Here is a 230,686-nt window from a genome sequence, read left to right on the forward strand (position 1 = left end):
CGCCGACAACAGGGGGCGCGAGGGCGAGGAACATCGCCTTTGCGCGCACCTGTTCGTTCTGACCGTTCGGGTCGAACGCGTCGACTGACGATTCCGGAACCTTGTCGCCGATACTCCATGCCAGCCACAACAGCAACACACGGAGCTGAATCGCTTCCTCGGTTTCTGCGTGGGTGTCGTCCGTCAGCGTGTCGATGAGCCGCGTTCTGGAATTGAACAAACACCGCATAGATTCGTCCAGCAAGCGACGGCGATCTGCCTCGGGAACGAGGAACTCGCGCGCCATTCGCCAACGGGGCAGGCGCTCGATACGCACCAGCTCTTTAACGAGCGAAAGTACGGCGATGAGTTGAACGAGCGCCCGTGCCTTGGTGTCGGGTTGGTCGGCCTTCGTTAGCTTGAGGAGCAGCCGATTGATGAGGTTCGTCACTTTTCTGGCGACCCGCCGTGCGAGCTCGGCATCCCGGAGGCCCTGAACCTGAGCGTCAAAGTATGGCGTGTCGTCGGATTGCTCCGGGTCGTCGTCCTGATTGACCTGTTCTTCCTCGGTTCGGCCTGATCTGTCCACAGGCACGGTCGGCTGCGCCTGTAGCTCCTCGCCGATTTTGCGGGTCAGCAGGTCGATCAGCGTGACGATATCGGCGGATTCGACTAGACGGCGACGTTTCCTCGCGTGACGAAGCTCGCTGACGCTGATTTCGAATGTGTCGGGCCGGCCGCCACTCGCTGTGCCGGCTTGCGCCGATCCACGCCGTGATCGCACTTCGTTCTGCACTTCTTCCTCGGCGGCCTGGTCGAAGATCGCATCTTCGACCGCCTGGAGCATCTCCGAAATAGTCTCACCGGACGGGTCCAATGCACCGAGCGCATCGCGAACCTGACGATGCGACGATTGCGTCGCCGCCGTCAGCAAATGCGGGTGCGCGATCATAGCCCTTGCCACGCGCCGGCTACCTAGGAACAAGTCGCAGGCGCGGACCCGCTTCATGTCGACCGACACGGGAACACTCAGAACGTCTCCCATCCGAGTGACGGCGATATTCGCTTCAATTACGTCCAGACTGTCGCTTAACAGACTGGCACTGCCAAGCTCGATGGCCGGGCCTGGCGTCGCGATCCGCAATTCGTTGGGGCTTGCCGCCACACCTATCCAGAATCCCTCGTCGGATTCATCGGTCGCGCGTATTTCGGCGAGACTTCGTGCAGCTGTGGCCTCGAGCGCGCTGGCCGAAAGCGCTGGCAGCGCGAACATGCCGCACAAACCCAGCGCCTCTGACGCGGCCTGCGCGTGGGGGCCCATGCGCATCACCACGGCTTCGACATTCGCGCTGTTTTTATTGCCCATCCAAGCGGGGCGGCTGGGGTTGGCGCTTCCGGAGATGAGTGCGTTCCCGTCGCCATGCGTCTGCTCGATGTAAAGGGCCTTCGCGTGCAGGTATTTGTCGCTGCGATTGGCGGCATTCGTCCAGAGAAGCCTAGCGTCCACAAAACGCGCCTGCATCTCACGCATGCTTGGCAAATGTACGGTTTCCGGATCGATTGCAACGACCACGTCGGCCTGCGGCCAGCGTCCGTGCAGATGCGCGACAAAAGCAAGGTCGCTATCGAAGAACGCGCCGGTCACCCCGATCCTGCGAACTTCGCCTTTCACGCGCGCCGCGATCTGCTCGATGAGCGACGCTCCTCCCGGGCGTTGATGTAACGCGACGGTCGTCGTGTCCGCGCCCGGCGACGACAATGGCATTACGCTTTTGGAGAAGGAAAGCGCCGCTGCGATCAGGGAGGGCGGCACCTGCTTGCGTGCGAGTTCGATCCATTCGCGCACCATCTGCCACACCGAGTCCAGCAATGCGGTGCCTTCCCCATCCTTACGGTCGGAAACGTGTACCCAGTTCGTGATCTCCCGGTTGTAACCAAAGCCCGAAAGCGTCAGATTGTGGCTGCCGACGAGAACCGCCGCCTTCTTTTTGCCGGCCAGAATGCAGACCTTCGGATGGAACGCCCCGGGCACGCTCACCGGCACGAGCGAGTACGCCGTGCCTGCAAGCCTCGGACGGGTCGCCTCGGATTGCCAGCTCAAACTGCATTGCGCGTGATCCATCAAGACGATGTTCTGCTGGCAGCCTGCCGCCACCAGACGACGCAGCACGACCTCTTCGTAGAAGGGGAGACTCGCGTTGAACGTGGTAATCAGCGATGCATCGAAGCCGCCTTCCTTGATGACATTCAAAAGGGAAATCGAATCAGGCACTGACGGCCTCCATCAACTGCTTGCCTTCCGCGCTCAACGACGTCTGTTTTTCGTCATCGCGCACGACTGCTCCTATGTCCATCAAAATCTGGAACGCCTGACGAAAGCGCGGCGTGGTATTGGATGGCGCCGGTATGTTTCCATCCGTCAGTTGCAACCCTCGCTCGGAAGTGCGGAAGCGAAACGTCGCCGAACTCGTGCGATGAAGTTTGCGCAACGACACGCGCAAATGCGTATTCATGCACCACGCAACGACGTCGTAGACCACGTTGCCTAGTGGCATCTCGCGCCACGCCGCGGCTTTGCGCCGGAACGTGTAGAGATTGATGGGGTAATCCTGTAGCGCTTGTGGCGTGATCGCGAGCCCCTCATAGGGCGCGCGAGTCAAATCGTCGCGAATGGCGAGGATCGCGAGTACCTGCATGGCCGACGCAAGCAACGCGGCGTCGCTTGCGCGCCCCCAGGAAGACACCATGGTTTGACCCAGCGGCATCTCGTGACCGTCAGCGGACCACTCGCCGAGCGCTGGCAATACCGATTCGATGTTTGTGAGCCATGCTCCAAACGTCGCACAGTCCGTGTCGGCAACGAAGCTGGCCACGTGGTCCGATTCCTCGAATGCCTTCGCGAAAGCCTCCACCGTGTCGCACACGTAGCGCTCTCCCGCGGTCTGCGGTGACAACTTGCTCAAGGCAAGCGCGAAGATCGTCTGCATCGCAACCGATAGCAGGTCGTTGCGGACGTAGACTGCCCAGTTCTCACGCGTGGACGCCAGATCGGCCGGGATATTCCAACCCGTCACGCCAGGCAGCGCGTTGCCATACACGGCGGCGCGGAATACGTATTCCGAAAACTCGATACCGGCCGGAAGATTGTCAATGAGACGCTGAATCAGCGCCAGCGAACGCTTGCGCTGAGTGCCTTCTTCGCCGTACTCACGCTGCCGGTCGAAATAGATGTCGGTGAGCTGCTCGCGCTCGCTCGATCCCGCTTTTCGAAGGTGACACGGGCAAAACGCATGCAGCTGCCGAAGGCCGGCGTCAGCGACTTCACCGCGCTCGAGGATGTTCCAGAAAAGGTCTGCCGGCACCGAAGCATCGAAGGCTTCGGCAATTGGCTTCCCGACCTCCTTGGTGAATCGAAACCACGGTTTTCTGCCACCGTCCAGCACGCGCAAGTCGGCGAGCGTCCCCGCGTAATATTGCGAAAGGCCACCCATGCGATTCATGAAGTACCGGTCTTCGGAATCGTTGGCGGTGAACCTGACGAGCTTCAGTGTCTCGCCGTCGAGCACCCGTTGCACCGCGCTGACCAGTTTCTGTCGACCGACCATCGCTGCGCCGTGACGCTCGCTGATCTTGTCGGTGCATTGCGCGTGGTGTTCGGCGATCAGCGTGAACAGGCAATCGGCCCGCCGAAAATGGTCGACGAACGATGTCTCGTCCTCGTCACCCGGAAAGCGTTGAGCGAGCGACCATATGACCCACGGATAGAAGGAGTAATAGCGGGCCCGATCAGTGACATTCGTGATACCCGGCAATAGCTGGCCGTAAATAAGGACGCACGGCGCCTGTGCGCCGAGGTGATCCAATCCGCCAATGGAGTACGGAGGTTCAACCCACGCGGTGTCGACTTTCAATTCTCTCTCGCTTTGTGGCCGTTTTTTACTTGAGGATCGGTATGGCGTGACATGCGCAGCGGGTCCGATCTGCGTAATTGGAGGATTGCCGGATTCCTCTACGTTATCGGCAGACCTTGCGAATTCTAAAGGACCGGTGCGCTCTGCAAATGGCCGCAGGCCAGAGGTTCGGGTTACGAATGTCGGTTTCCCTTCCGACAATCATACTCGGGGCAAGGTGGCGCCGAGGTTTGCAGTTCCTCGCAGTTGTGCCTCGGCGGCAGGTTGGCCTTCCCGGTCCAGCAAGAACTCGGTGAGAATGCCGTCGCTGATAGTCAGCGTCTCGTGATAGGTCAGTTAATCCGTGGCCAGCATTCACTGACAACGCGTAAGAGCTATCCCGGAAATAATGTGTTCCGATGTCGGGCGGACGGCCATCACGTGCCGATGGGATGCCGCGTAAGCCTCTACCGGCCCTAAGCCAAGGTAGGTACTATTTCGGTGATTCGACAGCAAATCGGTGAACGTTCGTAAAGGTTGAGTGAGATGAGACAACGGATGGGGGAGCGGAAAACCGTGCCGCTTACCTGTGTTTTTCCACGGATAATCCGCTCTTGTCTCACGAGCTTAGGTTGGAGATCAACGCTCAAGATGCATGCTCTGTTTTTCGAGTTGCATCCTGGTGGAGTTGAGCCCAGCCCCCATCCTGCTGGGAGCCTTCAGACCCAACTCGTGAGCATCTTTTCGATGCACCCCGGAGCCAGCGTCGCCCGTCAGCCGTTCGTCTCAAGGCGCTAACTTCGCCACCTTGCCCGGGGTCTCAAGACTATCCCACAGTCCCGGGGTATCCCGTGGCCGCTGCCGTTAGTTTCCCCGACCAGCCACGCGGCAGTCCAGAAAAGAGGACTGCACTTACTATACGGCGGCGGCATGGCCATAAACTGCGGCTTTGGGCCTGTCCGTCCAATTATTCGCATGGATCTGTAGCCATCGGATGCCGCCTGGATCGTAGCGCGTATCGAAAAACCAGTTGATCTGCATGAAGGGAACCGCCGGACAGTCCTTCTCAATCGGACAATTGCGCGCATGAACACCCTCTTGCGCAATCGTGCAATACGTCCGGACGACCTCCAAATTTAGCGGTAACCTGCAATATGCAAACATTGAATTATTTTTTGGAACGGTTTAATCAGCCGTCGAAGCCATCAAATATTCCGGATGCGCTCTATGCCAATCGTCCGGGCCGCTCTCGAGGGAGCATTTTTCATATGGTTTGGGTTGTTTGAAGGGTGGGTAGGAAGTCGGGTCGCGTCCGCCACAACCTCGGCGCGCGCCTCTACAATTCGAGTGCCCCGGATCGGTTTTCCACCCGCTGGGACAATTCTCATTGTTTGCGACGCAATGCCATTCCCCACTGCTGTTGGTATTGATGCAGGCTTTGGGCGTCTCCACGCATTGCGCTTGCGCCATCGGGGCAACCAGAAGGATTTCTGCAGCCATCGCAACGGTGCGGGCGAAAGGACGAGAGGAAAGCTTTCGAGATCCCATTTTTGCCCTCCTTCCCAGCGATCTCAGAGTTCGCGTTAAAACATCCTCGCTTAAGGAACTCCCAAAAGGGTAGGACGCCGTTTACGCAAATCAAGCTTCGCGCTCGCAAAATCCAACCCTACGCTCGAAAAATCGACAAGACCAAGGCCCCAAACGCAAGCGAGTAGTAGCTTCGGCCGAGATCATGGCGGCCTCCGCGGCCTCGCGGATGGCCGTCGGGCTGGGGAAGCCGCCGTTGACGATATGTTGGATCGAGCGACCTTCGAGAGTCGTAAGTACACACTGGCGACCGCCCGCTTCCGGGCAGCCAAATCCCACTGGCCGCTTTCTGGCGATAAGCTTGAAGAGCGGACAGACGCAACTCGGACCCTGAGCGGACCTTAGGTCTGCGCTCGCGAATGGTCCGCGATGGCTGCGGGAGCAGTCGCTTGAAGGACATCCAAATGTTGCCGCCCTATTTAAGGAGCGCAGTCAGCTATAGACCTCAGACGGCCGACGCTTGTACCAATCGTAAGAACGTCGTTTATGCGCTCGACGGCGGCGGCGGGCGTTTTGGGCTAAGCGCTGCGGCAAATCTACGCACAACACGAACGATTTAAAGAAAGCGATGAGACCAAGATCTCAGCTGCCCGCTTCACAATTGATTTGGAGGAAGGCAGCGATCTTGGCATTTTCGCACGCTCACAGACTATAGTGCGTCTATGCCACGTTAGAAACATCCGTCGGGCTCTGTGTCGTGGTCGAGACTGGTCACAACGCGCAAGTTTACTGCCGACGTGGCCAGCCTATCGGTGCCAATCGTGCAGATTGCCAAAAGAGGCCGCGAACATGGATCGACGTACGTTCTTGGAAGTCGCGCTAGGTGCTCCCAGCGTATTAGCCGCTCGGAGACCTTCTTCTCAAGCCGCGAACGGGTCTCGATCTGCTATCGTGATCGGCGTGGATCGAGCCGGTGATCTTCCGCCCCTGAACGCGGCTTGCCAAAACGGAAGCGACATCGCTCATTGGCTTCGAGCCGAGGGTTTTGACGTCAAGCTACTTGTCGACAGTGAGAAGCCCGTGACGATCAGGAGCGTGTATGGCGCCGTTGATGAAGTCCTTTCAAAGGACAATTGCAGGCAGTTGGTCGTTTATTTTGCAGGGCACGGATTTACTAGCGCCTATAGCGAATATTGGCTGCTGTCAGAGGCTCCAAAGAACCCTAATGAAGCGGTCAGCCTAGTAGAGACTACGAGGCTGGCTTTGCAAACCGGCATTTTCAATGTGATCTTTATCTCTGACGCGTGTCGGTCGACAGCAGATAGCCTTCGCGCGCAACAAGTCAGAGGTAGCGTAATCTTTCCAATCCCCCAGCTACTGTCCCAGAGGCCGTCGAAGGTGGATCAGTTCTTTGCGACACACGTTGGTGAGCCAGCTTGGGAGGTCCCTGTATCGAAAAGCATAACTGCTTATACCGGAATTTATACGGCAACGTTTCTCGATGCGTATCGACATCCGACCGCTAATATGGTGGTATCGATAGATACAAAGAGAGTGGTGACAAACCAGCACCTTGAAGAATATTTAGAGAAAGAGGTTCCGCGAAGGTTGCAAAAGAAATCCCTATTGCTTCGGCAGAGTCCTGATGCTCAGGTGACTTCGGGCGACAGAACATACATTGGCTCCGCTGGAAAGTTGATCACAGGAAGAGTCGGGCAAGAGGTGGAGCAAAAAGGGGACTTTCGTCCAATCGTCGCCACACTGTTTGACGTCGCCCAATCACAGTTGCAACTTGCCGGCGTACGAGGTATAGGGGTGCCCGACAAACATCTAGATACAGCGACCCTTAATTTAGCAGCGCAAGCGACGGGGTTTGCGAGGGTTGAAACACTGATACTGAACGCCAGTGCGCTTTCCGATTCTGTCGATGCGCTTAGTGGGTTTGTTATATCAGGCATGACCATCAAATACGTCGTTTCAGGCCCGGCAGTCGCGGCAACCGCGCAGGATGAAACTCACGTGTGGATCGATTTGCGGGGAGCACGCGCGGCAAGTATCGCACTGCGCTTTTCGAACGGATCGGGGGCTGTAATCGCTGCCCTAGACGGATACGTTGGCAACTTGGTTTTTGATGGCAGTGGGCTTACGAGTGTGAGTTACGTGCCGACAATAAAGAACCCGCTGTGGGGTGATTACGCAACTAATGCGAAGCGTACCGCGCGCATGCACGCAGCCTTGGCGACCTCTGCTCGGTTCGGAGTTTTCAGGGTAGCAGAACAGCATTCTGAGGAGCCATGGCTTAAGGACGAGAATAAATATTTAGTTGAACAGTTTCTCAGAGACCTTGAGCCAACGCTCGGGATGTATAGTGCGTATGCCTACGCCAATGCGGGCTTGCAACCGGAGGTGGAAGCCATCGCTATCGGTCTACAAAAACGCTTGGGCATCGATCTTTTTGACATTGCAGTGCTTTCGGGATCCATGCGCAAACGCGAAGCGAAAAACCGAACAGGGGTGTTTCCGTTCGTGCCGATGCTTGCGCAAGGCTGGAATTTGCTCCGCGTGGCGAATGTCAAACTATCTGAGCGGGTTCTGGCATTCCGAAACTCTCTGAAACCTTCTCTTTGGACAACGCTCGACATGCAGGCAATGGAGATCGCAGAAGCAATGCTGCGAAAGGGAGAAGTGCAGTAGTGGCCATGGAGTTTGCGACACAGGTCATGATCAGAAGTGTCGACATTCCGAAATGATCATCGAAGGACAACAACATGAATCGACGGGACGTACTGCGAGGATTCAGCTTATACGCCGCAACAAAGTATTCGCCTGCGAGAGCTTTTTCGTCAGAGATCGATTCACCAAACCACCTACTTTTTATTCACGGTCGCGGGCAGCAAGGTCGAACGGCGATGCAAATAAAGAATGAGTGGTTGACAGCCCTCAACCGGGGGGCAAAAGCTCTTGGAAAAAATCTCCCAAAAGGAATAGACGTCACGTTTCCCTACTACGGAGATATCCTCTACGATCTCGCATCTGGGGCCGATGTTCCTTTGACATCCCAACTCCAGCCTCGAGGGGAACAAACGTCCGGCGATTTCCTCGAGTTTCAAATTGAGTTTGCCGACGCGATACGCCGGAAGGCGAAGATTACAGATGCACAGATAGACGCAGAGTATCGCGGACGGCCTGAGCATCGGGGACTACAAAACGACGAATGGGTGCTGGCTATGTTGCGTGCAATAGACAAGAACGTGCCCGGCTGCAGTCAATTGTATTTGGAGCGGTTTATGCGAGACGTGTTTCTCTATGTCACACGTCCAGGGGTTCGAGATGCAGTAGACAAGACCGTGCGGGCAGCCTTGAGCAGCCAACCAACGGTTATTGTGAGTCACTCATTAGGAACTGTCGTGGCATACAGTGTTCTGTCGACTGACCAGCGTACCTTGTCCGTGCCATTGCTGGTTACGCTGGGTTCTCCGCTGGCCGTCCGCCCTGTTCGCGATCTATTTCGTCCGATAGCGTTTCCGGATCCGGTGGAAACATGGTACAACGCTTTCGATCCGCATGATGCAGTGGCCATGTATCCCTTGAACCCCGAAAACTTTCCTGTGGGGCGCGTCATCGAGAACAACGCGCAAGTTCAGAACCACACCGATAATCATCACGGAATCTCGGGCTATCTAGATGATGACGCAGTTGTCGGGCACATTTTAAATGCGCTTGGGAGGGCATAGGTGCGACTGCAACGTGACTGCTGATGAACAGACTGGAGTCATTCAGCCAGCTAGGACGAACGACAGATCATGGCCGATCGGGTGAGGTCGCCAACGGCCGCTTATCGGCACACCACTTCGCAAAACCCGGATTCGGCTGACTGACCGGTTCGGAGAAAGTTATCCGACCGGAGTGGGGTCGTCTACGGAAGTTCGGCTTTTAACCAGGGATCGCGGTGTTCGAGGCGACCTCGTATTTCCAGGTTCGGCCAGGAGCAGTCATACACTACAGGACAGCGAACGATAGCTCCAGGCTGCACTGCCGACGGCCATTTCCGTGCATAGGTGGCTGCTGGAATTTGTGAAGCGGAAGTTACGCTGCGAAGGAAAGATGTCGCCCGTGGTTCTCTTGGCTCAGCGGTCAACGCGCCCCACTTTGACGCAATGATCGGGTGGAAGGAGCGTCGAACGCGTGACCCAACCGGCGTCAGATTTCGGTCTGATTCGAATGTGCAACGAGTCATCCACTTGAATGTTAAGGTAGCGTACCGTGGCTCTGAGCTCCGAATGGCTACAAGGCAGCCTCTGCGCAGGCCGGACTCGAAGTCGACGACCGACTTGTGTTCGCGATGAACCCGACGCGTGCCGACGGGCGCGCTATTATACTGCACCTTGAACATCCGTTTCGAATATACTGCGTCACCGTGCGACGTGTGACCATCGGCTTTGCATAGCTGACAAACGACGTTTTTAAACTTAGAGCGTAGCGAGATAGAAAGAACCTAGGGGGTTAAGGTCGCTTGATGGATCAGCCTTCGTTAATGCCCCGCGGAGTCTTGAGAACAAAACGATGCGGATTCTCCATCTTTCTGACATCCACTTTAGAGCCCCTGAATGTCTTGATCCCGACCACGACCGGGACAAGCCTTATCGCACGCGCCTCGAGCGGCACCTGACTGGCCGCGTTGCCGCGTTGGGTCCGATAGACGCAATAATGGTAGGCGGCGATATTGCGTACCAAGGGGATCCTCGGGAATTCGAGGTGGCGCGAGCCTGGTTGCTGGACTTGGCGGCGAAATGCGGTTGCGACAGCGCCAGTATCTGGGTGGTGCCCGGAAATCACGACGTGAACAGAAAGTCGTGCGAGGACGCACCGACGATGAACGCGCAGGCGATGATCTTCCAGGCACAAAGCGAAGACGACCGTCTATGGATGCTCCGGAAGCAACTGAATCACGACGTCACCGGACAGGCTCTCTTCCACGGACACGTTGCGTACAACGAGTTCGCTAAGAAGATGAGCTGTCAGGTTTATCCTGGCCATCTCTACTGGAAGCAGGAACGAGAGCTAGGACCGGGCGTCACGCTTCGGATTCATGGCCTGACGTCAACCTTACTTTCAGCACGCAACGGCGCCAACGACCGTAGAGGTTCGCTCTACCTGAGCCCGCTCCAGACAATCGATCCTTCACCAAACGTCGTGAATCTCACCATTTGCCATCATCCGCCCGACTGGCTAATCGACGGTGACGACGTCGAGGACATGCTAAACGAGCGGGCGATGTTCCAGGTGTTCGGTCACAAGCATCGGCAGCGGATCCATGAGACTACGACCTACGTCCGATGGAGTGCGGGTTCGGTGAACCCATCGCACGCGGAAAAGCAGTTCGAACCGAGCTACAACATCATCGAGTTGAATGTGGCAGGCGAGGGGACGGAGCGGCGGATTGACGTCGCTAGCCACCTTTACCGGTACCAGCCGCAACCAGAGGGCTTCCAGCCAATTCGGAAGAACGACGGCCAAGAAGTATTCAGGCACTGGATACCTTTTCCGTCCGAGGAAACGAGCGGAGTGAAGACCGGCGGGATTGTGCAGACTGTCACACGCGAGACCTGCAAGGCTCAGGCGACGGCTTCCGCTTCCTATACAGATGCGGAGGCATCCATGGGCGACGCGAGGACGAGGCATCTTGTCGACCGCTTCTGGGACCTGGACTCGAGTGATCGGCGTGAGATCGCGCTCGAGCTTGGTCTGATCAGCGACGGGGAGATCGATTTACCCGAGCCTCACCGCTACGGCGTCGCCCTAATCCGCGCTTCAGAGCGCGGCCTGCTTGGCCGACTGGAGCAACTCATTGACGCGCGAGAACGATAGACTGGAGCGGGACTAAAGATGCACGCAGACTTTCCAAAACTGTATTCCGAGATCTCGACCGACGGTGCGCAGCGAGCCCTGCGCTGGACCGCAATCGAAGCCATCACTAAAAATTGGACGCTAGCCCAAATGGAGATGCTCGCACGGCTAGTCTTCGGCACAAAGTCGCCGCCCGGGGGGCATCAGGAGGATGACCTGGCCGCGGCGTTGGCAGCGTTTCATCAAGCGTTCTCGGACGCGGATCCGTCGATCGAACAGGGAGCCCGGCAGGACCAGGTCCTGGCTGCCGGCGTCGTCCTACGATACCTCGGTTGGCATTCGCTCGTCGCACTAGCCGTCACCACGACCGCCTGCGGCGGCGCGCGCAAACCCTCACTGCCGGTTGATTTGGTCACTTTGGCCGAGAACACCCTGTCGCAGCTTGGCGCTTCGCGTCGCATGCGACCTGACCTCAGCAAGCTCAGCATTCCCGCCCCAGAGTTCGCCTTCGAGCCCGACTTTGCCGGGGTCGCGCATAATGTCCCGAGCACGTTCAAGAGTGTTTTCGACCAATTCACCGAAACTGTAGGCGAAGCGCTTATCGATCTCGTCGGCAAGTTCAACGAGTCCACCAAGCTGCTCGCGGAGGCCGGTAAGAAGGCAGACGAGGAACTCGACCTACTATCGTGGGTGCTCGGACAGCGATCGCTGTTTTCGAACCAGGCTTTCGCCGACCTTCCCGTCAGCGAGAAGCCTCTCGTATTCGCGCGCGACCTTGCATCGCTCACGAAGATCTACCCAGGCCCGAACTCGATACCCGCGTTGCTGTCGCGCGCAGGCGTGAAGGCGACGGGTAAGATTAAGATCGCCGATGCAGTGAATGCCGTTTCAGACGACTGGACATCGTCCGTTCTGAAGGATCGCAAGCCGTCACCCGTCACTTCGCCAGTTCATTTCGCGCTGCTCCGGCGCCAAGAGACCGGGGCCGGCGAGGGCTGGTATGCCGGATGGACTGCCATAACCGGTATTGATGGCGGGGCGACCATGTCGCCCATCGCACTCGCGGAACAGTTCTACCGCGAAATCCTCTTGCTGCGTTGATCCGCAATGGCCACGACCGAATTAGTCTGCGCAAACCGTGAGTGCCGCATCGCCCAGGGCGGCCGGTGCATCGAAGGCCACGACGATCTCGCTAAGTGCCCTTATTACGGCAAGGAGCCAGAAGGGGGCGATCAGGCCGAGGGAGACGACGGCCAGGAGACGATTGGCGCCTTCGACGGCGTGCATTTGCCCGACGCGCTTCCGCTTGAGAGCAGACGCGCCGACCGCGTGCTCGCATCGCTACCCTCGCGGGTCATTGGCGTGATCGGTGTGCACGACTCTGGCAAGACAAGCGTCATTGCTGGCCTCTTCGACTTATTCCAAGTGGGCCCGGTAGCCCACGCCATCTTCGCCGGCTCATCAACCTTGCACGGGCTGGAAATCATCTGTCACGACGCGAGGGTCGCTTCGGAGCGCGACGAACCGCATTCGGAGCGCACAAAGAGGGGCGAAGTCCGCTTCTACCATTTCGACATGCTGCGGGACGGGCTCCTTCAGTCGGTGCTCATCGCAGACCGTTCGGGCGAGGAGTACGAGGAGGTCGCCGACCTAGCGGCGAACGCGGCCGCCATGTTTGAACTCCGGCGGGCCGACGTGATCACCGTGCTGGTGGATGGCCGGCGGCTAGCATCGCCGCGCGACCGCGCCGACGTCATCGGCACCATACCGCTCATCATCCAGGGCATGGTCGAGAACGGCGCATTTTCACGGAAGCCGAATCTCGCGATCGTCCTTACGAAGGACGACGCCGTGCAGGCCTCGACCCGTAAGGACCAAGTGCAACGCGACTTCCGCGCCATCGTCGACGGCATTAGGGATGCGTTCGCCATCCACTTCGGCGAGTTTTGCTCTTTCGTTACGTCCGCGTCGCCCAAGGACACGAACGTCATGCGTGGCGCCGGTTTGGCCGAAATGCTAGAGTTCTGGATGAAGCCGGGTGCGGGGCCCCAAGGCATTAGGCAGCATCATCGCAGCGGTCGCGTCTTCGACGGCCTCACGATTGAGGAGGCGGAACGTGGCTGAAAGCGGCAAGCATCACGTCTCAATATCGATCATCGGCTTGCCGGGATCCGGCAAGACGACCTTCCTAGCGGCGTTGTGGGAACTAGTGAACGAGCGACGCGTCACGAAGATGCTCGCCTTTGACTCGATAGGGGAAAACGACCATAGCTATCTGCGCAAGGTCGTGACGGTTTGGCGGAAGGCGACCGAACAAGCACGCACTAGGCTCACGGGCTTAAGCGCGGTAAAGATGAATCTGAAGGACGCTGCTGGAAAGGTGGTCGAGGTCGCGATGCCCGACGCACCCGGCGAAGACTTCCGCGCAATGTGGGAAGATCGCGAGCTCGGGCGCGAGCTGGGCGAGAGCCTTGCCGACGGCAACATTCTGCTGCTCTTAAACGGCAACAAAGTGAAGGCGCCCGCTTGGGTCGCGGAGCGCGCCGCGCAGCGCAGGGCGACAGGCAGGGAGAAGGCTGAGACCCTTCCGAAAGATTGGCAACCAAGCTTCGCCCCGACCCAGGTGCAGTTAGTGGATCTGCTCCAATTAATTTCGCATGCTCCCGTAGGTCGTGCGGGCCGCAAGGTTGTCGTCATGATCAGCGCCTGGGACAAGGTTGAGGGCGAAAGGCTTACGCCTGACGCCTTCCTTAGGCAGAAGCTGCCCCTCCTCGCCCAGTACCTCGAAGCCGCCCGTGACGGTTGGACGAGCCGGGTATACGGAGTCAGCGCTCAAGGCGGCGAGTACGACGGCAACGAGGCAAATACCCAACCGGTGGACGGAGAGGCCCCGAAGAAGAAGGCGGCGAAGGGCAGAGACGCGGAGCGACTGCGAGAGGTGGACATCGCGGCCAACCGCATCCGTCTCGTTTTCGCCGAACGCGAATCGAACGACCTGACAGAGCCGCTGCAATGGCTGATGCATTGACTAGGGATCGTATAAAAGTCGATCAGACGCTTCATGGCTACAGCGAGGGCCACCGTCTCATTGAAGGATCGCTCAAACTCCCGCAGTCTGACGCGCGTACGATGTTGGTGCTTAGCGACGCGTCCGGCAGCGGCAGTCGCATTCCTGCGAACGGCTACATCACTGGATACCCTCTCGCCGAATCGGGCAAGTACGTCCTCGCGCGAACTTGGGCCGCTCCAGAGATGAGCCGGCCGGGTTGCGTATGGACCCACTCCATCCTCATAGACTTTGCAGATCTCGCGAGGCTCGGCTCGGTAGACGACCTGCTCGAGCGCCTCCAACGTCCCTCTGCCGGCGGAGGATCCCCGTTTGCGGTCCAGCTCGAGGTAATGGCCTCTCGGGCGGCGACTCCCGTCGCACCTTCCGATCTGAGGCGAGCCGGTCAGTGGGCTAGCGCGCTCTATGGAAAACCGAAGGATAGGATTGTCGACGAACGCGAGCGTCCCGAAGACGAAGAGCTCGTCGTGGCCATATGGATGCAGCAGTGGCCCCGCCTGCGTCGGGCTTTTAGGTTCTGCACGTTCTCTGCGGAAGACCGCTCCACCTCCACCGACGCGTTCGATCTTCAGCTGAGGGATGTGAGTCGAACGAGCCGTTCGAAGGTGTATGATCGGGCGATCGCCTCCGCGAAAAACCGGGGCGACTGGATGGAGACCCTTCTCGACGACCTCGTGACGCCTACAGGATCGGGCTTGCGGCAGTTCCTGCGCGACGTGGGTTCAGACGTCACCAACGGCCGGGCGGCAATGATTCCGCTTGTCCAGTTGTATGCCGCCCTGGAGCAAAACGCAGGATCGTTTAGATTGGCCGAAGCAGTTTCCGAACTGGAGCGGCTGGGGCCGAACCAAGGCCGCATGGGTCGCGCTGCGGCTGCGCGCATGGTGTTCTCGCGACCTGGACTCGTAGATCGAAGGCTCTTTGATTTCGCGTTGCAGCAGGTGCGCGCAGACCGTGACCTGCTTGGCATCGAACCGCTTGTAGTCGGCCGCGCCCTGCTGCGATGGAAGCCTGACTTCCTCGCCGACGACCTGCCGGAAGACGATCCGCTCCATAAGGCAGTCGATGCCGCGCTCGCCGAAGCGGACGTCGAGGAACTGAGCAATCTGATCGAGGCCGTGCCCGGCGCCGCAATGGCAGTGCTTTCCGCACGTCCGGACGTCCTCGAGCGTGCATCGTTGTGGCGGATAGCCTCACTGGACGCGTCGAGACTAATCGGCGCCCTGGACGCCAGTCAGGATGCGGCAATCCGGATCGTAGGCGCGCTAATGGAGGCTGGTCGCGACGAATGCTCGGCAGTTATGGTTGACCGCTTCGGCATCGATCCGGTGGTGGCTGCACTGTCCAGTCTGGACGCCGCCGGGATCCGCTCTAGGCTAACTTGGATTCAAACAATTGCGCATCGTATCGACGATCTGGCCGAGGGAATGTCGCGCGGGATCATCTGGCACAGGCCGTTGCTGTTCGCCCTGGCCGAGATGTTAGCCCCTGAGTCCGTACCGAACAGCGTCGGGACCGACCCATGGGTGACTGCGGTCGAGCGAACGAAAACTTCAGATAACGTGCGGGACGAGGATCTGCTTGCCTCTTTCCTTTTTGCCCGCGCCAGAGGGCGGTATTCGAGGTCGGCCGGCAAGCTCTTTTTCCTCTCCGTGCAGCGCCTTCACGAGGCGATGGCATCCGCGCGCCTTACCGACGAAGCGTGGCGCATCGCCAAGCCGCGGCTGCCATACGGGTCAGTCTTGCGTGATTGGGACCGGTGCGAGAAGCTCCGGAACGCGGTCGTCGACAGCTTCATTGACCGGGAACTGCCCCCAATCGAATTTGGTACCGTCGTCGACAACGACAATCTCTGGAAAGAACTGGTTGACCTCGCGGCCGATAGCCTCAGGGGGCGCCGCTATCTGGATAAGGTGCGTAGCGCGCTACGTGGCGGCGAAGCTTGGCGGGATGAGCGGGCGAAAATCATCGACCGCAGGATCAAGTAGCAGGGGAACCCCGCGGATGAGGCGGCTCGTCGAGCAAAAGCTCTCGCGCAAAGGGCTGACTCGGCATCCATGCGTTCCGCAAACGACTGTTGTTCGGCTCAAACGGCGTTGTCGCGTCGTTACTGCGGCTGACTGCAATCGCTGCAAAGCAGGCGCTTGCAAGTAACGTTGCGACCTGCGCATAGGGGTCGACATGTGCCCTTCGTAGGCAGTCTCGGTTCGTCCGCGGGCTTAGCCGTTCACACTAGGATGAAGCATTGTCACGATGAAGAGCACCACGGTTCCTCGCAAAGCCTTTCTTTGCGGCTGCAGGATGGGTTCGACCTTGGCGTTGCTCGGCAACCCGATTGACGCTGCGTCGGGTTGTTCTCGGGAGACGGCAAGAGTCGTCAACGCTTTCAGGAACAAAAGTGAGATTTCTCCGCTACTATCAGTTGACGGTCGAACGGCCGATTTAGTTTCTGGTCGATTAACGTAGCGAGCGTTGCTTATCGACTGATGCAGTATCGGATTCCGCGTCTCGGATGACCTTGAGCGGAACCTCACCGACACCGAGCGCGCGCTCAATGAGCAAACTATCGCCTTCGGCTACGAGGAGCTCCTGAAGTCGGCCGAAGTCACCACACCAAAGGGTTTCGACGTCTTTGTCGCGTGCGCTATCGCGATTTGCAGACAGTGCCACTGCTCGAACCTGCAGGCGGCTCGCCTCAGCCTGCCCTCCGATTTCGACACCGTAGCCAGGCAATGCTGGGTTTTTAACTACGACGCGGCCATCGCGGGCCCATGCGGTCTCCATGCCGTCGTTGATTTCGTACCCGAGGCGGGCCAAGCCCTCAAGGATTGCGTCACGTCGTGCGTGTGCCGCTTGGCGTTGCTGCTCATGCGAAACGAAGTTCTTGCATTCACCAGCAAGCTGGGCAATCGTCTGTAACGACGTTGCGGAGCCGCACTGCTGAACACGGGCAAGCAAAGCTGCGGCCTCGGTGGACGCGTTTGCTCCGAGCTCAGAGGCGAACTCTTGCAGTTCTTCGATCGCAGAGCGATGTGCGCGAGACGCATCTACGGCGCTAGAGAGGTCGAGGATCAGACTATCTAGCAAGAGGTTACGACGCTGTTCGTTTGCCTCGGCTTCGATCGAGCGCAGTCTGGCCGCAAATGTCGCAACTTCAGCGTCTTCAAGAAACACTTGCGCCTCGGCAACCTGGCGGTCGACGCGGTCGTAAAGAGGATTGTTCTTGTGGGAAACGTTCGTCACTTTCCACTCGCCAAAGTCCTGAGGCGTCTCATTGCCCAACAGGTTAGTCGCCAACTTTTGCTGTGCCTCGCTGATAGTCTGCGATGACTCCGGTACGAGAAGGCTGAATCCTTGAGCGAGCAGTGTGTCGGCGTTTGCGACGTCCACGCCCGAGGCGATGAGGTCGAGCTTTGACGAAAGCTCCTGCGGCACCACGATGCCTTTGGACTTGAGGGCAGTCATGAGCGTCGCCGCACTATCGCGTCCCTGCCTTTTACGCTTTGCCGCCTGTTCCGCCTTATCGACCGCAGCGCGTTGTCGCCGTGTGACGTCTGCCTTCAGGAATGCGATCTCATCCGGAACCTTCTTCTGCAGTTCCATGAAAGCGTCCTTGGCAATTAATCCAGCGAGTGCCTTTCGACGTTCGTGAGTCGCTGTGATCTCCTCAGCCGAAAGCTCGCCAATACGCTGGCCTGATGCCGTCCACGCGGCAATCGCTTGGTCGAGCCGGTGAAGATGCGCTTCGCAGATGGCAAGAACTTCTTCGCGTGTGACGATTCGAACAACCTTCGGCCCACTCATGCTGCGACCTCCGTTTTCAGGGCTGCGTCAATTGCCGCTTTCAGTCGAGCCTTTTCCGCCGCTGGTTCGTGATACCACGCCTGCGATGAGACGCGGTGCAGTGTCGGTATGGCTCGCCGCAGGACGGAAGGTCGCCAGATTTCACGTGCCCGGGCTCTTTGGAGCAGATGGTGGCGCGGGGCGTCACACTCGATACCGATGGCATACAAACCGGTTTCCGGGTCGGCGATGGCAAAATCAAGGCCAAAGGCGTCGCCTTCCTGAGCGAAGACGGGCGACAGTCCAAGCCCGCGGAGATACTCGAGAACATCCGTTGCAAAGCCGTCGGTTTCGCCGTTGTCCTGCAATTTCAGATGAGCACGCTCGCTGCTCATTCGGCCAAGAAGCGCCCGCCCGGTTGGGACATCTCCATTTGACATCGCACGCGCGTATTCCAGATAGCCTTGAAGGTAATCACGCGGGATGGCTGGTTTGCGCTTGGTGTTGAGCATGTCCGAGATGTCGCGGATGGGCATCGATGTAACAAGCACGACTTTCTTTCGAGCGCGCGTCACCGCGACGTTCAGGCGCCGTTCGCCACCCTTTTGTCCGAGCACGCCGAAGAAGCGCTTGAACGCTCCCTGACTGTTGCGGCCGAACGTTGTCGAGAATACGATGACGTCGCGCTCATCTCCCTGCACGTTTTCTACGTTCTTGACGAACACGCCCATGTCTTCGCCGCCGTCGGAGCGATCGCTTTCTTCGCGATAGGCATTTCGGAAATCCTCGTCCTCTTCGGCCCGTATCTCCAGTCGTTCCTCGATGAGGCTAGCCTGCTTAAGATTGAACGTGACAACGCCGACAGACGGACGTTGGTCATAAGGTCGCTTCCAGAGTTGCGCGAGGTATTCGACCACGCGGTCCGCCTCATCAGAGTTCGTCTGGCGTTCGTAGATACCGTTCACCGGAATCAGCTCCAGCGGCTTGACTTCTCGAATCGTCGCTTCAGGATGCCGGACCGGAACGCTGAGTTCGTTGTCGTAGAAGGCCGCGTTCGAGTAGCCAATCAGTTCACGGTAGGCAGAACGATAGTGGATCTGCAAGGTGGTAATGGGCAGGGAACTGCGTGCCAGTTGAAGCAGGTCGGGGCAGTCTTTAATCTCGCGGCGGTTCCAGGTATCTTCGAAAAGTTCGCGTTCTTCTTCGGTAGCGTCCTCGTCGAGCTGTTCGCCATCGTAAATCTCCGTTTCGTCGCTGTCCGTCCGACCCGAAAAGAACTTGGCTGGCGGCATCTGCTTTTCGTCACCGCTCACAACGGAGACACCGCCACGGAACAATGTTGGGATGGCGTATTCAACCGGCATCTGTGACGCCTCGTCGTAGACCACTGAATCGAACAGGTTCGATTTAAGCGGCAACACGCGGCTGGCCACGTCCGGATTCATCATCCAGACTGGGCGCAGCGCCATCAGGCCGAGGCCTGCGCCAAGTTCAATAAACTCCCGCAAGCGACGGGAGCGTCGGCCGCTCAGGCGGGTCACGTCCTCCCAGTCGCGTACCGAGCCGAGCTTGCTACGGTCAATCCCGTTGCGCAGCACCTCGCGATTAAGCCGTCGCATCTCTTCATCTGCGCCCGCCAACGCTTCGACCTTTGCAGCCGTCTCAGTCTGGTCGAGGAGGAGCTCCGGGTTGTCCTGCTCGAAGCGACGCTTCCAGCCCAGTCTTGCCTCTCGGTTTATGAGGCGCCGGACCTCCCAGTCAAGATCTTCGGACGGAACATTAGCGAGAGCCGTGTCGTGGATTCGCATGATGGCAAACACCTCAAGAGCTTGCGCATTGAGGTGCTTTGAACGCGTGCGGAACTGCTGATATGCGGCGAGTGTCGGCAGCGCGTCGTTGATACGGTTTAGCGGCGCCTGGTAGCTCACGTTCTCTGCAATGGCGCGACGACACGCATCAGCCAGCTCTGGTGAGACCCATTCCTCAAGCCTACTCAACGCATTGAAACTGTGCTGGCGGGCGTTGTAACGAACGAAGGCTGTCTCGAACCCATCGAGCAGCTTTTTCACGGGGGCCTGGTCGCCAGTCATTACCGCAGAGTCGAATTCATCTCCACGCGGAGCAATCGCAATATGCTGCGCAAGCTCGCGCACCTCTTCGAGTTGACGCAGGCGGGTCCGACATTCTTCGGCGAGTGTCGGCCCGCATGCCGGTTCTACTGTATCCAGGTGCAACGAGCGGCTCGTGGCGTTCAACGCATCGCGTTTCGGACGCCACTGCTGCTCGAGGCGCGCCGCTGCCAGAAGCACACGAAGCGCATCGTCAGTCGTTGGAGCACCACAGCTACAGAGGTACTTTTTCAGCCCGCTACGTCTGACGTAGGTCGCGGGATTGAGTCGATTGAAGAACGTCGGCGCTCTGGTTGCGAGTGCAGCCCTTGCTTCGATGTCATTGAGTTCTGCATTGGCCAACTGCGTGAGCTCTGGCGATAGCGTTTTGTCGAAGGCGGCATTATCGATTGCCAGCAACTCCTGATGGAGTTTTTTCAGCGCGGCGTAGTGCGCATGGCCAGGTGCGTCGGCTTTGTCGGCCGGTCGGAAGAGAGGCAACCATTGGGCGAGACGCTTACGCTGTGTCTCGTCCAGATTCACGAGGCGGCCTGCGTTAGCATCAAGCCAGGCTCGATACGGGGCAGGGTCGTCAACATCGAAACGCGCTGGATGGGCAGCCAGGGTGTCGATGCGTAACTGCTCAGCTTCGCGGAAGCCCGCGAAGATGGCGCTGAATTCCTCGATTGTTGCAGGGTCGGTCGCAAAAGACTTCAACTGACCAAGCGCGCTGCCTTCGAACATGGCTGGTAGCCAGTAGCGCGCAAGCGGGGCGCACTGCTCCTCGAGCGTCGTCAACGCGGAGATGTCCATTCCGGCGAGCTTTGCTCGGAGCTGCGGAACGCTAACAGGCGCGGAACCAGCCTCAAGCTGGATCAATTCGCCGAGTAAGGCGCGATAGCTAAGGCCCGTCGAGTCGTCCACGCGATGGAGCGCTTGATGTTGCCGGTCGAGCTCGCCTTCCAGCGTTTCGATTCTCGCTGCCATGCGCTCGCGTTGGCGCACCCAGGTATTGTCGAACGACGAACCTCGAATAATGGCGTCAAGCTGCTCCCGGACAGCCCTGATCGTTGGTTCACGGTCCTTGTTCACGTCATTGACCATGACGATGCGGTCTCCCAACCCTTCCGCAACAAGCCGCTTGTGTACCACCTCCAGTGCAGCGTGCTTCTGGCACACGATCAGCAGGCTTTTGCCGCGTCCTATCGCGTCCGCAACCATGTTGACAATGGTCTGGCTCTTCCCGGTTCCGGGAGGGCCCTCGACAAGGAGCCCCGGGCCTTGCCGGGCCTGCATGACCGCAGACTCTTGCGAAGGATCGCTGGCGACAGTCAGGAAGCGCTCGATTTCCGTGGCTGACGCTTCAGGTGCCTCGTAGGCCGCCTTGTCTTTGAGACGGAGCATCGATTCAAGCGCAGTCCCGGAGGGCGACAACACTTTCATCTGGCGCAGGTCTTCACCGATCGCCTGGCCGGCGAAGTCCACGTGAAAGAAGACGCCAGCACATGCAATCCGAAGTTCGCCCACCGGCACATCGGCCATAGGAGAAGGAAGGGCGCTGAGCTGGCGGCGTTCTGCACTTGCCAGCAACCCGAAGGCATCGACCACGTCAGTAACCTTGAGCGCGGAGCGTCCGAGCACGTCGTCCGCTGCGAGCCTCCATGCCTTGACGGCGTCACGTCCGAACAAACCTTCGAGCGCGGGGTTCAGCCGCACCTCCTCGCGCTCGCTGTCAAACGCCAGCGCAACCTGACCGCGGGTTCCAAGCTCCATGAGCAATTTGACTGGCCAGAGCAAAACGGGCGCAATGCGCGGGCGCGAGCCGCTGCGACCATCCTTGTAGTGAAGGAACGGGAACCCGAGGTAGAGGCCGTCAATGCCGGTATCCCGTTTGTAAAGAGACGTTTGCCGGTAGAGTGTATTAAGCCGGTTTTCCAGAGTTGCGTTGGCGCCGAAAACAGCGGGGTCTATCGAGACCGACTGGGCGTTACGTTGAAGCAAATGTTCTAGCATTGCGGCGCTCGAATAACGCTCGCCGTTCAGCTCGTGGACGTCAACCCGGCCAGTCGTCTTGCCGATGGTCATTCGCACCAACGGGCCGCGCAACACCGTAGTGGCGACTTTCTTTTCGAAGAACTCCAGGATTTGAGACACGTACTGCTGCTTTTGGGGCTCCAGCCACTGTTCTGCAGGCACTGAGAGCAGGACAAGCACCTCGTGCAACGGCAAGCGGCGTTCAAGGCGAAAATGCTCGGCCCATTCGTCAATTGACTGATTCCCGGTTCGAGCGAAGCCCGCGATTCGGTCGTCAAGCTTCCGGAAGAGCTCTGCTCGGGCAAGCGCAAGCTCAGCCCGAGCAGCCTCCCGGTCGAACGCAAGAACGTGTTCCCGCTCGGCTACGTCAGCGGCCTGGTTGAGAATCTCCTCGACGGACCGGAACTGGGTAATCTTTGCGCTCAGAAGAACGATAAGGTCTTCTTCGCTGACGATTCTGCGTTCCGAGAGCGACAATAAGCCTGAGTGAGTAGAGTCCGGCAGAAGGAGCCGACGCTCTTCCCATTGCGCTGCCAATTGTGCCCGGGAAGTGGAGAGCACCGCGATCCGCACCATGTCCTCATCAAGCTCGATGGCGTGATTGTGCGCACGCGTGCGTACTTCCTCGGCTCGCCGCCGCAAGCGCGAAAGCCACGTCTCTGTGTGAAGTCGCTCAAGGAACGAGGGAACCGCGCCCGTCACGAGGTCGTAACCCTCAAGCGGGTTTCGAAGCAGCCATCCTGGCGTGACGATGTCGCCGCGCAGGATAAGTGGCATTTCCGGGTTCAGAAGCTTGAGCGCGATCATGAGACGGCAGTCGTCGTCAACGCCGTCAAGTTGAGCAGCCTGTCGCAGGCCGGCGAGCTCCTTAGACGGAACGCCAGCCCCTTCCGCCCATGTGACGATTACGCCACGGTTCAGGTGGTCGCGGGCTTCGTCCCAATTCTCGCGTTCCGCAGCCGCGAGTGCAAACACGGTGGGTTTGTGATACTGCTTTGAGCCAAGTGAGATGCTTGCGCCTTCAACCGTATCAGTCTCGGAAGTCGCGGCAGATGGCGCATCGACGTGCTTGCCTTCTAGCCAGTCCTTGACCTGCGCCCACTGCCATCGCTGGTGGCGGTCGCGCGCCAGTAAGCCGCGCAGAAGAAGGCTAACAGTAGGATCGAGGTCGTCCGGAAGCGTGACCCCGTTCGCCAGCACGTGAATCAGGAACGCACGTGGGTTGATACCCTCGAAGCATTTGCCCTCTGTCAACTGCTCGAGCAGGATCATGCCGAGGCTCCACCAGTCGGAAGCCGCGGCGACACCGCCGGCGATGGCTTCTGGCGCCATGTAGCGGGTCGTTTCGAGCGGAGAGACGATGTCGAGGTCGAATTCCGACAAGCGTGCCGAGCCGAATCCGCTGATCACAAGATCGAGCGGCTCCCGACTGCGCACAAGCAACGTGCCAGGCCGCAGGTCACGATGACGCAGACCAGCCTCGGAGAAAGAGTTGAGTGCCTGTCCGAGCTCGTCTACGACATGGCGAATAGTCGCCATGTCCCGCACCGCGATACCCAAGTCGGCAAGCGTGCCTCCACTGAGCTCTTCGGCGACTTCATAAGCCCGCGTATTCCAACGACCGGTCGCGATGATTTCAGGAACGTGCTCGCGCGGAAGGCGACGGACAACGTCGTAGACAGATGGGTCTGGCTCGGCACCGTCGCGGTAGAGCGTCAGAACCGCTTGTCGGTTGGTATCGCAGTGCTGCACTACATAGCGCTCTCGCACGCCGTCGGTGCTGGAAATTTGCCTGAGGAGCCGCCACCCGTCGATTTGAGTCTCGGTCGTCTCGGGCAACGTCGTTGATTCGTCGGCAGCAACGCGCTCGGCTTCGTCTGTGACACGGCCAGGGTGCTCATTTGCTGCGGCCGTGGCGGGGTCGGCCCCGCAGTCGAGGCACATCAGGTCACCCTCATTCATCGGGTGCCCGTTTGTGCACAGGAGTCGCGGCCCAAGCGGCATCCGGCGCTCAGCTTCGTTGTTGTCTTTGTTTGCATCTTCTGCAGTAACAACGTCGTGCGGCCGCCACCCCGGCGCTCGAATCGGCAGGCCGGACAAGTCCCAGTTGCACTTGGCATCCGCGACGGTGCCGGCGCAAAACCATTCCTCTACAGACCGCTCGGTCTTGCAGTTCGGGCAAAAACGCATCATTACTGACATTTCCTGTCTTATCTGTTTCGCGCTTTATCGGCGCTGATCTGGACTAGGTGTCCCCGGTCCGTCAATAGGTCTCTCAAGCGCTGAAAGTCATCCCGGTTCGGTATCCCCGCGAACCAAACGCTACCGTCCTCGTCGAACATGACATCCAGCGACTTATCGCTTTCGCGTAGGTCGCGTTCATACTGGGAAAACGTCTCCCGACCGAGATCCGTGAGCAAATGCAGTCGCTGGTTATCGCTACCTCGCAGCGGTCGCGTATGCGGCGCATCCATTTCAAATGGGTCAGTGATGAGCGCGTCAATCAAACCGTCGGCTTGCGCAAGAATTTCAGCGAGCGACTCTATCGGGTGACCGCTGTAGACGAGAATATCGCCGGAAGACACTCCGCGAAGCTCGCGAAGAAGCGCTGCGAGGGCTTCCGGCTGGTCAAATGGCTCTCCACCCGAGACGGTAAAGCCGTCTGCGTGCGGCAGCCATGCTTGAACCTGCTCGAGCACGCGTTCGAGTGTGGTCTCTCCACCCGAGACTGACCAGGTGTCTGCTGAGATGCATCCGGGACAGCGGATACTGCAGCCTTGAAACCATATGCCGATTCGCTGCCCTGGTCCCAAGGACGTGACGGGAAAGTGCATTCGCGACAGATGGAAGTTCATGGCCTAAAGCTTTCGCAACAGCAGCTCACCGATTGCGATACCTGTTATCACGAACCGGTCGCCTGTCTTCGCATCCTGGTCGAACAGGCCTCGCGCGAGCGGATTTATAAGGTGGGCCTCGATCTGGTTCCGGATTCCACGTCCGCCATTCGAGAGGTCGCCGAGGCATCGCTGCTGAAGGGCCACTTTGGAAGGCTCGTCGAGTTCGACGGACATTCCTTGTGACGCAATATCCTCGAGTACAACACGGACCATCTGATCGAAAATCTCTTGCGCAACGTCGTCCCGGATGAAGTCGAAAACGATGATGTTCTCGCCAATCCGGTTAAGAATTTCAGGCCGGTTGAGCACCAGCTTGAAGTGCCGCTCGATCTCGCCGAGCACCTTTTTCTCCATCTCCTCGAAGGAATCGCTTGGAAGCACGTTGGGCACGCGTTGGCCCAATTCGTCCTCGCGGTAGATACCAAGGTTAGAGGTGAAGATGATCAATGCTTCGGAGAAATACACCCTGTCGCCACGACCGGACGTGAGCACGCCGTCATCGAGGATCTGAAGGAACTTGTCGAGAATCCGTGGGTGTGCCTTCTCGATTTCGTCGAAAAGCACGACGCTAAATGGCCGCTCCCGAATCGCGTTTGTCAGTTCGCCGCCGACGTCATAACCGACATACCCGGGCGGCGCACCGATTAGCCGCTGGTCGGAATGCTCAGAGCTGAATTCGGACATGTCGAAGCGAATGTACGCACTCTCGTCCCCAAACAGAAGGCCGGTAAGTGTTTTCGCGAGTTCGGTCTTGCCTACACCCGTCGGCCCTGCGAGAAACGAAACGCCGCGTGGCCGGCTGCCCTTGCGTTGGGAACCGACGCCCGTCATCGCACGCTTGACCAGATCAAGCATATGCGTTACCGCGTGAGCTTGACCCTTCACACGCTTGCGTATAACGGGCTCGGCATTGCGTATCTTCTCGCGTCCAATCAAAAGCCAGGGGTCTTCCGTCACACCAACCTTATAACGCCTCACGGCATCAGAGATTTTCTCGATGGAGACATTTTCGACGCGGGCGAGGGTGGCGATCGCGTTCATGTCGGCTAGCAAAAGGCCCTCGCATCCGTCGATAAAAGCCGACTCGGCTTCCTCGAAGGTCGCCGGCGAAGCTTGCTGCGAGCCCGGCACGCCACGCAAAAGCGCCTTCGAAAGCGCACGTCGGGCGGCACTGTCGGGTTTGGATACCGGGATATGACGGATTCGCGAGCTGCCGATAAGCAGCCAGTCGGGCAAGTCGCCTTCCTTGTCGACGACCCAAATCACGGTGTTGAAGAAGGGGCGTCGTTGTTCGCCTGCCGGACGGGCGCTTACCGTGTGTGCCAGTACAAGCGCCCGTGTGAAGAGGTTGTGCTCTGCTGCGCTCAACGACTCCGTCCGAATAGTAAGTCGCGAGGCAAAGTCCACGATCAGCGCTATAGGGGCTCCGGGCAGGGCGGTCAGGCGCTCCAAGGAAGCCGTCAGCGCATCGATCCCACCAGGCGCTGCACCTTCGACCGGCGTCAGGCCAAGGCGTCGTAGAGTCTCATCTCCTTGCTCAACAGGAGGCTCGCGGCCTTCTGAAACAGCAAAACCGGACACAGGGTTCCAAACCACCAATTGTCCGTAGCCCGTCTCCCTCAGGCTGTCGGTAAGCGTGCTCACGAGAGACTGCGCAGTTACCACCCCGGGTGCGACCTCGCAAGCCTGGAGGTCGCGAACGTTTCCGGACAAGACGAACTGGCTCTTCAATGGCAGAAAGCGCAGCAAGTCCCTTAACCAGCGGGGCTTCACATAGACGGACATGGCTTCGTGAAATGCTTGGAAATAGGCCAAAACGTTATCATAGCCGGTCCCGCCAAGTATGTATTCCGCGTTACGCCGGTTGTTTTCAGTGTTGATTTGCACGGAATCCTGACCCACCGGGGATGCGGACATTTTCCTGGACTGATTTACGTCGTTAGCCCGAGGCTTTCACGGTATTCGATGGGGCTGAGATAGCCAAGCGAACCCTTGATCCGCTTCTCGTTGTACCAGCGAATGTAGGCGTTCAGTACCTCAACGAACTCCGCGATGGTCGTCGAACGCCAGTCTCCTGGATAGAACATCTCGGTCTTCAGCCTGCCAAAGAATCCCTCACAGGCCGCGTTGTCAGGTGAACAGGCCTTACGCGACATGGAGCGGACCAGATTAGCCTTTGCAACCCGCGATAGCCAGCCCGGCCATCGGTAGTGGCCACCCCGATCTGAATGCACGATTGGCGTCTCATCGTCCTCGGTCACAGTCTCGATAGCCGCATCTAACATGGTATTCACGAGCTCTGCGTCGGGGCTTGTGCCAATCGTCCAGCTGACTACCATGCCATCGAAACAGTCGATCATGGGTGATAGATATACCTTTCCCGCGGGAATCTGGAATTCGGAGATATCCGTGACCCACTTTTCGTTCGGGGCGTCAGCGTGGAAGTCGCGATTGATGATGTTATCTGGGGCTGGGCTGATTTCTCCGATATAAGAACGATATCGGCGACGCCTGGGCCTGGCCGCGTGGAGGCCGCCCTGTTTCATGAGGCGACGCACGACTTTCTCCGATAGAAACACCCGTTGTCGGCTGAGCGCTGCCTGCACTCGACGATAGCCGTAGGATCGGTGATTGTCCTCGAAGATCTCAGCAACGGTACAACGGACCTCTGCATATTTGTCGGCAAGCCGTATGGACGACCGATGGTAGAAATAGGAGCTGCGCGCCAGGTCTAACCGCGTAAGCAGCTCAGCCAAACCGTATTCTTTTCTCAGGGCGTCAACCAGCGTTGTCTTCTCCCGGTTGCTCAGGAGTGGCAGGTCGACGCCCAGGTCTTTTTTTACGAGTTCATCCGCCTTCTTCAACAGGTCGTGTTCAAGCTGCAGATTGCGGATGTCGCGCCGGAGCTCTTCGACCTGCCGCTCCAGTTCGTCCCGATCCGTCTCTGCGGATGATCTCTTGTCGCGCTTCATGGATGCAGGGGCCTCTCGCCCGAGTAACTGGTTCTTCCAGTTGTACAGCGTCACCCTGTCGACGTCCAGCTTTCGCGCCACCGCCTCCGCACTTCCTTGCCGTGTGCACAGTTCGTACACTGCGGCTTGCCTGGACGCCAATGACGCGGCCGGTCGACCTCGCTTGCCAACCACGTATGTCCTGGCTTCAGGATAGCGCTCGCGAACCCACGCCGTCAGTCTCTGGCGACAGGGATAGCCTAATGCCCGGAGGGTGAAGCTGACGCACCGCCCGTGATTGACGTAATGCTCGAGTGCCAGGCTCTTCTGTTCCTCTGAGTACTTCGGCTTGGCGCGAACATATTCTTTCTGCAGATCGCCACTGCTCTCGAATTCCGCACACCACGCCTTGAGAGAATTCTTCGTCGGGTAACCCAGCTGGCGGATTGCTGCCCTGACGCGCTTCCCGAGCTTCAGGTACAGCTCGACCGCGCGAACGCGGTCTTCGTATGAATACATGGACTACCTCCAAAGTAGTCCAGGATTTTGTCCGCATCCCCCGTGGGTCAGGATTCCGTGCAAATCAACACGTTCACGGTTGGACGCCGGAACTGGCTCTTCAGTGACACCGTCGCCGGCGCAAACGCCGCCGCCAACCTGTATTCGCTCGTGCAAACCTGCAAAGCCAACAGCATTGAGCCGTACCAATACCTCATCGCGTTGTTCAAAGGTCTGCCGCACGCGCACACCGCCGACGACTACGAGGCTTTGCTGCCTTGGCGACTGAATCCAAACGTGGCCTGACGCATGTCGCATGGCAATGCGCAAGGGACGCCGTCTAATGCGCGCTTACCGAACAAGGAGCGGAAGAGTTGCTTCGTGGTCGATGGGCTTGTTGTTGGCGATAGACTTTGATCAAGGGTACGGTCAAGCTTTGTTGCGTCTGTCGAGATTGCCCTTGTCTTTCATCTGGTCCCCAACTGTCCTCTGAAAAGTCTTGGTCCTCGTCGCGCGCACATAGCGATGGGCATGAACAGCAGTGCGAAGCTCCATAATCTTCGCTGCCTCTTCGTCCGTTACCGGAGTGAGCAGTTTGCTCAAGCCCTTTAAGTCGATGGCCATAGGGTGCGCTTGTCGCAAATTCCTTAAGATTCCTATAGATGAGTTTACCGCTTTCCCGAAGCGGGTGCGTTGCGTTTAGCCGGAGGGAGAGGGCAGTCGACATAGTCGACTGCCCTGTGAGGCAGGGTCGCTAATCGAGACGTCCGGTCTGTGCAATCTGCGAAAGCGCTGACTTCTGGTCTGCGTACCACCGCAACAGGCATTCACGATCGTGACAGTTTTGCTCCCGGTAGTTCCACTGCTGGCGAACTCGTTCCTTGAAGCCTGTCTGGTCGACAACTGCGGCTTTTGCTCTGACAAAAATGCTTGCCAGCGCCACATCGTCGGACGCCAGTTCAGGGTCGCTGCAAATCAGATGCTCAGCATCAGACCTCGCTTTGGAGCAATCGAAGCTGGGGGTTATCGATGTGGTCGACGGTGGCACCATCGTTGGAGGTATTTGCAGCGCGGCGGGCGAAGCGCTGGTAGCTGTGCCGTTCGAAGTCATGTCACCGGCAGTTTGAACAAATTTCGGAGGATCGTCCTTCTTGACCAACACATATTTGCCTCCTGCGTACTGATACACGTGATCAGCTATGTATGCCGCCTGACCCGGCAGCGAGTACGAGAACGCTACCTTGACGTCATAGTGAGTTGCGTTCTTGCCTTTGATAAACGTGGCTTTGGTCGAGAGGCTCTCCTGGTCGGATGCACCTGTATCCGAGTCATCGATTGCAGTGGAAAACGTACCATCCTTGCCGCGAATGAAGGCTGTAATCGATGCCGTCTGGTAGCCCTGATGCATGTCGTCACCACCAACTACCAACGCGTACGTGTCGTCGCCGGCGGGTGCCCATTCGAAGTGGCTGCCGACTGAGCCCATCGCGCCAATTGACGCGACGTATGGGTAGTTCGACTCGACCTTCCAGTTGTTGCCGTCTTTGGAAAATACGGCGACGCCCAATAATCCCGTGCAGGCATGACAACCGCCGCCGTCCGGAACCGCATTCGTCACAAAGACCTTTTTCTCCTTTCCACCTTCGGTCAGGTTAAAGATGGCCATGCTGCTCACTGCGAGCACCTTCCCGGGCGCAAACTGAAGGTTGTCGCGCCACGGCAGGTCTGCCGGCACATTCGCGTCCGTCCAGGATGCCGTCTTCGTACTCTCGTCATATGGCCCGTACAGAAGTTCGAGCGCTGCCGGGGCGTTGAAATCTCCGGCAATAGAACGGGACGCCATTGCGACTCCACACGCCGTTGTCATCAACTCGGTCATACCCGGTTCGGACTTCGCGGGGACTGCAGCGTCATTACCGGGATACTCCTGCTCAGCGGTGCCATCTGCGCGATACTGAGTACCGGTCTGCCGTCGAGTCATGTCGCGACAATTCGTCGCTACATCAAACCTGGCATAACCTTGTGGAAAGGACTTGAGCGCGTGAATCAAATAGCTACTGCCGCTTCGAGAGATGTCCGTCGGGTTGAACCACAGTTGCGCGGCGTCGCCAGAGCCGCCCACCTGTTGGTATCCAGGAAACTGTTTCGAGGAAGCTTCGGGTTTCGGCTGGCTGCCATCTTTGCCGCATGCGGCTACAAGCATTGCGGCGACAAGGATGGCGACCTGCGTCAGAAAACCGAAGGGTCGTTTTCTGATTGCGTTCATGCGCTGACGACCTCTTGTTCCTCAGACTTGGTGGGCAACACGTTTGAACGGCGAAGTGAACGGGTATTGCGCTCAATAGCGAGCAGCACAAGCACCAGACTAAAGATCGCGACCAGGAAAAGGCCGCCAGCGGTGATTTCTCCGACCAGTTTGAGCGTTTCCCATTTCTCAGCGCGCTTGACCGCAGCTTGCTTATAACGCTCACTCTTTGCTTCCATATAAGCGTTGATTGCCTCAACCGCGCTAATCTTGTTTGCTTCGGCAGCGGTGACGACGGCTCCAAGTTCATTCAGATATGCCTGACGTTCCTCAACGGGGACCTCGTTGAGGTGATTGCGCACGATCTGTGCGTTATCACCTGAAACATATTTTTGGAGGGAAAAAGGAATCTGGAAACCGGACAGAGGACTCTGCGCGGGTCCTTGTGCGACGGGAGGCTGGGTTCCCTGAGGTTGCTGTGCCTCAGTTTTGGGCGGGTCAACGGGTTTTAGCTGGTCGACTATCTCCTGCGGCGAGACTTTTGTATTGACCTGCTCTTGCCATACTGAGGCACCGTAGAACACGCCACCGACGATACCAAGTAGAAAGACGGTCACGCAAACGAGAGCGACGCCCCGCGTGATGTTGAAAAGCGCCTTGCGCTCGAACCCCTCAACAATACTCATGGTCTTCCTTTTATTTTAGTGAAACGTGGTCTTTTTTTCGCTCGCGGTCGCGAGCTCTGAGATCATATATTGACCGTAGGCGGATCGCCACTTGAAACGTAAGCGAGCTTTTAAATATGTAGATAGCATCAAGAGTTATGGCCCGTGCAGGCAGATGTAAATTGCCCGATAGGCGGAGGCATTCGCCAGGAGGGGTACACTAGAATTGAGAGGTCGCATTGATGGTCAACCAGATGTGCCGTGACGCCGTGGCGGTCCACATTTGCTTCTACCGAAGTAACGCAACCGCTGGCATTAGATGGCTGGCTTCGCCTCTGCTCAAGGGCCTCCGTTTTCCTAATAGATCGCAACCCGTTTGCGTCGCACGCTTCGTTGGAAGCTTTGTCGACTTGATGCCTGATATGGCATAGTTCGATGATTGCTAACGGGTGGGAGAAACAATGGGTACGCTAGAAAATCTACGAGCAAAAATAGCCAAGCTGCAAGAGCAAGCCGAAGCGATCGTCAGAGACCAGTCGTCGACGGTTATCGCCCAAATTCGTGAGCTTATGCAGGAGCATGGGCTGACCATATCCGACATCGAAACATCCGGGCGAGGCAAAAAACGAGGTCGCAGGGCTGCAGGTGAGAAAATGGCTAGTAAGCCTGCAGCAACTGCCAAATACCGTGACCCGAAGTCAGGAGCGACATGGAGCGGCATGGGCCGTGCGCCGGGTTGGATAGCGAAAGCGAAAGATCGAAGCAAGTTTTTGATTGTCGAAGGCGTGCAGGAGTCGGCGGTTGCAACCAAGAAATTGGCGAAAGCCGGAAACTATGTTCGCGGGCCGCAGGCGCCGCAATATCGTGACCCGAAAACCGGAGCAACCTGGAGCGGGCGTGGACGAGCCCCGGCGTGGATCGCCGGAGCAAAAGACCGAACCAAATTCCTAATTTCGGCTGATAGCGATGCCACACCGGAGCAGACTTCGGCCAAAAAGGTTTCGAAGCATAAGCTGGCTACTGAGAAAGTCCCAGCCGGTAGGCTGACGATGGCCAAGAAGATCGCGGCGGCATCCCAGCAGTCAACCGGGAAAAAATCCGTAGCCAAGAAGTCAGCGACGGAAAAGCCGGCAGCGAAGAGAGCCGCTAGCAAGAAGACGGCTGCGATTGCGGAGCCGTTGGTCCAAGCGCCCGAGCAGGTGAGCGACGGAGCGAGTGCGTCGACGGTTGCATAATCGCACTTGTGACGCGCAGGTTGCTATCGGAGAGACGGTGTCTTCCAGTCGCACTCAGCGGTTCCAACCATCGGTCTGTTCACTGCTGTTTCCGAAAGTGTGAAGTTAGTCGGGAACGGGTATGTCTGCGACCGATGCGTTGCAGTCGTCGCAGCGCCTTAAACATACGGGCGCTACTGACGAACAGGTTTCGGAGCAGTTAATTTTCCCTTGGCGGCTGCATCAGTCGCTCAATTTTTTCCAGCGCATCGAGTGCGCCTGCAGCGATTCCGACGCCTCGGTCCTCTGAGACCTTGAATTCGCGCGGATTGATTCGAATCAGGCGGCGAGCATAGTGCTCACCGAACCGACGTACAGTGGGAATCGCGCGTCCAGCACCGACCTCAACCGCGACAAGATTCTGGCATTGCGCAATCCAATTTTCCAAATGCTGAATCTGCTGGTTGGTCCGATTCTCTATCCAGTGCGAGTCGTTGAACATCAAGATGTTCGGCCGGGCGACCGCGCCACAGGATGGACACGTCGGTAAAGGCGAGACGAGCCGAAACTTGCGATCGTCGACGACAGGAAAGACGTCGTCTGCGGGCCAGGTACGCTGAGTACATTCGTCGACGCATTGCAGCCAGTGAATCGATCCGTGGCATTCCGCGACTCTGTCTTCTGAGAATGCCGCCTTCTGAAAGTGCCCGTCCACGTTGCTCGTGAAGACGAACGCCCCGCTGGGCATCTTCGCCGCCCATCCTCGCAATATGTCGAAGCCGCGGTGCGGCTGAGTTCGGCGATACAAATCCAGCCGATGCCCGTAAAAAGCCCAGGCAAGCTCCGGGTCGTTCCGAAAATTCTGCGGGGATGCAATTTCCTCGAAGCGGATTCCGGCCGTTCCCAGCGCCGGGTAGGCACGCCAGAAGCCGGCGGTACCTCGAAAATCTGGCAATCCAGAGTCGACACCCATCCCGGCCCCTGCAGTGATGAGCAGGCCGTCGGCATCCCTCAGCCACTGGGCGGCAAGCTCGATCGCATGGCTTGTTTCCATCACCTCTCCAAACCTCCAACGATAGTGGCCATCAGTGTGGTCAGCGACGCAGTCGAGAGTCCATCGACCGTTGAAGCACATTCTGCGCCGACTGGATCAAAAAGGGTAATGGCAAAGATTGTCGAGTCACGGCGCAGGACACACGTACGTCTGGTCCTCAGCATGGGCCGAGGATGCCTACGCACGCCTGTTACGAGTGCGTGCTCCCACGTGTACCTCACTCGGTTGTGCCCCGGCGCGCATGGACGCGGACTCGTTTGACGAAGGCAGGTGGAACTGCTCTTCGGCCTCCGAGCGCTTCGTTGTTTTCGAAGAAGGTCTACACTGAATCATTACCTACCGCAGGTGGCGCAAAATGTCGAACGATAGGAAGATATAGACGCCGTCGATTTCTGCAGCAGCGGAAGTCGCGCATGAGGCAGATGCCGGCGACTTCATGTCCATCGCGCAAGCAGCCGCGCTGCTATTCGTCTCTAGTCCACATGTGACGAAGCTTCTCGAACAAGGGTCGCTGAAGCTCCATCATGAGACTGGAAATAACCGATATGTGACGAGGACGTCGGTGCTGCATTATCAAGCCGCTTGTCAGAACGCAGTAGAGGCCTATAGGGCATCCGCATCTGGCGAGGAATGATCTGCCCGTTCCACTCTTACTGTTGCTCGTTTGCCGGAGGGCGGGAAGGGCAGTCCGACGGCGCTACGTCATGCTCGACGTAGGCGCTTCGGCGACGCTCCGTGTTGTGCGAGGAATCTGCCCGCTATAACCGCACGACGTGGCCTGTAGAGTGTTCCACGCCGGCATCGCGGCTCAGTTGCACCCTGGTGGGGACGACGCTGTTCTCAACGATTGAGCGATTTGAAGCATCGGCAGGCGAACGAATGCGGAGATTTTGCGGCAACCAGGACAATGGTGAAGGGGTCCATGCATCATCGTAACTTACCCCCGTCTCAGGCGCGGCAACCGTCTTTTTGCTGCTCAGCCAGCACTCGGCTGCGCCAGTGCCGAGCGACTTCAGTCCTAAGTCCCTCGAACTTAACCCCGCTCGCCGCAATCGCGGGCGCGACTGCGTATGGCCAGATCAGCAGCGTCTGGTAGAGGCGCGCGCCGCGCGTCACGCGATCGGCGCACTCGAGGCAGTGCAATTCCTGCAGGGCACCTCCGCCGCAACTTTTGACAAGCCGCTCTGCAACTCTCAATGCCGTCGAGGTCATAATTCGCACCTTGCGCGGGTCGCGATTCGACGGTCGGCCCAAGAAATATTCCCGAATGACGGGGACGGTCTTCCTGCTGAGTACTTTCAATTGGGGCTCAAGAGTTGTCGGATAGCTTCACATGTTATGGTTGAAATCGCCTGAGTTGTCGGGTAGCGTCCCCGGAATCTCGTATTTTGTCGTGTAGCGTTGCCGAAGCAGCGGGATCCCTGGACGCACCCGACGCCCCAGCATGTGAAAGCGAGGAGATTTTTCGGTACCGCGTGTCGAAGGTAGCGTCTTCGCGAACTTCTCTCGCGCTGTTTGAGATAACCGTTTTTGTCCGCAATCCATCTCCTTGCCGGTGATACTCCTATCCTCAGTTCCCATGTACTCGTCGGTCAATTCGGTCCAGTATCTCAAGTGCTCCCCCTGCGATTCCGACACTGCTGTCATCTCTCATTCGGGAGTCGCGTGGATTGCTACGAATCATGTGAGTCGCGTAGTGCTCACCAGACCTGCGTACGATGGGAATCGCGCGTCCCACACCAGTCCTATAGTGACAAGTTTGCGGCATTGCGAAATCCAGCTTTCAAGGTGTCGAATCTGCTGGCTTGTTCGCGACTCGAACCAATGCGAATCGTTGAACATCAAAATATTGGGTCGCGCTACAGCTCCGCACCTTGACATCGCGGAATAGCGGAGACCAGACGAAAAGAGTGCTCGTCGAGCACTTGAAGCACGTCGTCGGCAGGCCAAAGATCTTGAGAGCATTCTTCAATGCACTGCAATCGGTATATCGAACCATGACATTCCGCGATCCGCTCTTCAGTGAAGCCTGCCTTTTGGAAATGTCCATCCGCGTTGCTCGTGAAGACGAACGCAGCGTGACTCATCTCGGCCGCCCAGCCACGCAAGATGTCGAAACCACGGTATGGTTGCGTTCGTCGATACAACTCCAGTCGGTGTCCGTAAAATGCCCACGCGAGTTCGGATCACGGCGGAAAGTTTGCGGCGATGCGACTTCTTCGAAGCGGATGCCTGATGCACCCAGTGCCAGATACGCGCGCCAGAAGCCTTCGGTGCCGCGAAAATCCGGCATACCCGAATCAACACCCATGCCGGCACCGGCAGTGATTAGCAGACCATCAGCGTCACGTAGCCACTCGGCCGCCTGCCGGATCGCATCCTTCATAGCCATCGTATCTCTCCCGCTTTCTTAAAAAGCGTTGATTCCTTTCGGTTAGATCCATATTTTTGAGGGGCGTGAGTCGAAAGTATCTCGCTTGCCGAGCCGAATTGCATTCAGGAAGCTCTTCGCCTGCCTAACATCAGCTGAACGATCGACACGTTTGCTTGAGTCAGATGTCGTGCGTCTACGCGATACCCATACAATCGGTGCAACGCGACAGCGACGGCACATGAACGGGAGTATCCTCCCTCGCAGTGAACGACAATCGAAAAGATTGTCGCCGGAAGAGATTCGACAAATGAACATATAGCGTTCGCATCCGCAACGGTGAATGCCTGACTGAGCTTCTCCTTGGCTCTCGCAGACAATTCTGGATCGAGAAAATTGACGTCCGCAAAAGAGAGTCGTAGTACGGGAAACGAAGAGTCGAGGATGGCCGGTGGTCGCTCGGGTGCAGTGATTGAGATTACGGCAACCGACGACAACGGCGGCAGTTGCTCCGCGTCTGCTCTGGATATCGCAAACACCTGGCGAGTCCCATCCGTAAAAGGTCGATACAGCTTCCCGATGATGTCTTTCAATCTTTGAGGCATTCCTCTTTCCGCTTTATATGAAGCGCGCATGCCGCTCGAGTTTGGATGGGTGGAACTGCCGAAACCATGTCGATACCCTGAAGGGAAACACGAGACTACTTGCGATCTTTTCGGGAATCTTTTCGAAATTTATCTTCAGAGATCGTTTTGCCAGCAACCGCATCCTTGAGGCCGTTCTCCGCATCGCTCAGTAAGATTCGTTGACGATGATCGGCTTCAAGAGCACGGTAATAGTCTAGTTTTTGTGCATCGACGATAGCAACATACGGTGCGCCATCCTTCATCAAGAGTATTTCCACACCTTTGACTGCGTTCTCAGCTAGTCCTGCCAGCTGCGAACCGACGTCGCTGAGATTCACTGAGTACTGCCGGTGCTCTGTTGACATCGCGTCCGACCGATCCTCGAGGGCGAGCTCGGTGAGCTTGCAGGACGCCGAGAGCCCAGAACTACCTTTTATGTACCAGGCTTTTAACTTCAGAATTGCGAGGGCTGCCAGGAATCCACATGCCGGCAAAACGATCATCGCCGGATAGTCGAGCGCAAACCTTATAAATCCACTCATGGTTGTGCACACTTCGATTAGGAGCAGGAGACTTGCCCCTTTAAGACTGGCCTAAATCCTCAATTGAGCAGTGTTAACGCATCGGCGCAGTAGCGGCTACGTGCTGCATCGGATGGCGAAATTATGACGAACAGTGCTTTCCTGGTTCGCTTCGAAAACCGTATCTACTGCATTATCAGGTTCCAGCGAGACGAGGTGCGGGCCATGGGCGCACAGTCTTGAATTCTTCTTTGAGACTATCGTAGCGTCAGCGGTTCGCATGTTCCTGCACCACCCGGCGAGGCTTGTGATTCGACGAATCAAGTCTTCTCTTTTCGTTCGAGAATTCTCAAAGTACATGAGAATCGAAGAGAAAAATGTGACGTGGGCTATCACGATTTCAGAGCGAGGTAAACGTCAGAGGAAGATGGCGGGGCCTCAATTATTGTAGAACGCACGCCAGTGCTCTAGTTGTTCGTTTATCTCTTCAACCGTCGATCGCGCCTGGAAAAAAGGTTGATGCATGAGTTCGGTTACCGAATCGATGCATTTCTGAATCGCGGGCATCGCGGTGATAGGTTTGTGAAGATAAGCGGCAACTGGGTTTCGAAAGCTGGCAGCGGTGCTCACAAGCGTAGATTGAAGGCTCGTGTCATCTGTCACTAAAAAATCAGGTGGAGAAATCACGCTTGCCAAATCGCGTAGCGCCTGAATTTCCCATCCTTTGAACGATTTACCAAATAGCTTGAGGCAAAGGCAGGACGACCGTGGAATCTCGACCACAAACAGCAATTCAAATTCGGGCGCCGCGCCCACTATTCTCCCATTCCATCTGGTGACAAACCAGGCTCGACTACTATCGTCGAACCTTACGGAGTCCCACCGTTTCGATTCGCCCTTTACCACTTCTCGCTCCTGAAAGGACTGATTTGAAGTTTCGTGACTGTTCTTGATACATATCGCTTCCTGCAAATATAGAGAAGTGGAGATTTTAAAGGGTCCCCACGGCGGCATGGAAGAAACTGTAGTTTCGGCAGTATTAAATAAACATACTTAATCGCAAAATGATATTAACTTATTTGATATGCCCGCCCGGGACCTTCAAGATAGGCTTGGAGGTGGGGACCGCGAACAGATGTATATTTCGGATCACCGAAACGCTCATGTCGCAGAAGACGCTGCCAGGCCAATAGATCGGGTGCTGTTTGTCCAGGTAATCCACTGGGCTGTGATTGCACGCCCGAACCAAATCTACCAGCGAACTGTATCAGGCATTACTCAAAAAATTTCTGGATTTTGTGAGTTATCAAATTATTTAAAATAATACGTTTTTTTGATTTCTTTTCCGATTGCAACATGGCAAAGTACAGGCTGAAACCGAGATTGCGGCGTATCGCTTAAGGGCTCACCCGCTCGAATCTCGCTACCCGTTTATAAAAAATCTCCTTATTTAAATAGTGATATGTTCACTCCTGAATTTCGCCGCAAGGTCTGCGTCCACGAGGCAGGCCATGCAGTCGTATACGCCTTGGGTGGCGAGGTTATTCGTGGTCTCGCTGTCGCTCCGGTAGGTTGCGAGTCCTGGACATTTTCGACTTACTCTGGCGTAGTAAGCCAAGATTTGTGGGGAATATGCGAGCTCGACTCCAGTGGCTTGTGCACGAATTATCTCCAGTGGGAAGACGAAAAGTTCCGCTATCGAGGAAACCGGGATGAATACAATAGTTCGCATCGGTCGTTGCTAGTCCTTCTCGGAGCAACTCGCGGAAGGAAGGCCGTGGCCAACTTGAAACGATTGGTGCGTCTTCGCGTTTGTGGGGGATTGGCAGGACCAATTGCCGAAGCCCACTTTGAGAATAGCGAATTCGATGTCTGGGAAGTCGAAGGGTGGAGAGAACCAACCAGCGACGTAGAGGTGGCTGAGGGGCTATCGCAACTCTTACCGTTCCGCTGCGAATTCGAGCACGCATGTGACGTGACATGCGAGACCTTGAGACGGCCGGAAATCTGGAGCCGCGTGCTTGCGCTTGCTGATGTTCTGGAGCGACGTGGCCGGCTGGGTGAAGATGAGATAGCCGAATATCTCCCCAAGGTTGATATCAAGTGGCCACCATCTCCTGCCGTCATGTGGCAACGTCAATCGGCAGCTGTACAGTGATGAGTCCGGGGGTCCCGACGCATCGACCCAACCAGATTAAGTCGATGCGTCCTGCTGCCTTGAGGGCTTCGATAGGCACTCGCTCGAAATAGTGACGTGAATAACGTGACCAAACCAGCGGCGCTTCTGTCGTCGCGCTTAAAACCGACTCCCGGCAAACGACGCGAAACTCGCGAAATTGCTTCATACCCTTCGCACAGCGTCTTCTGGCCGCTCTGCTATCCCGATCAAATAATTTAATTTCCGTCGCGAAATATTGAAGCGGGCCGGACAGATTCTGTCGCCATGGCGACGGGAGCACGTGCGATTCAAAGAATGTCAGCTCTTCATGAACTCTCTGCGTGCTTATACATAGGAGTCTGCCACCGCGGACATCGGGACGCTGATGAAACGGCGCTCCCCAAACAACACGAGTTCATATTCGGAGAGATTATCAACATGACTTGCAGCTCAACCATCACGATTGGCGGATATCCGTTGGACGTGATGAGACGCACTTACACCGTCTGGCATCATTTTAGGCCGGAGGACAGAATCATCCGGTCCAGAAAGAGGGGCCAGCGCAATCCTCACCTCCAAGGTGTGCCGACAGACCCGCTGGAATTTCACCAACTGGAGCTAGATTTTGCGTACTCCGTCTGCGCAGACGTCCTGCGCAGACGACTGGGCTTTGCCGGGTTCACGCTTGCAACACTTGAGAAGGAGTATCGGCGTTACTACGAGGCTGTCTGTCAGTGTTCAGGGAGGTTGTTTTTCACTGGAGACCCTGAAGCTGCTGCGGCTCGCGCTGACGCGTTTCGGGCAGCCACGCTGGACGACTGGCTCGAGGCCCTCAAAGAGACTGTGAACACCAGTATGAGCCGCGTTCGGCGCAATAGCAGGGAGGTGGCGGAGCCTGCCAACATCCTCGTCAACATCATCACGGGTTCGGACGAACCGGGTGTTTCAGAGTTGAGAGCTCATCACGGTCTTCTTGGTTTTCCGTGCAGCTCGCTCGACCAGATGGCCGTGGCGTTGCTAGAGGTTACGCCTGGCAATGCAGTGTGCGAGCAGGAGGTTTCCATGTTCGTCCGATACCAGGGCGACACGACCTTCGATGACATGAGGCTTCGGACCGCGTGTCGAGAGCCGCAGCGCCAGACGGGCTCGTGTCAAGATGTATCCATGTCGAAGGGCAACCAGGACAACATGTCGTTCGACGACATCTAATCGCGACAACTGAATCAGGGAATCACATGGATTGCATCGTACATACGACTATCGGCACCTATCCAATTGCCACTACCGTCAACCGCTACAACCGTTGGCGCTTCAGGCCGGAGGACAGAATCATCCGGTGCAGACGGAGGGACCAGCGCAATCCGCTTCTTCATGGCACGCCCACCGACAAGCAGGATGCTGCGGTAGTAGATATGGAGTTTGTCTACTCTGCAACGGCCGATACCTTGCGCCGACGGCTCGGCCGCGCTGGCTTCCATCGTGGGTCGTTGGAGAAGGAGTTTGAGGAGTACCAGCGGAAGGTCTGCTATGAATCGGAGACCACGCATTTGCACTTCACGGGTGACACGGCTGCAGCTCACAGTCAAGCTTTTTGCCTCTCAGCGCTTGACGATTGGCTTGATGCTTTGGCTCAGGTGGTGAAAACTGGCGTGACTCCGGGTCGACGGAAAATGCAGGGATTCAGGCCGACCGGGAATCTTCTCGTGGACATCATTACGGGTTCAGAAAGGCCGGCGTTTGATGAGCTTGAGCCGAGACACGGGATTGTGGGATTTCCGTGTGCTACGTTCTGCAACATGGCAGTGGCATTGCTTGAAGTGACTGCTGGAAACGAAGCGTGTGAACTGGATGTGACGTCGTTCGTGCTCCACCGAGGCGATATTACCTTCGACGACATGCTCGGAAGAAGGGACGAAGTCTGACTCAACGTGCGCGATCAGCATCGCGCACGTTTTTCTGTTCTCTGGCGCGGATAAAAATCTAACCATCAACGCTACACAGTGCCCTTGGCGGCGGGTAACTGTGGAAGACCAGGCCAGACACTCAGAGTCGGAGGTGGAAAGGTTTGGACACGGTGATTGATCATTTTGGACGTCAGTTTCATGCCTGCCTGACGTTCCTATACTCATAGCCATCGATTCGATGGCTTAACCCACCACCCAAACTGAACCATCGAACATGACAGACTTCAACATCACCAGCCAGACGACCGCAGCGCTCCACGCCACAACCACCGACACATTGTTCGGATACATCGCCGACTGCCGGCTCAAGGCGTCGCAAATCAGGGGGGATATCCTTTTCTATGCGCTTGAATACGCCTATCAACCTCATCCGAGGTTCTGGCGCGACCTCAGGACTGCAACCGTGGTCGAGGAGATGTCACGCCGGTATCCCGAATGGCGCACGGAGCTGGCAATGTCCGGAGATTCGCCGGACACCGTTCTGAAGGAACTGGAGGAGATTGTCTACATGAATGCGTTTGATGAAGCCAACGCCGAAAGACTGCAGGCGTTGCCTGTTGCTGAGCGACCAGTTACGTCTGCGGACGCATCCGAGTGGATTTTCAAGGCGCTTGCTGAAGAAGGCCTTCAGGACGAACTCGAGTATGCGGAAAGGGATGGCTACCGCTGCGGCGGGGATGCCCGTATTGAACTGCACCGACTTGAGCAGGCGCGCCAAGGAATTATCAACGAACGGCTCGGTACCATTGTTGCTCGCCAATTTCGGGATGCATCGATGAAGGGCAAGCACTGAGGTTTGCAAGAGTCTCTTGCCAATTTTCTATCGATTTTTGAAGCGACACGTTGAGGACTTGTCCCTCGCGGGTAGACCGTGCGGCATGGGTCCTCAAACCTCGTCAGCTTGGTCAGAAAGCGATGAATGTGACGCCTTTGAGGTCTCACTGCCGTGACGACTACGGCAAGCACCGACTGATTAGCGAGTCTAGCAGGTGTTGCTGTACTGAGTTCAGCCTCACCTGCTAGACGTGACGCCGCTGCTGGCGCGGTCACGGACGTTCCAAAGTCCGTGGGAATGCGGCGCGCATCTAGTCACCACGCCGTTCCTTGTCGTCCCTGTGTTCCGGGGCATAACAGGTCTTTCGACGAGGCAATGATCCGGATACACACTGCCTCGTTTGCGAGTAGAGTTGTCTATGATGCGCCGCGAGGGATAATCGACTTTTGCTTTACGGGCAGGGTGTGAACTGCTCGCCATTGTGCAGACCAGCGCCCGTCATACCTAAATGGAAGAACAATGTCACGATCTGTACCAACTTCCGAGAGTGTTGCCACGTCCGACCGCACTCGAGTTGAACATATGTTGCAGCGAGCCGCAGTCGCAGCGGTCTTATCCGACCTGCGAGTGATCGATGAGCTTGCGAACACCTCAGATGCGGAACTTGGGCGGCGCTTCAAGGCCCGTCTCGCCCAAGTAATCGGAATTGCCACAATGTTGAACATTGACTCTCATTCGATGCGTAAGGGAGACGCGAGGCAACTGAACGAATTCGAAGGTCGCGCAAAACGACGGAGGTCCACGCAGTCCGTTCTTGTTTCAGAAGGAAAACTGCTGCGCGCACCAATTTTCTGTCAAGCATTGGGTATTACGGAGAGAAAGTTGGCTGGGGACGTCGCATCAGGGCGCATCTTTAGTGTGGACCTTCACGACGATCAATTTTATCCGGCATTCTTCGTCACTAAGGAGCTTGAGCGGAGGGATCTGACGAAGGTCGTGCGAGTGCTCAATGGCTTGACCGGCTGGAAGAAGTGGAATTTTTTCACAAAACCAAATTCGTCACTGGGCAAACTAACGCCACTTCAGGCGCTTTTTAACGGCGACGTGAAACAAGTATTGCATGCGGCGGCAACCTTTGTAGAGCGTTAGGTACGCTCTCAAGCTTCAACTGTATCCACCTCTGCGGGAAGGGCTAGTCAACAGAAAATAGGAAGGTCGGCTGATGAGTAATGAAGAGACCACGCAGCATGCTTCGAGCGAACATATTGCAGTGAGCAGAGTGCTGTCCAAAATACTGCGGCATGAGCCGGACCTTGTGGGTATCCATCTCGATGCTCAAGGCTGGGTGGCAATAGACGAGCTCGTGCATGCAATCAATCGCCGTGCCCGCGCGGCACAAGCGCCAAAGCGTTTGCGGTCGCTGCCGAACATCACGCGGGCTATCCTGCTGGCTGTGGTTGCTTCCAGCGACAAGCGGCGCTTTTCGATTTCGCCCGACGGCAAGCGACTGCGGGCGGCTCAAGGTCATTCGCTTGATGTAGATCTGGGGTACGCGGACGCTGAACCGCCGCCGGTCCTCTACCACGGGACCGCGTGGCGTAGTTGGCCAGCCATCGCGAAAGGAGGACTAAAGGCCGGCAGTAGACATGCAGTTCACCTGAGCCTCGACGTCCGTACAGCAGCACGCGTTGGAGAGCGGCACGGACGTCCTGTCGTCTTGGAGGTTGATGCAGTGAGAATGCATTCGATTGGGTTCTCGTTTTCTCGGGCAGACAATGGTGTCTGGCTGGTGTCGCACGTCCCGGCGGAATACCTAAGGGTCGTGCCGCAATAAACCTCCACTGTGAGCCCCGGGAAACGTCGTGAAGTGACGATAGACGACACCCTCTCCACCGAATCGAGCGCCGAGTGACAATCTTACGTCCCATGCGAGTGACCGTGTCGTCAGTTGAGTCATAGCTTTAAGGTCCAGACGACAATAGGAGCTTCGCGAGTTCAGGGGGGCTCACTGAGCTTCGTGACGCTCTGAGATTGCCCGGTCATGGTTTCAGGAAGCGAATTTCTCTGGGATGTCAATGGACGTTCGAGAAGGTAGTAGTCAAGCGCGCAGATACCACTCGTCGGGACCATAAAGCCTGCGCAGGGTATCAATGTCGCGTTTGTAACCGAGCTCGTCGACGTAACCTAACGCACGCAAAACATCACGCGCCCGCATGAGGTCTTGCGTGTCCGTCCAGTCGGTTGTGTATACGCATATCACGTGGTTGTCGCGGCTCAGCACACGCAGAGCGGTCGAAACCTTCGCACACCAGAGCTGGTTCCGATCCAGCGCGGATACGATTTTTTCCCACGCGGCATCGACCCCAGCGCGTGGCACGAAGATGCACCATTTGCCGGCCATGTCGCTGGACGTGGTGTTTTGAAATCCGGGAGACTTTTTAAAGTGCCAACTGCGACTGAGATCTTCGGACGGTTTGTCGGACTGGCGCGGTTCTCCATTCATTGAGCCTCCCTTTCCGATACCGATTGCGCTGAACACTGAAAGCCTATCGCGGAATTCTCCGATCGACATAATGCTGGAATTATTTGCGATTTGCGATTAAGCCCAGTTTCGAAATTCTGAGCGAGTTGGAATGGCCGGTCGCTTGGCGATTACGTTAATTTTTGCGAGAATTCTTCTGGGGTGGTTTTCGTAGCGGTGAGTTGGCGAGCCGTTGAGGCACAATGCAAAGTGTTGTTCGGTACCAGATCGTCCACTCCGCCTAATGCATGCACTATCGGCGTGTCACGCGCCCGAATGCAGCGCGAACCTGTTGCGCGCGTCGCTCCTTGTCGTCATTTAGATAGGTCGAGGTGGTCGAAATTGATGCGTGACGCAGATTGTCACGCACCGCAACAAGATCCACGCCACCGGCCAGCGCATGGGAGGCGTGCGTATGACGTAGCCAGTGCGGGCTGGCCTGTTGCAGGCGTGCTGCCAATTCGGGGTTCTCATCGACAAACACCGCGGCGGCGAGCCCGAAAAAATCATCCAGAATTTGGCGCAGTCGGGTGGCTGAGACCGGATCATTGCCGTGGACTTTGTGGCCCAGCGATGCAACGACCGGGGCAGCCGGATCCCATCGACGACGTGTCACCGGACGCCCACGCTGCGTCAGGTACTGCTCGAGTGCGTCCTGCGCAAGCGGCGGCAGCGCAACCGACCCGGCCCGTGCACCCTTGCCGGTGACGCGCAGCCACCATTCGCCCCGATCATCGACCTGGATGTCGCGCAGCGTTGCGCCGACCAGTTCCTGGACCCGTAGCCCCGTTGCGTACCCGAAATCCAGCAGGAAGCGCAGACGCTGCGCGGCGGGTGCCTGCCAGCCGTGTGACCGCTCCAGCCGGTCCGCGAGGCCGCGCACCGCCGTCCATTCGCTGCCGGTAAGTGCGCGCGCCGTATCGAAGGGTGCGGTGCGCTGTCCTCCCCGCACGGTCAGCCCGGCGAACGGATTGCCGAATACATAGCGCTGCTCGACCAGCCAGCGGAACAGAGCGTTGAGCACGGCGAGCGCGTAGCCGACCGAGCGGGGCGAGAGGCCGCGCGCGAAGGGACGCCATTCGACGGAGTCGCGTGGCCGGGGCGGACCCGTCCAGCGCGCTAAGGGCGCCGGATGACGCAGGAACGCGCGATATGCGATCGCATCGTCGGTGGAGAGCGACGAGAGGGGTTGCTGCCGTTCGACGATGGCCCACAGTATCAGCCGTTCTGCCTCGCGGCGATACGCGCGCGCGGTGTGGGGTGCCTCGTGCAGCGCCAGCCACGCTTGGACGGCCTCGAAATCGTTGCGGGCATTGAGGAGGCACGCGCGGCGTGGTGCCCGGAAGCGACCGTTCGAACCGTCGAGGCGCGGCACCGGTTGCAGGTGTTCCCATGGCGCAATGCCGGCGTCGCGTGGCGGCTCGATCCGTTCGACAAGTGCCCGCGCCTGGGCGGTCAGTGCGGGGTTCGCCGCGAACAGCGCCTCGACCTGATGCGCACCGGCGCGCCCGAGCCCGGGAATGCTGCGCCACCACAGGTGCCGCCGCGGCACGCGCAAGGTCAGTTCGGCGAGCGTCCTCATGCGAGCGGTGCATAGCACCCGCGCGATGCGCGCTGGCAGCCATGCACCGACGCCGTCGGTCAGCCGCGGCTGCGGGACACGGGTGCATCGCAGGAGGTCGATCGCGTGGGCAACGGCCGTGGCGTGTCGCGTGCGCTCAGCGGCCGGGCACTGGAAGAGGCGCACGAGATCGACGCGCTGGCGCGCGGTCGCGCACCTGACAAGCTGGAAACGGATGCGGGCGATCAGGCTGCGCGAGGACTGACCATCATCGCGGGTGTGGTCGAGGTAGCGCGTGATGGCGGCGCGCGCCGTCAGCCCCTCGTGCCACGCGCGCAGGGCGGCGAGCGACGCGAGATCAGGCAATGCAGGGGGCTGGGCAGCGGGCCTTCCGGCGGACAGTCCGTTCCCCGGTTCGGGTGGCGGGACAGGGACGTTCTTCATGCGCCCAGTTTAGACCTGTGCGGCACTACTAGCGATAAGGATACTTATCGCAATTGCCGTCTTCAAATATGGGGTAGGAAAGACGTAACTGTGTGATTTTGGGCAAACGCGGATTTGACTTTCACACCGGTCACCTCCAATCTGACTAACTCCGAAAAACGCGGCTGCCAAATGCCGGAAGCAACGGAGCATGCCGACGCGCCCAACAGGAGGTGAAACATGAAGGCCGCGCTTTATGCCGTTGTTCCCATCGTTCTTGGAGCATGTTGCTCGACCAGAGAACCAGTTTCGCCGCCAGCGTCTGTTGACATGAGTGTGGTGATTGATCGGGTCAAAATGGAACTGAATCGATTCCAGCACAGTCCGGTTTCCGCAACAGGGGTTCATGGAGGTGTATGCACAGGGATCGACAATGGTCCTGTCATCTATATCGTTGCGACGCAGGCGGAACTGACGCTCAAGGCTGTGTCGACAAATACTGTCGAGGGTTCGGTCGGCGCTAAGATTCCAGCGGGAAAGATCGTAACCGTAAGTCCTGGCTTCTCTGGAAGCTACAAAACCGTCGGTACGCACACGCTGACGCTCAACCTTGATATCCAGCACACACCAAGCGCGTCTGAAATACAGTCGAACATCGACGCAGCAACAAAAGAGATTGACTCTTACAAGAAAGCACAGACAGCGATCACAAACGTTGATTCGTCCGCAGCGGGAAGATTCGGCAGGCTCATAAGCCAGCGAATGACGGAGCGGACAAACAGTTACATAGCGTTGGCCGTCGCAGCACCTGACAGTCCGCGCGGGCCAAGCACGGTGGCTGACGTACCCGCGCCTGAAAACCAGAAAGCCGTCAATCGCGACATTTCAGCGTTGCCCACGACGCTCGCTGCCTATCCGCTCGCTGCAACGCTCTGGACGTTGCGTGAGCAGCTGCTCCATGTTGATCACGGGCTCACTCCCTGTCTCAAACCGGAAAAGCTGGAAGCCGAAATCGACTTCGAAGTTCAAAAGGATGCTCAAGGAAAATTGGGGATCGATGTTTTGATAGTCAGCGTCAGTGCAAGCCGCGAACGGAACGATGACGCAACTCAACACCTTAAAGTGACTTTCGATATGAGCGGAAGCACGGAGCTACTCCTCGATAACGAAGCGGCTCACCAGTGAACCGTGAGTTATCAGATGCGCCGGATTTTGCAAAACTGAAGTCGTAACGACGGCGTCTGCGTTACAGGGTCAGTTCTCGACAAGTAAGTGGCTCGCGATTTTGAGGCGGATCCCAGACTACGCTCAATGGTAAGCGGTCCATCAGCGACGCCCCTCAATTCAGGTGGCGGAGCGCGCGACGTGTGGTGGGAACGCGGATCAGCGTAGGTTGGCCGGCAGCTTCCAGGGAAGCAGCGCGTCGTAGTCGTCGACCGTCGTTGCCAGAGGCAACCGCTGGAACAGCCAGGTGAGATAGCGATACGGATCGATGCCGTTGGCTTTTGCTGACTCGACCAGCGAATAAAGATTCGCACTCGCATGTGCGCCAGCAACTGTATCGGCAAACAGGAAGTTTTTGCGTGCGACGACAAACGGGCGAATGGAATTTTCGCAGGGATTGTTCGATATGGGCCAGTTGCCGTTCTCGACGTAACGGATCAGTTTGGGCCACTGCCCGTGCAGGTAGGTCAGAGCCTTGCCGAGTAAGCTTTGAGGTACGACGCCGGGCCTCTGTTCGACCATCAGCTTTTCGATGGCATCGAGCACGCGTGCACTGTATCGTCGCCGCAATCGCTGTCGTCATTCAGCGGTCCACGTTTCACTGCGCGCCTCCGCCGCGAACAGCTTGCCGATCAGTTTGATGAAGCGCGTCGCGAGCAGGTTGGACGAGCGTGCGGCCTTCGGCACGTTATCTTCGGCCTTGACCAGATTCCGTCTCGCGTGAGCCCAGCATCCGAGATGCACGAGCTGATACTGTTCAGCGATGCCGTTGTAGGGCTCGTATCCGTCAGTCATCAGAACCGCACCCTTGCGAATGCCGGTGAACAGTTTGTCGGCCAGCTTCGCGCCGCGACCAGCCGTATAGGCGAAACAGCGGATGGGAGTTCCCGATCCGGTCATTTGCGCCCAGAGATAGCTTTTCGTTTGCGGCTTGCGCCCTTCTTCCTTCAAGACCTGGAACGTCGTCTCGTCGCAGTAGATCACGTCAGCATCGAGCAAAGCGTCGCGCATCAGGTTGATAACGGGCTGCGTTGCGAGACCGACGCGTACCATGCTCGCGGCGAGCGTATTCGATGAGATGTCGCCACCGAAGCGTCGCAGCAGGACCGCCTGGCGATAGATCGGCATGCCAAACTGATACTTGCCGGAGGCGACCCACGCGAGCGCCGATTCCGTGAGCAGTCCACGCGGGATGATGCGCAGCGGCGCCGGCGTGACCTTGATGCCAAGATCGCAGCACGGGCAGGCATACTTGACGCGCTGGTGCTGGATGACGCGAAGCTGTTCGGGGATCACGTCGAGCTGCTCGCTCGTTTCGACACCGATCTCGACGAGCGCATGGCCGTCGTGGTTGCAGAAGCGTTCGGATTCGGGAAGTTCGTGCCGAACGACTTCGCGCGGCAAGTTGGGATCGAGCGGTTTGCGATGACCGCGCTTCTTGCGCGTGTGCTCGGCGATCCTGGTTTCGGGAGTATCTTCCTGCGCGGGTGTTGCGTTCGTGCCGAGCACTTCGGCTTCATTGAACAGACCCGGCTGATCCGATGCGCGAGCTTCGCTCTTCGCGCCGAACAGCTCGCGCCGGTAAGCGCGCAGTCGTTCCTCAGCCAGGTCGCGCTCCGCAGTTACGAGACGCAGTGCGCTGCGTAACCCGTCGCGCTCTGACTGAAGGGCGTCATGTTCCTCGCGCATCGCGAGGAACATCTTGAGTTCGTCTGCGTCGATGGTCACGTTGATCGGCATACCGCTTAGACCAGTATGCCGACGACATGTTCAGCTCACACGCGCATAATGCCGCCTCGGATGACGCTGGAGCGCAGCGATGTCAGCACCCCCGAGAAGCCAGTGCAGCAGCTCGACGGTCAATGCCACGACCTCGCTATTGTCATCAGGCCAAACAAAGCGATCATTGGCCTCGAGTCTCTTGAGCATGAGCCAGAAACCGTTGTCCTGCCAGCCCAGGATCTTGACGCGATCACATCTCCGGTTGGTAAAAACGTAGAGCGAGGAATCCATGGGATTCAGGCGCATCGCCTGTTCGACGAGAATCGACAGACTGTTCATTCCGTACCGGAAATCGACGGGATCGCGGTACAGGTACACCTTCAGATTTTCGTCGAACCGGAACACGGCATCCTCCCGAACATCTGGACCACGGTGCTCAGTTCGTCGATGCTCGCTGCACTGAGATCAAGCTCCACGCCATTCGACAGTCGCACATGCAGCGAAAGGGTGATCGGCGCAGTTGCAGTCAACACGAGGGGCAACGGCGGCACCGATGATGTTGAAACGACCGGCACAAATGCAGAAGTAGACGGTGCGCACAGGAGGTGCTTACGTGAGCCCGCAACATCGGTCGATCCATCATCCACGCAACGACGGAAGTCTTCGTGAGCAATTGCGTCGATGGCAGATGACAGTAGATCGCGCTCGTCGGCGCGCGTTTCCTGCGATGCAAATGGGATGCCTTTCTCGCGCTCCATCAGATACTTCGCGATCCATTGCGCAGCAGGTTAGCGTTGATCCCTTGCTCCTGTGCCAAACGGGCGACCGACGCGCCTGGTCGCAACGCGGCCTCGATCAGTACGCGCTTGCCTCCCTCTTCATAGCGACGGCGCCCGTCGCGGCTTTGACGAACTACTTTCAACTCTGAGTCTTTGCCAGTCATAGGTGTCCACCTCCAAAATAGGTGGACACCTATGCTCCTCGCTCAGAGCGTCAGTTGGTAGACGTCGAAAATGGATCGCTTACGCTCAATGAGCACTATTTTGGGAGCGACGGTCTGAGCAAAATTCGCTCTGCAGGCCGCCGAAGGAAGCGGTGGTTGTCAGACGAGGTCAGGAATGCATGAAGGAAAGAAACATACAGCCAAAAAGTCACTATGGGTGCAGGACGACTGTCATTGCGCGAAGCGGAGCCGCCGTAATCTAGCGAAATTCAGACAACCGTATAAAGTAAGGTCGGCTCAATTTTGGTAATTAGGAGATTGTTTGGTGCGACGCTCAAACCGGTGCGAATACGACAGCGTGCCCCGACGGGACGACATCGAATCCCAGCGGCTATTGCGTCTCGAAGTTAACTAAATCAGCAGATCGACGCAAAGTTAACTTTCTAAGCTCACGCCAATCTTGCACATGTAACTCTAGGCTTGCAGTTATCACATTATACTAACAGATATATAGTTAGTATGACGAAGCGTTGTAACGGTTGAGGAGAGGGATTCCATCGCGTGTTTAATTAGAAAGTGCATATTTGTCAAGAGCGTGAAGAGCGCCGAAAAAGCTTGAGGTAGAGAGAGTGTATTGGTCGGATCCGCAAGGGGGATAGGCCATGCGCTTAACAGCTGAAATAGTTAACAACGGTCGCTTCCGTAGATAGCGTCTGCGCTCTCGGGTCATGTCTCGAGAGCGCCAGACTACGCAAAATGACGCATATCGTTTCGCCTGCCTGCACCAATTTGCATGCTTGTATGACCCATGTCGATGTGCCTAGACTGTGCTCAACCGGGCCATATCTCGTAAGACAGGAGGCGACATGAAAAACGATGAACACACAATGGAATTGTTCGGATACCGGCCTCGGCGTTCGGATTTCGATCGCTCTACGACTGTTCAAGCTTCTGCGCGCGACCATTTTGACACTAAGTCGCGTCCAAAGCTCGAACCCGTGAACGGATCGTGGGAGGTACGCCAAACGCAAGTTCACGCGGCACCGCGAGCGCTTTACCTGACTACCGTTATTGATTGTCTGAGCCGACGCGTTCTGGCATTCCGGATAGACTTCGACCCGGCAACCAAGCATGCTACGGCTCTGCTTGTTGATGCCTTTGAAAAATATGGACTACCCGGAATTGTCTGGACCTATAACAGTGGATGCTTGGGGAGCGAAGAATCAACCAGCTGATTTGGAGGAACGGAATCTGCGAACGAGCGTCCGCGGGTCATCGATCTCAAGATACTTGGTCGTTCCTCGGAAGCGTTCGGTACGTGGCAGAGGGCAGCGACAGGATTCGTCCAGTGTCGCGCTTAACGTCGTAGTCGACGACGCGTCCCGTCTCTACACAGAAGTTTAGAGACTCGCTTCAATCTTCGCGTGCCTCTCTAAGTGAGGATTTCGCAAGCAGCGATTTCAGCTTTATTACATTTGAAGGAGGGCTGTTAGCGAAAACTTATATGCAGTGAGATCACTAGGCTTCGAAATCGTAGAGTTGTTGCTTGATCTACTGCAAAAAATGGCGCGGCCAGAATAGTCCGCGCAAAGTGAAAGCGGATGCCTCGTCGGGAAACGGAGCATCCGCTATTGTCGGCTCAGCAGGCAAACCGACCCTGTCCTTCGACGCGACAGATGGTGACCCTGATCGAGCCGTTTGTCAACCGTTCTCCGAAGGAGAAGGGATATGTTTTCGTCTAATGTTTATGCTCGGGAATGTCAATCAGCCGCAGCGGACTTTACACATGTGACAACGGGGTTGGAGTTTGTGGCTCAGAATGCTTCACGACCGGTTTGCTGGCCAATGGCAGCCTCGCAGGAACCCGTCGCAGACGGCAGAGCCCGTCGACGCGGCCCTTATCGTCAAGAGTGTGCCTTCGACTGCCCAGTCGAGGTTGTGCTAATAGATGGGCCCGATTCACGCTCCCGAAAGCGTGCGATGTCTGGCGTTTTGCGATTTCTGGTGGAACATGGATCGTCAAACATGCGGTGCGATCAGGATCCAGCGCGAAAATGTTACATCCTCAAAGTAACGGGGAGGCAGAACTTCGATTTACGTCTGCGTATGGTCTTGGCGGATCGCCGCTTTTCAGAAACCCGGTTTGTCGCCATAGATTCACCCGACGACCATTCTCAGTGTCTGTTCTCAACCGCCGCTCAGATAGCAAGGCTGGCTGCTCGTGGAGTCATCGTGGTCTGCGCTGTTGATCTTTCGCATGAGAGCGCCAAGACGTTGAAATTCGCGATTGAAACGCTTGGCATCAAATTGAGGGAAATCCACTTGAAGTCCAGCGCTGAGAGTCAGGACTTCACGACGCAGATAGCGAAACGTGATTGCGAAAATATAACATGGAGGCACAACGCGGCCGTTGCTCTGCATCCCGCATCTTTCTCGCCAACGCCAGTTGTCCGGGGTCTGATGCGTTACCTCGCCGCGCGCAATCGAATCGGTATCCCTCGCCGTGTCCACGTCGATAACGTCCTCGACGCAAAAGTTGACGCGTTCACGGTGGTTCATTGGTGGATCAAAGTGGTTCAATCGTTGCAACGCATAGGCGTGGACTGTCCCGATGGGAGTGCTGCGACCTCTCGGCGTGTCGAGCATGCGGTCACCTACAAGGCGAGAGATTGCGCCATTCGTACCACAGTGCATCGCGAAGATTTTTTGGTCAACCGCGTCCTGCGGGAGCGTCGTTGGCGATAGCGCGCAGATTCGTTTCATCTAGCTAGCAGGATGACGACCATAGGCCGAGTTGCCGACCCGTCCCCCGATCCTCAAGCCGGTAACATCGTTGCATTGTGAGTCTCCACAGTTTGTTGGCCGGCACCTTTGCCCGAGGACAATCGTTTTCTTGAGGCTGACGTTGCAAGAAAAATACTGCGGATGAGAAAGGGAGCGTCGACTAGCGAGAGGACGCAGGCTCTGGCAACGCGAGAAGGGATCCGCTTTAGATGTAAGCATGCTTACGACCCAGCGGGCTCCGGTAGCGAAACGCGGATTGCTAGCAATAGGACAGCGCTCGATGCACTAGGTCCAATGTTCGAAGCTGAACGAGACGAACTCTTGAATGGTCGGAGAAACACAGGAGAACGGGAAATGAGCACTACTAAGGTGACCCACGTTGTTTTTGATTGCAAGGTAGCGGATCGAAAAATTTTGAGCGTCCCCATTGCGACAATCGAGTTTGCTCCATACAACCCGAAGGCTCGAACCGCAGATGGAAAAAAACTGAAGTATTTGATCGAAGTCATTAAGGTGTATGGAGTTCTCTACCCCCTACTGATTACTAGGGATCGCGAACTGGTCGATGGCCATCGTCGTTTAACTGCGTGCCTTACGCTTGGTTATACCCATGTCGACTGTATCGTCCTTGATATGGAACGGGATAAGGCATTCACGGCCATTAACACAACACCCGAGAAGCTCGGCGGAAAGGGCTGGCTGGAAGTTGGCCGCGGAGGTGGATATTTGCCCGAGCCACTGCGCGGACAATACAAAGAGCTTGCCTCCCTGGTCGGGGAATTTGGTATTGACCTTTTGATTCAGAAACGTCTTGGTCTGAACATCCTGCAGTTGTGCAAGAGTGTCGCAAGTCTCGGCCTATCGCGTGGCTTGGCCGAAATTATTCTTCTGACCGCGAAGAATGGATTGACTAACAAAATCAACGCCGAGCTTCGCGCCAAAAAGACTAGAGAGGAAAAGATGCAATCTCTTGAAGAGATTTTCGGTCGTGCCGCCAAGGGGATCGTCTGACCCACCAGGGCGAGAAATATATCTTTAGTGAACGGGACGTCGAGCGCGTGGCTCGCGCGCTCAGATGCAATCCGAAGACAGGATCGTGCTGGAGGTTAAAATGACAACACGAACAATTCGAATGCCAAGAGGAATACCCGCATCGATTAACAATCGCATCCCGCGACAGGAGGTCGGTTATGTCGACGAGAACGCTGAGAATGAAGAAGCACGCTCTTCATCGAAAGCTCAACGAGCAGGCGCGTGCGAAGAAAGCAGGCGCGTATTTGCGCTGGTTTCACACGCGGGATATGCCCGGCTCAGGAACCAAGACTCGATTGGTATGTGAGAAAGCAGCTGCGGATGAACTGCATCTGATGTCCGACGCGGAACATGCGGCGTTCCTAGAGGCGTGGTGGCGCGACGATGTTTTGACGATCTTCGACCAGTACGCTCTCGACAGAGAAAAAACGCAACGTGCAGCACTCTCCGTCAACGTCGATCATCCCAGATACGATGGTCGATCCGAATCAGCGGTACTAAGCACTGATTTAGTACTCAATGTTCGACGCGGCAGCACGTACATAAGGGAAGCGAATTCAGTTAAGTCGGCACGTTCGAATGCGAGTGAGACGCTTACACGTATGCAGTTGATCGAACGCCGGATGTGGGAGAACGAGGGAGCGATCTACCGGTTGGTCACAGCTAACGGCATGCATGCAAATCGGTCGAAAAATCTGGCTTGGATTTTCCGGGCTCACAACGATACAGTCGGGAGGCAGCTATCGGATTTCGAGTTGATAGCTCGGCGGGAAATTCTCCGATTTTTTCGAAGGCGAAAAGACGTGCGCGTGGTTGACGCTTGCCGGTACGTCGATCACACCTTCGAACTGGCTTCGGGTACAGCTGTTCAAGCCTTTCGGCAGCTCGCCGGCGCCAAATATTTAGCGTTCAGTCTAAACGTTCCCGATCCTATTCAGCTGTCATTTAGTGAGATTTGGAGGCCGAAAAGGAATGCTTAGCGCTTTGATGAAACAATGCGGAGAATGCCGTGCTAATGAAATCCATATATCCGTCACCGCTTGCCGTGTGCGACGTTTTAAAAGAACGGTTTGGTAAGACCGTTTACATCGTCCTTAAGACGGGGAAGGGATCGCGTTGGACGCATCTCATCGATATTGAACATGATAAGAAATCAAGCAGGAATCGTAAGGCGTTACCCATAAAGCAGAAAACGGATGAGTTGATGGATCGCCTATCTGAGCAATATAGAAAATTAGACGCGCTCGATCGATTGAATAAGTTGCCAACCGACGTGTCAGATAGGCGTAGCATACATCCATTCGAATTGTCGAACAGATCGGATAAATATAGGGAGATATTGCTTGACCCGACAAAGTCAAAAGGCTGGAAACTTATCGCTGGCCTGCTGACCTTCGACCTGCCTTTGAACGAAAAGGGCGAGGCGCCCGAGCCGTCATATTACGGAGACGAATTCGAAGCATTAATTCTACCTGAGACTCGTCGAAAACGCATATTGCGCTACTGCGAACATTCAAAAATATCTGAAGATACGGTATATCGAACGTTCCGTCGCTACTGTCAGCAAGGACTAACTCCTGCAGCCGCCGCTGATGACTATGATCTGAGTGGGAGAAGAAATCAGCAGAGGGAATGGAAATCCCGACCGGGCAAGGATCCTCGGCGTAGGAAGTTCGGCGCGTCCGCGTGTGATCAAGAGGTTCGGCGGCTCATTGCATTGGCTGCAGACTACTACTACTCATTCCAGTACGGAAAGGGGAAGAGATCCCAGAAGACACTTGAGCAGGCGTTGAACTGGCTACGTGCGACTTTCCTACGGGACAGGGTCGTGTACAACGAAAAAGGGGAAATGGTCGAGCTTAGGTTGAGTAGTCGAATTGTCATCACGGTCAGGCAGTTGCAATATTACATACTGAAAAATTTTACATACGAGGACCGGCGTATTCATAAGGTCGGTCTTAAGCAATATCTACTTCATGAGCGACCACTAAAAGGTCAATTGCGAACAACGAAGGGACCGGGAGAACGGTTTCATATCGACGCGACTGTCCTTGACATCTATCTGGTTGGCGAGATTCTGCGAACGAAAGTTATTGGTCGACCAGTTTTGTATCTAGTAATTGACGATTACTCTGGAATGGCCGTCGGATTTCATCTCACATTCGATCCACCATGTTGGGATGGGGCAATGATGGCGCTTGTGAACGCGATCAGTCCGAAGGTCGAATTCTGCAGGTCATTAGATATTTATATTCGCGAGGAACAGTGGCCCGCTTGCCGCCTCTGCGAGGGCATATATGCGGATCAGGGGGAGGTCAGTAGCGTTCACAAAGCGCACCCATTAATTTCTCACTACCGCGTGAACGTGTCGAATGCGCCTGCTTATCGTCCAGATCTTCGCAGCGTGATGGAGCGGCGTTTTGGGATTATTCCAGCAATCTGGAACTCGCTTGTTCCAGGAATAGTAGAGAAAAGCTCATTCGATCGTGGAGTCTCACATCCTGCGTACCACGCGGCGCTCGATCTGAAACAGCTTCGGCGGGTCATTTGCCACTCATTGCTGAGCTACAACACTCGCGTAATTCGCGGCTATCCAACTCCTGCAAAAATGATTGAACGGGAGCTTGCGCCGACGCCGCTCAATCTTTGGAAGTATGGAACGGAGATTAACGGATGCGGAAGGCACGTTGCTGTAGACGAGTTTCGGGCCAAGGTTATGCCAAAAACAACAGTTTCAATCGATGCTCAGGGAATACTGCATAACCATCTGCACTATGAATGTCCGACGTTTGATCTCGTCGAACGTCAAGCAATGTTCCGCGCGGAGGGAACCGAGACAAAAGTTGAAATCACATTCGACTCTACCGACAACAGTAGTATTCAGATACTCGGTTTGGGTGAGCCGATCACGTGCCCGATTTCGGAACACGACGTCGGAAACTTGCAGGGCGTTACATACCAAGAACAGAGTCTCGGGAAAGACCTTGATGCAACCGCTCGCGGAATGGCTAAAGAAGCGGGTGAACCTGAGCGTGCTAAGACTGATTACAACATCTCGGAAATCGCGAGGGAAGCGACATCGAAGACGGCGAAGGCCTTGCGCGAGGCAGGTAAGACCCGTCCTGACATCAAGGATATGGATGAAATGCGTAGCGTCGAGCGATCGATGAGTAAAGGTTTGTTGGAAAAATATGCATCGAAGGATGCCGAGAAAACTAGGCGGAACAGAAAGACTGGTGCTTCTTTCAAAAATTTCATCCAGAAGATCGTGCAAGGCTCCCGCGTGGGCGTCCCTGTAGAGCAAGAGGAAACGTATGACGAAGAAGGAGACGTTTATGAGAAGTCTTTAAATGAAACGAACGTGCCTTCAGGCGAAATTAGCAGGATGACCTCCAAAGAGCTACGCGAGAAGCGTGCGAGGGAGTTGCTCGAGGAACAGGACAGATAGGAGCACATCATGAGCATCAACGAAGCGGTTGCGAAGGTAATTTCAGGTAAGAAGTCGAACCAAACTGAACACATTAAGCAGTGCATTGAGTCAGTTGAGGCGCGGTACTACAACGGAGATGATCTATTGCCAGAATATCGAAAAAATCCCTTGATCTCTGCACTCGGTCCCGTTTGGGACAAACGGTCGATCCTGAAGGCGCTTGATGTGCCTATTGCGTTTTCAGAGGATGAGCGGTGTAGGTCAGAAGAGTATCGCTTGCATGCCGTCGGAAGACTATCCCGATTTGTACTGGCGCTGCCCGCACATCTCGACGTGGTTAGCACGATACAGCTCATTGTGCGACAGCATTACATCGGAGTGAATATCGGGGACGAATATGTGCAAGGCATCAAGGACCGTTATCTTGCGAATCAAGATGGGGAGCTTGCCCCAATCTATCCTCACGAGCGCTCGCATGCCTATTGTGCGGGCGTATTTGGACTTTCTGGCAGCGGGAAGACAACGGCCTTAGAGTCCGCACTCCGGCTATTGCCGAAGGTGATCCACCATGAGGATTATGGTTTGAACCAGGTAGTATGGGTAAAGGTGGACTGTCCTAAGGATGCTAGCTTGAAGGGCACGCTCAAACTCTTGATACTAGAGTTTGATCGCTTGCTCGGAACTGACTACACGGCGGAAACAGGGGCGCGAGCGACGCTGGCCGATTACGCGAATAAGCTGCACCGTATTTCGAAGCGGCATCAGACGGGTCTTATTGTGATCGACGAAATGCAGAACGCGCTGCAGGCGGTTGTGCGGAACGACCCACTATTCGATTTTTTTGTCAATCTGACTAACGTGGTTAAAATTCCGGTCATTGTCAGCGGAACACCAAAAGCGGCTCAGCTGTTCCGGAAGACGCTGCGATCGGCGCGACGTATCAGCAGTCAAGGCGTAATAACCTGGGACGGAATGCGGAATGAGGATGACTGGCGCCGATTCTGTAATCAGTTGCAGAAGTATCAGTGGCTCGCTAATCCTGGTCCCCTTTCTGATGAGTTGCGACAGTATTTGTCATTCTTGACTCAATGGCTACCCGGCGTTGCGGTGCCTCTGTTCCAGTTAGCACAGTACGCAGCAATCTCCTCTGGCGCGGAGAGGCTTACCAAAAGGTTGGTTGGGGATGTGTTCGATGAAAAGATGGTTTCATTGAGGCCGATGATGAACGCTATCCGCTCCGGGGATAAAGCGCGGATGATTGCATATGACGATTTGTTGGGCGACACACTCAACGACATCGTTGAATCGATAGAAGCCGAAGCGAGGCGGCATGGCAATCAAGAGCTGGCGATGGAGCACGATAAGAATGAGTCCGCGATCAGTGCGGTATCGAGACTGTTGCTCCTCGGAGTACCAGAGGATTTGGCGTCGTCGCTTGTGAACGCAGTGCAAAAGGAATACCCGAGGGCATCATCTCAGGACCTAAGTAATGAAGCAGCACGACGGTTCTACCAGAAGAAGGCTCCCGCAGATTCGCTGAAGGGAGCTGTTGGGGAACCGCTGGTCTGCGAGTAAGAGTTCCTAGGGTCACCAAGCGAATCTCGTTTTGACTGCATTCGACTCCAAACCTTGACAGCTGAGAGATTTGCTATGGCCATTGCGCTGTTTCCTCTTTTGGATGGAGAAACGATCGGCAGCAATATCGGACGATATGCTGAGTTCACTGGAGCTGGCACTACGTTGCTGCTGAGGCGTCGCCTCTTTGGTTATCCGTGCAAGCCCGAAACAAGGCTTCCGAGCGGAATAAATCATCTTTCTGACCAAGCCAGAGACTACTGGAACCTAGATGCAAAAGAAATAGTCAGGCGAAGTACAGAGTTTTACTATGCAACCGCATGTGTTCTCGAGAAACAGAGAGATTCAATGTTCGCAAATATGCTTACGTTGCCTGTCAGCAGATGTCTGCGGAGAAGCGTCAGCGGCTGGAACGGCGAGCGCGTGGCGAAGTTTCGGTATTGTGAAGAGTGTCTAATGCAATGGAGGGAGAGTGGGATCCCCCCACATTGGCTAGTCGATCACCAACTTCCGGGTGTGTACATGTGCCCCATCCATTTGTGCCTACTGAAGTTGGCGAAAAGGAGTTTTCCTCAAAATGTCACGGATCCAACAGTCACGGCATTGAAGCAGGAGGACGATGAAGAAATCGTAGCAGGAACTCAATCATGCGTAAGGGAAGCAATCGGGGATGTTGCAAAACTTAGTGCGCGGTACAGGATGGCCGAAGGCAGTTTTCTTTCGCCAGCAAAGTACCGTGAGTTGCTTCAGGCGGCGGGGTTGATGTGGCCGACGGGTGGGGTGGACGTCCGTGCGTTTAGAACTTGTGTCTTGGAGCATTTCGGCCCGGAGTATTGTCAACTGGGTGGATTAAGTCCGCTAAAACTGTCCACTTGGCTGTGCAATTTCCTGGATCAACGAAGGAGCGGAGAACCATCTCATCCCTTTCTGCTCATCTCCACTGAATCGCTGCTAAATCGGCGCTGTATGGCGCCCGGTTCGTTTGTTCCAGCGATTCATGCTCAAAATGTGCACATCAATTCGGTATCACCAGAAGATATGGCAGATTTTTCATGTCAAGGAAAAATTGCGCAGTTATGCAGAGGAATTATTCATCGAACGAACGATTCGTGGACAAAATGTGCAGGTAATCATCAGGAATGGAAGCTCGTTTGCTCGTGCGGAGTCATCTACAAAGCTTCAGAGCCCTTGGGCGATGCTGAAAGCACTAGGATAGTGGAGAGTTATGGGGCGCGTTATCAAAATCTTATATCGATGCGCTTTGCCGATAATTTCGGCTTGGTCAATTTTTCTGGAGGATTTCCTTCCATAAATCCAAAGTTCTTGCGGTGGGCGCATTTTATCGGTTTTTACGCCTATGAGGGAATCCATCCAGATATGGTTCAGAGCATGCGTGACCGCTGGCGTTCCATCGTTGAGAAGGCTCGACCCGACAAGCGTATTACATCGTCCTATCGGCTTGACCCGAAGCTATATAGGACACTTTACCGGTACGACAGAAATTGGATTAGGGAATTCAATAAATCTAACCGGACGCGACCCTCGCGTGTATTGCACCGTGTAGAGGTAGACACACACTAAGCGTGATCTTGGTTTTAGATTCAAGGTTTTCGTTAGTTCTTGAACTTGCGTGCGCATATGTGGATTGTCTGAGAACGTCGGGAGTAAGCTCACGTCGCGAACACACGTGGCGTGATTAACTTGGTAGGCAACGTTCTAAGTGAAGTTAGGGAGGAATGCTGCTATGGCTATCGCGCTGCTTCCATTAATGGAGGGAGAGTCACTTGAAAGCAATTTTGGACGATATGCGGAGTTGATGGGGCTTAGATCCACTGATCAGTTGAGGAAGTCATTATTTGGGTATGCCTGCGTGGTCAATACTCGCCTTCCGAGCGCAATAGAGCGCCTGGCGCAACAAACCCGTGACTATTGGAATTTGACAGGCGAAGAAATCGTCAAGAATTTTACGGAATTTCAATACTTGACGACAATGTGTTCTCAGCCAACACGTGAAAAACTAATGAAAAAAATGCTTCGGAGCCCCTCTAGGGGCGGCTTACCGTTAGCATTTGGCGGATCTAATGGTGAACGCAGGAAAACTCTGCGATACTGTTCAGAATGTATTGAAGAGTGGAGAGATAATGGGCAGCCATTCTACTGGAAGATTGACCATCAATTGACCGGAGTGTACTGTTGTGCAAAGCACTCTACTCTTCTGAAGACGGTTGATCAGAGTTTTCTTGGCGAAACTGAGTGTTTTAAACTTAATAAATCAATTCGAAAAACTGACAAGACTATTTTTGATAATGAGTTTCCTCCTGAGAAATCGGCAATAGAAGACGTTTCTCGAGCGAGCGTTAGGCTGAGAGAAAAGGGAAAAGCATATAGTTCGTCACAGAGGTTTCGCGATCTTCTTCGGGATTCTGGATTTACTCGGGCCAATTCGACAGTGAGGCAAAGTGCTTTTATATCGGCTTGGCTTGACTATTATGGTGCGCAATATTGCTCTATGACGGGGATGAATGCATCGAGGGTCGCAAATTGGATAGCTGGTTTGTCGGATCGTGCAATCCATCGTGAACTTATTCACCCTTTTTTCTTCATCGCAGCGGAGTGTTTTCTTGAGCATTGTGTTTCATTTTCAGGGTCGTATCTACCAAAAGATCGAGGCAAATCGACAGTTGTTTCGAAAGAATTCGAATTGGGCGAATCTAATTTTGAAAGCAACTTGTGCAAGGGTGCGTTACATCGAGATTCTGACGTAATTGAGTTTTCTGGATCGTTGAGAAAATCGGGATGGTTCAAGCTTGTTTGTACGTGCGGTGTTTCATATAGATCACCAGGCCTGACGAAAAGCGAAGGTGAAAAATTTATTCCTTTAGCATACGGATCTCGCTATCAGCAGCGCTTTTATGCGCTGCTTGATGAAGGGAAGACTCTTCGTCGGGCAGCACAAGAGCTAAATATAACCAGGGCAACAGCTTTATCGTGGAGAATTAAAGAGGAAGGAGCTTGTACGAAAAAATTGTCCCAGAAAGAAGTCAATAAGCTGCGCGCGGATTGGCGCGCATTGGTGAGAACTATCTCATCGGAGACTCGCATTACAACAGCTTCGGAGTATCAACCGGGGCTGTACAAGACGTTAAAAGAAAATGATCCGGGTTGGTTCATCGCTTTCAATCGAGCACATCGGTCGTGGCGACCGCAGAGTTCGTACAGGAACAACGAACCAACTACGGATCAGATCCGGGAGGCATACATGAAAATCATGTTGATGGAGCCTCCTGTTCGGGGCAGTAAAGTGGCTATTCTCGAAAAGGCTGGCTTCCGTGGAGGGGCGCGTCGAAACCAGCCTTTCGCTGCCTGTCTGGAAAATCTAGTTGAATCTCACTCCGCCTACCACGAGCGGGTCATTTCTTGGCTCGGTACTCGGGCGTCCGAGCAACAAATGGGCACATTAGATGAAGCGTTACGGCGGGCGGGATTGCGGCTGCGTAGTTTCACTAGAGAGCAGCGTCGCCAGATCCTAGGGTTGAATTCACTATCCGACAGTGACAGTCGGTAGTGCGGGTGTATTGACGCAAACTTTCAAAAAGGAGCGTCATCTGGGTTCGAAAGGTGGTATCACCCACAAATTAAATATTGACCTTTGCATTGCCCATGTTTTCGAACGACTAAAGAAAGTCTGAAGAGCAGCTAGTTAAATAGAAAATTACTATCAATTCGTGCTCTGCGATGTATCTGACGATTTGTCTAAAAGTCTACTTCGGGCGAACGATGTTGCGGATGACACCATCCTCGTAACAAGGGGTGAGGTTGGACTCGAAGGTCGTCCCGATAGGACTCATTCGGGGCGCTAATGGCGCGTCCGCCGGCGTAACCTTAGTGCAGCAATGCGCTGGTGCGACGCAGCATTCAGCTGTCTCAGCCCTTTTAATCGATGCTCGTGTGACTCCCATCAGGCCGCCTTCCCGCACACTTTGCGTCCGTGGAATCCATGCTGGCGGGGCAACACGATCTGATCCCGCAGACTTTGTTCATCCGTTGCAAGTTAATGCTGCAACGTAAGCGCGGGCCTTGGAGCCCTTTTTTCCCGCAGACTTTAGTGAACGTCCGTAGGATTTATCGGCAGACAACAAAGTGTGCGGGGAGCGGGGAAGGGCTGGTCAAAGACAACAAAATCTGCGGCATCACAAATTTTTTCGTTATGCGACACACGATTTTCAGGCGGTGATTGGCCTGCAGTGCGCGCTGCGTGGGCGCGAGCTGCCAGCACACAAAGCTGGTCACGATCGCAAAGAACGAACTTGTTCTCGTATCGCGGCTTTTGCAATCGGGTGGGAACTCAGTCAGAAGTGTGCGAGCGGGTACTGCGGCGCTTTGCGATAGATCGCCCACTGATTCGCCCTCTGCGAGCAGCCGATAATGGGCATGCCGAAGCCACTGGATGTGAGCGGCAATGATGCCTGCCTTGGTCATCATTGAAGGGCATGGCGGGGTCTACCACGCCGGCGCGCTCGGCGACGACATGAGCGGATGCGTGCGGCAAGCATCGCCGCAGCATTGCCCCAGCAGAAAATACAGTTCCCGACGCCTGAGAGCGATCAGACCATCGACTACGCCTCGAGCGCATTCGAAGGACGCGCACCGCAGGTTACCGCGCGCTTGCGGATGCGACACGCGCCATAACGATTAAAAAAATCCTCCGCGACCGCGACCGCGACCGCGATGGCAGTGGGCTGGTATCGGGCAAAGGCCGCCAGGCGCCTCAAAGTTTGAGCCGTCGCCTAGGATGATCAATGCGGCCTCAGGCTCCCCGAGACCTGGTCGTCAATCGATACTGCACGCTACACAACATGGAACGGAGACGAATCATGGATTTGAAACTGCGCGGGAAAGTTGCGGTGCTGACGGGCGCAAGTGTCGGCATTGGGTTGGCGGTTGCGGAAGGGTTCGCAGCCGAAGGCGTGAATCTGGTTCTGGCTGCCCGGCAACGCGAACGGCTCGAACAGGTGGCGGCAGACATTGCCGCGCGTTGCGGCGTACGCGTCGTGCCGGTTGCGTGCGATGTGGGCACGACAGAAGGCGTCGACGCGTTGGTCAATGCGGCTATCCAGGAGTTCGGCGGCGCAGACATCCTGTTCAACAACGCAGGAACCGGCAGCAACGAGACGATCATGGAAGCGCCCGACGAGAAATGGCAGGCCTATTGGGAGTTGCACGTGATGGCAGCCGTTCGACTCGCAAGGGGGCTAGTGCCATCGATGAAGCAACGAGGCGGCGGCGCGATCCTTCATAACGCGTCGATCTGCGCGGCGCAGCCACTGGGTTACGAGCCCATTTACAACGTGACCAAAGCCGCGCTGATGATGTTTTCAAAAAATCTCGCGAACGAGGTGGTCAAAGATAATATCCGCGTGAACACGATTAATCCGGGCCTTGTCCTTACACCCGACTGGATCAAGACCGCAAAAGAGCTTACACAGGGCACGGGCGGGGATTGGGAAGGGCATCTGCAAAAGGTGGCTGATGAGTTCGCGCCAATCCGCCGCTTCGCGACGCCTGCGGAGCTGGCAGACTTCATCGTGTTTCTCTGTTCGGACCGTGCAAGCTATAGCGTTGGATCGACCTATTTCGTCGACGGCGGGATGTTGCGAACGGTTTAAGCTTCGAGATGCTCGGGCTAATCAGTCCGGGCATGCAAAAGGGTTAACTTCCAAGGGCATTCGGATCGCGCCACGCTCGCTCGAACGGAAGTCGCCATGCACGGGGCGCAACGAGCTGATGGATCGCATTCGGCCCCCACGAACCGGGCTGGTAAAAGCGCACGGGTGGCGGCGCTTCGAGCAGGCCGGTGGAGACCTGCCAGAGCCGTTCAATGCCTTCGGCCGTTGTGAACAGCGTGCGGTCGCCGCGCATTGCGTCGAGAATCAGGCGCTCATAGGCCTCCAGTACATCGCCGATCAGCCCCGTGTCGCGCATCGCGAATTGCAGGCTCAGCTTGTCGAGCCGCATGCCCGGGCCGGGGCGTTTGCCATAAAACGACAATGACATTTTCGACGCGTCCGCCAGATCGAACGTGAGGTGATCCGGGCCTTGCGAACCCACGCCGGAGCCCGCTGGAAACATGCTCTTGGGCGGCTCGCGAAACGCGATGGAAATAATGCGCTGCCCTTCGGCCAGACGCTTGCCGGTGCGCAGATAAAACGGGACGCCGGCCCAGCGCCAGTTGTCGATCGAGCATTTCAACGCGATGAAGGTTTCCGTTTCCGATTCGGGACTCACCCCTTCCTCGGCTCGATAGCCGGTGTATTGGCCACGCACGACATCGGTCGGCTCGATCGGCAGCATGCTGCGGAAGACCTTGTTCTTTTCCTCACTGATCGGCGACGGTTCCAGCGACGTGGGTGGCTCCATCGCCATGAACGCGAGAATCTGGAACAGGTGCGTGACGACCATGTCGCGAAACGCGCCCGTTTGCTCGTAGAACCCTGCGCGTTTGCCGAGGCCCAGTGTTTCCGGCACGTCGATCTGCACGTGGTCGATAAAGTTGCGATTCCAGATGGGCTCGAACAAGCCGTTCGCAAAACGGAAAGCGAGAATATTCTGCGCGGGCTCTTTACCGAGGAAGTGATCGATCCGGAAAATCTGCTCCTCCTCAAAGACCTCATGCAAGCGGGCATTCAGCGAAACAGAGCTCGCCAGATCGGTGCCGAATGGCTTTTCCATGATGATTCGCGAGCGTTCTACGAGAGCCGCTTCCTTGAGCATCGCGACGGCGGACAACGCGGCATTGGGCGGAACGCTCAGATAATGCAAGCGTCGGCACTCGCCATCGAAGCTTTTCTCGGCGTTCAGTACTGCATCCTTCAGTGCGTCGGCGCCAGCCGTCAGTGGCACGTAGTCGAGGTTGGCCGCGAACTTGTCCCATTCGGGCTGAGCGAGCTTGCGCGAGGAAAACTCGTCAAGCGCGCCGCGTGCCGTGCGACGAAAGTCGTCGACGTGAATGTCTTCGAGCGCGACGGCAATGATCCTGCAGCCCGGAATGAATCCCGCGTTCGACAGATGGAACAAGCCCGGCAGCAACTTACGCCGCGCGAGATCGCCGGTGGCACCGAACAGGACCACGACTTGAGGGAATTTCGGACCTACCCCAGCTGAGACCTTGGCCATCACGCGAATCCTCCCTGGACATGGTCACGGTATCACGCAACGGCGGACCGTCGCAATGCAGCGAAGGGGAAGCGCCGGGCCTCCTGCGGGCGACGTCCTGGATGTTTTCCCGCCTCGGCGGGCGCGTTGCGCGGCGCGACCCGAAGTGCTCTGCACGGGCAACTTCAGGACACTCCTGCGGATAGGCCAGTGAAATCCTGGTGATGTCAGATCGCGAGAACATGCCCGCGCGCCGCCCTGTCAATCCATCACGCCCGCGACTGCGTTCTGTCAAAGCATTCGCTTCGCGGCCGCCGTGAAGTCCGTCTTTTTTGTCTCACTCCGGTCAATCGTTAGAATGTGAACTTTTCATGACGGGGCGATACGCGCGCCGTCGCTGACGGGTGATCCGCATATGTTCGGTCGCTTCATGCCCCGTGAGGGCAACTTCTTCGAGATTTTCAATGCCCACGCCCGTTACATCGTCGACGGCAGCCGTGAACTCGAAAAATTGATCGAAGATCTCGACGAAGCCGAGCGCCATCGCGGCAACATCAAGGTCGCCGAGAAATCGGCCGACAAGCTGACGGACGACTGCAACGACCTGCTGCACAAGACGTTCATTACACCCATTGATCGGGATGACATTCAGAAGCTGATGAACGGGATGGACGACATCATCGACGTGGTCGAGGACATCGCCAACACCATCACCCTGTACGACGTCAAAGCACTACCGGACGATGCGATCGAATTCGCGCGTATCAGCACGCAGACCGCATTACAGGTCCAGCAAGCCGTGCAGATGCTGTCGGACATGAAGCAGGCCGACCAGATCCGGCAGTGCTGCCAGGAGATCGATCGCCTCGAATCTGACGCGGACCGACTGCTTCGCACGGCGATCTCGCGCCTGTTCCGGGAGGAGGAAAACGTCAAGACGCTGATCAAGCTGAAGACTGTCTATGAACTGCTGGAGACGATCACCGATAAATGTGAGGTCGTTTCCAAGATCATTGAAGGCATCGTGCTGGAAAACGCCTGAGACATATTCTTGAAACGTCGGCGAGTTGTGTAACACTACTGTCACATTTCGCCGTCCGTTTGCGGACGTTGTGAGGACATATTCGCGTCTGCTGGGGAAGCCGATCTGCCGTGCTGATTCTTCTTAATCTGCTGTCGAGCGTGGCCCTTCTTGTCTGGGGCTCGCACATTGTACGTACCGGTATCCTCCGGGTACTGGGCGCGGATCTCCGCGCAATCCTCGGGCGCAGCACCGGAAGCACGTTGCGCGCGTTTCTCGCCGGCATCGGCGTGACGAGTCTCGTGCAGAGCAGTAATGCTACGGCTGTGATCATCACGTCGTTTGCCGCGCAAGGGCTGGTTTCGCTCGCAGGCGGTCTGACGGTGATGCTCGGCGCGGACGTCGGCACGGCGCTCATGGCACGTGTGCTGACGCTCGATCTCTCCTGGCTATCGCCGCTGATGTTTCTCATTGGCGTCCCTCTCTTTCTGACCCGCAAGCAAACCCGGGCGGGCCAGGCGGGCCGCACGATTATCGGGCTCGGCCTCATTCTGCTTGCCCTGCACCTGATCGTCGAGGCAGCCCAGCCGATGATGCAAGGTACGGGCGTACGTGTCATGTTCGGCGCACTCACCGGCGACACGATGCTCGACGCGCTGGTGGGCGCCGCCTTCGCGATGTTGTCGTATTCGAGTCTCGCTGCGGTGCTCCTGACGGCGACGCTCGCATCTTCCGGCGTGATCTCGCTGAAAGTCGCGCTCTGTCTCGTAGTAGGCGCCAATCTCGGCAGCGGGATGCTTGCGCTGATCAGCGCACTGCCGCAGAACGCCGCTGCACGGCGATTATCGGTCGGAAGCTTTGCGTTCAAGGTCGGCGGCGCGCTGATCATCCTCCCGTTGATCACGCTTCTAGCCCGCGGGATTCCTGCAATCATCGCCAATCCGCGTGAAGCGGTGGTCGGATTTCACGTGATCTACAACACCGTGCGCTGTTGCGCGTGTCTGACGCTCGTCAGTCGCGTGGCGGCCATCTGCCGGCGACTGCTTCCCGACCGGCCTGTGCCCGGTGGCGAACTGCGACCGATGTATCTGGACCCGGCGGGGCTCACGACGCCCGGCCTGGCACTCGCCAATGCATCACGCGAGGTGCTACGTATCGGAGATATCGTGCGCGTGATGCTGGATAACGTGTCGGAGCTTCTGCGGCGCAACGATCTGGCCGTAGCCCGGGCAACGATGCGCATGGACGACGACGTCGATCAGCTCTACGGAGAAGTAAAGAGTTATCTGACGCTCATCTCACGCGAACAACTCGACGAAGCAGAGAGTCGTCGCTGGACCGACATCATTTCGCTGACAATCAATCTTGAGCATGCGGGCGACATCATTGAACGCATTGTCAGCGACATCGAGGAGAAAAAGATTTCGCAGCGTCTTGCTTTCTCCGACCAGGGACTGGGCGAGCTCGATGATCTGCATGCAAGGCTCGTCAGCAATCTTCGACTTGGACTCTCGGTGTTCCTGAACAGCGATTTGCGCTGCGCTGAACAACTGCTCGCAGAGAAGGAGCGCTTTCGCGATCTGGAGCGAGCCTATTCGCACAAGCACCTCGAGCGACTTGCCGGTCAAAGTTCGCGCACGATCGAAACCAGCGCGTTGCATCTCGACCTGATCGGCAATATGAAGAGACTGAACTCGCTCTTTTGCTCGACGGCTTATCCGGTGCTCGAAGCAGCGGGCGCGTTGCACGACACCCAGTTGCGCAGACGTTCGCTCGATTCGCTGCATGTGAAGGAGTAAGCTGCGCCGCGACGTCCGTATCCGCCGCATGCTCTCCAGGTTTGGGCGACGCACAAGCTCGCCGGTGTCATGCTTCTACACTCGATGCCAGCAGATCGAAAACGATGCTGTCCACGCGTTCGATTCGCGGTTGTCGACATGCGTGGGAAAAGCTGCTTGAAGTAGTGCGTGGCCGGTGGAGGAGGCCGCTCGCCATCGGCAATGGCCAACCTAATTTTGTGCGGTCCGAAACCACCGCGGGTCACGATTCCGGAAACACATGCGCGCACATGAAGTCGACGAAAACGCGGAGCTTCGGCGACAGTTGCTGGCTCGACGGCCACAGGATAGAGAACTGACCGGGCGCTATCGAGTGACCATCGAGCACCGTGACGAGCGCGCCGCTCTGCAACGCATCGCGGGTGAGGAAGTCCGGCATGAGGCCGATCCCGAAGCCGGCAATCACCGCGCCCCGCAGCGCCTCCATGTTGTTGCATGTCATTGCGGTGCGCAGGTTCGGTGGCTCGCTGCCATCTTCCGCAAGGGCCCACGGTTGCAGCCTGCCGGTGGTCGGAAACCGGTAACGCACGCAGTGGTGCCCGGCTAGCTCGGCGAGCGTGCGCGGCAGACCCGCGCGCGCCGCGTAATCGGGTGATGCGCATAGAACGAAGCGGAACGGGCCAAGCCGGCGCGACATCAGGCTCGAATCTGAAAGCGCGCCGCCGCGGATCACCGCGTCGAAGCCGCCGTCGACAACGTCAACCAGACGGTCGTTGAAGTCGAGATCAAACTCGACTTCCGGGTAGCGCGCGCTGAATGCCGGGAGCACCGGCAGCAGGAACCGGTAGCCGATTACGGGCAGGCTGATACGCAAACGGCCACGCGGGCTTTGAGCAGCCTGCGACAGCATTGCCTCGGCATCGCGCAGTTCGTCGAGGATCCGGTGGCAGCGCTCATGGAAGTGCCTGCCTTCGTCCGTGAGCGTGACGCGCCGTGTGGTTCTGTTAAACAGCCGCACGCCGACTGAGCGTTCCAGCTTCGCGATCGTCTTGCCGATCGCCGATGCGGAGACACCCAGCTTGTGGCCGGCCGCCACGAAGCTGAGCGTCTCTGCGGTGCGTACGAACGCGACGATATCGTTCAGATTGTCCATGCCGCGTCGAGCCTCCTGTTCACTCAATTATGGAATTTTATTCCGCTATCTGCGGAGTTATACGTCATTTTTCCATGATTGAATCGAAATTATCCTTTGTCGCTCTGGCGTGATGCATCGCACCGCGATGTGCCGGATGTGATGAGGAGCGTTAATGGAAACCACGATTTCTTCCCGTTCGACGAGGCCGCTTGTCGTGCTCGCCGCCGTGTGCATGGCCGCCCTCGCGTTGCCGCTCGCGTTCTCCGGCGGCGCGGTCGCGACGCCGGCGATTGGACGAGACCTGAGCGGCAGCCCCGTCGAGATGAACTGGGTCACCAACGCGTTCATGCTGACGTTCGGCAGTCTGCTGATGGCGGCGGGGACGCTCGCGGACCGATTCGGCCGCAAGAAGGTGTTTGCGTACGGTGTCGCAGGCTTCACGCTGAGCTCGCTCGCGCTCGGCTTCGCAGGGTCGATCGTCGTCGTGGATCTGCTGCGCGCCGCGCAAGGCGTCGCAGCCGCTGCGACGCTGGCAGGCGGGACCGCCGCGCTCGCGCAGGAGTTCGACGGCGCCGCGCGGACCCGCGCGTTCAGCGTACTCGGCACGACCTTCGGGATCGGTCTCGCTTTTGGTCCCGTGTTGGCCGGGTGGTTGATCGCCCAGTTCGGCTGGCGCGCGATTTTCGCGGCAGGCGCGCTCGCGGGCGCGTTGTCCCTTGCGTTCGGCGTGCCGTGGATGCGCGAGTCGCGCGATCCGCACGCGCACCGGGTCGATTGGGCGGGCACGGCCACGTTCACAGCCGCGCTCACCTGCTTCACCTGCGGGGTGATCGAGGCTCCGTCCCGCGGCTGGACGTCACCGGTCGTGATCGGGCTTCTTTGCGCGTTCGTCGTGTTTGCAGTGGCGTTCATCGTCGTGGAAATGCGCGCAGCGCGGCCGATGCTGGACCTGTCGCTGTTCCGTTATGCGGGCTTCGTCGGCGTTCAGGTGCTGCCGGTTGCGACCTGTTACTGCTATATCGTGCTGCTCGTCGTGCTGCCGCTGCGTTTCATCGGCTTCGACGGCTATGACGAACTGCATGCGGGCACGCTGATGCTTGTGCTTTCTGCACCCATGCTGGTCGTCCCATTCGTCGCGGCGACACTGACACGCTGGCTGTCGGCGGGTGTTATTTGTGGAGTCGGGCTGGTGATCGCCGCGGCTGGGCTGTACGCGCTCGGCGGCGCATTGCACCATGGCGCGGGAACGACTGCGCTCGGGCCAATGCTCGCGATTGGCGTCGGCGCAGGTTTGCCGTGGGGGCTGATGGACGGCCTGTCGGTCAGTGTCGTGCCGAAATCCCGCGCGGGAATGGCAACCGGCGTCTTCAGTACCACGCGGGTCGCGGGCGAAGGCGTCGCGCTCGCGGTTGTGACCGCGTTGCTCGCGGCGCTCGTGCATGGGCGTCTGCTCGCCGCGGTGCCGTCGGCCGCACCGGCGGCTGTCGCCGACGCGGCCGCGCGGCTCGCGTCCGGTGATCTGGCCCATGCGGCGGCACAACTTCCAGAGGTCGCGCCCGCTGCGCTACAGCTCGTCTATCAGGCAGCATTCGACCGCCTGCTCGACGGGCTCACGATTGTCACGCTGCTGTGTGCGCTCGCAGCTTTCACCTTCTTGAGCCGGGTCCGTGTCGAGGACGAACCGGTGGGCACAGAGAGAGTCGACACGCATACCGTCGACCCCGCCGCGGCGGCGAATATCGTATCCAGCAAACCCGAACTGGCTTGCGACGATGGTTGACCCAACACAGGCGCGCGCTTGGCAACGGCGCCGCGAGACGAGCGCGGTGCCGGTCTCTTCGTGCCGATCTTCGGCGCGTCATGACCGCCGGCCGCTTGCCCCGGAAAAGCCGGTGAACGACACCGGAAAAGCCAGTGAACGACCGCTTTGCGTGACGGCGACCGCCGACTGCGAGTCGATCAGGGCGAGATCGATCCAGGTCTCATCCGTTGAACTGCACGAGCAATCTTTGGGTACACCTCGTACCGGGCCGCTTCTAACTTCCGAGGCCGGCCATCAGACGCCATTCGCTTGTGCGGGAAGTCTGGCGTTCGTTAGTGCCTGGTCGAGGGGTCGTAATGGGTCCGTCCTGAGTCGGTAAGCTTGTGGTTCAGTGCGGTCAGTAAGACTTTCGATCAGCCACCTTGGGCGGTCTGCTGCCGAACGTATAGCGGACGCCCTGAATAATTGAGCACAGGAGAAGCTGCGCCTGAGCGGACCACCGTGCCTTTCGTGTCGCCTTCGTCATTAAGACCTCACATTGAGCGTCACGGCGACAGCGAAAGGGCGGACGCGACGATTACCTCCATGCGTTGCCGACGCATTCTTCCAGCACGCCGAGTAACGCCCGCTTGGCGGGATTGTCGCCGTCGGTGTAAGCGAGTCCGATGCCCGCGCGGTGATCGCCAAGTTCGAGCGGACGCGCCACGACTTTGGGTGGCAACGCAATGGCTGCCTCGGCCGGGATCATCCCGATGCCCAGGCCCGCGGCGACTAGCGCGAGCATGGTCGTAAATTCGCCCAGTTCCTGAACGATGTTGAGAACCGCCCCCTCGCGTTTCAACGCAACGAGCAATTCGTCGTGAAAGCCGGGTGCGTAACGCCGTGCAAGCACGAACGCAGGACAGCCTTGAAGATCCGTCGGGTAAATGAGCGATTGCGCGGCTAGCGGGTGGTCGTCCGGGAGCGCGACGACAAAGGGCTCCTCGAGCACCACGCGAATTTCAAGTCCGGCGCCCGCAACGGGCAGACGTATCAGGCCGAAATCGAGCTTGTTGTCGTGAAGGGCTGCGAGCTGGTCGGGTGTCGGCATGTCCTTCAGCTCGAGCGTCACGCGCGGGTAACGCGCATGCATGCTGCGAATGAGCGTCGGCAAGAGCTTCGGCAGCACCGACGACACGAAGGCGATCCGCAGCGTACCGATTTCCCCGCGGCCCGAGAGCCGGGCGATCTGCTCCGCCCGCACTGCCTGATGTAGCGTGGCGCGAGCCTCGGGCAGAAAGAGCCTTCCGGTGTCGCTCAACGCGACCTTGTGACGGTCGCGCTCCAGCAGCCGCACGTCGAGTTCCTCCTCCAGTGCCTTGATCTGCATGCTCAGCGCGGACTGCACGATGCATAGCCGCTGCGCGGCCCGTCCGAAATGCAGTTCCTCAGCGAGCACCACGAAGGCTCGCAGAAGCTTCAGTTCCATGCTCACTCCGGTTGCTGGGACGGGGTCGTCCCGTGTAATCAAAATTCATGATAACAGCGTCACAAAAGAACATTGGCGCAAGCACGGCGCTTCGGGTGAACTACACCTATTGGAGACACCAAAGGTGCGCATCGCATGCGCCAGCCAGCCATGAACGACATTTTGAAGCTCTTCAGCCTGAGCGGACGGCGCGCCCTGATCACCGGCTCCGGGCGAGGCATCGGCCTCGCGCTGGCGCGCGGCCTGGCGGGCGCGGGTGCAGCCGTCGTCATCAACGATCGCAATGAGCAGAAGGCGACAGCCGTCGCGGCTCAACTGCGCGACGAAGGTCTCGTCGCGGATATCTCGATATTTGATGTGACGCAACGCGAAGAGGTTTCCGCCGCGATTAACAAGGTCGAGGAACGCATCGGCAGCATCGATATTCTTGTGAACAACGCCGGGATCCAGCGAAGGGCGCCGCTCGACACTTTCCCGGCCGACGACTGGAACGACCTGTTGCGCGTCAATCTCGACGGCGTATTCCATGTATCGCAAGCGGTCGCACGGCACATGTTGCCGCGCGGGCGAGGCAAGATCATCAATCTCTGTTCGGTGCAGGGCGAACTGGCGCGGCCCGGCATCGCGCCTTATGCGGCAACCAAAGGTGCCATCCGCATGCTTACCAAGGGCATGTGCGCGGAATGGGCCAGTCGCGGCATTCAGGCCAATGCGCTGGCGCCGGGCTACTTTGCGACCGATCTGAACCGCGCACTCGTTGACGATCCCGATTTCTCGGACTGGCTGTGTAAGCGCACACCGACGGGGCGCTGGGGCCGCGTCGAAGAGTTGTGCGGCGCGGCGGTGTTTCTGGCGTCGGCGGCATCGGACTTCGTGAACGGGCAGACGCTCTTCGTCGACGGCGGCTTGACCAGCGTGGTCTGAGACCGCCGCGCACGCGGTATCACAACAAAACAAAGAGAAGGAGACATCGAAATGCGTTCACCCACTATGCGCCGGACACCCTGCGCGCGAGCGATCGCCGGTCTGACGATCGCAGTCATGGCCTGCACGTCATATGGTGCCGACTGGATCGTCTCAGGCAACGATGGGAAGTATCAACGTGTCGAGGGCCGCGATACGTACCCTGACAATCCCCAACCCGACACGCTGACGCTGCTGGACGCGACCCACTTCCCGCCGCAGGTGAAAGTACAGGTGGAAGTCGAAAACGGCATCCAGGGGCCACCGCAGGCTGTCGCGATTACCCCAGACGCAAGCGTCGCTCTCATCGCCGCACCGACGCGCTACGACTACGCAGCCAAAAAGCTGTTGATGGACTCATTCCTGCAGGTGGTCGATCTGCAGGCGTCGCCGCCAGCGGTCGTACGGCTTGATCTCGGCAGCCATCCGCAAGGCATTGCTATCGACCGGAGCGGGCGCCTCGCGCTCGTTACTTGCGTCGACGGCAGCGTGGTGGTGCTCGGCATCGAGGGGAATCACGTGACGCCTCTGGACACGCTCAAGATCGCGCAAAAGCGCCTCGCTGGCGTGAGCTTCACGCACGACGGCCGGCACGCGCTGGTGGCGCTGCGCGATGAACAGGGCGTCGCCGTCCTCGATGTCACCGACGGTCGCGTGACCGACAGCGGCCTGCGCCTCTCGAGCGGCGTGGCGCCGTACACGATCGACGTGTCGAGCGACGGCAAATGGGCCGTCGTCAGCGACGTCGGGTTGGCCGGGCTGCCGTCATATGCGGGCAAGCTCGCGGGGGACGCCGACGCCGTGACGCTGGTCGACGTATCGCATGCGCCGTTTCGCACGGTCCAGCACATCACAGTGCCGTCGCTGCCAGAGGGTGTGGCGATCTCGCCCGACGGCAAATGGATCGGCGTACAGGCGATGGACGGCTCCAACCTGAGCCCAGATAACCCCGGACGCCATGCGCGCGGCAAGGTGATCCTCTTCGCGATTCGCAACGGTCAGGCTTTGAAAGTCGCCGAGGCGCCCGGAGGAGAGGCGGCGCAGGGCATCGTCTTCACCGCGGACAGCAAGTATCTGATCGTGCAGTTCAACGTCGAAAAGCAACTGGCGTTGTTCGCCGTGGACGGCGGGCATCTGCGGGATACCGGACACAGGATTGCGTTGACAGGCGGCCCTTCGTCTCTTCGCACGACCCCGCGCTGAACCCGCGCTGAACATTGGACCAATCGGAATAAGACAACCAGCATGTCGACGATGAGCAAAACACGCAGGACGGTCACGCCGTTTCCGCACATTGAACCGGCGGCGCCCGAGACGCGGCGCACGATGGTCGAGCTCGCAACCGACAATCTGCTGCGCGTGCCAGATGGCGAAGTGGCCATCGCAGGTTCAATCTCCAGAAAACATAAAGTAACCATGCCCCATTCGATTCCAACTCTTTGCGGCTCGCTTGCGGGCCAGCCGTTCACATTCAATGTCAAAGTGCACAACGCCGCATATCGGGTGCTCGGCCTGGACTATACGTTCGTCAGCTTCGGCGTCGAGGACATTGCCGGCGCGGTCAATGCGATGCGTACGCTGGGCATTCGCGGATTGAATGTCACGATGCCGCACAAGCAGGCCGTCATGGCCCATCTCGATGCACTCGATGAAACCGCGCGCGAAATCGGCGCAGTGAACACGATCGATAACCGCGACGGGTGGCTCACGGGCTATAACACGGACTGCGCGGGCGCGGTGCGCGCGCTCGAAGAGGCGACGCCGTTGCAAGGCCGCCGGATCGCGCTGCTCGGCGCGGGCGGCGCAGCTCGGGCGATTGCGTGGGGGGTGCAACGAGCGGGCGCCCACGTGACGTTGTTCAATCGCACCGTGTCGCGCGGACAGGCGTTGGCGCGCGACTTCAACCTCGCTTTCGGTGGCAATCTGGGCGACTTCGATCCAGCCGCGTTCGATGGCGTCGTCAATGCGACAGCCGCTGGCTTCCGCGCGCCGGACGTCAATCCGTTACACACCGAACAGCTTGCTGCGCATCTGTTCGTGATGGACGCGGCCTTTATCCCGGTGCGCACGAAGCTGATTCGCGATGCCGAGGCGCTCGGTTGCCGGGTGGTCGACGGCACGCGGATGCTGCTGCATCAGTTCTGCGGACAGGTCGAACTGTACACAGGCCAGCAGGCCCCCATCGACGCGATGAGCGCGGCTTTACTCGACGAGATAGCGCGGGTCGGCCAGACATGAGCGTAGTGACGAAGTAGTAGGACGGAGCCGGAGATCCAGCACCTTGCGGCAAGACAAGGGCGGATCGATCGCCGCGGCGAACCTGGCGACAAGCGGTGCTCACGCGCCGCGATGCGGAAAGAACGCTTCGGACCACGATGTGATCCGCAGCGGAATCCAATCTGGAGGAGACGACATGAAGCACCAACATACCATCGCCGCCGCAGCGGGCGCCGTCCCTACGGACGCAGCCACGGCAAGGACGGAAGTGACGACCGCCGATCTGTACCGCGCGGCGTGGGCCGCATCCATCGGCAGTGCGCTCGAATACTACGACTTTGCGCTCTACAACCTCGCGTCGGCGCTGATCTTCGGACCGCTGTTCTTCCCGTCGAGCGACCCGGGCATCGGACTGATCGCGAGCTTCGGCGCCTACTTCCTCGGTTTCGCGATCCGGCCCGTGGGCGGCATCGTATTCGGTACGCTGGGCGATCGTTATGGACGCAAATTCGTCCTCATGGCGACGATCCTGCTGATGGGCGTCGCGAGCACGCTGATCGGCCTGCTGCCCACCTATGCCACGGCCGGTGTCTGGGCGCCGATCCTGCTGGTCGGCTGTCGCCTGTTGCAGGGGCTCGGCGCAGGCGCGGAGCAGGCTGGAGCGGCCGTGCTGATGGCCGAGTATGCGCCGGTCAAACGGCGTGGATACTTTGCGGCTTTGCCATTCATGGGCGTGTTGCTTGGGACGGTGATGGCGGCCGCGATCTACTTCGCGCTGGTGCGCGTCGAGGACATTTCGCAAAGCTGGCTCTGGCGCGTGCCGTTTCTGCTGAGCGTCGTCATTGTTGCGGTGGCGGTCTGGATCCGCTTGAAGCTCAAGGAGTCGCCGTCTTTTGCGAAGCTCGAAGCACGCCAGCAGGTCAACGAGAGCCCGTTGAAGCACCTCATCAAGCATTCGAAGCCGACGCTCCTCAAGGTCATCGGCATGCGGATGGCGGAGAACGGCGGCTCGTCGATCTATCAGTCGCTCGCGATCAGCTACATCGCCACAGCGACTGGCCTCAAAGGACCGATCGGGCCGGTCGCGCTGCTGCTCGCCGGCGCGTCAGGGGCCGTCGTGATTCCGATTACCGGCATGCTGAGCGACCGGTTTGGACGAATTCCCGTCTACCGTGCGTTCGCTTTGTATCAACTCCTGCTGGCCTATCCGACCTGGTGGGTGCTGAGCCACGGCAATGCAACTGCCAGCATCGCGATGCTGTGTGTCGCGCTGGCCGGCGTGTGGGGCATGTTCGCCACCCAGGGCGCGCTGCTTCCGGAGCTATTCGGCGCGCAACACCGCTATGCCGGCGTCGCGGTGGGGCGCGAGGTGTCAGCGGTCATCGCTGGCGGTGTCGCGCCGCTCATCGGCGCCTCGATCATTGCCTGGGCGACGGCGCACTGGGGCGGCGCGGAAGGCAGGATTCTGGCGTGGATTCCGCTTGCAACCTACGTGGCGATCCTAAGCCTGATCGGCGTGATCACGACCTTCTACACGCCGGAGACGCGTGGCCGCGACCTCGATGATCTACGCGACGCCGCAGACGTCCCGGCAGCGTTGGGCGGAGAACCCGCTGCCCGGCAGTTTTAGTGGGTGCTGACTAACGGGCTCTGGCGCGAGGTGGGACGTTTGGGGTGAGCGTGTCTTCGAGCATGTATGGCACTCGCACCCGCGTCCCTTCATGGTGCAGTCAGCTCGAACACGTGATAGCCCCAAGGCGGGAGATCCAGGTAGAGGCCGCGCGACACGATGTCATTACCGTCGCGATCAAAACTCGCTGGGCCCATCAGGTCCGTCAGCCGTACCGTGCTGCCGGTCAGGTCGGCAAACGGGATTCGCACGTAACACTGACTCTGATTCCCCGCGTAGTTGACCACAACGAGCCGCCGTTCGCCGTCGTCCCGCTGCCAGACCCACCCGATGAAGCAATCCGAAGTCCAGTTTCCCTCCCACGCTGGCGTGATTTCGACGAGGCCCCAGGTGCCGTCCCGGAAGATGGGCTGCCGCAGCACCGTCATCAACATCTCATAGAACCCTTGCAAGCTTGCGTCGACAGGCTCCTGCGGCCCCCGCACCAGATGCGGCGAAATCCGTTTCCTGCGGCCGTCGAACTGGCCCTGGTGAAAGAGTCGCAGGCCTGGCGACAGAAATGTGATGATGGCGCCGGCTTCATGTTCACCGGGTTCGAAGGTCGCCGCGGCCCGGGGTTCGTCGTGGTTTTCGAGGAAGCGCGCCAGCTTCTGCTGGTAATCGAGTTCGGCATGCAGGTGCTCGCGTACCGGCCGTGCGTTCGCATCGCGCAAACGGTCGTACATCTGCTTGTCGTAGGCGTAGTCGAAGCCCTGTTGCAGCATCGTCCATTCGAGATCCCAATACACTTCTGCCATGAACCGGAACGTCGGATGCTCGCGTCGTACGGCCTCGGTTGCTTTCGGCCAAAAGGGCTCGGCGCGGATGCCCCACGTCCGTTCGAATACCTCCGGCAGGACCAGCATGGCCATATCGCAGCGTACGCCGTCGCATTGCCCGGCGATTCGCTTCAGTTCGCCGATCATTGCCTGCTGCAACGCCGGATTGCCGTAGTTGAGTTGCAGCGTGTCGGGCCATCCGTCGAAGTAAGGATCGCGGCCGTGGGCGAGGACCAGCGGCCCGTTCCTTGTCTGCACCCGGCAATAGTTGAACGGTGAGCGAACCAGGTCCGACTCGCTGCCGGGCACGAAGTAGTCCGGATGCGCGTCGATCCAGTCGTGATCCGGCGCCATGTGATTCGGCACGAAGTCGAGCATCAGCTTCAGTCCGCGTTGCTGCAGGCGCTGCCGCAAGCGGACGAGCGCGTCAGGGCCGCCCAGATCACGATGAACCGTGTAGCTGCGGATGGCGAACCCGGAGCCGGCCACGTCGTCGTCCGTGAGGTCCGGTAGCGTATCGGCGAATTCGTGGCGCCATCCGGCATGCGAGCGAGAAATCGCCTGGGCGGCCGGTCCGGTCTGCCACACACTCAGCAACCAGAGCCAGTCGAAGCCCAACCCGGCGAGACGATCCAGTTCGGCATCCGGAATGTCGTCGAGTGTCGCGCGCGTGGCCGACGCGCGAGACAACTCGGTCAGCCAGACGCGAGTGTTGATCTGGTACAGCGCCGGGTAGCGTACGCCGGACATGTTGCTCTCCTCATGCCATACCAGCGTCTTCTCCGCTCACCTGTTCCCTCACCAGCCGGGACACCACGCGCCCACGATCTGTTTCCAGCATCGTTTGGGCGTCGACCCGCCCGAACAGGTCGAGCAGGGGAGCGACGAGACCCGTCCAGCCCGTCTGGTGACTGGCCCCGAGGCCGGCGCCGTTGTCACCGTGAAAGTATTCGTAAAACAGGATCAGGTCGCGCCAGTGCGGATCGTTCTGGAATTTTTCCGTTCCCCCGTACACCGGCCGTTTGCCATCCGCGTCGCGCAGGAAGGTGCCGGTGAGGCGTCGCTCGATCTCGTGAGCCACTTCGAAGAGCGTCATGTGCTGCCCGGACCCTGTTGGACATTCGACCTTGAAATCATCGCCGAAGAAACTGTACAGATTCACCAGCGCGCGGACGATCAGCAAGTTGACCGGCATCCACACCGGTCCCCGCCAGTTCGAGTTGCCGCCGAACATGCCCGTGTTCGATTCGGCCGGCAAGTACTGCACCTTGTATTCCTGTCCGCCGACGTGAATCACATACGGGTGCTCGAGGTGATACAGCGAGAGCGAACGGATGCCGTGGGGCCCGAGGAATTCCTTCTCGTCGAGCATGTAGCCGAGCACCCGTTCGAGCTTGCGCTTGTTCAGGATCGATAGAAGTCTTCGCTCCTTGTAGCCGATGAAACCGGTGTCGGTCGGCGCGACCTGTGCGATCAATTCGGGGTAGCGTTTGCGAAATTGCGCGACCAGCTCCATCAGTTTCGGATAGCGTGTGATGGACTGCGCTTCGAACACCGTCGATGCACACAGCGGCAGCAGCCCCACCAGTGACCTGATCTTCAGGCGCGTCGTCTGGCCATCAGGGAGCCGCAGCAGATCATAGAAAAAGCCATCCTGCTCGTCCCACATTTCGTCGTCGTGTTCGCCGCGCCGGTCCATTGCATAGGCGATCCACATGAAATGCTGAACGAACTTGAAGGCGACCTCCTCGTAGATCGGGTCGTACTCAGTCAGAATCACGGCCATCTCCAGCATGGTCTGGCAGTAAAACGCCATCCATGCGGTGCCGTCCGCCTGCTCGAGCGATCCGCCGGTCGGGAGTTGTGCGCTGCGGTCAAAAACACCGATGTTGTCGAGACCGAGAAAGCCGCCCGCGAACACATTGCGTCCCGACGGGTCCTTGCGATTCACCCACCAGTTGAAATTAAGCATCAGCCCCTGAAACGAGCGCTCCAGGAAACGCGGGTCAGCCCGTCCCAGTTCTTTTTCGTACTTGTACAGCCAGAGCGTGGCGGCGGCATGCACGGGCGGATTCACATCGCTGAAGTTCCACTCGTAGGCTGGAATCTGGCCGCTCGGGTGTACGTAGAGGCTGCGCAACATCAGCAGCAATTGCTCCTTCGCAAAATCGAAATCGACCTGCGCCAGTGCAATCGTGTGGAAGGCCAGGTCCCACGCTGCGTACCACGGATATTCCCACTTGTCCGGCATGGAGATCACGTCGGCGTTCAGCATATGGAACCATTCCGCGTTGCGCACATCGCGCCGTGCGGAGTCGAGCAAGGGATGACTCCCGTGTTCGCGCAGCCAGAGTTCGAGATCGAAGTAGTAGTATTGCTTGCCCCATAACATGCCCGCCAACGCTTGGCGATGCACCCGGCGTTGATCTTCGGTCTGCGATTTGGGCGTGATGCGCTCGTAGAACTCGTTCGCATCGGCGAGGCGGCTAGCAAAGATCGGTTCGAATCCTTCGAACGCGTGATCGAGTCTGGAGGGCGCGAGACGCAGGCGAATGATGGCGCTGCCACCGGCGGGTATTTCGCAGGTGTAGTGGGCCGCGGCCTTGGTTCCCGTTCTGGCGGGATTCACGGCGTCGCGCTGTCCTGAGATGACGTAGGCGTGGAATGCGTCCTTGACGAAGGGCGACGCGTTGGGTTGACCCCACAGGCGCTGCGCATTGCTTTCGTTTTCGGTGAAGAGCATCTCCGGCGCGTCTTCGCAATGGAGCCAATATTCGCCCAGATCATGATGCGTGGCGCGAATGGCGCCAGCACCCGCGTCTTGCAGGGACGGCTTGCGATTGTCCTCGCTCCACGACCATGTATTGCGGAACCAGAGCGTCGGCATGACCCGCAGCCGTGCCGCCTCCGGTCCGCGGTTGTGCACGGAAATCCGCACGAGAATGTCTTCCGGAGCGGCCTTCGCATATTCCACGAACACGTCGAAATAACGGTCATCGTCGAAGATACCGGTGTCGAGCAGTTCGTACTCCATCTCCTCTCGCGATCTTTTGCGATTGGTCTCGACCAGATCCCGGTACGGATATTCTCTCTGAGGATACTTATAGAGGTACTTCATGTACGAGTGCGTGGGCGTGCTGTCGACGTAGAAGTAATACTCCTTCACGTCCTCGCCATGATTGCCCTCGCTGTTGGTGAGGCCGAACAGGCGCTCCTTCAATATCGGATCTTGCTCGTTCCAAAGTGCGAGCGCAAAGCAGAGGCGCTGCTGGTCGTCACAGATTCCGCCGAGGCCGTCCTCGCCCCACCTGTAGGTGCGCGATCGCGAATGATCATGGGTGAAGTAGTTCCAGGCATCGCCATTGTCGCTGTAGTCTTCACGCACCGTGCCCCACTGCCTCTCGCTAAGGTAGGGCCCCCACTTCTTCCACGGTACCTTCGCTTCACGCGAGTCGTTCAGGCGCTTTTGTTCCTCCACATCGACGCTTACCGGGCTCATGCTAGTTCTCCGTGACGGCTGAATAGACTCGGCTCGACGCAACACGTGAGAGCCGATGAGTGAAGCGTCGGTGATCAGCACGGTCGATCTCTGCAAGTGTAGTTTGTGCGGGTCGGCAAATGCGAGTTCGGCAACGATGTATTGAAAGAGCATTTGCCCTCCCTTTATCTGCGCTCGCACGCGCGATGCGAATGAGCGGTCTGTTATCGAAGTTGTTGACTGCTCCCGCACCCGTCACTGGTGTTAACGCCTGGTGGCGCCAAATCACAAAAGAATGGCATCCAATACGTAAACCACGTTGGCGGATTGCCGTATCGTCGGCGCACTGCTCAAGCTCCCGTCTCGCCACCACAGGCCTGATGCGGAGCTGACCCGTCCGTTATCTACGGGGAACGGCAAGAGGTTTTCGGTTGGCCAGCCGCTGGTCAACGACACGCGCGCATTGGCGCCGCCCGATCTCTTTCTCTTTCCCCTCAACCCGCGCCTGGAGACCATGCCATGAACTTTCTCGACGGTTCGCTTTACACCGAAAACCAGCAACCTTTGATTATTACGGCCGCGCCCTACGCGCCGTCGTGGGTGCCGTCCGACTTCCCGGAAGACATCCCCGTCACGATAGACGAGCAGGTCCAGAAGGCAGTGGATTGCTACAACGCAGGGGCCACGGTGCTCCATCTGCACGTGCGCGAACTCGACGGCAAGGGCAGCAAGCGCCTGTCGAAGTTCAACGAGCTGATCGCCGGCGTGCGCAACGCGGTGCCCGAGATGATTATTCAGGTGGGCGGCTCGATCAGCTTCGCACCCGAGTCCGAGGGCGCCGCCGCCAAATGGTTGAGCGACGACACGCGCCACATGCTGGCCGATCTCGACCCCAAACCCGATCAGGTGACGGTGACGATCAACACCTCGCAGATGAACGTCGTCGAACACTGGGAGGATGCGGACGTCGCGGGAACCTCGATGGCGGACCCGGAAATCTACAACGCCTATAAGGAAATGACGGTGCCGGCGCAACCCGGCTGGGCCGAGGAGCACATCCGCCGGCTGAACGCTGCTGGCATTCAGAGCGCGTTCCAGTGCTACAACATCAACAGCTTCGAGTCGGTCGAGCGCCTGATCCGGCGTGGCGTCTACAAAGGCCCGCTGGTGATGAACTGGGTTGCCATTGGTGGCGGCATGGATGCACCGAACATCTACAACCTGGCCAACTTCGTGCGCGCCACGCCGGACGGCGCGGTGCTGACCGTGGAAAGCTCGATGCGCAACGTGCTGCCGGTCAACATGATGGGTATTGCGATGGGCCTGCACGTGCGCTGCGGCATCGAGGACAACCTGTGGAACCAGTCGCGCACAAAGAAGATGAGCACCGTCGAGCAGATCGAGCAACTGGTGCGCATCACGCGCGAGTTCGGCCGCAAGGTGGCCACCGCCCAGGAAGCGCGCGAGATCAGCAAGATCGGCGTGTTCTACGACACGGTGGAAGAGACGCTGCTGGCCAACGGCTTCGCGCCCAACCGCAACGGTGGCACCCAGGGCTTCCTGCGCAAGGTGGTCTGAAGCGGTGAGTCAGCCGGGAGGGTGGCGGCGGCGACCCTCCCGCGCTTCGAGTTCGAGGTTAAAGCCGCATGTCTGCATGGCGCCCCAAGCGAGCGCCGTGCGGCGCAGTTGCGCTGACGCTTTGCTCAACGTGAGCCGCTTGAGCAAAGCGTCTCGCCAGGATGACAGTTCCAACCGCTCGCTCGTAAGCCGGCCCCGGCGTTCTGCGTGGCGCTCGTCGACCGGCCGGCATCGCAGTCGATCCCTGTCTGGATCAAACCTGCGCGCAGGCCGGCGAGTCGCCGCTCGTTTCACTTAGCCTGGCCGTTACGCCAGTCACGCGGCGTCATGCCGAATCGGGACGCGAACCAGTTCGTAAAGGAACCCTGCTGGTTGTACCCGAGCAGGGCCGCGACCCTCCCGATCGGATAGCGAGGATTGCTCATATAGCGCACGGCCAACTCGCGGCGAACTTCCTCGACTAGCGCGGAGAAGCTGGTATCGGCGGCTTCGAGTTGCCGCTGCAGGGTGCGTACGCTCAGACGTAAATGACGAGCCACCAGATCGACTGTGCCTTGCTCGACGGGCAGCAGCAGGTAGATCGCCTTGCGCACTTCCAGCTCGATCGAATCTGTCGCTGCGGCGTTGAGTGGTGTAGCGAGGCTCTCGGCATAGCGAACCAGTTCGAGGTCGGCGGCGGGATTCGGATAGTCGAGATCGGCGGCGGTGCACACGAAGCCATTGAAATCGCTGCCGAATTCCAGCGGGCAGCCGAAAAAGCGTCGATGAAAGGTCGAATCAGCGGGGCTCAGGTGCGTGAAATGCACCGCACGCGGCTTCCAGTGGTTGCCGAGTAACGCGCTGGAGTGGCGCGCAAGGATGCCCACCGCCAGTTCGATCGCCTGCCGGGTTGGCGTGCCCGGATCGACGACCAGTTCCTCCCTGATCGTGACCGTCTCTCCTGCGTCCTCGACGTACACGGCCAATGCTTCGTTGAGCAGATGGCGGAATTCGGCCGCGGCCAGCAACACATCACGCAGCGTGCGCTTATGCGCGAGCAGGACATTGACGACACCGGTGCCGAATTTTTGCCGGGTTTCGGCCATCTGCAGTGCGAGAGTCGGGCACGACGCCTGGTTGGCCGTGAGTTCGAGTAAGCGGCAGCACGCAGCAGCGGGCACGCGATCCTCGGGATTCGCAAGCGCCGCGGGATCGATCCCGACTTGCTGCACGAGTTCGACGGGATTCAGTCCGAGTCGCCGCGTCACATCGAAATAGCCGCTCATCGCTACTGAGCGCAACATCGTTTCCATCGCTTTTCTCCTCCAGGCGTGTCCGTGCGGCGCGGTGTTTTCCCGAATGTAATGCCCGCTGAAACGATTACCGGTGTTTACACGCAGTGGCATCTATCGCTAAAAAGATGGCACGCAATCATAAAAGTGTAATGCGTGATGGTCGTATTGTGCGAACACGATGTTTGTTTCGCTTCCGAAAGTTTGCACGCGCTTCACGCGTCACCTGAGCGCGGGGTTGCAACCGGAGCCGGCCGCCTTTCGCATCGAACAGGCACTGGTGGGACAGACGCGACACAAAAGCGTGATCAACGCGAAGGAGACAAATGATGCTCATGCAACATGCCGAGCCCACCACGGGTGAAGTTCCAGCAACACAAGCCGATGTGCGCCCCTACGCGTGGGTGGTTTTCGCGTTGACGGTTGGCTTGCTGCTGTCCGACTACATGTCGCGGCAGGTGCTGAATGCCGTGTTTCCGCTGCTCAAGGCCGCCTGGGATCTCTCCGATACCCGCTTGGGTTCCCTGAGCAGTGTGGTCGCGCTGATGGTGGGCGTGCTGACGTTCCCGCTGTCGGTGCTGGCCGACCGCTGGGGCCGCGTGAAAAGCATCGTGCTGATGGCGGCACTGTGGAGTCTCGCGACGCTGGGCTGCGCGATTGCGACGAACTACGGCGAAATGCTGCTCGCGCGTGCGTTCGTGGGGATCGGCGAGGCCGCTTACGGCAGCGTCGGTATCGCCGTGGTCCTGAGCATCTTTCCGGCCCGGCTGCGCTCCACGCTCACCGGCACGTTCATGGCGGGCGGCGCGTTCGGCTCGGTGCTGGGCATGGCGCTCGGCGGTGCGGTCGCCGCTCGCATGGGCTGGCGCCCGGCGTTCGGCGCGATGGCGGCCATGGGCATCCTGCTGGTCATCGTCTACCGGTTCGTCGTTACCGAAAAGCGTCTTGCGCCGCTCCAGCCTGCGAGTCTCGGTAGCCAGCGGCTTGGCGTGCATATGAGTTTTCGCGCGCTCATGAAGGGGCTCTTTTCGACCAGGTCGGTGGTCTGCGCCTACGTCGGCAGCGGCATTCATCTGCTGGTGCCGGCTGCCGTGTGGGCCTGGATGCCGAGTTTCCTGAATCGCTATTACGGCTTGCAGACCGGCAAGGCAGCACTGGGCGCGGCGGTCTTCGTGCTGGTGACGGGCCTGGGCATGGTGGTGTGTGGAAACCTCGCCGACCGGCTCGGCAAACACGGGCGGGACAGGAAGTGGGGCGCCGCGATCGCCATCTGTCTGACGTGCTTCACGCTGCTCACGATTGGCATTCGCATGCCGGCGGGTCCGCTGCAACTCGTGTTGATCGGCGCCGGCATGTTTTTCAGCGCAGGTGCGAGCGGTGCCTCGGGCGCGATGGTGGCGAACCTCACGCCGCCGTCGATTCATTCGTCTGCCTTTGCCACGCTGACTCTGGCAAACAACCTGCTGGGTCTGGCGCCCGCAGCCATTCTGACGGGCATCGTCGCCGACCGGATCGGGCTGCTCGGTGCGTTGCAGATCGTGCCGTTCGCGTCGCTCGTCGCCGCGCTGGCTTTTTTCATCGGCAAGCGCAATTACTCCGGCGATCTGGCGCGGCTGAACACCCTCCGCGATCAGGCCGCACGCTGAAAGCTGCTCGCCGCGATGCGGCGATGAATGATGCGCCGGGCACCTCCCAGCAGAGGACGTGCAGGAACGGCCGGCGCCATACCCGAGCACCCCCACTGCGGCGCGGGAACAAAAAACACTCAGGAGAACAAGGATGCAAGGTTTGATGATGCAGCAACCACTACTGGTGGCATCGCTGCTCGTGCACGCCGATCGTCATCACGGTGACCAGGAAATCGTGTCGCGACGGGTCGAAGGCGACATTCACCGGTATCGGTATCGGGATCTCGCGCAACGTGCGCGCCGTATGGCAAACGGTCTGACGGCACTCGGCATCCAGCCCGGCGAGCGGGTAGGGACGCTGGCATGGAATGGCTACCGCCACATGGAGTTGTATTTCGCGGTGTCGGGTTCGGGGTCCGTGCTGCATACGCTCAACCCGCGGCTGCACGTTGATCAACTGGCGTACATCATCGAACACGCGGAAGACCGCGTGGTGTTTTTCGATCTGACTTTTCTACCGTTGATTGAAAGCGTCGCGCCTCGGGTGAAAAGTCCGAAGCTTTTCGTGGCGATGACGGATCGCGCACACATGCCGCGAGCGCATGGCCTGTCCGGCACGCTGATGTGCTACGAGGACCTGATCGAGCTTCACAGCGATGCGTTCGACTGGCCGCTGCTGGACGAGAACAGTGCGTCGTCGCTCTGTTACACGTCCGGCACGACCGGCAACCCGAAGGGCGTGCTGTACAGCCATCGGTCGACGCTGCTGCACACGTACGCCGCCGCGCTGCCGGACTCGTTGAACTGTTCGGCGCGCGACGTGATCCTGCCCGTGGTTCCGATGTTCCATGTGAATGCGTGGGGGCTGCCTTATATCGCCTGCATGGTCGGTGCGAAGCTGGTGTTTCCGGGGCCCGCGCTCGACGGCAAGTCACTTTACGAGCTGATCGAGACGGAACAGGTCACGCTGTCGGCCGGTGTGCCCACGGTCTGGCAGGGACTGCTCTCGCATGTCGCTGAACGGGCCGGCACGTTTTCGTCGATGCGTCGCACGGTGATCGGCGGCGCGCCGTGTCCGACAGCGATGACCACACAGTTTCAGGAGCGCTATGACGTCGACGTGCTGCACGCATGGGGGATGACCGAATTGAGCCCGGTCGGCACGGTTTGCAGCTTCAAGGCGCATCAGCGCGCGCTGTCCGGCGAGGAGCGCTATGCGATTCAGGCGAAGCAGGGCCGCTCCGTGTTCGGCATCGACATGAAGATCGTCGGTTCCGATGGTGACGAGCTGCCGTGGGACGGCAACGCGGCCGGCGACCTGCTCGTGCGCGGTCCGTGGGTCGCGCGACAGTACTTCGGCGGCGACGACGTGCCGCCGTTGCGCGATGGCTGGTTTCCCACCGGCGACATCGCGAAGATCGATGCCGACGGCTTCATGCAGATCACGGATCGCAGCAAGGACGTCATTAAATCGGGCGGTGAATGGATCAGCTCGGCCGACATCGAAAACGTCGCGTGCCTGCACCCGGACGTGACGATGGCGGTCTGTATCGCCGCGCGCCATCCGAAGTGGGACGAACGGCCGTTGCTGCTAGTGGTGAGAAAGCCGGCCAGCTCGCTCACCGAGCGCCAGCTACTCGATTTTCTGGACGGCAGGATCGCGAAGTGGTGGAAGCCGGACGCCGTGATCTTCGTCGAAGAAATTCCACTTGGCGCGACAGGCAAGGTGCTCAAGCACCGGTTGCGGGACCGGTACGGGAGTTACTACCTGTGAACCAGCACGTTCAAGTCGCCGCGTCATCAATTCATTAGGCAAAAAACCATAAACCGAAAAACCACAGGAGACAGAATGAAACAGAAGTTGAAATTGAGCAGCGTTGCGGCGTTGCTGATGTTCGCCACGGCGGCTCATGCGCAGTCGTCGGTCACGCTATATGGCGTGCTCGATAGCGGACTGCTTTATCAGAGTACCTCGGCGGCGTCGTTCCAGCCTACCGCCCGCAACCTGGGGCACGTGTATCAGCTGAAGGACGGCGGCATCTACTCCAGCTTCTGGGGTATCAAGGGCAGTGAAGATATCGGCGGCGGCTACAAGATTAATTTCAAGCTGCAAAGTTCGTTCAACACGACGACCGGCAAACCGGGTCTGTCCGACACGCCGGGCGTCACCGCGATGTTCAACCAGTACGCGACGGTCGGCGCATCGGGGCCGTTCGGCTCATTCGACGCGGGCCGGCAAATCGTGCCGATGATCTACGCGATGGCGGAAACCGATGTTCGCGGCGCGCAATATTTCGGCAGCATCCTGACCGCGTGGCTCGGCGTCAATCAGGCGGCCGGCTGGCCCGGCACCAGCACGAACGCGCCGATCGGCGCGCTGTATGACAGCAATGCGCTGGTCTACACGTCGCCGAAATTCTATGGCGCGTCGCTCGCACTAGAATACGCACCGGGCGGTGTCGCCGGTCACTTTCAGGGCGGCACGCGCGAGTCGGCGGTGCTCAAGTACTCGAACTACGGGCTGAATCTTTCCGCTGTCTATTACAACGGGCACGACACCAATCCTTTTCCGTTGACCTATCCCACCACGCCTGCGGTGCCCGCCACAGGCAATGACAACAATCGCTTCTACTATTTCGGTGCGATGTACACGATCGCGGGATTCTCGATATCCGGCTCTTACGGCATAGGTAAAGATCCGGCGAAAAGCAACACGGCGGATTTCGAAATGGCGTCGGGCGGCCTCGGCTATCAATTCAATTCGCACTTCAAGATTACGTCCGGCTACTACTATCTGAAGGACCGGAATCATTCCGCCAATCATTCGAGTGAAGTCGCGGTGGGTGCCGAATATAGCCTGTCGCAACGGACCAAAGCGTACGCACAGGTCGGCTATGTCGACAACAAGGGGACCATGAACCAGACGATCATTTATGGAACCCCGGTTGCGCCAGGCGTCTCGACCACGGCGGCCATGATCGGCATTCGCCATACCTTCTGATTGCGCCATCCACAGCGGAGTATTCAATGAAAAGCATTCAGACAGTCAGGCTCGCGGTTGGCGTCGCCATCATTGCCGCGTCGATGAGCGCATGGTCGCAGGGCAGCGAAACGGCCAGTGCCCCTGCGATGGCGGCATCGGGTTCAGCGGCGCCGGCTACAGGAAGGAAAGCAAATCGTGCGCTGCGCAGACAGGTGTATAGCGCGATCGTGAAGCAGAAGGAGATCAGTGCCGGAAACATTAGCGTCGTCGCCAAAGATGGTGCGGTGACACTGAATGGCACGGTCACCGATCCCGCCCAGGTGAACCGGGTTGCGGAAATCGCGAAGGGTGTTCCCGGCGTCACGTCGGTGACCAACAAGTTGACCGTGCAGAAGCCGCTGGGTGGCATGTAAGCATCGGTAGTCGGGATAGCGCGCAGCGGGGCCGATGACTGCATCGGCCCCGTCTCCGTTGACGGCACGCGTGGATCTCCCAAGAGGTAGGACGCAAGTTGGTGTTAACACGCACTGTCGTCAAATCACAAAACAATGGCATCAAAAACGAAATCTGTATTGTCGGATTACCGTATCTTTGCTCGATTGAACCTCAACTGTTGGAGAAAGAATCATGGCGAAAGCAGTCCGCTTTCATGAAACCGGTGGCCCTGAAGTCTTGCGTTATGAGAACGTCGAAGTCGGCGATCCGGGCGTGGGCCAGGTTCGCCTGCGCCATGAGGCAGTTGGCCTCAATTTCGCTGACACCTACTTCCGCTCCGGTTTATATCCGGTTCCGCTGCCTGCCGGCATGGGTGTCGAGGCAGCCGGCGTGGTCGAAGCGGTGGGCGAGGGCGTGACGAACGTCGCGGTTGGCGATCGTGTCACCTATACCGGTTTTATCAACACGTTGGGCGCGTACAGCACCGAGCGCCTCTGTCCTGCTGCGCCGCTGATCACGCTGCCTGACGGGATTAGCTGCGAGACCGCTGCCGCGATGACCATGCGCGGTTTAACCGCGTCGTATCTGATGCGGCGCATTTACGACTTCAAACCCGGCGACACCATCCTGCTTCACGCGGCCGCGGGCGGCGTCGGAATGATCGTATCGCAGTGGGCCAGGCTGTTGGGGCTCACGGTGATCGGCACGGTATCGAGCGACGCAAAGGCAGAAGCGGCCCGCGCCTACGGCTGCGAACACACCATCAACTACAGCCATGAAGACGTTGCCGCGCGCGTACGCGAATTGACCGGCGGGGTCGGCGTCAACGTGGTGTTCGACAGCGTCGGCAAGGATACCTTCGACGCCACGCTGAACTCAGTCAAACGCCGCGGTCTGATTGTTTGCGTGGGCACGGCATCGGGACCGATCACCGCATTCAATCCGCAGATTCTGGCGATGAAAGGATCGCCGTATCTGACCCGTCCCGCGCTGGCCGACTATATCGCCGACCCCGCCGAAAAAGCGGAGCTGGCCGCCGAAATCTTCGGCCACGTGGCGGCTGGGCGCATCAAGATCGAGATCAATCAGCGCTATGCGCTAGAGGATGCCGCACGGGCGCATCGTGATGTCGAGTCGCGCAAGACAACCGGCTCGTCAGTCTTCGTTATTTAAGCGGGAGAGCGATATGCGTGTCGAACAACTCAACAACGCCATTGGCGCGGAACTGGTCGGCGTCAAACTCGCCGACGCGATTCACGACGATGCTCTGTTTGCCGAGATCCGGGCGAACCTGCTCAGGCATCGGGTCCTGTTCCTGCGCGATCAGGACATCAGCCGTGCCGGGCATGTGGCGTTTGCGCGCCGCTTCGGTGAGCTCGAAGATCATCCGGTCGCGGGCAGCGATCCTGAGAACCCGGGCCTCGTGCGAATTTACAAGTCGCCGGAGCAGCCCGGCGACCGCTACGAAAACGCATGGCATTCGGACGCCACCTGGCGCGAGGCGCCCCCATTCGGCGCCGTGCTGCGGTGCGTGGAATGCCCGCCCATCGGCGGCGATACGATGTGGGCGAACATGGTGCTGGCGTATGAAAACCTGCCCGCGCATGTGAAGGAGCAGATCGCCGATCTACACGCGCGCCACAGCATCGAGGCGAGCTTCGGCGCGGCGATGCCGATCGAAAAGCGCCATGCGTTGAAGGACCGATTTCCCGATGCGGAACATCCGGTTGTGCGCACGCACCCTGAGACAGGCGAGAAAGTGCTGTTCGTCAATGCGTTCACGACGCACTTCACGAACTACCACACGCCGGCGCGCGTGCGCTTCGGACAGGACGCCAATCCGGGCGCGGGCGATCTGCTGCGGTTTCTGATCAGCCAGGCTTACATTCCCGAATACCAGGTGCGCTGGCGCTGGAAGCCGAACAGCATCGCGATCTGGGACAACCGCAGCACGCAACACTACGCGGTGATGGATTACGCGCCGTGCCATCGCAAGATGGAGCGAGCCGGGATTATTGGCGACAAGCCGTACTAAGCCGGAGGAATCAACTTCGTGACTGTCGATATCGCACCGACCATCCTGTTCGTGCCCGGCCTGCGTGACCATGTGGCCGACCACTGGCAGACCTTACTGCAGGCGCGTCTTCCAAGGACGGCATCGGTGCCGCCGCTGGAGCACGACAAGCTCAGTTGCGCGGCGCGGGTCGAGGCGCTGAACGCAGCCATCGCGAAAATCGAGGGGCCGATCGTACTGGTCGCGCATAGCGCGGGCGTGATGATTACCGTGCACTGGGCGCAGCACTACGACCGGCCGATTCAGGGTGCGTTGCTGGCCACCCCGGCGGACCTGGAAATGCCGATGCCCGCGGGTTATCCGACTCGGCAGACGCTCGAAGAAAACGGCTGGTTGCCGGTGCCGCGCCAACCGTTGTCGTTTCCGAGTCTGGTGGGCGCCAGCCGTAACGATCCGCTTGCGGCGTTCGACCGCGCGGCCGGATTGGCCGCGGCATGGGGTAGCCAACTCGTCGATCTCGGCGAGGTCGGGCATCTGAATCCCGCCGCCGGTTATGGCGAGTGGCCGCACGCCGAGATCCTGATCCGCGAACTGCTCTGACGTGGACAAGATGGCGTAGCTGCGCGTGACGTCCCGCCGCTGCGCCCCGCGTTAGCGTATATCGCAAACGACCGCGCGTTGACATAGGCCCAAGGTCCGATGCCTGCCACCGTGGTAGCGGCCTATTCTTGACCTGACTCTCTTTTGCCGGAGATTGTCGACGCACGCAGTCACGCCGTTCGATTCCCCGACAACCGTGGTGCTGCGCCTGCCACGGGTTGTCGCCAGCAAGATCGTCGAGGTCATCTGCGGGGAGACAAGCCATGTTGCTCACACCGACTACCCAACGGGTATGGTCCAGAGAGTTGCTCGATGTTTTGATCCGCGCTGGACTCGTCGCTGTTCTGGCTATCTTCTGTTTCCGGATTTTCGTTCCGTTCCTCAACCTCATGGTCTGGGCGTTGATCCTCGCGATCACGCTGTATCCGCTTCAGGTACGACTGAGGCGGACATTCGCCGGCAAGGATGGCCTGATCGCCACGCTGATCGTGCTCGTCGCGTTTGCGGTGATCCTCGTGCCGACCTACCTGCTGGGCGTTGCTGTCGCTGCATCGATCGATCATGCCATGGTCGTTTTCAAAGCCGGCACCTTCCGCATTCCACCGCCCGCGGAGTCGATCGCCAGTTGGCCATTGGTAGGCCAGCGGCTGTACGACTACTGGCTGCAGGCCTCGACCGATCTGACCGGCCTGGTGCAGAAGTTCGCGCCGCAACTCAAGGATGCCGGGCTTGCGCTGCTCGGCATGGTCACCGGACTTGGCGCCGGGCTGCTGCTATTTTTCGTCGCGCTGATTGTCGCGGGCATCCTGATGGCGCATGGTGAGAAAGGCCACGCCAGCGCGGTGCAGATTGCGTCGCGCATTTCCGGCCCGGAGAACGGTCCGCAGATTGCCGAACTTTGCACTGCCACGATTCGCGCGGTCGCCCAGGGCGTGGTCGGCATCGCGTTTATCCAGATGCTGTTGATCGGTATCGGCTTCGTCGTCATGGGTATTCCGGCGGCGGGCCTGCTGGCGCTCGCCGTGCTGCTGCTCGGCATCATGCAGTTGCCCGCGACCCTGATCACGATTCCGGTCATCGTCTTCGTGATTGCCACGCAAGGCGTGACCACCATGACGGTGATCTTCTCCGTGTATGTGTTCGTCGCGGGGCTGGCTGACAACGTCCTCAAGCCGTTACTGCTGGGCCGCGGGGTCGCCGTACCCATGCCGGTGGTGCTGATCGGCGCGTTGGGGGGCATGGTGACGGGGGGCGTGATCGGCCTGTTTATCGGTCCCGTGATGCTCTCGGTCGGCTACCAGCTGTTCTGGCGATGGGTCAACGACCAGGCGAAGCCGGAGCGCCTGAAAGAAACGCCCCGCGCCTGACGATGCCGCGGCCATCCCGTGATCCCTGCGGCACTCTCCGTGCGCCCATACTGGCTGCTGCTGGCAGCGGGGTGTGTCAGCGGATGCATGCGTGTGGGCCCTGACTTTTCCCCGCAGCATGAGCGCTGGTCGGAGCACTGGAGCAGCGCATCGATCGGACAGGTCTCGCAGCAGGCACCCCAGCCTGATATGCGGCAATGGTGGCGGGTATTCGCGGACCGCAACCTCGAAAGCCTGATCGACCAGGCCGATGCCAACAACAGCGATGTGCAGATTGCCGGGCTGCGCGTGCTCGAGGCTCGCGCGCAACTCGGCATCGCGCTGGCGGGCCGCTACCCGCAGGTTCAGCAAGCCAGCGGCGACCTGTTTTACGCGGCGCGCAAGCGCTCGGATGGCTTCGATCCCCGCTCGTCGGGGGGTTACCTGCAATACGGGGCGGGCCTGAGCCTCGGCTGGGAACTCGACTTCTGGGGGCGCTTCAGCCGCGCGATCGAGTCGGCCGACGCCACCTTCTTTGCCGCGCAAGCCAACCGCGACGCCGCGCTGGTCCTGCTGCACGCGCAGATTGCAGATACCTACTTCACGTTGCGCACGGCCGAGGCGCGTCTGCGTATCGCGCGCGAGAACGCGCAGTTGCAAAAGCGCAGCTTCGACATCGCGCAGAAGCTTTTCAGGAGCGGTGAGACTGACGAACTCGACCTTCAACAGGCGAAGACGCAGTATCTGGGCACACTGAGCAGCGTCCCCGATCTTGAAAGCCAGATCGTGCTCGCCGGTCACGCACTGGCCGTCCTGATGGGGCGACCGCCCGGTCCGTTGCCGGAACTCGAGGTGCAGCCCGGCAGGCAAGGCGTGATTCCGCTGGTGGACCATGCGGTGCTACAGGATGTGCCAGCCGATTTACTGCTGCGCCGGCCGGACGTTCGTGCTGCCGAATATCAGATGGCCGCGCAGTCCGCGCTGATCGGCGTGGCAAAAGCCGATCTTTACCCGTCCGTCTCGTTGCTCGGCTCGCTTGCCTGGAGCGCGAGTTCGCTGACCGGTTCGCCGAACACGCTGGGCTTGCTGATCGGCCCAAGCGTCACGTGGAACGTGTTCGATCACGGCAAGATCACCAACAACGTGCGCGTGCAGGACGCCCGGTTGCAACAGTTGACGCTCTCGTATCAGAGCACCGTGCGGGAAGCCGCCCGCGAGGCTGACGATGCCGCCACCGCCCTGATCGCCGCGTTGCAGCGGGACGCCATTCTGAACGACGCACAATTGGCCGCGGGGCGCTCGCTGAAGCTCGCCAATGCGATCTACCGCGAAGGGTACTCGGACTTCCAGCGGGTCCTCGACGCGCAACGTGCGCTGTTCGCGCAGCAGGATGCGTACATCGTCAACCGCAGCAATGCAGCAGGGAGTCTGATTGCGCTTTACAAGGCGCTTGGCGGAGGCTGGTACTCGACGCAGCCGCTCGTCGATCCCGCGACACGCTTGCAGATGCAGCAACGCACCGACTGGGGCGATCTGCTGAACGAACCGGATGCAGCGTCAGCGAGCCCAGCCAGCCCGTCCGCGGAGCCGTCCCGATGAGCGACCCACCCGAGCCCATCGCCGCGCCGCCGCCGAAGCCTGCAGCGCCTGCCGCCGACCCATCGGGCAAAGCGGTGAAGGCGGTCGTCTGCCTGATCGTGGTCAGCCTGATCTGGTATCTGCTCGCCGATCGCCTGACTCCTTATACGCAACAGGCGCGCGTGCAGGCCTACGTGGTGGCCGTCGCCGCGGAAGCGTCGGGACGCGTCACGCGCGTCCTCGTGCATGACAACCAGGAAGTCGCGGCAGGCGACCTGCTTTTCGAAGTCGACAGCGAGTCATACCGGATCGCTGTCGATCGTGCGCAGGCCGACCTCGAGTCGACCCGCCGGCAGATCGGTGCGGGCACGGCCGGGATCGATTCGGCGCGCGCCTCGTTGCGCGCCGCAATCGCCAACGAGATCAAGGCGCGTCAGGACAGCGAGCGCCTCGAACGGCTGTACCGCGACGATACGGGCACCGTGTCGCTGCGGCGTCTCGAAGTCGCACGAGCGACCCACGAGCAGGCCGAAAGTCAGGTTGCGGCGGCGCGCGCCGAAGTGGAACGGGCACGCGAGCAGCAGGGCGGCAATGACGCAGAGAATGCGCAATTGCGCGCCGCCGCCGCTTCGGTGGCAAAGGCTGAACTCGATCTTGCGAATACGCAGGTGAGGGCGCGCACAGGCGGCGTCATTACGGATCTGCGCACGGAAGTCGGCCAGTTTGCTGCTGCCGGCAACCCGGTGATGACGCTGATTGGGATCCGCGATGTATGGGTCAGCGCGGATATGACCGAAAACAACATGGGCCATCTGAAACCGGGCACGCCCGTGGCGATTGCGCTGGATGCGCTGCCCGGCGAAGTGTTCGAAGGACGGGTGCGCAGTATCGGATATGGCGTGAGCGTCGGGCAGAGCGCACCGCCCGGCGGTCTTCCGAGCGTGCAGAACAGCCGCGACTGGTTGCGCCCTGCCCAGCGCTTTCCGGTCGTCGTCGAATTCGATCAACGTGAGAAGGCGCGCCTGCGCAATGTCCGGGTCGGCGGCCAGGCCGAGGTGATGGCGTTTCCGGATCAGGGCAATCCGCTCAATCCGCTGGGTCGTGTGTTTCTGCACGCGATGAGCTGGGTCTCTTACCTGTATTGAACGACAACCATGGAAAACAGGCTCCGGCTTCCCGGTCGACGTGCGCTACGGGTTGCCACAGGAACGGCGCTTTGCCTCGCAATCAGTTTTGCCCTTGACCTGTCGATCCCGGTGATCGCGCCGGTTTTCATCGTCTTTCTGCTCGCGGCCCAGAACCGGCCGCTGCCGTTCAAAGCGGGCCTGGCTTTCGCATTCGTCGTGATGCTGACGACGGGCAGCGGGCTGCTGCTGGTGCCGTTGCTGCGCCATTACGCGTTCGCCGGCGTGCTGCTGGTCGGCCTGATGCTCTTCCTCGCATTTCGCTATGGATTGCGCGGCGGCAACAACCTGGTCTCGACGTTTCTGGTGGCCGGATTGACGATGATCTCCGCAGCGGGAACCACCAGCTTCGAACTGGGCGTGACGGTGGTGGGTGCGTTGGTGAAGGGTCTTTTACTTGCCGTGCTGGTGTCCGTGTTGACTCACTGGCTGTTTCCCGAGCCTGCCAGCACGCGGCCCCAGCCCGCGCCGCAAGTCATGCCCGGCGGCCACGCGGAGCGCATTGCACTGCGCGCCGCGCTCGTGGTCATGCCGGTGTATCTGCTCGCCATGACCGATCCGGCGAGCTACATGCCCATCATCATGAAGTCGGTCAGTCTTGGCCGGCAAAGTTGCACGACGACGGCTCGTAGCGCAGCGCGCGAGCTGATCGGCGCCACGCTGCTCGGCGGGCTGCTTGCCATCGTGTTCTGGTTTGCGCTCAGACTCTTTGTGCACCTGTGGATGTTCTTTCTGTGGATGCTGCTGTTCGGCCTGCTGGTAGGGCGCAAGCTTTACGGCATCAGCCCTACGCGGTACTCGCCGGGCTTCTGGCTGAACAGTCTGGTCACCATGATCATTCTGCTTGGCCAGTCAGTGCAGGACAGCGCCGCCGGCAAAGACGTCTACACGGCGTTCGCGGTGCGTATGGGGCTGTTTGTGGCGGTGACCGTCTACGCGTGTCTGATGTTATTGATTCTGGAGCTATCGGGCCGCGCGCCATGAGACCCGGCGCCCGGCCTGTCGGCCGCCTGCATCGGCATCTGTGCGGATGGAGGGCCGAAAGCCGGGCGACGTCGCGGCGACGCACGTCGTGTGCAATGAAGGAGGTACCGCAATGAGCAAGGCGACAAGCGAGGCGGCCGTGCGCCTGCGGGCCGGCGACATCTTGCTGGAATCAGGCAGGACGCTCTGGTATCTGCGCTCGATCCTGCTGGGCCTGCTGCTCCTGTTCGTGCTGCTGGCGGTCGCTATGTATTACATGGGAGAGCCCGTGGAGACGGCGAAGCGAACGCCTTCATCGATGGGGGAGACCTTCTACTTCTGTGCGATCACGGCGCTGACCATCGGCTACGGCGACGTGGTTCCCACTTCGACGTTTGGCCGGATCGACGCAATCCTGCTGGGGTTGGGCGGCATGATATTCACCGGGCTTTTCGTCGCTGCGGCAGTCCGTGGTGTGCAGGAAGCTGCACGCCGCGCCGGTGATCAGGAGTAGTTGGGACGCGATGATTTCGGGAGCGCGCGAGAGCGGACGAATAATCGCGGTGCTCTTCGACATTCGGGCGTGACTACTGATTCGCGGGCGTCTCCAAAGAACTTTGCGACGTCGTCGCCAGATCTTCCTCCACGAAGCGCAGCAGGGCCTCCGTCAACGCCTCGCGCGGGTAAGCGTTCTGCGTGACGAACAGCGAGCCGATCGTCGTATGGACACGGGCGATCGGTACCGCGAGTGCCCAATGGTCAGCGTTGACGTAGCCGACGAGGGTACTGCCGGGCACGATCTGATCGTAGAAAATCACTTGACTGTCGTTGCGTGCATCGACGCGCGAGAGTTTGTCGTAACTCCGTTTGAGTATCGACGAAATGCGCTCCGGTTTTGGGAACGTCACGAGCGAGTAGTAGTGCAATTCGCGCGGCAATGGATTGCTTGCCAGCCAGGCCTTGCGGGTTGCCGGCCGCAGGCTCTGCACGGCACCTCCATCTCCCGGGGTGCAGGTCGCGCCTGGAAAGTGGCGCAGCAGATCGGCCTGATATTGTTCGGCGTCGTTGGCGAGCGGCGAGCCACCCACGGCTCCGGCAACACTCACTATCGCCGCCACCCGCCCGCGAATCTCCGGATACGCAACCACCGCTTCCAGAATGTCGGGTGCACCTTTGGAATAGCCAATCAGTACCAGCCGTGCCGGGCCGTCGGGCGGCGTCATGGCCATGATCGCGTCGCGAATCTGCCGCGCATTGTGCGCGGAACCCGAGAGTCCGCTGACGTCGAGCATCATGGCGTCGTAGCCGGATTGCCGGACGTGCGAGGTCACCGTGCCTGGTGCATTCAGCCAGGCCTTGAAGCAGTCGTAGCCGATGCCGGGCACGACGAGCGCAATCAGGTGCCGTCTGGATGCGCCGAGATCGACAGGCAGTGCCGTGCCTGGCGGTTCGGTGCCGACGCGCGTCAATGCGTCTTCACAGGGCCGGTAATCAGGCAACGTCGAAGCACGCGCTTGCAGCACCGCGCAAAAGATCTCGCGAAAGCGGGCCCGTTTGTCCAGCACCGCCGCTTGAGATGCGGGGACGAGAATCAGTGGTGGTGTGTCGGTCGAATAGGGAATGAGGGGTTTCGCCGCGCACCCAACGAGTGAAACACAGGCCGCGACGAGCAGGCTGAAGACGCGCATGCGCTGAGCGGCGTTAGTGGCCGGCATGGCTGTTGCCATCATCGACGTTGCTTCCGGCTGGCTTACCGCTCTCCAGATACGGCACCCAGTCGAGAAATTCCACGTTCGAAAAACTGAGCGGCCGCGTCGCGAAGAACATCACCGCGCGCAAACCGTCGGTGAAATAATGCGTGCCGTTGAGCGTGGTCCGCGGCCGCGCCGGTGGCGCTGAACCGACACCGTTCACGAAGCCGAGCTTCTCCAGGCCGCCCGCGTACATCATGTCCTGCACCAGCAGATTTCTCGCTTCGTCGACGTCGTCATCCATCACCTCGGCCGCGTCGCCGCCGCGAGCAAAGCGGCCGCCGACTGGCCGCGAGACCTGGGCCACATAGACGCTTTCAGTGTTGAAGCGGATCGGCGCGAGCCATCCGCGTATCGAAGTGGCAGGCGCGCCGGCTTGCGCTTCCTTGCGCAACACCACGTCCGGTTCCCGTCCGAAGGTCCATTGGGCGAGGTCGCCTGCATGCACGTCACGGTGATACCTTCTGCGCACCATGGCGGCACCGATGTCGCCGAGCGCACCGATCACAACCACGTTCAGCGGATCGGCGGCAGTGCTCGCGTGAAGGTCGGAGGCGCAACACGGCAGGCGTTCCAGTGCGGCGCGCAGCGACGCAAGATCGTGGCAGTAGGTGATCGCGTCATCGGGATACTGGAACAGGGTGAGTGCGAGGCGTGCGTCCGGAATGTCGTCGGGCACGGGCACAAAGAGCGTGAACGCAATCAGTGTCCGGTTACCAAACAGATCGACGTTGACCAGTTTGGGGTCCCGATCCGGATTGGTGAATAGAATCCCCGCACGCGTCTCGCCGGGCGGAACCGGATTTCTGAAGCCTGCTGCATGGAAGTATTGATCTATGCGCGCGTTCGTCGTGAACCCCATCAGCGTATGCAACGACCACGCGACTTCGAGCGGCGAAAAGTAATCCGGATCGGTGCCTGATTGCAGCAGCCACAGCGGTTGCTGCGTCATGTTCTGAACTTCGATCCACAACGGCTGCACGCTGGTTCTGTTGATGTCCGCGCCGAGCATGCGTTTGCTGTCCTCCGGTCCCAGCACGGCCGCGCTTACCCGTACGCCCTGTTTCTCTGCGCTGACCGAACGTTCACGCAGAGGCGCATCGGTGACGTTGGCCGGCGCGGTCCACGTCGCGCAACCGGCTGCGGCGAGTAGCAGCGCGGCGCTCGCCCACGCTTTGCTCGAAGCCAGTCGTCGCGATGGGAACGTGCTCATCGTCTCCCCCCTAGCGGAACGTCATCGCTTGCGGGATTCGTCTCCGAAGGAAACAGGTCGATCTCTGACAGCGAAGAGGGGTGCTGGTCAAAGATCAGTAGCTGACGATAGCCGTCGGTGTAATACGGATCAGTCGTGAGATTTTCGCGCGGCGCGCTTTGCAGAGCGGCACCGACTCCTTTGACGAAGCCGATCTTCGCGAGGTTCTGCGAATAAGCCATATCCTCCGCGAGCGCGGTGCGCGCTTCATCGACGTCGGGGTCGATTTTATGGGTCGTGAAAGTCGGTGAATGAAACGTGAAGCGAACGCCGATATCGCGGCTGATCTGGCCGACCCACACGGACTTGCCCCGGTAACGCATCGGGCTTAGCCAAAGTCGCAGATGATTGCGCTGGTGGACCGTGTCACGTGCTTTCTGCAACGCGAGGTCCTGCGCGCGTCCGAACAGATAGAGGTCGCTCACCGGCGCGTTGACGTAGCGCTCGCCCGATAGTGCGGAGGTGACCGTCTTCATGATCGCACCGGACCATCTTTGTTCGGTCGGGCTCCAGCCGCGACGGACCAGGGCGGGAAATGCATCGTCAAGACCGCCGACGATCACGAGATTGAGCGGGTCGCCATTTTTTGAACCGTCCCGATTCGTGGCGCAACAGGGAAGCGCCTCGAGTGCGGTGCGAAACGCGTCGTCGTCGGTATAGTCGATCATCTTGTCCGGCGCATAGATGGGACGCCGGAATATTTCACTGACGTAGTAGTCGGCATAGAAGCCGGGCACCACGATGAGGATCGAAAACGTTCTGGCCTGCCTGCTCGCAATCAGATCGATCTGCACGAGTTTTGCGCCTTCGCTAAGGTGGGTCAGCACGAAACCGGAGGTCTTCTCACCGGGCAGCACCGGGTTGTGAAACGCAAGCTGCCGAAAGCGCGCGTCGAGTTCTTCCTTGCCGCCCGAAGACGCTCCCTGGGCAAACGCCTCGGCCACCTCCGAAGCGGGAAAGAAGTTTGGATCGAGCCCCTGTGACATCAGAAAATAGCTGCGGGTGTCGTCGTTCTGAACTTCGATCCAGACCGGTTGGATCGATTGTTTCGCGAGCGGTACACCGAACACCGCTGCACTTTCTTCGTCCGACAGCACCGCTGCCGACACCCGCACTCCGCTATCGCTGCGCGTCGTCGCACGGCTTTGATAGGCGATTTGACCGGTCGAAGAGGGCGTCGCGGCACAAGCCGACAGAACGCAAATGACGACAACCGCCGTGAGCAGTCGATTCACGATGCCGTTCATCGCCGTACATTTACGCTCAGTTCAGTTTGTCGTCCGCTTAGTACTTCGTCCTTTGACGGTGAGTTCGAGAGCCAGCCCCTCCTTGCTCGCCGCAACGGCGATGGCGGGCCACGCGAGCGCGCAGGGCAAGGTCAGAAGCACGGTGCGACGTTTCACGATAGCCGCCTGTTGAGTGTGGCCTGCCGCATCGATACCGGCATCAAAGCGGACTCTGGACTTATAGGCACGGGGAGATGGCGCTGGTCGCATTGTTGTCCGGGCCGCGGAAACTCACCGAGGTAGCGGCGCCGCTGAACGACTGTCGTACGATGGCGGCTGAGCCGGAGGGCGGTTGCTGACCAGGCACGTAGACGTCGAAAGCCATCTCGTTGGCGAGCATGTACTGAAGATAGACCGTTTGCCCTGACGCGTTCGCCCAATTCACTGCAATGCATTGAGCGACCGCCTTCGGCGCATGCTGGCTTTGGCCAACGGGGTGCACGTCAGCAGGAGGTTGGGCGGCACAGGCGGACAGCGCGACGACCAGCACGGGGAGGATTTTTTTCATGTTGGCGGCTCGATATCAAATTCAGCGGGATTCAGACTTCTTCATGGAAGACGAATTGCCGTGCGATTCGTCTTCGCGTCCACCCTGTTGCGGGAGCGCAATGTATGGGGTGGAGTTATCACCTCGAAGACTTGCGACGCGCTTAGGTTGAAAGTCCATAGTGTTGTGCAGGCAACGACGATTCAATCGGACTTTGGTCTTACTCGGCCAGTCATTAACTGCTCGCCAACAATGCGTAGAGATGGCAGCTAGCGAAAATCGGCTGCTTGGCCTGCGTTATGCGCCAGTGATCGATCGCATCGCCCGAACTCTCTTGCGTGGCTCGAACGAAACCAACGCTAATGATGGGCGAATTTCTCCTGGAGCCGCTTAAGCACGGTTCTTACATGACTTTCTTTCCATTCGCCCCCGCGCCTCGACGCAATGCCCCGCCGATTGAGTTCTTCCGCCATCGCGCGCTGGGTCAGTCCTTCTGCCTTGAAGCTGGCGAACACTTTCGCTACCGACTTTTCAAATGCATTGGCCGCGTTCCGGCGCGCTTCGATATTCGCTTTCAAATTTTCCGTTCCCGTTGCACCGAGAACGACCCCGCGCGCCTTCGCGGCAGCGAGTGCAACTTTCATCCGCTGGCTTCGCTGATCGCGCTCCCACTCAGCCATCACCGCATGGACCTGCATCATGAATCGGTCCGCCTCGGGCAGATCGGCGGCTTTAAAGTCGACACCTGTATCCATCAAACTGTTCACAAAGGGAGCACTTCGCGCGAGTCGACCGAGATGCGCAAAAATTAACGTCGCGTGTTTTTTCTTGCACATCTCGACGGCTTTACGTAATTCGGCGCACGCGGCCAGGACGTCAGTGCTTTTTTTCGTATCATTGCCGGTAAACTCTCCAACCACCTTCCACTCACCTGTCTGAAGATAGTCAGCTACCACGGCGCGCTGTGCGTACAGATCGGGACAGCTGGAGCCTTTGCGGCCATCGCTGATTCTGTAGTAGACGACGCATTTGCACGTTGCCATGAAGTGAGTTCCTTAAATCATTCGTAGAATTCCCACTACGGTCATATCGACGGCAGTGATGAACTGCGCGCCATCTTCATTGAGTTCAGTGGATGAATGTGACGCTTCCAGCCGCCGACTTAAGCGAGATGTTTTGAAACATAACGGTAGCCGTGTACCAGTGGAGCGGCTTGATTAGAATATCAATGTATGAATCCTGAGGTGACCAGACCATAAGACCTTGGTCCAATATGACCTTTGGATCGTGCGACATACGCTGGCTATTTCTTTTTCGTGCGTGAGCGCCCTGGTAACCGCGCTCGCCGGAGCTGTGGAGTGCCGCGACATGATGGATTTATCGGCGCTGCATTAGAACGGTTATCCGATGCAATTAAGAAGTCGCGACCTTTCATCGGGTGCGCGTCTTGGCGAACTTCACGATGTGCGACCTCGTGGCTTCAGGAATGAGGCGACAGTGCGCGCTGATAACAGGAAATCGCACCTCAATATAGATCGTCAGCCAGACGCGATTCGGTGCTGACGATCTTGCCAAAAAGCTGGATCTTGTTGTCAGCGCGTCTCAACCATAGGGTTATCACGGACCAATGTATCCATTCCGGTATGTACCGGAGGGATTGTGATGTCGCACTTCTGCGTCTTGTCCTCGAATGGACCTTTTAGATGAAGCCCGGAAAAATGCATATTGCATCATTCGGAAACGTTCGGAGTACTTTTGACGGACCCTCCCACGATCCGATTTCGGTGTGATGCAGGTGGGTGGATATCCTTAACCATCCTGAGAACGTTCGTTAAACGTAGTTGTCAAGTCTGGCTGAATGCAACGCAGCAGCTTTGACACCTTCGGTGCATTTTTCTGCTGCTGTTAAATTAAATATCTCTATACAAACGCAAATCCAGGGAAGCAAAAAAACATTGGTAATGCACGGTAATAAATTTTTGCATCGCCTATACTTCGGTGCAGTTGCCGCTGGCCACGGCAATTGTGTCGCGCAATCAAATCAGGTGGTTCAATCCCGTAGTCCAGACGTTCGGTAGCATTGCATCTGCACGTAACGGTACGGAGACACCGATGATCAATCTGATCATGCAGGTTAAGGAACTGGCGTTAAACAAAGTAGAACCTTCACTAGCCCGGTTCCACCCAAAGCGTTGGATTCCTCACCGTCATTACCCAGACATTCCTTCTTTGCGAACAACAAGCCAGGCGACTCGCGTTGGGGAAAATCGCCCTTCGCGAAATGGTATATGCGTCTCGTTTCCTTTTGTTCGCCGTCGAGTTGAATCATCGAAGAGGCAGACAATGTCCACTACGCATCGGGTTGCTGAACCGACGCCAGGATTGCGAGGATATGTCGGTGCATGGGCGACGTGGCTCTGGCGACGGGAGCGCCATACCCGTCGCGTGCTGGACGTGAGAATGCCCCTGTGCGAGACACTTGAAATGATGCCCGTCGCGGTCGTCACGATCGACCAGCGGGCCCGGATTATCTTTGCCAACGCCAAAGCAATCGAACTATTCGGCTATAGCCGGGAAGAATTGACGGCTGCATCGGCCGATATGCTGTTCCCCCTTCATGCCGTGTGTGACAGCCATTTGACGGGGGCGAACAACAACGTCGAAAACAGAATCGCGGAAGTGGCAACGACTCAGGTGCTCGTTGCGCGACGCCGTGATGGCGTCGACTTTCCCACTGAAGTGAATACCAGCAGACACAGAAGCTTGAATCAGGTCATACAGATCGTGGTAATTCTGGATCGCACGGCTTGTGCCGAAGTGTCTCGAAGCGGTGAGGAACTCGAACATCTGGCGCGGGTATCGTCGTTAGGTGAGCTCGCCGGCTCTCTTGCCCATGAGTTGAAGCAACCGCTTACCGCGATACTGTTCAATGCTCAGGCAGCGCAAAAATTCATGGCGTCGAAGACGGCCAATCCCGCAGAATTGCGCGATGCGTTGGAAGATATTGTCACGGACAATTGCCGGGCGAGTGAGGTGATCCATAGAATCCGCACCTTGGCGCGTAAAGGCGAGATTGATTTGCGCCCGTTGAGTGTCAACGAGGTGATCGGCGATATCGAGCGATTGGTGCACAGCGACGCCATCACGCGCGGCATCCAGATCCGCTTCGACCTTGCCGGCAATCTCGCGCCAGTGTACGGCGACAAGGTGCAAATTCAGCAGGTCGTACTGAACCTGCTGCTGAACGCTTTCGACGCGGTCAAGGAGCGCGCTCCTGAAGAACGTCTGGTCGAGACCATCGCCCGCGACGAACCGGGCGGCGGCGTGCGGATCACCGTGCGAGACCACGGACCCGGCCTGACGGCCGACCAGATGCACAAGATTTTCAGAGCCTTTTACACCACCAAGCCGTTGGGACTCGGGTTGGGTCTTTCCATCAGCCGCACGATCATCACCGGTCACGGAGGCCGATTATGGGCGGAGAACAACGAGGGTATGGGAGCGTCGTTTCACGTGACATTGCCGGCGGGACCGGGTGCACAGCAGGCCGATATACACCGGCCGCGATGAACGAGAGCATCGCGCGCGTTTTTATCGTTGACGATGACGAACGTGTGCGAGGTGCGCTAGCCCGGTTACTGCGCGCTTCGGGATACCACGTCGAAGCCTTCGAGAGTCCAGAATCGTTGCTGCAGAGGAACGATCTGGCGAGCACACCCGCTTGCATTCTGCTCGATTTGCAGATGCCCGGGCTGACGGGTCTCGAAGTTCAGAGTCAACTCAATCAGCTTCTGCCCATCATATTTCTGACGGGGCACGGCGACATCGGTTCCTGTGCCGATGCGATGAAGGGCGGGGCGGTCGATTTTCTGATCAAGCCGGTGTGCGAATCGCTCGTGCTCGCGGCTATCGAGCGTGCGCTTGCGCGTGCCAGTGCGGAATGCGCAAAACGAAAGCAGCGCGCCGAGATCGAGGAACGCGTCAATCATCTCACTCGTCGCGAGCGTGAAGTGATGGCGCTGGTGCTAACCGGTCGACTGAACAAACAGGTCGCCAGCGAATTGGGCGCCGCGGAAAAGACCATCAAGATTCATCGCGCTCGTGTGATGGAGAAAATGAAGGCGAGATCGATCGTCGAACTCGTCCGGTTGGCAGAAAAAGGCGGCGTGCACGCCGCTGACGACGAGTAACCCAGCGCGGTACCCCGAACCGCGCCCCGCCAATTTTCCGAGCTCACTGCCGGCGCCAGCCGGGCAGTCCGCCCGGACATGTTCACTTCGCCGATGCGCTGGTGGACCAAAGCCCTATATCGCAACCCGCTATCTGCCGTTACGCTGGAGTGGTAAAGCTTATCTATGGGGAACCGCGCGCTCGCGCTGTCATATGCCCAACCTCGAGCCAATCGTAGCTGTGATCGACGACGATGAGTCGGTGTGCCGCTCTATCCAGCGGCTGCTGCGCTCGGCCGGAATCGAAGCAGAGACGTTTTCCAGTGGCGCCCAGTTCCTGGACACGCTCACCTCGACTCCGTCGTATCGGCCCGCGTGTGTGATTCTGGACATCCAGATGCCGGGCATCAACGGCCTGGAAGTTCAGCGGCGGATTTTGCCGATGTCATTGCCCATCATCGTGATTACCGCCTACGACGAGATGTCCGCCCGACAGGCCGCGATGGCGGCCGGCGCGATGGAATACCTGTGCAAACCGCTGAACGGCGCCATTCTGATCGGCGCCGTGGAGAGGGCGCTGGGGCGCCAGTCGCTGGACTGAACCACGTTCGCTCTGCACAGCGATATGAGACTAAGGTCCGATTGTCGCGTTTTATCCCGACTACCAAACTGCACTCAGTCGCCGCGTTCTTCGGCGCGCTGCGCGGCATCGTTTGAAGAAAATCCGGGAGCGTACGTGATGATGTTCAAGTCCGTTGTACCCACGATGTTGCCCGGCGTTGCTGTGGTCAGCCTGCCGGCAACACCAGTGCCGGTCGGCAACCCGACGGCCTCATGATCATGCGGGCCCTACGATGAAACCCGTTCCCGTCCTTCGCTGCGCGCCGCTGTGGCGGATTGGCGTGCTCGCGCGTGCATTGGCCTGGTTTGCGTGTGCAGCACGTGCGCTGCTGCTGCTCGCAGCGGGCGTCACCCTGCTCGCGGCATGCAGGAAACCACCCGCCACGCCGGCGGCCGTCGTGCCGGATGTGACGGTCACGACGGTGGTCCAGCAGGACACCCCGGTCGATTTCGAATTTACCGCGCAGACCCAGAGTTCCCGGGAGGTCGAGATCCGTTCGAGAGTGGACGGCTTTCTCGACAAGCGCATGTATGTCGAAGGACAGGTAGTCAAGGCCGGTCAGACGATGTTCCAGATGGACAGCAAACCGTTCGAGGCCGCGTTGCAGACCGCCAGAGGACAGTTGGCGCAGCAACAGGCCCGGCTCGAAGTCGCGAAGGCCAATCTCGCCCGCGTTGAACCGTTGGCCGCGCAGAATGCGTTGAGCAAGAAAGATCTCGACGACGCAGTCGGCAACGAAAAGCAGTCTGCGGCAGCGGTCATCGCGGCGAGGGGCGAAGTCGATACAGCGCTGCTGAATCTCGGCTATACGACGATCAAATCGCCGCTCACAGGTCTGTCGAGCTTTGCCCGCCAGCAGGATGGCAGCTATGTCACGGCTACCGCCAACGGCTTATTGACCTACGTCTATCAATTGAACCCGATGTGGGTGAACTTCAGCATTTCTGAAAACGAGATGTTGAAGTACCGCGACCAGATTGCAACGGGGCAGTTGAAGTTTCCCGCGCACAACAATTTTGAGGTCGAGTTGATTCTCGCCGACGGTTCGCAGTTCTCGCAGACGGGACGCATCGACTTTACCAATCCGGCCTTCAACACCGAAACCGGGACCTTCCTGGTGCGGGCGGTTTTCGACAACCCGAAGGGGCTCCTGCGGCCGGGTCAATTCGTCCGGGCGCGTATTTCCGGCGCGATTCGGCCCAATTCGATTCTGGTCCCGCAACGCGCCGTCTTGCAGGGTGCGAAAAGCCATTTCGTGTGGGTGGTGGACGACCAGTCGAAGGCGCACCAGCGAGTGATTGAAGTGGGCGACTGGCACGGCGACGACTGGTTCGTGTCGGAAGGACTCAAGGCGGGCGAGCGCATTGTCGTGGACGGTGCGCTACGGGTTGCCGCGGGGGCTCAACTCAAGATTGTCGCGGCGCCGGCAGTCGCGAATAGCGCGGCGTCCGCTCCTGCGACGCAGGCTGCGGGAGCCCCGGCGCAAGGATCCAGCAGCGGTGCGAGCCAATGAAAGGGCGACCGACATGAGCATCTCGCACTACTGCATCGATCGCCCGATATTCGCGTCGGTCATTTCGATCGTGATTACGCTGGGCGGGGCATTGGCAATGTTCTCGTTGCCGGTCGCGCAATATCCAGACATCACGCCGCCGCAGATCACCATTTCGGCCACGTACCCGGGCGCCAATGCGGAGGTCGTGGCGAACAACGTCGCCGCGCCGATCGAGCAGCAGGTGAATGGCGCGGACAACATGCTCTATATGAACTCGTCGAGTTCATCGACCGGCAATCTGACGATCAATGCATTCTTCCAGATTGGCACGAACCCCGAACTGGCGCAGGTGGATGTGCAGAACCGCGTGAATCTGGCGTTGCCACAGCTGCCGCAATCGGTCCAGGCGCAGGGCATTCAGGTGCAGAAGAAGTCGTCGGCGTTCATGATGGTGATCGCGATCTATTCGCCGACCGATCGCTACGATCCCGTTTATATCGCGAACTTCGCGAACGTGTACGTGCTCGATGCAATCAAGCGCGTGCCGGGCGCGAACCAGTCGAGTATTTTTGGCAACCCCGACTATGCGATGCGTATCTGGCTGAAGCCTGATCGCATGGCCCAACTTGGGATCACCGCGGGCGACGTGCAGCGCGTGGTGGCCAACCAGAACCAGCAATTCGCGGTGGGCAGCATCGGCCAATCGCCGACGGGCTCGGCCGTCGAACAATCTTTTTCCGTGACGACCACGGGCCGTCTCACTGAGCCGCGAGAATTCGAAAATATCATTGTGCGCGCGGCGAATGGGGGCGCGGCCATTGTGCGGATCAAGGACATCGGGCGAGCCGAACTCGGGCAAAAGGATTACTCGATTCGCAGCCGGTTTCAGGGCAAACCCGCGACCGTTCTCGCGGTTTATCAGCAACCTGGCGCCAATGCGCTCGACGTCTCGAAGAAGGTCCGTGAGACGCTGGCCGAGCTTAAAAAATCGTTTCCCGAGGGGATGACCTACGAAATCGCAATGGACACGACCGAGTTCACCCGGGCCTCGATCTCCGATGTGATTCATACCTTCTTTGAAGCGCTGGTTCTGGTCGTGATCGTCGTGTTCGTGTTTCTGCAAAGCTTGCGCGCTACGTTGATTCCCATCGTAGCGGTGCCGGTCTCGATCGTCGGCACCTGCATGTTCATGCTGCTGCTGGGCTTCTCGATCAATATGCTGACCCTGTTCGGGATGGTGCTCGCCATCGGGATCGTGGTCGACGATGCGATCGTCGTGATCGAGAACGTCGAGCGAAATATGGTGGTCTATAAGCTCAGTCCAAAAGATGCATCGAAAAAGGCCATGGATGAAGTGGCCGGACCGGTCATTGCCATCGTGCTCGTGCTGTGCGCGGTGTTCGTGCCGGTGGCGTTCCTCGGTGGCATCACGGGGCAGATGTACAAGCAGTTCGCCATTACGATCGCGATCTCGGTGGTGCTGTCCGGCATCGTGGCGCTGACCTTGTCGCCGGCACTGGCTGCATTGCTGCTAAAGAGTTCCCATCACGAGAAGAAGGGTTTCTTCCGCTGGTTCGACAACGCCTTCGCAAAGATGACCGCGGGCTATACGCGAGCGGTCAGGCTGATCATCAAGCGTTTCATTTTTGGCCTGTTGTTCTTTGTCGGCATGATCGTGCTCGCGGTACTGATGCTGCGCTCGATTCCATCGGCCTTCCTGCCGCCGGAAGATCAGGGCTATCTGCTCGGCGCGATCATCATGCCGGACGCGGCGAGTCTCGACCGCACCGGCGAAGTCTCGCAACAGGTCACCGATTACTTCATGAAGCAGCCAGCCGTGGGCAGCATCACGGTAGTCGACGGCTTCAGCCTGCTCGATAGTCAGAACAAAAACAATTCGGGGACTTTCTTTGTCGGCTTCAAAAGCTTCGACGAGCGCTACTCGTCGGCGAATATCAGAACCCAGAACGCGCGCACGGTTCTGCTCGACGCGGCCCGTCATTTCGCGAACGTGAAAGAGGGCGTGGTATTTCCCGTGAATCCCCCGTCGATTCCGGGTCTCGGCACCACGGGCGGTACCGAAGTGTGGATCCAGAGCAAGGGCGACGCGAGCATTGCGCAACTGGCAGAGGTCGCCCAGGACTTCCTGATGCGGGCAAGGCAGCGCCGGGAACTCACGGGGGTGACGTCGACCTTCAACGCGTCGTCGCGGCAATTGCTGTTTCAGGTGGACCGCGACAAGTCGGAGACGCTAGGCGTGCCGGTCGAAGATGCATATAGCGCGATGCAGACCATGTTCGGCTCGCTCTATGTTTCCCAGTTCAACCGTTCGAGCCGGCTGTGGCAGGTGATCCTGCAGGCAGAGCCGTCGTACCGTCTGAAGCCCGCCGATCTCGATCAGGTTTTCGTGCGCAGTAAAACCGGCACGATGCTGCCGGTCACCTCGGTGGCCACTTACCGCTTTGTCGTCGGTCCCGATCTGGTCACGCGCTTCAACAATTTCCCGGCGATCAAGATCACCGCGAGTGCCGCACCGGGCTTCAGTTCCGGGCAGGTGATCTCGACCCTGGAGGAACTGGCGGCGCAGATGCCACCCGGCTACGACGTCGCGTGGAGCGGCGAGGCCTACGAGGAACGGCAATCCGGCGGCACCTCGGGGCTCGTGTTCGTGTTCGGCCTGGTGATGGTCTTCCTGATCCTCGCCGCGCAGTACGAGAAATGGAGCTTGCCGGTCGGCGTGTTGATGGCGGTCCCGTTCGCGCTGTTCGGCGCACTGCTGGCGATCCTGATACGCGGCCTGAGCAACGACGTGTACTTCCAGATCGGGCTGACCATGCTGGTTGCGCTCGCCGCCAAGAACGCGATCCTGATCTTCGAGTTCGCGGTGCTGAATCGGGAGACCGGTGCATCCGTGCTCGATTCGACCATGACGGCGGCCGAAGAACGTTTGCGTCCTATCGTGATGACGTCGCTGGCATTCATTCTCGGCTGTGTGCCGCTGGCCATTGCGACGGGCGCGTCGGCCAACAGCCGCCATTCGATCGGCACCGGGGTGATTGGCGGCATGATCGGCGCGACGGTGATCGCCGTGTTCTTCATTCCAATGTTCTATTACCTGCTCGAAACGATGTCGTCGCGCTCTCAAAGCGGCAAGCAGACACCGGATAAGGGCGCAGCGGACCCGGGCGTGCCGCCGGGCGCGTCCTCGCAAGAGAGTCACTGACATGGACCGGAGAGCGCCGCCGCGTCTGTTCGCTTGCGCCGCATTGCTGGCGCTGGGCGGTTGCCTGCTCGGCCCCAACTACGAGCGGCCCAGCGTGGAGGTGCCGGCCACCTATCGCTTCGCGCAGGGCGAGTCCGCGCAGATTGCCAACGTGGTGTGGTGGGAGCAGTTTCAGGACCCTGTGCTCAATCAGCTGATTGCAAGCGCGCTGCTCGAGAACCGCGATGTCAAGATGGCGGCTGCGCGGGTCGACGAGTTTCAGGCCCAGTTCGTGACGACGCGTTCGGCCCTCTTTCCGCAGTTGGGCGCCGGTGCGGACGCGTCGCGTCAACGCGCGTCGCTGGCAGCAGGGATACCTGTGCCGAATGGCGTGAGTCCGATCTACAACCAGTTCGACGCGAGCGTGTCGGTCGCGTGGGAGATCGATCTGTTCGGCAAGGTTCGCCGTCAGACCGAAGCTGCGCGCGCCAATCTGCTGGCGAGCGAGGAGGGGCGCCGCGGCACCATTCTGACGTTGGTCGGCTCGGTTGCTTCCGCGTACATCAACTTGCGCAATCTCGATCAGCAACTGGCCATCGCGCAGGAAACCGTGAAGAGCCGCGACGAATCGGTGCGGGTGTTCACGTTGCGATTCAAGGGCGGTGAAGTGTCGCAAATGGAGTTGGCGCAAAGCGAGTCGGAGTACGAGGCGGCGAAGCAGACCATCCCGCTTCTGGAGATGCAGATTGCGCAGCAGGAGAACGCGCTGTCGGTCCTGATCGGCAAGAATCCCGGGCCGATACTGCGCGGTCGCGAGCTGGGGGCGATGGGCTCGCCGGCGATTCCCGATGGCTTGCCGTCCGACTTGCTGGAACGCCGCCCCGATCTGCTGCAGGCCGAGCAGACCCTGGTCTCGGAAAACGCGCTGATCGGCGCGGCCAAGGCGCTTTACTTTCCGTCCATCTCACTGACGGGACTGTTCGGCACCGTCAGCGCGCAGTTCTCGAATCTGTTCACCGGCCCGGCCAGAGTATGGTCATTTGCGGGTAGCGTGACGCAGCCTATTTTCACAGCGGGCAATATCACAGGCCAGGTGCATCAGGCCGAGGCGCGTCAGCAGGAGGCGCTATTTGCCTACGAGAAGGCGATTCAGGTGGCATTTCAGGAGGTGGAAGACGCGCTGGTTTCGGTTCAGAAGACGCGCGAACAGCTGGAGGTAGTCGGCAAACAGGTGGAGGCATTGCATACCTACGCGCGGCTCGCGCGTCTGCGTTACGAAGGCGGTTATACGAGTTACATCGAAGTGCTCGACGCCGAACGGAGCCTGTTCAATGCGCAACTGAGCTACACGCAGACGCAGGGCGCGCAGCTAACCTCGTTCGTCAATCTCTACAAGGCGATGGGGGGCGGCTGGGTGGTCGAAGCGGAGAAGCTGTCGGTTCCGCCAGCGGCCGCGCCTATGCCCGCGTCGACCCCTCCGTCGACAGACGTCCCTCCCGTTGCATTGGAGGCGAAATGAACGGGCGGGAGATCATCGCGTGCGAGGAGTGCGATCTGCTGCAGCATGCTGCGCCGCTGACGCCCGGCAGTTCGTTGCGCTGCCGGCGCTGTCGCGCGGAACTCAGGAGAGGGCGTAGCAACGGGCCGGAATATGCACTCGCTTTCACGACTGCGGCGGCCGTGCTGTTGGTGATCTCGAACGTGTTTCCGATCGTCGGCTTGTCGGTCAACGGCAATCTGGTTCAGACGACGCTGGCGGGCTCGGTTCGTATGCTGTACAGCCACGGCACCTGGCCGCTCGCCATACTGGTCGCGCTGACGACCATCGTCATGCCCGCATTGCAAACGCTGGCGATGCTCTGGCTGCTCGTCCCCCTGCATCTGGGGCGCGTGCCATGGCGCGCGGTCGAAGGCTTTCGGCTGTTTCAGCTGGCGCGGCCGTGGGGCATGACCGAAGTGCTGATCCTCGGTCTGCTGGTGGCGCTCGTCAAACTCGCGCACATCGCCAAAGTCGTGCCGGGCACGGCACTGTGGTCGTTCGTCATCCTGATGCTGTTGCTTGCGGCGGCGTCGGCAGCATTCGATCCACGTGAGATCTGGTCGCGCATCTGCACCGTCGGAACTGGCGGCCGTCCATGGGCGCGGCCGCAGCTCAAGCTGCGGCGCGGTGCCGTCACCGCATCCGCTTACGGACTGGCGCTGTGCGAAGAATGTGGACTGCTGGTCCGCGATCCTGCGCGCTCGGGCGCGCAGGCATGCCCGCGCTGCAAGTCGCATCTGCATCTGCGCAAACCGGCCAGCCTATCGCGGACCTGGGCCTACCTGCTGGCCGCGATGGTGCTGTATATCCCCGCCAACGTGCTGCCCGTGATGAACACCAGTTCCCTGTTCGGCGCGCAGAAAGACACGATCATGAGCGGCGTGGTGTATCTGTGGACCTCCGGTTCATGGCCGCTCGCGGTTCTCGTGTTTATCGCCAGTATCGTGGTGCCGATGCTCAAGATTCTCGGCCTCGTCTATCTTGCCGTCTCGACCCAGTTCCATTCGCAATGGCTGCCCGAGCAGCGCACGCGGATTTATCGCGTGATCGAACTGGTTGGGCGGTGGTCCATGCTCGATATCTATGTGATTACGATGCTCGTCGCGCTGGTGCAATTCCAGGCGCTGGCGACGATCGAAGCCGGCCCGGCATCGATAGCGTTCGGGGCGGTCGTCGTGCTGACGCTGCTCGCGGCGATGTCGTTCGATCCGCGCCTCATCTGGGACGGAGCGGAGAGGCACCATGTCCGGGTTGAATGACGAGCCTGATAGCCCCGAGTTGCCCTCGGCGGAGACAATTCCGCGCTCGCGCTGGCGCATGCAGCTGGTGTGGCTCGTGCCGATCGTGGCGGTGCTGATCGGCGGATGGCTGGCCACCAAGGCCGTCCTCGAACGCGGTGAGAAGATCACCATCAGCTTCAAGACCGGCGAAGGTCTGGAAGCCGGCAAGACCAAGCTCAAGTTCAAGGATGTCGACATTGGTGTCATCGAAACCGTGAACCTGTCGGCGGATCACAAGCGCGTGGTGGCGAGGGCGGAAGTGACGCGCGATGTCGCGAGCCTGCTGGTCGACAACACCCGCTTCTGGGTGGTGCGCCCGCGCATTTCAGGCGGCACGGTGTCGGGACTCGGCACGCTGCTCTCCGGTTCTTATATCGACGTGGATGTCGGCAACGCCAGCAAAGCTCGCCGCGAATTCGTGGGACTCGAGGAGCCGCCGGTTTTCGCCAGCGATGTGCCGGGGCGGGAGTTCACGCTGAAGTCGTCGGGGCTCGGCTCGCTGGACGTGGGCACGCCGGTCTATTTCCGCCGGCTTCGGGTTGGCCAGATTGCCTCCTACCAGTTGGACCCGGATGGCCGGGGCGTCACGCTGAAGGTGTTTGTCAACGCGCCGTACGACCAGTTCGTGAAAGCGGATACGCGCTTCTGGCACGCCAGCGGCGTGGACATGGCGTTCGATACGAACGGGCTGCGGGTCGAAACCCAGTCGATCGTGTCGATCATCATCGGTGGGGTCGCGTTCGAGTCGCCGCCAGACTCTGCCCTCGATTCGACGGACGGCGCCAGCGCCATTCCCAATGCACAGTTCCGGCTCTACGACACGCGTGCCGATGCGATGAAGCAGCACGACCGGATCGTCGATCGATACGTGATCAACTTTCTGGATTCGGTGCGTGGTTTGACGGTGGGTGCGCCGGTCGACTTCCGGGGTGTGGTGATTGGAGAAGTGACGGCGATCTATACCCGCTTCGACCGGGCGCACAATCGCTTCAGTATTCCGGTCGAAATAGAGATCTATCCGGAGCGCTTTACGTCGCGCTATCAGAAGGGCCGGGCAGGCGGGCGTATCAGTGACGACCCTCGCGGGATCGCAAACTATCTCGTCGAGCACGGCTTCCGCTTTCAGCTGAAGAGCGGCAATCCGCTGACGGGTCAGCTTTACGTCGCGCTGGATTACTTCCCCGATGCCCCCAAGGCGACCATTGACTGGAGCGCATCACCGCCGGAATTGCCCGCCATTCCGCGCACGCTGCAATCGCTGCAGGACTCTGTTACGCGACTTCTGGCCAAGCTTAATAACATTCCGTTCGAAGGGATCGGCAACGATGCACGCACCACGCTGCGCACGACCAACGCGCTGATCTCGCAGCTCAATACCGACGTCGTGCCGAAGGCTCACGACACGCTGAACTCGGCGCAAACCGCGCTGGATTCCGCGAACAGCATGCTGCAGCCGGATTCGTCGCTGCAGCAATCCACCGAACAGGCGATGCAGGAAATGACCCGCACCGCCGCGACACTGCGTACGCTGGCGGACTACCTGGCACGGCATCCGGAAGCGCTGGTTAGGGGCAAGTCGGAGGACAAACCATGAAGTCTGCGACCGCATGTTTTGTGATTGCAATCGCCGGCGTCGCGCTCGGTGGCTGCAAGTCGCCATCGGCCAGTTTTTATACGTTGAGTCCGGACGCTTCGCTCAGCAATACCGGCGCGACACGGCCCGTGGTTGCAGTGGTCGGTCCGGTGACGATACCGGAGACCGTGGATCGTCCACAGATCGTGACGCGGGTGGGCGACGGCGAGGTCGCCGTCAACGAATTCGCGCGCTGGGCACAACCGCTGGGCAGCGACATTGGCCGCGTGATCGCCGCCGATCTCGCCGTGCTGCTCGGCTCGCCGCAGATCTCGGTGTACGACGCGACGCACGATCCGCTCGGCGTCTGGCATGTACGGATCGACGTGATGCGCTTCGAGTCCGCGCCGGGGAGGGACGTGACCGTCGACGTGCAATGGGTTGTGCGAGCGCCGGGCAAGGGCCGCCCCATGACGGGCCGCTCCGTGGCCCATGAGCCGGTATCGGAGCCGGGCTTCGCGCCGTTGGTCGCCGCGCACGATCGGGCGCTGGCGTCGGTCAGCCGCGATATCGCGGCTGCGGTGCAGGCCGCGCCGGTTCAGTGACACGGCATGCCGCGGCATGGGCTATTCCTGCGTGATTTGATTTCGCCGCGAGTGCAACGATTGCCACTATCGAGGAGCCACGATCATGGCTGAACTTCTGCTTGGAAACGTGGAAGAAAGCGTCACGGACGAAGAAATCGGCGAGTTCCTGACACGCTATGGATTTCCCCCGTTCAGTTCGATCCGGCGGATTCCTGGCGCGGGGTCGCGGCCTGCGGCAATGGTGGTTTTCGACGATATCCCGGCGGACCGCTTGCGCGTGCTCCAGACGCGTATTCACAACCTGTTCTGGATGAATCGCACGATCACCGCGTTGCTGCTTCCGGATCGCGACGAGTCGTGATCCGGCGTTCCGCGTAGGTGCTGGCTATCGCGGTGATCGGCGAGGCGCCCGGTTGAGCACAGCCGGGCGTGCCTGCCGCGCGGCTATTTCGCCTGAGGTTCGACGGAAATGGCGACGGCCTCGTTGTAGACCACCTCCATCTGATCGCCTTTCTTGATCAGCTTGAGCTGATCAGGATCTTCCACGACGACTTCCACCGAATTGCCTTGCGGACCTCTGAGCGTCATCGCGCCACTCTGGTGATTGACGGCCGTGACGTTCGCCATGATCGTCACTTCCCGGCTTGCGGTGCCGCCAGGTTTGGCGCCCATCGGAGCGCGTTCCAAAGTCTGATTTTCATTCGCCATCGGCGCGGCTCCGCCCCCTTTCTTGAGCGTGACGGTAATCGCCTGCGAGTATTCCGCCTTGACCACGTCGCCGATCTTGAGCTGGTCGAAGTTGCGTGCTTCGTCACCGACCACCAGTTGCACGACTTTGCCTTTAGGGTCTTTCAGCCACACAGTGCGGGTGGCCGGTTCGATACCGACGACCGTCGCGGTCGTCTTGAGCGTCCCGCTCACCGATACCTGGCCGGGCGCGCTTGTCGTCGCTATCTGGGGCTGCGTCTGCGCGAACGCGGCGCTCGCCAGACACACGAACGCCGCCCCGAGGATCAGTTTGCCGCTGCTCGTTCTGTTTCTCATGCTGCTCTCCTTGAGTGCTTGCGTGGTGCGTTGTCGTTCATTTGATCGTGTAGCCGCGACCTTCCATACACGCGGCATAGGCGCGATTGAAAGTGTCGATCGCGCCCTGGCTCTGCGACTGTGTCGACGCGGCGGCCGCGCGCCGGTTCTGGCGCGCCCGCGAACCGCCGACCACGGTGCCGGTGGTGGCGCCAATCGCGGCGCCTTTGCCGGCGTCACCTGCAATCGCGCCGATCACCGCACCGCCTGCCGCACCCCGCGCCGCGCCCTGCACGCGCTCGCCGCCGCCGACCGCCGGGCCGGATGGCGGCGGCGGGGCATTGGCAACGGCAACGGGGTCCACGCCGGTGTGGCTCTTGGCCCACGAATAACAGGCGCCGTCATCCTGCTGCTGCTTTTGCTGGCTTTGTCCTTTCGCGGGATAGGCAATGGGTTTGCTTTGCGCCAGACCGTCGAGCGCCATCGAAGCGGCGACAGCGGCGACGAGGAAATACTTTGTCAAGGTGGTGATGGTCACGGCGACTCCTTGCGTAAGCCTTTGCCAAGGTGGACCGCAGGCGACCCTTGCGGATGTCGGGCACGCGTGAAGTTCAAGCCTGCGTGAATCGCGGCGGTCCTGTCAGGATCCCGCACAGGGCGGTGTGCGTGCGCTCAGCGCAGGTTCACTTTAATCATTGCGCCGAGGCACGCAGCAGGCAATCGGACCAAGGTCGTATGTGCAATTCGACCGCTGTTCGGGCCAGGGCCGGTGGGTGGGATACGCCCATAAAAGACAGCGACTTCTGAGGAGGCGATTCCCGACTCGCCGTGGCCGGAGTTCCTCTGCCGAACCCCGAACGACCACCGGTTTGATTCATGGGACCAAGGTCGTATTGTTCGTTGCCGGCAGAAGAACCATTGTAGTGACGCAGAGAGGCCGGCGAGAGACGCCTGTTCGCCGTCGGCCATGGCGTGGGACCGCAATGCGTCCGCGGGATCGCCAGGGGCGGCTTGCCGCAAGCGCTGTTCGCCGGCGTGCCATGCGTGCTGTCGTTGGCGGCTGCGGTTCTGGGGCTACGGCGGCCGACTACGACCGACGACGTGTTCGCTCAAACTCCAACGGCCACGCCGGATAGATGGCCTTATCAGCCCACTTCGCGACCGCCACGACACCGGCCAGAGGCTGAAGAAGTCGAGGTGGAGCAGGAGAACTCGTCATGGCTCGCGTGGAAGGCAGGATCGTTCTGGCGGCGATTGCGGTGTTCGTGACGCTGGGCGGTCTTGCAGCGTCGATTCGTGGCTTGCTGTATGAACGGCCGACGCTGGTCGAACTCGGGGTGTGTGCGATGGTTATCGGCATTGCCGGTTTCGTCTGGTTTCTCAGGCCGGGCAATCGTGCGGGCAAGTGAGACGGAGATAGCGCAGCGTTCCAGAAAAATCGGCTTTGATGCCCTGCATTATGTTTTCGTCGCAGCGCTACGCGATGCGGCTCACCTTATGGTTGGCGGCGGCAGCGACGCTGACTCGAACGATTTAACTGCGAGACTTGCTCACCCGGGGACGTAGCTCGGAAACTCATCGGAGGTCGATCGTGAACAGAAGGAATTTCGTCATAGAAGCGGCTGCAGTCAGCGTCGTGGGGGGCTTGATGCTCGCGGGCTGCACCACCACGTCGGGTAGTGGCAACAGCCCGGAAACCGATCAGTCGAAGCGTCAGGCGATCGACGCCAGCGTCGACGGCACCTTGAGCCGGCTTTTCTCGATGGTCGGGGGCTCTCACGAACTCGCGTCGAAGGCCCAGGGCATTCTGGTGTTTCCGGATGTGAAGAAGGCCGCCTTCATCGTCGGCGCAGCGTATGGCCAGGGAGCCTTGCGAGTGGGCGGTGCGACAGTGGGCTACTACAGCACGGCAGCGGCTTCTTTTGGATTCCAGGCAGGGGCTCAATCGACGGCCATCATTTTCATGTTCATGACACGTAATGCGCTCGATTCGTTCCGAAATGCGGCCGGGTGGTCGGTGGGCAGCGACGTCGCGGTGTCGCTCCTCAAGGTCGGCGCGAACGGGACGATCGACACCACGTCGGCTTCATCGCAGGTGCTGGCGCTCGTGCTGACCAATACCGGGTTGATGGCGGATGCTTCGCTCAACGGCACCAAGGTGACACGGCTGAATTTGTGAGCCGGGAGCGGTCAGTCTCGCTGTCACGCGCGGGACGATCCCCCTGAGTGCGTTCGGTGCGCAGCGGCACTCGCGGTGCAGAGTGCTGGCATGCCGCTCGCCGCTCGCCGCTCGCACTAGCCGCCGAGCGCTATCACGGCTGCGATCAGCGCGACGCCGAGTGCGGCCATCGCCAGTCCGGTGTAGAGCGGCACGCGATAGCCGGCGTATCGTCCCAGTGCGAAGCCGAGAATGAATAACATGCCAATCGCGATCACACGCGATGACAGCAGCGCAAGCGGCGTGGAACGCAGCAGCAGGAAGGGCAGTACGACGGGGAAGGTGGCGATGACCACCAGCAGGAATATCCCGAGGGCCTCGAGAAAGTCGCGTGTTTCGAGCGTGCGGCGACCATTGGCAGGGAGCGAGTGGATCCGGCTGCGCATGACTTCGATCTCTGCGTCGCCGACTATCGCGCGGACATGGTCAGGCAGCGTTGTCTTGATGATTTCCCGTGCGGCATCCCGGTCGGACTGGATGACCCGATATCCCAGACTCCGCAAACGCGATCGCTCAGTCGCCGTACGCAACAGATACATCACCGCATCCACCAGCCCCCACGCGAGGTTGCAGCCTAACGCTGCAATGGTCGCCACCCTCCCTGGCGTCGCCGACGTGGACGCGATCGACGCGGAGCCCACGATCGTGACCGCCATGATCAGGCCAAATAGAATCTCGGACACCCGGTCGATTGGATCAAGCAGGGCTTCGCGTTGCATAGCTGCTCCTGACTCTTGCCGGTGTTGCCGCCGCACAGTTCGGCTTGACGCTGCGCAACAGAACTAGCCGGACCGACCTAAGCGCGCTGCTTCGCGATCAACTCGATTGCGCGTTCAAACGTTGGGCCGTCATCGGCCCATCCGCCGGTCATAACTACGCGAGATACGTTGCAGCAAAGCAGGATCGCGGGAGTCGCTGGCGTCGAAGCGCACTTGCACGCTGCCGTCGGATTGCTGATTGATGCCGGCGGTCACGACGCTGCCGTCGCTGTTGCCCACCACGATGCCACGTGCCGGATCCTGAACCGTGATGGCCAGTCCCTCGTCACGCATCGCACCTGCTGCCGCGGAGAACGAGCGGTCAAAGCTGGCCGGCGTCATCACGACGGTGCCTGCGGGAACGGCATAGTATGCGCAGGCCGATAGCGCGAGCAGGACGCCACACGCGGCGGCGAGCAGGGGGCGTGTCAAGGCGAGACCTTGGCCCAGCCTGGACCGGGATCGAAAGATTGCATGGCCGCGGCCTTCGCTGCGCCATCCGGTCCGAGATCCCGTTCGTAGACCTGTCCGTCGTGACTGACCATGAAGCTTTTGATCCCGGTATCCGCGTAGCGAACCGGCCACGCGATAACGGCGAAGCCGCCAAACAGCTTGCCGTCCGCGACGTAGTCGTACGCACCGCCTGGCGCGTGCGGTCCCTGCGAGGTAAGCAGCTTGTAGTGGTAGCCGTAGTAACCGGCGTGACCATCCTGACGCGAGCCCGCCGTGGCGAACGCGGCACCAAGCGGGCTTGGCGGATCATCGGGGCCGCTCGGCCAGTAGAGCCCATCCCGTTTGCCGGGCGAACTCGACATCTTCCTGGCATAAGCGAGAACGCCGCTGCCGTCGTGATCCGTTTGCGCGTATTCGCGCTGGGCATCGTAGATCGCGAGCATCGTCTGGATGACGGCCAGTTCGTTGCGCCCAATGCGGCGCAGGCGCATCTCCTCGACGCCGGCGAGCGTGTCGAAATGCCAGCCTTGCGCCGATTTCACCAGGGGGATTGGGAGTGTCCATCCGTCGTTGCCGACGGCGATCTCGGCATGGTCGTCGTCAACGGTTTGAATGGTGTGAGACACGCCCCAGGCCGTCAGGAAGCGGTCGCGAATCTCCGAACCCATTGGCGGAATGAGAGCGCGAAAGCGCGGGCCGAGCAGGACCTTCAGGCTTTCTTCGTCGCCGCCGGCAACCGCGTCGCCAAATGCGCTCATCGCTTCCTGTGGCGATTCGAAGTGCTTCTGGGCGTTCGCCATATTCGGTGCGCCGAAGCAGAGCGCGACGGCAATGGCGAACCACGCGCCGAGCGAGCCCAGGCGCGCTGCGAGAAATCCAAGTGGTGACTTCATGCTCGTGTCTCCTTAGCGCCTGCCACGTCCGCCACCACCGCCGCCTGCTCGCATCCCGCCGCCGCCGCCGCTTGGTCGGTTGAAATTCGACGACTGAGCGCTGGATCGGCCGCGGTTGAAGTCCTGTTGTGAGCGGCCACCGCCGCCGACGCCCTGAAAGGCGCCGTCGCGGCTAGCACCGCCGGTGCTGGGCCGCGCGGACGCTGCGGAGCGATCGCTGACGCCGGCGGTATTGGCGGCGCCAGCACGGTTTGCCGCGCCGGCGCCGTTGCCGCCAGCGGCCCGGTTGGCCACGCCGGCCTGGTTCGCTGCGCCGGTCCGGTCCGCTCCGCCAGCGTTGTCCCTGGTACTGGCGCGGTCACTCACCCCGGCGTCGTTCCTTGTATTCGCGCGGTCGCTTACCCCCGCGTTATCCCGCCCGCCGTTGCGATCGCCCGCACCGCCGTTGTTGCGTCCGTCTCCACGATCACCCGCGTTGTTGCGTCCGTCTCCACGATCACTCGCGTTGTTGCGGTCATTGCGGTCGCCCCGGTCACCTGCCTCGCCATTTCGACCGCGAAAATCACTGCGCGCATCCGAGCCGGAGACGTTCCTCGCGTACTTTTCACGCGACGCATTGTCGCGATACGCAACACCCTGGCGATGGCTCGCGTCATGCTGCCATTTGCCGCCCTGGACCTTGGTGCGATCAAAATTGCGATCGATATTGGCAGCTTTGTTGACGTTGATATTGACGTCGCCGCCGCCCCAGTTGCAGTTGCCGAAGATCGCGCCGGCGGCCGCCAGGCCGACGCCCCAGGCGAGGCCCGTGGCGAGCGCGGCGCCCGGATAATAAGCGGGTGCCGGCGGCCAATAGTAGGGCGGATAGCTTGGATAGCTCCAGGTGCCGTACACCACGGTAGGGTTGTAGGCCGGCACGTAGATGACTGCCGGGTTCGCCGGTTCGATCCGCACGATCGTCTGCGTCGCGGGTGCCCCCGCAGGTGCGGGCTCCACGCTTACATTTTGTTGTTCATTGGTCTTCAGGTTGCCTGCTTCCTGCGCACGCGCGCGCAAACGCTGCACGGCATCGAGAACGTCTTTCTCCTGGGCGAGAAAGGCGTCGCCTAGTTTCTGGGTCCAGTCAAGTTTGTCGTTCATCGGTTCCAGCGCCTGCGGAAACGCGACCAGCGATTTCACGCTGACATCCCACGGCTGACTCTGTACCGCCTTTACCGCCGCATCGCCCTTGAGTTTGGGATTCTCTTTGACCCAACGCGCGGCATGCACGATTTCCAGCGGATAGGTCGACGCCATCAGTACCTGAGACAGCACAGAGTCTGGATAAAGGGCGATCGGGGCCACCAGTGCCTCGATTTCCTCCGGCTTGAATGTGGGTCGCTGCGGCTGATCCTGGGCGGTCGCGTCGATCGAACCCACCATCAGCAGGGCGATGAACGCCACGCAGACTGCTCTCGTCAGTCTTTCAGTCCACCGATACATGGCAGGTTCTCCCAGCTGAGCACGATGTCAGACGGTGTGCGGATTTTTGTAGCCGGTTTTATTTCTAGTCTGGTCATGGGCCAAACAGTCGGAATCGTCAGCACGTTCTGAATCTATTCGCAAATTGAAACCGGCACACAGGTTTGGTCGCTGATTTGCCGGTTTCATCGCAGCTTCATTATTGAACCTTGCTTCGGCCCGTCACAATGAGCCTTTGGTCTTATGACGGCTGACTGTAAACGGTCTTTACCAGTATCAGCATTCTCGCGGGGCGGTGCGCTCAATGATCCTGATAAGACCAAGGTCCAATATCAGAGTCAGCAGCGTTCTTCTATTGTGCTCCCGAGGGGCGCGCGGCCGATTGCGCACTTGCGCAGTGACAATCGATGTTCGCACGCATTAACCACGAAGAACGCGTAGAACTCTTCGGCAGATATCGCCGCAAAACATTCACTGCGATCATCTCACGCCGACTTTGTTCAATTCAGTAACTGGAGAGAATAGTGAATCATATGAATAGGGTAATAACAGTTTCGTCGGTCCTGTTTGTTCTGAGTGCACCGTTGCAGTCATGGGCGCAAAACGATCAGAGCGCTCCGCACAGCGGCAGCAATGATGAGATCGTCAAGATGCGCATGGAAGTCGCCGCGGCCAACAAGGCGTATGACAGGAAAGTCGCTGCCGCCAAGAAAGTCTACGACCACAAGAAGGCAGAAGCTGCCAAGGAAAGAGACGCTGCAATTGCAACGGCTCATAACGGGGCACCCCAATGATGTGCAAGCACCTGCGATGCAATCGCCTACGCGGCATCGGTTTCGCGGTCACGCTTCATAACCTTCAGAGGCCTCACACTTCCAGGAGCGACCGAAGAAAAGTCCCGCGTCACGCGGGCCTCCCCGATTGACAGGGAGTTCTCTCGCGCCCTGCTGGAGGTAAGGCCGAACATCAAAGCCCGACCTGTAATTCTCCTCGCAGGCAGCGATCCGAGCTGGCTGGTTTGCATCATGACCGAACATCCAATCGAATGATGAAGGCAAACTGGACACTCGCCATCGCCACTGCGGTGCTATGCACAGGATCTTTCCATGCGTCAGCGCAGGAAATCGCGCTGTATGGCGGACCGTTGACCGGTGAGCACAGCCACTCTTACGCATGGTCGATCGACTATACGGAGGGAATCGGCCAGTACCTCGCCGGCAGCATCACATGGCTCAATGAAGGGCATATTCCTGATCATCATCGTGATGGCCCTCTGGTGCAAATGTGGGGCCGATTTCCATTCGCGCAGCGGCGTTTCGTCGTCGCGCTGGGCGTAGGTCCCTATCGCTACTTTGACACTGAAGCCGCTGAGCAGGGCCTCAGCTATTCGAATACGCATGGCTGGGGTGTCGTCTATAGCGCGCGTGCCACGTGGTATTCGTCGCAGCGCTTGACGGCGAATCTGCAACTCAATCATGTGCAGTTAGCGAACGGTCCGTCGACCACTGCGATCATGCTCGGCATGGGCTTTCAACTAGACGCACCTGAAACGCCGGGGCCGCGCGACTTCGCCGTGCCGCGCTCGCAGAAGGTCACGAATAACGAGGTGACGTTGCTTGCCGGGGCGACGATACTAAACAGTCCGGGATCCGAAACATCGATGGCGGAAGCCATCGAATACAGGCGCGGCCTGACCAACTATCTCGATGCGACGCTCGGCTATCTGCACGAAGGTAATGGGCTAACCGCGCGCCGGGACGGCATCACCGCGCAGCTCTGGCTCACACGCGCTTTCCTCAGCGAGCGTCTTGCGCTGGGCGTGGGTGCCGGTGTGTATGCGGCTATCCATCACGGTGAGACGAACGAAAATGGCGACAGCCAGGGGGACGGCATCATGTCTGCGCTTCTGTCCGTATCGGCATCGTATCGCGTCACGCGAAACTGGTCGGCGCGGATAACGTGGAATCGGGTGGCCACCCGTTACAGCCACGATACGGATGTCATCCTGGCCGGGATCGGCTACCGGTTCTAGTACGGTCAATGGTAAAGCTCAGAACAGGCGGGTGCGGTCGATCAAAGCTCGCGGAGGTGCGCGTGAGTGACGTAGGCGGGAGATATTTCCGAGCAGCGGGCGGGATCGCGTTCACCTCATGCGTACGGGAACGCGCGTCGAGGCCAACCAGGCAGAGCAGGGGTTGCAAAAACGAGGATCAATCCCCGCGCGTGACTGGTACCCGCCACGCGGCCATATCCGTGCTGAACGACGACATCTGCCTTCAATGGATCCGGCCATGGTGATCCGCAAAGCAGGCTCGCTGCTGGGAAGAATCTTCTATCAGCGCTGTTTCTATCTATTTCTGGTGCTGATGCTTTTCCTCTGTGCAGCACCGTTCACTGAGCCGACTCCGATCGGTCATTTCATCATCAATTGCGCGAACGCCTTCATTATTGTCGCCGCCGTGGCGTCAGTTGGCCGCACGACGACATCATGTGTGGTCGCAGTATTGTTCGCCGCGCCGGCGCTTGCATACCAGTGGATTGCGGTGGTGGGTGGAGATCCGCACGCGGCCGCGAAGGCATGGGGGTTCAGCGCTTTGCTGTACGCCACCACGATTGCCTACCTGCTTGATTACGTGTTTCGGCGGGATGTAATGACGACGGACAAGCTCTTTGGTGCCGCGTCGGCCTATTTGCTCCTCGGTGTCTTCTGGGGCTTTCTGTATGCGCTTGTCGATCATGTCTATTCCAGATCGTTCGCGCTGTTCGGGAGCCCTTCGCCACTCGTTCTGTTCGACTTTATCTATTTCAGTTTCACGGTCCTGACCAGTACCGGATTCGGAGATATATCGCCTCTGAGTCGTCAGGCACGCGGCATCTGCGTGATCGAACAGGTTGTCGGCGCATTGTTCCTTGCCATTCTGATTGCGCGGCTTGCTAGTGCATATCGGATGTCAGCGAAAATTCGTGAACAGGCTGCGCGAAAAAAGAGGCGCGCGTCTCCTTCTGAGGATTGATGGGGTTCCACGTCGGCGAACATCGTTTCGGGTCGGACTCGCCAATCAGTCCGATCAGTCCAATCAATATCCAACGCTAACTTCAGCGAAATGGGTAGCGACGAAATCCAGTCTGCCGTGCCAATCGGTCTTGTGCCACAAGGAGAGACTAGAACGACTTGCGCGCCTGCACCCAGCAATGCACGGACGTGTTGGCGTTCGTGCCGAGTATGTCCGGCGCGCGTCCGAACGGAAAAGCGACGCTGGCCGTGACGAGGAGCTTGTAAGGCCCATTCCACTGCACGCCGAAACCCGCGCTGCTCAGTTGGCCGGTGTTGGGCCCAGGCACGAACGTGTTCTTGAACTCCTGTACCCAGCCGGTATCGACGAACGCGGAAAACTGCCAGATACCGGGGACCTGCTGAAACGTCATGTCGTGCCGGTATTCCAGCGTCGCGAGGTAGCCGCGAGAACCCGACAGCACGCCCACGTCGTAGCCGCGCACGCTATCCGGTCCGCCGAGGTAGAACTGCTCCGACGTGTCGAGGTTCTTGCTCGCTAGCTGTCCTGAGAAGCCGAAGTAGAGGGCGTCGCTGCGAGTGAGTTGCTGTAGGCGTGACATCGACAACGCGAGCTTGACGTAGTGGCCCGCCGTGTCCGCCCCCAACTGGTCGATGATGTCGGTCTGCAGATTATCCGCAGCGAGCACGCCATATGTCATCGCGAGATGCGCGTTGACCACGCCGGTGGTATCGAGTTCGTCGCCTGCCAGCGTCGTCGTCACGCTGTTCGTGTTGCGGTCGTTCTGCAGTCCGATCACGTCGATGTTGTCGTTGAGCCTTCTGAAGTCATACTCGACCTGCCCATAGAGGTTGCCGCGCGTATTGCGGATCAGCGGCTGCGCGAGCACCACACCGCCCACGAAGGCCGACCCGTGCGACTCGAGATCGGACAGATCGTTGCCGAGGTGATAGTCGAGCCCGGACACCGTGGCGCCGAGCGTCGTGCCCTGTCCGTTGAGCAGATAGCGATAATCCATGCGCCCGTAGGTCATACCGTGGCCCGACGTCAACGCGCTGAAGTCGAGCAGGTCGCCCTGATTGAACGGGCCGTTGATGCTCAGATTGCCGCTGCCGCGCACGCGCCCGCTGTACGGGTCGCCGAAGTTGTCCACCCCGGCGTCGCCGGTCACGCGCTGCTGAGGCGCCACGTCGACGAGCAGATCGGAGGTGCCCACCTGGTCGCCGGGCCGCAGCGTCGAATTCACCTGCGCTCCGGGGATGTCCTGCAGCAGCAGCAACGTGCGTTCGAGCGTGAATTCGCTAACGGGCTGCCCGGACTGCAGCGCCGCGAGCGTGTTGTTCAATACGCGGCTCGATACCGCACTTTGATTATTCATCGACACCGCACCATAACGCGCCTCGGCAACGTCGATGCGCACGATCCCGTTGTCGAGCGTCTGCGCCGGCACGTAGGCGGTGGCGAGCGGAAAGCCGTGCTGGTGATACACGTCGCTGATGCGTTCGGCCAGCGCGTTCAGATCGCTCAGCGTGAGATCCTTGCCTTCGCTCGACGCCACGACCTGATGCAGCAGGTCGGTGGGCAGTTCCGTGTTGCCGGTGATCTCGATCTTGCGGACCGGAAAAGTCTTCGTGCTGTCCGGCGGGGCCGCGTTTTGCGGCTGGATCGTGAGATCGAGGTTAGACGGGGGCGGCTGAATCGGGCGCTGCGGCACCTGCTGAAGCAGTTGGCCGCTCCCGCTGTTGGGCGTCGTCGCGCGGACCTGAGCTTGCGCGGCAAGCGCCGTCGCAGCGAAGCTCATGGCGACACAGATTCGGGCTTTGCGTAAGCGGTTCAGGCGAATCTCGGTCATGTTTTCAGTTCGAAGATGTCGTGGGCCGCGGCAGCGCGCAGGGTCGATTACGTGTGTTCAGGCATTCGTCAATGGGCGGGCAGGTGAACGCCGCCGTTGAGCACCGTGAGCGCCAGGCCCGGTTGGAAATCCGGCCGTGACACGTTGCGCTGGTTAGGGTGATCCGACTCCATCTGATTGCCGGCGTAGTGACCCTGCGCGGAATCGGGCGCCGTGCCATACGGCGTCTCGATGCCGTCCGGTCCGAGCGGTGACTGAACATGGGCCAGCGCTCCCGATGGCACCGGCGCGACCGGCGTCACGATGTCGGCGCTTAGACCCGACGGCTGCACGAGTACGTAATTGCCTGCATCGGGACCGTTGATCGTCATTGCCGTGCTGACCGGCTTGTTGATGCCGGGGTTGGGGTCCCTGAAGTAGCCCTGCGTATCGTTGCCGAGCGTCACGCCGTCGCTGCCGAGCACGCCGGAAAGTCTGTCGCCGTGAAGCGCGTCGAAGACGGTGCCGTCGTATGTCCGGTTGGTTGTCTGCGTTCCCAGCACGGTGAGCGTCGCGGGCGTGATGCCGACCCAGTCCACGCCGCCGAGCAGCGTGTAGTTGCTCGCCAGCGCTGCGCCGTTGCCGGTGAGCGCATAGCCGGCGAGGCCGCCGGGCGCGAACGCGACCTGATTGCCAACGTTTTTCGTGGACAGCGTTCCACTGCCGGACAGCGTCAGGCTCTCGCCATTCACGCCTTCCAGCGTTCCTTTCGTGCCGAACAGGCTCGCCGCTGCGTCGGTGCCTGCGTCGTACACGCGGCTGCCCGTGAGGTTGAGGACGAACGGCGTAATGGCGGCCGCGGTGGTCGCTACGGTGTTGAACGTGTAGTTGCCCGCGTCCGCGCCGCTGCCAGCGATTCCCGTCACGAGGACCGGTATGTTGCTTCCGGCATTCGGCGTCACAAAGTTGGCCGACTGCGCGCTGAACGTGACGCTGTCGCCGCTCACGATGCCGCTACTGCCCAGACTGACCGACGCCGTACGTGTGCCGTCGTAGATCTTGTTCGCGCCCGTCGCGGTCACGTTGACGGCCAGCGGCGTAATGGTGACCCAGTCGACGCCGCCAGCCAGCGTGTAATTGCTCGCGAGCACCGGGCCGTTGCCGGCCAGCGTGTAGCCGGCGAGGCCGTTTGCGGCGAATGGCTGTTGCGAGCCCGCGTTGCGACTGGACAGCGTGCCCGTACCGCCGAGCGTCAGCGTCTGGCCTGCTACGCCGGTGAGTTGACCGCCGTTGCCGAACAGGCTCGCGCTCGCCTGATTGCTGCCGTCGTAGACCCGCGTGCCGGTCAGGTTCAGCACGGCCGGCGTGATATTCGCCGACGTAATCGCCGAAGTATTCCACGTGTAATTGCCGATATCGCTACCCGTTCCGGCGATGCCCGCCACATCGACCTGAATGCCGTTGCCCGCGTTCGGCGACACGAAGTTCGCGCTGCCCGCCGTGAACGCGGCCGAGTCGCCCGTGACCAGCCCGCTCACGCCAAGCCCGGTGAGCACCGCCGCGGTGGTGGCGTCGTAGGTTTTATTCTGCGCGCCTGCGGTGATGGTCAGCGCGCGCGGTGTAATGTCGGCGCTCGTCGCCACCACCCGGCTGCCGAACGTGTAGTTACTAATGTCGGCGCCGTCGCCGTACAGGCCCACGGTGATCGGAATATTCGTGCCGACATTGCGCGTGATGAAGGTCGCCGATGTGTAGCCGACCGACACGTTATCGCCCGCTACGAGGCCGGTCACATTGAAACTCGCGAGTTGTGCCGCCGTCGTGCCGTCATAGATCTTGTTGCCGCCGGTGGCCGTGATCGAGATCGGTTTCGGCGTAATGTTGACCGAGTCACCGACACCGTTGCCGAGCGTGTAGTTACTGGCGAGCGCGCCGTTGTCGCCCGTCAGCGTATAGCCTGCAATACCGTTAGCCGCAAACGGCTGCTGCTGGTTGACGTTCTTGCTCGCCAGCGTGCCGGTGCCCGCGAGCGTCAGCGTTTCGCCGTTCACGCCAGCAAGCACGCCTGCGTTGCCGAACAGCGCGGCGTTGGCGCCCGCCGTGCCGTCGTACACCCGCGAGCCTTGCAGTACCAGCACGTACGGGAAGATGTCCGCCGCGGTGGTCGCGCTCGTGTTGAACGTGTAGTTGCGCGCATCCGCGCCGCTGGCCGTAATTCCGCTGACTGTCACGGGGATCCCGTTGCCCGCGTTCGGTGTCGCAAAGTTCGCGCTGCCAAAGCCGAAGCTCACGGCGTCGCCCGCGAGTATCCCGCTTGGCGCGATGGTCGCCGTAGCGGTGGTCGTGCCGTTGTAGTAACGGCTCTCGGCACTCGCGCCGACGCTCACGGCAAGCGGGTTGACCGTCACCCAGTCGGTGCCGCCGGTGAACGTGTAGTTCGCGGGCAGCGCGCCGTTATTGCCGGTGAGCGTGAAGCCCGCGAGTCCGTTGGCCGCAAACGGCACTTCGGTGCCCGCATTCTTTGTCGACAGCGTGCCGGTGCCGGACAGCGTCAGCGTCTCGCCGTTCGTGCCGGTCAGCACGCCGCTGTTGCCGAACAGGCTCGCGCTCGCGCCGGTCGTGCTGTCGTAGGTGCGGGCGCCGGTCAGATTCAGCACGAACGGCAGGATGTTCGCGGTCGTCGTCGCCACCGTGTTGTAGGTGTAGTTGCCAGCGTCGGTGCCGCTTGCCGCGATGCCGGTTACCGTGACCGGAATGGCGTTGCCCGCATTCGGCGTCGCGAAGTTCGCGTTGGCGGGGGTGAAGGCAAAGTTCACGGTGTCGCCGGTCAGCACACCCGTGCTGCCTACCGTTGCGGTCGCCGCGGTGGTGCCGTCGTAGGTCTTGTTCTGCGCGCTCGTCGTCACCGTAATGCCGCGCGGCGTGATGTTGCCCGTCAGGCCGGAGGGTTGAGTCAGCACGTAATTGGTGGCGTCAGTGCCGCCGATGGTCATTGTGGACGGCGTCACCGGCTTGCCGTTGCCGACGTTCTTGTCGGCGAAGGTGCCGGTGGCGTCGTTGCCGAGCGTCACGGTGTCGCCCGCGAACACGCCCGCGAGCGTCGCGCCGCTCAGCGTTGCCGCTGTCGTCGCGTCGTACACCTTGGGGTTCACCGTCGTGCCCGTCACCGTGAGCGTGGCGGGTGAAATCGCGACCCAGTCGGTGCCTCCCGCGAACGTGTAATTGCTGCTCAGCGCGCCGGCGTTGCCGGTGAGCGTGAACCCGGCGAGCCCGTTCGCGGCGAACGGCTGCGCGCTGTTCACGTTCTTGCTCGCCAATGTGCCGGTGCCGGACAGTGTCAGGGTCTCGCCATTCGTGCCCGTCAGCACGCCGTTAGCGCCGAACAGACCTGCGTTTGCATTGGCGGTCGAATCGTAGACGCGCGCACCCTGCAGATTCAGCACGAACGGCGTGATGTCGGCGCTCGTGGTCGCGCTCGTGTTCTGCAGCGTGTAGTTGCCCGAGTCGGCGCCGCTGAGGTTGATGCCCGCCACCGCAATGCTGATGTTGTTGCCGACATTCTTCGTCGCGAAGTTGGCGGAGCTATCACCGAGCACCACGCTGTCGCCCGCGACAACGTTCGGGCTGCTCAGCGCGACCGTTGCCGTGGTGGTGCCGTCGTAGACCTTGTTGCTGCCGGTCGCCGTGACCACGATGATGGGCAGCGCCGTGATGCTCGCAGTGAGGCCGGCGGGTTGTATCAGCAGGTAGTTGCCGGCGTCGGTGCCCGAGATCGTCATGCCGGTCGTCACGGGCTTGTTGGTGCCGACATTCTTGTCGTTGAACTGGCCGACAGTGTCCGCGCCGAGCGTCACTGTGTCGCCGGTCAGCACGCCTTCGGGCGTCGCGCCCGTCAACTGCGCGTTGGTGTTGCCGTCGTACTGCTTGTTTTGCGCGACCGTATTCGCGACGGTCAGCGTCGCGGGCGTAATCGTTACCCAGTCCGTGCCGCCGTTGAGCGTGTAGTTGCTGGCGAGGCCGGTGCCGTTGGCGAGCGCGAGCGTGCCGAAGTTCGCGAACGGCACCTGGTTGCCGACGTTCTTGGTCGTGAGCGTGCCCGCGCCGCTCAGGCTCAGCGTTTCGCCATTGACGCCGTTGATCGAGCCGCTCGTCGCGAAGAGGTTCGAGTTGGCGCTGGTGGTGGTGTCGTAGACGCGCGTGCCCTGCAGATTCAGCACGCGCGGCAGGATGTTAGCCGCCGTATTGGCCGACGAGTTGATCAGCGTGTAGTTCGACGCATCCGCACCGCTCAGCGTGATGCCCGTCACCGTCACCGGCAGATTGCTGCCGACGTTGGCCTGCGAGAAGTTGGCGGAATAGCCGGAGAAGGTCACCGCGTCGGTCGTCACCAGACCTGGGCTCGCGAGGTTGACCTGGGCCGCCGTCGTGCCGTCGTACTGTTTGTCGATACCGCTTGCCGTCACGCGGACCAGCGCAGCCGTGATGTCGGCGGTGAGTCCGGTGGGCTGCGCCAGCACGTAGTTGCCGGCATCGGTGCCGGAGATAGTCATGCTGGTGCTGACCGGCTTTGCCGTGCCCACGTTCTTGTTGTTGAAGGTGCCGGTCGTATCGTTGCCCAATGCGACCGTGTCGCTGCCCAGCACGCCGGACAGCAGCGCGTTCTGCAACGCGGCCGTGGTCGTGCCGTCGTAGGTCTTGTTCAGCGCGACCGTGTTGAGCACCGTCAACGTGGCGGGGGTAATGGTCACCCAGTCCACGCCGCCTAGCAGTGTGTAGTTGCTCGCCAGCCCGGTGCCATTGCCGAGCGTCAGCGTGCCCAGGCTGGTGAACGGGATCTGCTTGCCAACGTTCTTGCTCGTCAGCGTGCCGTTGCCGCTCAGCGTCAGCGTTTCGCCGTTCACGCCGTCAACCGCTCCGGCGCTCGCGAACAGGTTGGCGTTGGCGCCGGTCGTCGCGTCGTACACGCGCGTGCCGGTGAGGTTGATGACCTTTGCGGTGATCTGTCCGAGCGTGCCGTTCGCCTGGGTTGGCAGGCTGTAGTTCGACAGGTTGGTGCCGAGCGCGGCGGCGTAATCGGATGGCTCCAGCGTCGCGCCGATACCGACATTAGTCCCCGCGTTCGGCGACAGGTAGCCGCTCGCCGCAGTCTGCGTGACGGTGGCACTCTGGTTGCCGACGAAGCCCGAGACGGTGAAGTCGGACGCGCCCAGCGTCACCGATGTCGTGCCGTCGTAGGCCTTGATGGGATTGCCCGTGATCGTCACGATCAGCGGCGCGGGATTGATGTTGGCGAACAGGTTCGACGGCTGCGAAACTGAGTAGTTGCCGGCCTGCGCGCCGGCGAGCGTAAAGCCGTTCGCCGTGACCTGGAGGTTCGTGCCCGCGTTCGCCGTGGCGAACTGACCGCTTGCGCTGCCGGACGCGAGCGTGACGTTGTCGTTGCCGAGCACGCCGGTCAGACTTGCGCCGCTGCTGTTGACGGTGGCGGCCGTGGTGCCGTCGTAGTTTTTGTTGTTCGCGATTGCGCCGCTGATAACCAGCGGCGCAGGCGTGATGTTGGCGGTCAGGCCTGCGAGCGGCTGCAACGTGTAGTTGGCGGCCGCGCTGCCGGTAATGCCGAATCCGCTCGCGGTCACCGCAATGCCGTTGCCGACGTTCGATTGCGCGAACGTGCCGGTTGTCGACGTAGTGAGCGTCACATTGCCCGCGTCGACCGGCACCACACCCGACAGCGCGGCGCTGCTCACGTTGAGCGTATCGGCGGTGGTCGTGTCGTAGACCTTGTTGGTCGCCCGCGCATTGATGATGAAGAGCGGGGCCGGCGTGATCGTGCCGAGGCCGGCAGCCGAGGTGGGCAGCAGGTAGTTGCTGAGCAGCGTGCCGTTGCCCGCCGCGTAGTTGCCTGGCACGAGCGCGCCGCTGACAATCCGGTTGCCCGCGTCGGCCTGCGCATAGTTGAACTGCGCGGACGGCGTGATAGTTGCGCCTTCGCCGCTCACCAGACCGCCTATGCGGAAGTTGCCGCTGTCCACGCGAGCGATCGAATCGCCGTTGTAGACCTTGGTCGGATTGCCGATGATCGTCACCGTGAGCTGCGCTGGAAGAATGGTGCCGGTGCCGTATGCGGTGATTGGGAACGAGTAGTTGTTCAGGTTCGTGCCGGGCCCCGCCGTGAGATCCGCGACCGCGAGCGAGGCCGTCACGCCCTGCGAGCCCGCGTTCTTTGTCGCGTAGGCGCCGGTGACGGTGTGCGAGACCGTCGCGCTATCCGTGCCGACAAAACCGCTGAAGGTGAAATCGTTCGCTGGAATCGTGGCGATCGTGTTGCCGTCGTAGGTCTTCGACGGATTGTTCGTGATCGATGCCGACAACCCGCCGTCAATCGTGCGCTGGATGATCGTGCCCATGCCCGCAGCGAGGATCGGCAACGCGTAGTTCGACAGTAACGTGTTCGGGCCCGCCTGGAAATTGCCCGCACTCACCGACGTGCTCACTCCCTGGTAGCCGACATTGGGCGTCGCGTACGAGCCGGTGGTCGGGAACGGGGTCAGCGCGATCGACTCGCCGGGAATCGCGCCGAGCACCTCGTAATTGCCGGCGCCGAGCGAGGCGGTCGCGGTCCCGTCGTAGACCTTGGTTGGGTTGTTGATGATGTTCACTTCGACGGGCGCGGGCGTGATGATGCCGGTCGGCGACGTCACCACGTTGGGAAACGTGTAGTTCGACATCGACGTGCCGGCGGCCGGCACGAAGTCCGAAGGCCGCAATGCGGCGGTGATCGTGATGCCCGTGCCGGCATTCGGCGATGCATAGGACGCCGAGTCCTGACCGATGGTTGCGCTCTGGCCGCCCACAAAACCCGAGATCGTGTAGTTCGACTGATCCAGCGTCGCGTTCGCGCTGCCGTCGTAGACCTTGGTCGGCGAGCCGAGGAAGGTGACTGTGAGCGGCGCAGGCGTGATGTTCGCGGTCAGGCCGGAAATGGCGGCGACGGAGTAGTTGCTGGCAGCCGATCCACCGAGCGTAAAGCCGGCCGTCGATACGGCCAGGTTGTTGCCCACGTTCGACTGGCTGAACGTGCCGGTCGCGCCGCTCGTCGACAGCGAGACGTTGCCCTGGTCCGCCGGCACGAGTCCCGAAATCGTTGCGCTGCCGAGATTGAGCGTTGCCGTGGTCGTGGCGTCGTAGACCTTGTCGTTCGCGCTGACGCCGGTGATCGTGATCGATTTCGGTGTGATGTTCGCGGCGAGATAGGCCGGCACCGAAATCTCGTAGTTGCCCGCCTTCGCGCCCGTCAGCGTGAAGCCCGAGGGCAGCACCGCAATCTGGTTGCCCACGTTCGGCGACGCGAATGTGCCGGCCGCCCCGGCTGTGTTCAGCGAAACCTGGCCGCTGTCCGCGCTGATCACGCCGAACAGCGATGCACCGCCTGAGTTGAGAGTGGCCGCGCGGGTGCCGTCATAGACCTTGTTGTTGGCGATCAGTCCGCTGATGAGCAACGGCGCGGGCGTGATGGTGCCGGTTCCGGCCGCCGTGGCCGGCAGAATGTAGTTCGCCAGGTTCGTGCCGCTGCTGGCGACGAAATTGGTCGACGTGAAACTGGCGTTGACCGGAATGCCCGTACCGGCATTGGCGCTCGCGTAGGCGACCGAACTGGCCTGGTTGACGGATGCGCCTTGTCCCGCGACGAAGCCGGTCAGGCTGTAGTTGCTGGCGGTGAGCGACGCCGACGTGGAGCCGTCATAGACGGTGGTCGGGTTGTTGACGATGGTCGCGGTGACCGGCGCAGGCGTGATCGTGCCGATATCCGCCGAGACCTGACCTCGCGCCTGATAACCGTACACAGGAATGCCGCCCGATGTTTCGATGACGACGCCCGCGAAGGTCGTCGGCGAATTCACCGTGATGTTCGCGCCCGCGTTAGAGGTCGCATATGTACCCGTGGCGCTAGTGACCACGTCGCCATTGACGAGGCCAGTCGTCTGCAGGTTTGCACTGCTCAGGTCTGCTGTGGCGGTGCCGTCGTAGACCTTGGTCACGCTGCCGGTCAGCCCTGTCAGCGTGATGGTGGGCGCGAGGCTGTACAGGAAGCCGTCCCCGCTGGCCGCGGGCGTGGTGCCGTACGGCGCGTTGTACTGAATGAATGACGGTGCGAGACGGCCTGCCGTGTCGAGCCGCGGGTCGCTCGAATAGATTCGCCACGCTGCGGAGGTGCCCGTGCTGACCGCCGCCGCGCCCGCGTTGTTGATGAAGTTTGCGTTCGTCGCGAGCGTGACGCCCGCGCCTCCCGTGATCGCCGCGCCTGCCGCGATCGTCAGATTGCCCGCGCCGGCCTGCATGGTCACCGCACCCGCGCCGCTCACCGATGCGTTCACGTTGATCGCGTTGAGCGCCTGGAGCGTCAGGCTGGCGGCAGCGTTGGTCCAGCTAATCGCCGAGTTGACGTTGATGTCGCCCGCGCCCGGGGTCTGCTGGCCCGCGCCGGTCGCGCCCGACGCCGTGGTCTGCTCGATGATGTTGGTGCCGCCGTTCAGCGTGTCCGAAATCTGGCTGGCCGCGGTGGCGTCGATGGTCAGATCGGTCGGATCGACCAGCCAGGTGCCTGCTCGCCCGAACGGCGCCGCTGCCGTGATACGCGCGTCGGGCGCGAGGCTGAAGTGCGCCGCCGAGGTCTCGATCGACCCGCCGTTGCCGCCGTTCGGCGCGCTCGCATCCAGCGTGCCGCCGACGTTGACCGATCCTGCTTCCATGCCGCCGAGCAGGACAATCTTGCCGTCACGATCCGCGACAGTCTGGGCGCGGATTTTGCCCGTGTTGTTCACGGCGCTCGCGAGTAGCGCATCCTTCGCGCCGGCAGTCATGATGACCTGGCCGCCATCGGCCACCAGAAGCTGGCGGTTCTCGGCCAGATTGTCGAGGGTGCTGGCGTTCACCTGAATATGAACGAGTTGCGAGCCGTCGAAGGTGAGCGTGGCGGCGCTGCCGCCAGCCAATGCAATCGTACCCAGCCGCGCGCTGACGATGCCCTGGTTAGAAACGTGATTGCCGAGCAGCGCCACGTAACCGCCGTCGGCCGCCACAATCGAACCCTGATTGACGATCGCGCCTTTGCCGTTACCCGAGAACACCCGCTTATCGCTGTTGAGCGTGCTTGCATCCAGGTCAAGCGTGGAGGCGACGATACCCCCGACGTTCACTCGCGCCGACGGGCCGAAAAGTACGCCATTGGGATTGATCAGCCAGACCTGTCCGTTAGCGCTCAGGTGACCGAGGATCTGACTGGGTGTGCTGCCGAAAATACGATTGACGGCGATTGAGCCGCGTCCAGGCTGGACGAAATTCACGGATTGAGCCGCGCCCACGTTGAAGCTCTGCCAGCTTAGCTGGAGGGTAGGGCTGCTTTGCTGGATGGTGGTCGTCGCGCCCGACTGGCTGATCGTTCCGCTGCCTGCGGTGATCTGGCCGCCAACCGGAGCGCCCGCCGCATACACCGTCCCGGCCCAAAGGAAGGGTACGCAGGTAGCGAGGACGGTAATCGCGCGTCGCGCACCCTGACTGGCCTTGCTTGCGCCGTTGCCAGGGCGTCGGCGCGCAAGCTCCGATGCGACCACCCATTGCCTCAACGAACGGCTCCAGCACAAGCGATAAATGTGATTCATGGCATCGCCCATCCTCGACGGGCAAACGGACATGACAGCCACGACGTTGCGCCAGCCACGCTGCCAGCCGCGATTCTTCTTGCCGTGAGGCCTGCCGGTTCAGACCCGTTTGCTATGTTCAAGCCATTCTGCCCAGTGGCTGATCACATAAGTTTTAGTTAAACGGCTGAGTGTTTCTATAGGGATAAAGGGCAACGCAAAAAATTATCTATTTACGCAAGGATAATAATGAGCGGGCATAGCGGCAAAAGCGGTTCGGTCAACGCACATGAGTCACCGTGTATCGAGAACGCCGGCGCAACTCAATTTATTCTTCGGTATTTAATTCCTGGTCAAGAAAAATATCCTTGGATATCTGAATTATTTTCACCATCGCACGGTTATCTGCTTGAAGAGAACCACTTTCCATATATCTGTTCGTAGGTTCCGTCCTCGTACGTGGCAAGCAGAGTTTCGCTGATGGATTTTCGCAACAGACTGCCATCAGGCACCGCAATACCGTATTTTTCGGGCCTGAATATCGGCCCCACGACGGCCAGCACACCGTTGCCGCGTCTGCCCAGCGCGATGATCCGCGAGGCCAAAACTGATCGTCGCGTCTCTCCCGAACTTTGTGATCCGATTGCGGCGCGGCTCCACGATTGTCAGTCGAATGCGTCCGGGTTCGTCAAACGCGAAAATCCGCCGCCATGTCTTCGTCGCTGCGCGATTCGAGTTTGCCGGTTCGGCAGGCCCGGATGAACGTGTCATAGTCTTTCTGGTTCTGGCCGGAGTAGGCCAGCGCGTAATCCGTCAGTGCTTCGGCGAAGCGTCCACCGCTGCCCAGATACGCGGCGATTTCCACGGCCCTGCCACCGCCCTTGGCGTGTGCGCGAGCCAGCGCCCAGCCGCACAGGCGGGCGTAACCCTGCAGAATCGTGCTGCTCATCCGCTCCACTTCCGCCGATATCTTCATGTCGCGCAACTGCCGGAAATAGAAATAGCGGCCGGCAGGCCCCGTGGTCCAGCCAAGAAACGAATCGCTCGCGGCCTGCAGCAGGCGCTGACCGGTCACCACGCGCTCGCCTTCATGCGCCGGAATGTCCGTTTCGAAAAAGCGCGCTACCACCGACTGTCGAGCCTCCTTGACCTGCAGGAAGAGCGGCTTGCCGTGGCCGTCGATGAACAGCATGACGAGACAGAAAGTGCCGACACTGCCCACGCCGACAACCTTGAACGCGGTGTCCTGAAGTTCGAACTGCGCGATCAGTTGCCTGCGCTCCGGCGAAATGGTTTGCAGATAGCGTTCGAATGCGCTGGCAAGTGCGCCTTTCCATTCGTCGCTGTCCGCCCACTTCTGATCCTTGCCGAGCAGAGAATTCGGGCCGCCGGGATGAAACAGCGCGGGCGGGGCGTCCTGAATCGTCCAGCGGCCATCGCGCTGGGTGGCCATTTTGCCCAGCATGCTCTCATGCGTGCGGCCAGCCGCCTTTTCCATCGCGCGGTTGATCAACTGCCGCCCTTCGCTGGTGGTGGCTGTCTCGAGCATCCGCTCGAACGTGACGATCTCGTGCCATAGCTCGAGCGCGCTGCATTCGGCGTACGAGTGCATGCGGTCCCGATACTCGTGAATAGCCGTGGCGATAATGTCCTTCACCGATCCGCGATTGATGCCCATCTGCTCGCCGGCAATCGCGAAACTGGCCGCGAGCCGTTTGACGTCCCATTCCCACGGGCCGGGTGCAACTTCGTCGAAATCGTTGAGATCGAAAACCAGTTGCCGCTCGGGTGTCGCGAAGCCGCCGAAGTTCATCAGGTGCGCATCGCCGCAAACGGGAATCGTGATGCCCGAGTAGGTCGTGCCGGAGAGATCGTGAGCCTGGAGAACGGCACTCCCGCGATAAAACGTGAAGGGCGAGACGGACATGCGGCCATAGCGCAATGGAACCAGGGCGGCGACTCGCCCCTCGCTGTTCTGCTGCAGCAACTCGACAGGGTCCCGATCCACATTGCCGATCATCGCGTTGTTCGAGCGTGGCGAACGCTCCCGGGCCAGCTTGCCCGCTTGCTGCCGCTCAGCCACCGTCTGGACATTAGCCATGTTGGTCTCCTTTATCCTTTGTCTGGTTCAAGCATCGATTTGCGAGTAATGCGAGCGGGTGAGAAAACATCGTGTTGCCGGCGCAGCCATTGATCGACGCAGCGAATCTCATGGCGCGGCTCTTGAAATAGCGTCCAGAAATGCCTGGGCGACGAACGGCTTGATCAGCAGTTCCTGGGAGCCGGCGCTCGCGACCGCGCTGCGGGTCGCCGGATTGTCGTGCGAAGTAATGAAGACAGCCGGAGGACGGGGATCACCAAGCTGCGCGTAAAATCCAGGTCCGGACAGACCGGGCAATTGAACGTCCAGTATCAGGCAGTGCGGCACGCGAGGCTGGTTCGCCTGCGCGTAAGCCTCGGCACTCTCGAATAGCAAAGTGTCGAAACCGGAGACTTGCAACAGACGTTGCAAAGCGCGACGCATACCGGCGTCGTCATCCACAATCACGATTAGCGGTCGGATATCTGCCATAGCCCACCGGAATCTCTTTCATCAAGTGTCGTGCGAGCCGACCTTCGACGCTATCCGGGTTTGGGGCAACACGATTGCCCTCGGGGGCAAGGGCGAGTCAGGTAACCGCGTGATTTCGCACAAACGGGTCCGCGCGTCGGACGAGGTCGGCAAACGAGTGCGCATCCAGCTTGCGCATGATCTCGGCGCGGCACGATTTGATGGTTCGCTCGCTCAGTTCCAGTTCCGCGGCAATCTGCTTGTTGAGCCTGCCTGCCACCAGACTGCGTAGCACGACCTGTTCACGCGAGTTCAGATTGGCGGCATCGGTGAGTGCACGGAGTGGGCCCGTAACCGGGTCGACCGTGGTGGTGGATAGCGCGTTCTCGATGGTCGCGAGGAGCCTCTGTGTATCGACCGGCTTGAGGAGAAAATCGCTCGCGCCGGCCTTGATTGCCATCACCGTTCTAGGAATGTCGTGATGCGCGCTGATGAATACGACGGGCATTGGATTGCCCATTCGTTGCAACGCCTGTTGCAGGTCCAGGCCGCTCGGGCCGGGCAGTTCCAGGTCTACCAGCAGGCAACCGCGCGATGCAGGCTGCTCGACGAGAAACTCCCCGGCGCTCGGGTATCCTCGGGTTCGGTATCCGGCATAAGTCAGGACCCGCATCAATGCGGTACGCAGGGCTGCGTCATCGTCAACGACATGGATAACCACTTCGGCCCGATCGTTCATGGTATTCCTCCTTGCGTGGCAACCTGATGACTCATGCTGGCGATGGCAGAGGGGCGGTATTCGGAATCAGGTCGAGCCCGGGCTTGCTGCTCGACGCTGGGAAGCAGCACTGTGAATACGCTGCCACCGCCTTCGCGGGACGCTGCGCTGACCCGTCCGCCGTGAACCTCGACGATGGTGCGCACGATGGAGAGCCCGAGTCCCATGCCGTAAGGTTTGGTCGTGTAGAGCGAATCGAACAGACGCTCTCCTGCGTCGGCTGGAATACCGTGGCCGCGATCGCTCACGACAAGTTCATAGCCGTGTCTCACGACTCTCGTCGAGACGGATATAACCCGGTCTGGGGCGGGTGTATCGTCCATCGCATCCATTGCATTGATTGCCAGATTGAGCAATACCTGCTGCAACTGCACGCGGTCGCCCAGCACGCGCGCGTTGGCCGCGGTCAGATGCGGCTCGATGATGACGCGGCGGCGCCTTGCTTCAAGGCTGATCAGGTTCAGTGACTCATGGAAGGTCGCATTCAGGTCAAGCATAGCGAGGGTGGGCAGGTGCTTCTGCAACAGCGTCCGCAATCCTTGTACGACCTGATTTGCACGCAGGGCGTCGCGGCGGATGTCGGCAAGAATCAAGTGAAGCTCACCGGTCTCAGGGCAGTTGTCAAACATCATGCCTGCCGCGGCCGCATTGCTGAGAATGGCGCCCAATGGCTGTCCCACTTCGTGAGCGATCGAGGCACTCAGTTCACCGGCGAGTGCAAAGCGCCCAGCACGAGCCAGATCGGCCAGTCGCCGCGCAGCCTCTTCTTCGGCCAACCGCCGGCATCGCCTCTGCCAAAGGAAGGCGGTGACCGTCAGCACCTGCAGGAGCACCACTATGATTGCGATCAATATCATCGTCTGCCGCTCCTGTCGACGCAGGCAACATCAGTCGAGCCGATTGAGGCCGCGGCCATTGGCCTCGCGCGCTGCACGGAATGCAACGCGATAAAGCTTCCGCCGACTGTTTTACTGTACCGGGATAAGGCTGGATGAAACGCTAAATCATATTGGTAATAGGCGAGATAAACCCACGAAATGACCAGTGAACGAAGTCGGGCAATGCGGAAATCGATTGCCGTGCGAGGTTCGCGTCGTGAGATACCCGCGTCGGACTCGCATGCTGGGTATAGGCATGCGCGTACAGAGCACGGACCAAATAAGTATTCAGGTGGGAAGAACGAGCGCGTACGCTTGCGAATTGCACGCGCACGAGTCTTGTCAGTAATCCTCGAAATGCGTTCCTCGTCCATGGTATCCACGAAGGTTGACGCTCGTAATAACTATGTCAGGAATGCCTTTAATCGAAAAGTATTTTATAAAAAATGTCTGAAAAAAACCCGAATTAAACATCGATTTACCAGAAACGTTAATAAACATTTCGGCAAAAAATGACGGCTGAATTGCCTGTCAAGTCGATGCGCCACTGGGCGAAAAACCGGGGGCATCACATACCGTGCTTCAGGGGAACGCAGGTTGGCAAAAGCATAGGCCATACAATTCCGCGCACTGCAAAAAACCCACTCAACGGAATATGAGTTACGACGCAAAACAAACTGCAATCAGATCAGCTGGTTGGCCAGGAAATCGTTGCATAAGGCAAAGTGAATAGTGCTGCCGACGGGGTTCGAATACCTTCGGGCGACCATGCCCGTTAATCAGAGCACGTTATCGAAACGCATAGCCAACGCCAGCGCCGAAAGTGAGCTGATTTCGCGTTCCGCGTTGAGTAACGATAGGACTATCTGCTGCCGGGCCGGTCAAGCGCTGGCAGAAGATGAGCGCACCCGCGTACCAGTGCGTGTTGACTTGATCGACGCAGGCGAGCCAACTCGTAATCTGCTCGACGCCGGAAGACGGACTATACGAGGGCAAACCGCTTCGCACGGAATCCTCCCAGTTACGCCAAAGTAAGTCGTGTTGAAACCGCCGCGCGCAGAGAACCACAGGCAAAGCTTAAACATGCAATTTGGCGAGCGGTTCTTTGAGACTGGTCGCGGTGCGTTCGGGAGTGTTTATTTCGAAGTGAGGGGTAGTCTGTACTCGTCATCACTCGAGCCGGGTGGGCGGCGGGATGCCCGCCTGCGAACAATCAAAGCGATGCAGGCCGGCGCCCGTGATCAAGAATGACGCATTCGAGATACAGCGCAGTCGTCACCCATCAAGCATTCGCTTGGCTTCGACTCGCGCTGTTTTGGCCGCTGCCTGAAGTCGCACCAGCGCTTCCCGCACGTCGGCCAGCTGTTGATCTGCACTTATCGTTTGAGCGGCCTGGACCATATCGATGCAGGCACCGATCGCCCGTATGCAAGCATTCTCGACTACCGCTGCCGCCAGATGGCGGTGTTCAGCAGACTCTCCAGCGCTGGCCTCGGTCATTAGAACCTCCGTGAGATAACTATCCGCTAGATCAGATGCGCCGTTTCGTGCGAGTGGAACAACTCGCGCCGAGACGTGAGCATGGGTGCCTTGGGTCATCGGTCGCACGTGTGCACATTGTAGCGGTCACGTTGATGCTGGAGGGCGATCGTGATGTCACGTTGATCCGCTATATATCCCGCTTGCGTCGTCCTGGGCAGATTGCGGGATGAGAGCGAATGAATGGGTTTGGGAGGCTGAGCTTGAATCGAAGTTTCTCGACGTCCTGTACAAAGCACGTTGTGTGATTTCGATGCACACCGCAAGCCCGTTTCTGTCATCGCGGTGAATAAACGAGTAGTTGCCAAAGGTCTACCCAATTTCGTCAGGCTTATGCGAATCTTTGGCCGTGTACGATCTCCTTGAAGTGGAGCGCCGGCCAGGAGCGTTCATGGGAAACATCTCGCCATCCGCTTGGACCTCTCGCTTGAACGTCATTGCGCGCCAGAAGCGGCCGTGTCGGACGCGCCTTTTCCGTGCGACGCACTCTGTGGCATATGGGTTGGCGCATTGTGTGAATTCGTGCTCTTCAAATCGGTGTTACTCGTCGCCCCTCCCATATTGGGGCGCTCTTTGGTAGCGCCCTGCGTGGTTCCTCCACTGCCCCCGCCCACCGCAGCGTTACCTGCGCCGCCAGTTCCTTGTGCAAATGCACTCGCGGCCATTGTGAGTAACAGTGCGGCGGCCATTGCCGCTTTTTCGATTGCTTTCATCATTGTCTCCCTGGTTGACATCGCCCAACAAAGCGGTGCGCAGTCAGAACTGCGCGACCCCGTTGGCAGGCTTGCGCCAGTCGGTCCCTCTCATCGTTGACAGGAGGGTCCTCCACACGCGGTGAATCTTAACGGATGCTTGCAGTGCGCAACGGCTGTGCCTGGTATGTCGTCACGTGCGGCTAGCTTGGGACGACTACCCGTACTGAACGCGTTTGGAACCAGTCGCATTCTCGGGCACCCAGGTGACTCTCCAACGACGTCACGGAGTACGTGTCGCCTGGACTAGCCAATCAAGCTCAAGCAGAGCCCGACATGATTGGGAAACCTCCACACGGCTTCGGCCCGCGTGCTGACTTCATCCGCAATGCGAGGGGGACGGTAGCACCTGTGAGAACGAACGAGAGTGCGTGAGCGGCAATCCACCAATGAACGCCCCCAGCAAGGGCGAACACCCTGTTTCACGCGGCCTGCGCCGCGACGATCCGCACCGGAACCGCTTTCGCAGCCGGCACCTTGCTCTCTTTGGCATGATGGGACAGCGGGATCAGCGGATTGCATTCCGGGTAGTAGCCCGCTACGCACCCGACAGGCAGGTCGAACGGGATGATGCGGAAGCCGTCCACCTGGCGCTTCACGCTATCGGGCGACACCGCCTCCAATGACACCTCCGAATCAGCGGCGAGGCCATGTCGCTCGATATCCTGCTGATTCATCAGAAGTACCATTCGCGAGCCGTACACACCGCGAAACCGGTCATCGTGCGTGTAAATCGTCGTGTTGAACTGGCTGTCGCTGCGTAGCGTGAATAGACGCAAGTCGCCTGGCCGACGTTCTGGCATGTCGGGATCTTCGTCGAGTGTTTGCGGCACGAGGAATTCAGCCTTGCCGCTCTTCGTCTTCCACTTGCGCTCGCGCGCGGGTAGCGGCCGATGAAAGCCTCCCGGCTCCCATATCCGCGCGTTGAAGTCGTGGAAAATATCCGGATAGGTTTCGGCAATCGCATCGCGCACAAGGGCGTAATCGTTGCTCCACGCGTCCCAGTCCACTGACGATGATTCAAGCGTCGCCTTGGCGATGCCCGCCACAATCGCCTGTTCGGACAGCAGGCGGTCGCTGGCCGGCTGCGTGACGCCGTGCGAGCCATGCATGCAACCGGTGCTGTCTTCCATCGAAACAGCTTGCGGCTTCCCCAATCGTTCGTCGATCTCGATACGGCTCAGGCACGGCAGCAGATAGGACACTTCGCCATGAACGAGGTGGCTGCGATTGAGTTTGGTCGCGATGTTGACGGTCAGGCGAAGCTTGCGCCACGAAGGTTCGATCACATAGCGATCGGGCACGGAGCGCACAAGATTCCCGCCTAGCTGAAACACAGCGCGAACCTTGCCGTCGATCACACCCTGGCAGGCGTCGACCGTTGCCATGCCCTGAGTGCGAGGCGGCATGAAATGATATTGGTCGGCCAGCTTGTCGAGCGGTGCGAGTTCAGGCTTTTCCGTGACGCCGACGGTGCGTTGGCCCTGCACATTTGAATGTCCGCGAATGGGTGAAGGTCCCGACCCGGGTTTGCCGATATTGCCGCGCAGGAGCAGAAGATTGACGATCATCCGCACGTTTTGCACGCCCATCCGATGCTGGGTCAAGCCCATGCCGTAATGAATGATGACTGCTTTGGCTCGCATGTATTCGTCGGCGGCCGCAGTGAGCGCTACGCGAGGCAAAGCGCATCTGGACTCGATTTCGTCCCAGCCGGTGTTTCTGACGTAGTTTGCGAAATCGTCGAAACCCTGCGTGTGCTGCGCGATGAAGTCGACGTCGAGAATACGTGCTGCTCCTGTCGCTTGCGCGTGATCGTCCGCTTCGATCACCGCTTTGCAGATGCCCACGATTGCCGCCGAGTCACCGCCCGCTTTCAGTTGATGATATTGCGTACTGATTTGCGTCGCGCCCGGCGTGAGCATTTGTCTAGGGGACTGCGGATTCACAAAGCTCACCAGCCCGGGTTCGCGAATCGGATTGAACGTGATAATGGGTACGCCGCGTTCCCTTGCTTCCTGCAAGTCGTGCAACATGCGAGGGCTATTCGTGCCCACGTTCTGACCAAAGAAGAACATCAGGTCGGTATGCTTGAAATCATCCAGCGTGATTGTGCCGACCCCCACGCCGATGGCCTCGGTAAGGCCAACGCTAGTGCTTTCATGACACATATTCGAGCTGTCGGGCAGATTGTTTGTGCCGTACATTCGCGCGAAAAGCTGATACATGTACGCGGTTTCGAGCGAGGCGCGACCGGAGGTATAAAAAACGGCTTCGTCCGGTTTCATCGCTTGCAACTCGCGGCCTATTTCTCCGAATGCGTGTTCCCAGCTGACTTCGACGTACTGATCTAGTTCTGCGTCCCAACGCATAGGCGCGCACAGACGCCCCGCGTTTTCGAGCGCCTGATCGTGCCACTGCTCCAGTTCGGCCAGCGTGTGCTGCCGGAAGAATTTGGGATCGACGCGACGAGAGGTCGTGTCCCACGCGGTCGCCTTGGCGCCACTTTCGCAGAATTCGAACCGATGGGGGTGGGCCGGCTTCGCCCATGAACAGCTCACGCACATGAAGCCGTCGGGCTTATTTTGATGCATGAGCACGCGGCTCGTTTCGACCGGCGCCTGTTCCTGAATCAATGCGCCGGCGACTGCTTTTACCGAACCCCATCCGCCGCTGGCGTGCTGGTAGGCGTCTGATTTTTTGTGTGCGGTGCTCATGGCTGATTCCCCGGGACAGTTCATTACCGATGAGCAACCGCCGTTCCTTGCAACTCACTGACGATAACGGCTATGACGCGGCTATTTGAATGGGTCGCGTGTTCTTTCGTCCATGAGTCGCTTTTCCTGGAAATTCGTTCGACTGATGCAGGCAGGAATCCGTTTTGCAGCAAGGCCGAAAAACGCGTGTGGAGGTTGGAGGCGGCTGCGTCTTTACCGCATCCGCCGTCTCCCGATTCATTCCAGGACCCACCAGGCTATCAGTGCAAACCACCGTGCGTGGTGCCGGATGAGACAACCTGGCCCGAGCTGTCCACGATTGCAGCGGCCTCGTTGCGCGTGGCTGGCGAGGACTGCCCGGTCAAAATCTCGCCCGCTTCGTCGAGCAGCGTCACGCCTGAGTCGCGGGCCGACGGCGCGACGTCAGACAGAGCGCTGAACGTCGACAGATACTTGCTCCAGACTGTCTGCATGATGGTGATGATTTCTTCGTGCGTTTCCTTTGCGATTTCCTCGACGTGTTGCCAGTAAGCAAATGACTTTTTCGCGCTAGCGGGCACTCGTTGTGTCTGAAGCTCGATCAATTCTTCAAACGAACGGGACGAAAGTGCAGCATTCGTGAGCGCCTGCTGTTCGGCGAGAGTCGTCTTGACCGTCTGCGTATTCAGCTCAATGAGTTTTTCCCACGGTCCGACGAGGTCGAACGTCCAGTCATACGCGCGGGGGATAGCGGTGGATTCGACGAACACAGCGGTTTGATTAAGGGTCGTAGTGGGCACGAAAAGCTCCTAAGGGACTGCATGGATGGGGATAGCTGCGGGGAGGGCACTCTGCGTTTGCGAGCAACGGGTATTCCCGGCATTGCGGCCATTGATGGATAGTTCGCTGCACCTTACAGGCAGGAACCTTGCTGCAAAAGCCGTACGATCATCCTCCTGCCCAAGGACCCAACATGGCGCACGACCGCGCACAGGCCCAAACACAAACTGAACGGCGACGACTCGGCGACTGGCTGCCTCGCAGTGAGCGCCATCTCGCGAAATACCGGCTGGATCTTGCCGAAAAAGCGCGCGAGCGCGGCGCGAAGGCGTCGAGAAACGTGGTCGTCGACGAGTTGTCTAAACTGATTAGCGGCGACCCGGTGCTGCGGATGGATCTGACGCGGGCCATCGGCGAGGCGCGCGACAGCGGCTATGTGCTCGGCTATGAATCCATCGAAGAACTCATGGTCATCGTCGATTATCTGATGACCTATGCACCGCCATTTAGCGAAACCAGCCTGATTCACTGCCCACTCAACGCGGTGCTCGACTGGCCGATGTGCATGCCTTCGGGATACGCGCTGTTCCGCGATCCTGCGCTCAATGCGCAACTGAAACGGGTGCTCAACTGCTGGTGCGGCTTTCTGACTGGCCCGCATTCGCGCGAGCATCTGACGACCGACGCGCCGAATGGCTGGTTCAGTCGCGAAGCGGACCAACATATTGGCATGTCGCAATTTATCTGCGACCCGGACAAGCCGTACTGGGGATTCGCTTCCTGGAACCATTTCTTTACCCGGCAATTCCGCGACGGCGTGCGGCCCGTAGCGGGCCCTCACGACAGCAAGGTCATTGTCAGTGCCTGCGAGGCGGCGCCATATAACCTCCAGCACGATGTAAAACTGCACGACAGGTTCTGGATAAAGTCACAACCTTATTCCCTCCAGGAAATGTTTACCGCGCGTCACCGCGATGTGGCGGAACGGTTCGTTGGAGGCTCGGTTTATCAGGCGTTTCTCAGCGCGTTTAATTACCACCGTTGGCATGCTCCCGTCAGTGGCATGATTTCCCGCGCGTATCTGGTTGAGGGCAGCTATTACTCCAACGCGGATTCTGAAGGCGAAGACCCGGGCGGGCTCAACGACTCGCAGGGCTATATCAGCGCGGTAGCGGCGCGCGCCGTTATCGTGATCGCGTGCGACGACGCTGCGTTGGGGCAGGTCGGATGCGTGTTTGTCGGTATGGCGGACGTGTCGTCGTGCGTGATCGATGCGCTGCCCGGGCAACATGTCAATAAGGGTGATGAACTCGGCTTCTTTCAGTATGGTGGCTCGACATGCTGTCTGGTATTCGAGCCACGCGTCATTCAACGCTGTTTACCTGAACCTCGCTTCGACGATCAAACTCCGGTAAAGGTCAACGCGCAGATTGCAACGGCCAGTTGATGTTTCGTGTAACCGGTTAGCGAGAGAGGGAACCCGGCCATAGGTGCGACCTGTGGCCGGATTCCGATACGCTTCACGCGGCTGGCTTGAGTACGACCTTGGTCCAACCCTCGTCACGCTCGTCGAAATGCTGGTAGCCCTCCGGCGCCTTGTCGAGCGGCAGTTCATGCGAGATGATTTGCGACGGACTGGCCTTGCCCGCGGCGATCAGGTCCCGCAGTTTGCGGTTATACGCCTTGACGTTGGCCTGGCCCGTGGCGATATGCTGACCCTTCATCCATAGCTGCCCGAAGTCCAGTGCGAGCTGGCCTTTCTTTGCCAGCTTGTCTTCGGCTTTGGGATCTTCGGCAACGAATACGCCGACCACGCCAATGCCGCCCGTCGGACGCACTGCCTTGATGAGATTGTTCATCGTCAGGTTCGGCACTTCGTGGCCTTTGCAGCTGCACTGATAGCCGACGCATTCGCAGCCGCGGTCGGCGCCTTCGCCACCGGTCATCTCGAGGATCTGATCGGCCGATGAACCATCGCTGTCGTCCACGGGAATCGCGCCCATTTTTTCGGCGAGTTTGAGACGGTCGGGGTGGCTATCCACCACCATGACCTTGCTCGCGCCTTTGATCGATGCGGACAGTGCCGCCATCAGGCCCACTGGCCCGGCACCGTAGATCACGACGCTGTCGCCCGGCTCGACGCCGGCAAGTACCGTCGCGTGATAACCGGTCGGGAAAATATCCGATAGCATCACGTAGTCGTTCTCCTTCTCTTCGGCATCTGGCGGCAGGACGAGGCAATTGAAATCGGCGAACGGCACGCGCAGATATTCCGCCTGACCGCCGCTATACGGCCCCATTCCTGCAAAACCATACGCGGCACCCGCCATGCCCGGATTCGCGGTCAGGCAGAAGCCGGTTAGCCCGCGCTCGCAATTCTTGCAAAAGCCGCAACCGATATTGAATGGCAGACACACGCGATCGCCCACCTTGATCCGCTCGACGCCGTTGCCGACTTCCGTCACGACGCCAAGATTTTCATGGCCCAGGATGCGACCTGTTTCCATATTGGTGCGGCCTTCGTACATATGAAGGTCGGAGCCGCAGATGTTGGTGGTGGTGATCTTGACCAGAACGTCGGTCGGACGTTCGATCCTCGCGTCCGGCATTTCCTTGACGACAACTTTGCGCGGACCTTCGTAAACCAATGCTTTCATGTTGATCTCCTGATAAACAACGGACAGTCGAGGTGGCCACCGTGTGAAAGAGACAGCAGCACGCATGCCTGACTGGCTGCGCGAGACGTAACGAGAGAGGGAACGTTGCTTGCGCGTGCAGTTCGAAACCGGGAATTGGTGATGCGCTGCCTTCCTACGATGGTGCGCGCGTTTTTTTGCACGAAATTTTTACGGAGGCAAATATGAGCACCATGCTCGCTTATCGCATCCACAGCTTCGGCGGTCCCGAAGTATTCAGATCGGAGAGGATCGACGTGCCAGAACCGCGCGCTGGCGAAGTACTCGTGCGCGTGCGCACGGCGAGCGCCAATCCGGTCGATAACAAGACGCGAGCGGGAAAATACCCGCTGATCCGCGAAGACAAACTGCCGTATACGCTAGGCCGGGATTTTGCCGGCGTGGTCGAGCGTGTCGGAGCGGACGTCACAAACTGGAAGCCGGGCGATGAAGTGTACGGTTTCGTCGGTCAGGGGCAGGGCGCGTATGCGGAGTTTGTCGCTGTCGATGAGGACGCACTCGCGCGCCCTCCGTCAACGGCTGACAGGGTCACGGCGGGCGCGGTGCCGCTCGCCGCGTTGACTGCGTGGCAGGGACTATTCGATCACGGCGGACTGGAAGCCGGACAGCGGGTGCTGATTCACGCGGGCGCGGGTGGTGTAGGACATTTTGCCGTGCAGTTCGCGAAACAGAAAGGCGCGGAAGTGTTCGTCACCGCATCCGGCGACGGAATCGACTTTGTCCGTTCACTGGGCGCTGATCACGTGATCGATTACCGTGCGCAGCGTTTTGAAGATCTCGCGCCTGACATGGACCTGGTTTTTGACCTGGTCGGCGGTGAGACGCAAAGCCGTTCGTGGGCGGTGGTCGCGCGCGGCGGCGCTTTGATCTCGACACTCACGGAGCCATCGCAAACCGAGGCGTCCAGCCACGGTGCCCATGCCGCGCGATACACCGCGCGGCATGACGGTACGCAGCTAACCACGATTGCTTCTCTGATCGACGCGGGCAGCGTGCGCGTTGTGATTGCGGAAACTTTCCCGTTCAACGCGGCAGCGGACGCACTCGCAAGACTGGAGAAAGGCCACGTACGCGGCAAGATCGTCGTCGAGGTTTCGGGGACAACTTAAAGTTTTGGTAGAAGCGACGACCGCCATCGACAGCGTGCAGGCAAAGGGCGTCTTGGGTCCGGCGAAAAGGAAGAGCAAACCGGCCTTAGCCGCTATGCAAGCCACTCGCACGCAAATCGGGCGGCCAGCGCCGCGCTGGCGAAAATCGTCGCGAGCCAGCATAGCGCACGCAAGGTCCAATGCGCGCTGAGATCGCCCACCGCCGAGTGCCTCGTGCTGAGCAGCACAAGCATCACCATGACGGGCGTTGCTGTCGAGCCGTTGAGCACTGCGCTCCAATAAAGCGCGCGAATTGGCTCGACGTGCACGAGCGTCAGCGCCACCCCAATCGACACACCCAGCGCCATCACGACGAGCAGCGCGTGCGCAACCGGCCGGTTGCGTTGTTTGCCGACGCGCTGGTCCCGCGCGCTTACCGCTGCATTGGCCGCCGACCCGGCGAGCGGCGGCAGCGCGAGCAGTGCGGTGCCGATGAACGCAATCCCCAGCACATGTGATGCGTATTCGCCGGCAATCGGGGCAAGTACGCTCGCGGCGTCGTGGGAATTGTCGAGGCCGTGTCCGGTCGCATGCAAGGTCGCTGCAGCGGCCGCCATGATGAACAGGCCCACGCCATTCGAGAGGACCGTTCGGATCAGCGTGTCGTGGCGCATTTTTTTCAAATGGGGCCCGCGCGTCTGGCAGGTGGCCTCGGCTCCGTCTGAGTGAGGTTGCGACTGGGGTTGCTGTTCTTCGATCTGCTGTTCGGCTTGAGAAAAAAGCAGGTACGGACTGATCGTCGTACCGAGCACCGCGAGCAACATCGTGAAATAGTCCACGCTCCACGTAATTCGCGGCACGACAGCGCGCAGAGCGAGCGTCTGCCAGGATGCATGGCTTACTACGACCACGCCGACGTACGCAAACAGACATAGCGCGAGCCATTTCAGAATCCTTGCGTAACGTGCGTACGGCACGAACCATTGAAGCGCCATCGACAGCACGCCGAATGCGGCAGCGAATAGCGGAACTGAGCCACCCCAGACGAGCTGCGCACCCGCACCCATCGCGACGACATCGGCTGCGATATTGAAAATATTGGCGATGAGAAAACGCATGACCGCGAGATAGAACAGGGGCCTGGAATAATGCGCGCGCATATTCACCGTCAGCCCTTTGCCCGTCTGCGCGGCGATTCGCGCGGCGACGAACTGGAACGCTACCATCGACGGATACGACAGCGCGCAGGTCCAGAGCATGTCATAGCCGAATTGCGCGCCAGCCAATGAATACGTCACCACGCCGCTCGGGTCGTTGTCCGTCGCGGTCGATACCAGCCCGGGTCCGACATGGGCGGCCCACGAATGCGCCGGCAACTCGTCGCGCGTCTCCGTACCTCCTTGCTGGCCGTCGGCGAGAGACATGCTTGTCCTATTGTTGTTGTGCTGGCGAGAAACCGGTGCGTTATAAGCTCGACTTTCTGGTCGTTGCCGCGTGTCCCGGTTGTTGCAGCGGATGCCGGCCCGATCCAATGCCGCCATCCGCCTGCTTATCACGTCAGGTGATTGCCGCCCGTGACACCGTACACCTCGCCGGTCACGAAGCTGGATTCCTGCGACGCCAGCAGCACATACACCGGCGCGAGTTCCGCCGGTTGTCCCGGCCGCTTCATCGGAACCTCCGAACCGAATTTTTCGACCTTTTCCTGCGGTTGACCCCCGCTCGGTTGTAGCGGCGTCCACACCGGGCCCGGCGCGACGGCGTTCACGCGAACCCCTCTGCCAACCACCTGTTTCGCCAGTGCATGGGTAAAGGCCGTGATCGCAGCTTTGGTCGACGCGTAATCGAGGAGTCCGGGACTTGGCTGATAGCTCTGGATCGAGGTCGTATTGATGATGGTCGCGCCCGGCGGCAGATGCGGCAGCGCAGCTTTGCATAGCCAGAACATGGCGAACACGTTGGTGCGGAAAGTGGCTTCGAACTGGCTGCTCGGAAGCTCCGCGATGTTATCGACGTAGGTCTGCTTGCCCGCGACATTCACCAGAATGTCGAGGCCGCCGAGCCGTTCGATCGATTGATCGACAAGCTCCGTGCAAAAGGCTTCGTCGCCGATATCGCCAGGCAGCGCGATGGCCTTGCGGCCGGCAGCCTCAACCAGCCTGACGACCTCGCGTGCGTCCGCTTCTTCGCTTGGCAGGTAATTAAGCGCCACGTCGGCGCCTTCGCGCGCAAAGGCAATCGCAACCGCGCGGCCAATCCCGCTGTCCGCGCCGGTAATCAGTGCACGGCGGCCGGCCAGTCTGCCGAAGCCCTTGTAGCTGGTTTCCCCGTGGTCGGGTTGCGGATTCATCTGTTTCGCGAGCCCCGGCGCCGATTGAGGCTGGCGTTCGAACGGCGGCTGTGGGTACTGTTTGGTGGGGTCTTGCATCGTAAATTGATCTTTGGTGTCGGACATGTGGGGCTCCTTGCGTCGGTAGCGGGTGCGGGGCGTCGTCTTGCGCGGCCCGCATGAACTCAATTGAGAAGCAACGGGTATTCCTGGTAGAAGGGGGGAGGCACCCGTACGCCGTTAGACCGTGCGACGCCAAAGAGCCACGTTCGGAAATCCGCAAGGGAAACGGCACTAGCCCGCTCAGCCGGAACGCAGTTTGCTCGCGTGATAAACCACGATGCACTGATCGCGCAGGAGCCAAACATGCCCGACGACAAGCCCGCGAGGAAAGCCCGCAGCGCCACGCTGGCCGACTCCGACTCCGACGTCGAACGCGATCAGCAACCAGCAACACTCGACGCTTGCCGCCGTTGCCCGTTATGGCGTGACGCGACGCAAGCGGTGCCAGGCGAAGGACCGCGACGCGCGCAGATCATGCTGATAGGTGAGCAACCTGGCGATGCAGAGGACGTTCAGGGCAAACCGTTCGTCGGCCCAGCGGGCGCATTGCTCGATAAAGCGTTGCAGGACGCGGGCGTGGCGCGCAACGAGGTGTACGTCACCAACGCGGTCAAGCATTTCAAATGGACGCCACGTGGCAAGCGCCGCATGCACAAGACGCCAGCGCAGCGTGAGATCGACGCTTGCGAATACTGGCTCGAGCGGGAGCTTTCCAGTGTCAAACCGCAAGTGATCGTGACGTTGGGCGCGACGGCGCTGAAAGCGATGCTTCACGATTCGCATGCCCGCTTACAGGACGTTCTGGGCAAGGCAATCGAGCATGGCGGGCAGCGGATCGTGGCGACCTATCATCCGTCCTATGCGCTGCGCGCGCCGGATCCGGAGACTCGGCGTGAAGTCTACGACGCAATCGTCGCAGCGCTAAATGCAGCGGAAAAGCTGCTGCGTTCAGCTCGCAAAAAAGCGGATTGATTGGATTCAAGAATCTGAAACGCCGCGCTCAAAAGTTCTCTTCATCCGGGTCTGGTCCCCGAGTGGGGCCGGCGGGCACAGCGATCTTTACCGCACGCCGGGTCCGCGCGGACTCGTAAATTGCCTCGACGATCCGCTGGTCCTGCAAACCTTCTTCGCCGGGCGTATGCGGCGTCTGTCCCCGCACTACGCACAGCGACATATGATCGATTTCGCGGGCGAACTGATCGACGGGATCGATGCCAATCTGTATCTGCGCGTTTTTGCCCTCGACCAGTTGACCTTTGCGCAACTGCAAGCCGTTATAACCAAACGCCGGATTCATTTCGGCCCATCCCTGCGCGCCTTGCAAGCGGAAAAAGCGCGACTCGTGGCTGGCGTAGCTCGCCATACAGGTCGCCGTGAGCCCGCTCGGGAAGCGCAGCAAAAATTGCACGGACTGCTCGACTTCTTTGAAACGCGGATCGTCGTCCGGCTTATACGTCGTGGCGAAGACTTCGAAGGGTTCTTCGCCGCTCAGAAAGCGCGCGGCATTCAGGCAATAGATGCCGACGTCCGGTAGTGGACCGCCGCCTGCCAACGCAAGCTTCAGGCGCCATTGAGTAGGGTCGCCCACATTCTGCGAATTACCCGCGATGAATTCGTGCAGCGGCCCAAGCTGTTTTTCCTTGACCCACTTCGCGATCATTCGGTCCATCGGTTCGTACTGACTGCGGTACGCAATCATCAACAACCGATTGGCCTTTTTACAAGCCTCGATCATCCGCTGGCATTCGGCGCTGCTCACGGCCATGGGCTTTTCGCAGAGCACATGCTTGCCGATCGCGGCAGCGCGGATCGTGTATTCGGCATGCATCCCATTGGGCAGCACGATGTAGACGACTTGCACCTCGGGATTGTCGGCGAGCTTTTCGTAGGTTTGGTAGGTGTAGATCGCCGATTCGCGCACGCCGTACTGGCGGCCAATTTTCTTCGCCTTCTCCGCGTCGCCGCTGACGAGCGCGACTACCCGCGAGTATTTCGATGCCGACAGCGCGGGCAGAATCTGATTCAACGAGAGGCGCCCCAGCCCGACGATGGCGTAGCCCACACGGCGATCCGGTTCGGCGTTTGGATCGGGCGTGTTCTCGGCCGGCTCGGTGTTCGGGTCCTGGATTAGCGGCAGCTTGACGCTATTCGGCGCACCTGGTGTCGCCGCGGCCGCCAACGCCGGGCCGCTCGCCCCTGCCATCAACAGCGCGGCCATGCCGGTGCCCGAGCGTTGGAGAAAGCCGCGTCGGCTTTGGGCGCCGCTGGCGTGTTCGGGCGGCCGCGAATCGTTAATGTGATCGGGGGAATCGTCGGAGTTCATGCGCTGGCTCCTTGCATAGTCTGGCGTGTGGCTGAGTCGCGCAAGGCGCGTTCCTTGCAGCGCGTTGCGCTGGGTAAGCCAGCTGTAATTTCGCGGTTCGGTTTTTGCTTAAGCATGCTGATTGTTTCTCTGATCGACAGGAGAAAAGATGCGGACGGCGAGGGCATCGCATAAACCGGCACGCTTCAAGGTTCGGCTTTTGGGCGCCTATGTCGCGTTCGCGCTTGCGACAATTTCCCGATCCGTCGACGCTGAGTCCACTGCGCCGCTCGATTACTTCCTTCATGCCGGCGGCCCGGCCGCGCGGCCGACGATGCATCTGGGCTGGGCGCTCGCCGCTATTGCAGTGCTGGTCACGCTCATCGTCGGGGTGTTGCTGGTTGCTGCGATAGTCCGCAAACGGCCTCTGAACGCTGAAGATTCGCTGCACGCCGACGCCGGCGGCATGCGTTGGATTTATATCGGCACAGGCGTGTCGTCAGTCGCGTTGCTGGCGATATTGGTCTATATCCTCATTACGCTGGAGCGGGTTGCGTCGCCAGTGACCCATCCGCAACTGACCATCATCGTTACCGCGTACGACTGGTGGTGGAAAGTGGATTACACCGACGACTCCAACCCGAAGCGTAACTTCAGCGCAGCGAACGAGATTCACATTCCGGTCGGTGAACCAGTCAGGATCGAGCTGAAAAGTGCCGACGTGGTCCACGCATTCTGGGTGCCGCAACTGGCGGGCAAAACCCAAACCATTCCAGGGCAAACCAACCAACAGTGGATTCAGGCGGACCATGCGGGCGTTTATCGCGGGCAGTGTTCGCAGTTTTGCGGCGCACAGCACGCGCATATGGCGTTCGAGGTGGTCGCGCAAAGCCCCGCCGATTTCAACGAATGGCGCGACAGTCAGGGACAGCCTGCAATGTCGCCTGCCAATGCGGACAACGTGAGTACGGGGGGCGCAGCAAGTGTCGCCAATGGCAAGCGCCTGTTCGCCGATCGCTGCGCGGGTTGCCATACGATTCGCGGCACTGATGCGCAAGGCCTGCAGGCACCCGATCTCACGCATCTCGACTCCCGCCGCACGATTGCCGCGGGGGCACTCAGCAATACGCCGGAGCATCTGCTCGACTGGATTCAGCACGCGCAGCAGATCAAGCCCGAAGCCCTGATGCCCGACATTGCGCTGAGCGCGGCGGACGCCGCCGCGTTGTCCGCATATCTGGCCACGCTGCATTGAGAATCTGCCGGCCCACGAAGGAGCGAATGCATGTCCGATTACTCAGAGCCTTCCTTGCCGCCAGGCACGTCGGCCGAGTCGCAGTCATTGCCGCTCACGCGCGTTCCGCAGCGCGGCCGGGTAGCGCCCGGCAGCGTCGACGAAAAGCGCCTGCGAGAAATATGGGAGGCGCCGCCCGGTTGGCGCGGGTGGCTTTCGACGGTGGATCATAAAACCATCGGTCTGCGCTATCTGGTCACCGCGTTCGTCTTTCTGCTGATGGGCGGTGTAGAAGCGTTGCTGATGCGTATCCAGCTCGCCCGGCCCAACGCGACGGTCCTCACGCCCGAGCAATACAACCAGTTGTTCACGATGCACGGCGTGACGATGATTTTCCTGTACGCGCTGCCGGTGCTATCTGGCTTCTCGAATTATTTATGGCCACTCGTGCTTGGTTCGCGCGACATGGCGTTTCCGCGGCTGAACGCGCTCTCATACTGGATCTTTCTATTCGCGGGCATCTTCCTGTATGCGAGTTTTCCGGCGGGGCAAGCACCGGATGCGGGCTGGTTCAACTATGCGCCGCTGTCGGGCCTCGAATACAGCACCGGGCCGAACATCGATATCTACGCGCTCGGCATGGTGCTGCTCGGCATTTCAACCACGGTCGGCTCGATGAATTTCGTGGTGACCTTGCTGCGGATGCGCGCGCCAGGCATGTCGCTCGACCGGATGCCGGTGCTGGTGTGGGGCACGCTCACCGCGTCGGGCGGCAATCTGCTGGCGGTGCCCTCGGTGAGCCTCGCGTTTTTTCTGCTATGGATGGACCGTCGTATTGGCACGCACTTCTTCGACGTGCTCAACGGCGGCCGCCCGCTGCTCTGGCAGCACCTGTTCTGGATCTTTGCGCATCCGTGGGTCTATGCGGTCGTTCTGCCCGCGATGGGCATCGTTTCAGACGCATTGCCGGTGTTCTGCCGACGTCCGCTGGTGGGCTACGGGCCGGTTGCGCTGTCGACGGTCGCGACGATGGTGATCGGCTTCGTCGTATGGATTCACCATATGTTCGCGACCGGGATTCCGGCGCTCGCGCTGTCGTTTTTTGGCGCTGCCAGCATGGTGATCGCGATTCCGAGCGCGGTCGCCACCTTCGCGTGGATCGCGACGATCTGGACGGGGCGGCCGGTGTTCCGCGTACCGTTCCTGTTCTTCGCGGGCTTCGTGCTGCTGTTCGTGGTGGGCGGGGTGTCCGGCGTGATGACGGCAGCGGTCCCGTTTGACTGGCAACTCACCGACACCTATTTCGTGGTCGCGCATCTGCATTACGTGCTGCTGGGAATCAACGTGTTTCCGGTGATTGGCGGCATCTACTTCTGGTTTCCGAAATTCACCGGCAGGATGATGAGCGAGCGGCTGGGCAGGATTGCCTTCTGGGTGTTGTTCACCGGCTTTAACGTCGCTTTCTTTCCGATGCATATTGCCGGACTGCTCGGCATGCCGCGGCGCATTTACACCTATCCCGCCGACATGGGATGGAACACGGTGAATCTCGTCACGTCGATCGGCTCGTTTCTGTTTGCGGCAGGCGTATTGATCTTTCTGATCGATCTGCTGGTGAGCCTGAAAAGCGGGAAGGTCGCCGGCGACAATCCATGGGATGCGCCCACCCTCGAATGGTCGGTCAGCTCTCCGCCGCCGCCGTATAACTTCGCGGTCGTGCCGACGGTCGCGAGCCGTCATCCGTTGTGGGAAGGGCGTATCGACGAGCCTGGCGTCACCGTTCATATGCGCTCGCAACTGGACGAAGGCTATCTGCTCGCACAGGGCCGCGAAGCGCTCGGCACGACCGCGCTCGAAGGGATTCCCGATGTGATCCTGAAGATGCCCGGCGATTCGTACGCGCCATTCTGGCTCGCGGTTTTCGCAACGCTGGTGTTCAGCGGGCTCGCGCTGGGCGCATGGATTTTCGCGGGCGCAATGGTCGCTGGCTGCGCGGTGTCGATCATTGCGTGGTTGTGGCCTGAACGTGCGTTGATCCAGCGCGAACCGGCCGTGGTTCACGACGTGCGAGGCTGACATGAGCGACGCCTTCGATCTGAATCAGCCTGCAGCGCAACCTGACGAGCCCGCGCGCCTGTTGCCCATTGGGAGCGCGGGAGAGCGCTCGAGCGGGTGGTGGGGCTGCCTCACGCTGATCGCCACCGAAGGCGCACTGTTCGGCTATCTGATCTTTTCGTATCTGTATCTGGCCTCGCAAAGTCCGCAGCATTGGCCGCCTGAGGGTTTGCCGAAGCTCGGCCTTGGTATCGCGAACACCGTCATCCTGCTGTCGAGCAGCGGGTTCGTCTGGCTATGCGAGCGCCTGGTGCGGCGCAGGCGCTTGCGCTGGGCGGTGGTGTCGATGGCGGTGGGCGTCGTGCTCGGCTGCGTGTTCGTCGGCATCCAGATGATCGAATGGCACGATCACCCGTACGGACTGACCACGCATCTGTACGGTTCGCTGTATTTCACCATCACCGGGTTCCATATGGCGCATGTGTCGGTGGGGATCGTCGTGCTGCTGTTGCTGCTGCTATGGACCGCGCTCGGCTACTTCGACGAAAAGCGCTGCGCCGCGTTGACGATCGGCGGCCTCTACTGGCATTTCGTCGATGTCGTCTGGCTGTTTATTTTCAGCACGCTGTATCTGACGCCTTACCTGTTTCGGAGCGGGTCATGACCGATGACATGAAAGCGCTCGATACGTCGCCTCCGACCATGCGATACCTGCTGATCGGCCTGCTCGTCGCGCCGTTCGCGTGGCTGCTGCAAACGCTAATCGCGGAGACGCTGGCGGCGCAGGCCTGTTATCCGTTCAACCAGCCCTTGTCCGCACCGATCGTGCCGTGGATGCGGCCCGCGCTGATCACGATGAGTGTGGTGTGCCTGGTCGCGGGGGCGTTTGGCAGCCTGATCGCGTGGCGCAATCTTCGGAAGATCGGCCCGAAGCAGTGGGGCGCGTTAAGCGGTGCACGGCGTTCGCGCGCCGAACTGGAGTGGTTTCTGAGCCGTGTGGCGATGATGTGCAGCACGTTGTTCCTGTTCGCGCTGGTTGCGACCGACGTCGCGTTGGCGGTCGTGTCGCCTTGCAGGTGGTGGTGATGATGCGGGCCTATGACGCTTACGTTTCCGCTCGACATGCCGTGCCGCGTTCACGCCTGCGGAAGCGCGCGGGATTCATCGTGATCGTTGCGTGGGCGCTGGCGCTAGCGCTGGGCGTCACGCGGGTCGATGCGGCCGAACCGGTCATCGCGCCCGCCGACAACGCGACGATTATTGCCGCGAGCGGCGCGGTCAACAGCGCCGCCGACGCCGCGCAGATCGCTCGCGGGGCCTATCTTGCGCAAGCCGCCGACTGTGCCGGCTGCCACACGGCCGCGCCGCGCCCGACCCAACCGGGTGTCAAGCCGATCCTGTCGCCGCCGTTCGCCGGCGGTCTTGGCATGGCGTCGCCGTTCGGCACGATCTATTCGTCGAACATCACGCCCGATCCGCACGTGGGTATCGGCGCCTATAGCTATGACGATTTCGCGCGAGCGTTGCGTGACGGCGTTGCACCGGGTGGCAAGCGGCTATATCCGGCGATGCCATTCCCTTCGTTCGCCAAAATCTCCGACGACGACATGCACGCGCTCTACGCGTACTTTATGCATGGCGTTCAGCCGGTTGCCATCGCCGCGCCCGAAACCAGCCTGCCATTCCCGTTCAGCCAGCGCTGGGCGCTCATGTTCTGGGACTGGGCGTTCGCACCACGCGGGCCGTTCAAGCCGGAACCAGCACGCGATGCGCAGTGGAATCGCGGCGCCTACCTCGTGCAATCGCTTGGACATTGTGGCGCCTGCCACACGCCACGCGGTCCCGCGTATGAAGAGCGTGGCTATACCGAATCCAGCAAGCTTTATCTGACCGGCGGCACCAACGATCACTGGTTCGCGCCGAACCTCACCGGCGATCCCGGTTCGGGGCTCGGCCGGATTTCCGCCGCCGACCTTGCCGCGTTCCTGAAGCAGGGACACGGCGGTGGCCTGGTTACGTTCGGCAGCATGGTGCAGGTGGTGGAGGACAGCACGCAATACATGAGCGACGCGGACCTCGCGGCCATCGCCGCGTATCTGAAGAGCCTGCCGCCGCGCGCACAGAGCGGTTTGTTCAATGGGCGTTCGCGCGCCGCTCAGCAGACCGCGCAAGCGCTGAAAACCGGCGATGTCGAACGGCCTGGTGCAGGCATCTACGCGACGTATTGCGCGCGATGCCACCAGTCGGACGGTGCGGGCGTAGCGCAGAAGTATCCGCGGCTTGCGGGCAATCCTGCGGTGCTGTCGGCGTCCACGGCGTCGCTCGTGCGACTGCTGGTCGAAGGCGGCGGCAGTCCGCATACCGGGGAGGGGCCGGAGTCGCGCAAGATGCCGCCGTTCGCCGACAAGCTCAACGACAGCGAAATGGCCCACGTGCTCACCTTTATTCGCAACACGTGGGGTAACGCAGCGGCGCCGGTGACGACTCACGATGTGTCGAGCGCGCGCAGCGCGTTGCACAAATAGTCCGGAGTCCGGCTGAACAAGCCGTTTTGATTCCACTTACCTGACGGGGTGATGCGATTAGCAAGGTTGCGATAGTGACCGGCGCAGGCACTGGGGTGGGGCGGCCGCCGTCGAGGCGGTGGAGGCGACTAGTGCGGCGGTTGCATGCGACCGCGATTGTTGTAATCGCGTGGAAACAGCAAGCACCCCAGTTTCGATCAGCCGAAGCAACGCTGTTGATCTTCCGCGCGAGTCGATATTTAGGCATCCCCTGGCAACGGCAGCAGCGGCCACCGTGCCTCGGATGCGGGTGGCACTTGTCGGCCGCGGGTGGCTGTAGCGCATCCGGCTACAAACTCACGACGGCCAACGGGCGCCACGAACAGATAATAGTCACCACACGACGACAAAGCCATGACGGTTTTTGGGGCTAACGCTTCAGACAGCAATCCGCGACTTCGAAAACCGGTCACCCAGACTGGCGATCGGGGGAGATTACGCGATGCATCAAACCGGCAGGGCCGCTAGGACGCTGATCGACGCGGCTGCGTCAATCGACTATCGAGCCTGACAGCGTGACCAGCTTCAGCCAGATTTGCGGACCGGCGCAAATCGCCGTTTACCTAATAAAGGCGTCAAGCGCCGGAAACGCTCCCGCTTGTGCTCTTCTTCGAAATGATTGAGCGACGGCTTGATCAGATCGCTGCGCGACACGATACCGACGAGGCGCATGGTCTTTCGATCGGCGACGACAGGCAGCCGCTCAAGATTTTGCACGGCCAGCCTTGTCGCAACGAGGCGGCAGGTTTCCGACGGCAACGCAAAGGCCGGCACGCTCTGGCCGAACACGTCGGCCAGCGTGGCGGTGCGTGTCATTTCCGGATTTTCATTGCTGAACCGTTCAAGAAATCCCCGGTCGACCACGCCGGTTACCGCACCCTCGCAGACGACGGGATACGCGCGGCGCAGTTGGCTCGCACCAAAATACGCTTTCAGTGTCTCTGCGACCGTCATTTGCGCATCAATCGATTCGACCGAGGCGGTCATCACTTCGTCGACATAGTGCCGCTCAAGCGGATCGACGCCGTATTCACGGTAGATGTGATAGCCGCGGCGCGCGATTTTCTCAGTCATGATCGACCGGCGCATGACCACCGTCGAAAAACCATGAGCGATCAGCGTTGCGGTCAACAGTGGCAGAAGTGCATTGCTGTCATGGGTCAGCCCGAAAGCGAACACAATGGCGGTTAGGGGCGCGCCCAGCGTTGCGCCGAGCGTCGCGGCCATGCACACGAGCGGCCACAACGCCGGCTGGTTGCCCGGCAGCCAGTGCGACAGCACCGTGCCGAGGCCGGCCCCCAGCATGAGGAGCGGCGCGAGAACACCGCCCGATGTGCCAGACCCGAGCGCGACGACCCACATGATGGCCTTCACAGCAAGCAACAGAAGGGCGATTTGCAATGCGATGTGCTGATGGAGCAGATCGCCGATCACGTCGTAGCCCACGCCGAGTGCGCGCGGTTCGAGCCATCCTCCTATGCCAACGACGATTCCGCCCAGCGCAGGCCACCACATCCAGTGAATTGGCAGCTTGCCGAACAGGTCCTCGGTCTTGTAAAGCGCAGCGGAAAGTCCCGACGCCAGTGCCCCGGATAACAGCCCCGCCACCACGCAGGAAAGCAGTGACCAGCTATCCGGTGCTGCGGTTTCAAGCGGAAACAGCGGACCCGTGCCGAAGAAAATCGCGCGCGTAAAGCCGGCGATGGCGCAGGCGACTGCCACTGGCAAAAAGCTGCGCGGCCGCCATTCGAACAGCAGCAGTTCAACTGCAAGCAGCACAGCAGCCACCGGGGTACCGAACACGGCGGTCATGCCGGCGGAGGCACCTGCGACCAGCAATGTCTTGCGCTCCGCCGCCGTCACCTTCACGCATTGCGCGATCAGGGAGCCCAGCGCACCACCCGTCATGATGATCGGGCCTTCAGCGCCGAATGGGCCGCCACTGCCGATCACGATGCCAGACGACAGCGGCTTGAGGATAGCCACCTTCGGTGACATTTTGCTCTTGCCGAACAGGATGGCTTCGATCGCTTCGGGAATGCCGTGTCCACGAATCTTCTCGGAGCCGTATCGTGCCATCAGGCCAACGATCAGACCACCGAGCACCGGCACCCCAATGACCCAAAGACCGAGCGTATTGCCCGCGGGCGAACGTTCAGCGAAGGACAGTGTGCCGAAGAAGAACAGGTTGGTGAATAAATGGATCAGATTCAGCAATACGAAGGCGGCGAGGGTGCTGACGACCCCAATGCATGCAGCCAGCGCAAAGATGCCAGGTAAGCGCGCGTTGGCCGAAAAATCACGCTTGTGTGAATTCATGCTCATAGTCAGTCAAGGTCGATTTGTGGAATCTGGAAAGCACCCTCGAGAGACTTCAATTCTGCGCGGTGCAATTCTGCCAGTCTCGCCAGCACGCGTTCGCCGGCCTTCTCGAGGTGCACTTCAACCTGCCGCCTGTCGGTCTCGCTGATCTGCCGGCGCACCAGGCTGAGAGCCTCACAACGCGATACCAGCGCAACCACACCGTGATGCTGCGACTGAAGCCGCTCCGCCAATTCGCCGACGGTTGCCCAGTCGCGTTCCGGATAGCCCTTGATATGCAGCAACAACAGATATTGCAACGGTGTAATGCCTTCGCTGTGAGCGGCCTCCTCCGAGAACCGTTCGAAGCGCCGCATCTGATAGCGAAACTCAGACAGTTGTTCGAAGTCGGTTTTGCTCAACCCTTGAGTGCGTACTTTCATGGGATGCCTGTCAATACGAGTAAAGCGGCAAATATATCATATAGTGATGCATTTATTTTATACCTCTTCGTGAAGATTGCCGTGTCGTTATGCAGCGTGTTGAGCGTGGATCACGGTCTGTCGATAGAGGCCGGAGATCAGATCGACCTGGGTGATCATGCCGATCAGATGTCCTGCGGAGTCCAGTACGGGAATATGGTGGTGGCCATGATTGGCGAACAGCGGCACGAGGTCCGTGATGGGTGCCGTTGCCCGGATGGTGCGGACCTCGGTAGCCATCACGCTGCCGACGCTGGGGGTACGTGACGGGTCCCCTCGTAGCCAGCCGTCCAGGCGTGTGGCGAATGGCAAATACTGGCCAAAAACCCGTTTGTCGACGAGATCGGAGCGCGTCACGATGCCGATCAGGTTCTGGTTGGCGTCGGTTACGGGCAGAGCTTTGACCTTGTTGCGCTTTAACAGACCCCATGCGGCGGTTGCGCGAGTGGTCGGGGAGACGGATAGCACCTGGCGAGACATGATGTCTTCGCAGCTTAATTCGTTGAAGCTGCGCGAGAAAGCCTGAAGTTGGGTTTCGCGTAGCAGGGACTCAAGGTCGTCCGGGTCAATGTCCAGCATTTCGCCGCGACGCTTCAGCACGCTGTCGAGATCTGCCCGTGTGAATCCTCCGCGTGATGCGTCGTCGGCAGGCTTGCTGTCTGCGTGGCGGCTGTGCCACCCTGCGTGCGGATAGCGATGCCCGGTGACCGCGTGATAGATGATCGTCGCGGCAAGCAGCGCTGCCGACTGGATTGCAATCGGTTCCAGAACGAACCGGTAGCCCAGCGCATGGATGACAGGTCCACCGAGCACCGCCGTCAACGCAACCGCGCCGGAAGGCGGGTGCACGCAGCGCAACGCGAACATGCCGGCGATCGACAGCGCAACGGCCAGTGCGGCAGCGAGAGTCGGATCTGCGACAACCTGAGCGCAGGTCACCCCGATCGTGGCGGACACAAGATTCCCGCCGATGATGGACCACGGTTGCGCCAAAGGACTGGCCGGCACCGCAAACAGCAGGACGGCCGACGCGCCCATCGGTGCGACCAGCAGAGGAATGTTGGCGGCCGGCCCAAGCAGCAGAAACATCGACCCGCCAGTGAAGGCGATACCCAGCAGCGCACCGAGACAGGAACGTGCACGCTCCTGCCATTTGACTGACACCGGGGCGGGGATAAAGCTGGAAAGCCAGCGAAGAGTGGCGGAGCGGGACAAGATAGGGATAGAGAAAAAGTCGGTTATGCGCGGCCAGAAGTTACCGGGGAAACCCCGGCAACACGAATACACTCTGGTCATGATTATATTTCATTGTGATATAAGTGGCGATTTGACAGTACGTTACCTCGTCACATATATCACATGATGATATATAATGAATCGATGGTGCGATGACCTGGCAACGACGTAACCGTAGCACCCGAGCGAGCACGTCAGCGGATCGGCGCATGATTGAACAAGAGAGCGCAAGGGGAAATGACATGCCAACTTTTCATCGCATTCTTCTCTGTTACGACGGCACCCGCGAAGGACAACACGCGTTGGCCGACGGTGCTTCCCTGGCCGGGGAACTCAACGCGGAAGTCCACCTGCTCTCCGTCCTGAACAGTTCTTCGTGGGTACAGGGTGCCGATATCATCTCTGCGGTTCCTCTGGATCTCGTCAATGAGTCTGCAAAGAGTTTGCTCGATGAAGGGCGGCAAAAACTTGCTGCGCGCGGAATTCGTGCGAGCGTGCACTTCGCTGTCGGCGATCCGCTCGAACAGATTCCGCGCTTTGCAAATGAACTGAAGGTGGATCTGGTCGTCGTCGGGCACCGTCGTACTACGGGGCTGGCGCGTTGGTGGAGCGGCAGGAATGACGGTCTGTTGCTTGATCGGGTCAGTTGCAGTGTGCTCGTTACCATGGGGCCAGGGAGCGGTGTGCAGGCAGCGCTCGACGAAACTGTCCCGTCAGCAGAACACCTTTAGATCGGATTGCGCCGGTTCACGTCTATGCTTGTTGCGCACGCCGGACCACTCACACAGCCAGTTCGCCGCGCGCTACCAGTTCGACGATAGGGTCGTCGGTTCAACACGCTATTGCCTGAATGGTCAGCTAAGGGTTCACACCGCCCACTGTCGGAAACACTGAGCCATCGCAAATCCACAAGTTAGGGATATCCCAGCTTCGGCAATCGGCGTCGACACCGCTGGTCGACGGATCGTAGCCCATGCGCGCGGTGCCGTTCAGATGACACATATCGTCGTTTTCGCGTCAGATCTCGCCACCGCCCGCTACCGCCGCCGCCCGTTCCATGAAGTGCAGTGAATGGGCGATCAACCGCGTGTCGTTTTCGCACAGCGAATACGTCACGCCCGCCATAGCGCACAGCAACCCCGTAAAGGGTTGAACTCGTGAAAGTGGGTTCATTCACCAGGTGAGCAGATAGGCCACCTGCGAGGCGGCGACACGATGCGAGGCAACCATGGTTGCCTCACTTGTCGTGATGACCCGGCAATACGGCGCTGAGCACCTGCTTCGCTGTTTCGACGATCACACTGCCTTCGTTCGGATCGCCCTTCAGCAGCGTCGACGCGAACGCCTTCGCCTGCGCGAGCGTGATATGCGGCGGCAAGGGTGCGATATTCGGATCGGCTTTCACTTCGAGGACGACCGGACGGCTGGATGCCAGCGCTTCGTCCCACGCGGCACCCATCTGTTCGTCGCTGTCGACGTAGATGCCTTTCAAGCCGATCAATTCCGCGAACTTGTGATATGGCACGGACGGAATATCCTGCGACGCCTCGAACTTGGGATCGCCTTCCATCGCGCGTTGTTCCCACGTGACCTGATTCAGATCGCTGTTGTTCAGTACCATGCAGATCCAGCGCGGATCGGCCCAGTCTTGCCAGTACTTCGACACGGTGATCAACTCGGCCATGTTGTTCATCTGCATGGCGCCGTCGCCGACCAGGGCGATCACGGGGCGCTGCGGATACGCAAACTTGGCCGCGATCGCATAAGGTACAGCGGCACCCATCGACGCCAGGCCGCCTGACAGCGAACACATCATCCCTCTCTGCACTTTCAGGTCGCGCGCGTACCAGTTCGCTACCGACCCGGAGTCGCTCGTCACGATCGCGTTCGCGGGAATACGGCTGGACAATTCCCACACGGTGCGCTGGGGATTGACTGCATCCTTGCCGGGTTCATGCGCGCGCTTGTCGAGCGTTTTCCACCAGTCCTGGGTCCACCCTTCGATCCGCTTGCGCCACGCTCGGTCCTTTTTCTCTTCGAGCAATGGCAGCAGCGCGCGCAGGGTCTCGACGCTATCGCCGACCAGATTGACTTCCATCGGATAGCGCAGGCTCAGCATGTCGGCCTTGAGATCGATCTGCACGCCGCGCGCCGCGCCTTCCTTCGGCAGGAATTCGGCGTACGGAAAACCGGAGCCGATCATCAGTAATGTGTCGCACTCGGCCATCATGTCGTAACTTGGCTTGGTGCCGAGCAGCCCGATCGACCCCGTGACCCACGGCAGATCGTCGGGCAGCACGGCCTTGCCTAGCAGCGCTTTGGCCACGCCCGCAGCCAGTTTTTCGGCGACGGCGATGACTTCGTCGGTCGCGTGCAGCGCGCCCGCTCCGACGAGGATCGCGACCTTCTTGCCGGCGTTCAGGACATCGGCGGCTTGTTGCAGATGGTCCGGGTAGGGCACGAGACGAGGGGCGTGATAGCCCACGCCGGAATGGAGGGTGCCGTGTTTGCGGCCCGGCGCTTCATAAGGCAGATCCTGAAGATCGTTGGGCAGGATCAGCGCCGTGACCTTGCGTTCGGCGATGGCTATGCGTACAGCACGGTCAATCAGATGGCGCACTTGGGCGGGCACGGCGGCCTGCTGAACGAACGCGCCGGCGACATCCTTGAACAGCGAGAGAAGGTCGAGTTCCTGTTGATAGTGGCCACCCAAGGCGGCGCGCGCCTGCTGACCGGCGATCGCGAGCACGGGCATATGGTCCATGCGCGCGTCGTAAAGGCCCGTGATCAGATGCGAGGCGCCGGGGCCCGAGGTGGCGATGCAGACGCCAAGCTCGCCGGTGAATTTCGCGTGCGCCGCCGCCATGAAGGCGGCCATTTCTTCGTGGCGAACCTGGATGAATTCGATCGGGCCGGCGGCGTCATTGCTCTTGCCATCTTCCTGTTTGCGATGCTTCTGCGCTTTGGTCTGCGCGCGGTTTAACGCGCCGAACACACCGTTGATGCCATCGCCCGGATAACCGTAAATGCGCCGAACGCCCCACGCGTGAAGTCGTTCAACTATGAAATCGCCGACGGACTCTGACATCGCTGGCTCCTTGGATCGAAAATGCACGAGGGAAACTGACATTGTTCGGCAAGCAAGCAACGTTCCGCGCGATCGAAGGCTGAACGTAATGTGTTGCGAGATTAAATGTTCTCTGCGCCGTGCGGGTGAGCGGGCAACGTTCACCCCGCACCGTTCGCAGCCTGCTGAACTTACAACGCGATGAGTGGCGGCTCTTTTATTGTTGTAGAACTCAAAGCATTTCGGTTCTGTCGCCTACCGATTTACTGCCGACCGCATCCAGCCTGCTTTGCAACTCCGCCTTGCGGCTCGCCATCCTCGCGCCGAGCGCGTGGAGATTGCATGTCGATTTGCGTAGTTCGGGAAAAAGCTCCTCCTCCTCTTCCTCGACGTGATGACTCACCATTTCGCTCATCACTTTGAAGGTTGCATCGAAGCCCTTGTCGCCCGCCTTCATCGTTTCAAATTTCGCGATCAGCGTTTTCACGAGGAAATGCTCAACGTATGCCTCTTCGACGTCGACTAGGTCGCTGTCAGGCAACGCTTTCTGAGCGGCCGGATACAGCAGTTCCTCCTCCAGCATCGTGTGGATCGATAGTTCCTCGCATGCGCGTTGAGCAAGCGTTGCCTTGGCGTCGAGGTCGTCCTCAGCGGCCCGCTCGAACGCCTTGAAGAGTTTCTCGACCGCGCGATGGTCCGCCACTAGTAGAGTGAGTGCGTCCTCAGAGGCGGAGCCCGATTCAGAATTGTGCTTTTGCGCCGTTTCCATGCTGATCTCCTCGTTACTGCCGTTCGACTCCAGGATGGAATGCTCGGCTAAATCTTTAACGAGCAAGCCCTGTGCCTACGGGGAAGGCAAGGGCAGCGGCGCCGGCGAGCGAATCAGACTATGTGTTGAAACGCCGAGTGGGAACCGAAGGGACGGCACGGGTTGATCCGGCGACGTTTGTACGCGCACACATTCTGCCGGACACCTCGCTGCTATTTCTTGCGCGGTGGGGTTGCGCTGCCAAACGGATTAAAGCCAGCGGTTACGCGAGGTCGCTTCTCGGTATTCGTGCGTCGCCTGGCTGCCGGGGTGGCGCTACCCGATAATTGCGCGAGAAGTTCGTCACTGTCTGCGGCGTCGTCCGCGGGCGGCGGCTTCTTGCGAGCCGCGCGCTGCGACTTCTGAGTCTGCGCATCCTTTCGCGCGATGCCATGGGGCGCGCCCCCGTCGGTCAGGTGCGCGACGACTGCCAGAAACGATTCCGTAACGGACTCTTGCGGCGTAGCGGGCATCATGGTCGAGACTACGATTTCATGCAGCGAGCGGCCATCCACGGAACGCAGCGAGGTATCCGTTTGCCAGTCGACGCCGTCTTCAGCGAACGCGCCCATTACGCGTTCCAGTACCGCAGGTGATAGCACCCCGCCGTCATACAGGCTGACGATGGCACGTTCGACTATCAGGAACAGCGTCGAGTTGGAACGATTCGGCACGAGTAATCCCTCACCAGGCTGGGTATGACAAAAGAGGCACGGCCAGAATGCTGTCTGACATAGCAGGGCTATCGTACGGTGCAGCAAACAGCGACCACCGTCTTGGGCATTATTTAGCAGGCAGGCTGCACAGAGCCATCTTTAGACAGGCTGTTTGCGGCGTTACGTAGCATGCTGCCTACACAAAGAGCGTGGCACGAAAGAGGCCGTCACGGTAGCGAAATTTTGCATAGCCGTGACGCGAACGGAATCGCCAATACATCGATCCGATCATGAAGTCTATCCAATGGACAGTTGCTTGATGCCAGACCTACGGGAGGAGGTTATCCCGTGCGTGTCAGCCTCATGCGCTGCGCGCGCGGAAGAGGCAGATCACCCACTCACTGCGCGATCGTTGCACAGATTGCAGAAACGTTGCGCCGCAAGTTTTGATCGACGTTCAATCGGATCGACCCACCGCGCCTTTCGCGTATGAAGCCGTCACCAATCCCGAATCGATTCAAGCGCGACGACGGCACAGCGCGCAGCGCTGACCGGCTACCGCCCGCCGAATACCCGCTCCCGACGCGGCGCCCGCATGCGCAACGAGCGGGTATTATTTCTGTCATTCCATCCAGGGGACATCGCCGATGTCTGAGACCCGTCGCGAGGATTCCGGGCACCGCAGCGAGACGTCGATGTATCGACGCGACTACGGGCTTTGGGCACTGACTTTCAGCTACGTGCTGAGTCAGTTTTTCCGCAGTTACGTTGCGGTCATCTCCACCGAGCTGATCGCGGATTTTCGGTTTACACCCGCAATGTTTGGCTGGTTCGCAGGGGCTTTTTTTCTCGTTTTCGCCATTGTGCAGATACCGGTTGGCATGCTGTTCGACCGCTTCGGGGTGCGTGTGCCGACTGCGGCGTTGATGGGCGTAGGGGCGTTGAGCGCCAGCTTGCTTTCAAGCACGACCCACGCCTGGGTCGCGATTGTTGCGCAGGCGGGAATAGGGTTGGGCTGCGCACCGATTTTCATGGGCCTGCTCAACCATGCACTGGCCAGCGGCGCCGGCCCAGCGCAGACCCGAGCGGTCACTATCGCGAGCGCTATCGGTATGGCGGGCGCGCTGGCCGCCGCGTCGCCGCTCGGGCAGCTCACGGCACAAGTGGGATGGCGACCGGCCATGATGGTCGCTGCTGCGGCCATGTTCTGCGGCACGCTCGGCGTGGCCCGTTTCGTGAAACGTCGCGAGTCGTTGGGTCATGCATCGCCCACTGTGGCGACACGGCGCGCTCCGTTCCGACGCAATGGCCGGTTCTGGACACTGGCGCCAGCATGTCTTGCGATGTCGGTGGGCGGCACGTTTCGTACGTCGTGGGGCGGCCCCTATCTCGCAGATGTTTTCCATTTCGATATCGTGGCTCGTGGAAATGCGATGACGATCGCGAGTGTTGTCGGCACAGGTGCGTCGTTTTGCATTCCGGTCATGGTGCGTTACGGGGCGCCGAAGCGCATTTCCCTGATCTGGCTGCTGGCCGGCGCGCTTGCGGCCCTGGTACTTGCTGTGGTCCCGGACGCGAGCAGTGCGCTCGGTGTGGGACTGATCTGCGTGCTGTTTTCAGTGGGTTCGATTCATCCGCTGGTGATGTCGCAAGCGAGGGCGATTGTGCCTGCAAGCAGGTTGGGGCTTGCGTTGGGCTTACTCAATAGTCTCGTCTTCCTGGGCGTCGCGTTAGCTAGCGGGGGATTCGGCAGGATAGCGGGCGCGTTGCGACTCGCGAACGTTCCTGCTGCGCAGGTTTACGCGCCGCTGTTTGCAACCGCCGCATTGCCGTTGGTGATAGGTGCAGCGGTGTATGCGTTCAGTCCCGCCGCACCGATTCAACGCCTGCGCAACCGGGCATGATCGATCGTGACCCGATGTGACTGCTATCGCCGCCTCACTGCAGCGATTTTTGGCAATCAGCGTGGCGGCGCCGGTGAAACGGGAGCGTAATGTTTAGTTGACATCGAATGCGTTCGGTCAAGGAGATCCGCATGGGGCGATGGACCAAAATTCTTGTCGTTGGGGCGGTTATAACGTTTATCGCTTCGATTGCAATCGGCGTCGGCTGTTTCAAGTGGCGGGGCGCGATTCGAGCCCCGCGCAGCTTCGACAAGATCACCGGGATCGTCGACATTTCGTCCTGTCGCCGAGCATAAAAGTATTCAAACGGCCCGAGGCCCACACACGATCAGGACGACATGCAAACCGTCAATCCACACACCGCACCGGAACTTGAATGGAGCGCTATCGCTAACGATAGCGCTGCCATGCAACATGCGTCGGAAGTGACGATAACCGGGTGGATGATTCCGCTAGATCCGACGTTGCCGACCGCCGATTATTTTCTGCTCGCCGCCGCGCAACCCTGTTGCGGCGGCTGCATACCGCGCGATCCGTTGTCTTCAATCGAGGTCACCGTGAGCGAGCCTGTCGCGTTGGGCACGGGGCGGGAGCCGGTGCGTCTTCGTGGCCGTTTGCGGCGGCTGGCCGACGATCCCGCGGGCTGGCGATACCGGCTGGAGGCCGCGACCCTGGTCGACCCCGACAATCCGGTGAGAGCGCCGGCCGCGATGAGCCGACGCGTATTTCTTATGTCGGGCTCCGCGTTGGGTCTCGCTGCGTGCATGCCCGGTCGCTTTGCAGCATACGCGGATACGCACGATGAATCCCGTGCGCCCGATGCCGACGCGGGGTGGCGCGCGTCCCCGGGTGCGCGAACGATCGACATGCATAGCCACGCCGGTCACGTGATCGTGTCGCGCGATCCCGCGATCGGTGTGCATCGTCCGTTGACGGCGGTGAGCGCTCCGATGCTCGCCGGCGGGATGAACGTCATCTGCGTTGCGATTGTCACGGACACCACGGCCACGCGCGTATCCGCCGATCGCAAGCGTTTTGAAGCATGGCGTACGCCAGAGCCCGGCGAACTGTATCGGCTCTCGCAACAGGAATTCGCGCGGGTGAACGAACTGGTCGCCCGTGAACAGTTGATTGTCGTGACCGACACCGCGGCGCTCGCGTCGGCCGGCAACCAGGGGCCATGCGTGATCATTGCGGCAGAGGGCGCGGATTTTCTCGAAGGTCAGTTGGAGCGCGTTGACGAGGCTTATACGCAGCATCAATTGCGGCATCTGCAGTTGACGCACTATCGCGTGAATGAACTCGGCGACATCCAGACCGAGCCGCCGGTTCATGGCGGACTCACTGATTTTGGTGCCGACGTAGTGCGGCGTTGTAATCGATTGGGGATCGTGGTCGATGTCGCGCATGGTACGTACGATCTGGTCAAGCGCGCCGCAGCCGTGACGACCAGGCCGCTGGTGTTGTCGCACACCGCGCTGGCGACGCATCCGGGCGCGCGCAGCCGCCTGATTACCGCCGACCATGCACGCGCCGTCGCGGACACGGGTGGTGTCGTCGGCGTATGGCCCAGCTCGGGTACTTTTCACGACCTGCAGGGCATGGCGCACGGCTTCAGACGCATGGCAGAGGTGGTCGGTGTCGACCATGTCGGGCTGGGCTCCGACATGCTTGGCTTTATTTCACCGCCGGTATTCCGCAGCTACGAACAGTTGCCGTCGCTTGGCAGCGCGTTACTCGAAGCAGGATTCTCGCAGTCTGAAACGGAACAGGTTCTCGGCGGCAACTATCGGCGCGTGTTCGACGCTTCGATGGTTTAGTTAACTCGCGCATCTGCTCGCAGCTGACAATCCCATCTATTCAACGATGGCGGTCTACGTGAAGCGTTCCCGACCTGCATGTTGCATTCCGCGCTGGCGCAAGGACGCGTAATCATGCAATCCCGTCGGCGCGATGTCGGAAGCGTGACGGAATGCGCGCGTAAAACTCGACGCATCAGTGAAGCTCAACGCCGAAGCAATGTCCCGGACCGCCAGGGTGATGTCGCGAACGCTTTCGGTCGAGACCCGATCCAAAGATCGCACGGCCGGGTTCGGCCCGGCGCGAAAGTCGAAGAAGCTCAGATTATCGATCGTGTAACTGGACAGCGATGCATCGAACCTGTTCTTCAGTGTTCTTCAGTCCGGCGATGATCGAACTATATGTCTCCCCGGAAGCTTGCTGAAAGGAGGCGCATAGAAAATGGTCGGTCTGTCCAGTTCGGGAGCGTCTGTATGGCAAACCTTGGAACCGTGTCATCTGGGCCACTTCGCGCCGCGTATTCGACGGTAGACGGAAAAGACCTCCGCGATTTCATCGCCTCGGCCTATCCGTTCGACTCACCATTCGAATGCGGCCTATTGAGAAGAGGTTTTAACGATGTTTATCGTCTTCGCTTCGCCGATGGTCACAGCAAGATAGCTCGTCTCAGCTCGCGTCGAGCCAGAGGAGAATCAAACGTCGCCTACGAAACCTCACTGCTCTGCCATCTGAAGGCCTCGGGGGGCGATGTGGCGGCGCCGATTCCTACTCACACGGGTGCGCTGAGTATCGAGGTCGACGCAGCGGAAGGTCGCCGATCTCTAGTCGTCTTCGAGTTCCTGGCAGGCGATCCTCCTGGAGTCGACGCTCACGATACGAAGACGATGGCTGCGAGTCTCGCCAGACTGCATCGCCTCGCGCAAAGTTACAGCGGGCCGGCGAGCAAATATGTGCTGGATCTCCAGCATCTGGTTAGCCGACCGTTACAACGGCTTGTGAATCACTCGTCGGTGGACGAGACTCTGGTAGGGCGCTTCAGCGCCATTGCCTCGGACCTGATCGCAAGGATCGAAGCAACGACGCAATTGACCATGGTCGCCTGCCACGGTGACTGCCATGGCGGAAACACGTTCATGACAGACGCTCCGGACGGGCGTCGCGTCGCTTCGTTTTTTGACTTCGACGACGGCGGCCCGGGTTACCTCGCGTACGATCTCGCCGTGTACCTCTGGTCGAGTTTGTTGCAGAGCAAGGACCCAAAGCTGAGCGCCGAGCAATGTGAACGATGGAAGTGCTTCATCGACGGCTATTGCGAATCGTCGCCATTGTCTTCGAGTGATTTTGCGGCAATTGCGTTGTTTGTTTCCGCGCGGCACTTCTGGTTTTTGGGTGAGTATGCGAGCCGCAGCGACGAATGGGGTTCCGCCGTGCTTCCGCCTGGATGGCTACGGCAACAGGTCGACAGGCTCGAGCAGTGGAAAGCGCTCGACACGCCTCCGGGCTGACGGCGACACGCGAATGCCACCGTGGTGATGGCCGCGTATGAGTTGCTTGACGGGCCGGCTCCTGGGTCGAGCTAACCAACTATCAAGCAGCAGCCGGCCAGCAGGAGACGCTCGACCGGGCGCTCTATATTGTCGGCAATCGGTCTTCGTTTCCTGATCGGTACAACCTTCACTTCGAGAAGGGGGAGTACCCGATGCCGGATACGACGCATGAATCAGAGAAGTTATTTGCAGGTCGCGGTTTTGTGCATGCGACCACAGCACGAACCGGTCAAGTTTGAGCGGTGTAGCGGTCGCAGCACGGCCAGCTGCAGTCGTGGAATGCGTTCCCCAGACTGGCAACAATCGCGGAGGCGAAAACCGTAAAATCGTATGGAATCGCCGACGCGCTGCTTAGCTGCGAAGACAAACGCATGACTTCAAAGGAGCCAGATATTTTGCAGCCTTCCTTCATAGCGGCGAAGCTCGTGCCCGAGCTGCTAGTCACGGACGTGAACACAAGCCTACGTTTCTGGCGCGATCTATGCGGGTTCGCCGTCGCTTACCACCGTCTGGATGAAGGCTTTGCCTATCTCGATCGCGATGGTGCGCAGCTCATGCTGGAGGAGCGGGGGCGAGGACGAAACTGGGTCACGGCTCAGCTGGAGGTCCCGCTTGGGCGAGGAGTGAATTTTCAGGTGAGCGTCAATGCGCTTGCACCGATACTCGACGCGTTGGAGAGTGCCGGCTGGCCCCTTTTCCTGGCGCCCGAGCAAAAATGGTATCGCACTGGAGAGGTTGAAGCCGGAGTGCATCAGTTCCTGGTGCAAGACCCGGACGGCTATCTTGTGCGTTTCGTGTCCAGCTTGGGACGGCGACCAGCTCAACGCGAGCTCGTCAAGTAAGGTGTGTGATGTGCTCTGGCAGTGAATCTTCAAGCCGCCATCGATTCACGTGTACCTCTTATCCGCGAAGGCGATGAACAGGCGCAGATGATCCGCTTGTAGAGCTGCTCGTGACCGGATGCGAGGTTATTTGTTTCGAGGCAACGGTGGACTATGACGACAAAGTCATCGTCAAGCAGGGCGGTGTCCCGCGTCCACCCTACAAACTGTCGTGCTTGGTATGCAATGGCTCGACATCTTATGCCGCGCTCCTTAGCGGAGTGCAGCCGCCACCGCCTCGTCAATCTGCAGCGCAAAGCGCGCTTCAACATCGGGCACTGTGTAGCCAATTGACAGTTCCAGATAGGCGTCGCCTAGCACCAACTGAACGAATGTCGCTGCCCGCAATGCAGCAGTCGATTCGTCAAATCGCTTTCGCAGAATTTTTGCGGCGAAGGCACGCACGACCTTTGCACCGTTTTCGTAAAACACCTGGCCGAGTTCCGGAAGACGCTCGGCCTCAGCAACGATCGCCCGGTAAAGCCGCAGGTTATCTTGGGTAATAAGGCTTCGTGCCAACATCCATCCCAACTCGCGCAATTCGACTTCGGGTGTTCCATCGGATTGCTCGTCCTGAGCGCTCGCAAGAAATCCACCCACCTGAGCGCACATCGCGCTGACCAGACCAACGAACAGCGCCTCCTTCGACTTGAAGTGGCGGTAGACCGTCTGCTTGCCAACGCCAGCGGCCGCAGCGACATCGTCCATCGTTGCCAGGCCGAACCCCTGGCTTAAAAAGACGGCTTTCGCGCCATCGAGGATGGCGATCCGCTTACGGCGTTGCAGCGGGCTCAGGTCGGGAAGAGTGGACGTGTTCATCCCGGATAAATAACAGATCGTCGAATAGTTGACAAGACTGGTGAGTCTCGTTTAGATTGGTCAAAACGAGACCGATGAGTCTCGTTTGTCTGATTATTCAACTTCGCGGTCAATCATTGGAGAACGCTTTGAAACTGTTCATGACAGGTGGTACTGGCTTTATCGGGCAAGCGGTCGTGCGCAAGGCAATCAGCCTCGGCCATCAGGTGACGGTGCTGGTGCGCGAAGACAGGTCGGCGGCCGCGATCGCTCTGGCACGTCTCGGCGTGCAACTGCATTGCGGCGACCTGCGCGAGCCACAGTCTTTCGCTGCGGTTGCAGGCGCCGCTGAGGGCGTCGTGCATATGGCGTCGACCAACGATGCTTGCGCCGCTGAAGCTGATGAGGCAGCGGCGGTAGCGATACTTTCGCATTTGCGTCCGGGCGCGGCGTTTGTCTATACGTCGGGCATTTGGGTGTACGGCAATACGGAAGGGGAGCCAGTGACGGAAGCATCGGCGCTGAACCCGACACCGCTCATCGGCTGGCGGCCCGCAGTGGAGCAGCAGGTGCTGGCGCTAGCAACACGCCGCTCGATTGCTGCGGTGATCCTCAGGCCTGCGATGGTGCACGGCTACGGCGGCGGCATCTTCGGCATGCTCGCCGGCATGGTCGGGCAGACTGGCACCGTGAGAGTCGTCGGCAATGGTCGCAACCGCTGGCCCGCCGTGCACGTCGACGATCTGGCCACGGCCTATCTGAGCGCGGTGGAGCGGGCGGCAAGCGGGGACAATCGGGTCACGGGACAGATCTTCAACGTAGTCGCAGAAGATGCCGTTGCCGTTGCCGAAATGGGCGAGGTGATTCGCGCCTCGGTCGGCGCCGACCGCGTCGAATTTTGGTCGCTCGACGATGCACGCAATTCGCTTGGGCCATTTGCTGACGCACTGGCGCTCGACCAGACAGTAAGCGGCCAGCATGCCCGGCGAGTTCTTGCGTGGGAACCCCACGGCCCCGGCCTGCTTGCGGACCTCTCTATACGGAAGCACTTTCAGCAAAGCAACGGAGTATGACGATGGCGTTGAACATTGCATCTATCGAAACGCTTCTCGCGACGATCGTAGCGGTTCTGTTCGCCGTTGCTGGCGTGGTCAACCTCGCAGGACCCGGCGCAGTGAAGCGCGACTTTGCACGCTGGGGTTACCCGGCATGGTTTCGGTTGCTTTGTGGCGCTCTCGAGCTGTGCGGTGCAGCGCTTCTGCTTGGACAACCAACCCGAGTCCTGGGTCTGACGCTGACCGGTGCGATCATGATCGGCGCGCTCTTCACGTTGCTACGAAACCGGGAGCCGTTCCGGCATCTTGCCCCGGCGCTGATCTTCTCGGCTCTCATTGTGGCTACTGTGGCGGTCCGCAGTTGAGGCCCCCTCGCCATCAGGCGAGTGAGCGGGGGATGCGAAGCCTGGAATCCGCAGCGGGCCCTTGGCGAAGTCCGTTGTTGAGAGCGACGACCGTCGCTTATGGGGCGCGTGCTGCCGGTCTTACACCCGTTGTTTCATCCAGCAAGCGATGCTCATGCGGTCGCGCGTCGCGGGCAGCACCTCGTGTTCAAATTGTGCAGAGAGAAACAACAGCAGCGTTCCGGAGCGCGGAAAGACATCGTGATGTGTCTGATCGGCAAGGTAGAGCCGCAATGCGCCACCCTCGGCGTCCTGCCACGCTTCGTTGAGGTAGAACACGGCGGAAATCACGCGGCTGTCGTTATCACGCAGACAGTCGAGGTGGCGTGCGTATCCGGTACCTGGCCGATATACCGCGTAGTGTGATTCGCTCTCGACCAGACCTAAAAACAGCTCGCGGTTGAGCGCGTTCTGTAGCGTTTCGATGCGATCGGCGAATGGCTGCTGCCGCGGACTCAGCGCGTCGAGTTGAAACCAGCGCGTACTATCGCCGCGCAAAAGCGTGGCAGCGCGGTTGGCCCCTACACGGGCTGGTGTCAGCAACTGGGCTGCGTACATTTCCATGCATTCGGTCGCTAATGCCTGTGTCTGGGTCTGTGACAAAAAGTTCGACACGACACACCAGCCATTGACGGCGAGCGCGCTTGCCGCGATGTCGAATTCGCCGGATCGGGAATTCGTCGAGATATCGATTGCGTCGTCCGGAGCGGCGTCGCCGATCCGGCCATCACCCAGCAATTCGATTTCCACTTCAATCAGGGGGTGTTCCAGAAACGCATCCCTTGTTATTTGTTCTTTCGCTGGCGGCTCGGTCGAGCACTCGTTCCGGCCTGCTACCAGTTGGTCAAAACCATCAAGCGTTGGTGGGATCGCGTCGAACGCGGGCGTTGACACACGCCGGACTCAGGACGAAGAGCCGGGTCGAGGTAGCCGATCTGTTGGGACGACGGCGCAGTCTACACGAGTGGCACAAACCGACCGTTTATTCTCGAGCGAAGGCTTTGGCCGACGCTTATTACGTGAGAACGGCCATAGGGGCGCCGTCGGATCTAACGGGGCAATCGGATCGCGTGCTGTCGATACGTGGCCCTTACGAGGTTGAGCTTGGGGATGCAGATCGTATGAGGCGGTGGCCGGGCAGTTTGAGACCTTCGACAGAGCCGCATGGATCGTCAACAATGCAATGTCTGTCTGGACTCGACCTATTGCATTCGACTTGAAGTAATCGATAGAGTCGTCGGATTACTTCAGTGTCGATATGAGGATTCACCTATGTCTCGCTCCGAACGTCTGCTTCAACTCCTGCAAGTGTTACGTCGTTATCGGCGCCCGGTGCGTGGCCAGGTCCTGGCTGAGGAGCTCGGCGTGAGCATCCGCACGCTTTACCGGGACATCGCCAGCTTGCAGGCGCAAGGAGCGATGATCGAGGGGGAGCCGGGCGTTGGTTACGTTATGAAGCCGGGCTTCATGCTGCCGCCTATGATGTTTCGCTCAGAGGAACTCGACGCCCTTGTTCTTGGCATGCGGTGGGTGGCCGATCGCGGCGACAAGACGCTATCGTCGGGTGCGTTGAGTACGCTTGCGAAGATCGCCGCCGTACTGCCCCCTGAACTGCGTCGCGAACTGGCGGAGTCGTCGCTGCTGGTTGGCGCGCCGTTGAAAAGACCTGCTCACGAGGTCTCACCCGACCTTTTGCGTGTCGCAGTCCGGGGAGAGCAGAAGCTCAATATTACCTACGTGGACGCCAGCGGGATTCATTCGCAACGTGTCGTGTGGCCCTTCGCCCTGGTGTATTTCGACCAGGCGCGGGTCCTGATGTGTTGGTGCGAGCTTCGAGCTGATTTTCGGAATTTCCGGTCCGACCGGATCTCGAATGTCGAGCAGCTGGACGTGCGCTACCCCAAAAGGCGGTCAACCTTGCTTCGTGAGTGGCGTAGGCTCAATCACCTCGCCAGTCGCACGATACTGCCAGAATCTGACAGTATCGACCATTAGACTGAGCTACCTTTCTTGGCGAGGAGCTCAAAATGAAGTTCGCATCGGTTCGTGTTGTGACCCGGGATATCGACGGCCTGGTCGAGTTTTATAAAAGACTTTCCGGCATAGAGGCCGTACGTCCGGCCGATGGATTCGCCGAAATGCGATTCGAAGGAGCGACGCTTGCGATTTCGGCTGAGCATCTGATCGAACTTTTCAATGTCGGTGCTGCCACATCGGCTGCAAATCGATCGGCAATCCTGGAGTTCGAAGTGGAGGACGTCGACGCAGTGTTCGAACGGATGAATGCGTCCGGCGCAACCATCGTGATGCCGACGACGTCAATGCCGTGGGGCAATCGCTCGCTGTTGCTGCGCGACCCCGACGGGAATCTCGTCAACATATTTTCTCGCCCCATGAGTTGAGGAAACTGCCGTGACAGCGGCTGGCCGGGTTGCCGTTCGCTCGTTCACGAACGGCTGTCTTGTCGCGACTGGACCCCGGACCGCTGCTTTCCTCACGACTCCGCTGCGTTTAGCTTGTCAGCGCCGGCTTGAGCGACCTGCGCGTCCTGGTCGGAACGCATGCCCGACACGCCTATCGCGCCGACCACTGCACCGTCGCGAATCAATGGAATTCCCCCGTCCAGCGGCACGAGGTTATTCATACCGAGCAGGCGCAGGTGGAGTCCGCCTTGCGCGATTGCTTCTTCGAAAACGCGCGTGGGACGTCGGAACAACACGGCTGTTTCGGCCTTCTGTCTCGCAACGTGGATACTGCCGAGTTGCGCTCCATCAAGCCGTTGCTGAAGCACCAGGTGTCCGCCGCTGTCCACAACTGCGATCACCATGGGCCAACCGTGACGTGCTGCCTCCTGTTCGGCCGCAGCTACGACCCGGCGGGCATCGGCGAGGTTGAAACGGTTGCTGTAGCTCATGGACATGTCATTCTCGTTGCGTTGAGTCATTAATCGCCTCCTGCGGAATTAATTGGGTGTCAACATGGCTAGAATGTACGGCGGCGACCCAACCACGTATAGGTGCGCGAGCCGTCAAACATTCTTCCACGAAACGAGAGAATGACGGGCATGAACAGGGACGAATATGAAGTACTGTTGGCTATTCTTGACGAAGGAAGCTTGACAGCCGCTGCGCGATCGCTGGGCCGAACGTTGCAGTCGGTGAGCCGCGCCATTGCGGCGCTCGAGCGTGATTTGAACACGACCTTGTTCCACCGAACGACGCGCCGTGTGCAGCCTACTGCGGCATGCCTGAAGTTCGCCGCACGGATTCGACCCGCACTGGGAGAAATCGACGCGGCACGTGATGAACTCGTCGACCACGCAACCCAGCTGCGCGGCAGTATTCGCGTCGGCGCGCCGACAGCATTCGGCGCTGAATTTGTTTCGCCGCTTGTTGCGCAGTTCTTGACGATTCACGAAAACGTCAGGGTAGAACTCGTGCTCGCCGAGCAGCATCTTGAGCTCACCAAAGCCAACATCGATCTTGCGGTCCGCCTCGGTCGTCTGCCGGACTCGAGCCTGCGCGCGAAGCAAGTAGGCACTTTGCGGCGCGTTGTCTTTGGCACGCCGGAGTATTTCGCCTCGCACGGCTACCCGATTCATCCGTCCGAGCTTGCCCTGCACGACTGTATCCTGCGCCAGCACGCCCTGCGCGAGACATGGACATTCAACCACACAGGTGGCGCAGTCGAGGTCGCAGGGCGCTTCCGGTCGACGAGCGCGCTAGCCTGCAATGCCGCGGCCGCGGCCGGAGCAGGCATAGGTCGCGCACCGATCTTTCAGGTGCAGAAACTTCTCGACGTGGGGCAGGTGGTGACAGTGCTCGACTCGTTCGAGCCCGAACCCGTACCCGTTCATCTGGTATGGGCGGGGGGCCGCTCAGTGCCGCGTCGCGTACGCACACTGATTGACTTTCTGGCCGCGCGCCTTGTCGCCGGAAAAGGGGAAGGTGTTATCTGACGGTTCGCCTGCGGCCGATCGCGCCTGTCCGGTTCGCTCGAAAGCGATCATTTGCAGATCGTCGGTCATCGTGCAGGCGTGACTGGATGTGTGGCAGAACACGGCCTGCGTACGCGCATCGACTAACGACCGTGGTGCTTTGGACGCTGCAGTTGAAACCCCCTTGATCGGCGGGCCGAAGTGGGTCGCGTGCGGAAGTTCATAAGGCTGCTCGATTCATTCGGCATCGACCCATGCGACTTTCCGGGTTCGGCCAATTAGCGGCGTTCGACATCGTAGCCAAAATCGTCGACAATCAAAGCCGTTAATTATCTTTTAGTCTCGCCCGGATTCATGCGCAATATTACCTATCTGTTTCTCTCAATTATGCTCGCCTCTCCGCTCTCGGCAGTGGCATTCGGGCCTAACAATTCAGACTACGATCAGTGCATATTGATCTCACTGAGAAATAGTGAAAGCCGGCAGGCCGCAACCTCAATCAGAGATGCATGCGACGCGCTTTACAGAAACGGCGAGTTGCTCTTACCTCGCGAAAAGTCGTATCACGTGTGTGTGCTGCAGAACGTGCAGGGCGTGAGAGACGCATTTGCGGTGAATGAGATTCTGCACGCTTGTCGACGTCAGAATCAGATGTGACTGTGCGCGGATGAATTTGACCGCTGTCCCGTGCGGGTTGGGCGTGGAAATTCGCGAGACGAATCGATTCATTCGGCATCGAGCGAAGTGAGCTTCCGGGTTCGGTGATTACGTTCTTTGGTCTTATCGGACTTGGAATTGCCTCCTTCAGATGGCAACGGGCGAATTACCAATTTGCGCCGACATCGATCAGTTTGCGGAAAGCGTTCGCTGCGAATCAGGCAGGGGGGCGACCTGTTCGCTCCTTTACCTTCTCTCGCACGAACTCGATGAAGGCGCACGTGAGTCGCGCCGGAGGCTGCCTGTCGGATGTGACGATGCCGTATTCAAACGGAATCGCCGGCATAAAATCATGGACAGAAACCCCTTCCGTCAAATAGTCGGTGGACACCGGATCAATGACCGACACACCGGCGCCACGTGCCACAAAGGTTGCGATTGCGGCTGATAACTGACACTCCGCGCTCATCACACGTTCAATTTGCCGCGCGGCGAAGATGTCGTCGACGATGCGGCGCGTATCGTACTCCCGCGGAAACGAAATAAACTTCTCGCCGGCCAGGTCCTCAGGAGTAATCACCCGCTTGCGCGAAAGTCTGTGTCCCTTCGGCAAGATGCACTTCATATCGGCACGGAACAGTGTCTCGAGTTGCACGCCAGGCTGCCACGTCGTGTACGTCACGAATCCGATGTCGCATTGCTCGCTCGCCACCAGCTCGCCGACCAGTTTCGTGCCATGAATGAGTAGCGACACGGTCACACCTTCGTGTACCTGTGTGAAATCGGTAATCCACTCCGGCAGCAGATTTAACGCCAATGCGGGTGCCGCCGCGATATTCAGCGATCCCCTCGTGAGCGAGCGAATCTGCTGCGCCGCATGGGCGATGCGCTCCACGCCGACAAATGAGCGCTCCACTTCCTGATAGAGCAGTAACGCGTCCGAAGTCGGAAAGAGCCGGCCTTTCTCACGCGTGAACAGGCTGAAGCCGATTTCAGTCTCCAGATCGAGGATCAGGCGTGTCACGGCTGGCTGGGTGACGTGCAGCATTTCGGCTGCCCGCGTAATGGACTGCCGCAGGATCACCGCCCGGAACGCCTCAAGCTGCCGGCTCTTCATTCCATGCTCCATAACATTTAGGCATCGATAATCGAAAATTTCTGATTTGACGGTAACTATTTGACGCACAAAACTGCATGTGTGCCGGAATTAACCGGATAAGTAGAAGCATAACATTCCGATATCGATGGAGACTTCAATGCGCAAGCGTATCGTCCCGATCATGCTCGCCGGCGTTTTTGCTGCCGCGCAGGCCCACGCTGAAACGACGCTCTATGTGGGTGCCTTCGGCGGATCCTTCGAACAACTCCTGCGGGAAAAGATCATTCCGCCCTTCGAGAAGGCCAACAACGTCAAGGTTGTCGTTGTCCCAGGCGATTCCACGACGACGATGGCGCGCCTTCAGGCGCAAAAAGGCAAGCAGAACCTCGATGTCGTGTTCCTCGACGACGGTCCGATGTATCAGGCGATCCAACTCGGTTTTTGCGACACCCTCACCGACGCGCCGGTCTACAAGAACCTGTACGACGTAGCCCGCTTCAAGAGCAACAAGGCGGTGACGATCGGCCTGGACGCCACCGGCCTCGTCTACAACGAGCGCCTGTTTGCAGCGAAGGGCTGGGCGCCGCCGACTTCGTGGCACGACCTGGCCGACCCGCGCTACAAAGGTAAGGTCGAGTTTCCCACTATCAGCAACGGCTACGGCTTGCAGACGCTGATCGTGCTGGCCCATCTGAACGGCGGCAGCGAGCAAAACATCCAGCCTGGTTTCGACACGGTGAAAGCATCGATCGCACCGAACGTGCTGTCGTTCGATCCGTCGCCGGGGAAGATCTCCGAACTGTTCCAGAGCGACAGCATCGCGCTTGCCGCATGGGGCGATGGCCGCTCGCAGGCGCTGCGCAACCAGGGCGTGCCCGTCAAGTTCGTCGCGCCAAAGGAAGGGGCGGTCGTGCTGGGGCTGAGCATGTGCCCAGTCAAACATGACGCACCGAACGATCTCGCCCAGAAGTTCGTGCAGTTCTCGTTGTCGCCGGAAGTCCAGGCGCTGTACGCAGACGAAGAAGGCGTCGCGCCGGTCAACAAACAAACCCAGTTGCCGCCCGCGGTTGCCGCGCGCGTCCCGGGTCCGAGTGCCGTTGCGAACATGCGCAAGGTGGACTGGGACGCGATCAACGACAAGCGCGCGACGTGGACCCAGCAATGGAATCGTGACGTAGAACGCTGACTGGCTGCACCGGCACCCGCGCGCGGTGGGCGACGCTGCCGGGTGCCTTTCTGTTGTCGCCAGAGGAATCGCAAGGTCTACCAAACTCATGACTTATTTACGGATCGAACGCCTGAACAAGCAATACGGCGAGACTGTCGTGGTTGACAGCCTCAGTATCGACGTCGCGCGCGGGGAATTCGTCTCCCTGCTGGGACCGTCGGGCTGCGGCAAAACGACGACGCTGCAGATGATTGCGGGCTTCGTCGAACCAACCTCGGGCGATATCAGCCTGGAAGGCCGGTCGCTGGTCGGCACGCCGCCTGCAGAGCGCGGCCTTGGCATTGTGTTCCAGAGTTATGCGCTGTTTGCACACATGACGGTTGCCGAGAACGTCGAGTTCGGCCTGCAGATGCGGCGCGTCGACCGGGCTGCGCGCAAGCGCCGTTGCCTCGCCGCGCTCGAGCTGGTTCAACTCGGCCGCCACGCGGCGAAGTATCCGCGCGAACTCTCGGGAGGGCAGCGTCAGCGAGTCGCACTCGCGCGTGCTCTCGTCATCGAGCCGCCCTTGCTGCTGCTGGACGAGCCACTGTCCAACCTGGATGCGAAACTGCGTCACGATATGCAGGCCGAGTTGCGCGCCATCCAGCAGAAGGTCGGCACCACGACCATCATGGTCACGCATGATCAGGCTGAAGCATTGGCAATCAGCGACCGCGTGGCACTGCTGAATCAGGGCGCAGTGGTCCGTTTCGATACCCCGACCGGCGTCTATGACGACCCCGGCAGTCTCTTTGCGGCAGATTTTATCGGTCGTGCCAATGTGTTGCATGGACAGGTGATGCACGACGGCGTGCAGCGGGTGCTCAGAGTGGGGCCCGCGAGTCTGCAGCTTGACGAGCCGCACCCATGCGGCGAATACGCATTTTCGCTGCGTCCCGAGCGCATCGAGCTGGTCGCGAGCGGCGCAGGATGCGTGGACGGGCGCGTCAGGGCGTGCGCGTTTCACGGCAACTGCTGGTCGGTCAACGTGAGTACCGATATCGGCGAACTGCAAGTGCAGCTTGCGAACGGTGGCGGCCATGTGGCGAAGGTCGGCGACGCGGTCGGCCTCGACTGGCCCGGTGGCGCCTTGCGTCCGCTCGCGCTGCACACTACGAGTGCCCAACCATGAGCGCCGCCCGTCCGATGATCCGGCGGCTGCCACCGGACGCCCCTCGCCGCAAGCGGCCGAACGGTCCGCTCCTCGTCGCGCCCGTCACGCTGCTGTTCGCCGTGCTGCTCATCATTCCGATGGTGCTCGTCGGCGTGCTGAGCCTGCAAGGCTTCGACGCGGCTTCGGGCGGCCTGCTCGACGTCTACTCCTGGCATAACTACGCGCAGATCGTCGCCGATCCGTACTATCACGAGATCTTTCTGCGCACGTTCGGACTCGCGATCAGCGTGACCGTTGGCACGGTCGTACTGGGTGTACCTGAGGCCTACATCATCTTCCGCATGTCGGCACGCTGGCGCGCGTTCTTCCTGATTCTTACGCTCGGGCCATTGTTCATCTCGGCCGTCGTGCGCACGCTCGGCTGGTCGATCCTGCTGGACGGTCAGGGTGTCGTCGCGCAATTGCTGATACGACTGCATCTGGTTGACGCAGCGCCGCAGATGCTGTTCTCGTTCTGGGCCGTGGTCGTCGTGCTGGTGCATGCACTCGTGCCGCTGATGGTGTTGTCGGTCTGGACCTCGTTGCAAAGCGTCGATCCCCAGATCGCCGACGCGGCCATCTCACTTGGAGCCGGCCCGCTCACGGTGTGGCGCCGCATCGTGCTGCCGCAGGCCACACCGGGCATTCTGTCCGGCAGCCTCATCGTGTTCGCCTTGAGCGCGAGTGCATTCGCGACACCTGCGCTGATCGGCGGCAGGCGCATCAAGGTGGTCGCCACGGCGGCCTACGACGAGTTCCTGCACAGCATGAACTGGCCGATGGGCGCCGCGATTGCGGTGTGCCTGCTCGTACTGAATATCGGCGCCATTGCGCTCTATAGCCGCTTTGTCGAGCGACGTCTCAAGCGCCGTTTTGGGGAGGCTGCATCATGAATCGAAACGGTCCTGCTGCGCTCGGCTTCCACGCCGTGTTCAGCGTGTTTTTGATCGCGCCGCTTGCGATCGTCTGTCTCGTCGCCTTCACGCCGGGCAATGTGCTCAGCGTGCCGACCGCTCATTTTTCGCTGCGCTGGTTCAGCGCAATCGTCGACGATCCGGATTTCACTCAGGCATTTGCTAACAGCCTGTGGCTCGCGACGCTCTCCGCGACGCTCGCGGCGATCCTGGCGGTACCGGCTGCGCTGGGTCTCATACGCTACCGCTTTGCCGGTCGCGACACGATTAATTCGCTGCTGCTCTCGCCGCTGATGATTCCGCCCGTTGTGCTGGGCGTCGCGCTGCTGCAACTGTTCACACGGGTTGGCGTGTCCGGGTCGTTCGTCTCGCTCGTGATGGCGCACGTGATGCTGGTGTTCCCGTATTGCCTGCGGCTCATCATGGCTTCGCTAGTCGCGACGACGCGCGATGCCGAGCATGCCGCCGTCTCGCTTGGTGCAAACGCATGGACCACCTTTCGGCGCATCACTTTGCCGGCGTTAGTGCCGGGTATCGCCGCGGGCTGGGTGCTGGGTTTCGCAAGCAGCTTCGACGAACTGACTGCAACGATTTTCATCGCGGCGCCGACCACGATCACGCTGCCGGTGCGAATTTACATGAGCATGACGGAGACCGTCGATCCAATGGTCGCGGCAGTCGCAACGGTGATCATGGTAGTCACGCTTGGCCTGATGTTCATACTCGACAGGCTCGTAGGGCTCGACAAGGTTCTGATGGGGAAGCACTGATGAAGCAGGAATACGACTTTGCGATCGTAGGCGGCGGTCTGGTTGGGATGGCGATCGCGTACGGGCTCGCCAAGCGCGGCCAGAAGACGATCGTGCTCGATGGAGAGGATTCCAGCGTGCGGGCCGCACGCGGAAACTTCGGCCTGATCTGGGTCTCGGGGAAAGGCAGGAAGCAGGTGGATTACGGTCGCTGGTCGCTCGAATCAGCACTGCTGTGGCCGGCATTCGCGGCTGAGCTTGAAGAAGCGTCGTCGCTCAATATCGGCTACTCGCGCCCGGGTGGCATCAGCATCGCGCAGACCGATGACGCGCTTGCGGGCAGCGTGGATGCGCTGCGCCACTTGCACGCCCAGGATGCGCGCCTCACGTACGACATCCTCGACCGCCGGCAACTGGCTGAACGCATCCCCGAGGTCGGCCAGAACGTGGCCGGTGCGGTCTACTCGGAAAACGACGGTCATGTGAGCCCGCTCTACACGCTGCGAGCGCTGTTCCTCGCCTTTGAGCGAGCAGGCGGCGACTACGTGCCGGAGGCTCCCGTGCAGTCAATTGAACGCACGAACGGCGGCTTTCGTATCGACACTGGCAAGCGCACGCTCGAAGCTGGCCGCGTCGTGCTGTGCGCGGGTCTCGGCAACCGCGAACTCGCGCCGATGGTCGGGCTCAGCGCGCCTGTCATGCCGCTGCGCGGTCAGATCCTCGTGACGGAACGCGTGCGTCCGTTCCTCAAGTACCCGACGATGTCCGTGAGACAGACCGCGGAGGGGTCGGTATTGCTCGGTGAATCCGCCGAGGACGTGGGCATGGACGACGGCGTGACGCCTGAGATCGTCGCGCACATTGCCCGCAAAGCCGTCTCGCAGTTTCCACTGCTGAAAAACGTGCGGGTCGTGCGCGCATGGGGCGCACTGCGCGTGATGACAGCGGACAGCATGCCTGTTTATGAAGAATCCGTGACGCATCCCGGTGCGTTTGTCGCCACCTGCCACAGCGGCGTGACACTCGCTGCTGCGCATTGCGAGTTGCTCGTCGCCTGGTTGCTTGGCGGCCAACGTCCTTCTCTTCTCGACTACTTCTATGCAAAACGTTTCTCTGTTTAGTCAGATCGACGGCGCCCCCACACGCACCGTGCGGATTGTCGTTGATGGCCGCCGGGTGGATGTCCCGGAATACGCCAACGTGGCAGCGGCACTCCTGCATGCGGGAGTCGCGGTCTTCCGTCATACGCCGGTGGGCGCTGCGCCGCGCGCACCGTACTGCATGATGGGCGTGTGCTTCGATTGCCTGGTCGAAATCGACGGCTTGCCGAACCAGCAGGCCTGTATGGTGCGCGTGCGCGACGGAATGGAAGTTAGAGCCATGGCTGGCGCCAGGACCCTCGTATGACAATCGAAACGGTGGACCTTGTGATCATCGGCGCCGGGCCAGCTGGCATGGCGTGCGCGCTCGCGGCGGCGCGTGCCGGACTCGACGTGCTGGTTCTCGACGAAAACCCGCTGCCGGGCGGACAGATCTATCGCAACGTCGGGTGCTCACCGCTGCCCGACGCCGCGCTGCTGGGCGACGACTACACCTCTGGCGCGGACCTCGTCACGCGTTTCGTTCGAGCCCCTCTGCGCTATTGGCCCGAGACGCTCGTGTGGCAGATCACGCGCGCGCTGGAGATCAGCTTCACACGTCGCAGCGGCACCGCGGCGAGCGGCCAGATCCGGGCGAAAGCCGTGATGATCGCCAACGGCGCGTACGAGCGGCCGTGTCCGATTCCGGGCTGGACCCTGCCTGGGGTCATGGGAGTTGGTGCTGCGCAAACGCTGCTCAAGTCGTCCGCACTGTTACCAGAATCGCCGGTCGTGCTCGCCGGCAGCGGGCCGCTAATGTATCTGTTTGCATGGCAGCTCATTCAGGCGGGCAGGGCACCGGCGGCCATCCTCGATACGACGCCGTCGCGCAACTACTGGCGCGCGCTCGCAAATCTGCCTGGCGCGTTGCGCACACCAGCGTATCTGCTCAAGGGCGGGCGCTTGCTGAGTGCGATCCGGCGTAGCGGCGTTCCACACATCCGGAATGTGACACGACTCTCGGTGGAAGGCGACGGCCGCGCAGAGGCAGTGCAATACATCGCGAAGGGGCACTCGTCGAGGCTCGCTGCAAGCGTCGTTCTGCTGCATCAGGGGGTCGTGCCAAACGTGCAACTCACTCGCTCGATCGGCTGCGAGCATCGCTGGGACGAGGCCCAACTTTGCTGGCATCCGCGCACCGACGCGTGGGGTGAGACCACCGTGCCGAACCTCTTCATTGCGGGTGACGGGGGCGGTATCCATGGCGCAGTCGCAGCCCAGACGGCGGGTGCGCTGACCGCACTGGCCCTGTCTCATCGACTTGGCTCGCTGAGCCGTGACGAGCGAGACGGGCAAGCCGCGCCGTTGCGGTCCGAACTCGACCGGCACCGCTCAGTGCGCCCGTTTCTCGACACGCTATACCGTCCCGCGGACGCATTTCGCCGGCCCGCGGATGAAACCATTGTCTGCCGTTGCGAGGAAGTCAGCGCCGGCGAGATTCGGGCGATGGCGCGTCTCGGCTGTGCCGGACCGAGCCAGACCAAGTCGTTCTCCCGTTGCGGAATGGGACCGTGCCAAGGACGCCTATGCGGGCTGACCGTCGCCGAACTGCTTGCCGAAGCACATGCGAAACCGGTGGCGGAGGTCGGCTACTACCGTATCCGCCCACCCATCAAACCAGTGAGCCTTGGCGATCTTGCCGAGTCTCACATCCCGGATCTCAATGCAGCGAAACCGACGGAGTTTGTACCCAAATGAATGCGTCCTCTATCGTCAGAACCCCAGGTAATGCACGGATGAGCAAAATGGTGCGAGCGGGCAACCTGCTGTTCCTTGCTGGACAAACATCGTCTGGCGAACCCCATGCACGCACGATCGAGGAGCAGGCCGCCGAGGCGCTGGCGCGCATTGATGCTCTACTTGAGCAGGCGGGCAGCAGCAAGCAACACCTTTTGTCGGTAACGATCTATTTGACAGATATGGCGCATTTTGATCGTATGAACGCTGTCTGGCAAAACTGGGTCGATCCGCAGCACTTGCCCGCGCGTTGCACTGTTCAGGCGACGCTCGGATTACCGGAGTTGCTCGTTGAGTTCAGCGTGACGGCTGCGACTTGACGAACGAGCTGCGATCTCCGGATCGCTTTCCATGGCGAGATCTTCCGCGTCGACCAGAACACGACATTCGACCGACGACGGAGGATCGTTGAAGGCGTCCTTGGACTTGCAGTATTCGTTGCGGCGCGGCGACCGGTCCTGCAATAGTCTCGGTAGGTAAAGCTTCCGTCTATGTCGCGCGGTTTCACTAATCCTGCTGACAGCCTTCCTGATTCGATTTACGACGAGTGGATTCACGAAATACTAGCGAGCGCGCTGTATGCGTCCTCATCGACGACAGGCGCTTGGCCGGCGAGAGCGAAGAAAGGCTTGTAAATTGCTCGGGATTGTCTAGGCTACGGCGATAGGCGCAGATCGGGCACTGAATTCGGGCCACTATGTGGATTCCCACAGACATCGCTCACGCTATGCGGCTTGTACGAAAGATCTGGATAACCAGGGGCGCTCGCCTGTACTACTTCAGTATGAAGAAGATGCCACACTGCGGGAGATCATCAGCCCAACTTTCAGCAATGGGTGTTTATGTGGAGTTGGGTGACTACCATCCGATCAACTCTTCCGGATAGAAAAGGCGAGAAGGCGAGGTCTTTCGCTTCCAGTTATAGATTGCAGCAGAGAATGGAAGTTTGCGACATGCGCTACACGAAGGCTTCACTGATCTATCGGCGCAAAGAACAAGCGAGCGGTTCAGTTGTTGTTAGGCAATAGAAAGATTGAAAGTGCCGGGAGACACCTCGGGATTGAGGTTGATGACTCACTCGAGATAGCGAAACAAGTCGAAGTCTGATTGCGCCGCAGTCGGTAAGCGGACGCTTGCAGGCCAGTTCCAGTCGTTGGCATTACGTCCATCACGGTCAATACAAGCCGCACGATGCGAAACGCTTCGCGCCTTATCGGCTATGCAACTCCATGCGAGAAATCCGCACACTAAATCGTTTGGCGTTCTAACAACAATAGTCGCTAGAGGCTGTCGAGTTGCATTACAGTATCTGCATTGCCAATGAACCAACCTCCCGTCCAGACTTTCAGGACGAGGTCCCTTCTCGTTGCCATGGAGAACCAAGATGATTGATGTGTCAGGTTCGCGCGTGATCAAGGTGCTGGGAGTTTCTGCGTTATCGCTGTTTGCCATTGCTGCGATGGCGGACGACACGCTTGGCCTATCGGAAAGTCTCTATTCGATCGGCGCGCCGGAAATCACGCAGGCGCCATCCAGCACAGCAAGTCCCTGGCGGTTTTCTGTCGGGGGCGGCGTGGTGAACATGCCTAAATTCCCCGGTGCTAGTGGCACCAAATGGGAAGGGGTGCCTGTCGTGAGTGCCAGTTACGACCGCTTCTTCATTGGGTCGAATCCTGATGCCGCGTCGATACTGTCACTCGGTGCCTATCTGTATCGGGACAGTAACTGGCGCATAGGCGCAGCCGTCACGTACGACTTCATACAGCCGCGAAGCGAATCGGATGACTCGCGGCTCCAGGGACTCGGCGACGTCAAACGGACTGCCCACGCTGAATTGTTCGGCATCTATACCTATGAGTTCATCTCCGCGCGCGCCAGTGTGCTGACCGACATTGCCGGCAACGACCGGGGCACAGTCGCAACATTCGATGTACTGGGCCGGTATCAGCCCATTCCCGCTCTCACGCTTAGTGCAGGACCGGGACTGACGTGGGCGAGCAGCAAATATAACGAAACCTACTTCGGCGTGACGTCGGAGCAGAGTTCCCGGTCCGGGCTGCCAACCTATTCGGCCGGGTCCGGCTTGAATGAGCTGCGTTTTTCGGTCAACGGTGCTTACCGGATTACGCCACGCGTGAATGTCGGCGCCAGTGTTTCATTCGCGTGGCTGCGTGGGGATGCGACCGACAGCCCGATCACCGAAAAGACGAGTCAGATAACGTATGGTCTCTTCCTCAACTACCTTTTTTAGGAAACCTGAAGCTACTGCCGCGAGTTTATTTAAACGTATTCCACTTCGAGGCAGTTGACACGATCGTCCCGGCGACGGCCGCCGCGTTGAGCTAGCGGCGAATGTCGCCGCGCCGCGATTGCAATTAGTCTGAAGCGGACAGGTCGGCGTACGCTACGCCGATCTCATTTCAAGCGACCCCAAGTGCCTGCAAGATAGGAAGATGAATCTGAGCAAAGCGGTTAGCTTTCGCTATTAGATTCTCCAGAGAAGCCGCTGCAACCGGAGGCAACTCTGTTGTTGCCCTCGTAGCCTGAGTAGTTCCACGCAGCACGCTCTCAGCGAACTCAGCCCATTGCGCCGGCTGTTGCATGTGATGCAGTCTTGCCAATAAAAAGAGTTGCGCCACACGCGGCATCAAAATGCCCGAGCCCGAAACCGGACTCACCAGAAATTGAACTTCGTCATGATGGCGCGCCTGTTCGCAAATCGCCGCGTTCAGCTTCGTGGCCGACGACTGGGCGGCACTGATTTGCGCATCATTTTGAGCATTCAGCAATACGCCCATACCGACCAGTAGCGTCACGGCCTTGACGATCTGCTCCAGCACGATGCCGCGTCCACGAACGCTGTTCTCGATATCAGACAGGGTCATCGGACGATAACTGTCTAAGACGTCGAGAATAGGGCCGTATAGCGTTTCCGGTAACTGCGCGTCACCGAGTGCACCACGTACCTTCAGCACCACAGAAGCTCTCGGCACGGCCAGGATCACGCGATGGTTGCGCAGGCTCGCGTCCCGCTCGTCGGCATTGAGCGGTGCGGGGGCCTTGATCCAGTAATCGCGCCGCAATGACCGGTTCACGCAGAAATCGCGCACCGTTTCCCGCAAGCCCGTATCTGCAATGTCCGCTAACAAAGCGCGCTGTGCCGGGTTGAGGTTGATCTCGTCGACGTGATCGCGATAGTCCGCCGATCCTCCATAAGTCAATCCTGCCGCAGCGAGCGACGAGGCGACCTGCGAGAAAGTCATCGGGTGCCAGTCACGATTGAAATACTCATGCGCGAGATAATTCGGGTTTTCCCCGGCCAATGCGTCGACACGCTCGGCAAGCAGCGGATTAACTATTGCGTAGCCCGGCTGGGTCGCGAATACTGTCCGCGCAAAATTCACGGCGGCCTCGATGCGCCCCTGCGTGCGCCCTTCGGCGGCCGCGCCGTCGCGCGACTCGGATACCGCACCGATTTGAAAATGCTGATGCATCAACTCCCGCACGGGCAGCATCGCGGTCCATCCGGGCTGAGTGTTGTAACTCAGATACAGCACGCCGCCGGGCCTGAGCTTGCGGCGTACGAATTCAACAATCAGTGCACGATTTTCCTCCGACACCCAACTCCAGATGCCGTGCGCACCGATGAAATCGAAATCCGGTAAATCGTCGCGCCGGCAGAATTCCGAAAAAGGCTCGCCGAACAATTGCGCCTCCGATTCGGCACTGTTCGCCAGTTGTTGGGCGAAGCTCGCGTGAGCCTCTTGAAAGTCGGTGCCATACCATCGAGAAGGCGACCCGGCAGCGTGAATATTTACGCTGACGCCGTGACCAAAGCCCAGTTCGCAAGCGGTATGGACCGTTGGCAAAGCAAGTCCAGCCTGCAATAAGGGGAGTCCCAGCCGTAGCGGATTCAACTCGTCGCAATAGCCGAATGTGTATGCAATCTCATCAACGTAACCCGTGTCCGACTCAGTCACCTTGTTAGCTCTCGTTCGTTGCGCGGGTGCCCGCATTGGCTCTGCAGATTGCGAAGCTGGCGGTCCTGCAATGCCGACACGATAACGGGAGCTCGCATGAAATGCAAAGTATCGCTGACGCGAGGTCGAGCCTCGAAATTGATGCGACTTTCAGCGCGCAGACTGTGATGTCCTTCCATACGACTAACAAACCGGGAAGTACTTTCGTATGTCATATAGTCATTAAATAAATGACATTCATGCTCTCGCGAAGTTGATCGGCGGCGCTGAGAATAAGCCTCATCGCGGCATTGGCCGTGACCCAAAGGAGCGATGAGATGTTTGCAATTACTGGTGTGACAGGGCAGGTTGGCGGCGCGGCGGCTCGTGCGTTACTCGAAGCGGGGCACGCGGTACGCGCGGTGTTACGAGACGAGAGCAAGGCAGCGCAGTGGGTGGAGCGTGGCGCGGAGGTGGCGATCGCGTCATTTGAAGACGCCGATGCGCTCAGCGCCGCGTTTCGCGGAACGGCGGGCGTTTTCGTGATGATTGCACCGAATTTCGCGCCACAGCCGGGTTATCCGAATGCACACGCGGCGGCTGCGGTCTTGAAGGAGGCGTTGACGAAGGCGCGTCCGGAGCGGATTGTGGCGTTATCGTCGATTGGCGGGCAGCGCGAGTCTGGACTCGGGCTCATCACCCAGGTGCATATTCTCGAAGAGGCGCTGGCGGATCTGCCGGTTGCGATTCCGACCGCGATACTGCGTCCCGCATGGTTTATGGAGAACTCGCTGTGGGATATCGCACCGTCTCGCGAAACAGGTGTGATGCCGGGTTTTCTGCATCCGTTAGACCGGAAGTATCCAATGGTTGCCACCGAGGATATCGGCCGGGTGATTGCAGGAACGCTGGGGCAAACGTGGCAGGGACGCCGAGTGATCGAGATCGAGGGGCCGCAACGTTATACGCAGCACGAGATTGCTGCGCTGCTGGGTGGTGTGCTCGGGCGCGCTGTGCGTGCTCAGGCGGTGCCGCGCGAGCAGTGGGAAGGGCTGTTTCAGGCGCAGGGTACGGCATGGCCTGCGCCGCGGATCGAAATGATCGACGCGTTCAACTCTGGCTGGATCGATTTCGAAGACGGCGTAAATGAGCGGGTGGTCGGTGAGACCGCGTATCAGACGGTGCTGGCGGGACTGGTCGGGCGTGCGGGGTAGGCGTTGGAATTGGCATTGGCATCGGCGCCGCAACTGGCTTGAATGTGTTAGGTCTTGAAAGCGGGTGAGGGCGGAATTCCTTTTCGCGAATAAGCGGAAAGCATTAGTTAATTCCAAATTGTCAATTTTCAACAAATGATGTGGAACATTCTTTGGGACGGTGATAGCGTCGATCAATACGCTTTTCCCGATCCTAAATATCGCCATCCTAAAGATGTCTTCACTGAGTTACGGCAGTATTCCCTACTACAAGATCAACCAGATATTCTGGACATGGACGCTATACGATGGCGAAGACGGTTGTCACATCGTGCGCGACACAGCGTTGTCGCTAGACAAAGCCCCGCCGAGGCTACGCGATCAACCAAAGACTCCACCGTTGCCACCCAAAGCACCGGCTCCAGAGAAAGATTTCCTCGACCATCTGGTCGCGGCAAAACAGGCCGTGTCTCGCTTTAAGAAATGGCTCGATACGCCTGACCCACCTAAACCGCCCAGGCCCGCAACGCAGGGGAAAAAGCGGGATACCGTACCACCGTTCGACATTCAGGAAATTCCCGACGCAATGCGTGCAACGCACATGCCAGTCGGGGCCAGGTTGATGGAAAAATGGTTTGCCGGTGAGTTGAACTATTCTCCTGACGATGCCGCAGAAGTTGCGATGACAAACCAGGACGGAAAACCCTATCCGCCCAGCATGATAGATACCAGGACCGTAAAAATGGCTTGGATTCTCGAGTTCGCGCGGGCTAAGCAACAATACGAATTTTTGATAAGTATCGCTATCTATAGCGAATCTTCAAGGGACAAGATTGCACAAAAGCTTGCGCCATACGGAGGGCTAGGGATTGTCGATCTGAATGCCTGGCGAGAGTGCCCAGATCTGCCTTCGCTACACAAGCGTTTCCAATTTCAACTAAGCCGCGTCAATGGCACGCTTGAACAGAAATTCGCGATGTTCATTGCCGATCAGAAACGAGGGACGCCTGACGACCTGACGGCCGCCCTTGGTTCGTTCAGTTTCTATGCTGCAATTGCAGGCGCGCGGATTGATCGCCACACTATGACGGTGACACATATCGCGGTTTATGTGAAAGACAACTACACGTTCGGCACGAAGCCACACGAAGCTTCGCAGTATCTCGGGCATTGGAACCGTAAGGGCGTGATTGTAGTTCCCGCCTTTCTCGCGGCCCAACTGGGAAATATTGAGTTTTTAGATTATGCGGTCGCGACCGAACCAAAGTCCGTGTACTACCCCGTGAAGAACAGCACGTTCAGGGACTGGCAAATGGAGCACAGACAGGGGGGCGACTTCATCATCTATAGCGATTGCGTCCATATGCGCCTTAAAAACCCGATCACGGTGTATTACAAGTGAATGGGCTCGCGTTATATACACAGTCAGTCTGGATTGGCGTGGTGTTTGTGTGCGCCATGGTCGTCATATTGCTATGTCTGCTAATGACTGCACTCTACGTTTTCTCTGCTAGAACTGAGCGGAAAGCGAGATTGAAAAGGGCCGGAAAAAAAATCCTCATCGGGAGCACGCTTTTTCTTCTGGTCGCGTTTGTACTCAAGTATCAAGCCGATGCAAGAGTGCGCAGCAACGCGCATATGTCAGGTCAGAGTATATCGACCAACGACGGTGGCCTATATATCGCAAGGTATGCGTACTTGGGCAGAGAGGAAGTTTTGCTAAGGGTCTACCGAAGAAGTGATATGACGTTGATTGCTGAACGAATCTATTCTGAACTTGACGAAGTCGGGCTAGTGTGGACCACAGACAAGGTTATTTACGATACCTCCGCATTTGACGGAAAGGGTTATATCGACCTGCCGCCTACGCTTCTGGATCGCATCCTCGCAAAATTTCCATAGGGCAACAGCGCAAGGTTCACGACCGGTCCGGCCACTCTGTTCAATCTATTTCCGATAGAAAACCTGGTTGCGCCGGAGTGTCGCGCAGCGCCACACAATTGTCACGCGCATCGATTGCCGAGATCAGATCTCACCGTCATCCGCTTCCCCGCCTATTGCATCGCATATAGGTTCGCTCACGTCGTCTGCCTGCCCGCCCAGCGCCCCCGGCGTGGGTGCGATCACCGGTCGTCCTGCTCCGACGCCATCGGTAGAGGCGAGCGTTTCATGTCGAAATGCACGATCGAAGCGCGCAACACCTCAAGCGGATCCTCCTTCTTGTCGCGGTAAGGCCTGATCTCGATGGTGGGTTGGCCGCGGTCTGTGACGACGATGGTCTCTCCACGCATCTCAACTTGCCGGAATAGTTCACACGCTTTGGACTTGAAAATGGCCTTCGATACTCTCTTTTGCATTGCGGTCTTTATCGAGGCAATTCATACGGGCTTGATCGATCGGGTGCACGTTGTACGCTTCGCGGTCGAACGGTGCTTTCATCGTTGCGAGCGGGCGATTCGCCGCCATGCGCTGATCAGGCCAGTGTTTGCTCTTGTTTTGAGTTGAGGTAAAAAGCGATTTTTTAACGTTAGCCTTAACGTTAACGAATGTTAATTTACGACTGGGAAGGGCACCATGCGGAGTTTACCTGGTCTCATGAGCCTGCCGTTACGGGGCGTTACAGGGACGCAATGGTGGATAACCTGATGCTAAATGGGCGTAAAGGACTCTGAAAGGCGTTGACCGAAGCCCTGCGGCGACTGGAGCGAAACGGCTTGGTCAATCGCCGGGTGATCGCGTCTTCGCCGGTGGCCGTTGAATATTCGATCACTCCGCTGGGTCGATCGTTACAGGACCCGTTTGCGAGTCTGGTAATGTGGGCAGTCACGCATGGAGACGGTATTGAAAAAGCGCAGACGGCTTTTGATCTGCGGTCAAACTGAGACCCGGAACGTCGGGGCAGAGGAGCGTGTATTGGCAGTGCGGATGTCGTTAATACGGAATCCAAATAATACGTGTCCGCTTTTTTTCGGCGCGGAAAATCGAATCTGCGAGAGTCGGTAAAGGGCGCTCAGCGTGGCATTAAAAGATCGACTGCCCGGTAAGCGTGGTCAACTGTTCCAATGCCCGCACGCCAGCCAACGAATTCCCATTGCTATCCAGCCCCGGCGACCACACGCATACCGCCATCTCGCCAGGCAGCACCGCGACAATCCCGCCGCCCACGCCGCTTTTCGCCGGCAAGCCGACCCGGTAGACGAAATCGCCGGCCGCGTCATACGTGCCGCAGGTCAGCATCAGCGCGGAAAGCCGTTTTGCCGAACTGGTGTCGAGAATCCGTTCACCTGTTGCAGGCACCACGCCATGATTGGTCAAAAACAGTGCCGCTTTCGCCAATTCCACACAACTCATTGAAATCGCGCACTGCCGGCAGTACGCGTCGACCACCAAGTCAGGCGGCATGTCTATATTGCCGAAGCTCGCCATGAAGTGCGCCATTGCGCGATTGCGGTGTGCGTGCTGCAACTCTGACTGCGCGACGTGCAAGTCGTAGTCGATGCTGGTCTCGCCGGTCAGCCGCCGCATGAATTCAACCAGCGCGGTTTCGGCCTGCACGAAACGGCGGCACAGCACGTCGGTGACAACCAGCGCGCCTGCGTTAATGAACGGGTTGCGCGGCTTGCCATTCTCGGCTTCGAGTTGCACGAGCGAGTTGAACGCGTTGCCGGACGGCTCGCGCCCTACGCGTTGCCACAACGCGTCGCCGAGCAGCCGGAACGCCATCGTGCAGGTAAAAAGTTTGGAAATGCTCTGAATTGAAAAGCGCGTGTCGGCTTCGCCCGTGCGGAAGACGTCCCCCGATACGGTGACGATCGCCATGCCGAAACTATCGGCGCGAACCTTGGCAAGTTCAGGAATGTAATCGGCGACCCTGCCGGTTCCCAGGTATGGCCGCAGATCGCCGTGAATCTGTTCGAGGATGGATGCGTAGTTCATTGGGGCTCGGACCGTTGAAGCGGCGATTCTACTGTCAAGCCGGTGTGAATGGTTCATACGCGATGACGCTGTCGGGGTGGCGAGTGGGCGCGGAGCAACCGTGCTAATCTTGCTGCCTTTCCCGATACGACAGGGCAAAACGGACGCCATGAACGAAGCCTTCGATCCAGACGGCATCGAACAAGCGGTCTTCGTGGTCGGCGGACACCACGAGACGCTGGACGAGCCGTGGCACGCGCTTCGCCGCGCGCGGCTGATCTACGTCAGCGACGGCGTGTTGACGGTGCGCACCGACAGCAGCCGCTGGGTCGTGCCGCCGGGGCACGCGGTCTGGATCGTGGCGAACGTGCTGCATAGTTTGTCCGCGACACGTCGGGTCCAGTCGTATTCGCTCTATGCGAGCCCGGACGCCGCGCCGTTGCCCAGTCAAAGCGGCGCGCTCGTGCCCGACGCGCTCGTGCAGGCGCTGCTGGTCGCCGTCGCTGAACTGCCGCTTGACTCACCCTTCGACGAACCCGCCGCCCGACTCGTGCAGGTGCTGCTAGACCGTTTGCCGGCGCTCCCCGCCGCGCCGCTGGGATTGAACTGGCCGCGCGACCCGCGCATCCAGCGGATCGCCGACTCGCTGAGCGCAACACCGGCGCAGTCAGCGGTACTCGAGGACCTCGCCGTGGCGGCAGGGGTCACGGCCCGCACGGCGGCGCGTCTGTTCGTCAAGGAGACCGGGCAGACCTTCGGCCAGTGGCGCCAGCAACTGCGCCTGCTGGTCGCGCTGGAACATCTCGGCGCCGGCGCGAGCGTCACGCAGGTCGCGGTCGAAGTCGGCTACAACGACGTGTCGTCGTTTATCGCCGTGTTCCGCGACGCGTTTGGCGACACGCCCGCGCGTTATTTCCGGGCAATTTCCGTCGACGCAGGGTGAGCATCGGAGCGCCTGTCAACAGGGCGTGGGCGCTCGCTTCGACTCCGGCCGCTAGCCTGCGCGCTGTCCTGCGTGACCGTCTGCGCAACTTCCTGCGCGACCTCCCGCGCGCCGGAAACCGTCGCCGCGCACGAGCATAAGCTCAACCCGCCATCACGCCGTCAATGCGCGCCCGCCGCATCCGGTCCGCCGCCGCCCTTGGACGGCCGCGTAATCCAGATCAGTGGAATGATCAGAATGAAGATGATCGCCGACACGAAGAAAATGTCGTTCAGCCCCATCATCGCGGCCTGCGTATTCACGGTGAAATCGAACAGCGCATGTGCCGACAGCGGATTCAGGTGCAGCAGCGTCTGGGTTGCATCCATCTGCTGATTGAACAGCGGGTTATTGATCGATGCCTGCTCGGTCAGTCTCGCGTGATGCAGCACCGTGCGGTTATTCCACTCGTTGCCCGCGATCGACGTGCCCACCGCGCCGCAAAACACCCGCGCGAAATTCGACAGACCCGCCGCCGCCGGAATCTTGTTCGGGGGCTGGCCAGACAGGATGATCGAGGTCAGCGGCACGAAGAACAGCGCCATCGGAATGCCTTGCAGCAGCGTGGGCAGCACGAGATGCCACGTGTCGATCTCGATCACGTATTTCGAGCGCATGTAGAACACGATGGCGAAGCCGACAAACGCCAGCGTGGCGATCACGCGTGCGTCGGAGCGCGGCAGCACGCGGCCCATGACCGGCGCAAGCAGCACCGCGAACACGCCGAGCGGTGCGGTGACGAGACCGGCGTCGACGGAACGGTAGTTCAGATACTCCTGCATCCATTGCGGCAACAGCACGAGGTTGCCGAAGAACACGCCATACGCAACCGAAATCGCAATCGTGCCGCCGAGAAAATTGCGTTGCTGAAAGAGCCGTAAATCGACGATCGGATTTTCTTCGGTCAACTCCCACACCAGAAAAAACGCAAAACTGATCAGCGCGGTGACGCCGAGAATCACGATCACCGGCGACGAGAACCAGTCGAGGTCTTTACCTTTGTCGAGCATGACCTGCAGCGATGCAACCCACGTGATCAGCAGAGCGAGGCCGACCACGTCGATAGGCAGCTTGCGGATGGGGGACTCGCGAGTGCGATAGATCATCCACGTGACACCCGCGGCGAAGATGCCGACCGGAATGTTGATGTAGAAGATCCACGACCAGCTATAGCTGTCTGTGATCCAGCCACCCAGCGCCGGGCCCGCAATCGGGCCGACGGTCGCCGTCATCGCCCATAACGCGAGCGCGGTGGACGACTTCTCCTTGGGATACGAGCCGAGCAGAATAGCTTGCGACAGCGGAATCAGCGGACCGGCCACTGCGCCCTGGAAAATCCGCGCGAGCAGCAGGATGGGCAGCGTCGGCGCAATCCCGCACAGCCACGATGCCACCACGAACGCGAGGATCGCGCCGACGAACAGTTTCACCTGGCCGATGCGTTGCGTGAGCCAGCCGGTCAGCGGAATCGATACCGCATTGGCCGCGGCGAACACGGTGATGACCCACGTGCCTTCGTCGACCGACACGCCGAGGTTGCCCGAAATGGTCGGAATCGCGACGTTCGCGATCGACGTGTCCAGCACGTTCATGAACGTGGCGAGCGCAACCGCGATGGTCGCCAGAACCAGTTTGCCGCCCTCTAACGGCGGCGGTGGCGACGGTGGCGTCGGCGGCGCGGAAGCGGGCGCGGCGTTGGGCTGGCTCAATGGGTTCTCCGGTTCGGCGTGCGGCGAATGTCGTGGACGGACGGCTGGATGCCTGCTGGCGGAATACGGCCGGCGGCGGGTCCGTCGAATGCTCGCAAAAGCATACCTGCATTCGGCTTTCGGCGTCGTCGGGGATGCAGCCCCGGCGGCACAAACCAATCTGCCAGCGTATGCTCGCGGCTGGGGCTGTGATCGCCGGATCGGATCAAGCGGCCGCCTTGCCGCGGGACGCGAAACGCGAGAAGCGAAACGCGGGACACGCGACGCAAAGCAGGCGCAGAACGAATCATCAAACAACCTGGAAGGAAACAGATATGACCTGGGAGCAATTTGAACACGGCTGGCGACGCGCGCCGACCACCGCGCCGGCGAAAGGTCTGGTCGTGCTGATGCACGGCGTCGGCAGCAATGCGCGCGATCTGATGCCGCTCGCGGACATCTGGAGCGAGAGCCTGCCCGACGTCGCGTTCACGTCGCTCGACGGCACCGATCCGTTCGACGGCGGCTTCGGCGGACGTCAATGGTTCAGCCTGCGCGACGTCACGCCGGGCAATCGCGAGGCACGCGTGAGCGCCGCCTATCCGGCGCTGCGCAGCATGCTTGAAGCCGAGTTGGCGCACTGGCAGGTGCCGTTCGGCCGCCTCGCGCTGGTCGGTTTTTCGCAAGGCTCGATCATGGCGATGCATCACGTCGCGACCAGCGCAGAGGGCGCGGCGGGTGTCGTCGCCTACTCCGGACGGCTCGCGTCGGCGATCACCGCGCAGAACGGCACGCCGCTCACGCTGATCCACGGCGAGGACGACGAGGTGATCCCCGTGCAGGAACTCGAAGACGCTGCGGATGCGTTCAACAATGCCGGCTACACGATCGACGCCTATGCGTTGCCAGGCATCGGCCATACGATCAACGCCGACGGTGTGGCGCTCGGCCATGAAGCGCTGGAACGCGCGTTGGGCGCTTTGTCGCGCGGTTGACACAGCCCTGATTAAAAACTGGCTATAAAGATTCTGATCTGCTTGCCGTTAACGGGTCATTAGCATGAGAATCACCCCCGCTGCGCGGATCGCGCCATGCCCTGCTGGGCGTGCTGTGCGATCCCCGTGACCGGGGTGCTTTCAGACTGCCTGACCGGGCGGATAACAACACATCAGAGCCTTTATATGGCCAGACCAACGCCGTCTTTCCCGCTTTTCGAGCGGTTATTCCGTCATTCCGTGGCGATGGATCTCGGCACGGCCAACACCCTTATCTATACCGGCGACGGCGGCATTCTGCTGAATCAGCCCTCCGTTGTCTGTTTCAAGAAAGAAGCTGCAGCCGGACCCAGGCGGGTTGCCGCCGTGGGCGCCGAGGCTCGCCAGCTATTGGGCCGCGCGCCACGCAACGTCGAAGCGGTGCGGCCGATGCGTCATGGTGTGATCGCCAATTACTCCGCCGCCGAGCACATGATCCGTCAATTCATCGACATGGCCCGGCCACGGCCGATGTTCAGCCGGCGCGCGGCGTTCACGTTGTGCGTGCCGGCCGGGGCCACCCAGGTCGAACTGCGCGCGATCAGGGAGGCGGCGGTCGCGGCGGGCGCATGGAAGGTGAGCCTGATCGGGGAATCGCTGGCGTCGGCGGTCGGCGCAGGGATGCCGGTGTCGGAGGCGACCGGATCGATGGTGGTCGATATTGGCGGAGGGACCACCGAAGTCGGCGTGATCGCGCTAGGGGGCACCGCCTATAGCGGCTCGATTCGCGTGGGCGGCGATACGTTCGACGCGGCCATCGTCAGTCATGTGCGTCATCTGTATGGCGTGCTGCTTGGCGAGCAGACTGCTGAGCACGTGAAAAAGAGCATCGGTTCGGCGTTGCGCAACGTGCCGCTCGAATCTATGAACGCAACCGGTCGCAGTGTCGACGACGGGCTGCCGCGTACGGTCCAGCTGACCAATCAGGACATCGCCGAGGCGATCGACGGGCCGCTGCGTCAGGTGATCGGCGCGGTCAAGCGCGGGCTTGAAATGGCGCCCGCTGAACTGGCGACGGACATCGCGCACAACGGCATCGTGCTGACGGGCGGCGGAGCGCTGCTGGGGCACCTTGGCACCCGCCTGACCCAGGAGCTCGGACTCGACGTGCGTGTCGCCGACGAACCGCTCACCTGTGCGGTGCGAGGCGCAAGCGCGGCCGCCGCAGCCGGTTTGCTCGACGAAGCAGCGTTTCAATAAGCGGGTGCCGGTGTCGGCTTTTTGTCAGGTTGCAACCGGCGAGGCGCGCTTCTGTCGCGCCATGAACGGCTGTGTGACAATACGCGGCGCGTTGCGCTGCAAAGCGCGCGAGGAACACCTGACGGAGCACTTGGGCGTTTGTTTCTTTCAACCCCTATTCGATTCTTGCTTGCGCAACCCGCGTCGGAAGCGGCTGCGCTGCTCGTGAACCCGCCGTGAATCAATCTGTTTCCGCGTCGTCCGTTGCGCCGTCTCCGTCTTTCATCGAATTGCAGAACGGTTTGCGCGTGCCCTACATCGAGGCCGGCCACGGCGAACTGCTGCTGTTCGTGCACGGGTCGCTGTGCGATTACCGTTACTGGCAACCGCAACTCGACGGACTCTCGAAGCAGTATCGCTGCGTCGCGGTGAGTCTGTCGCACTACTGGCCGGCCACCGCTATTGCTCCCGGTCATTCGTTTAGCTGGAGCGCGCATACCGGCGAAGTGGCGGAATTCATCGACCGTCTCGGCGCCGGACCCGCGCATGTGGTCGGGCATTCGCGCGGCGGTTCGGTGGTGTTTCAACTGGCGCTGCGTCATCCCGAGCGGGTGCGGACACTGACGCTCGCCGATCCAGGCGGCCAGTTGCGGATCGCCGGTCAGCCGGCTTCGCGTTTCCCGGAAAAGGTGAACGCTTTGCGCGCAAAAGCAGCGCAACTGATCGAAACGGGCGATGTGGAAAGCGGCGTTCAGCTATTCGTCGATTCGGTCAGCCGGCCCGGTTCGTGGGCGATGAGCACGCCAGCCTTCCGCACCATGGCGACCGATAACGCGCACACGCTTGCGTTGCAATTGCAGGATCCATTACCGGGTTACACGCAGGAGCAGGCGGCTGAGGTGCGCTGTCCGGTGCTGCTGATCGACGGAGAGAAGAGTCCCGACATGTTCCGCCGCACGGCCGCTACGCTGCAAACCTGGTTGCCGGATGCGCGCCGCGAGACGGTGCCGGGCGCGTCGCACGGAATGAACCTCGCGCATCCGCGCGCGTTCAATCGCTATGTCGACGGGTTTATTCAAGCGGTGAGCGCGGAATAAGCAATTGAAAATAGAAGAGAAAAATACGCAATGCGATGACGCTGCGTGCTTTCTTTGAATTCACACGAGTCGAGTTCATTTATTCGCGAGTTCGGGTACTCGAGCGACTCAATCGACTCACGCAATTCAATTCAACCCTGCCAATTCAGGCACTCAACCCCGAGTGCCTGATCTTTTCAATTGCGAGCCTTGAACCTCAAGCCTTGCGATGCGCGTCCTTATCGAGTTCGAGTTCCGCTGCTTCGCCAACGAGGCCGTGATAGTACAGATGCACGCCGATCGCGAGCGAGTCGTTGCGAATTTCGTGGAATGCCTTCCACGCTTTCACTGGATCTTTGAACAGCAGATAGTGCGCTTCTTCAGCGATCAGTTCGGCGACTTCATGCAGGCCGTGGCCGCGCATGACGTTCACGAGCGTGTCGAGACTGCGATGGGTGCGCGCGTCCGTGCGCGGATACAGCATGTGCAGAACCGCCACGTCCTGCTTCTTGAGCGCTGCCGACAATGCAACCACGATGTCCTGGTGATTCAGCGCGGTGACGATATTGTCTTCCGTGTGGATATGATCCGGAAACAGCGTTTCGAGAGAGGCATTCATCTGGTCCATCCTGTTCTTTTAGCTGATTAAAAAAGCCCGCCGTAGGATGGCGGGCCAAAGACAGCGTGTGAGTTACTAGGGGAAGCAAAACACGCAAGCAGTATCGCAGATGCATAGGGATAAGCGCAGCTTGACTACCGCAAAACATTGTTGCTTTAACTATTCAAACTTTCATTTAGCTGGCAGTCGTGTAAAACCTGCTACTTTTTATTGCACACGGTGTAGTCAGGCCTTTGGAACGCAACGAATGTTGCGCCAGCCGAGATGGTTTGTTGCGGCGTATCGTCGCAATCAATCACCTTCTGGACCTTAGAATGCGAAGCGGAGCCTGAGCATGCCATTGCGCCCATTCGACAATCAGACGAAATGACGGCTGCGCATGCCGGCACGTGTGCGATGTGAAAGTAAAAGGAACGCGTAGATGAACTCGAAGACACACGCAACGCTGAGCTTTTCCGACAGCGAACAGACAATCGACCTGCCGATTTATCAAGGCTCGCTTGGACCGGATGTGATCGATATCCGCAAGCTGTATGGCCAGACCGGCAAGTTCACGTATGACCCGGGCTTCATGTCGACGGCGGCATGTAATTCGGAAATCACGTATATCGACGGCGACAAGGGCGAACTGCTGTATCGCGGTTATCCGATCGAGAACCTCGCACAGAACGCCGACTTCCTCGAAAGCTGCTACCTGCTGTTGAAGGGCGAACTGCCGAACGCGCAACAGAAAGAAGAGTTCGTCAAGACCGTGACGAATCACACAATGGTGCACGACCAGATGCACTTCTTCTTCCGCGGCTTCCGTCGCGACGCGCACCCGATGGCGATTCTGGTTGCCGCGGTCGGCGCATTGTCGGCGTTCTATCACGACTCGCTCGACATCAATAACGCGGAGCATCGCGAAATCTCCGCGATCCGCATGATCGCGAAGCTGCCGACGCTGGTCGCGATGGCCTACAAGTACACCGTGGGTCAGCCGTTCGTTTATCCGAAGAACGAGCTGTCGTACAGCGCGAATTTCATGCGCATGATGTTCGCGAACCCGGCCGAAGAGTACCAGGTCAACGACGTGCTGGTGCGCGCACTCGACCGTATCCTGATCCTGCATGCAGACCACGAACAGAATGCTTCGACGTCGACGGTGCGTCTGGCCGGTTCGTCGGGTGCGAATCCGTTCGCGTGTATCGCCGCAGGTATCGCATGTTTGTGGGGCCCGGCGCACGGCGGCGCGAACGAAGCCGCGCTGAACATGCTGGAAGAGATCGGCTCGGTCGACAACATTCCCGAGTTCATCGCGAAGGTGAAGGACAAGAACTCCGGCGTGAAGCTGATGGGTTTCGGTCACCGCGTATACAAGAACTACGATCCGCGCGCGAAACTGATGCGCGAAACCTGCCACGAAGTGCTCGAAGAACTGGGTCTGCATGACGACCCGCTGTTCAAGCTCGCGATGGCATTGGAAAAGATCGCGTTGGAAGACGAGTACTTCGTGTCGCGCAAGCTGTACCCGAACGTCGACTTCTACTCGGGCATCGTGCAACGCGCACTGGGCATCCCGACCGCGATGTTCACCTGCATCTTCGCGATGGCGCGCACGGTGGGCTGGATTGCGCAGTGGAACGAAATGATCGCCGATCCGGAACAGAAGATTGGCCGTCCGCGCCAGTTGTTCGTCGGCGAAACGCAACGCGAAGCGAAGCCGATCGCACAACGATAAACCGGCATTCAACGCTTCAAACGCTCGGGCTGTCACCAGCCTGACACCCACGCGGCGCTCCCCACGAAGGAGCGCCGCGCCGCTTTCGGCGGCATGATTGCCTGCACGTCCTGTGCCACGGAAAAAATCGAAACTCCCCCGTGATAAGTTCGTCTGACGCAGACAGACCCTCTACAATCGGAAGCGACCGGGTGGCGCGCCACGCGCACCCAGCGGCAACCGGATGTGAAACTGAACGCACAAGCGAATTCATAGGAGTGACCCTGATGCAGCAGCCAGAAGCCCTCGGTGGCGTGTCCCTCTCGGGCGGTGTCGATCACCGCGAAGCGGAGCCGGACGGCGTATTCATCCCGACGGAAAATCTCAATGTCGCGAGTGCGGCACAGCATGTGCTGAAGTCGGGCGACACCTTCATCGTCAACGACCCGCTCGGTGATATCACCGGCCATGACGACGGCCTGTTCGTCAACGACACCCGCGTTCTTTCACAATTGCGTCTGACCTTCGGCGGCCGCGCACCGTCGCTGCTGTCGGGTAGCGTCAGCAGCGACAACACGTCATTTACCGCCCACCTGACTAACCGTCCGTTGCCGCCACTGGGCGGCGACAGTACACCGGAAGGCGTGATCCACGTCGAGCGCGTACGGGTGCTGTCCGGCACGGTGCTCAACGAGGCAATCGAACTCACCAACTACGGCACGAGCGATGCCGTGGTGCCGTTGTCCATTTCGTTTTCCAGCGACTTCCGCGACATGTTCGAAGTGCGCGGTTTGAAACGCGACAAACAGGGGCGCATAGAGCCGGCGCGCATCGAGAATCGCGAGGTGCTGCTCAGCTATCTGGGTCTCGACGACGTCACGCGCAACGTGCAGATCGCGTTTTCGCCGGAGCCGGACAAACTGTTTGCCGATCGCGCCGACTACACGGTGAAACTGCCGGCGCAGGCGTGCGTGTCGATTTATCTGTCGGTGTCGGTGCAGGTGGTTGCCAACAATGCCAACCGGCCCGGCGCCGATGTCTCGCAGCCCATGCATGCGTTGAGCGAAGGTCATCTGTCGCAAATCGATGCGGAGCGTCCTCGGGTGGGCCGCGCGGCCGTGCGTGCCGCGCTGGTCGATGCCCACCTCGTGATGCGCGAACGCCGCCGCGCTACGGCGCGCGTGCGGTCCAGCAACCCGCTGTTCAATGCATGGATCGACCGTTCGCTCGCCGACCTCGGGCTGTTGACCACCGACCTCGCAACCGGTCCGTACCCGTATGCGGGCATTCCGTGGTTTTCGACGCCGTTTGGCCGCGACGCTGTCATTACGTCGTTACAGACATTGTGGATGCAACCGGAGCTTGCCGCAGGCGTGCTGCGTTTTCTCGCCGAACATCAGGCGCGTGAGAATTCGCCGTTCCGTGACGCGGCGCCCGGCAAGATCATGCACGAGATGCGCAAGGGCGAAATGGCCGCAGCCGGCGAGGTGCCGTTCGCGCTGTACTACGGCGGCGTCGACACCACGCCGTTGTTTGTCGTGCTGGCCGGCGCATATGCGGACCGTACGGGCGACTTCGCGTTGATCGACGAACTGTGGCCAGCACTCGAACGCGCGACGCAATGGGTCGCAGGCGTGTGCGACAAGAACCGCTACGGCCTGCTCGACTACCAGCGCGAGTCGGATGGCGGCCTGGCCAATCAGGGCTGGAAAGACAGTCACGATTCAGTGTTTCACGCCGACGGCCGTTTCCCCGACGGTCCGATCGCACTGGTCGAAGTACAGGCGTATGCAAGCGCTGCGTTCGACACGATGGCCCGCTTCGCCAAGCTGCGCGGCCTGAGTGAACAGTCGGCGCAATACAGCGAACGCGCGAAGAAAATCCGTCAATGTGTCGAAGAAAAGTACTGGATGGAAGAGTCCGGTTTTTACGGCATCGCGCTCGACGGTCATGGTGAACTGTGTCGCGTGATGGCGTCGAATGCAGGGCATCTGCTGGCTTTCGGCTTGCCGTCGCGCGAGCGCGGCGAAGCGGTGGTGCGTGCTCTCGATTCCACGCTGTTTCACACCGGCTGGGGCGTGCGCACGCTGGCGGCGAGCCAGGCACGTTTTAACCCGATGGCGTATCACAACGGTTCGGTCTGGCCGCATGACAACGCGCTGTGCGCGCGTGGGTTGTCGCATTACGGCGGCAAGGCATCGGCGGTGCGGTTATTGCAGGCGCTGTTCCAGGCGGCTGTGAATTTCGACATGCGTTTGCCCGAACTCTTCTGCGGCTTTCCGCGCCGGCGTGGCGAGCCGCCTACCGCTTATCCGGTCGCGTGTCTGCCGCAGGCGTGGGCGGCAGGCTCGCCGTTCATGATGCTCGAATCGTGTCTTGGCATTACGATCGACGCCGAGCGGCGCGAGGTCGTGATCGAGCAGCCGATGCTGCCCGAAGGGATCGACTGGCTCGAAATCAGTGATTTACGGGTCGGCGATTCGTCGGTGTCGATCACGTTCCGCCGGATTGGCGAGAAGGTGGTTGCGTCGGCGGAGCAGGGCGATGTGCGGGTAATAGCGCTGCTTTGAGTTTGGGCAGTGCGATCACTTTGTCGTCACTGGCACCTCCCGGCGTAGCCCCCGATCACTGCACCACGCACGTTTTTCTGGGGACGCTACGCGTTACCTGCAAGCAACGCGGAGGGAGGTAGTATTGAACCGCGTCGCTTTTGCGCGAGAGTGTCCGGCTTATCGTGAGCGGCTAGCGAACCGGTGGCGGGAAAGACTCCGCTACCATCTGTTCGCTCTTGCGCCACAGCGCTTCAGCGGTAGCCGTGTCGAGCGCATATCCGCGAACACCCTCGCTAACGGGGGTAATCACGACATCGTCGGCGACCACTTCGCTGACGTGGCAATTCTCGCAGTAGCGTCCGCCAACGGTTTCGGCGGACGCGACTACCGCGGTCCATACTGACGTAGCCGCCCCTTGGGGAACGGTCTTGAACTGGAACGGCTCCTTGCCTTCAGACGCCAGTTGTTTGTTAATCGTGTCGACGAGCGTGGTCAATTGCTCCTCGCCCATGTGACGTCCCAACTCGGTATGAATACCACCCGGATGTACCGCCGCAGCCCGTACTCCGCGAGCCCGATGCCGCCGGTCGAACTCGACAGCGAACAGGATGTTGGCTGTCTTGGCGCGTCCATATGCCAGGAATGGCTCGTACGGCGTGCGCTCAAAACCCGGGTCGTCAAGGTCAACGTTGGCAAACCGATGGCCTGAAGAGGCGAGCATCACGACGCGGCTACCGGTCGAAAGCAGGGATGCCAGTCGATTGACAAGCACGAAATGCCCAAGATGATTGACCCCGAACTGGGTCTCGAAACCGTCTGTTGTCGTGCCTTGGGGCGTCGCCATGACACCTGCGTTGGCGATGATGACGTCGAGTGGTTTACCCTCGGCGACCAGCCTGTCGGTGCAAGCCCGAACGCTGGCCAGGCTTGCCAGGTCGAGCTCGATGAGCTCGATACTCCCGCCGCCTGCCGTCGCTTCTTTCTGCGCGCTGCTGATCGCCCGTTCCGCCTTGCTCAAATCGCGGGCCGCTCCGATGACTGTTGCACCGTGGCTCGCGAGAGCCCTTGCCGTCTCCACGCCAAGTCCGGCAGATACGCCTGTCACCAGAATTCGCTTGCCGTGAAGACGGATGTTCGACAGTACGTCGTCGGTCGTTGATGTCGCACCAAACTGTTCGCTCATGCTAGCTCTCCGTCACTGTAAGATTGACGCCGCCTGTGTTGCCCGTTAAAACGGAGAGATTCTCCGTTTTCAGATAATAAGCGGAGCATCTCTCCGTTTGCAAGTGCCGATTTGCCTATGACTGATTCCACACCGAAAGAAAGGAAACCGCGAGCCGATGCCCAGCGCAATCGCGAGCGCATCCTGGAGATAGCGAAAAGCGCGTTCACCGACGGGGGAAGCGATATCAGTCTGGATGACGTCGCTCGACAAGCCGGTGTGGGTCCAGGAACGCTGTATCGTCATTTCCCGACACGCGAAGCTCTGCTGGAGAGCGTGTATCGCGCCGAGGTTGAGCGGCTCGCGCATGAGCAGCGCCGCCTCACGGATGAACTACCCGCACGCGAGGCTCTGCGAGCGTGGATGCTGCTGTTCGTCGATTACATTGCGACAAAAAAAATCATTGCGCCTGCGCTGAACTCGATAGTTGGCGGAGCCTCGTCCGAACTGTTCGCATACTCGGGAGAGCAGATCAAGGCGGCAATCCAGACACTGGTGGGCGGCGCGGTCGGAAGCGGCGACATCCGGCCGGACGTCGACCCACTGGACCTGCTCCGCGCGCTGGTGGGCGTATCCAATGTGGCGTCCGCGCCGGACTGGCAGGAGAGTGCCAAGCGACTGGTGGACATACTATTGCTTGGCTCCAGGCCAATCGACAAGTATCTTTAAGGACAAGCCGGGTCACGGCATGGTGCAAATGAGAGCCCTTCACATGAGCCCGGAACGGTCTGAAGCGGTTCTCGTCCGCCGTAAAAGGAGGCAGTCCACGTGCCAGCATCTGGAGCGCAAATAGCCGCGCTAGGCGGAAGTGCGGTAGCGACCTTCGCCCCGGCGTTTCCTGTGCTGTGGCAGTTCACGACCATGTCGACCGCCGTGACGGTGTGCATTTCGGGTGCTGCCGGCACTTTTCTGATTGCGAACCTCGCGGTGCTGCTTGCCGAATTTCCACGGTCGGCGGGATTCGGCACACGTCGAAGAACGACTACGGCGAGGCGCTTTTGGGTTGCGGTTGTGTTGTGTGCTGCGTCTATCGGACTTGGGTTCCTGCTCAACTACGTTGTCGCCAACGTGCCGATTTCGATCTCTCAACGCATACCTATGTTCCAGACACAGAGCCTGCTCAGGTTCCAGGCGGGCTTTCAGGTTGCAAGCGAGGTCACGGTGGGGCTGCCGGTTAAGGCGGCTCCGATCTGCCGACCATTAGATTCAAAAGAGCCGAATTCCGCGGCACAAGTCCGGATGGTCGATATCAATTCACCGAACCCGCATTTGCAGTTCGTGAACTTCAGACACCCGCAAATAGCATTGCTTCAATGCAACGAGCCGGTGACCGAAGAGCAAGTGCGGGTGGACGCGATCCCGGCTACTGTCGAGATATTCAACGAGGCTCGACAACAGGCGTGGAAAACGAAGATTTGGATTTTCGGAGCCCTGTTATGCGTCTGCAACCTGATCTATGTTTTTCGTCGGTAATTGTCGCGGTTCTGTTCTCGTTGACGTCGAGCGCCGCATTGGGTCAATCCGATTATTCCCACGCTGGAATTATTATCAATGGTCGGACCGGCGCACCTTTGCAGGCGGAGGTCAGTGCGTGGGCAAGCGTGAACGAAATGAACCCAGGACGTACACCGTGTCCGGTCTTCGGTGACAAGCCACTTGGGAGTGTGGTTGCCTCGAAGGAGGGGACATTCAAGCTTTCGGTTCCCCGCACAGAACGAACTTTCACGGACACTTACTGTGTCTACAACTTCGTGCCCAGGGTCGACACGAGGCTTGAAAACGTGACTCAAGGCACGAGGATACGGCCCACGCCGGTCGAACTCTACGAGAGAAGTTTTAGCGGTGACGACTACCAGGCGGCGGTGGTGAGCAAACTGAACGACCTTGCGTACATTCGGGACGTCAACCCGAAAGAGTTTCAGCGGGTTTTGGAGACGCTCGGTAAGTCCGATGATCTGTACAAGTATCTGCACGACTTGCCAGCGATGCTTGACGTCTGGGCGAAGCCGCGCCCGCAACAGAAACCGGAATAAGAAAGGCCTTCTCCCACGTGTCTTCGCAGATAGAACTCGCTTGAATGCCATGCTATCTACAGCGTAGTTCTCTGAAGGGTCAACCTGCCTGACCTGTTTTCAGAGGGCGGCTGTGTGGCGAACGAATGCTCGTCCGCTTAGGGTAGCTAGCAAACGAAATAGGGCGTGAGGGTGCAACGTCACCTATTGCCCTCGGGACTTAGCGCACCGCGACGCCGTGTCTCGCGGCGCGGCTTCTGCCGGCCATGTCACCGAGGATGTGCGCCGCGCCGCATAGGCGGCGACGCACAACAGACTTGGCGCATTCAAGCGCCAGGCCGCTCAGCCGGTGCATACCGATTTCACGATCGACGGAAACTCCGAGTGCGACAGGTGCGCACGTGCTTCGTTGCACCGGAAGGCCTGAATCTCGGCGCGATTGGCGGGCGGCGACGGGTAGGTGTACATCTCGTCATTGGCCATCGTGCCCGTCAGGAAGGACCGGTACAGCTCCTGGCGGACTTGCAGCCGGGTGATGCCGGTCGGCGCGGACTGCGCAGGCACCGCAAACGCAGAGGCGGTGGGCAGCGCGATGGCGCTTGCGATCAGAAGCAGGGAAAGGGTTCGTTTCATGGCGTGGAAATACTCCGGAGGGTTGATCGACGATGCGGTTCGCACCGTGAGGGACAGCGTGTAGCCATGTTTGCAGAGCGGTCCCGGAAACCTTGCTGCCGAAACATGAAGCTTCCTTTAGCGATCCCTCCAACGCTCACCTGGATGCGCGAGACGCGCCTTCAGAACGGGTCGACCACGCAACCGGCCGCAACCTAAAGGAATTCTCATATTCCGGGTTAATGGGTTTGCGATACTGTCGGCTGTTCTCTTCGACGGCCGACGCTCGCAGCGGAGGCGTGAGCCATGACCAGAATCCTGACGATTGAAGACGACCCCATCGTGGGTCGCGACATTACCGATACGCTGTGCGACGCCGGCTTCGACGTGGAGTGGGTGCGCACGGGGCAGGAGGGCATCGCGCGCGCGGTGGACCCGGTGTTCGACGTGATTACGCTAGACCGCGTGTTGCCGGGCATCGACGGCCTGACGATCGTCAAGACGATTCGCGGCGTGGGCATCGAAACGCCGGTGTTGATGATCAGCGCGCTATCCGATGTCGACGAACGGGTCAGCGGTCTGCTGGCGGGCGGCGACGACTACATCGCGAAACCCTTCGCGCCCGATGAGATGAAAGCGCGCGTGCAGGTGCTGCTGCGTCGCCGGGGCCGCTTGCAACAGCCGGTCGCCACCCTGCTCAAGGTCGACGACCTGGAGATCGACCTGATCGCGCGTTCCGTGCGGCGCGCGGGTCAGGAGATCGCATTGCCGCCGGTCGAATTCCGGCTGCTCGAGTACCTCGCTCGCAACTCCGGCCAGATTGTCACGCGGACGATGATTTTCCAGTCGGTGTGGGACATGCACTTCGATCCAGGTACGAACCTGATCGAGGTGTACATCGGCTTGCTGAGAAAGAAAATCGACACCCACGGCATGCGGCCGTTGATCAAAACAGTCCGCGGATCGGGCTACATGCTCGGCTGAGAGATGAACATGAGTCTGTGGCGCACCACGGTTTTCCGCTTGCTGCTGATGTTCGCGCTGGTGTTCGCAGTGTCGATGTCGGGGCTGGTGTATCTGAACTACTGGAAGTCGGCGTCCTATACCGCGACCCAGGCGGACTACAACATCAACTGGCAGTTCGCGTACTTTTCGTCGCTACCGGTCGATCAGATGCCGACGCAGATTGCCGCGCATATCCGCAGTGAAATGCATCGGCCCACGAACTACTACGGTCTGTTCGCCGCGGACCGGACCTGGATTGCCGGCGATATCGTCGCGTTGCCCAAAGACGTGATCGCCGATGCGGAGGGCGTGTGGAGCAAGCCGGAGCTGAACGGGCAGTCGAGCGCGCGGCCCGAGTACATGCGCACCAAAGCGATGCGGCTCGCGGACGGCAACGTGCTGGTCATTTCTCGCGACGTCGACGAAATGGCGCGGCTGCGCGGCTACATGCTCGGCGGCCTTGCATGGAGCGCGGCGATCGTGATGCTGGGCGGCCTCGGTGTAGGGCTGCTGGTTTCCACCGCCCAACTGCGGCGCGTCAACGAAGTGCGGCGCGTCGCGCAACAGATTGCGCTCGGCGACCTCGATGCTCGCTTGCCCGATGCGGGCCGCGATGAAATTGCATGGCTGTCGCAGATCGTCAATCACATGCTCGACGAAGTATCGCGGCTGATGCGCGAAGTGAAGGGCGCGTGCGACGGCATCGCTCACGATCTGCGCACGCCGGTGATTCACATCCGTTCGCTGCTCGCGCGCATTCCCACCGAAGGCATGGCTGCCGAAGACGCGCAACTCGTCGACCAGGCATTCGATGAAGCGGACGAGGTGCTCAAGCGCTTCGCCGCCATCATGCGCATTTCCGAAATCGAGTCGATGAACCGGCGCAAGGGCTTCAGCGAAGTATCGATGGAAGACCTTTGCCGCAAGGTCGGCGAACTGTACGCACCGGTGGCCGCCGCGAGACGGGTGCAACTGGTTCAGGATCTGCAAAGCGTGCCGACGGTGCGCGCCGACTATCCGCTGATGTTCGAAGCGCTCGTCAATCTGCTCGACAACGCGATCAAATTCACGCCGGAAGGGGGACGTGTGCAGCTTTCCGTCAGCGCGGCTGCTGACGGCCCGCGGATTGTCGTCGAGGATAACGGCCCCGGCATTCCGGACTCGGAACGGCTGGCGGTGTTCCAGCGTTTCTATCGAAGCGAGTTGACCAGTACGGTGCCCGGTTCCGGGCTTGGGTTGTCGGTCGTGCAGGCGGTCATGCATCTGCACGAGTTCGAACTGGTGTTGTCGGATGCGATGCCGGGCCTCCGCGTCACGCTCGATTGCTGGCAGCATCGCACTCGCGCGTAGGGGAACCGGACATGCGTATTGTTTGTGTAGGAGCCAGCGGCGCGCAGCGCTATCTGGCGGAGGCACTCGCCGAATCGAATCACAGTGTCGTCGAACTCGACAATGTCGATGACGCGAGTTATCTCGCGAGCGCCGAGCACGTCGACGCGATCATCGTGCTGACTTCAGGCGGCGCGTCCGACGCGGCGCGAGCGTTCGCGGTAAGACCCGCGCACACGGTGCTGGCGGTGATCGACCGGCAAGGTCAGAAGGACGCGCGGGTGGCCGCGCTCGAAGCGGGCGCCGATATCTGCCTCGACCACCCGTATGACTATGCGGAACTGCATGCGCGATTGCTGGCGTTTTGCCGTCAGCGCCACCATGGAGCATTGCCTGCCGCCCCACGGGCTGCGTCGTCCGCTGCTTTCGCGCGGCCGCTTCTCTCAGCGGCCACTCGCAGCCTGGTAGGCCGCGACGGCAGCCAACTGCTGTTACGCAAGCGCGAGTACCTGCTGATGGACCGTCTGCTACGCGTGCCGGGCGAAGCCGTCGCACGCGACGAACTGGTCGACTACATCTTCGGCGAGGCCGATGCCGACACGACGTCGCTTCATCTGCTCGTGTCACGGTTGCGCGCACGTCTTTCGCAGACCAACCTGCCCATCACCCTGATGACCGTGCCGAAGCTCGGCTATCGCGTCATTGTCGATGCCAGCTAGCCGCTCGCATTAACCAACCGGCTGGAAACACGCACGCTCCTGAAGCGTGTCGCTCCCTTCACTAAAGATTCCTTCATCTTTGCGCCACGGCGGTCCGTGAAGGCGTCCGCAAAATGTGCAGGCATGTCCTGGATCGGCCTTCACTGATCGGGGAACGAGGTCCGTGTTCTGGCGGACTTCACTGACCGGAGCACGTATTCGATGTTAAGGCTTGTCCGTCTCGCGCTATCGAGGCCACACACGTTCGTGGTGATGGCGCTTCTTATCCTGATCGTCGGGCCGCTCGCCGCGATGCGAACGCCGACCGATATCTTCCCCGATATCCGCATCCCGGTGATCAGCGTCGTGTGGCAATACACGGGGCTGCAACCGGGCGATATGTCCGGGCGCATCGTGACCTACTACGAGCGCTCGATCGGCACGACTGTCAACGATGTCCAGCACATCGAGTCGCAGTCGTATCGCAGTTACGGCATCGTCAAGATCTTCTTCCAGCCGTCGGTGGATATTCGCACCGCCACGGCTCAGGTCACGTCGATCTCGCAGACCGTGCTCAAGCAGATGCCGCCCGGCACCACCGCGCCGCTGATTCTCAACTACAACGCGTCGACTGTTCCGGTGCTGCAAATCGCATTGATGAGCGATCGTCTCGATGAGCAGAAGCTGGCCGATTACGCGACCAACATCATCCGGCCGCAACTGCTGAGCGTGGCCGGTGTCGCGATTCCGACGCCGTACGGCGGCAAGACGCGCCAGGTGCAGATCGATCTCGATCCGGCCGAACTGGTCGCGCATGGCTTGTCGGCGGAAGACGTCGCTACGGCGCTTGCGCGCCAGAATCAGATCATCCCGGCGGGTACGCAAAAAATCGGCGACTTCGAATACAACGTGCATCTGAACAACAGCCCGTTGTCGATCGACGCATTGAACCGTCTGCCGATCAAATCAGTGAGTGGCACCACGGTGTTGATGCGCGACGTCGCCCACGTGCGCGACGGCTTCGGACCGCAAGGCAATATCGTGCGCGTCGACGGACACCGCGCGGTGCTGATGAGCGTGCTGAAAAGCGGCTCGGCATCGACACTCGACATCGTCAGCGGTATCAAGGACCTGTTGCCAGGCATCAAGGCCACGCTGCCGCCCGGCCTCAAGCTCGTGGTGATGGGCGACCAGTCGGTGTTCGTCAAGGGCGCGGTGACCGGCGTGGCGCGCGAAGGCGTGATCGCCGCGGCGCTGACCTCGCTGATGATTCTGCTGTTCCTCGGTAGCTGGCGTTCGACCCTCATCATCGCGACGTCGATTCCGCTCGCGGTGCTGGCCGCGATTGCCGGACTCGCCGCGCTCGGCGAAACGCTGAACGTGATGACCCTGGGCGGCCTCGCACTCGCGGTCGGCATTCTGGTCGACGACGCGACCGTCACGATCGAGAACATCAACTGGCATCTGGAGCAGGGCAAAAACGTGCGCGACGCGATTCTCGACGGCGCGGCGCAAATCGTGACGCCCGCGTTCGTGTCGCTGCTGTGCATCTGCATCGTCTTCGTGCCGATGTTGCTGCTCGACGGCGTCGCGCGATTCCTGTTCGTGCCGATGGCCGAAGCCGTGATTCTGGCGATGGTGTCGTCGTTCATCTTGTCGCGAACGCTGGTGCCGACACTGGCGATGGCGTTGCTGAAACCGCACGCCCATTTGCAGGACGGCCACGACAGCGAGCACATGGCGGTCTCGAACCATCCGCTTGCGCGCTTTCAGCGTGGCTTCGAAGCGTGGTTCGAGAAACTGCGCGCCGGGTATTCGCATCTGCTGCATCTGGCGGTGGCGAATCCGCTGCGCTTTGCGGCGGGCTTCATCGTCGTGACGCTGGTGTCGTTCGCGACGTTGCCGTGGCTCGGCATGAACTTCTTCCCGGATATCGACGCGGGCGAAATCGCGCTGCATGTGCGCGCGCCGGTCGGCACGCGGGTCGAACAGGTCGCGGCACTGCTCGACCGCGTCGAGGGCAGCGTGCGCCAGGTGATTCCGCCTGCCGCCGTGGACAGCATTATCGACAACATCGGCTTGCCGGGCAGCGGTATCAACCTCGCGTATAGCAACAGCGGCACGATCGGGCCGCAGGACGGCGACGTGCTGATCGGCCTGACCGGCAAACATGCGCCCACCGCGAGCTACGTGAAGACCTTGCGCGAGCGCTTGCCGGCCATCTATCCCGGCGTGACGTTCTCATTCCTGCCCGCCGATATCGTCAGCCAGATTCTGAATTTCGGCGCACCGGCGCCGATCGATATTCAGGTGTCGGGCACCAACGAAGCCGGCAACCGCCGCTACGTGCAAGCGCTGCTGCAACGCGTCCAGCACGTACCGGGTATCGCCGATGCGCGTATCCAGCAGGCGTTCGACTATCCGCAACTGAGCGTGAACGTCGACCGGATTCTCGCGGACCAACTCGGCGTGACCGAGCAGGACATCTCCAACGCGACGGTCGCGAGCCTGTCGGGCACCTCGCAGGTCGCGCCGACTTACTGGCTCGATCCGCACAACGGCGTGTCGTATCCGATCGTCGCGCAGACCCCGCAATACCGGATGACCACGCTCGATTCGCTGCGCACGATGCCCGTCAGCGGCACCGGCGGCGCGCAATTGCTCGGCGCGCTGGCGACGATTCATCGCGGCGTCACCAGCGCGGTGGTGTCGCACTACAACATCATGCCGCTAGTCGAGATTTACGCGACGCCGCAAGGCCGCGATCTGGGCGGCGTCACCGACGACATCGGCAAGATCGTCCAGCAGATGCAGCCGCAACTGCCGCTCGGCTCGCACGTGACGATTCGCGGCCAGGTGCAGACCATGCACAGCGCGTTCGCGGGGCTGCTGCTCGGCCTGGCGGGTGCGGTGCTGCTGATCTATCTGCTGATCGTCGTCAACTTCCAGTCGTGGCTCGACGCCGCCGTGATCGTCTCGGGCCTGCCCGCAGCATTGGCGGGCATCGCGTGGATGCTGTTCATCACGCATACGAGCATCAGCGTCCCGGCGCTGACCGGCGCGATTCTGTGCATGGGCGTGGCGACCGCCAACAGCATTCTGGTCGTCAGCTTCGCTCGCGAGCGGCTGGCGGCGACGCAGGACTCCGTCAAAGCCGCTCTGGAAGCAGGCTTCACGCGCTTCCGTCCGGTACTGATGACCGCGCTCGCGATGATCATCGGCATGGCGCCGATGGCGCTCGGTCTCGGCGACGGCGGCGAGCAGAACGCGCCGCTGGGGCGCGCGGTGATCGGCGGGCTGATCTGCGCGACGCTGGCCACGCTGATGTTCGTGCCCGTGGTGTTCAGCTTCGTGCATCGACGCAAGACCGGCGAGGGCATCGACAACGCCGCGAGCGGCCATGACAAAAAAGACGACGTGACTGTCAACGAGGAAAACCATGTCAACCAATGAGATCCGAGTTTCATCCGACGACGGCACGGCCAAGCGTCTGCGTCGTCTGCGTATTGCCGGTGTGATCGCGGTGCTGCTGGCGGTCGGCGTGTATGCCGAAGGAGTGTCCAGCCGTATTCATACCGACCATAGCTTGTCCACGTGGAGCAATGCGCAAGCCGTGCCGTCCGTGCGCGTGCTATTGCCGGTCGCCGAAACGGGCGGCGCGAGTTTCGATCTGCCGGGCAGGCTCGAAGCGCATGACGACGCATCGATTCATGCGCGCGTGTCAGGCTATATGAAGGCGTGGTACGTCGATATCGGCGCAAAGGTCAAACAAGGCCAGAAGCTGGCGACGATCGATACCCCCGAACTCGATCAGCAACTGGCGCAAGCCCAGGCCGATCTCGCCCGCGAGAAAGCCGACCTTGCGCTCGCGGCCAGCACATCGGGCCGCTGGTCGGCGATGCTGAAGCAGGACTCCGTGTCGCAACAGGCCGCCGACGAGAAGAGTTCCGAACTCGCCGTCAAGCGCGCCGATTATGCGGCGGGCGAAGCGAACGTTCGCCGCTTGCAGGCGCTCGAATCGTTCCGCACGCTGACCGCGCCGTTCGACGGCATCGTGACTGCGCGTCATGCCGATATCGGCGCGCTGGTGAGCGCGGGCGATACCGGCGGGCCTGAATTGTTCTCGGTTGCATCGACTGCGCAATTGCGGCTTTACGTGCGCTTGCCGCAGGACTACGCGGGACGGATTGCGCCTGGCATGCACGTGCGCTTCGACGTGCCCGAGCGGGCTGGACAGTCGTTCGGCGCAACCGTGGTGTCGAGCAACGATGACGTCGACGCGCAATCCGGCACGCTGCTGGTGCAACTGAGCGCCGACAACCATGACGGCGCGTTGATTCCGGGCGAATACGCACAGGTGCATTTCGTGTTGCCCGCGGCGGCGGGCGCGGTGCGCGTGCCCGCTAGCGCGTTGCTGTTTCGCGGCAGTCATCCGCAACTGGCCGTGGTGGATTCGAACGGCCACGTGGCGTTGCGTGACATCGTGATCGGCACCGACTACGGTACGGCGCTCGACATCGCCAGCGGTGTGCAGCACGGCGATCGCGTGATCGACAATCCGCCCGATTCGATCGTGGCGGGCGAGGCGGTCAAGATCGTCGAAACGAAGGATGTGGCCAACGGGAGCCAGCGTCATGCATAGAGCGCTCTGCATGACGGCGTGCGCGATGGCCGCGATGCTCACCGCGTGTTCGTTTGCACCGGTTTATCACGCGCCCGCGTTGCCGCAGGTGAGCGCGTTCAAGGAGGCGCCGCCGCCGTCCGGTGTCTGGCATTACGCGCAATGGCCGGCGAAGGTGCGCCATGACGAATGGTGGAAAGCCTTCGGCGATCCGTCTCTCGACCGCTTCGAGACCCAGCTCGCCCAGAACAATCCGCAACTGGCGGCTGCGGTGGCGCGGCACGACCAGTCCAGCGCCGACCTCGATACCGCGCGTTCTGGGCTGTTTCCATCGTTGACGCTCGATGTGGATAGCGAGCAGAACCGTCAGTCGGACTATCGTCCGCTGCGCGGCTCGTCGCAGCCGGACACGTATGGGGCGCATACGGTCACGCTCGGCGTGTCGTACGAGTTGGACCTGTGGGGCAGGGTGCGCAACGAAGTGCGCGCCGGGGCTGCGCAGCAGGCTGCCAGCGCGGACGATCTGGCCGCAGTGAAGCTGCTACTGCAAGCCGACCTGGCCAACGCCTATTTCGAAACGCGCGGACTCGATGAACAGGCGGACCTGTTGACGCGCACCCAGATCGCCGATGCGAAAGCGTTGACGCTCACGAAGAACCGTCACGCAGGCGGGATTTCGTCGGAACTGGATGTGTATCGCGCCCGCACCGAACTGGAAAACGTCGCGGCCGATCAGGCCCGCGTGCGCCGTGCGCGCGCTGCTGCCGAACACGCGCTGGCGACGTTGGCGGGGGTGCCCGCATCGCTATTTACGCTGCCTGTCGCCCAAACGTCGGATGCGGTGCCCGATGTGCCTGCGGGCGTGCCGTCTGCGCTGCTGCAACGACGGCCCGATATCGCCGCAGCCGAGCAACGGGCCGTCGCGGCCAATTATGCAATCGGTGTCGCGCGTGCCGCGTGGTTCCCGGATATCTCGCTCGGCCTCGCGGGCGGCTTCCAGTCTGACGATCCGGGCAACTGGCTGAGCGCGCCTGCGTCGTTCTGGTCGCTCGGACCGGAACTGGCGGTCGATCTGTTCGACGGCGGCCGGCGCAACGCGATGGATCATCGCGCTCGCGCGATCTTCGACGAGCGTAGCGCCGACTATCGGCAAGTGGCGCTACAGGCGTTCCGCGAGGTCGAGGATCAACTGGCGAACGTGCGCGAGTTGCGCAGCGAGGCGCAGCACGAAAGCGCGGCCGCCGACGACGCGACGGGCGCACTTGCGCTCGCTACCGGACAGTATCGCGATGGCGCGGTGAGCTATCTCGATGTCGTCGCGGCGCAGACGTCGGCGCTCGATGCTCAGCGTTCGCTGATTCAGGCGCGTACCGGGCAGTTGCTGGCGGCGGTGAATCTGATCCGGGCGCTGGGGGGCGGGTGGGATTGAGGGTGTGGTCGATCGCGATCGAGTGTGCTGACGCAGTAGGCACACCACTGTGATCTGAAAATCGACGAGCGGAATGTCGAGTATCTATCCGCTTGCGCTCGTTGATTCGCAATACAGCCTCCGGGCTTGCGCCCGCAAGACTGCGCTGAAGGTTTCTTAACCGCTGGTGATGTCCTTGAGCAGGACTCGTCCGCTCATCATCGGCGCGGCGAGCGTGCGCTCATAGTCCGCGCGGATCGTTCCGATGATCGGCCGCTTCAGGTTGGCCTGATGCGTGGCGTCGCTGGTCCAGCGCTCCAGTTGAACCATCGAGTCGCGATGATTCGCGTCTTCGAAGACATCGAATGAAATATTGCCGGGCGCCGCGCGAAAGATCGGGGTGACATTGGCTATGTCAGTGTGGAATTGTTTTTCTGCAGCGGCTTTCACGCTCAGGAAGACCAGTACGTTGCTGGTCTGATCCGCCTGAGTCATGGTTTTGGGCTGGGAGCCGTCGCCGGGGCTAACCGGTGTAATGCGCATGTGACTGATCGGGCCGTCCAGATCGTCCTGAGCGGCCTTGTGCATCGCGAGCAGTGCGGGTTGCTGCATGTGCACGTTATACGCGGCCTCGCTGCTCCATTGTTCGAGGACGTAGAGCGTCGACCGAGCCGACAGCGATTGAAATATCGTGAATGAAATATTGCCCGGCGCATGACGCGCGTCGGCTGCGTTCTGACGCAACACGGTTTCGAACGGCTTTAGTGCGGACGATTTGACGTGCAACGTCGAGAGATTTTCGTACGGTGGCGGGTTGTCGATTGACGCAGCCGATGCCGCCGATGCAGCCGATGCAGCCGATGCAGCCGATGCAGCCGATAAGGGAAGCAGCGTCAGTGGGACAATGCGCGCGACGAGTGCCAACTTGAGTATGGCGGCGGAGAATGGCTTGTTGTGGTCGGACATGAAGATCCCTTGGTAGCGGTTGGTCCCTCATGCCGGATAGTCGAGCGCGCTCCGAACGCTCGCGTTGAGAAGAAAGTGATGCGCTGACGCTCCGGCACGCGATGCCGTAGAAGAATACGCATACCGTTTGCGGGAAAAACTGGCGCAAAGATGAAGGATCCTTCATCTTTTGACGATGAGCCGCGACAGGTCCGCTGCGACAGCGCGACGACGCCCGATGGGTTGCATCGTCGCGCATCGGTTCAGTTCAGCACTGCTCCAGCGCATTCGAGAGATCGGCGATCAGATCGTCGGGATGTTCCAGTCCAACCGACATGCGGATCAAACCTTCCGACACGCCTGCCGCTGCGCGCGCCTCGGCGGGTACACCCGAATGTGTCGTCGAAGCCGGATGACAGATCAGCGACTCGGTGCCGCCAAGGCTCACCGCCGATTTGAACAACGTCAGACCGTTGATGAAGCGGAATGCCTGTTTGCGTCCTCCGTCGAGGATGAACGCGAAGGTCGAGCCGGGCCCGCTGCACTGCCGCTGGTAGACGGCCTGATAAGCGGGGTCGTCGATCAGTTCCGAATGCAGCACCTTCACTGGCTTGAACGGATTCGTGGCGAGCCAGCGCGCCACCGCGCTGCCACTTCGCGCGGCTTGCTCCATGCGCAGCACGAGCGTTTCCATCGAACGGGTAATCATCCACGATGAATGTGGATCGAGTTGCGAACCGAGCGTGCTGCGGATCGCGCGCACCTTCATGATCAGGCTTCGGCTGCCCGTCACCCCGCCTGCAACCAGATCGCTATGTCCGCCGATGTACTTGGTCAGCGAATACACGCTCAGGTCGATGCCCTGTTCGACCGGCTTCTGAAATAGCGGCCCCAGCAAGGTGTTGTCGCACACCGAAAGGGGACGATAGCCGTGGCGCGTTTCGAAAGCGTCCAACTCGCGCGTGAGCCCTTCCAGATCGAATAACGCGTTGGTCGGATTCGCCGGCGTCTCGACGTAACACATCCGCACATTGCCCCTTTTTGCCGCCGCTTCGAGCGCGGCGCGGATCGACTCCGTCGACAGACCGTCTTCGATGATTTGCGAACTGATACCCCATTCGGGAAGAAATCTCGAGATCAGCGTTTCGGTGCCTCCATAGAGCGGCACGGACTGAACCACACAATCGCCGGGCCGTAGAAACGCAAGCAGGATCGCGGCGATGGCCGACATGCCGCTCGACGTCACCACGGCCGATTCAGAGCCGTCCAGCAACGCCAGACGATCTTCGACGATCTCCAGGTTCGGGTGATTGAAGCGGCTATAGACGAGACCCGCACTTTCGCCTTCCGGCAGGGGCTTGCGCCCCGAAACGATGTCGAAGAACTCGGCCCCGTCCTCGGCCGTTCGGAATGCAAACGTCGAGGTCAGAAAAACCGGCGGCTTGACCGATCCTTCAGACAGGAACGGGTCGTAGCCGTACGACATCATTTGCGTTTCGGGGTGGAGATTGCGATCGGCAATCTGGCGCTTGTGATAGTTGCGATAAGCCATGCTTTCTCCTTGCCGCGTGATAGGGAGGGTTGAAAGAGCGGTGATAGTCGCAGCGCGCAACATGCCGATACGGATCACCCGTCGTGCTTGCGCATGACCATGCTACTCCAGAGTAATCGTGCCGTTTGATTCGCCTGTGATATCCCTCAATACCCCCTTAACGTGATGCCGCCTGATTGCCGTAAGTCGATTCCCAGCCGGCGCCCGGCGCCTTGCAAAGCGTGATCAGATTCGCGTCTGCCCGAATGCTTCTCATATGTCACCAGATGGACTCGTTCGAGGAGCGCGTGGGAGGTCATGCGCGCCACAAGCGCTTCGGCGTGGTGCTCGATGTCCCGGTTCTATTCACGCTCGGGATTCAGGTTTGGCGCATAGCCAATCTTGCGATCGGCCCGCGTTCAAACTTCCAGACTCTGCCGCTATGGCGCTCGCAGAGGGCGCCCGGCGGTAGTTTCATTCGCATCGTGCGCGTGCGTATCGATGCATTCTTCCTCTTCGACTTGGACTGTCACGTGTTCGATGCTAAACCGCTCGGAGAGCCGCCGCTGAACAGCGGTAACAACATCTCGTGAGACCGTTCCTGGCGTCGGGTGCACGTGCAGCGTCACCAGATGTTGTTCGCTCGTGATGGACCAGGCATGAATGTGATGTGCGTCGCTCACTTCGGCCACGTTTTGCTCAAGGTCGGACTTAATATCGGCCAGATTCATCCCTTGAGGTGTGCCTTCGAGCAGGATGTGCGCTGACGATTTGACGATACCCCACGCGCTCTTGAGAATGATGACGGCAACGAATATGGACAGGATAGGGTCGATGGGAGTCCAGCCGATTAGCAGAATCACGCCCGCCGCAACAATGGCCGCGAACGAGCCCAGCATATCGCCGAGAACATGCAGCCATGCTCCGCGCACGTTAAGGTTTTCCCGGTTGCCGCCATGCAGAACCAGGAACGCGGCAATATTCGCGGCGAGCCCCACGAACGCCACAATGAGCATGGTCTTGCCCGCAACCTGCACCGGCGACGCAAACCGTTGAATCGCCTCGAACACAATCCAGGCTGCAATGACGAACAGCGCACATCCGTTGACAAACGCCGCGAGGATTTCTAGTCGCTTGTAGCCATAAGAAAGATCTGCCGTTGCAGGTCGCCGCCCGTAGTGGATGGCAATCCAGCTGAATCCTAGCGCCGCTGCATCGCTAACCATGTGGCCTGCGTCCGCCAGCAACGCCAGTGAGCCCGACAGCACGCCTCCAATGACCTCGACGACCATGAACACCGCGATGATCATAAAGGCCCATCCAATGCGTCGCTGGTCCGTCACGCCATGCAAATGATTGTGGCCCGCATGGTTGTGCCCGGGATGACTGTGCTCGTCAGTATGATTTTCGACGTGGCCACTTTCTTCGAGCTTGCCGTGTTCATGTTCCCCGCGAGCAGGCCCGTCCGTGTGAGTGTGTCCGTGACTATGAGCCATCGCATCTCCGCCGTAAGAAAGGTACCAGGACTGACTGCAGCAAGATATTAGCCCGACACCTGGCCCAAGTGAGAAGTCTTGCTCTTTGGCTGCATGGCTTCTGTTGACGTCAGTCCGTGAATAATCCCGCATTCCTCGACTGGTTGCTCGCCGGCGCAGCGTTCACGCATCGCGGTTAGCTGGGCACGAAGTTGCAGTAGGTCGTCGATACGCGTGTTCACCTGCCCTCCGAATGCCGTTCAAAGCATGACGTCCACGCAAGGACGGTTTGACCTGCCATTTACGGAGCAATCAGGTTTGTAGCAGGTGAGTGAAATCAAAGCACGTCGAGTTTTGAAACGAAACCCATAATATGAACCATTGCGTTCAATTGGTGAAACAAATGGATTGGAATAATCTAAGGGCGTTTCTAGCCGTTGTAAGGGGCGGAACGTTGAGAGTGGCTGCCGAACGGACCGACTTGAGCGCTGCGACTGTCTCGCGTCGCCTCGACGAACTTGAGACCGTTGTGGGGGAGAAGCTGATTGAGAGGATGCCGACCGGATGTGTTCCCACGGTGGCTGGGCAGCGGGTTGCGGCTTGGGCAGAGCAGATGGAGGAGATTGCTGCTCAGATTGAGCGAACAAGGGAATTGGAGGGAGTTGGTCCGGAAGGAACCGTTCGCATCAATGCAGACGAGTGGATGTCTTATTTCCTCACTGCGCGTATTGCTCCGCTGAAGCAGCGTTTCCCAGGATTGGCCGTGGAGATTTTGACCTCGCATCGACCTTACAGTCTTGCACGAAGAGAAGCCGATATATCGCTTCGACCTTTTCGTCCTTCGCGCGGCGACCTGGTAGGGCGCAGGGTTGGACAAGTCTACTTCGGACTCTACGGAGCGAGCGAATACGTGCACGCCCACCATGACGCAATCGCAAAGGAGCGTTGGGGCGGACTTGCATTTGTTAGTTTCGACGACCTGCGCTCGGCTTTCGCAGCGGATAGCTGGCTTCGAGGACTACCTGACGTTCCGGATCCGTGGCTGCGGTGCAGCTATGCCCTCGGGATTTTTGATGGGGTGTCAGCCGGAGCCGGGCTCGGCGTACTTGCAAGCTTCCTCGCGCGTCATTCCCCAAATCTCATTGCGGTCAAGCCGGTCATCCCCCGAACTT

General features: G+C 59.9%; 175 protein-coding genes and 7 pseudogenes (2 of these 182 running past the window's edge). 109 read left to right on the forward strand and 73 right to left on the reverse strand.

Features of this window, described 5'->3' with window-relative positions:
* Window positions 1-2,251, reverse strand: the 5' portion of a protein-coding gene (locus tag LMG28727_RS03745; RefSeq protein WP_201640971.1) for a phospholipase D-like domain-containing protein. The gene continues 302 nt to the left of window position 1, outside the view; only the first 2,251 of its 2,553 coding nucleotides appear in the window; it begins with the start codon at window positions 2,249-2,251; its stop codon lies beyond the left edge, outside the window.
* The gene (locus tag LMG28727_RS03750) at window positions 2,244-3,890 is read right to left on the reverse strand and encodes a hypothetical protein (RefSeq protein WP_201640972.1); all 1,647 of its coding nucleotides are present in this window, start codon (window positions 3,888-3,890) and stop codon (window positions 2,244-2,246) included. The genes LMG28727_RS03745 and LMG28727_RS03750 overlap by 8 nt, the downstream gene beginning before the upstream one ends.
* A 2,457-nt stretch (window positions 3,891-6,347) precedes the next feature.
* Here LMG28727_RS03750 and LMG28727_RS03755 point away from each other — a divergent pair.
* The 7 genes from LMG28727_RS03755 (at window position 6,348) to LMG28727_RS03785 (ending at window position 16,298) form a co-directional block, all read left to right on the forward strand.
* On the forward strand, window positions 6,348-8,090 hold the full coding sequence (locus LMG28727_RS03755; protein ID WP_201640973.1) for a caspase family protein: 1,743 nt from the start codon (window positions 6,348-6,350) through the stop codon (window positions 8,088-8,090).
* A gap of 74 nt (window positions 8,091-8,164) precedes the next feature.
* Window positions 8,165-9,130: a hypothetical protein gene (locus LMG28727_RS03760; RefSeq protein ID WP_201640974.1), complete on the forward strand. Its 966-nt coding sequence runs from the start codon at window positions 8,165-8,167 to the stop codon at window positions 9,128-9,130.
* Window positions 9,131-9,959: 829 nt separating this feature from the next.
* Window positions 9,960-11,264 (forward strand): metallophosphoesterase, encoded by a 1,305-nt coding sequence (locus LMG28727_RS03765; protein ID WP_201640975.1) that lies wholly within the window; start codon window positions 9,960-9,962, stop codon window positions 11,262-11,264.
* 18 nt (window positions 11,265-11,282) lie between these two features.
* Window positions 11,283-12,344 carry a GTPase-associated system all-helical protein GASH gene (locus tag LMG28727_RS03770; protein ID WP_201640976.1) on the forward strand — a complete coding sequence of 354 codons (1,062 nt, stop codon included), beginning with the start codon at window positions 11,283-11,285 and terminating at the stop codon, window positions 12,342-12,344.
* Between the two features lie 6 nt (window positions 12,345-12,350).
* Complete coding sequence (locus tag LMG28727_RS03775) at window positions 12,351-13,367, forward strand: TRAFAC clade GTPase domain-containing protein (protein ID WP_201640977.1); 1,017 nt, start codon at window positions 12,351-12,353, stop codon at window positions 13,365-13,367.
* Window positions 13,360-14,271: a TRAFAC clade GTPase domain-containing protein gene (locus LMG28727_RS03780; protein ID WP_201640978.1), complete on the forward strand. Its 912-nt coding sequence runs from the start codon at window positions 13,360-13,362 to the stop codon at window positions 14,269-14,271. The genes LMG28727_RS03775 and LMG28727_RS03780 overlap by 8 nt, the downstream gene beginning before the upstream one ends.
* A complete protein-coding gene (locus tag LMG28727_RS03785; RefSeq protein ID WP_201640979.1) occupies window positions 14,256-16,298 on the forward strand; it encodes a GAP1-N1 domain-containing protein in 2,043 nt (680 codons plus the stop codon). The genes LMG28727_RS03780 and LMG28727_RS03785 overlap by 16 nt, the downstream gene beginning before the upstream one ends.
* Before the next feature lie 469 nt (window positions 16,299-16,767).
* Here LMG28727_RS03785 and LMG28727_RS03790 read toward each other — a convergent pair whose 3' ends face one another.
* The 5 genes from LMG28727_RS03790 to LMG28727_RS03810 all read right to left on the reverse strand — a co-directional run bounded on the left by LMG28727_RS03790 (window position 16,768) and on the right by LMG28727_RS03810 (window position 28,602).
* The gene (locus LMG28727_RS03790) at window positions 16,768-18,114 is read right to left on the reverse strand and encodes a hypothetical protein (RefSeq protein WP_201640980.1); all 1,347 of its coding nucleotides are present in this window, start codon (window positions 18,112-18,114) and stop codon (window positions 16,768-16,770) included.
* Window positions 18,111-24,428: an AAA domain-containing protein gene (locus LMG28727_RS03795; RefSeq protein WP_201640981.1), complete on the reverse strand. Its 6,318-nt coding sequence runs from the start codon at window positions 24,426-24,428 to the stop codon at window positions 18,111-18,113. The genes LMG28727_RS03790 and LMG28727_RS03795 overlap by 4 nt, the downstream gene beginning before the upstream one ends.
* A gap of 17 nt (window positions 24,429-24,445) precedes the next feature.
* Window positions 24,446-25,090 (reverse strand): 4Fe-4S single cluster domain-containing protein, encoded by a 645-nt coding sequence (locus LMG28727_RS03800; RefSeq protein WP_201640982.1) that lies wholly within the window; start codon window positions 25,088-25,090, stop codon window positions 24,446-24,448.
* 3 nt (window positions 25,091-25,093) lie between these two features.
* Window positions 25,094-26,917 (reverse strand): AAA family ATPase, encoded by a 1,824-nt coding sequence (locus LMG28727_RS03805; protein WP_201641348.1) that lies wholly within the window; start codon window positions 26,915-26,917, stop codon window positions 25,094-25,096.
* A 146-nt stretch (window positions 26,918-27,063) separates the two neighbouring features.
* The gene (locus tag LMG28727_RS03810) at window positions 27,064-28,602 is read right to left on the reverse strand and encodes an IS3 family transposase (protein WP_201640983.1); all 1,539 of its coding nucleotides are present in this window, start codon (window positions 28,600-28,602) and stop codon (window positions 27,064-27,066) included.
* Between the two features lie 63 nt (window positions 28,603-28,665).
* Here LMG28727_RS03810 and LMG28727_RS03815 point away from each other — a divergent pair.
* Window positions 28,666-28,887 (forward strand): annotated as a pseudogene (locus LMG28727_RS03815) (transposase domain-containing protein); the annotation flags it as partial.
* Window positions 28,888-29,010: 123 nt separating this feature from the next.
* Here LMG28727_RS03815 and LMG28727_RS03820 read toward each other — a convergent pair.
* The 3 genes from LMG28727_RS03820 to LMG28727_RS03830 form a co-directional block, all read right to left on the reverse strand.
* The gene (locus LMG28727_RS03820; RefSeq protein WP_201640984.1) at window positions 29,011-29,205 is read right to left on the reverse strand and encodes a hypothetical protein; all 195 of its coding nucleotides are present in this window, start codon (window positions 29,203-29,205) and stop codon (window positions 29,011-29,013) included.
* Between the two features lie 130 nt (window positions 29,206-29,335).
* On the reverse strand, window positions 29,336-30,847 hold the full coding sequence (locus tag LMG28727_RS33975) for a lysozyme inhibitor LprI family protein (RefSeq protein ID WP_236591591.1): 1,512 nt from the start codon (window positions 30,845-30,847) through the stop codon (window positions 29,336-29,338).
* Window positions 30,844-31,512: a hypothetical protein gene (locus LMG28727_RS03830; RefSeq protein ID WP_201640985.1), complete on the reverse strand. Its 669-nt coding sequence runs from the start codon at window positions 31,510-31,512 to the stop codon at window positions 30,844-30,846. The genes LMG28727_RS33975 and LMG28727_RS03830 overlap by 4 nt, the downstream gene beginning before the upstream one ends.
* 440 nt (window positions 31,513-31,952) lie before the next feature.
* Between LMG28727_RS03830 and LMG28727_RS03835 the strand changes: the two genes are divergently transcribed.
* A complete protein-coding gene (locus LMG28727_RS03835; protein WP_201640986.1) occupies window positions 31,953-32,726 on the forward strand; it encodes an H-NS family nucleoid-associated regulatory protein in 774 nt (257 codons plus the stop codon).
* Window positions 32,727-32,925: 199 nt separating this feature from the next.
* Here LMG28727_RS03835 and LMG28727_RS03840 read toward each other — a convergent pair whose 3' ends face one another.
* The 5 genes and pseudogenes from LMG28727_RS03840 to LMG28727_RS03860 all read right to left on the reverse strand — a co-directional run bounded on the left by LMG28727_RS03840 (window position 32,926) and on the right by LMG28727_RS03860 (window position 38,183).
* Window positions 32,926-33,759 carry an SIR2 family NAD-dependent protein deacylase gene (locus tag LMG28727_RS03840; RefSeq protein ID WP_201640987.1) on the reverse strand — a complete coding sequence of 278 codons (834 nt, stop codon included), beginning with the start codon at window positions 33,757-33,759 and terminating at the stop codon, window positions 32,926-32,928.
* A 948-nt stretch (window positions 33,760-34,707) separates the two neighbouring features.
* Window positions 34,708-35,061 (reverse strand): hypothetical protein, encoded by a 354-nt coding sequence (locus tag LMG28727_RS03845; protein WP_201641388.1) that lies wholly within the window; start codon window positions 35,059-35,061, stop codon window positions 34,708-34,710.
* Between the two features lie 268 nt (window positions 35,062-35,329).
* Window positions 35,330-36,151 (reverse strand): annotated as a pseudogene (locus tag LMG28727_RS34735) (SIR2 family NAD-dependent protein deacylase).
* A gap of 679 nt (window positions 36,152-36,830) precedes the next feature.
* On the reverse strand, window positions 36,831-37,298 hold the full coding sequence (locus LMG28727_RS33985; RefSeq protein ID WP_236591593.1) for a hypothetical protein: 468 nt from the start codon (window positions 37,296-37,298) through the stop codon (window positions 36,831-36,833).
* A 417-nt stretch (window positions 37,299-37,715) separates the two neighbouring features.
* Window positions 37,716-38,183, reverse strand: a complete 468-nt coding sequence (locus tag LMG28727_RS03860) for a hypothetical protein (RefSeq protein WP_201640988.1) — start codon at window positions 38,181-38,183, stop codon at window positions 37,716-37,718.
* Window positions 38,184-39,054: 871 nt separating this feature from the next.
* Between LMG28727_RS03860 and LMG28727_RS03865 the strand changes: the two genes are divergently transcribed.
* The 6 genes from LMG28727_RS03865 to LMG28727_RS03890 all read left to right on the forward strand — a co-directional run bounded on the left by LMG28727_RS03865 (window position 39,055) and on the right by LMG28727_RS03890 (window position 44,008).
* Complete coding sequence (locus LMG28727_RS03865; protein ID WP_201640989.1) at window positions 39,055-39,435, forward strand: hypothetical protein; 381 nt, start codon at window positions 39,055-39,057, stop codon at window positions 39,433-39,435.
* Window positions 39,436-39,750: 315 nt separating this feature from the next.
* Entirely contained in the window at window positions 39,751-40,644 is an 894-nt protein-coding gene (locus LMG28727_RS03870) for a HEPN/Toprim-associated domain-containing protein (RefSeq protein ID WP_201640990.1), read from the forward strand.
* A gap of 26 nt (window positions 40,645-40,670) precedes the next feature.
* Window positions 40,671-41,357, forward strand: coding sequence for a HEPN/Toprim-associated domain-containing protein (locus tag LMG28727_RS03875; protein ID WP_201640991.1), 687 nt, complete (start codon window positions 40,671-40,673; stop codon window positions 41,355-41,357).
* Window positions 41,358-41,613: 256 nt separating this feature from the next.
* Window positions 41,614-42,192 carry a hypothetical protein gene (locus LMG28727_RS33990; protein ID WP_236591594.1) on the forward strand — a complete coding sequence of 193 codons (579 nt, stop codon included), beginning with the start codon at window positions 41,614-41,616 and terminating at the stop codon, window positions 42,190-42,192.
* Between the two features lie 564 nt (window positions 42,193-42,756).
* Complete coding sequence (locus LMG28727_RS03885) at window positions 42,757-43,323, forward strand: hypothetical protein (RefSeq protein ID WP_201640992.1); 567 nt, start codon at window positions 42,757-42,759, stop codon at window positions 43,321-43,323.
* Window positions 43,324-43,396: 73 nt separating this feature from the next.
* Window positions 43,397-44,008, forward strand: coding sequence for an RNA 2'-phosphotransferase (locus tag LMG28727_RS03890; protein WP_201640993.1), 612 nt, complete (start codon window positions 43,397-43,399; stop codon window positions 44,006-44,008).
* A gap of 264 nt (window positions 44,009-44,272) precedes the next feature.
* On the opposite strand, the gene LMG28727_RS03895 is transcribed toward LMG28727_RS03890, so the two are convergent.
* The gene (locus LMG28727_RS03895) at window positions 44,273-44,677 is read right to left on the reverse strand and encodes a putative phosphothreonine lyase domain-containing protein (protein WP_201640994.1); all 405 of its coding nucleotides are present in this window, start codon (window positions 44,675-44,677) and stop codon (window positions 44,273-44,275) included.
* Between the two features lie 271 nt (window positions 44,678-44,948).
* Window positions 44,949-46,658: a phage integrase family protein gene (locus LMG28727_RS03900; RefSeq protein ID WP_407945827.1), complete on the reverse strand. Its 1,710-nt coding sequence runs from the start codon at window positions 46,656-46,658 to the stop codon at window positions 44,949-44,951.
* A gap of 261 nt (window positions 46,659-46,919) precedes the next feature.
* On the opposite strand from LMG28727_RS03900, the gene LMG28727_RS03905 reads away from it, so the two are divergent.
* A complete protein-coding gene (locus LMG28727_RS03905) occupies window positions 46,920-47,864 on the forward strand; it encodes a trypco2 family protein (RefSeq protein WP_201640996.1) in 945 nt (314 codons plus the stop codon).
* Window positions 47,865-48,062: 198 nt separating this feature from the next.
* Here LMG28727_RS03905 and tnpC read toward each other — a convergent pair.
* From tnpC to LMG28727_RS03920, 3 genes and pseudogenes are all read right to left on the reverse strand, one after another.
* Window positions 48,063-49,643, reverse strand: a pseudogene (gene tnpC / locus LMG28727_RS03910) (IS66 family transposase).
* 30 nt (window positions 49,644-49,673) lie between these two features.
* On the reverse strand, window positions 49,674-50,030 hold the full coding sequence (gene tnpB / locus LMG28727_RS03915) for an IS66 family insertion sequence element accessory protein TnpB (RefSeq protein WP_011876043.1): 357 nt from the start codon (window positions 50,028-50,030) through the stop codon (window positions 49,674-49,676).
* Window positions 50,006-50,568, reverse strand: a pseudogene (locus LMG28727_RS03920) (transposase). Before LMG28727_RS03920 ends, tnpB begins: the two are co-directional and overlap by 25 nt.
* A gap of 866 nt (window positions 50,569-51,434) precedes the next feature.
* Between LMG28727_RS03920 and LMG28727_RS03925 the strand changes: the two are divergent.
* The 9 genes from LMG28727_RS03925 to LMG28727_RS03965 all read left to right on the forward strand — a co-directional run bounded on the left by LMG28727_RS03925 (window position 51,435) and on the right by LMG28727_RS03965 (window position 65,055).
* Window positions 51,435-51,803: an integrase catalytic domain-containing protein gene (locus LMG28727_RS03925; protein ID WP_201640997.1), complete on the forward strand. Its 369-nt coding sequence runs from the start codon at window positions 51,435-51,437 to the stop codon at window positions 51,801-51,803.
* 745 nt (window positions 51,804-52,548) lie between these two features.
* The gene (locus tag LMG28727_RS03930; protein WP_201640998.1) at window positions 52,549-53,313 is read left to right on the forward strand and encodes a hypothetical protein; all 765 of its coding nucleotides are present in this window, start codon (window positions 52,549-52,551) and stop codon (window positions 53,311-53,313) included.
* Between the two features lie 393 nt (window positions 53,314-53,706).
* A complete protein-coding gene (locus LMG28727_RS03935) occupies window positions 53,707-54,363 on the forward strand; it encodes a ParB/RepB/Spo0J family partition protein (protein ID WP_201640999.1) in 657 nt (218 codons plus the stop codon).
* 179 nt (window positions 54,364-54,542) lie between these two features.
* The gene (locus LMG28727_RS03940) at window positions 54,543-55,364 is read left to right on the forward strand and encodes a TnsA endonuclease C-terminal domain-containing protein (RefSeq protein ID WP_201641000.1); all 822 of its coding nucleotides are present in this window, start codon (window positions 54,543-54,545) and stop codon (window positions 55,362-55,364) included.
* A 35-nt stretch (window positions 55,365-55,399) separates the two neighbouring features.
* Window positions 55,400-57,832 (forward strand): integrase, encoded by a 2,433-nt coding sequence (locus LMG28727_RS03945; protein WP_236591595.1) that lies wholly within the window; start codon window positions 55,400-55,402, stop codon window positions 57,830-57,832.
* 9 nt (window positions 57,833-57,841) lie between these two features.
* On the forward strand, window positions 57,842-59,389 hold the full coding sequence (locus tag LMG28727_RS03950; RefSeq protein WP_201641002.1) for an ATP-binding protein: 1,548 nt from the start codon (window positions 57,842-57,844) through the stop codon (window positions 59,387-59,389).
* A gap of 75 nt (window positions 59,390-59,464) precedes the next feature.
* A complete protein-coding gene (locus tag LMG28727_RS03955) occupies window positions 59,465-60,970 on the forward strand; it encodes a TniQ family protein (RefSeq protein ID WP_201641003.1) in 1,506 nt (501 codons plus the stop codon).
* Between the two features lie 163 nt (window positions 60,971-61,133).
* A complete protein-coding gene (locus tag LMG28727_RS03960; protein ID WP_201641004.1) occupies window positions 61,134-62,954 on the forward strand; it encodes a TnsD family Tn7-like transposition protein in 1,821 nt (606 codons plus the stop codon).
* A gap of 1,309 nt (window positions 62,955-64,263) precedes the next feature.
* Window positions 64,264-65,055, forward strand: a complete 792-nt coding sequence (locus LMG28727_RS03965) for an SDR family NAD(P)-dependent oxidoreductase (protein ID WP_201641005.1) — start codon at window positions 64,264-64,266, stop codon at window positions 65,053-65,055.
* Between the two features lie 43 nt (window positions 65,056-65,098).
* Here LMG28727_RS03965 and zwf read toward each other — a convergent pair whose 3' ends face one another.
* A complete protein-coding gene (zwf, locus tag LMG28727_RS03970) occupies window positions 65,099-66,562 on the reverse strand; it encodes a glucose-6-phosphate dehydrogenase (RefSeq protein WP_201641006.1) in 1,464 nt (487 codons plus the stop codon).
* 148 nt (window positions 66,563-66,710) lie between these two features.
* Window positions 66,711-66,832 (reverse strand): annotated as a pseudogene (locus LMG28727_RS33995) (oxidoreductase); the annotation flags it as partial.
* A gap of 124 nt (window positions 66,833-66,956) precedes the next feature.
* Between LMG28727_RS33995 and LMG28727_RS03975 the strand changes: the two are divergent.
* Together LMG28727_RS03975 and LMG28727_RS03980 are read left to right on the forward strand one after the other, a co-directional pair.
* Window positions 66,957-67,583: a DUF47 domain-containing protein gene (locus LMG28727_RS03975; RefSeq protein ID WP_201641007.1), complete on the forward strand. Its 627-nt coding sequence runs from the start codon at window positions 66,957-66,959 to the stop codon at window positions 67,581-67,583.
* 110 nt (window positions 67,584-67,693) lie between these two features.
* A complete protein-coding gene (locus LMG28727_RS03980) occupies window positions 67,694-69,361 on the forward strand; it encodes a Na/Pi cotransporter family protein (protein WP_201641008.1) in 1,668 nt (555 codons plus the stop codon).
* A 241-nt stretch (window positions 69,362-69,602) separates the two neighbouring features.
* On the opposite strand, the gene LMG28727_RS03985 is transcribed toward LMG28727_RS03980, so the two are convergent.
* Entirely contained in the window at window positions 69,603-70,493 is an 891-nt protein-coding gene (locus LMG28727_RS03985) for a LysR family transcriptional regulator (protein WP_201641009.1), read from the reverse strand.
* A gap of 154 nt (window positions 70,494-70,647) precedes the next feature.
* Here LMG28727_RS03985 and LMG28727_RS03990 point away from each other — a divergent pair, with 154 nt between their 5' ends.
* Window positions 70,648-72,255, forward strand: a complete 1,608-nt coding sequence (locus tag LMG28727_RS03990; protein WP_201641010.1) for an MFS transporter — start codon at window positions 70,648-70,650, stop codon at window positions 72,253-72,255.
* 559 nt (window positions 72,256-72,814) lie between these two features.
* Here the strand turns inward: LMG28727_RS03990 and LMG28727_RS03995 are convergent.
* Window positions 72,815-73,705, reverse strand: coding sequence for a LysR family transcriptional regulator (locus LMG28727_RS03995; protein WP_201641011.1), 891 nt, complete (start codon window positions 73,703-73,705; stop codon window positions 72,815-72,817).
* A gap of 150 nt (window positions 73,706-73,855) precedes the next feature.
* Here LMG28727_RS03995 and LMG28727_RS04000 point away from each other — a divergent pair, with 150 nt between their 5' ends.
* The 4 genes from LMG28727_RS04000 (at window position 73,856) to LMG28727_RS04015 (ending at window position 78,515) form a co-directional block, all read left to right on the forward strand.
* Window positions 73,856-74,629 carry a glucose 1-dehydrogenase gene (locus LMG28727_RS04000; RefSeq protein ID WP_201641012.1) on the forward strand — a complete coding sequence of 258 codons (774 nt, stop codon included), beginning with the start codon at window positions 73,856-73,858 and terminating at the stop codon, window positions 74,627-74,629.
* 51 nt (window positions 74,630-74,680) lie between these two features.
* Window positions 74,681-75,871 carry a YncE family protein gene (locus LMG28727_RS04005; protein ID WP_201641013.1) on the forward strand — a complete coding sequence of 397 codons (1,191 nt, stop codon included), beginning with the start codon at window positions 74,681-74,683 and terminating at the stop codon, window positions 75,869-75,871.
* 51 nt (window positions 75,872-75,922) lie between these two features.
* Window positions 75,923-76,906 carry a shikimate dehydrogenase gene (gene aroE, locus LMG28727_RS04010; RefSeq protein WP_236591596.1) on the forward strand — a complete coding sequence of 328 codons (984 nt, stop codon included), beginning with the start codon at window positions 75,923-75,925 and terminating at the stop codon, window positions 76,904-76,906.
* Window positions 76,907-77,081: 175 nt separating this feature from the next.
* On the forward strand, window positions 77,082-78,515 hold the full coding sequence (locus LMG28727_RS04015; RefSeq protein ID WP_201641014.1) for an MFS transporter: 1,434 nt from the start codon (window positions 77,082-77,084) through the stop codon (window positions 78,513-78,515).
* A gap of 89 nt (window positions 78,516-78,604) precedes the next feature.
* Here LMG28727_RS04015 and LMG28727_RS04020 read toward each other — a convergent pair whose 3' ends face one another.
* Both LMG28727_RS04020 and LMG28727_RS04025 read right to left on the reverse strand, forming a co-directional pair.
* Complete coding sequence (locus LMG28727_RS04020) at window positions 78,605-80,083, reverse strand: alpha-amylase family glycosyl hydrolase (RefSeq protein WP_201641015.1); 1,479 nt, start codon at window positions 80,081-80,083, stop codon at window positions 78,605-78,607.
* Window positions 80,084-80,093: 10 nt separating this feature from the next.
* Window positions 80,094-82,832 (reverse strand): MGH1-like glycoside hydrolase domain-containing protein, encoded by a 2,739-nt coding sequence (locus tag LMG28727_RS04025; protein WP_201641016.1) that lies wholly within the window; start codon window positions 82,830-82,832, stop codon window positions 80,094-80,096.
* A gap of 498 nt (window positions 82,833-83,330) precedes the next feature.
* Between LMG28727_RS04025 and LMG28727_RS04030 the strand changes: the two genes are divergently transcribed.
* Entirely contained in the window at window positions 83,331-84,389 is a 1,059-nt protein-coding gene (locus LMG28727_RS04030) for a BKACE family enzyme (RefSeq protein WP_201641017.1), read from the forward strand.
* A 290-nt stretch (window positions 84,390-84,679) separates the two neighbouring features.
* Here LMG28727_RS04030 and LMG28727_RS04035 read toward each other — a convergent pair whose 3' ends face one another.
* Window positions 84,680-85,681, reverse strand: a complete 1,002-nt coding sequence (locus LMG28727_RS04035; RefSeq protein ID WP_201641018.1) for an AraC family transcriptional regulator — start codon at window positions 85,679-85,681, stop codon at window positions 84,680-84,682.
* 308 nt (window positions 85,682-85,989) lie between these two features.
* Between LMG28727_RS04035 and LMG28727_RS04040 the strand changes: the two genes are divergently transcribed.
* The 12 genes from LMG28727_RS04040 to LMG28727_RS04095 all read left to right on the forward strand — a co-directional run bounded on the left by LMG28727_RS04040 (window position 85,990) and on the right by LMG28727_RS04095 (window position 98,905).
* Window positions 85,990-87,306: an MFS transporter gene (locus LMG28727_RS04040; RefSeq protein WP_201641352.1), complete on the forward strand. Its 1,317-nt coding sequence runs from the start codon at window positions 85,990-85,992 to the stop codon at window positions 87,304-87,306.
* A 133-nt stretch (window positions 87,307-87,439) separates the two neighbouring features.
* A complete protein-coding gene (locus LMG28727_RS04045) occupies window positions 87,440-89,062 on the forward strand; it encodes a 3-(methylthio)propionyl-CoA ligase (RefSeq protein WP_201641019.1) in 1,623 nt (540 codons plus the stop codon).
* Window positions 89,063-89,137: 75 nt separating this feature from the next.
* A complete protein-coding gene (locus LMG28727_RS04050; RefSeq protein WP_201641020.1) occupies window positions 89,138-90,289 on the forward strand; it encodes a porin in 1,152 nt (383 codons plus the stop codon).
* Window positions 90,290-90,315: 26 nt separating this feature from the next.
* On the forward strand, window positions 90,316-90,684 hold the full coding sequence (locus LMG28727_RS04055; protein ID WP_201641021.1) for a BON domain-containing protein: 369 nt from the start codon (window positions 90,316-90,318) through the stop codon (window positions 90,682-90,684).
* A gap of 214 nt (window positions 90,685-90,898) precedes the next feature.
* Complete coding sequence (locus LMG28727_RS04060; protein WP_201641022.1) at window positions 90,899-91,879, forward strand: quinone oxidoreductase family protein; 981 nt, start codon at window positions 90,899-90,901, stop codon at window positions 91,877-91,879.
* A gap of 13 nt (window positions 91,880-91,892) precedes the next feature.
* On the forward strand, window positions 91,893-92,741 hold the full coding sequence (locus tag LMG28727_RS04065) for a TauD/TfdA dioxygenase family protein (protein WP_201641023.1): 849 nt from the start codon (window positions 91,893-91,895) through the stop codon (window positions 92,739-92,741).
* A gap of 18 nt (window positions 92,742-92,759) precedes the next feature.
* Complete coding sequence (locus LMG28727_RS04070) at window positions 92,760-93,320, forward strand: RBBP9/YdeN family alpha/beta hydrolase (protein WP_201641024.1); 561 nt, start codon at window positions 92,760-92,762, stop codon at window positions 93,318-93,320.
* A gap of 263 nt (window positions 93,321-93,583) precedes the next feature.
* Window positions 93,584-94,687, forward strand: a complete 1,104-nt coding sequence (locus LMG28727_RS04075) for an AI-2E family transporter (RefSeq protein ID WP_201641025.1) — start codon at window positions 93,584-93,586, stop codon at window positions 94,685-94,687.
* Window positions 94,688-94,726: 39 nt separating this feature from the next.
* Window positions 94,727-96,265, forward strand: coding sequence for an efflux transporter outer membrane subunit (locus LMG28727_RS04080; RefSeq protein WP_201641026.1), 1,539 nt, complete (start codon window positions 94,727-94,729; stop codon window positions 96,263-96,265).
* Window positions 96,262-97,389 carry an HlyD family secretion protein gene (locus tag LMG28727_RS04085; RefSeq protein ID WP_201641027.1) on the forward strand — a complete coding sequence of 376 codons (1,128 nt, stop codon included), beginning with the start codon at window positions 96,262-96,264 and terminating at the stop codon, window positions 97,387-97,389. The genes LMG28727_RS04080 and LMG28727_RS04085 overlap by 4 nt, the downstream gene beginning before the upstream one ends.
* 9 nt (window positions 97,390-97,398) lie before the next feature.
* Window positions 97,399-98,412 carry a DUF2955 domain-containing protein gene (locus LMG28727_RS04090; protein WP_201641028.1) on the forward strand — a complete coding sequence of 338 codons (1,014 nt, stop codon included), beginning with the start codon at window positions 97,399-97,401 and terminating at the stop codon, window positions 98,410-98,412.
* 112 nt (window positions 98,413-98,524) lie between these two features.
* A complete protein-coding gene (locus tag LMG28727_RS04095; protein WP_201641029.1) occupies window positions 98,525-98,905 on the forward strand; it encodes a potassium channel family protein in 381 nt (126 codons plus the stop codon).
* Between the two features lie 73 nt (window positions 98,906-98,978).
* On the opposite strand, the gene LMG28727_RS04100 is transcribed toward LMG28727_RS04095, so the two are convergent.
* The 5 genes from LMG28727_RS04100 to LMG28727_RS04120 form a co-directional block, all read right to left on the reverse strand.
* Entirely contained in the window at window positions 98,979-100,079 is a 1,101-nt protein-coding gene (locus LMG28727_RS04100) for a lipase family protein (RefSeq protein ID WP_201641353.1), read from the reverse strand.
* A 13-nt stretch (window positions 100,080-100,092) separates the two neighbouring features.
* A complete protein-coding gene (locus tag LMG28727_RS04105; RefSeq protein ID WP_201641030.1) occupies window positions 100,093-101,355 on the reverse strand; it encodes an LssY C-terminal domain-containing protein in 1,263 nt (420 codons plus the stop codon).
* The gene (locus tag LMG28727_RS04110) at window positions 101,352-102,641 is read right to left on the reverse strand and encodes an LssY C-terminal domain-containing protein (protein ID WP_201641031.1); all 1,290 of its coding nucleotides are present in this window, start codon (window positions 102,639-102,641) and stop codon (window positions 101,352-101,354) included. The genes LMG28727_RS04105 and LMG28727_RS04110 overlap by 4 nt, the downstream gene beginning before the upstream one ends.
* Window positions 102,642-102,858: 217 nt before the next feature.
* A complete protein-coding gene (locus tag LMG28727_RS04115; protein ID WP_201641032.1) occupies window positions 102,859-103,188 on the reverse strand; it encodes a hypothetical protein in 330 nt (109 codons plus the stop codon).
* Between the two features lie 338 nt (window positions 103,189-103,526).
* A complete protein-coding gene (locus LMG28727_RS04120; RefSeq protein WP_201641033.1) occupies window positions 103,527-104,210 on the reverse strand; it encodes a recombinase family protein in 684 nt (227 codons plus the stop codon).
* 1,069 nt (window positions 104,211-105,279) lie between these two features.
* Between LMG28727_RS04120 and LMG28727_RS04125 the strand changes: the two genes are divergently transcribed.
* The 10 genes from LMG28727_RS04125 to LMG28727_RS04170 all read left to right on the forward strand — a co-directional run bounded on the left by LMG28727_RS04125 (window position 105,280) and on the right by LMG28727_RS04170 (window position 117,996).
* Entirely contained in the window at window positions 105,280-106,737 is a 1,458-nt protein-coding gene (locus LMG28727_RS04125; protein ID WP_201641034.1) for a sensor histidine kinase, read from the forward strand.
* On the forward strand, window positions 106,734-107,357 hold the full coding sequence (locus LMG28727_RS04130; RefSeq protein ID WP_201641035.1) for a response regulator transcription factor: 624 nt from the start codon (window positions 106,734-106,736) through the stop codon (window positions 107,355-107,357). The genes LMG28727_RS04125 and LMG28727_RS04130 overlap by 4 nt, the downstream gene beginning before the upstream one ends.
* A 193-nt stretch (window positions 107,358-107,550) precedes the next feature.
* Window positions 107,551-107,937 (forward strand): response regulator transcription factor, encoded by a 387-nt coding sequence (locus LMG28727_RS04135; RefSeq protein ID WP_201641036.1) that lies wholly within the window; start codon window positions 107,551-107,553, stop codon window positions 107,935-107,937.
* A 253-nt stretch (window positions 107,938-108,190) separates the two neighbouring features.
* Entirely contained in the window at window positions 108,191-109,471 is a 1,281-nt protein-coding gene (locus LMG28727_RS04140) for an efflux RND transporter periplasmic adaptor subunit (RefSeq protein ID WP_201641037.1), read from the forward strand.
* Between the two features lie 13 nt (window positions 109,472-109,484).
* Window positions 109,485-112,676 (forward strand): efflux RND transporter permease subunit, encoded by a 3,192-nt coding sequence (locus LMG28727_RS04145; protein WP_201641038.1) that lies wholly within the window; start codon window positions 109,485-109,487, stop codon window positions 112,674-112,676.
* 1 nt (window position 112,677) lies between these two features.
* A complete protein-coding gene (locus LMG28727_RS04150; RefSeq protein WP_201641039.1) occupies window positions 112,678-114,174 on the forward strand; it encodes an efflux transporter outer membrane subunit in 1,497 nt (498 codons plus the stop codon).
* Entirely contained in the window at window positions 114,171-115,454 is a 1,284-nt protein-coding gene (locus tag LMG28727_RS04155; RefSeq protein WP_201641040.1) for a paraquat-inducible protein A, read from the forward strand. The genes LMG28727_RS04150 and LMG28727_RS04155 overlap by 4 nt, the downstream gene beginning before the upstream one ends.
* Window positions 115,438-117,069: a PqiB family protein gene (locus tag LMG28727_RS04160; RefSeq protein ID WP_201641041.1), complete on the forward strand. Its 1,632-nt coding sequence runs from the start codon at window positions 115,438-115,440 to the stop codon at window positions 117,067-117,069. The genes LMG28727_RS04155 and LMG28727_RS04160 overlap by 17 nt, the downstream gene beginning before the upstream one ends.
* Window positions 117,066-117,653: a PqiC family protein gene (locus tag LMG28727_RS04165; RefSeq protein WP_201641042.1), complete on the forward strand. Its 588-nt coding sequence runs from the start codon at window positions 117,066-117,068 to the stop codon at window positions 117,651-117,653. Before LMG28727_RS04160 ends, LMG28727_RS04165 begins: the two co-directional genes overlap by 4 nt.
* 85 nt (window positions 117,654-117,738) lie before the next feature.
* Entirely contained in the window at window positions 117,739-117,996 is a 258-nt protein-coding gene (locus tag LMG28727_RS04170) for an RNA recognition motif domain-containing protein (protein ID WP_201641043.1), read from the forward strand.
* A gap of 83 nt (window positions 117,997-118,079) precedes the next feature.
* Here the strand turns inward: LMG28727_RS04170 and LMG28727_RS04175 are convergent, their stop codons facing one another.
* Together LMG28727_RS04175 and LMG28727_RS04180 are read right to left on the reverse strand one after the other, a co-directional pair.
* Window positions 118,080-118,679 carry a hypothetical protein gene (locus LMG28727_RS04175; RefSeq protein WP_201641044.1) on the reverse strand — a complete coding sequence of 200 codons (600 nt, stop codon included), beginning with the start codon at window positions 118,677-118,679 and terminating at the stop codon, window positions 118,080-118,082.
* 37 nt (window positions 118,680-118,716) lie between these two features.
* On the reverse strand, window positions 118,717-119,142 hold the full coding sequence (locus LMG28727_RS04180) for a glycine zipper family protein (protein WP_201641354.1): 426 nt from the start codon (window positions 119,140-119,142) through the stop codon (window positions 118,717-118,719).
* Between the two features lie 733 nt (window positions 119,143-119,875).
* Between LMG28727_RS04180 and LMG28727_RS04185 the strand changes: the two genes are divergently transcribed.
* A complete protein-coding gene (locus tag LMG28727_RS04185; RefSeq protein WP_201641045.1) occupies window positions 119,876-120,067 on the forward strand; it encodes a DUF2964 family protein in 192 nt (63 codons plus the stop codon).
* A gap of 182 nt (window positions 120,068-120,249) precedes the next feature.
* On the forward strand, window positions 120,250-120,837 hold the full coding sequence (locus LMG28727_RS04190; RefSeq protein WP_201641046.1) for a BPSL1445 family SYLF domain-containing lipoprotein: 588 nt from the start codon (window positions 120,250-120,252) through the stop codon (window positions 120,835-120,837).
* Window positions 120,838-120,953: 116 nt separating this feature from the next.
* Here the strand turns inward: LMG28727_RS04190 and LMG28727_RS04195 are convergent, their stop codons facing one another.
* From LMG28727_RS04195 to LMG28727_RS04210, 4 genes are all read right to left on the reverse strand, one after another.
* On the reverse strand, window positions 120,954-121,595 hold the full coding sequence (locus LMG28727_RS04195; protein ID WP_201641047.1) for a VIT1/CCC1 transporter family protein: 642 nt from the start codon (window positions 121,593-121,595) through the stop codon (window positions 120,954-120,956).
* 129 nt (window positions 121,596-121,724) lie between these two features.
* Window positions 121,725-122,066 (reverse strand): hypothetical protein, encoded by a 342-nt coding sequence (locus tag LMG28727_RS04200; protein WP_201641048.1) that lies wholly within the window; start codon window positions 122,064-122,066, stop codon window positions 121,725-121,727.
* Window positions 122,063-122,980 carry a DUF2950 domain-containing protein gene (locus LMG28727_RS04205; protein ID WP_201641049.1) on the reverse strand — a complete coding sequence of 306 codons (918 nt, stop codon included), beginning with the start codon at window positions 122,978-122,980 and terminating at the stop codon, window positions 122,063-122,065. The genes LMG28727_RS04200 and LMG28727_RS04205 overlap by 4 nt, the downstream gene beginning before the upstream one ends.
* 12 nt (window positions 122,981-122,992) lie before the next feature.
* Entirely contained in the window at window positions 122,993-124,462 is a 1,470-nt protein-coding gene (locus LMG28727_RS04210; protein ID WP_201641050.1) for a DUF3300 domain-containing protein, read from the reverse strand.
* 512 nt (window positions 124,463-124,974) lie between these two features.
* On the opposite strand from LMG28727_RS04210, the gene LMG28727_RS04215 reads away from it, so the two are divergent.
* The 3 genes from LMG28727_RS04215 (at window position 124,975) to LMG28727_RS04225 (ending at window position 127,455) form a co-directional block, all read left to right on the forward strand.
* Window positions 124,975-125,235 carry a hypothetical protein gene (locus LMG28727_RS04215; RefSeq protein ID WP_201641355.1) on the forward strand — a complete coding sequence of 87 codons (261 nt, stop codon included), beginning with the start codon at window positions 124,975-124,977 and terminating at the stop codon, window positions 125,233-125,235.
* A gap of 254 nt (window positions 125,236-125,489) precedes the next feature.
* Window positions 125,490-126,473 carry a hypothetical protein gene (locus tag LMG28727_RS04220; protein WP_201641356.1) on the forward strand — a complete coding sequence of 328 codons (984 nt, stop codon included), beginning with the start codon at window positions 125,490-125,492 and terminating at the stop codon, window positions 126,471-126,473.
* Between the two features lie 259 nt (window positions 126,474-126,732).
* Entirely contained in the window at window positions 126,733-127,455 is a 723-nt protein-coding gene (locus LMG28727_RS04225) for a potassium channel family protein (RefSeq protein WP_201641051.1), read from the forward strand.
* Window positions 127,456-127,603: 148 nt separating this feature from the next.
* On the opposite strand, the gene LMG28727_RS04230 is transcribed toward LMG28727_RS04225, so the two are convergent.
* From LMG28727_RS04230 to LMG28727_RS04280, 10 genes are all read right to left on the reverse strand, one after another.
* Window positions 127,604-129,307 carry a ShlB/FhaC/HecB family hemolysin secretion/activation protein gene (locus tag LMG28727_RS04230; protein ID WP_201641052.1) on the reverse strand — a complete coding sequence of 568 codons (1,704 nt, stop codon included), beginning with the start codon at window positions 129,305-129,307 and terminating at the stop codon, window positions 127,604-127,606.
* A 68-nt stretch (window positions 129,308-129,375) separates the two neighbouring features.
* On the reverse strand, window positions 129,376-138,945 hold the full coding sequence (locus tag LMG28727_RS04235) for a YDG domain-containing protein (RefSeq protein ID WP_201641053.1): 9,570 nt from the start codon (window positions 138,943-138,945) through the stop codon (window positions 129,376-129,378).
* A gap of 667 nt (window positions 138,946-139,612) precedes the next feature.
* Window positions 139,613-141,025 carry a DUF2252 domain-containing protein gene (locus tag LMG28727_RS04245; protein WP_201641055.1) on the reverse strand — a complete coding sequence of 471 codons (1,413 nt, stop codon included), beginning with the start codon at window positions 141,023-141,025 and terminating at the stop codon, window positions 139,613-139,615.
* Window positions 141,026-141,133: 108 nt separating this feature from the next.
* The gene (locus LMG28727_RS04250) at window positions 141,134-141,496 is read right to left on the reverse strand and encodes a response regulator transcription factor (RefSeq protein WP_201641056.1); all 363 of its coding nucleotides are present in this window, start codon (window positions 141,494-141,496) and stop codon (window positions 141,134-141,136) included.
* Between the two features lie 97 nt (window positions 141,497-141,593).
* A complete protein-coding gene (locus tag LMG28727_RS04255; RefSeq protein ID WP_201641057.1) occupies window positions 141,594-142,214 on the reverse strand; it encodes a response regulator transcription factor in 621 nt (206 codons plus the stop codon).
* Complete coding sequence (locus LMG28727_RS04260) at window positions 142,211-143,110, reverse strand: sensor histidine kinase (protein ID WP_201641058.1); 900 nt, start codon at window positions 143,108-143,110, stop codon at window positions 142,211-142,213. Before LMG28727_RS04260 ends, LMG28727_RS04255 begins: the two co-directional genes overlap by 4 nt.
* An 810-nt stretch (window positions 143,111-143,920) precedes the next feature.
* On the reverse strand, window positions 143,921-144,199 hold the full coding sequence (locus LMG28727_RS04265) for a MipA/OmpV family protein (protein ID WP_328810215.1): 279 nt from the start codon (window positions 144,197-144,199) through the stop codon (window positions 143,921-143,923).
* A 207-nt stretch (window positions 144,200-144,406) separates the two neighbouring features.
* Window positions 144,407-144,631 (reverse strand): hypothetical protein, encoded by a 225-nt coding sequence (locus tag LMG28727_RS04270; RefSeq protein WP_201641059.1) that lies wholly within the window; start codon window positions 144,629-144,631, stop codon window positions 144,407-144,409.
* A 1,213-nt stretch (window positions 144,632-145,844) separates the two neighbouring features.
* Window positions 145,845-148,139, reverse strand: coding sequence for an FdhF/YdeP family oxidoreductase (locus LMG28727_RS04275; protein ID WP_201641060.1), 2,295 nt, complete (start codon window positions 148,137-148,139; stop codon window positions 145,845-145,847).
* Window positions 148,140-148,399: 260 nt separating this feature from the next.
* Window positions 148,400-148,918, reverse strand: a complete 519-nt coding sequence (locus tag LMG28727_RS04280; protein WP_201641061.1) for a phasin family protein — start codon at window positions 148,916-148,918, stop codon at window positions 148,400-148,402.
* A gap of 173 nt (window positions 148,919-149,091) precedes the next feature.
* Here LMG28727_RS04280 and LMG28727_RS04285 point away from each other — a divergent pair, with 173 nt between their 5' ends.
* Complete coding sequence (locus LMG28727_RS04285) at window positions 149,092-150,345, forward strand: phosphatidylserine decarboxylase family protein (protein WP_201641062.1); 1,254 nt, start codon at window positions 149,092-149,094, stop codon at window positions 150,343-150,345.
* Window positions 150,346-150,418: 73 nt separating this feature from the next.
* Here LMG28727_RS04285 and LMG28727_RS04290 read toward each other — a convergent pair whose 3' ends face one another.
* Window positions 150,419-151,555 carry a glutathione-independent formaldehyde dehydrogenase gene (locus tag LMG28727_RS04290; RefSeq protein WP_201641063.1) on the reverse strand — a complete coding sequence of 379 codons (1,137 nt, stop codon included), beginning with the start codon at window positions 151,553-151,555 and terminating at the stop codon, window positions 150,419-150,421.
* Between the two features lie 203 nt (window positions 151,556-151,758).
* On the opposite strand from LMG28727_RS04290, the gene LMG28727_RS04295 reads away from it, so the two are divergent.
* Entirely contained in the window at window positions 151,759-152,703 is a 945-nt protein-coding gene (locus LMG28727_RS04295; protein ID WP_201641064.1) for an NADP-dependent oxidoreductase, read from the forward strand.
* 92 nt (window positions 152,704-152,795) lie between these two features.
* Here the strand turns inward: LMG28727_RS04295 and LMG28727_RS04300 are convergent, their stop codons facing one another.
* Together LMG28727_RS04300 and LMG28727_RS04305 are read right to left on the reverse strand one after the other, a co-directional pair.
* Complete coding sequence (locus tag LMG28727_RS04300; RefSeq protein ID WP_201641065.1) at window positions 152,796-154,106, reverse strand: NRAMP family divalent metal transporter; 1,311 nt, start codon at window positions 154,104-154,106, stop codon at window positions 152,796-152,798.
* Between the two features lie 128 nt (window positions 154,107-154,234).
* The gene (locus tag LMG28727_RS04305) at window positions 154,235-155,137 is read right to left on the reverse strand and encodes an SDR family oxidoreductase (RefSeq protein ID WP_201641066.1); all 903 of its coding nucleotides are present in this window, start codon (window positions 155,135-155,137) and stop codon (window positions 154,235-154,237) included.
* A gap of 201 nt (window positions 155,138-155,338) precedes the next feature.
* On the opposite strand from LMG28727_RS04305, the gene LMG28727_RS04310 reads away from it, so the two are divergent.
* Complete coding sequence (locus tag LMG28727_RS04310) at window positions 155,339-156,046, forward strand: UdgX family uracil-DNA binding protein (protein WP_407945823.1); 708 nt, start codon at window positions 155,339-155,341, stop codon at window positions 156,044-156,046.
* A 28-nt stretch (window positions 156,047-156,074) separates the two neighbouring features.
* Here LMG28727_RS04310 and LMG28727_RS04315 read toward each other — a convergent pair whose 3' ends face one another.
* The gene (locus LMG28727_RS04315; protein WP_201641068.1) at window positions 156,075-157,397 is read right to left on the reverse strand and encodes a Gfo/Idh/MocA family protein; all 1,323 of its coding nucleotides are present in this window, start codon (window positions 157,395-157,397) and stop codon (window positions 156,075-156,077) included.
* A 148-nt stretch (window positions 157,398-157,545) separates the two neighbouring features.
* On the opposite strand from LMG28727_RS04315, the gene coxB reads away from it, so the two are divergent.
* From coxB to LMG28727_RS04340, 5 genes are read left to right on the forward strand one after another with little or no spacing between them, the layout of a single operon-like run.
* Window positions 157,546-158,631 (forward strand): cytochrome c oxidase subunit II, encoded by a 1,086-nt coding sequence (coxB, locus tag LMG28727_RS04320; protein ID WP_201641069.1) that lies wholly within the window; start codon window positions 157,546-157,548, stop codon window positions 158,629-158,631.
* 30 nt (window positions 158,632-158,661) lie between these two features.
* The gene (gene ctaD / locus LMG28727_RS04325) at window positions 158,662-160,686 is read left to right on the forward strand and encodes a cytochrome c oxidase subunit I (RefSeq protein WP_201641070.1); all 2,025 of its coding nucleotides are present in this window, start codon (window positions 158,662-158,664) and stop codon (window positions 160,684-160,686) included.
* A gap of 1 nt (window position 160,687) precedes the next feature.
* Window positions 160,688-161,329 carry a cytochrome c oxidase subunit 3 gene (locus LMG28727_RS04330; protein WP_201641071.1) on the forward strand — a complete coding sequence of 214 codons (642 nt, stop codon included), beginning with the start codon at window positions 160,688-160,690 and terminating at the stop codon, window positions 161,327-161,329.
* On the forward strand, window positions 161,326-161,751 hold the full coding sequence (locus LMG28727_RS04335; RefSeq protein WP_236591599.1) for a hypothetical protein: 426 nt from the start codon (window positions 161,326-161,328) through the stop codon (window positions 161,749-161,751). Before LMG28727_RS04330 ends, LMG28727_RS04335 begins: the two co-directional genes overlap by 4 nt.
* A gap of 2 nt (window positions 161,752-161,753) precedes the next feature.
* A complete protein-coding gene (locus LMG28727_RS04340; RefSeq protein WP_201641358.1) occupies window positions 161,754-163,190 on the forward strand; it encodes a cytochrome c in 1,437 nt (478 codons plus the stop codon).
* 564 nt (window positions 163,191-163,754) lie between these two features.
* Here the strand turns inward: LMG28727_RS04340 and LMG28727_RS04345 are convergent.
* The 3 genes from LMG28727_RS04345 to LMG28727_RS04355 all read right to left on the reverse strand — a co-directional run bounded on the left by LMG28727_RS04345 (window position 163,755) and on the right by LMG28727_RS04355 (window position 167,227).
* Window positions 163,755-165,554, reverse strand: coding sequence for a chloride channel protein (locus tag LMG28727_RS04345; protein WP_201641072.1), 1,800 nt, complete (start codon window positions 165,552-165,554; stop codon window positions 163,755-163,757).
* Between the two features lie 2 nt (window positions 165,555-165,556).
* Window positions 165,557-165,973, reverse strand: a complete 417-nt coding sequence (locus LMG28727_RS04350; protein WP_201641073.1) for a MarR family winged helix-turn-helix transcriptional regulator — start codon at window positions 165,971-165,973, stop codon at window positions 165,557-165,559.
* A gap of 87 nt (window positions 165,974-166,060) precedes the next feature.
* Window positions 166,061-167,227, reverse strand: a complete 1,167-nt coding sequence (locus LMG28727_RS04355; RefSeq protein WP_201641074.1) for an HPP family protein — start codon at window positions 167,225-167,227, stop codon at window positions 166,061-166,063.
* Between the two features lie 263 nt (window positions 167,228-167,490).
* On the opposite strand from LMG28727_RS04355, the gene LMG28727_RS04360 reads away from it, so the two are divergent.
* Window positions 167,491-167,979, forward strand: coding sequence for a universal stress protein (locus LMG28727_RS04360; RefSeq protein ID WP_201641359.1), 489 nt, complete (start codon window positions 167,491-167,493; stop codon window positions 167,977-167,979).
* A 100-nt stretch (window positions 167,980-168,079) separates the two neighbouring features.
* Here LMG28727_RS04360 and LMG28727_RS04365 read toward each other — a convergent pair.
* The 4 genes and pseudogenes from LMG28727_RS04365 to LMG28727_RS04380 all read right to left on the reverse strand — a co-directional run.
* Window positions 168,080-168,373, reverse strand: a pseudogene (locus tag LMG28727_RS04365) (GMC family oxidoreductase); the annotation flags it as partial.
* A gap of 112 nt (window positions 168,374-168,485) precedes the next feature.
* Window positions 168,486-170,336, reverse strand: a complete 1,851-nt coding sequence (locus LMG28727_RS04370) for a thiamine pyrophosphate-requiring protein (RefSeq protein WP_201641075.1) — start codon at window positions 170,334-170,336, stop codon at window positions 168,486-168,488.
* A gap of 211 nt (window positions 170,337-170,547) precedes the next feature.
* On the reverse strand, window positions 170,548-171,084 hold the full coding sequence (locus tag LMG28727_RS04375; protein ID WP_201641360.1) for a hemerythrin domain-containing protein: 537 nt from the start codon (window positions 171,082-171,084) through the stop codon (window positions 170,548-170,550).
* A 212-nt stretch (window positions 171,085-171,296) separates the two neighbouring features.
* Window positions 171,297-171,797: a hypothetical protein gene (locus tag LMG28727_RS04380; protein ID WP_201641076.1), complete on the reverse strand. Its 501-nt coding sequence runs from the start codon at window positions 171,795-171,797 to the stop codon at window positions 171,297-171,299.
* A gap of 629 nt (window positions 171,798-172,426) precedes the next feature.
* Between LMG28727_RS04380 and LMG28727_RS04385 the strand changes: the two genes are divergently transcribed.
* The 4 genes from LMG28727_RS04385 (at window position 172,427) to LMG28727_RS04400 (ending at window position 177,872) form a co-directional block, all read left to right on the forward strand.
* Window positions 172,427-173,683 carry an MFS transporter gene (locus LMG28727_RS04385; protein ID WP_201641077.1) on the forward strand — a complete coding sequence of 419 codons (1,257 nt, stop codon included), beginning with the start codon at window positions 172,427-172,429 and terminating at the stop codon, window positions 173,681-173,683.
* Window positions 173,684-174,021: 338 nt separating this feature from the next.
* On the forward strand, window positions 174,022-175,503 hold the full coding sequence (locus LMG28727_RS04390) for a dipeptidase (protein WP_201641078.1): 1,482 nt from the start codon (window positions 174,022-174,024) through the stop codon (window positions 175,501-175,503).
* A 453-nt stretch (window positions 175,504-175,956) separates the two neighbouring features.
* The gene (locus LMG28727_RS04395; protein ID WP_201641079.1) at window positions 175,957-176,988 is read left to right on the forward strand and encodes a phosphotransferase enzyme family protein; all 1,032 of its coding nucleotides are present in this window, start codon (window positions 175,957-175,959) and stop codon (window positions 176,986-176,988) included.
* Window positions 176,989-177,401: 413 nt separating this feature from the next.
* The gene (locus tag LMG28727_RS04400; protein WP_201641080.1) at window positions 177,402-177,872 is read left to right on the forward strand and encodes a bleomycin resistance protein; all 471 of its coding nucleotides are present in this window, start codon (window positions 177,402-177,404) and stop codon (window positions 177,870-177,872) included.
* Between the two features lie 252 nt (window positions 177,873-178,124).
* On the opposite strand, the gene LMG28727_RS04405 is transcribed toward LMG28727_RS04400, so the two are convergent.
* Window positions 178,125-178,730, reverse strand: a complete 606-nt coding sequence (locus LMG28727_RS04405) for a TetR/AcrR family transcriptional regulator (protein ID WP_201641081.1) — start codon at window positions 178,728-178,730, stop codon at window positions 178,125-178,127.
* Between the two features lie 128 nt (window positions 178,731-178,858).
* On the opposite strand from LMG28727_RS04405, the gene LMG28727_RS04410 reads away from it, so the two are divergent.
* Both LMG28727_RS04410 and LMG28727_RS04415 read left to right on the forward strand, forming a co-directional pair.
* Entirely contained in the window at window positions 178,859-179,782 is a 924-nt protein-coding gene (locus LMG28727_RS04410; RefSeq protein ID WP_201641082.1) for an NAD-dependent epimerase/dehydratase family protein, read from the forward strand.
* Window positions 179,779-180,129: a DoxX family protein gene (locus LMG28727_RS04415; protein ID WP_201641083.1), complete on the forward strand. Its 351-nt coding sequence runs from the start codon at window positions 179,779-179,781 to the stop codon at window positions 180,127-180,129. The genes LMG28727_RS04410 and LMG28727_RS04415 overlap by 4 nt, the downstream gene beginning before the upstream one ends.
* A 120-nt stretch (window positions 180,130-180,249) precedes the next feature.
* On the opposite strand, the gene LMG28727_RS04420 is transcribed toward LMG28727_RS04415, so the two are convergent.
* Window positions 180,250-181,062 carry a 2OG-Fe(II) oxygenase gene (locus LMG28727_RS04420; RefSeq protein WP_201641084.1) on the reverse strand — a complete coding sequence of 271 codons (813 nt, stop codon included), beginning with the start codon at window positions 181,060-181,062 and terminating at the stop codon, window positions 180,250-180,252.
* A 378-nt stretch (window positions 181,063-181,440) separates the two neighbouring features.
* On the opposite strand from LMG28727_RS04420, the gene LMG28727_RS04425 reads away from it, so the two are divergent.
* Both LMG28727_RS04425 and LMG28727_RS04430 read left to right on the forward strand, forming a co-directional pair.
* Window positions 181,441-182,163, forward strand: a complete 723-nt coding sequence (locus LMG28727_RS04425; RefSeq protein ID WP_201641085.1) for a helix-turn-helix transcriptional regulator — start codon at window positions 181,441-181,443, stop codon at window positions 182,161-182,163.
* Window positions 182,164-182,195: 32 nt separating this feature from the next.
* The gene (locus LMG28727_RS04430; protein ID WP_201641086.1) at window positions 182,196-182,570 is read left to right on the forward strand and encodes a VOC family protein; all 375 of its coding nucleotides are present in this window, start codon (window positions 182,196-182,198) and stop codon (window positions 182,568-182,570) included.
* Window positions 182,571-182,662: 92 nt separating this feature from the next.
* On the opposite strand, the gene LMG28727_RS04435 is transcribed toward LMG28727_RS04430, so the two are convergent.
* On the reverse strand, window positions 182,663-183,112 hold the full coding sequence (locus LMG28727_RS04435; RefSeq protein WP_236591600.1) for a GlcG/HbpS family heme-binding protein: 450 nt from the start codon (window positions 183,110-183,112) through the stop codon (window positions 182,663-182,665).
* A gap of 120 nt (window positions 183,113-183,232) precedes the next feature.
* On the opposite strand from LMG28727_RS04435, the gene LMG28727_RS04440 reads away from it, so the two are divergent.
* Window positions 183,233-184,126: a LysR family transcriptional regulator gene (locus tag LMG28727_RS04440; RefSeq protein ID WP_201641087.1), complete on the forward strand. Its 894-nt coding sequence runs from the start codon at window positions 183,233-183,235 to the stop codon at window positions 184,124-184,126.
* 333 nt (window positions 184,127-184,459) lie between these two features.
* A complete protein-coding gene (locus LMG28727_RS34625) occupies window positions 184,460-184,762 on the forward strand; it encodes a VF_A0006 family four-cysteine protein (protein WP_328810154.1) in 303 nt (100 codons plus the stop codon).
* A 217-nt stretch (window positions 184,763-184,979) separates the two neighbouring features.
* On the opposite strand, the gene LMG28727_RS04445 is transcribed toward LMG28727_RS34625, so the two are convergent.
* Window positions 184,980-185,948 carry a LysR substrate-binding domain-containing protein gene (locus LMG28727_RS04445; RefSeq protein ID WP_236591601.1) on the reverse strand — a complete coding sequence of 323 codons (969 nt, stop codon included), beginning with the start codon at window positions 185,946-185,948 and terminating at the stop codon, window positions 184,980-184,982.
* Window positions 185,949-186,018: 70 nt separating this feature from the next.
* Between LMG28727_RS04445 and LMG28727_RS04450 the strand changes: the two genes are divergently transcribed.
* The 10 genes and pseudogenes from LMG28727_RS04450 (at window position 186,019) to LMG28727_RS04490 (ending at window position 195,011) form a co-directional block, all read left to right on the forward strand.
* The gene (locus LMG28727_RS04450) at window positions 186,019-187,047 is read left to right on the forward strand and encodes an ABC transporter substrate-binding protein (RefSeq protein ID WP_201641088.1); all 1,029 of its coding nucleotides are present in this window, start codon (window positions 186,019-186,021) and stop codon (window positions 187,045-187,047) included.
* 88 nt (window positions 187,048-187,135) lie between these two features.
* Window positions 187,136-188,200, forward strand: coding sequence for an ABC transporter ATP-binding protein (locus tag LMG28727_RS04455; protein ID WP_201641089.1), 1,065 nt, complete (start codon window positions 187,136-187,138; stop codon window positions 188,198-188,200).
* Window positions 188,197-189,114 carry an ABC transporter permease gene (locus LMG28727_RS04460; RefSeq protein ID WP_236591602.1) on the forward strand — a complete coding sequence of 306 codons (918 nt, stop codon included), beginning with the start codon at window positions 188,197-188,199 and terminating at the stop codon, window positions 189,112-189,114. Before LMG28727_RS04455 ends, LMG28727_RS04460 begins: the two co-directional genes overlap by 4 nt.
* Window positions 189,111-189,905: an ABC transporter permease gene (locus tag LMG28727_RS04465; protein WP_201641090.1), complete on the forward strand. Its 795-nt coding sequence runs from the start codon at window positions 189,111-189,113 to the stop codon at window positions 189,903-189,905. Before LMG28727_RS04460 ends, LMG28727_RS04465 begins: the two co-directional genes overlap by 4 nt.
* Window positions 189,902-191,005 (forward strand): NAD(P)/FAD-dependent oxidoreductase, encoded by a 1,104-nt coding sequence (locus LMG28727_RS04470; protein WP_201641364.1) that lies wholly within the window; start codon window positions 189,902-189,904, stop codon window positions 191,003-191,005. The genes LMG28727_RS04465 and LMG28727_RS04470 overlap by 4 nt, the downstream gene beginning before the upstream one ends.
* A complete protein-coding gene (locus LMG28727_RS04475; RefSeq protein ID WP_201641091.1) occupies window positions 190,983-191,291 on the forward strand; it encodes a (2Fe-2S)-binding protein in 309 nt (102 codons plus the stop codon). Before LMG28727_RS04470 ends, LMG28727_RS04475 begins: the two co-directional genes overlap by 23 nt.
* The gene (locus tag LMG28727_RS04480; RefSeq protein WP_201641092.1) at window positions 191,288-192,721 is read left to right on the forward strand and encodes an FAD/NAD(P)-dependent oxidoreductase; all 1,434 of its coding nucleotides are present in this window, start codon (window positions 191,288-191,290) and stop codon (window positions 192,719-192,721) included. The genes LMG28727_RS04475 and LMG28727_RS04480 overlap by 4 nt, the downstream gene beginning before the upstream one ends.
* A 38-nt stretch (window positions 192,722-192,759) precedes the next feature.
* Complete coding sequence (locus LMG28727_RS04485; RefSeq protein ID WP_236591603.1) at window positions 192,760-193,080, forward strand: RidA family protein; 321 nt, start codon at window positions 192,760-192,762, stop codon at window positions 193,078-193,080.
* 633 nt (window positions 193,081-193,713) lie between these two features.
* Window positions 193,714-193,867: pseudogene (locus tag LMG28727_RS34000) on the forward strand (integrase); the annotation flags it as partial.
* Between the two features lie 277 nt (window positions 193,868-194,144).
* Window positions 194,145-195,011: a MipA/OmpV family protein gene (locus tag LMG28727_RS04490; protein WP_201641094.1), complete on the forward strand. Its 867-nt coding sequence runs from the start codon at window positions 194,145-194,147 to the stop codon at window positions 195,009-195,011.
* A gap of 169 nt (window positions 195,012-195,180) precedes the next feature.
* On the opposite strand, the gene LMG28727_RS04495 is transcribed toward LMG28727_RS04490, so the two are convergent.
* The gene (locus LMG28727_RS04495) at window positions 195,181-196,740 is read right to left on the reverse strand and encodes a class I SAM-dependent methyltransferase (RefSeq protein ID WP_236591604.1); all 1,560 of its coding nucleotides are present in this window, start codon (window positions 196,738-196,740) and stop codon (window positions 195,181-195,183) included.
* A 317-nt stretch (window positions 196,741-197,057) separates the two neighbouring features.
* On the opposite strand from LMG28727_RS04495, the gene LMG28727_RS04500 reads away from it, so the two are divergent.
* The 3 genes from LMG28727_RS04500 to LMG28727_RS04510 all read left to right on the forward strand — a co-directional run bounded on the left by LMG28727_RS04500 (window position 197,058) and on the right by LMG28727_RS04510 (window position 199,814).
* Entirely contained in the window at window positions 197,058-197,933 is an 876-nt protein-coding gene (locus LMG28727_RS04500; RefSeq protein WP_201641096.1) for an NmrA family NAD(P)-binding protein, read from the forward strand.
* Window positions 197,934-198,147: 214 nt separating this feature from the next.
* The gene (locus LMG28727_RS04505) at window positions 198,148-199,314 is read left to right on the forward strand and encodes a DUF6402 family protein (protein ID WP_201641097.1); all 1,167 of its coding nucleotides are present in this window, start codon (window positions 198,148-198,150) and stop codon (window positions 199,312-199,314) included.
* Window positions 199,315-199,397: 83 nt separating this feature from the next.
* On the forward strand, window positions 199,398-199,814 hold the full coding sequence (locus tag LMG28727_RS04510; protein ID WP_201641098.1) for a hypothetical protein: 417 nt from the start codon (window positions 199,398-199,400) through the stop codon (window positions 199,812-199,814).
* A gap of 221 nt (window positions 199,815-200,035) precedes the next feature.
* On the opposite strand, the gene LMG28727_RS04515 is transcribed toward LMG28727_RS04510, so the two are convergent.
* The gene (locus LMG28727_RS04515; RefSeq protein ID WP_201641099.1) at window positions 200,036-200,269 is read right to left on the reverse strand and encodes a type II toxin-antitoxin system Phd/YefM family antitoxin; all 234 of its coding nucleotides are present in this window, start codon (window positions 200,267-200,269) and stop codon (window positions 200,036-200,038) included.
* A gap of 321 nt (window positions 200,270-200,590) precedes the next feature.
* Here LMG28727_RS04515 and LMG28727_RS34005 point away from each other — a divergent pair, with 321 nt between their 5' ends.
* Window positions 200,591-200,794: a winged helix-turn-helix transcriptional regulator gene (locus tag LMG28727_RS34005; protein WP_236591605.1), complete on the forward strand. Its 204-nt coding sequence runs from the start codon at window positions 200,591-200,593 to the stop codon at window positions 200,792-200,794.
* A 139-nt stretch (window positions 200,795-200,933) separates the two neighbouring features.
* On the opposite strand, the gene LMG28727_RS04525 is transcribed toward LMG28727_RS34005, so the two are convergent.
* The gene (locus tag LMG28727_RS04525; RefSeq protein ID WP_201641100.1) at window positions 200,934-201,848 is read right to left on the reverse strand and encodes a glutaminase; all 915 of its coding nucleotides are present in this window, start codon (window positions 201,846-201,848) and stop codon (window positions 200,934-200,936) included.
* 148 nt (window positions 201,849-201,996) lie between these two features.
* On the opposite strand from LMG28727_RS04525, the gene LMG28727_RS04530 reads away from it, so the two are divergent.
* Complete coding sequence (locus tag LMG28727_RS04530) at window positions 201,997-202,770, forward strand: AraC family transcriptional regulator (protein ID WP_201641101.1); 774 nt, start codon at window positions 201,997-201,999, stop codon at window positions 202,768-202,770.
* Window positions 202,771-202,931: 161 nt separating this feature from the next.
* Here the strand turns inward: LMG28727_RS04530 and LMG28727_RS04535 are convergent, their stop codons facing one another.
* Window positions 202,932-204,518 carry a DHA2 family efflux MFS transporter permease subunit gene (locus LMG28727_RS04535; protein WP_201641102.1) on the reverse strand — a complete coding sequence of 529 codons (1,587 nt, stop codon included), beginning with the start codon at window positions 204,516-204,518 and terminating at the stop codon, window positions 202,932-202,934.
* Between the two features lie 314 nt (window positions 204,519-204,832).
* Here LMG28727_RS04535 and LMG28727_RS04540 point away from each other — a divergent pair, with 314 nt between their 5' ends.
* The 3 genes from LMG28727_RS04540 (at window position 204,833) to LMG28727_RS04550 (ending at window position 207,807) form a co-directional block, all read left to right on the forward strand.
* The gene (locus tag LMG28727_RS04540; RefSeq protein WP_201641103.1) at window positions 204,833-205,492 is read left to right on the forward strand and encodes an alpha/beta hydrolase; all 660 of its coding nucleotides are present in this window, start codon (window positions 204,833-204,835) and stop codon (window positions 205,490-205,492) included.
* Window positions 205,493-205,678: 186 nt separating this feature from the next.
* Window positions 205,679-206,731: a rod shape-determining protein gene (gene mreB, locus LMG28727_RS04545; RefSeq protein WP_201641104.1), complete on the forward strand. Its 1,053-nt coding sequence runs from the start codon at window positions 205,679-205,681 to the stop codon at window positions 206,729-206,731.
* A 215-nt stretch (window positions 206,732-206,946) separates the two neighbouring features.
* Complete coding sequence (locus LMG28727_RS04550) at window positions 206,947-207,807, forward strand: alpha/beta fold hydrolase (RefSeq protein WP_407945824.1); 861 nt, start codon at window positions 206,947-206,949, stop codon at window positions 207,805-207,807.
* Between the two features lie 196 nt (window positions 207,808-208,003).
* Here LMG28727_RS04550 and LMG28727_RS04555 read toward each other — a convergent pair whose 3' ends face one another.
* Window positions 208,004-208,405, reverse strand: a complete 402-nt coding sequence (locus LMG28727_RS04555; RefSeq protein WP_201641105.1) for a hypothetical protein — start codon at window positions 208,403-208,405, stop codon at window positions 208,004-208,006.
* A 421-nt stretch (window positions 208,406-208,826) separates the two neighbouring features.
* Here LMG28727_RS04555 and gltA point away from each other — a divergent pair, with 421 nt between their 5' ends.
* Together gltA and LMG28727_RS04565 are read left to right on the forward strand one after the other, a co-directional pair.
* Window positions 208,827-210,125 (forward strand): citrate synthase, encoded by a 1,299-nt coding sequence (gene gltA / locus LMG28727_RS04560; protein WP_201641106.1) that lies wholly within the window; start codon window positions 208,827-208,829, stop codon window positions 210,123-210,125.
* Window positions 210,126-210,391: 266 nt separating this feature from the next.
* Window positions 210,392-212,674, forward strand: coding sequence for an amylo-alpha-1,6-glucosidase (locus LMG28727_RS04565; protein ID WP_201641107.1), 2,283 nt, complete (start codon window positions 210,392-210,394; stop codon window positions 212,672-212,674).
* Between the two features lie 172 nt (window positions 212,675-212,846).
* Here the strand turns inward: LMG28727_RS04565 and LMG28727_RS04570 are convergent, their stop codons facing one another.
* Window positions 212,847-213,839 (reverse strand): SDR family NAD(P)-dependent oxidoreductase, encoded by a 993-nt coding sequence (locus LMG28727_RS04570; RefSeq protein WP_201641108.1) that lies wholly within the window; start codon window positions 213,837-213,839, stop codon window positions 212,847-212,849.
* A gap of 117 nt (window positions 213,840-213,956) precedes the next feature.
* Here LMG28727_RS04570 and LMG28727_RS04575 point away from each other — a divergent pair, with 117 nt between their 5' ends.
* From LMG28727_RS04575 to LMG28727_RS04585, 3 genes are all read left to right on the forward strand, one after another.
* Window positions 213,957-214,547, forward strand: a complete 591-nt coding sequence (locus LMG28727_RS04575) for a TetR/AcrR family transcriptional regulator (protein WP_201641109.1) — start codon at window positions 213,957-213,959, stop codon at window positions 214,545-214,547.
* A gap of 99 nt (window positions 214,548-214,646) precedes the next feature.
* The gene (locus LMG28727_RS04580) at window positions 214,647-215,351 is read left to right on the forward strand and encodes a hypothetical protein (protein WP_201641110.1); all 705 of its coding nucleotides are present in this window, start codon (window positions 214,647-214,649) and stop codon (window positions 215,349-215,351) included.
* The gene (locus tag LMG28727_RS04585; protein ID WP_201641111.1) at window positions 215,315-215,911 is read left to right on the forward strand and encodes a hypothetical protein; all 597 of its coding nucleotides are present in this window, start codon (window positions 215,315-215,317) and stop codon (window positions 215,909-215,911) included. The genes LMG28727_RS04580 and LMG28727_RS04585 overlap by 37 nt, the downstream gene beginning before the upstream one ends.
* Window positions 215,912-216,232: 321 nt before the next feature.
* Here the strand turns inward: LMG28727_RS04585 and LMG28727_RS04590 are convergent, their stop codons facing one another.
* The gene (locus tag LMG28727_RS04590; RefSeq protein ID WP_201641112.1) at window positions 216,233-216,523 is read right to left on the reverse strand and encodes a DUF4148 domain-containing protein; all 291 of its coding nucleotides are present in this window, start codon (window positions 216,521-216,523) and stop codon (window positions 216,233-216,235) included.
* Window positions 216,524-216,808: 285 nt separating this feature from the next.
* Here LMG28727_RS04590 and LMG28727_RS04595 point away from each other — a divergent pair, with 285 nt between their 5' ends.
* The 6 genes from LMG28727_RS04595 to LMG28727_RS04620 all read left to right on the forward strand — a co-directional run bounded on the left by LMG28727_RS04595 (window position 216,809) and on the right by LMG28727_RS04620 (window position 225,584).
* Window positions 216,809-217,486 (forward strand): response regulator transcription factor, encoded by a 678-nt coding sequence (locus LMG28727_RS04595; RefSeq protein ID WP_201641113.1) that lies wholly within the window; start codon window positions 216,809-216,811, stop codon window positions 217,484-217,486.
* A gap of 9 nt (window positions 217,487-217,495) precedes the next feature.
* Window positions 217,496-218,857, forward strand: coding sequence for a sensor histidine kinase (locus tag LMG28727_RS04600; protein WP_201641114.1), 1,362 nt, complete (start codon window positions 217,496-217,498; stop codon window positions 218,855-218,857).
* Between the two features lie 11 nt (window positions 218,858-218,868).
* Entirely contained in the window at window positions 218,869-219,555 is a 687-nt protein-coding gene (locus LMG28727_RS04605) for a response regulator transcription factor (RefSeq protein WP_201641115.1), read from the forward strand.
* A 201-nt stretch (window positions 219,556-219,756) separates the two neighbouring features.
* Window positions 219,757-222,987, forward strand: a complete 3,231-nt coding sequence (locus LMG28727_RS04610) for an efflux RND transporter permease subunit (protein ID WP_201641116.1) — start codon at window positions 219,757-219,759, stop codon at window positions 222,985-222,987.
* Window positions 222,974-224,176 (forward strand): efflux RND transporter periplasmic adaptor subunit, encoded by a 1,203-nt coding sequence (locus tag LMG28727_RS04615; RefSeq protein ID WP_201641117.1) that lies wholly within the window; start codon window positions 222,974-222,976, stop codon window positions 224,174-224,176. Before LMG28727_RS04610 ends, LMG28727_RS04615 begins: the two co-directional genes overlap by 14 nt.
* A complete protein-coding gene (locus tag LMG28727_RS04620; protein ID WP_201641118.1) occupies window positions 224,169-225,584 on the forward strand; it encodes an efflux transporter outer membrane subunit in 1,416 nt (471 codons plus the stop codon). Before LMG28727_RS04615 ends, LMG28727_RS04620 begins: the two co-directional genes overlap by 8 nt.
* Before the next feature lie 156 nt (window positions 225,585-225,740).
* Here the strand turns inward: LMG28727_RS04620 and LMG28727_RS04625 are convergent, their stop codons facing one another.
* The 3 genes from LMG28727_RS04625 to LMG28727_RS04635 form a co-directional block, all read right to left on the reverse strand.
* Window positions 225,741-226,529: a putative quinol monooxygenase gene (locus tag LMG28727_RS04625; RefSeq protein WP_201641119.1), complete on the reverse strand. Its 789-nt coding sequence runs from the start codon at window positions 226,527-226,529 to the stop codon at window positions 225,741-225,743.
* A gap of 247 nt (window positions 226,530-226,776) precedes the next feature.
* Window positions 226,777-228,060, reverse strand: coding sequence for a cystathionine gamma-synthase family protein (locus LMG28727_RS04630; protein WP_201641120.1), 1,284 nt, complete (start codon window positions 228,058-228,060; stop codon window positions 226,777-226,779).
* Between the two features lie 419 nt (window positions 228,061-228,479).
* Complete coding sequence (locus LMG28727_RS04635; protein ID WP_201641121.1) at window positions 228,480-229,535, reverse strand: cation diffusion facilitator family transporter; 1,056 nt, start codon at window positions 229,533-229,535, stop codon at window positions 228,480-228,482.
* A 382-nt stretch (window positions 229,536-229,917) separates the two neighbouring features.
* On the opposite strand from LMG28727_RS04635, the gene LMG28727_RS34740 reads away from it, so the two are divergent.
* Window positions 229,918-230,686 carry the 5' portion of a LysR family transcriptional regulator gene (locus tag LMG28727_RS34740; protein WP_407945828.1) on the forward strand. It continues 101 nt past the right edge of the window, so the window shows 769 of its 870 coding nt (coding positions 1-769); the start codon lies at window positions 229,918-229,920; its stop codon lies off the right edge, out of view.

The organism is Paraburkholderia metrosideri (assembly GCF_904848625.1).
GTDB classification, from domain to species: domain Bacteria; phylum Pseudomonadota; class Gammaproteobacteria; order Burkholderiales; family Burkholderiaceae; genus Paraburkholderia; species Paraburkholderia metrosideri.

Excerpts from the sequence above, each read along its gene's own strand:
- LMG28727_RS03760 (WP_201640974.1), top strand. The coding sequence starts at position 8,165 with ATGAATCGACGGGACGTACTGCGAGGATTCAGCTTATACGCCGCAACA.
- LMG28727_RS03765 (WP_201640975.1), top strand. The coding sequence starts at position 9,960 with ATGCGGATTCTCCATCTTTCTGACATCCACTTTAGAGCCCCTGAATGT.
- LMG28727_RS03770 (WP_201640976.1), top strand. The coding sequence starts at position 11,283 with ATGCACGCAGACTTTCCAAAACTGTATTCCGAGATCTCGACCGACGGT.
- LMG28727_RS03775 (WP_201640977.1), top strand. The coding sequence starts at position 12,351 with ATGGCCACGACCGAATTAGTCTGCGCAAACCGTGAGTGCCGCATCGCC.
- LMG28727_RS03785 (WP_201640979.1), top strand. The coding sequence starts at position 14,256 with ATGGCTGATGCATTGACTAGGGATCGTATAAAAGTCGATCAGACGCTT.
- LMG28727_RS03790 (WP_201640980.1), bottom strand. The coding sequence starts at position 18,114 with ATGAGTGGGCCGAAGGTTGTTCGAATCGTCACACGCGAAGAAGTTCTT.
- LMG28727_RS03795 (WP_201640981.1), bottom strand. The coding sequence starts at position 24,428 with ATGATGCGTTTTTGCCCGAACTGCAAGACCGAGCGGTCTGTAGAGGAA.
- LMG28727_RS03800 (WP_201640982.1), bottom strand. The coding sequence starts at position 25,090 with ATGAACTTCCATCTGTCGCGAATGCACTTTCCCGTCACGTCCTTGGGA.
- LMG28727_RS03805 (WP_201641348.1), bottom strand. The coding sequence starts at position 26,917 with ATGTCCGTCTATGTGAAGCCCCGCTGGTTAAGGGACTTGCTGCGCTTT.
- LMG28727_RS03810 (WP_201640983.1), bottom strand. The coding sequence starts at position 28,602 with ATGTATTCATACGAAGACCGCGTTCGCGCGGTCGAGCTGTACCTGAAG.
- LMG28727_RS03820 (WP_201640984.1), bottom strand. The coding sequence starts at position 29,205 with ATGGCCATCGACTTAAAGGGCTTGAGCAAACTGCTCACTCCGGTAACG.
- LMG28727_RS33975 (WP_236591591.1), bottom strand. The coding sequence starts at position 30,847 with ATGAACGCAATCAGAAAACGACCCTTCGGTTTTCTGACGCAGGTCGCC.
- LMG28727_RS03830 (WP_201640985.1), bottom strand. The coding sequence starts at position 31,512 with ATGAGTATTGTTGAGGGGTTCGAGCGCAAGGCGCTTTTCAACATCACG.
- LMG28727_RS03835 (WP_201640986.1), top strand. The coding sequence starts at position 31,953 with ATGGGTACGCTAGAAAATCTACGAGCAAAAATAGCCAAGCTGCAAGAG.
- LMG28727_RS03840 (WP_201640987.1), bottom strand. The coding sequence starts at position 33,759 with ATGGAAACAAGCCATGCGATCGAGCTTGCCGCCCAGTGGCTGAGGGAT.
- LMG28727_RS33985 (WP_236591593.1), bottom strand. The coding sequence starts at position 37,298 with ATGAGTGGATTTATAAGGTTTGCGCTCGACTATCCGGCGATGATCGTT.
- LMG28727_RS03870 (WP_201640990.1), top strand. The coding sequence starts at position 39,751 with ATGTCAGCTCTTCATGAACTCTCTGCGTGCTTATACATAGGAGTCTGC.
- LMG28727_RS03875 (WP_201640991.1), top strand. The coding sequence starts at position 40,671 with ATGGATTGCATCGTACATACGACTATCGGCACCTATCCAATTGCCACT.
- LMG28727_RS33990 (WP_236591594.1), top strand. The coding sequence starts at position 41,614 with ATGACAGACTTCAACATCACCAGCCAGACGACCGCAGCGCTCCACGCC.
- LMG28727_RS03885 (WP_201640992.1), top strand. The coding sequence starts at position 42,757 with ATGTTGCAGCGAGCCGCAGTCGCAGCGGTCTTATCCGACCTGCGAGTG.
- LMG28727_RS03890 (WP_201640993.1), top strand. The coding sequence starts at position 43,397 with ATGAGTAATGAAGAGACCACGCAGCATGCTTCGAGCGAACATATTGCA.
- LMG28727_RS03895 (WP_201640994.1), bottom strand. The coding sequence starts at position 44,677 with ATGAATGGAGAACCGCGCCAGTCCGACAAACCGTCCGAAGATCTCAGT.
- LMG28727_RS03905 (WP_201640996.1), top strand. The coding sequence starts at position 46,920 with ATGAAGGCCGCGCTTTATGCCGTTGTTCCCATCGTTCTTGGAGCATGT.
- LMG28727_RS03925 (WP_201640997.1), top strand. The coding sequence starts at position 51,435 with ATGAAAAACGATGAACACACAATGGAATTGTTCGGATACCGGCCTCGG.
- LMG28727_RS03930 (WP_201640998.1), top strand. The coding sequence starts at position 52,549 with ATGTCTGGCGTTTTGCGATTTCTGGTGGAACATGGATCGTCAAACATG.
- LMG28727_RS03935 (WP_201640999.1), top strand. The coding sequence starts at position 53,707 with ATGAGCACTACTAAGGTGACCCACGTTGTTTTTGATTGCAAGGTAGCG.
- LMG28727_RS03940 (WP_201641000.1), top strand. The coding sequence starts at position 54,543 with ATGTCGACGAGAACGCTGAGAATGAAGAAGCACGCTCTTCATCGAAAG.
- LMG28727_RS03945 (WP_236591595.1), top strand. The coding sequence starts at position 55,400 with ATGAAATCCATATATCCGTCACCGCTTGCCGTGTGCGACGTTTTAAAA.
- LMG28727_RS03950 (WP_201641002.1), top strand. The coding sequence starts at position 57,842 with ATGAGCATCAACGAAGCGGTTGCGAAGGTAATTTCAGGTAAGAAGTCG.
- LMG28727_RS03955 (WP_201641003.1), top strand. The coding sequence starts at position 59,465 with ATGGCCATTGCGCTGTTTCCTCTTTTGGATGGAGAAACGATCGGCAGC.
- LMG28727_RS03960 (WP_201641004.1), top strand. The coding sequence starts at position 61,134 with ATGGCTATCGCGCTGCTTCCATTAATGGAGGGAGAGTCACTTGAAAGC.
- LMG28727_RS03965 (WP_201641005.1), top strand. The coding sequence starts at position 64,264 with ATGGATTTGAAACTGCGCGGGAAAGTTGCGGTGCTGACGGGCGCAAGT.
- zwf (WP_201641006.1), bottom strand. The coding sequence starts at position 66,562 with ATGGCCAAGGTCTCAGCTGGGGTAGGTCCGAAATTCCCTCAAGTCGTG.
- LMG28727_RS03975 (WP_201641007.1), top strand. The coding sequence starts at position 66,957 with ATGTTCGGTCGCTTCATGCCCCGTGAGGGCAACTTCTTCGAGATTTTC.
- LMG28727_RS03985 (WP_201641009.1), bottom strand. The coding sequence starts at position 70,493 with ATGGACAATCTGAACGATATCGTCGCGTTCGTACGCACCGCAGAGACG.
- LMG28727_RS03990 (WP_201641010.1), top strand. The coding sequence starts at position 70,648 with ATGGAAACCACGATTTCTTCCCGTTCGACGAGGCCGCTTGTCGTGCTC.
- LMG28727_RS03995 (WP_201641011.1), bottom strand. The coding sequence starts at position 73,705 with ATGGAACTGAAGCTTCTGCGAGCCTTCGTGGTGCTCGCTGAGGAACTG.
- LMG28727_RS04000 (WP_201641012.1), top strand. The coding sequence starts at position 73,856 with ATGAACGACATTTTGAAGCTCTTCAGCCTGAGCGGACGGCGCGCCCTG.
- LMG28727_RS04005 (WP_201641013.1), top strand. The coding sequence starts at position 74,681 with ATGCGTTCACCCACTATGCGCCGGACACCCTGCGCGCGAGCGATCGCC.
- aroE (WP_236591596.1), top strand. The coding sequence starts at position 75,923 with ATGAGCAAAACACGCAGGACGGTCACGCCGTTTCCGCACATTGAACCG.
- LMG28727_RS04015 (WP_201641014.1), top strand. The coding sequence starts at position 77,082 with ATGAAGCACCAACATACCATCGCCGCCGCAGCGGGCGCCGTCCCTACG.
- LMG28727_RS04020 (WP_201641015.1), bottom strand. The coding sequence starts at position 80,083 with ATGTCCGGCGTACGCTACCCGGCGCTGTACCAGATCAACACTCGCGTC.
- LMG28727_RS04025 (WP_201641016.1), bottom strand. The coding sequence starts at position 82,832 with ATGAGCCCGGTAAGCGTCGATGTGGAGGAACAAAAGCGCCTGAACGAC.
- LMG28727_RS04030 (WP_201641017.1), top strand. The coding sequence starts at position 83,331 with ATGAACTTTCTCGACGGTTCGCTTTACACCGAAAACCAGCAACCTTTG.
- LMG28727_RS04035 (WP_201641018.1), bottom strand. The coding sequence starts at position 85,681 with ATGGAAACGATGTTGCGCTCAGTAGCGATGAGCGGCTATTTCGATGTG.
- LMG28727_RS04040 (WP_201641352.1), top strand. The coding sequence starts at position 85,990 with ATGCTCATGCAACATGCCGAGCCCACCACGGGTGAAGTTCCAGCAACA.
- LMG28727_RS04045 (WP_201641019.1), top strand. The coding sequence starts at position 87,440 with ATGCAAGGTTTGATGATGCAGCAACCACTACTGGTGGCATCGCTGCTC.
- LMG28727_RS04050 (WP_201641020.1), top strand. The coding sequence starts at position 89,138 with ATGAAACAGAAGTTGAAATTGAGCAGCGTTGCGGCGTTGCTGATGTTC.
- LMG28727_RS04055 (WP_201641021.1), top strand. The coding sequence starts at position 90,316 with ATGAAAAGCATTCAGACAGTCAGGCTCGCGGTTGGCGTCGCCATCATT.
- LMG28727_RS04060 (WP_201641022.1), top strand. The coding sequence starts at position 90,899 with ATGGCGAAAGCAGTCCGCTTTCATGAAACCGGTGGCCCTGAAGTCTTG.
- LMG28727_RS04065 (WP_201641023.1), top strand. The coding sequence starts at position 91,893 with ATGCGTGTCGAACAACTCAACAACGCCATTGGCGCGGAACTGGTCGGC.
- LMG28727_RS04075 (WP_201641025.1), top strand. The coding sequence starts at position 93,584 with ATGTTGCTCACACCGACTACCCAACGGGTATGGTCCAGAGAGTTGCTC.
- LMG28727_RS04085 (WP_201641027.1), top strand. The coding sequence starts at position 96,262 with ATGAGCGACCCACCCGAGCCCATCGCCGCGCCGCCGCCGAAGCCTGCA.
- LMG28727_RS04090 (WP_201641028.1), top strand. The coding sequence starts at position 97,399 with ATGGAAAACAGGCTCCGGCTTCCCGGTCGACGTGCGCTACGGGTTGCC.
- LMG28727_RS04095 (WP_201641029.1), top strand. The coding sequence starts at position 98,525 with ATGAGCAAGGCGACAAGCGAGGCGGCCGTGCGCCTGCGGGCCGGCGAC.
- LMG28727_RS04100 (WP_201641353.1), bottom strand. The coding sequence starts at position 100,079 with ATGCGCGTCTTCAGCCTGCTCGTCGCGGCCTGTGTTTCACTCGTTGGG.
- LMG28727_RS04105 (WP_201641030.1), bottom strand. The coding sequence starts at position 101,355 with ATGAGCACGTTCCCATCGCGACGACTGGCTTCGAGCAAAGCGTGGGCG.
- LMG28727_RS04110 (WP_201641031.1), bottom strand. The coding sequence starts at position 102,641 with ATGAACGGCATCGTGAATCGACTGCTCACGGCGGTTGTCGTCATTTGC.
- LMG28727_RS04115 (WP_201641032.1), bottom strand. The coding sequence starts at position 103,188 with ATGAAAAAAATCCTCCCCGTGCTGGTCGTCGCGCTGTCCGCCTGTGCC.
- LMG28727_RS04120 (WP_201641033.1), bottom strand. The coding sequence starts at position 104,210 with ATGGCAACGTGCAAATGCGTCGTCTACTACAGAATCAGCGATGGCCGC.
- LMG28727_RS04125 (WP_201641034.1), top strand. The coding sequence starts at position 105,280 with ATGATCAATCTGATCATGCAGGTTAAGGAACTGGCGTTAAACAAAGTA.
- LMG28727_RS04130 (WP_201641035.1), top strand. The coding sequence starts at position 106,734 with ATGAACGAGAGCATCGCGCGCGTTTTTATCGTTGACGATGACGAACGT.
- LMG28727_RS04135 (WP_201641036.1), top strand. The coding sequence starts at position 107,551 with ATGCCCAACCTCGAGCCAATCGTAGCTGTGATCGACGACGATGAGTCG.
- LMG28727_RS04140 (WP_201641037.1), top strand. The coding sequence starts at position 108,191 with ATGAAACCCGTTCCCGTCCTTCGCTGCGCGCCGCTGTGGCGGATTGGC.
- LMG28727_RS04145 (WP_201641038.1), top strand. The coding sequence starts at position 109,485 with ATGAGCATCTCGCACTACTGCATCGATCGCCCGATATTCGCGTCGGTC.
- LMG28727_RS04150 (WP_201641039.1), top strand. The coding sequence starts at position 112,678 with ATGGACCGGAGAGCGCCGCCGCGTCTGTTCGCTTGCGCCGCATTGCTG.
- LMG28727_RS04155 (WP_201641040.1), top strand. The coding sequence starts at position 114,171 with ATGAACGGGCGGGAGATCATCGCGTGCGAGGAGTGCGATCTGCTGCAG.
- LMG28727_RS04160 (WP_201641041.1), top strand. The coding sequence starts at position 115,438 with ATGTCCGGGTTGAATGACGAGCCTGATAGCCCCGAGTTGCCCTCGGCG.
- LMG28727_RS04165 (WP_201641042.1), top strand. The coding sequence starts at position 117,066 with ATGAAGTCTGCGACCGCATGTTTTGTGATTGCAATCGCCGGCGTCGCG.
- LMG28727_RS04170 (WP_201641043.1), top strand. The coding sequence starts at position 117,739 with ATGGCTGAACTTCTGCTTGGAAACGTGGAAGAAAGCGTCACGGACGAA.
- LMG28727_RS04175 (WP_201641044.1), bottom strand. The coding sequence starts at position 118,679 with ATGAGAAACAGAACGAGCAGCGGCAAACTGATCCTCGGGGCGGCGTTC.
- LMG28727_RS04180 (WP_201641354.1), bottom strand. The coding sequence starts at position 119,142 with ATGGCGCTCGACGGTCTGGCGCAAAGCAAACCCATTGCCTATCCCGCG.
- LMG28727_RS04185 (WP_201641045.1), top strand. The coding sequence starts at position 119,876 with ATGGCTCGCGTGGAAGGCAGGATCGTTCTGGCGGCGATTGCGGTGTTC.
- LMG28727_RS04195 (WP_201641047.1), bottom strand. The coding sequence starts at position 121,595 with ATGCAACGCGAAGCCCTGCTTGATCCAATCGACCGGGTGTCCGAGATT.
- LMG28727_RS04205 (WP_201641049.1), bottom strand. The coding sequence starts at position 122,980 with ATGAAGTCACCACTTGGATTTCTCGCAGCGCGCCTGGGCTCGCTCGGC.
- LMG28727_RS04210 (WP_201641050.1), bottom strand. The coding sequence starts at position 124,462 with ATGTATCGGTGGACTGAAAGACTGACGAGAGCAGTCTGCGTGGCGTTC.
- LMG28727_RS04215 (WP_201641355.1), top strand. The coding sequence starts at position 124,975 with ATGAATAGGGTAATAACAGTTTCGTCGGTCCTGTTTGTTCTGAGTGCA.
- LMG28727_RS04220 (WP_201641356.1), top strand. The coding sequence starts at position 125,490 with ATGAAGGCAAACTGGACACTCGCCATCGCCACTGCGGTGCTATGCACA.
- LMG28727_RS04225 (WP_201641051.1), top strand. The coding sequence starts at position 126,733 with ATGGTGATCCGCAAAGCAGGCTCGCTGCTGGGAAGAATCTTCTATCAG.
- LMG28727_RS04230 (WP_201641052.1), bottom strand. The coding sequence starts at position 129,307 with ATGACCGAGATTCGCCTGAACCGCTTACGCAAAGCCCGAATCTGTGTC.
- LMG28727_RS04235 (WP_201641053.1), bottom strand. The coding sequence starts at position 138,945 with ATGAATCACATTTATCGCTTGTGCTGGAGCCGTTCGTTGAGGCAATGG.
- LMG28727_RS04245 (WP_201641055.1), bottom strand. The coding sequence starts at position 141,025 with ATGGCTAATGTCCAGACGGTGGCTGAGCGGCAGCAAGCGGGCAAGCTG.
- LMG28727_RS04250 (WP_201641056.1), bottom strand. The coding sequence starts at position 141,496 with ATGGCAGATATCCGACCGCTAATCGTGATTGTGGATGACGACGCCGGT.
- LMG28727_RS04255 (WP_201641057.1), bottom strand. The coding sequence starts at position 142,214 with ATGAACGATCGGGCCGAAGTGGTTATCCATGTCGTTGACGATGACGCA.
- LMG28727_RS04260 (WP_201641058.1), bottom strand. The coding sequence starts at position 143,110 with ATGATATTGATCGCAATCATAGTGGTGCTCCTGCAGGTGCTGACGGTC.
- LMG28727_RS04270 (WP_201641059.1), bottom strand. The coding sequence starts at position 144,631 with ATGACCGAGGCCAGCGCTGGAGAGTCTGCTGAACACCGCCATCTGGCG.
- LMG28727_RS04275 (WP_201641060.1), bottom strand. The coding sequence starts at position 148,139 with ATGAGCACCGCACACAAAAAATCAGACGCCTACCAGCACGCCAGCGGC.
- LMG28727_RS04285 (WP_201641062.1), top strand. The coding sequence starts at position 149,092 with ATGGCGCACGACCGCGCACAGGCCCAAACACAAACTGAACGGCGACGA.
- LMG28727_RS04290 (WP_201641063.1), bottom strand. The coding sequence starts at position 151,555 with ATGAAAGCATTGGTTTACGAAGGTCCGCGCAAAGTTGTCGTCAAGGAA.
- LMG28727_RS04295 (WP_201641064.1), top strand. The coding sequence starts at position 151,759 with ATGAGCACCATGCTCGCTTATCGCATCCACAGCTTCGGCGGTCCCGAA.
- LMG28727_RS04300 (WP_201641065.1), bottom strand. The coding sequence starts at position 154,106 with ATGTCTCTCGCCGACGGCCAGCAAGGAGGTACGGAGACGCGCGACGAG.
- LMG28727_RS04305 (WP_201641066.1), bottom strand. The coding sequence starts at position 155,137 with ATGTCCGACACCAAAGATCAATTTACGATGCAAGACCCCACCAAACAG.
- LMG28727_RS04315 (WP_201641068.1), bottom strand. The coding sequence starts at position 157,397 with ATGAACTCCGACGATTCCCCCGATCACATTAACGATTCGCGGCCGCCC.
- coxB (WP_201641069.1), top strand. The coding sequence starts at position 157,546 with ATGCGGACGGCGAGGGCATCGCATAAACCGGCACGCTTCAAGGTTCGG.
- ctaD (WP_201641070.1), top strand. The coding sequence starts at position 158,662 with ATGTCCGATTACTCAGAGCCTTCCTTGCCGCCAGGCACGTCGGCCGAG.
- LMG28727_RS04330 (WP_201641071.1), top strand. The coding sequence starts at position 160,688 with ATGAGCGACGCCTTCGATCTGAATCAGCCTGCAGCGCAACCTGACGAG.
- LMG28727_RS04335 (WP_236591599.1), top strand. The coding sequence starts at position 161,326 with ATGACCGATGACATGAAAGCGCTCGATACGTCGCCTCCGACCATGCGA.
- LMG28727_RS04340 (WP_201641358.1), top strand. The coding sequence starts at position 161,754 with ATGCGGGCCTATGACGCTTACGTTTCCGCTCGACATGCCGTGCCGCGT.
- LMG28727_RS04345 (WP_201641072.1), bottom strand. The coding sequence starts at position 165,554 with ATGAGCATGAATTCACACAAGCGTGATTTTTCGGCCAACGCGCGCTTA.
- LMG28727_RS04350 (WP_201641073.1), bottom strand. The coding sequence starts at position 165,973 with ATGAAAGTACGCACTCAAGGGTTGAGCAAAACCGACTTCGAACAACTG.
- LMG28727_RS04360 (WP_201641359.1), top strand. The coding sequence starts at position 167,491 with ATGCCAACTTTTCATCGCATTCTTCTCTGTTACGACGGCACCCGCGAA.
- LMG28727_RS04370 (WP_201641075.1), bottom strand. The coding sequence starts at position 170,336 with ATGTCAGAGTCCGTCGGCGATTTCATAGTTGAACGACTTCACGCGTGG.
- LMG28727_RS04375 (WP_201641360.1), bottom strand. The coding sequence starts at position 171,084 with ATGGAAACGGCGCAAAAGCACAATTCTGAATCGGGCTCCGCCTCTGAG.
- LMG28727_RS04385 (WP_201641077.1), top strand. The coding sequence starts at position 172,427 with ATGTCTGAGACCCGTCGCGAGGATTCCGGGCACCGCAGCGAGACGTCG.
- LMG28727_RS04390 (WP_201641078.1), top strand. The coding sequence starts at position 174,022 with ATGCAAACCGTCAATCCACACACCGCACCGGAACTTGAATGGAGCGCT.
- LMG28727_RS04395 (WP_201641079.1), top strand. The coding sequence starts at position 175,957 with ATGGCAAACCTTGGAACCGTGTCATCTGGGCCACTTCGCGCCGCGTAT.
- LMG28727_RS04400 (WP_201641080.1), top strand. The coding sequence starts at position 177,402 with ATGACTTCAAAGGAGCCAGATATTTTGCAGCCTTCCTTCATAGCGGCG.
- LMG28727_RS04405 (WP_201641081.1), bottom strand. The coding sequence starts at position 178,730 with ATGAACACGTCCACTCTTCCCGACCTGAGCCCGCTGCAACGCCGTAAG.
- LMG28727_RS04415 (WP_201641083.1), top strand. The coding sequence starts at position 179,779 with ATGACGATGGCGTTGAACATTGCATCTATCGAAACGCTTCTCGCGACG.
- LMG28727_RS04425 (WP_201641085.1), top strand. The coding sequence starts at position 181,441 with ATGTCTCGCTCCGAACGTCTGCTTCAACTCCTGCAAGTGTTACGTCGT.
- LMG28727_RS04430 (WP_201641086.1), top strand. The coding sequence starts at position 182,196 with ATGAAGTTCGCATCGGTTCGTGTTGTGACCCGGGATATCGACGGCCTG.
- LMG28727_RS04435 (WP_236591600.1), bottom strand. The coding sequence starts at position 183,112 with ATGACTCAACGCAACGAGAATGACATGTCCATGAGCTACAGCAACCGT.
- LMG28727_RS04440 (WP_201641087.1), top strand. The coding sequence starts at position 183,233 with ATGAACAGGGACGAATATGAAGTACTGTTGGCTATTCTTGACGAAGGA.
- LMG28727_RS34625 (WP_328810154.1), top strand. The coding sequence starts at position 184,460 with ATGCGCAATATTACCTATCTGTTTCTCTCAATTATGCTCGCCTCTCCG.
- LMG28727_RS04450 (WP_201641088.1), top strand. The coding sequence starts at position 186,019 with ATGCGCAAGCGTATCGTCCCGATCATGCTCGCCGGCGTTTTTGCTGCC.
- LMG28727_RS04455 (WP_201641089.1), top strand. The coding sequence starts at position 187,136 with ATGACTTATTTACGGATCGAACGCCTGAACAAGCAATACGGCGAGACT.
- LMG28727_RS04460 (WP_236591602.1), top strand. The coding sequence starts at position 188,197 with ATGAGCGCCGCCCGTCCGATGATCCGGCGGCTGCCACCGGACGCCCCT.
- LMG28727_RS04465 (WP_201641090.1), top strand. The coding sequence starts at position 189,111 with ATGAATCGAAACGGTCCTGCTGCGCTCGGCTTCCACGCCGTGTTCAGC.
- LMG28727_RS04475 (WP_201641091.1), top strand. The coding sequence starts at position 190,983 with ATGCAAAACGTTTCTCTGTTTAGTCAGATCGACGGCGCCCCCACACGC.
- LMG28727_RS04480 (WP_201641092.1), top strand. The coding sequence starts at position 191,288 with ATGACAATCGAAACGGTGGACCTTGTGATCATCGGCGCCGGGCCAGCT.
- LMG28727_RS04485 (WP_236591603.1), top strand. The coding sequence starts at position 192,760 with ATGAGCAAAATGGTGCGAGCGGGCAACCTGCTGTTCCTTGCTGGACAA.
- LMG28727_RS04490 (WP_201641094.1), top strand. The coding sequence starts at position 194,145 with ATGATTGATGTGTCAGGTTCGCGCGTGATCAAGGTGCTGGGAGTTTCT.
- LMG28727_RS04500 (WP_201641096.1), top strand. The coding sequence starts at position 197,058 with ATGTTTGCAATTACTGGTGTGACAGGGCAGGTTGGCGGCGCGGCGGCT.
- LMG28727_RS04505 (WP_201641097.1), top strand. The coding sequence starts at position 198,148 with ATGTCTTCACTGAGTTACGGCAGTATTCCCTACTACAAGATCAACCAG.
- LMG28727_RS04510 (WP_201641098.1), top strand. The coding sequence starts at position 199,398 with ATGACTGCACTCTACGTTTTCTCTGCTAGAACTGAGCGGAAAGCGAGA.
- LMG28727_RS04515 (WP_201641099.1), bottom strand. The coding sequence starts at position 200,269 with ATGCAAAAGAGAGTATCGAAGGCCATTTTCAAGTCCAAAGCGTGTGAA.
- LMG28727_RS04525 (WP_201641100.1), bottom strand. The coding sequence starts at position 201,848 with ATGAACTACGCATCCATCCTCGAACAGATTCACGGCGATCTGCGGCCA.
- LMG28727_RS04530 (WP_201641101.1), top strand. The coding sequence starts at position 201,997 with ATGAACGAAGCCTTCGATCCAGACGGCATCGAACAAGCGGTCTTCGTG.
- LMG28727_RS04540 (WP_201641103.1), top strand. The coding sequence starts at position 204,833 with ATGACCTGGGAGCAATTTGAACACGGCTGGCGACGCGCGCCGACCACC.
- mreB (WP_201641104.1), top strand. The coding sequence starts at position 205,679 with ATGGCCAGACCAACGCCGTCTTTCCCGCTTTTCGAGCGGTTATTCCGT.
- LMG28727_RS04555 (WP_201641105.1), bottom strand. The coding sequence starts at position 208,405 with ATGAATGCCTCTCTCGAAACGCTGTTTCCGGATCATATCCACACGGAA.
- gltA (WP_201641106.1), top strand. The coding sequence starts at position 208,827 with ATGAACTCGAAGACACACGCAACGCTGAGCTTTTCCGACAGCGAACAG.
- LMG28727_RS04565 (WP_201641107.1), top strand. The coding sequence starts at position 210,392 with ATGCAGCAGCCAGAAGCCCTCGGTGGCGTGTCCCTCTCGGGCGGTGTC.
- LMG28727_RS04570 (WP_201641108.1), bottom strand. The coding sequence starts at position 213,839 with ATGAGCGAACAGTTTGGTGCGACATCAACGACCGACGACGTACTGTCG.
- LMG28727_RS04575 (WP_201641109.1), top strand. The coding sequence starts at position 213,957 with ATGACTGATTCCACACCGAAAGAAAGGAAACCGCGAGCCGATGCCCAG.
- LMG28727_RS04585 (WP_201641111.1), top strand. The coding sequence starts at position 215,315 with ATGCGTCTGCAACCTGATCTATGTTTTTCGTCGGTAATTGTCGCGGTT.
- LMG28727_RS04590 (WP_201641112.1), bottom strand. The coding sequence starts at position 216,523 with ATGAAACGAACCCTTTCCCTGCTTCTGATCGCAAGCGCCATCGCGCTG.
- LMG28727_RS04595 (WP_201641113.1), top strand. The coding sequence starts at position 216,809 with ATGACCAGAATCCTGACGATTGAAGACGACCCCATCGTGGGTCGCGAC.
- LMG28727_RS04600 (WP_201641114.1), top strand. The coding sequence starts at position 217,496 with ATGAGTCTGTGGCGCACCACGGTTTTCCGCTTGCTGCTGATGTTCGCG.
- LMG28727_RS04605 (WP_201641115.1), top strand. The coding sequence starts at position 218,869 with ATGCGTATTGTTTGTGTAGGAGCCAGCGGCGCGCAGCGCTATCTGGCG.
- LMG28727_RS04610 (WP_201641116.1), top strand. The coding sequence starts at position 219,757 with ATGTTAAGGCTTGTCCGTCTCGCGCTATCGAGGCCACACACGTTCGTG.
- LMG28727_RS04615 (WP_201641117.1), top strand. The coding sequence starts at position 222,974 with ATGTCAACCAATGAGATCCGAGTTTCATCCGACGACGGCACGGCCAAG.
- LMG28727_RS04620 (WP_201641118.1), top strand. The coding sequence starts at position 224,169 with ATGCATAGAGCGCTCTGCATGACGGCGTGCGCGATGGCCGCGATGCTC.
- LMG28727_RS04625 (WP_201641119.1), bottom strand. The coding sequence starts at position 226,529 with ATGTCCGACCACAACAAGCCATTCTCCGCCGCCATACTCAAGTTGGCA.
- LMG28727_RS04630 (WP_201641120.1), bottom strand. The coding sequence starts at position 228,060 with ATGGCTTATCGCAACTATCACAAGCGCCAGATTGCCGATCGCAATCTC.
- LMG28727_RS04635 (WP_201641121.1), bottom strand. The coding sequence starts at position 229,535 with ATGGCTCATAGTCACGGACACACTCACACGGACGGGCCTGCTCGCGGG.